The sequence below is a fragment of the Lentzea kentuckyensis genome, assembly GCF_002150765.1.
Taxonomy (GTDB): domain Bacteria; phylum Actinomycetota; class Actinomycetes; order Mycobacteriales; family Pseudonocardiaceae; genus Lentzea; species Lentzea kentuckyensis.
The window spans coordinates 43,887-231,259 of sequence record NZ_MUYM01000002.1 but is presented as its reverse complement, the minus strand read 5'-3'; the positions used below and the strand labels follow the sequence as shown (position 1 = coordinate 231,259).

The 187,373-nt window shown below is 68.9% G+C and carries 192 protein-coding genes; 89 read left to right on the top strand and 103 right to left on the bottom strand.

The window, feature by feature from the left end:
- Positions 1-81 precede the first annotated feature (81 nt).
- Positions 82-996 carry a hypothetical protein gene (locus B0F77_RS46895; protein ID WP_143466524.1) on the bottom strand — a complete coding sequence of 305 codons (915 nt, stop codon included), beginning with the start codon at positions 994-996 and terminating at the stop codon, positions 82-84.
- Between the two features lie 40 nt (positions 997-1,036).
- Positions 1,037-1,270 (bottom strand): LPXTG cell wall anchor domain-containing protein, encoded by a 234-nt coding sequence (locus tag B0F77_RS47635; protein ID WP_158102562.1) that lies wholly within the window; start codon positions 1,268-1,270, stop codon positions 1,037-1,039.
- Between B0F77_RS47635 and B0F77_RS47630 the strand changes: the two genes are divergently transcribed.
- On the top strand, positions 1,269-1,592 hold the full coding sequence (locus B0F77_RS47630) for a hypothetical protein (protein ID WP_158102561.1): 324 nt from the start codon (positions 1,269-1,271) through the stop codon (positions 1,590-1,592). The genes B0F77_RS47635 and B0F77_RS47630 overlap by 2 nt on opposite strands.
- 96 nt (positions 1,593-1,688) lie before the next feature.
- Here the strand turns inward: B0F77_RS47630 and B0F77_RS01965 are convergent, their stop codons facing one another.
- Together B0F77_RS01965 and B0F77_RS01960 are read right to left on the bottom strand one after the other, a co-directional pair.
- Positions 1,689-2,039 carry a hypothetical protein gene (locus B0F77_RS01965; protein WP_086660975.1) on the bottom strand — a complete coding sequence of 117 codons (351 nt, stop codon included), beginning with the start codon at positions 2,037-2,039 and terminating at the stop codon, positions 1,689-1,691.
- An 8-nt stretch (positions 2,040-2,047) separates the two neighbouring features.
- Positions 2,048-2,275, bottom strand: coding sequence for an SCO4848 family membrane protein (locus B0F77_RS01960; RefSeq protein ID WP_053737542.1), 228 nt, complete (start codon positions 2,273-2,275; stop codon positions 2,048-2,050).
- 61 nt (positions 2,276-2,336) lie between these two features.
- Between B0F77_RS01960 and B0F77_RS01955 the strand changes: the two genes are divergently transcribed.
- Positions 2,337-3,605: a D-alanyl-D-alanine carboxypeptidase family protein gene (locus B0F77_RS01955; protein WP_086660974.1), complete on the top strand. Its 1,269-nt coding sequence runs from the start codon at positions 2,337-2,339 to the stop codon at positions 3,603-3,605.
- A gap of 18 nt (positions 3,606-3,623) precedes the next feature.
- Here the strand turns inward: B0F77_RS01955 and B0F77_RS01950 are convergent, their stop codons facing one another.
- Positions 3,624-4,790: an MFS transporter gene (locus B0F77_RS01950; protein WP_086660973.1), complete on the bottom strand. Its 1,167-nt coding sequence runs from the start codon at positions 4,788-4,790 to the stop codon at positions 3,624-3,626.
- Between the two features lie 70 nt (positions 4,791-4,860).
- Here B0F77_RS01950 and B0F77_RS01945 point away from each other — a divergent pair, with 70 nt between their 5' ends.
- On the top strand, positions 4,861-5,796 hold the full coding sequence (locus tag B0F77_RS01945) for an Lrp/AsnC family transcriptional regulator (RefSeq protein WP_425435604.1): 936 nt from the start codon (positions 4,861-4,863) through the stop codon (positions 5,794-5,796).
- A 51-nt stretch (positions 5,797-5,847) separates the two neighbouring features.
- On the opposite strand, the gene B0F77_RS01940 is transcribed toward B0F77_RS01945, so the two are convergent.
- From B0F77_RS01940 to sdhC, 4 genes are read right to left on the bottom strand one after another with little or no spacing between them, the layout of a single operon-like run.
- Entirely contained in the window at positions 5,848-6,630 is a 783-nt protein-coding gene (locus B0F77_RS01940) for a succinate dehydrogenase iron-sulfur subunit (RefSeq protein WP_086660971.1), read from the bottom strand.
- Entirely contained in the window at positions 6,630-8,384 is a 1,755-nt protein-coding gene (sdhA, locus tag B0F77_RS01935; protein WP_086660970.1) for a succinate dehydrogenase flavoprotein subunit, read from the bottom strand. Before sdhA ends, B0F77_RS01940 begins: the two co-directional genes overlap by 1 nt.
- Before the next feature lie 22 nt (positions 8,385-8,406).
- Positions 8,407-8,814, bottom strand: coding sequence for a succinate dehydrogenase hydrophobic membrane anchor subunit (locus B0F77_RS01930; protein ID WP_086660969.1), 408 nt, complete (start codon positions 8,812-8,814; stop codon positions 8,407-8,409).
- A 3-nt stretch (positions 8,815-8,817) separates the two neighbouring features.
- Positions 8,818-9,240 carry a succinate dehydrogenase, cytochrome b556 subunit gene (gene sdhC, locus B0F77_RS01925; protein ID WP_030470768.1) on the bottom strand — a complete coding sequence of 141 codons (423 nt, stop codon included), beginning with the start codon at positions 9,238-9,240 and terminating at the stop codon, positions 8,818-8,820.
- 594 nt (positions 9,241-9,834) lie between these two features.
- Here sdhC and B0F77_RS01920 point away from each other — a divergent pair.
- From B0F77_RS01920 to B0F77_RS01895, 6 genes are all read left to right on the top strand, one after another.
- Positions 9,835-10,965: a BMP family lipoprotein gene (locus tag B0F77_RS01920; RefSeq protein ID WP_086660968.1), complete on the top strand. Its 1,131-nt coding sequence runs from the start codon at positions 9,835-9,837 to the stop codon at positions 10,963-10,965.
- A gap of 81 nt (positions 10,966-11,046) precedes the next feature.
- Positions 11,047-12,627 carry an ABC transporter ATP-binding protein gene (locus B0F77_RS01915; protein ID WP_086660967.1) on the top strand — a complete coding sequence of 527 codons (1,581 nt, stop codon included), beginning with the start codon at positions 11,047-11,049 and terminating at the stop codon, positions 12,625-12,627.
- On the top strand, positions 12,627-13,700 hold the full coding sequence (locus tag B0F77_RS01910) for an ABC transporter permease (RefSeq protein WP_086660966.1): 1,074 nt from the start codon (positions 12,627-12,629) through the stop codon (positions 13,698-13,700). The genes B0F77_RS01915 and B0F77_RS01910 overlap by 1 nt, the downstream gene beginning before the upstream one ends.
- Positions 13,701-13,708: 8 nt before the next feature.
- Positions 13,709-14,950, top strand: a complete 1,242-nt coding sequence (locus tag B0F77_RS01905; protein WP_086661007.1) for an ABC transporter permease — start codon at positions 13,709-13,711, stop codon at positions 14,948-14,950.
- Complete coding sequence (locus B0F77_RS01900) at positions 14,943-15,332, top strand: cytidine deaminase (protein ID WP_086660965.1); 390 nt, start codon at positions 14,943-14,945, stop codon at positions 15,330-15,332. The genes B0F77_RS01905 and B0F77_RS01900 overlap by 8 nt, the downstream gene beginning before the upstream one ends.
- Positions 15,329-16,600 carry a thymidine phosphorylase gene (locus tag B0F77_RS01895; protein WP_086660964.1) on the top strand — a complete coding sequence of 424 codons (1,272 nt, stop codon included), beginning with the start codon at positions 15,329-15,331 and terminating at the stop codon, positions 16,598-16,600. Before B0F77_RS01900 ends, B0F77_RS01895 begins: the two co-directional genes overlap by 4 nt.
- Here B0F77_RS01895 and B0F77_RS01890 read toward each other — a convergent pair.
- The gene (locus tag B0F77_RS01890; protein ID WP_245847767.1) at positions 16,597-18,042 is read right to left on the bottom strand and encodes a serine/threonine-protein kinase; all 1,446 of its coding nucleotides are present in this window, start codon (positions 18,040-18,042) and stop codon (positions 16,597-16,599) included. The two genes, B0F77_RS01895 and B0F77_RS01890, sit on opposite strands and share 4 nt — an antisense overlap.
- Before the next feature lie 252 nt (positions 18,043-18,294).
- Positions 18,295-19,704 carry a coiled-coil domain-containing protein gene (locus B0F77_RS01885; RefSeq protein WP_211293624.1) on the bottom strand — a complete coding sequence of 470 codons (1,410 nt, stop codon included), beginning with the start codon at positions 19,702-19,704 and terminating at the stop codon, positions 18,295-18,297.
- Positions 19,705-20,063: 359 nt separating this feature from the next.
- On the opposite strand from B0F77_RS01885, the gene B0F77_RS01880 reads away from it, so the two are divergent.
- Complete coding sequence (locus B0F77_RS01880) at positions 20,064-21,152, top strand: adenosine deaminase (RefSeq protein WP_086660963.1); 1,089 nt, start codon at positions 20,064-20,066, stop codon at positions 21,150-21,152.
- A gap of 93 nt (positions 21,153-21,245) precedes the next feature.
- Here B0F77_RS01880 and B0F77_RS01875 read toward each other — a convergent pair whose 3' ends face one another.
- The 3 genes from B0F77_RS01875 to B0F77_RS01865 are packed head-to-tail and all read right to left on the bottom strand — an operon-like array spanning position 21,246 to position 23,305.
- Positions 21,246-22,463: a primosomal protein gene (locus tag B0F77_RS01875; RefSeq protein ID WP_086660962.1), complete on the bottom strand. Its 1,218-nt coding sequence runs from the start codon at positions 22,461-22,463 to the stop codon at positions 21,246-21,248.
- A gap of 54 nt (positions 22,464-22,517) precedes the next feature.
- A complete protein-coding gene (locus tag B0F77_RS01870; RefSeq protein WP_086660961.1) occupies positions 22,518-22,964 on the bottom strand; it encodes a YbaB/EbfC family nucleoid-associated protein in 447 nt (148 codons plus the stop codon).
- Positions 22,952-23,305, bottom strand: a complete 354-nt coding sequence (locus B0F77_RS01865; protein WP_245847766.1) for a hypothetical protein — start codon at positions 23,303-23,305, stop codon at positions 22,952-22,954. The genes B0F77_RS01870 and B0F77_RS01865 overlap by 13 nt, the downstream gene beginning before the upstream one ends.
- Before the next feature lie 31 nt (positions 23,306-23,336).
- On the opposite strand from B0F77_RS01865, the gene B0F77_RS01860 reads away from it, so the two are divergent.
- A complete protein-coding gene (locus tag B0F77_RS01860; RefSeq protein ID WP_086660960.1) occupies positions 23,337-23,663 on the top strand; it encodes a YnfA family protein in 327 nt (108 codons plus the stop codon).
- Here the strand turns inward: B0F77_RS01860 and B0F77_RS01855 are convergent.
- Positions 23,644-24,195, bottom strand: a complete 552-nt coding sequence (locus B0F77_RS01855) for a TetR/AcrR family transcriptional regulator (RefSeq protein ID WP_086660959.1) — start codon at positions 24,193-24,195, stop codon at positions 23,644-23,646. The genes B0F77_RS01860 and B0F77_RS01855 overlap by 20 nt on opposite strands.
- 84 nt (positions 24,196-24,279) lie before the next feature.
- Between B0F77_RS01855 and B0F77_RS01850 the strand changes: the two genes are divergently transcribed.
- Positions 24,280-24,714: a tautomerase family protein gene (locus tag B0F77_RS01850; RefSeq protein ID WP_086660958.1), complete on the top strand. Its 435-nt coding sequence runs from the start codon at positions 24,280-24,282 to the stop codon at positions 24,712-24,714.
- Between the two features lie 30 nt (positions 24,715-24,744).
- Here the strand turns inward: B0F77_RS01850 and B0F77_RS01845 are convergent, their stop codons facing one another.
- Both B0F77_RS01845 and B0F77_RS01840 read right to left on the bottom strand, forming a co-directional pair.
- Positions 24,745-25,881 carry a bifunctional WXG100 family type VII secretion target/C40 family peptidase gene (locus B0F77_RS01845; protein ID WP_086660957.1) on the bottom strand — a complete coding sequence of 379 codons (1,137 nt, stop codon included), beginning with the start codon at positions 25,879-25,881 and terminating at the stop codon, positions 24,745-24,747.
- Entirely contained in the window at positions 25,878-26,204 is a 327-nt protein-coding gene (locus tag B0F77_RS01840) for a hypothetical protein (protein WP_086660956.1), read from the bottom strand. Before B0F77_RS01840 ends, B0F77_RS01845 begins: the two co-directional genes overlap by 4 nt.
- 92 nt (positions 26,205-26,296) lie before the next feature.
- Between B0F77_RS01840 and B0F77_RS01835 the strand changes: the two genes are divergently transcribed.
- Complete coding sequence (locus tag B0F77_RS01835; RefSeq protein ID WP_086660955.1) at positions 26,297-26,833, top strand: SMI1/KNR4 family protein; 537 nt, start codon at positions 26,297-26,299, stop codon at positions 26,831-26,833.
- On the opposite strand, the gene B0F77_RS01830 is transcribed toward B0F77_RS01835, so the two are convergent.
- From B0F77_RS01830 to B0F77_RS01810, 5 genes are all read right to left on the bottom strand, one after another.
- Positions 26,826-27,419: a MarC family protein gene (locus B0F77_RS01830; protein ID WP_158102560.1), complete on the bottom strand. Its 594-nt coding sequence runs from the start codon at positions 27,417-27,419 to the stop codon at positions 26,826-26,828. The two genes, B0F77_RS01835 and B0F77_RS01830, sit on opposite strands and share 8 nt — an antisense overlap.
- A gap of 52 nt (positions 27,420-27,471) precedes the next feature.
- Positions 27,472-27,648: a hypothetical protein gene (locus tag B0F77_RS47625; protein WP_158102559.1), complete on the bottom strand. Its 177-nt coding sequence runs from the start codon at positions 27,646-27,648 to the stop codon at positions 27,472-27,474.
- A 26-nt stretch (positions 27,649-27,674) separates the two neighbouring features.
- Entirely contained in the window at positions 27,675-28,196 is a 522-nt protein-coding gene (locus B0F77_RS01820) for a VanZ family protein (RefSeq protein ID WP_086660953.1), read from the bottom strand.
- Positions 28,197-28,273: 77 nt separating this feature from the next.
- On the bottom strand, positions 28,274-30,460 hold the full coding sequence (locus tag B0F77_RS01815; protein ID WP_086660952.1) for an FtsX-like permease family protein: 2,187 nt from the start codon (positions 30,458-30,460) through the stop codon (positions 28,274-28,276).
- Positions 30,457-31,146 carry an ABC transporter ATP-binding protein gene (locus tag B0F77_RS01810; RefSeq protein WP_086660951.1) on the bottom strand — a complete coding sequence of 230 codons (690 nt, stop codon included), beginning with the start codon at positions 31,144-31,146 and terminating at the stop codon, positions 30,457-30,459. Before B0F77_RS01810 ends, B0F77_RS01815 begins: the two co-directional genes overlap by 4 nt.
- Before the next feature lie 109 nt (positions 31,147-31,255).
- Between B0F77_RS01810 and B0F77_RS01805 the strand changes: the two genes are divergently transcribed.
- Together B0F77_RS01805 and B0F77_RS01800 are read left to right on the top strand one after the other, a co-directional pair.
- Positions 31,256-32,386, top strand: coding sequence for a sensor histidine kinase (locus B0F77_RS01805; protein ID WP_158102558.1), 1,131 nt, complete (start codon positions 31,256-31,258; stop codon positions 32,384-32,386).
- Positions 32,383-33,009, top strand: a complete 627-nt coding sequence (locus B0F77_RS01800; protein WP_086660949.1) for a response regulator — start codon at positions 32,383-32,385, stop codon at positions 33,007-33,009. Before B0F77_RS01805 ends, B0F77_RS01800 begins: the two co-directional genes overlap by 4 nt.
- Before the next feature lie 62 nt (positions 33,010-33,071).
- Here B0F77_RS01800 and B0F77_RS01795 read toward each other — a convergent pair whose 3' ends face one another.
- From B0F77_RS01795 to B0F77_RS01755, 9 genes are all read right to left on the bottom strand, one after another.
- Positions 33,072-33,935: an aldehyde dehydrogenase family protein gene (locus tag B0F77_RS01795; RefSeq protein ID WP_086660948.1), complete on the bottom strand. Its 864-nt coding sequence runs from the start codon at positions 33,933-33,935 to the stop codon at positions 33,072-33,074.
- On the bottom strand, positions 33,928-35,355 hold the full coding sequence (locus B0F77_RS01790) for an aldehyde dehydrogenase family protein (protein WP_086660947.1): 1,428 nt from the start codon (positions 35,353-35,355) through the stop codon (positions 33,928-33,930). The genes B0F77_RS01795 and B0F77_RS01790 overlap by 8 nt, the downstream gene beginning before the upstream one ends.
- Positions 35,356-35,359: 4 nt before the next feature.
- On the bottom strand, positions 35,360-36,316 hold the full coding sequence (gene deoC / locus B0F77_RS01785) for a deoxyribose-phosphate aldolase (RefSeq protein ID WP_086660946.1): 957 nt from the start codon (positions 36,314-36,316) through the stop codon (positions 35,360-35,362).
- 56 nt (positions 36,317-36,372) lie between these two features.
- Positions 36,373-36,693 (bottom strand): hypothetical protein, encoded by a 321-nt coding sequence (locus tag B0F77_RS01780; protein ID WP_086660945.1) that lies wholly within the window; start codon positions 36,691-36,693, stop codon positions 36,373-36,375.
- On the bottom strand, positions 36,693-38,822 hold the full coding sequence (locus tag B0F77_RS01775; protein WP_211293623.1) for a bifunctional polysaccharide deacetylase/glycosyltransferase family 2 protein: 2,130 nt from the start codon (positions 38,820-38,822) through the stop codon (positions 36,693-36,695). Before B0F77_RS01775 ends, B0F77_RS01780 begins: the two co-directional genes overlap by 1 nt.
- Positions 38,819-39,157, bottom strand: a complete 339-nt coding sequence (locus tag B0F77_RS01770) for a hypothetical protein (RefSeq protein WP_143466522.1) — start codon at positions 39,155-39,157, stop codon at positions 38,819-38,821. Before B0F77_RS01770 ends, B0F77_RS01775 begins: the two co-directional genes overlap by 4 nt.
- A 151-nt stretch (positions 39,158-39,308) precedes the next feature.
- Positions 39,309-39,953 (bottom strand): DUF1707 SHOCT-like domain-containing protein, encoded by a 645-nt coding sequence (locus tag B0F77_RS01765; protein WP_245847765.1) that lies wholly within the window; start codon positions 39,951-39,953, stop codon positions 39,309-39,311.
- Between the two features lie 19 nt (positions 39,954-39,972).
- Entirely contained in the window at positions 39,973-40,170 is a 198-nt protein-coding gene (locus tag B0F77_RS01760; RefSeq protein WP_086660942.1) for a hypothetical protein, read from the bottom strand.
- Positions 40,171-40,263: 93 nt separating this feature from the next.
- Positions 40,264-40,713, bottom strand: a complete 450-nt coding sequence (locus B0F77_RS01755; RefSeq protein WP_086660941.1) for a MarR family winged helix-turn-helix transcriptional regulator — start codon at positions 40,711-40,713, stop codon at positions 40,264-40,266.
- Positions 40,714-40,772: 59 nt separating this feature from the next.
- Between B0F77_RS01755 and B0F77_RS01750 the strand changes: the two genes are divergently transcribed.
- Positions 40,773-41,141: a VOC family protein gene (locus B0F77_RS01750; RefSeq protein ID WP_086660940.1), complete on the top strand. Its 369-nt coding sequence runs from the start codon at positions 40,773-40,775 to the stop codon at positions 41,139-41,141.
- Positions 41,142-41,214: 73 nt separating this feature from the next.
- On the opposite strand, the gene B0F77_RS01745 is transcribed toward B0F77_RS01750, so the two are convergent.
- On the bottom strand, positions 41,215-42,207 hold the full coding sequence (locus B0F77_RS01745) for a Gfo/Idh/MocA family protein (protein ID WP_086660939.1): 993 nt from the start codon (positions 42,205-42,207) through the stop codon (positions 41,215-41,217).
- 75 nt (positions 42,208-42,282) lie between these two features.
- Between B0F77_RS01745 and upp the strand changes: the two genes are divergently transcribed.
- Together upp and B0F77_RS01735 are read left to right on the top strand one after the other, a co-directional pair.
- Positions 42,283-42,906: a uracil phosphoribosyltransferase gene (gene upp, locus B0F77_RS01740; RefSeq protein WP_086661003.1), complete on the top strand. Its 624-nt coding sequence runs from the start codon at positions 42,283-42,285 to the stop codon at positions 42,904-42,906.
- 93 nt (positions 42,907-42,999) lie between these two features.
- Positions 43,000-44,298 (top strand): glycoside hydrolase family 18 protein, encoded by a 1,299-nt coding sequence (locus B0F77_RS01735; RefSeq protein WP_086660938.1) that lies wholly within the window; start codon positions 43,000-43,002, stop codon positions 44,296-44,298.
- Positions 44,299-44,363: 65 nt separating this feature from the next.
- On the opposite strand, the gene B0F77_RS01730 is transcribed toward B0F77_RS01735, so the two are convergent.
- Entirely contained in the window at positions 44,364-44,987 is a 624-nt protein-coding gene (locus tag B0F77_RS01730) for a TetR/AcrR family transcriptional regulator (RefSeq protein ID WP_086660937.1), read from the bottom strand.
- 56 nt (positions 44,988-45,043) lie between these two features.
- Between B0F77_RS01730 and B0F77_RS01725 the strand changes: the two genes are divergently transcribed.
- Genes B0F77_RS01725 through B0F77_RS01710 form a run of 4 tightly spaced genes read left to right on the top strand, consistent with a single transcriptional unit; the run spans position 45,044 to position 47,049 of the window.
- Positions 45,044-45,250, top strand: a complete 207-nt coding sequence (locus B0F77_RS01725; RefSeq protein WP_030478506.1) for a ribbon-helix-helix protein, CopG family — start codon at positions 45,044-45,046, stop codon at positions 45,248-45,250.
- A 32-nt stretch (positions 45,251-45,282) separates the two neighbouring features.
- The gene (locus tag B0F77_RS01720) at positions 45,283-45,669 is read left to right on the top strand and encodes a type II toxin-antitoxin system death-on-curing family toxin (RefSeq protein WP_045315410.1); all 387 of its coding nucleotides are present in this window, start codon (positions 45,283-45,285) and stop codon (positions 45,667-45,669) included.
- A 34-nt stretch (positions 45,670-45,703) separates the two neighbouring features.
- Complete coding sequence (locus tag B0F77_RS01715; RefSeq protein WP_086660936.1) at positions 45,704-46,081, top strand: MerR family transcriptional regulator; 378 nt, start codon at positions 45,704-45,706, stop codon at positions 46,079-46,081.
- A 47-nt stretch (positions 46,082-46,128) separates the two neighbouring features.
- Positions 46,129-47,049: an aldo/keto reductase gene (locus tag B0F77_RS01710; protein ID WP_086661002.1), complete on the top strand. Its 921-nt coding sequence runs from the start codon at positions 46,129-46,131 to the stop codon at positions 47,047-47,049.
- A gap of 83 nt (positions 47,050-47,132) precedes the next feature.
- Here B0F77_RS01710 and B0F77_RS01705 read toward each other — a convergent pair whose 3' ends face one another.
- The 3 genes from B0F77_RS01705 to B0F77_RS01695 form a co-directional block, all read right to left on the bottom strand.
- On the bottom strand, positions 47,133-47,975 hold the full coding sequence (locus B0F77_RS01705; RefSeq protein WP_086660935.1) for a trypsin-like serine peptidase: 843 nt from the start codon (positions 47,973-47,975) through the stop codon (positions 47,133-47,135).
- A 65-nt stretch (positions 47,976-48,040) separates the two neighbouring features.
- Complete coding sequence (locus tag B0F77_RS01700) at positions 48,041-48,493, bottom strand: flavodoxin family protein (protein ID WP_086660934.1); 453 nt, start codon at positions 48,491-48,493, stop codon at positions 48,041-48,043.
- A complete protein-coding gene (locus B0F77_RS01695) occupies positions 48,493-48,960 on the bottom strand; it encodes a hypothetical protein (protein ID WP_143466521.1) in 468 nt (155 codons plus the stop codon). Before B0F77_RS01695 ends, B0F77_RS01700 begins: the two co-directional genes overlap by 1 nt.
- 110 nt (positions 48,961-49,070) lie before the next feature.
- Between B0F77_RS01695 and B0F77_RS01690 the strand changes: the two genes are divergently transcribed.
- Positions 49,071-49,406, top strand: coding sequence for a hypothetical protein (locus tag B0F77_RS01690; protein WP_245847764.1), 336 nt, complete (start codon positions 49,071-49,073; stop codon positions 49,404-49,406).
- Here the strand turns inward: B0F77_RS01690 and B0F77_RS01685 are convergent.
- From B0F77_RS01685 to B0F77_RS01675, 3 genes are read right to left on the bottom strand one after another with little or no spacing between them, the layout of a single operon-like run.
- Complete coding sequence (locus B0F77_RS01685) at positions 49,399-51,000, bottom strand: phospho-sugar mutase (RefSeq protein ID WP_086660931.1); 1,602 nt, start codon at positions 50,998-51,000, stop codon at positions 49,399-49,401. The two genes, B0F77_RS01690 and B0F77_RS01685, sit on opposite strands and share 8 nt — an antisense overlap.
- Positions 50,997-51,788 (bottom strand): purine-nucleoside phosphorylase, encoded by a 792-nt coding sequence (locus B0F77_RS01680; RefSeq protein WP_086660930.1) that lies wholly within the window; start codon positions 51,786-51,788, stop codon positions 50,997-50,999. Before B0F77_RS01680 ends, B0F77_RS01685 begins: the two co-directional genes overlap by 4 nt.
- Positions 51,789-51,797: 9 nt before the next feature.
- On the bottom strand, positions 51,798-53,363 hold the full coding sequence (locus B0F77_RS01675; RefSeq protein ID WP_245847763.1) for a serine/threonine-protein kinase: 1,566 nt from the start codon (positions 53,361-53,363) through the stop codon (positions 51,798-51,800).
- A 162-nt stretch (positions 53,364-53,525) separates the two neighbouring features.
- Between B0F77_RS01675 and B0F77_RS01670 the strand changes: the two genes are divergently transcribed.
- The 6 genes from B0F77_RS01670 to B0F77_RS01645 all read left to right on the top strand — a co-directional run bounded on the left by B0F77_RS01670 (position 53,526) and on the right by B0F77_RS01645 (position 61,540).
- On the top strand, positions 53,526-55,343 hold the full coding sequence (locus tag B0F77_RS01670; RefSeq protein ID WP_086660928.1) for a methylmalonyl-CoA mutase family protein: 1,818 nt from the start codon (positions 53,526-53,528) through the stop codon (positions 55,341-55,343).
- On the top strand, positions 55,340-57,475 hold the full coding sequence (scpA, locus tag B0F77_RS01665) for a methylmalonyl-CoA mutase (protein ID WP_086660927.1): 2,136 nt from the start codon (positions 55,340-55,342) through the stop codon (positions 57,473-57,475). Before B0F77_RS01670 ends, scpA begins: the two co-directional genes overlap by 4 nt.
- The gene (gene meaB / locus B0F77_RS01660) at positions 57,468-58,460 is read left to right on the top strand and encodes a methylmalonyl Co-A mutase-associated GTPase MeaB (protein ID WP_086660926.1); all 993 of its coding nucleotides are present in this window, start codon (positions 57,468-57,470) and stop codon (positions 58,458-58,460) included. The genes scpA and meaB overlap by 8 nt, the downstream gene beginning before the upstream one ends.
- Before the next feature lie 135 nt (positions 58,461-58,595).
- Entirely contained in the window at positions 58,596-58,889 is a 294-nt protein-coding gene (locus B0F77_RS01655; RefSeq protein ID WP_086660925.1) for a hypothetical protein, read from the top strand.
- Positions 58,890-59,093: 204 nt separating this feature from the next.
- Positions 59,094-60,266 carry a M20 family metallopeptidase gene (locus tag B0F77_RS01650; protein WP_086660924.1) on the top strand — a complete coding sequence of 391 codons (1,173 nt, stop codon included), beginning with the start codon at positions 59,094-59,096 and terminating at the stop codon, positions 60,264-60,266.
- A complete protein-coding gene (locus tag B0F77_RS01645; protein WP_086660923.1) occupies positions 60,263-61,540 on the top strand; it encodes an amidohydrolase in 1,278 nt (425 codons plus the stop codon). Before B0F77_RS01650 ends, B0F77_RS01645 begins: the two co-directional genes overlap by 4 nt.
- 63 nt (positions 61,541-61,603) lie before the next feature.
- On the opposite strand, the gene B0F77_RS01640 is transcribed toward B0F77_RS01645, so the two are convergent.
- Both B0F77_RS01640 and B0F77_RS01635 read right to left on the bottom strand, forming a co-directional pair.
- The gene (locus B0F77_RS01640; RefSeq protein WP_086660922.1) at positions 61,604-63,040 is read right to left on the bottom strand and encodes an alkaline phosphatase D family protein; all 1,437 of its coding nucleotides are present in this window, start codon (positions 63,038-63,040) and stop codon (positions 61,604-61,606) included.
- 19 nt (positions 63,041-63,059) lie between these two features.
- Positions 63,060-64,769 carry a glycerol-3-phosphate dehydrogenase/oxidase gene (locus B0F77_RS01635; RefSeq protein WP_086661001.1) on the bottom strand — a complete coding sequence of 570 codons (1,710 nt, stop codon included), beginning with the start codon at positions 64,767-64,769 and terminating at the stop codon, positions 63,060-63,062.
- Positions 64,770-65,054: 285 nt separating this feature from the next.
- Here B0F77_RS01635 and B0F77_RS01630 point away from each other — a divergent pair, with 285 nt between their 5' ends.
- Together B0F77_RS01630 and glpK are read left to right on the top strand one after the other, a co-directional pair.
- Positions 65,055-65,798, top strand: a complete 744-nt coding sequence (locus B0F77_RS01630) for an MIP/aquaporin family protein (protein WP_086660921.1) — start codon at positions 65,055-65,057, stop codon at positions 65,796-65,798.
- Between the two features lie 14 nt (positions 65,799-65,812).
- The gene (gene glpK / locus B0F77_RS01625) at positions 65,813-67,321 is read left to right on the top strand and encodes a glycerol kinase GlpK (protein ID WP_086660920.1); all 1,509 of its coding nucleotides are present in this window, start codon (positions 65,813-65,815) and stop codon (positions 67,319-67,321) included.
- A gap of 15 nt (positions 67,322-67,336) precedes the next feature.
- Here glpK and B0F77_RS01620 read toward each other — a convergent pair whose 3' ends face one another.
- From B0F77_RS01620 to B0F77_RS01600, 5 genes are all read right to left on the bottom strand, one after another.
- Positions 67,337-67,849 carry a sortase domain-containing protein gene (locus tag B0F77_RS01620; RefSeq protein ID WP_245847770.1) on the bottom strand — a complete coding sequence of 171 codons (513 nt, stop codon included), beginning with the start codon at positions 67,847-67,849 and terminating at the stop codon, positions 67,337-67,339.
- Between the two features lie 97 nt (positions 67,850-67,946).
- A complete protein-coding gene (locus tag B0F77_RS01615) occupies positions 67,947-68,648 on the bottom strand; it encodes a hypothetical protein (protein ID WP_086660918.1) in 702 nt (233 codons plus the stop codon).
- Positions 68,649-68,682: 34 nt separating this feature from the next.
- The gene (locus B0F77_RS01610) at positions 68,683-69,282 is read right to left on the bottom strand and encodes a class F sortase (protein ID WP_086660917.1); all 600 of its coding nucleotides are present in this window, start codon (positions 69,280-69,282) and stop codon (positions 68,683-68,685) included.
- Positions 69,279-69,623, bottom strand: coding sequence for a hypothetical protein (locus B0F77_RS01605; protein WP_143466520.1), 345 nt, complete (start codon positions 69,621-69,623; stop codon positions 69,279-69,281). The genes B0F77_RS01610 and B0F77_RS01605 overlap by 4 nt, the downstream gene beginning before the upstream one ends.
- An 80-nt stretch (positions 69,624-69,703) precedes the next feature.
- The gene (locus B0F77_RS01600; protein WP_086660915.1) at positions 69,704-71,107 is read right to left on the bottom strand and encodes an NAD(P)H-quinone dehydrogenase; all 1,404 of its coding nucleotides are present in this window, start codon (positions 71,105-71,107) and stop codon (positions 69,704-69,706) included.
- 109 nt (positions 71,108-71,216) lie between these two features.
- On the opposite strand from B0F77_RS01600, the gene B0F77_RS01595 reads away from it, so the two are divergent.
- Positions 71,217-71,666, top strand: a complete 450-nt coding sequence (locus B0F77_RS01595) for a gamma-glutamylcyclotransferase family protein (protein WP_045317832.1) — start codon at positions 71,217-71,219, stop codon at positions 71,664-71,666.
- A 17-nt stretch (positions 71,667-71,683) separates the two neighbouring features.
- On the opposite strand, the gene B0F77_RS01590 is transcribed toward B0F77_RS01595, so the two are convergent.
- From B0F77_RS01590 to B0F77_RS01550, 8 genes are all read right to left on the bottom strand, one after another.
- On the bottom strand, positions 71,684-72,502 hold the full coding sequence (locus B0F77_RS01590; RefSeq protein ID WP_086660914.1) for an ESX secretion-associated protein EspG: 819 nt from the start codon (positions 72,500-72,502) through the stop codon (positions 71,684-71,686).
- Entirely contained in the window at positions 72,502-73,698 is a 1,197-nt protein-coding gene (locus tag B0F77_RS01585; protein ID WP_086661000.1) for a PPE domain-containing protein, read from the bottom strand. Before B0F77_RS01585 ends, B0F77_RS01590 begins: the two co-directional genes overlap by 1 nt.
- Before the next feature lie 2 nt (positions 73,699-73,700).
- On the bottom strand, positions 73,701-74,066 hold the full coding sequence (locus tag B0F77_RS01580) for a transcriptional regulator (protein ID WP_086660913.1): 366 nt from the start codon (positions 74,064-74,066) through the stop codon (positions 73,701-73,703).
- A gap of 97 nt (positions 74,067-74,163) precedes the next feature.
- A complete protein-coding gene (locus B0F77_RS01575; RefSeq protein WP_086660912.1) occupies positions 74,164-74,745 on the bottom strand; it encodes a DUF3558 domain-containing protein in 582 nt (193 codons plus the stop codon).
- Between the two features lie 6 nt (positions 74,746-74,751).
- Positions 74,752-75,318, bottom strand: coding sequence for a GNAT family N-acetyltransferase (locus B0F77_RS01570; RefSeq protein WP_158102556.1), 567 nt, complete (start codon positions 75,316-75,318; stop codon positions 74,752-74,754).
- A 10-nt stretch (positions 75,319-75,328) separates the two neighbouring features.
- Positions 75,329-76,105 (bottom strand): HAD-IA family hydrolase, encoded by a 777-nt coding sequence (locus B0F77_RS48880; protein ID WP_211293622.1) that lies wholly within the window; start codon positions 76,103-76,105, stop codon positions 75,329-75,331.
- Positions 76,084-76,470 carry a DUF1707 SHOCT-like domain-containing protein gene (locus B0F77_RS01555; protein WP_086660910.1) on the bottom strand — a complete coding sequence of 129 codons (387 nt, stop codon included), beginning with the start codon at positions 76,468-76,470 and terminating at the stop codon, positions 76,084-76,086. Before B0F77_RS01555 ends, B0F77_RS48880 begins: the two co-directional genes overlap by 22 nt.
- 59 nt (positions 76,471-76,529) lie before the next feature.
- A complete protein-coding gene (locus B0F77_RS01550) occupies positions 76,530-78,299 on the bottom strand; it encodes an acetyl/propionyl/methylcrotonyl-CoA carboxylase subunit alpha (protein WP_086660909.1) in 1,770 nt (589 codons plus the stop codon).
- A 133-nt stretch (positions 78,300-78,432) separates the two neighbouring features.
- Between B0F77_RS01550 and B0F77_RS01545 the strand changes: the two genes are divergently transcribed.
- A complete protein-coding gene (locus tag B0F77_RS01545; RefSeq protein ID WP_143466519.1) occupies positions 78,433-79,089 on the top strand; it encodes a hypothetical protein in 657 nt (218 codons plus the stop codon).
- Between the two features lie 288 nt (positions 79,090-79,377).
- Here B0F77_RS01545 and B0F77_RS01540 read toward each other — a convergent pair whose 3' ends face one another.
- From B0F77_RS01540 to B0F77_RS01530, 3 genes are all read right to left on the bottom strand, one after another.
- A complete protein-coding gene (locus tag B0F77_RS01540) occupies positions 79,378-80,664 on the bottom strand; it encodes a dicarboxylate/amino acid:cation symporter (protein WP_086660907.1) in 1,287 nt (428 codons plus the stop codon).
- A 179-nt stretch (positions 80,665-80,843) separates the two neighbouring features.
- Positions 80,844-81,443, bottom strand: coding sequence for a Maf family protein (locus B0F77_RS01535; protein WP_086660998.1), 600 nt, complete (start codon positions 81,441-81,443; stop codon positions 80,844-80,846).
- The gene (locus tag B0F77_RS01530) at positions 81,403-82,806 is read right to left on the bottom strand and encodes a DHA2 family efflux MFS transporter permease subunit (RefSeq protein ID WP_281252459.1); all 1,404 of its coding nucleotides are present in this window, start codon (positions 82,804-82,806) and stop codon (positions 81,403-81,405) included. The genes B0F77_RS01535 and B0F77_RS01530 overlap by 41 nt, the downstream gene beginning before the upstream one ends.
- A 77-nt stretch (positions 82,807-82,883) precedes the next feature.
- Between B0F77_RS01530 and B0F77_RS01525 the strand changes: the two genes are divergently transcribed.
- Entirely contained in the window at positions 82,884-83,270 is a 387-nt protein-coding gene (locus B0F77_RS01525; RefSeq protein WP_086660905.1) for a hypothetical protein, read from the top strand.
- Positions 83,271-83,345: 75 nt separating this feature from the next.
- On the opposite strand, the gene B0F77_RS01520 is transcribed toward B0F77_RS01525, so the two are convergent.
- Both B0F77_RS01520 and B0F77_RS01515 read right to left on the bottom strand, forming a co-directional pair.
- A complete protein-coding gene (locus B0F77_RS01520) occupies positions 83,346-83,579 on the bottom strand; it encodes an acyl-CoA carboxylase subunit epsilon (RefSeq protein WP_086660904.1) in 234 nt (77 codons plus the stop codon).
- Positions 83,576-85,222 (bottom strand): acyl-CoA carboxylase subunit beta, encoded by a 1,647-nt coding sequence (locus B0F77_RS01515; RefSeq protein WP_086660903.1) that lies wholly within the window; start codon positions 85,220-85,222, stop codon positions 83,576-83,578. Before B0F77_RS01515 ends, B0F77_RS01520 begins: the two co-directional genes overlap by 4 nt.
- A gap of 117 nt (positions 85,223-85,339) precedes the next feature.
- On the opposite strand from B0F77_RS01515, the gene B0F77_RS01510 reads away from it, so the two are divergent.
- From B0F77_RS01510 to B0F77_RS01500, 3 genes are read left to right on the top strand one after another with little or no spacing between them, the layout of a single operon-like run.
- Entirely contained in the window at positions 85,340-86,158 is an 819-nt protein-coding gene (locus B0F77_RS01510; RefSeq protein ID WP_086660902.1) for a biotin--[acetyl-CoA-carboxylase] ligase, read from the top strand.
- Between the two features lie 13 nt (positions 86,159-86,171).
- On the top strand, positions 86,172-86,696 hold the full coding sequence (locus B0F77_RS01505) for a PH domain-containing protein (RefSeq protein ID WP_086660901.1): 525 nt from the start codon (positions 86,172-86,174) through the stop codon (positions 86,694-86,696).
- The gene (locus B0F77_RS01500) at positions 86,683-87,612 is read left to right on the top strand and encodes a hydroxymethylglutaryl-CoA lyase (RefSeq protein WP_086660900.1); all 930 of its coding nucleotides are present in this window, start codon (positions 86,683-86,685) and stop codon (positions 87,610-87,612) included. The genes B0F77_RS01505 and B0F77_RS01500 overlap by 14 nt, the downstream gene beginning before the upstream one ends.
- Here the strand turns inward: B0F77_RS01500 and B0F77_RS01495 are convergent.
- Positions 87,575-88,033 carry a MaoC family dehydratase gene (locus tag B0F77_RS01495; protein WP_245847762.1) on the bottom strand — a complete coding sequence of 153 codons (459 nt, stop codon included), beginning with the start codon at positions 88,031-88,033 and terminating at the stop codon, positions 87,575-87,577. The genes B0F77_RS01500 and B0F77_RS01495 overlap by 38 nt on opposite strands.
- 97 nt (positions 88,034-88,130) lie before the next feature.
- On the opposite strand from B0F77_RS01495, the gene B0F77_RS01490 reads away from it, so the two are divergent.
- Genes B0F77_RS01490 through B0F77_RS01475 form a run of 4 tightly spaced genes read left to right on the top strand, consistent with a single transcriptional unit; the run spans position 88,131 to position 91,732 of the window.
- Complete coding sequence (locus tag B0F77_RS01490; protein ID WP_086660899.1) at positions 88,131-88,613, top strand: YbaB/EbfC family nucleoid-associated protein; 483 nt, start codon at positions 88,131-88,133, stop codon at positions 88,611-88,613.
- Positions 88,610-88,924 carry a WXG100 family type VII secretion target gene (locus B0F77_RS01485; RefSeq protein ID WP_086660898.1) on the top strand — a complete coding sequence of 105 codons (315 nt, stop codon included), beginning with the start codon at positions 88,610-88,612 and terminating at the stop codon, positions 88,922-88,924. The genes B0F77_RS01490 and B0F77_RS01485 overlap by 4 nt, the downstream gene beginning before the upstream one ends.
- A gap of 1 nt (position 88,925) precedes the next feature.
- The gene (locus B0F77_RS01480) at positions 88,926-91,466 is read left to right on the top strand and encodes a TNT domain-containing protein (RefSeq protein ID WP_086660897.1); all 2,541 of its coding nucleotides are present in this window, start codon (positions 88,926-88,928) and stop codon (positions 91,464-91,466) included.
- The gene (locus tag B0F77_RS01475) at positions 91,463-91,732 is read left to right on the top strand and encodes an HAD family hydrolase (RefSeq protein WP_086660896.1); all 270 of its coding nucleotides are present in this window, start codon (positions 91,463-91,465) and stop codon (positions 91,730-91,732) included. Before B0F77_RS01480 ends, B0F77_RS01475 begins: the two co-directional genes overlap by 4 nt.
- Here B0F77_RS01475 and hisN read toward each other — a convergent pair.
- Positions 91,713-92,492: a histidinol-phosphatase gene (gene hisN, locus B0F77_RS01470; RefSeq protein ID WP_245847761.1), complete on the bottom strand. Its 780-nt coding sequence runs from the start codon at positions 92,490-92,492 to the stop codon at positions 91,713-91,715. The two genes, B0F77_RS01475 and hisN, sit on opposite strands and share 20 nt — an antisense overlap.
- A gap of 31 nt (positions 92,493-92,523) precedes the next feature.
- Between hisN and B0F77_RS01465 the strand changes: the two genes are divergently transcribed.
- The gene (locus B0F77_RS01465) at positions 92,524-93,198 is read left to right on the top strand and encodes a response regulator transcription factor (RefSeq protein ID WP_086660894.1); all 675 of its coding nucleotides are present in this window, start codon (positions 92,524-92,526) and stop codon (positions 93,196-93,198) included.
- On the top strand, positions 93,198-94,472 hold the full coding sequence (locus B0F77_RS01460) for an ATP-binding protein (protein WP_086660893.1): 1,275 nt from the start codon (positions 93,198-93,200) through the stop codon (positions 94,470-94,472). The genes B0F77_RS01465 and B0F77_RS01460 overlap by 1 nt, the downstream gene beginning before the upstream one ends.
- A 98-nt stretch (positions 94,473-94,570) precedes the next feature.
- On the opposite strand, the gene B0F77_RS01455 is transcribed toward B0F77_RS01460, so the two are convergent.
- The 4 genes from B0F77_RS01455 to B0F77_RS01440 all read right to left on the bottom strand — a co-directional run bounded on the left by B0F77_RS01455 (position 94,571) and on the right by B0F77_RS01440 (position 98,435).
- Complete coding sequence (locus B0F77_RS01455; protein ID WP_086660892.1) at positions 94,571-95,038, bottom strand: HIT family protein; 468 nt, start codon at positions 95,036-95,038, stop codon at positions 94,571-94,573.
- The gene (locus tag B0F77_RS01450; protein ID WP_086660891.1) at positions 95,035-95,571 is read right to left on the bottom strand and encodes a GtrA family protein; all 537 of its coding nucleotides are present in this window, start codon (positions 95,569-95,571) and stop codon (positions 95,035-95,037) included. Before B0F77_RS01450 ends, B0F77_RS01455 begins: the two co-directional genes overlap by 4 nt.
- Entirely contained in the window at positions 95,501-96,100 is a 600-nt protein-coding gene (locus tag B0F77_RS01445) for a GtrA family protein (RefSeq protein WP_425435605.1), read from the bottom strand. Before B0F77_RS01445 ends, B0F77_RS01450 begins: the two co-directional genes overlap by 71 nt.
- Before the next feature lie 112 nt (positions 96,101-96,212).
- Positions 96,213-98,435 carry a sigma-70 family RNA polymerase sigma factor gene (locus B0F77_RS01440; protein ID WP_211293620.1) on the bottom strand — a complete coding sequence of 741 codons (2,223 nt, stop codon included), beginning with the start codon at positions 98,433-98,435 and terminating at the stop codon, positions 96,213-96,215.
- Positions 98,436-98,575: 140 nt separating this feature from the next.
- Here B0F77_RS01440 and B0F77_RS01435 point away from each other — a divergent pair, with 140 nt between their 5' ends.
- The 4 genes from B0F77_RS01435 to B0F77_RS01420 all read left to right on the top strand — a co-directional run bounded on the left by B0F77_RS01435 (position 98,576) and on the right by B0F77_RS01420 (position 101,899).
- Positions 98,576-99,343, top strand: coding sequence for a GGDEF domain-containing protein (locus B0F77_RS01435; RefSeq protein WP_245847760.1), 768 nt, complete (start codon positions 98,576-98,578; stop codon positions 99,341-99,343).
- A gap of 143 nt (positions 99,344-99,486) precedes the next feature.
- Positions 99,487-99,870, top strand: a complete 384-nt coding sequence (locus tag B0F77_RS01430) for a GntR family transcriptional regulator (protein WP_086660890.1) — start codon at positions 99,487-99,489, stop codon at positions 99,868-99,870.
- Complete coding sequence (locus B0F77_RS01425) at positions 99,867-100,661, top strand: ATP-binding cassette domain-containing protein (RefSeq protein WP_086660889.1); 795 nt, start codon at positions 99,867-99,869, stop codon at positions 100,659-100,661. Before B0F77_RS01430 ends, B0F77_RS01425 begins: the two co-directional genes overlap by 4 nt.
- A complete protein-coding gene (locus B0F77_RS01420; protein WP_086660888.1) occupies positions 100,658-101,899 on the top strand; it encodes a hypothetical protein in 1,242 nt (413 codons plus the stop codon). Before B0F77_RS01425 ends, B0F77_RS01420 begins: the two co-directional genes overlap by 4 nt.
- On the opposite strand, the gene B0F77_RS01415 is transcribed toward B0F77_RS01420, so the two are convergent.
- Complete coding sequence (locus tag B0F77_RS01415; protein WP_086660887.1) at positions 101,857-102,618, bottom strand: NAD-dependent epimerase/dehydratase family protein; 762 nt, start codon at positions 102,616-102,618, stop codon at positions 101,857-101,859. The genes B0F77_RS01420 and B0F77_RS01415 overlap by 43 nt on opposite strands.
- 67 nt (positions 102,619-102,685) lie before the next feature.
- On the opposite strand from B0F77_RS01415, the gene B0F77_RS01410 reads away from it, so the two are divergent.
- The 4 genes from B0F77_RS01410 (at position 102,686) to B0F77_RS01395 (ending at position 106,391) form a co-directional block, all read left to right on the top strand.
- Entirely contained in the window at positions 102,686-103,513 is an 828-nt protein-coding gene (locus B0F77_RS01410; protein WP_086660886.1) for a helix-turn-helix domain-containing protein, read from the top strand.
- Positions 103,477-104,664, top strand: coding sequence for a 5-(carboxyamino)imidazole ribonucleotide synthase (locus tag B0F77_RS01405; RefSeq protein WP_086660885.1), 1,188 nt, complete (start codon positions 103,477-103,479; stop codon positions 104,662-104,664). The genes B0F77_RS01410 and B0F77_RS01405 overlap by 37 nt, the downstream gene beginning before the upstream one ends.
- Entirely contained in the window at positions 104,661-105,149 is a 489-nt protein-coding gene (gene purE, locus B0F77_RS01400; protein ID WP_281252455.1) for a 5-(carboxyamino)imidazole ribonucleotide mutase, read from the top strand. The genes B0F77_RS01405 and purE overlap by 4 nt, the downstream gene beginning before the upstream one ends.
- A 78-nt stretch (positions 105,150-105,227) precedes the next feature.
- Complete coding sequence (locus tag B0F77_RS01395) at positions 105,228-106,391, top strand: acyl-CoA dehydrogenase (RefSeq protein WP_086660884.1); 1,164 nt, start codon at positions 105,228-105,230, stop codon at positions 106,389-106,391.
- A 57-nt stretch (positions 106,392-106,448) separates the two neighbouring features.
- On the opposite strand, the gene B0F77_RS01390 is transcribed toward B0F77_RS01395, so the two are convergent.
- The 4 genes from B0F77_RS01390 to B0F77_RS01375 all read right to left on the bottom strand — a co-directional run bounded on the left by B0F77_RS01390 (position 106,449) and on the right by B0F77_RS01375 (position 108,477).
- Positions 106,449-106,805 (bottom strand): hypothetical protein, encoded by a 357-nt coding sequence (locus tag B0F77_RS01390; protein WP_086660883.1) that lies wholly within the window; start codon positions 106,803-106,805, stop codon positions 106,449-106,451.
- Between the two features lie 77 nt (positions 106,806-106,882).
- Complete coding sequence (locus B0F77_RS01385) at positions 106,883-107,602, bottom strand: hypothetical protein (RefSeq protein WP_086660882.1); 720 nt, start codon at positions 107,600-107,602, stop codon at positions 106,883-106,885.
- Positions 107,603-107,674: 72 nt separating this feature from the next.
- Positions 107,675-108,154 (bottom strand): SRPBCC family protein, encoded by a 480-nt coding sequence (locus B0F77_RS01380; protein WP_086660881.1) that lies wholly within the window; start codon positions 108,152-108,154, stop codon positions 107,675-107,677.
- On the bottom strand, positions 108,151-108,477 hold the full coding sequence (locus B0F77_RS01375) for an ArsR/SmtB family transcription factor (protein ID WP_086660880.1): 327 nt from the start codon (positions 108,475-108,477) through the stop codon (positions 108,151-108,153). Before B0F77_RS01375 ends, B0F77_RS01380 begins: the two co-directional genes overlap by 4 nt.
- A gap of 109 nt (positions 108,478-108,586) precedes the next feature.
- Between B0F77_RS01375 and B0F77_RS01370 the strand changes: the two genes are divergently transcribed.
- Positions 108,587-109,360 (top strand): META domain-containing protein, encoded by a 774-nt coding sequence (locus B0F77_RS01370; RefSeq protein WP_086660879.1) that lies wholly within the window; start codon positions 108,587-108,589, stop codon positions 109,358-109,360.
- Positions 109,357-110,145, top strand: coding sequence for an META domain-containing protein (locus B0F77_RS01365; protein ID WP_086660878.1), 789 nt, complete (start codon positions 109,357-109,359; stop codon positions 110,143-110,145). Before B0F77_RS01370 ends, B0F77_RS01365 begins: the two co-directional genes overlap by 4 nt.
- 51 nt (positions 110,146-110,196) lie before the next feature.
- Here the strand turns inward: B0F77_RS01365 and B0F77_RS01360 are convergent, their stop codons facing one another.
- The 5 genes from B0F77_RS01360 to B0F77_RS01340 form a co-directional block, all read right to left on the bottom strand.
- Positions 110,197-110,454, bottom strand: coding sequence for a hypothetical protein (locus tag B0F77_RS01360; protein ID WP_086660877.1), 258 nt, complete (start codon positions 110,452-110,454; stop codon positions 110,197-110,199).
- 13 nt (positions 110,455-110,467) lie between these two features.
- A complete protein-coding gene (locus B0F77_RS01355; protein ID WP_143466518.1) occupies positions 110,468-114,685 on the bottom strand; it encodes a hypothetical protein in 4,218 nt (1,405 codons plus the stop codon).
- A gap of 219 nt (positions 114,686-114,904) precedes the next feature.
- On the bottom strand, positions 114,905-115,165 hold the full coding sequence (locus tag B0F77_RS01350; RefSeq protein ID WP_086660875.1) for a hypothetical protein: 261 nt from the start codon (positions 115,163-115,165) through the stop codon (positions 114,905-114,907).
- A gap of 13 nt (positions 115,166-115,178) precedes the next feature.
- A complete protein-coding gene (locus tag B0F77_RS01345) occupies positions 115,179-119,396 on the bottom strand; it encodes an ALF repeat-containing protein (protein ID WP_086660874.1) in 4,218 nt (1,405 codons plus the stop codon).
- A gap of 4 nt (positions 119,397-119,400) precedes the next feature.
- Complete coding sequence (locus B0F77_RS01340; RefSeq protein ID WP_086660873.1) at positions 119,401-120,462, bottom strand: hypothetical protein; 1,062 nt, start codon at positions 120,460-120,462, stop codon at positions 119,401-119,403.
- 260 nt (positions 120,463-120,722) lie between these two features.
- Between B0F77_RS01340 and B0F77_RS01335 the strand changes: the two genes are divergently transcribed.
- Positions 120,723-122,717: an RICIN domain-containing protein gene (locus tag B0F77_RS01335; RefSeq protein WP_143466517.1), complete on the top strand. Its 1,995-nt coding sequence runs from the start codon at positions 120,723-120,725 to the stop codon at positions 122,715-122,717.
- A gap of 204 nt (positions 122,718-122,921) precedes the next feature.
- Positions 122,922-123,338 carry a DoxX family protein gene (locus B0F77_RS01330; RefSeq protein WP_086660871.1) on the top strand — a complete coding sequence of 139 codons (417 nt, stop codon included), beginning with the start codon at positions 122,922-122,924 and terminating at the stop codon, positions 123,336-123,338.
- Here B0F77_RS01330 and B0F77_RS01325 read toward each other — a convergent pair.
- The 3 genes from B0F77_RS01325 to B0F77_RS01315 all read right to left on the bottom strand — a co-directional run bounded on the left by B0F77_RS01325 (position 123,319) and on the right by B0F77_RS01315 (position 126,814).
- Positions 123,319-124,002 carry a TIGR03089 family protein gene (locus B0F77_RS01325; protein ID WP_086660870.1) on the bottom strand — a complete coding sequence of 228 codons (684 nt, stop codon included), beginning with the start codon at positions 124,000-124,002 and terminating at the stop codon, positions 123,319-123,321. The genes B0F77_RS01330 and B0F77_RS01325 overlap by 20 nt on opposite strands.
- Before the next feature lie 9 nt (positions 124,003-124,011).
- Complete coding sequence (locus B0F77_RS01320; protein WP_245847759.1) at positions 124,012-125,199, bottom strand: LCP family protein; 1,188 nt, start codon at positions 125,197-125,199, stop codon at positions 124,012-124,014.
- 67 nt (positions 125,200-125,266) lie between these two features.
- Positions 125,267-126,814: an LCP family protein gene (locus B0F77_RS01315; protein ID WP_245847758.1), complete on the bottom strand. Its 1,548-nt coding sequence runs from the start codon at positions 126,812-126,814 to the stop codon at positions 125,267-125,269.
- Positions 126,815-126,937: 123 nt separating this feature from the next.
- On the opposite strand from B0F77_RS01315, the gene rfbB reads away from it, so the two are divergent.
- A complete protein-coding gene (rfbB, locus tag B0F77_RS01310) occupies positions 126,938-127,924 on the top strand; it encodes a dTDP-glucose 4,6-dehydratase (protein WP_086660868.1) in 987 nt (328 codons plus the stop codon).
- 3 nt (positions 127,925-127,927) lie between these two features.
- On the top strand, positions 127,928-128,776 hold the full coding sequence (rfbD, locus tag B0F77_RS01305; protein WP_086660867.1) for a dTDP-4-dehydrorhamnose reductase: 849 nt from the start codon (positions 127,928-127,930) through the stop codon (positions 128,774-128,776).
- A gap of 253 nt (positions 128,777-129,029) precedes the next feature.
- On the opposite strand, the gene B0F77_RS01300 is transcribed toward rfbD, so the two are convergent.
- The 6 genes from B0F77_RS01300 to B0F77_RS01275 all read right to left on the bottom strand — a co-directional run bounded on the left by B0F77_RS01300 (position 129,030) and on the right by B0F77_RS01275 (position 136,547).
- Positions 129,030-130,121: a glycosyltransferase family 4 protein gene (locus B0F77_RS01300; RefSeq protein ID WP_086660866.1), complete on the bottom strand. Its 1,092-nt coding sequence runs from the start codon at positions 130,119-130,121 to the stop codon at positions 129,030-129,032.
- Positions 130,114-132,615 carry a glycosyltransferase gene (locus tag B0F77_RS01295; RefSeq protein WP_086660865.1) on the bottom strand — a complete coding sequence of 834 codons (2,502 nt, stop codon included), beginning with the start codon at positions 132,613-132,615 and terminating at the stop codon, positions 130,114-130,116. Before B0F77_RS01295 ends, B0F77_RS01300 begins: the two co-directional genes overlap by 8 nt.
- A gap of 3 nt (positions 132,616-132,618) precedes the next feature.
- Positions 132,619-133,146, bottom strand: coding sequence for a hypothetical protein (locus B0F77_RS01290; protein WP_086660864.1), 528 nt, complete (start codon positions 133,144-133,146; stop codon positions 132,619-132,621).
- A 358-nt stretch (positions 133,147-133,504) separates the two neighbouring features.
- Positions 133,505-134,353, bottom strand: a complete 849-nt coding sequence (locus B0F77_RS01285) for a glycosyltransferase family 2 protein (protein ID WP_211293618.1) — start codon at positions 134,351-134,353, stop codon at positions 133,505-133,507.
- Positions 134,354-134,367: 14 nt separating this feature from the next.
- Positions 134,368-135,495, bottom strand: a complete 1,128-nt coding sequence (locus B0F77_RS01280) for a glycosyltransferase family 4 protein (protein ID WP_086660862.1) — start codon at positions 135,493-135,495, stop codon at positions 134,368-134,370.
- 80 nt (positions 135,496-135,575) lie between these two features.
- Positions 135,576-136,547 (bottom strand): glycosyltransferase family 4 protein, encoded by a 972-nt coding sequence (locus B0F77_RS01275; RefSeq protein WP_086660861.1) that lies wholly within the window; start codon positions 136,545-136,547, stop codon positions 135,576-135,578.
- Between the two features lie 20 nt (positions 136,548-136,567).
- Here B0F77_RS01275 and B0F77_RS01270 point away from each other — a divergent pair, with 20 nt between their 5' ends.
- A complete protein-coding gene (locus B0F77_RS01270; protein ID WP_245847757.1) occupies positions 136,568-137,488 on the top strand; it encodes a glycosyltransferase family 2 protein in 921 nt (306 codons plus the stop codon).
- Positions 137,489-137,491: 3 nt separating this feature from the next.
- On the opposite strand, the gene B0F77_RS01265 is transcribed toward B0F77_RS01270, so the two are convergent.
- Positions 137,492-137,869 (bottom strand): hypothetical protein, encoded by a 378-nt coding sequence (locus B0F77_RS01265; RefSeq protein ID WP_086660860.1) that lies wholly within the window; start codon positions 137,867-137,869, stop codon positions 137,492-137,494.
- Positions 137,870-137,970: 101 nt separating this feature from the next.
- Here B0F77_RS01265 and manB point away from each other — a divergent pair, with 101 nt between their 5' ends.
- Together manB and B0F77_RS01255 are read left to right on the top strand one after the other, a co-directional pair.
- Entirely contained in the window at positions 137,971-139,038 is a 1,068-nt protein-coding gene (manB, locus tag B0F77_RS01260) for a mannose-1-phosphate guanylyltransferase (protein ID WP_245847756.1), read from the top strand.
- A 75-nt stretch (positions 139,039-139,113) separates the two neighbouring features.
- Positions 139,114-139,992 (top strand): DNA-3-methyladenine glycosylase family protein, encoded by an 879-nt coding sequence (locus B0F77_RS01255; RefSeq protein ID WP_086660991.1) that lies wholly within the window; start codon positions 139,114-139,116, stop codon positions 139,990-139,992.
- A 140-nt stretch (positions 139,993-140,132) separates the two neighbouring features.
- On the opposite strand, the gene B0F77_RS01250 is transcribed toward B0F77_RS01255, so the two are convergent.
- Genes B0F77_RS01250 through B0F77_RS01235 form a run of 4 tightly spaced genes read right to left on the bottom strand, consistent with a single transcriptional unit; the run spans position 140,133 to position 143,735 of the window.
- Positions 140,133-140,660, bottom strand: a complete 528-nt coding sequence (locus B0F77_RS01250) for an NUDIX hydrolase (RefSeq protein ID WP_086660858.1) — start codon at positions 140,658-140,660, stop codon at positions 140,133-140,135.
- Positions 140,657-141,979 (bottom strand): coenzyme F420-0:L-glutamate ligase, encoded by a 1,323-nt coding sequence (locus tag B0F77_RS01245; RefSeq protein WP_086660857.1) that lies wholly within the window; start codon positions 141,977-141,979, stop codon positions 140,657-140,659. Before B0F77_RS01245 ends, B0F77_RS01250 begins: the two co-directional genes overlap by 4 nt.
- Positions 141,972-142,946, bottom strand: coding sequence for a 2-phospho-L-lactate transferase (cofD, locus tag B0F77_RS01240; RefSeq protein ID WP_086660856.1), 975 nt, complete (start codon positions 142,944-142,946; stop codon positions 141,972-141,974). The genes B0F77_RS01245 and cofD overlap by 8 nt, the downstream gene beginning before the upstream one ends.
- A gap of 33 nt (positions 142,947-142,979) precedes the next feature.
- Complete coding sequence (locus tag B0F77_RS01235; protein WP_086660855.1) at positions 142,980-143,735, bottom strand: site-2 protease family protein; 756 nt, start codon at positions 143,733-143,735, stop codon at positions 142,980-142,982.
- Positions 143,736-143,980: 245 nt separating this feature from the next.
- Here B0F77_RS01235 and B0F77_RS01230 point away from each other — a divergent pair, with 245 nt between their 5' ends.
- Together B0F77_RS01230 and B0F77_RS01225 are read left to right on the top strand one after the other, a co-directional pair.
- Positions 143,981-144,286 carry a WhiB family transcriptional regulator gene (locus B0F77_RS01230; RefSeq protein WP_051784712.1) on the top strand — a complete coding sequence of 102 codons (306 nt, stop codon included), beginning with the start codon at positions 143,981-143,983 and terminating at the stop codon, positions 144,284-144,286.
- A 31-nt stretch (positions 144,287-144,317) separates the two neighbouring features.
- On the top strand, positions 144,318-147,476 hold the full coding sequence (locus tag B0F77_RS01225; protein ID WP_086660854.1) for a glycosyltransferase family 2 protein: 3,159 nt from the start codon (positions 144,318-144,320) through the stop codon (positions 147,474-147,476).
- 159 nt (positions 147,477-147,635) lie between these two features.
- Here the strand turns inward: B0F77_RS01225 and B0F77_RS01220 are convergent, their stop codons facing one another.
- Positions 147,636-148,079 carry a metallopeptidase family protein gene (locus B0F77_RS01220; protein WP_086660853.1) on the bottom strand — a complete coding sequence of 148 codons (444 nt, stop codon included), beginning with the start codon at positions 148,077-148,079 and terminating at the stop codon, positions 147,636-147,638.
- Between the two features lie 93 nt (positions 148,080-148,172).
- On the opposite strand from B0F77_RS01220, the gene B0F77_RS01215 reads away from it, so the two are divergent.
- The 8 genes from B0F77_RS01215 to B0F77_RS01180 all read left to right on the top strand — a co-directional run bounded on the left by B0F77_RS01215 (position 148,173) and on the right by B0F77_RS01180 (position 155,667).
- Positions 148,173-148,532, top strand: a complete 360-nt coding sequence (locus B0F77_RS01215; RefSeq protein WP_211293616.1) for a DUF3499 domain-containing protein — start codon at positions 148,173-148,175, stop codon at positions 148,530-148,532.
- An 84-nt stretch (positions 148,533-148,616) separates the two neighbouring features.
- Positions 148,617-149,969, top strand: a complete 1,353-nt coding sequence (locus B0F77_RS01210) for a phosphomannomutase/phosphoglucomutase (protein WP_086660989.1) — start codon at positions 148,617-148,619, stop codon at positions 149,967-149,969.
- A 12-nt stretch (positions 149,970-149,981) separates the two neighbouring features.
- Positions 149,982-150,182, top strand: coding sequence for a Trm112 family protein (locus tag B0F77_RS01205; protein WP_086660852.1), 201 nt, complete (start codon positions 149,982-149,984; stop codon positions 150,180-150,182).
- 5 nt (positions 150,183-150,187) lie between these two features.
- Positions 150,188-151,252, top strand: coding sequence for a hypothetical protein (locus B0F77_RS01200; protein WP_086660988.1), 1,065 nt, complete (start codon positions 150,188-150,190; stop codon positions 151,250-151,252).
- Positions 151,253-151,271: 19 nt separating this feature from the next.
- On the top strand, positions 151,272-152,486 hold the full coding sequence (gene manA, locus B0F77_RS01195) for a mannose-6-phosphate isomerase, class I (RefSeq protein WP_086660851.1): 1,215 nt from the start codon (positions 151,272-151,274) through the stop codon (positions 152,484-152,486).
- A 77-nt stretch (positions 152,487-152,563) separates the two neighbouring features.
- Positions 152,564-153,487, top strand: coding sequence for a cation diffusion facilitator family transporter (locus B0F77_RS01190; RefSeq protein WP_086660850.1), 924 nt, complete (start codon positions 152,564-152,566; stop codon positions 153,485-153,487).
- A gap of 160 nt (positions 153,488-153,647) precedes the next feature.
- Positions 153,648-155,186: an amino acid permease gene (locus B0F77_RS01185; protein ID WP_086660849.1), complete on the top strand. Its 1,539-nt coding sequence runs from the start codon at positions 153,648-153,650 to the stop codon at positions 155,184-155,186.
- 25 nt (positions 155,187-155,211) lie between these two features.
- Positions 155,212-155,667 (top strand): MarR family winged helix-turn-helix transcriptional regulator, encoded by a 456-nt coding sequence (locus B0F77_RS01180; RefSeq protein WP_086660848.1) that lies wholly within the window; start codon positions 155,212-155,214, stop codon positions 155,665-155,667.
- On the opposite strand, the gene B0F77_RS01175 is transcribed toward B0F77_RS01180, so the two are convergent.
- Positions 155,664-156,269 carry a hypothetical protein gene (locus B0F77_RS01175; protein ID WP_086660847.1) on the bottom strand — a complete coding sequence of 202 codons (606 nt, stop codon included), beginning with the start codon at positions 156,267-156,269 and terminating at the stop codon, positions 155,664-155,666. The two genes, B0F77_RS01180 and B0F77_RS01175, sit on opposite strands and share 4 nt — an antisense overlap.
- 17 nt (positions 156,270-156,286) lie before the next feature.
- Here B0F77_RS01175 and B0F77_RS01170 point away from each other — a divergent pair, with 17 nt between their 5' ends.
- Both B0F77_RS01170 and B0F77_RS01165 read left to right on the top strand, forming a co-directional pair.
- Entirely contained in the window at positions 156,287-157,522 is a 1,236-nt protein-coding gene (locus tag B0F77_RS01170) for a glutamate mutase L (protein ID WP_086660846.1), read from the top strand.
- 52 nt (positions 157,523-157,574) lie between these two features.
- Positions 157,575-157,802: a hypothetical protein gene (locus tag B0F77_RS01165; protein ID WP_143466516.1), complete on the top strand. Its 228-nt coding sequence runs from the start codon at positions 157,575-157,577 to the stop codon at positions 157,800-157,802.
- A gap of 16 nt (positions 157,803-157,818) precedes the next feature.
- On the opposite strand, the gene B0F77_RS01160 is transcribed toward B0F77_RS01165, so the two are convergent.
- Entirely contained in the window at positions 157,819-158,031 is a 213-nt protein-coding gene (locus B0F77_RS01160; RefSeq protein WP_086660844.1) for a helix-turn-helix domain-containing protein, read from the bottom strand.
- Complete coding sequence (locus B0F77_RS01155; RefSeq protein WP_086660843.1) at positions 158,031-158,507, bottom strand: DUF2975 domain-containing protein; 477 nt, start codon at positions 158,505-158,507, stop codon at positions 158,031-158,033. The genes B0F77_RS01160 and B0F77_RS01155 overlap by 1 nt, the downstream gene beginning before the upstream one ends.
- Before the next feature lie 77 nt (positions 158,508-158,584).
- On the opposite strand from B0F77_RS01155, the gene B0F77_RS01150 reads away from it, so the two are divergent.
- Positions 158,585-159,163 carry a TetR/AcrR family transcriptional regulator gene (locus B0F77_RS01150; RefSeq protein ID WP_245847755.1) on the top strand — a complete coding sequence of 193 codons (579 nt, stop codon included), beginning with the start codon at positions 158,585-158,587 and terminating at the stop codon, positions 159,161-159,163.
- Here the strand turns inward: B0F77_RS01150 and B0F77_RS01145 are convergent.
- The 3 genes from B0F77_RS01145 to B0F77_RS01135 are packed head-to-tail and all read right to left on the bottom strand — an operon-like array spanning position 159,156 to position 160,580.
- Entirely contained in the window at positions 159,156-159,680 is a 525-nt protein-coding gene (locus B0F77_RS01145) for a GNAT family N-acetyltransferase (protein WP_086660842.1), read from the bottom strand. The two genes, B0F77_RS01150 and B0F77_RS01145, sit on opposite strands and share 8 nt — an antisense overlap.
- The gene (locus B0F77_RS01140; protein ID WP_086660841.1) at positions 159,674-160,198 is read right to left on the bottom strand and encodes a GNAT family N-acetyltransferase; all 525 of its coding nucleotides are present in this window, start codon (positions 160,196-160,198) and stop codon (positions 159,674-159,676) included. Before B0F77_RS01140 ends, B0F77_RS01145 begins: the two co-directional genes overlap by 7 nt.
- Positions 160,199-160,208: 10 nt before the next feature.
- Complete coding sequence (locus B0F77_RS01135) at positions 160,209-160,580, bottom strand: winged helix-turn-helix transcriptional regulator (protein ID WP_086660840.1); 372 nt, start codon at positions 160,578-160,580, stop codon at positions 160,209-160,211.
- Positions 160,581-160,666: 86 nt separating this feature from the next.
- On the opposite strand from B0F77_RS01135, the gene B0F77_RS01130 reads away from it, so the two are divergent.
- The gene (locus B0F77_RS01130; RefSeq protein WP_086660839.1) at positions 160,667-161,650 is read left to right on the top strand and encodes a zinc-dependent alcohol dehydrogenase family protein; all 984 of its coding nucleotides are present in this window, start codon (positions 160,667-160,669) and stop codon (positions 161,648-161,650) included.
- Positions 161,651-161,654: 4 nt separating this feature from the next.
- Here B0F77_RS01130 and B0F77_RS01125 read toward each other — a convergent pair whose 3' ends face one another.
- Positions 161,655-164,054 carry a hypothetical protein gene (locus tag B0F77_RS01125; RefSeq protein WP_086660838.1) on the bottom strand — a complete coding sequence of 800 codons (2,400 nt, stop codon included), beginning with the start codon at positions 164,052-164,054 and terminating at the stop codon, positions 161,655-161,657.
- A 98-nt stretch (positions 164,055-164,152) separates the two neighbouring features.
- On the opposite strand from B0F77_RS01125, the gene ahcY reads away from it, so the two are divergent.
- The 4 genes from ahcY to B0F77_RS01105 all read left to right on the top strand — a co-directional run bounded on the left by ahcY (position 164,153) and on the right by B0F77_RS01105 (position 168,446).
- Positions 164,153-165,616, top strand: coding sequence for an adenosylhomocysteinase (ahcY, locus tag B0F77_RS01120; RefSeq protein WP_086660837.1), 1,464 nt, complete (start codon positions 164,153-164,155; stop codon positions 165,614-165,616).
- Between the two features lie 137 nt (positions 165,617-165,753).
- Complete coding sequence (locus tag B0F77_RS01115) at positions 165,754-167,505, top strand: ATP-binding protein (RefSeq protein ID WP_086660836.1); 1,752 nt, start codon at positions 165,754-165,756, stop codon at positions 167,503-167,505.
- A 78-nt stretch (positions 167,506-167,583) separates the two neighbouring features.
- Positions 167,584-168,051, top strand: a complete 468-nt coding sequence (locus B0F77_RS01110; protein WP_086660835.1) for a hypothetical protein — start codon at positions 167,584-167,586, stop codon at positions 168,049-168,051.
- 14 nt (positions 168,052-168,065) lie between these two features.
- Positions 168,066-168,446, top strand: coding sequence for a VOC family protein (locus tag B0F77_RS01105; protein WP_158102555.1), 381 nt, complete (start codon positions 168,066-168,068; stop codon positions 168,444-168,446).
- On the opposite strand, the gene B0F77_RS01100 is transcribed toward B0F77_RS01105, so the two are convergent.
- Both B0F77_RS01100 and B0F77_RS01095 read right to left on the bottom strand, forming a co-directional pair.
- Positions 168,419-168,610 (bottom strand): DUF397 domain-containing protein, encoded by a 192-nt coding sequence (locus B0F77_RS01100; RefSeq protein ID WP_245847754.1) that lies wholly within the window; start codon positions 168,608-168,610, stop codon positions 168,419-168,421. The two genes, B0F77_RS01105 and B0F77_RS01100, sit on opposite strands and share 28 nt — an antisense overlap.
- Positions 168,585-169,436 (bottom strand): helix-turn-helix domain-containing protein, encoded by an 852-nt coding sequence (locus tag B0F77_RS01095; protein ID WP_143466515.1) that lies wholly within the window; start codon positions 169,434-169,436, stop codon positions 168,585-168,587. Before B0F77_RS01095 ends, B0F77_RS01100 begins: the two co-directional genes overlap by 26 nt.
- Before the next feature lie 229 nt (positions 169,437-169,665).
- Between B0F77_RS01095 and B0F77_RS01090 the strand changes: the two genes are divergently transcribed.
- Positions 169,666-171,705 carry a TerD family protein gene (locus B0F77_RS01090; protein ID WP_245847753.1) on the top strand — a complete coding sequence of 680 codons (2,040 nt, stop codon included), beginning with the start codon at positions 169,666-169,668 and terminating at the stop codon, positions 171,703-171,705.
- Positions 171,706-171,763: 58 nt separating this feature from the next.
- Here B0F77_RS01090 and B0F77_RS01085 read toward each other — a convergent pair whose 3' ends face one another.
- Complete coding sequence (locus tag B0F77_RS01085; protein ID WP_086660831.1) at positions 171,764-172,732, bottom strand: hypothetical protein; 969 nt, start codon at positions 172,730-172,732, stop codon at positions 171,764-171,766.
- 144 nt (positions 172,733-172,876) lie between these two features.
- On the opposite strand from B0F77_RS01085, the gene B0F77_RS01080 reads away from it, so the two are divergent.
- The 5 genes from B0F77_RS01080 to B0F77_RS01060 all read left to right on the top strand — a co-directional run bounded on the left by B0F77_RS01080 (position 172,877) and on the right by B0F77_RS01060 (position 178,497).
- Positions 172,877-173,521 (top strand): dTMP kinase, encoded by a 645-nt coding sequence (locus B0F77_RS01080; RefSeq protein WP_086660830.1) that lies wholly within the window; start codon positions 172,877-172,879, stop codon positions 173,519-173,521.
- Positions 173,522-173,715: 194 nt separating this feature from the next.
- Positions 173,716-174,393: an MtrAB system response regulator MtrA gene (gene mtrA / locus B0F77_RS01075; protein ID WP_030471262.1), complete on the top strand. Its 678-nt coding sequence runs from the start codon at positions 173,716-173,718 to the stop codon at positions 174,391-174,393.
- 10 nt (positions 174,394-174,403) lie between these two features.
- Positions 174,404-176,158 (top strand): MtrAB system histidine kinase MtrB, encoded by a 1,755-nt coding sequence (gene mtrB, locus B0F77_RS01070; protein WP_086660829.1) that lies wholly within the window; start codon positions 174,404-174,406, stop codon positions 176,156-176,158.
- Positions 176,155-177,894 carry an LpqB family beta-propeller domain-containing protein gene (locus B0F77_RS01065; protein WP_086660828.1) on the top strand — a complete coding sequence of 580 codons (1,740 nt, stop codon included), beginning with the start codon at positions 176,155-176,157 and terminating at the stop codon, positions 177,892-177,894. The genes mtrB and B0F77_RS01065 overlap by 4 nt, the downstream gene beginning before the upstream one ends.
- 48 nt (positions 177,895-177,942) lie before the next feature.
- Entirely contained in the window at positions 177,943-178,497 is a 555-nt protein-coding gene (locus B0F77_RS01060) for an EF-hand domain-containing protein (RefSeq protein WP_086660827.1), read from the top strand.
- Between the two features lie 50 nt (positions 178,498-178,547).
- Here B0F77_RS01060 and B0F77_RS01055 read toward each other — a convergent pair whose 3' ends face one another.
- Positions 178,548-179,162, bottom strand: a complete 615-nt coding sequence (locus B0F77_RS01055; protein WP_086660826.1) for a ComF family protein — start codon at positions 179,160-179,162, stop codon at positions 178,548-178,550.
- A gap of 969 nt (positions 179,163-180,131) precedes the next feature.
- Here B0F77_RS01055 and hpf point away from each other — a divergent pair.
- On the top strand, positions 180,132-180,800 hold the full coding sequence (gene hpf, locus B0F77_RS01050; protein ID WP_086660825.1) for a ribosome hibernation-promoting factor, HPF/YfiA family: 669 nt from the start codon (positions 180,132-180,134) through the stop codon (positions 180,798-180,800).
- Positions 180,801-181,168: 368 nt separating this feature from the next.
- A complete protein-coding gene (gene secA, locus B0F77_RS01045) occupies positions 181,169-184,117 on the top strand; it encodes a preprotein translocase subunit SecA (protein WP_086660824.1) in 2,949 nt (982 codons plus the stop codon).
- Positions 184,118-184,485: 368 nt separating this feature from the next.
- On the opposite strand, the gene B0F77_RS49575 is transcribed toward secA, so the two are convergent.
- Positions 184,486-184,902, bottom strand: a complete 417-nt coding sequence (locus tag B0F77_RS49575) for an Rv3235 family protein (RefSeq protein WP_245847752.1) — start codon at positions 184,900-184,902, stop codon at positions 184,486-184,488.
- Between the two features lie 66 nt (positions 184,903-184,968).
- On the opposite strand from B0F77_RS49575, the gene B0F77_RS49570 reads away from it, so the two are divergent.
- Both B0F77_RS49570 and B0F77_RS01035 read left to right on the top strand, forming a co-directional pair.
- Positions 184,969-185,379 (top strand): HAD-IA family hydrolase, encoded by a 411-nt coding sequence (locus B0F77_RS49570; RefSeq protein ID WP_245847751.1) that lies wholly within the window; start codon positions 184,969-184,971, stop codon positions 185,377-185,379.
- Positions 185,380-185,464: 85 nt separating this feature from the next.
- On the top strand, positions 185,465-185,770 hold the full coding sequence (locus B0F77_RS01035; protein ID WP_086660822.1) for a hypothetical protein: 306 nt from the start codon (positions 185,465-185,467) through the stop codon (positions 185,768-185,770).
- Between the two features lie 43 nt (positions 185,771-185,813).
- Here the strand turns inward: B0F77_RS01035 and B0F77_RS01030 are convergent, their stop codons facing one another.
- A complete protein-coding gene (locus tag B0F77_RS01030; RefSeq protein WP_086660821.1) occupies positions 185,814-186,560 on the bottom strand; it encodes a TrmH family RNA methyltransferase in 747 nt (248 codons plus the stop codon).
- A gap of 105 nt (positions 186,561-186,665) precedes the next feature.
- Here B0F77_RS01030 and B0F77_RS01025 point away from each other — a divergent pair, with 105 nt between their 5' ends.
- A complete protein-coding gene (locus B0F77_RS01025) occupies positions 186,666-187,331 on the top strand; it encodes a phosphotransferase (protein WP_086660820.1) in 666 nt (221 codons plus the stop codon).
- Positions 187,332-187,373: the final 42 nt, after the last annotated feature.

The window sequence follows — 187,373 nt, the reverse complement described above, 5'->3', positions numbered from 1 at the left end:
GCGGGCGGGTGGTCACCTTGCGAGGGCGCGCCTCACCCGGCGCGGCATCGCGCCGGACGTGGCCGTCGTGGCCTTGGCTCGTCAGGTCACCTCCACGATTCGTACCGGTGGGCGTGGCCTGGCCGCTGCCGCCTGGTGCGCCTTCTTCAGCTCGCGCGCGACCTGCTCCGGTTGGTCGCGTAGCCGGGTCGGCAGGGTTTGGACGACGAGGATGCCCGCGGCCGCGTATCTGCTGTTGCGGGCGAGGGTTCGTTCGTAGTCGCGCGGGCCGTAGTGGAAGGCTTTCGAGTCGATTTCCCAGGCGAGGCCCACGTCGTCGAACCAGGCGTCCGGTCTGCCGATGATCAGGCCGGCGGCGTCCGCGAGAGTGACGTTCCAGTGTTCGGTGGTCAGCCGGATTTTGCGGGAGAGGCGTCGGGCGTCCCGTTCCGCCACGGACTCGGCGCGGCCCAGTTCTTTCAGGACGGTGCGGACCAGCTTGGTGCCGTAGCGGTTGGTGCGGGCCTCCAGGCCGAGGCTTTCGGGGGTGCAGCGGCCCTTTTGGATGGCGGCGGCGATCAGGGCCGTGGCCTCGTTGGCCGAGCGCATCTGGCGGCAGGCGTCGACCACCGCTCGGTCGGCTGACACCACCGGAAAGCCGTCCACGTTCGACGACGGTGGCATCGGGGAGGCTCGTTCGAGGATCAGGGTGCCGCTGCCTCGGACTGAACCAGGCACCAGAACGTGGAGCTCGGGGCCGCGGGCGGGTAGGCCGTGGCGGCGGCAGGCTTCGGCGCCGGTGACCACGGCGGCTGGGCCTGCTCGTAGTAGGGCGGCGGTTAGTTGTTGGTCGCGCGTGGGCGGGCCGTTGTGCAGCAGCACCACTCCTGGGTGCATGCGCTGCCACGGCCCGCCCTGGCGGCATTTCAGCCAGGGGTTCGGGACCCCCAGCGACTTCAGGGTGCGGGCACTGATGACGCCGAGATCGCTGCGTTCGCGCAGTTGTTCGATTCCCATGCCGCCAGTGTGACGAGCACCACCGACAGTTTTCGGCGGGTCAGCGCCGGAGGGTGTGCCTGGCGCGGTCGATCAGCAGCATGAGCACCCCGGCGACTGCCAGCAGGACGCCCAGTGCCACCAGCCAGCCGATGGCGGAGGCACCCGTGTTGGCCAGGCGGTTTTCCTGGTTCTGCGGGGGCTTCTTGACCGGTGGCGTCGTCGTCGGGGGTTTGGTCGTCGCCGGGGTCGTGGTCGTGGTTGTGGTCACCGGCGGCGTGGTGGTGGTTGTCATGCTGCTCGTCGACGTCGGAGGCGTCGTCGTGGTGGTGGTGCTGGATGACGTCGTGGTCGTCGTCGATGAGGGCGGCGTTGTCGTCGTTGACGTCGTCGTGGTGGTTGTGCTGGTGGTGGTGCACGGGGTCGTCGTGGTGGTGGTCGGCTTCGTCGTGGTGGTGGGCTCGCCTCGTTCTTCGGGCGAGCGCCAGCCTGGACGTTCCTTCGGGCACCACGCGGCGGCGCACACGCGGCCGTCACCTGAGGCCGCGGCCTCAGGGCCGGCACCTGACAGTCCGACGACCGTCAACACCACACCTGCGGCGAGGACACCGATGTAGGCGATACGTGACATGGACCGATGGTTGCGCCCGGATACGGCACGTCGCGCGTGCCGCGCGCACACGTCACCCACGCGTGCACGCGACATCCCCCGATCAGGTCCAGAAGACCGCGACGCCGATGTTCAGCACGACGAGCGACGCGGCGGTCGGCAGCAGCCAGGACGGCGCCTTGGGCTTGTTGACGTTGATCGCCACGACCGCGGCGATGGCCACGACGACCAGCAGCTTCACGCCGATCTTGATGTGGTCGTACTTCACCGAGTCGACCAGCGGGTCGATGCCCACCAGCGCGACGCCGGTCAGCAGCTGCAGGGCGGCACCGTGCAGCCAGCCCTTGTTGACCGGCGCGTCCTTGCCGGCCTTGGCCTGCAACATGATCATCGCGACGAGCATGCCCATGCCCAGCAGGTGCAGGAACACCAGCAGCAGGCGTACGAACTCCACAGGTTTTCCTATCGACGTCGGGTGGCCAGGAAACCTCGCACGCCCAGCACGCCGATGACGGTGCCGAACACGAGCGAGGCGATCACGAGCACCAGGTGCACGGTGAAGAACGGCGTAGGTCCGTCGCTAAACGAACGTGGGTCGTTCCAGATGTTTTTAAGGAACGTGGGCCAGATCACCCACGACCACACTCCGAAAGCCACCAGGAAGAGTGACATCGGGCGCGAGAGCTTCACGGCGACCAGTATCGGACGTGGTGCGTGCAAGCCGCTAAACGGGGGTGGATAGCCTGGAGCCGTGCCCTTCCCCAAACGGCTCATCGTCGCCCTGGTCCTAGCAACGGCCACAGCCGCGTTCGCCGCACCGACCGGCACCGCACAGCAGGCCGCCGGCGCGGCTCAATGCGCGAACCGCGAGACCCCGCCGCCGCCGGTCGACACGTCCGAGCAGCCGGCGCCGGGCCAGAAGGCCCCGACCGCGCTCGAGGTGCCGGAGAAGCCCGTCGGTGGCGACCGGCTGGGCGAGTGCGGCCTGATCCTGCCGCCGAACTCGGCGCAGCCGCCCAGCGGCATCACCGCGGCCTCGTGGTTGCTCGCGGACATGGACAGCGGCGCCGTCATCGCCGCGTACGACCCGCACGGCCGTCAGCGTCCGGCAAGTGTCATCAAGGTGCTGCTGGCCATGGTCGTCGCCAAGGAACTGCGGGGCGACCTCGTCGTCACCGCCAGCGCCGAGGACACGCAGCAGGAGTGCACCTGTGTGGGCCTCAAGGACGGTGGCCAGTACACGGTCCGTCAGCTGCTGCACGGCCTGCTGCTCACGTCGGGCAACGACGTGGCGCACACCCTGGCCCGTCAGCTCGGCGGCGTCCCGAACGCCCTGCGCAAGATGAACGCCATGGCGAAGGAGCTCGGCGCCCTCGACACCCGCGCCGTGACCCCGTCCGGCCTCGACGCCCCCGGCACCAGCACCTCGGCCTACGACGTGGGCCTGATCTTCCGCGGCGCCATGAAGTACGACGAGTTCGCGCAGGCCATCAAGCTGCAGCAGGCCCAGTTCCCCGGCCGCAACGGCGGCACGATCATGCTGAACAACGACAACCGCCTGCTCGCCAACTACGAGGGCGCGATCGGCGGCAAGACGGGCTTCACCGACGACTCCCAGCACACCTACGTGGGCGCCGCCGAACGCAACGGCCGCCGCCTCGTGGTCGTCCTGCTGCGCGGCCAGGTGCAGCCCACCCACATCACCGCCCAGGCCGCGAAGCTGCTCGACTACGGCTTCGCCATGGGCCCCGGCGGCGTGGGCAAGTTGGTGGACGGCGCCCCGCAGCCCAAGCAGAACGTCGTCCCCACCCAGAACAACAACGACACGTCCAGCGACACGGCCGCCACCGATCCCGGCAGCGGCCGCCAGACGCCGACCGCGTTCGGGACCGTCGGACTGCCGATCACGGCCGCCGCGGGCATCGGTCTGCTGGCCGCCGTGTTCCTCTACATCCGCAACAAGCGGGCCAAGGCGGCACGGGCACGCCGCCAGGCCGCGCAGGCGGCACAAGGCGTCTGAGCCGTCTCCGAGCAAGGGCTACGAGCCTCCAGCGCCCGCGCTGGAGGCTCGGTCACGTTCCGGGAGCATCGCGGCGGTCAACGCGAGCACCGCGATGATCAACGCCATCGACGTGACCACCGCGGCGGACGTGCCGAACCGGAAGAACACCGCGCCCAGCAGGGCCACGCCGACGGTCGCGCCGAGCTGTTGCACCGCGTTCAGCAGCCCGGACGCCCACCCGGTCTCGTCCGGCGCCGCCGCCGACAGCGCGTTGCCGAAGAACGGCACCGTGAACATCCCGAGCCCGGTTCCGGTCACGAGCAGCGGCACTGCCGTGAACGACACGGCGATGCCCGCCAGCCCCACCAGCACGAGCACCAGACCGGCGCGCATCACCTGAGGCCCGAACCGGGGCACGAGCACTGACCCCGTCACCCACGACCCGAGTGCGAGCCCCGCGGACCACGGCAGCAGGGTGAGCGCGGCCTCCGCCGGCGCCTTGCCCTCCCGCAACTGCAGGAAGAGCACCAGCACGAACATCAGGCCGTTCATCACCGCGAAGAACAGCATCGACCCGGCCAGCGAGGCCGGGAACACCCTGCCGCGCAGCAGTCCGCCCAGCCGAGGCCTGCCCGCGGCCCGGTCCTCGCGGATCAGCACAGCGGCGGCCAGCACCGCCAGACCGAGCGGCACGTTGACCAGGAACACCGACTGCCAGCCGAACGCCTCGGTCAGCAGCCCGCCCAGAACCGGCCCGCACAACGCGGACAGCGCCATGACCGGCCCGATCGTGCCCAAAGCTCTGGACACCTCGTCCCCGGTGAACATGGCCCGGATCAGCCCGAACGTCTGCGGGATGATCAACGCGGCACTCGCGCCCTGCACCACGCGCGCCGTCAGCAGCACCGCCACGTCCGGTGCCCACGCGCACAACACCGAGGACAGCACGAACACGAGCATGCCGATCACGAACACCCGCCTCCGTCCGGCAACGTCGCCGAGCCGGCCACCGGCGATCAGCAACAGCCCGAACGGCAGGGTGTAGCCGTTGGTGAGCCACTGCAGCGCGGTGTCGCTCATCGCGAGGTCGGCACGGACTGAGGGCGCCGCGATCGGCATCACGGTGCTGTCGAACAGGTTCATCGCCTCGGCGAGCAGCAGGGCGGACAGAGCCGGCCAACGCCAGCGATGGGGTGATGTCATGTACGCGAAGCTAGGTATTCGCGACCAGAACATCCGCAAAAATGCCGAAGACTGACGGATAATGCCACCCGTGACCCTCGACGATCTCGACCGGGCGGTGCTGCACGCGCTGCACATCGACGGCCGCGTCCAGTTCAACCACGTCGCCGCGGCGCTCGGCACGTCCCAGCAGACCGTGGCCAGGCGCTACCGGAAGCTGCGGGAGGCCGGGGCGCTGCGCGTGGTCGGCATGATCGACGCCCGCAAGGCCGGCCAGGTGGAGTGGTTCCTGCGGCTGGGGTGCACCCCGGACGCGTCGCTGAAGGTGGCGCAAGCGCTGGCGCACCGGCCGGACACGTCGTGGGTGCAGCTCACCTCGGGCGGCACCGAGATCTCCTGCGTCGTCCGGGCCGCCAACGCGCCGGAAGCCCTGCTGCTGCAACAGCTTCCGAAGACACCGAAGGTCGTGTCGGTGTCCGCGCACTGCCTGCTGCGCTCGTTCGTCGGTGGCCCGGTCGGCTGGGGCGGCCGCGCGAGCGTGCTCACCGCGGCCCAGATCGCCGAGCTCACGCCGTCCTTCGAGCACGCGGAAGCCGAAGTGGCCGAAGTGGACGAACGCCTGCTGGCCGCACTGCACAGGGACGGCCGCACGACGTTCGCCGACCTCGCCACGGCCACCGGGTGGTCCGAACCGACCGTGCGCCGCCGGGTCAACCACCTGCGTGCCGCTGGAGTCCTCTACTTCGACGTCGACGTGGACCCGGTCGCACTCGGCTTCACGGCGATGGCGGTCCTGTGGATGTCCGTGCGTCCCCAACGCCTCGTGGCGGTCGCCGAAGCCCTTGCACGACAACCGGAAGTCGCGCTGGCAGCGATCACGACCGGCCCGGCGAACGTGCTCGCGAAGGTCGTGTGCCGCGACATCGACGCGCTCTACGCGTACCTGACCGAACGGGTCGCCACGATCGAGGGCATCGAACGGATGGAGACCGCGCCGGTCATCCACACCGTGAAACGAGCCGGTTGAAACGCGAAAGCGCCGCGCTCCCAACGGGAACGCGGCGCCCTCGAAACCAGCTCAGACGCGCTTGAACAGCAGCGCGCGCTTCACTTCCTGGATCGCCTTGGTGACCTGGATGCCACGCGGGCAGGCGTCGGTGCAGTTGAACGTGGTCCGGCACCGCCACACGCCGTCGATGTCGTTGAGGATGTCGAGTCGCTCCTCAGCGCCCTCGTCGCGCGAGTCGAAGATGAACCGGTGCGCGTTCACGATCGCCGCCGGGCCGAAGTACGAGCCCTCTGCCCAGTAGACCGGGCAGGACGTGGTGCAGCAGGCGCACAGGATGCACTTCGTGGTGTCGTCGAACCGCTCGCGGTCGGCGACCGACTGGATGCGCTCGCGCGTCGGCTCGTTGCCGTACGTCACGAGGTACGGCTTGACGGCGCGGAACGCCTCGAAGAAGGGCTCCATGTCGACGAGCAGGTCCTTGTTCACCGGCAGGCCCTTGATGGGCTCGATGGTGATCGTGGTGCGCTTGTCGCCCTTTTCCAGCAGGTCCTTCAGCAGGACCTTGCACGCCAGGCGGTTCACGCCGTTGATGCGCATGGCGTCCGAACCGCAGATGCCGTGCGCGCACGAGCGGCGGAACGTCAGCGTGCCGTCCACGTACCACTTGATGTGGTGCAGCAGGTTCAGCACGCGGTCCGACGGGAGCGCCGGGATGTCGAACGAGTCCCAGCGCGGCTCGTCGTCGAACTCCGGGTTGAAGCGCCGGATCTTCACGGTGACCGTGACAGCGCCGTCCGGAACCGGCGGCTGGGAGCCGCGCGAGCCAGCAGTGGTTTCAGCGGTGGCGGTCATCAGTACTTGCGCTCCATCGGCTTGTACCGGGTAAAGGTCACGGGCTTGTAGTCGAGCCGGATGTCGGCCGAGAGACCGTCGCCCTGCTTGTAGAACATGCTGTGGCGCATGAAGTTCGTGTCGTCGCGGTTCGGGTAGTCCTCGCGGGCGTGACCGCCGCGGGACTCCTTGCGCGCGAGGGCGCCGTGCACCAGGACCTCGGCCAGCTCCAGCAGGAAGCCGAGCTCGACGGCCTCCAGCAGGTCCGTGTTGAAGCGCTTGCCCTTGTCCTGCACCTGAATGTGCGCGTAGCGCTCCTTCAGGGCCTGAACGTCGTGCAGCGCCTGCTTCAGCGTGTCCTCGGTGCGGTACACGGACGCGTTGGCGTCCATGGTGGCCTGCAGCTCGGTGCGGATGTCCGCCACGCGCTCCTGGCCGTGCTCCGACAACACCAGCGCGACCTGGGCCTCGACCTGGGCCGCCGGGTTCTCCGGCAGGTCGACGTGCGACTCACGCGACAGCGCGTACTCCGCGGCGGCGATGCCCGCGCGGCGGCCGAACACGTTGATGTCCAGCAGCGAGTTGGTGCCCAGGCGGTTCGCGCCGTGCACCGAGACGCAGGCGCACTCGCCGGCGGCGTACAGGCCAGGAACGACGTTGTCGTTGTCCCGCAGCACTTCGCCGTGGATGTTCGTCGGGATGCCGCCCATCGCGTAGTGCGCGGTCGGGTAGACCGGGACGGGCTCGACGACCGGGTCGACCGCGAGGTAGGTGCGGGCGAACTCGGTGATGTCCGGCAGCTTCGTCTCCAGCACCTCGGCACCGAGGTGCGTGCAGTCGAGCAGCACGTAGTCCTTGTTCGGGCCGGCGCCACGGCCTTCCAGCACCTCGAGGGCCATCGACCGGGCCACGATGTCGCGCGGCGCCAGGTCCTTGATGGTCGGGGCGTAGCGCTCCATGAACCGCTCACCCGAGGCGTTGCGCAGGATCGCGCCCTCACCGCGGGCACCCTCGGTCAGCAGGATGCCGAGACCGGCCAGACCGGTCGGGTGGAACTGGTAGAACTCCATGTCCTCCAGGGGCAGGCCCTTGCGGAAGACGATGCCCATGCCGTCACCGGTCAGCGTGTGGGCGTTCGACGTGGTCTTGAAGACCTTGCCGAAACCACCGGTCGCGAACACGACGGACTTGGCCTGGAAGACGTGGATCTCGCCGGTCGCCAGCTCGTACGCGACGGCGCCGGTGCAGACCGGGCCGTTCTCCGTCTCGGTCAGGCAGATGTCGAGCACGTAGAACTCGTTGAAGAACTCGATGCCGTGCTTGACGCAGTTCTGGTACAGCGTCTGCAGGATCATGTGACCGGTGCGGTCCGCGGCGTAGCAGGCGCGGCGCACGGCGGCTTCACCGTGGTTGCGCGTGTGCCCGCCGAACCGGCGCTGGTCGATCTTGCCCTCGGGCGTGCGGTTGAACGGCAGGCCCATCTTCTCGAGGTCGAGAACGGCGTCGATCGCTTCCTTCGCCATGATCTCGGCGGCGTCCTGGTCGACCAGGTAGTCGCCGCCCTTGATCGTGTCGAAGGTGTGCCACTCCCAGTTGTCCTCCTCGACGTTGGCGAGGGCGGCGCACATGCCGCCCTGGGCCGCGCCGGTGTGCGAACGCGTGGGGTAGAGCTTGGTGAGCACCGCGGTGCGGGCGCGCTGGCCGGACTCGATCGCCGCGCGCATGCCGGCACCACCAGCGCCGATGATGACTACGTCGTACTTGTGGAACTGCATTGTGGTGGGCTCCCCGCGCGGGTCAGTTCGAGATGTTCGGGTCGAAGGTGAAGATCACGAACGTGCCGAGCGAGATGATCAGCACCATCGAGACGTAGAGCAGCATCTTCAACCAGAACCGGGTGGAGTCCTTGCGGGCGTAGTCGTTGATGACAGTCCGCACGCCGTTGCCGCCGTGGATCTGCGCGAGCCAGAGCATCGCGAGGTCCCAGAACTGCCAGAACGGGGACGCCCAGCGGCCGGCCACGAAACCAAAGTTGATCTTGTGGACGCCGCCGTCGAGGATGTTCATGATGAACAGGTGGCCCAGGACCAGGACCACGAGCAGCAGGCCGGACAGGCGCATGAACAGCCAGCTGTAGAGCTCGCCGTTGCTGCGACGGGCCGCGGGGCGGCGCGGCTGACGGGGCTTGTCGAGTGCGAGGGACATGGCTCAGTGACCCCCAACCAGGTCGGAGATCGTGCGCTCCATCATGAAGTAGAAGCCGGGGATCATCACGACGACCCAGACGGCCAGCACGGTCCACAGCATGACCCGCTGGTACTTGGCGCCCTTCTCCCAGAAGTCGACCAGCATGACCCGGATGCCGTTCAGCGCGTGGTAGAGCACCGCGCCGACGAGGCCGACCTCGAAGAGGTTGACGACCGGGTTCTTGTAGGTCTCGATCACCGCGTCGTACGCGTTCGGTGACACCCGCACCAGTGCGGTGTCGAGCACGTGGGTGAAGAGGAAGAAGAACGTGAGGACACCGGTGATCCGGTGGGCGACCCAGGACCACATGCCCAGATCACCGCGGTAGAGCGTCCCACCCCCTCGGGTGGTGCCCGACCGCTCGGGTGCGCCTGCGCTGGTCATGCGCCGCGGCCTCCAACGTCAGTGGTGGTGGTCGGTGAACAGTTCCTCCCGACCATGACCGGAAAATCCTAGTCCCGCACGTCGGAGGTGACCCAGCAGGCGCACCCGCTCTGTGATCGATGAGACACGCTGTCGATCCACCAAGCGGTCTTGATCGATCCCGAAATGCGTCCCACGCCACAAAATGAGCGCACGCGGGGAGCTTTCGTACGACAGGAGCGGACGCGGGGCCCCCCGCGTGCCGAAAAGGACGGCGGCCTGGACCTCCGCCTTGGTCCGGGCCGCCGTCGTCGGCAAGGGCACTTGCCACCCTCCACACGACTGGGGGCCACGACCGGTTCAACGCGGCGCGCGGAACTGCGCCATTTGGACGATGATCAGTGTGGAAGAGCGGCAGAAGAGGACGTTTCACCACGCGGCGAACACGATTGATCACCACTCGTGCGGCCAAAGCGTCGAATGCGTAACCGATAGGGGTCTTTGTAGGTGCTGGCGGCAACGCGGTTGGTTACTAAGAGGTACGGTGCCGCGTCTAGGACCCAACAACGTCGTTGGGGAGGAACCTCAGGGAGGAGACGAGCCGTGCGTCGTCGTATGCGTGGTGTCGCGGTCGCCGCGATCGCGTTGACCAGCGTGATGACTATGGCCGCCTGCGCGAAGGACTCGGGTGGCGGATCCAGCACGAACACCGGCAGTGGTGCCGCGTGCGAGTTCGCCGAGGCTCCTGCCGCGCCCGCCACCTCGAACACGAGTGCCGCCAACGGCGCCAAGGTGGACGCGAGCGCGCTGAAGATCGGTCTGGCCTACGACATCGGTGGCCGTGGCGACGCGTCGTTCAACGACTCCGCCGCCGCCGGTCTCGACCAGGCGATCAAGGACATGGGCGTCAAGAAGGAGAACACGCGCGAGCTCTCCGCCGCCCCGAACGAGGACGAGTCGGCCAAGCAGACCCGTCTGCGCCAGCTCGCCAGCGAGGGCTTCAACCCGATCATCGGTGTCGGCTTCGCCTACGCCGAGTCGATGAAGCTCGTCGCCGCGGAGTTCCCGAACGTCAAGTTCGGCCTGGTCGACTCGGCCGTCGAGGGCGCGACCAACGTGACCCCGCTGCTGTTCGCCGAGCAGGAGGGCTCCTTCCTGGCCGGCGTCATCGCCGCGTACCAGAGCAAGAAGTGCCACGTGGGCTTCGTCGGCGGCGTCGAGATCCCGCTGATCCAGAAGTTCGAGGCCGGCTACTTCCAGGGTGCCCAGGCCGCCGCGCCGAAGATCCAGGTCGAGAAGAAGTACATCACCCCGGCTGGTGACTTCACCGGTTTCCAGGACGCCCCGAAGGGTCAGGAAGCCGCGAAGGGTCAGATCGACAAGGGTGCCGACGTGATCTACCAGGCCGCGGGTGCCTCCGGTAAGGGCATCTTCTCGGCCGCCAAGCAGGGTGGCGTGCTGGCGATCGGTGTCGACTCAGACCAGTACAACCAGGCGACCGTCGCGGACACCAAGGACGTCATCGTCTCCTCGATGCTCAAGCGCGTCGACGTCGCGGTGTTCGACTACATCCAGGCCGTCGCGAAGAACGACCTCGCGTCGCTGCCGAAGGTCTTCGACCTGAAGGTCAACGGTGTCGGTTACTCCACCTCGGGTGGCAAGATCGACGCGAAGCTGCAGGGCATCCTCGAGGGCTACAAGGCCCAGATCATCGAGGGCAAGATCAAGGTCAAGGACAAGCCGTAGTCCGAAAGCCACCACACCACCGGGCCCTGTGAGGATTCGCCCCTCACAGGGCCCGGTGCGTGGTAGGAGGAGCACTCGACGATGAGCACTTCCTCGTCCGTACGGACGGACGATCCCCCCGCGGTGGTGCTGACCGGCATCACCAAGCGATTCCCCGGTGTGATCGCCAACAGCGACGTGCACCTGACCGTCCGCCGTGGCGAGGTACATGCCCTGTGCGGTGAGAACGGCGCGGGCAAGTCGACCCTGATGAAGATCCTCTACGGCATGCAGCCGCCGGACGAGGGCACCATCGAGGTCAGCGGCGAGCAGGTGCGGTTCCGCACCCCGTCGGACGCCATCAAGGCCGGTATCGGCATGGTGCACCAGCACTTCATGCTCGCCGACAACCTCACCGTCCAGGAGAACGTGGTCCTGGGCGCCGAGGCGCTGCACGGCATCGGCCAGAAGGCGCGCAAGCGCATCATCGAGCTGTCCGGCAAGACCGGGCTCAACGTCGACCCCGGCGTGCTCGTCGAGCAGCTCGGTGTCGCCGACCGGCAACGCGTCGAGATCCTCAAGGTGCTCTACCGCGGCGCCAAGGTGATCATCCTGGACGAGCCGACCGCCGTGCTCGTGCCGCAGGAGGTCAACGAGCTCTTCGACACCGTCCGCGGCATGCAGGAGCAGGGCTACACGTTCCTGTTCATCTCGCACAAGCTCGACGAGGTGCGCGCGATCGCGGACTCGGTCACGGTGATCCGCCGCGGCACGACCGTCGGCAGCGCTGACCCGAAGACCGTGTCGTCGCGTCAGCTCGCCGAGATGATGGTCGGCAGCGAGCTGCCCAGCCCGGAGACCCGCGAGTCCACTGTGACCGACACGGTCGTGCTGGATGTCAAGAGCCTCAAGCTCATGACGCCCGACGGCTCGCGGCCGATCCTCGACGACGTCGACCTGGTGGTCCGTTCCGGCGAGGTCGTCGGCATCGCCGGTGTCGAGGGCAACGGCCAGACCGAGCTGGTCGAGACGATCATGGGCATGCGCAAGGCCGGCAGCGGCACGATCATGTTGCAGGACAAGGACCTCACCAAGCTGGGCACGCTCGCCCGGCGCGAGGCCGGCATCGGCTACATCCCGGAGGACCGCCACCGGCACGGGCTGCTGCTCACGCAACCCCTGTGGTACAACCGGATTCTCGGCTACCAGACGCGCAAGCCGACGTCCAACGGCATCTGGCTCGACACCGACGGCGCCAAGAAGGACACCGAGCGGATCGTCACCGAGTTCGACGTCCGCACGCCCGGCATCGACGTACCCGCGGCCGCGCTTTCCGGTGGTAACCAGCAGAAGCTCGTCGTCGGCCGGGAACTGTCCGGCGACCCGGTGCTGCTGATCGCCTCGCACCCGACCCGCGGTGTCGACGTCGGCGCGCAGGCGTTGATCTGGGACGAGATCAAGCGTGCTCGTGCCGCCGGTCTCGCCGTGCTGCTGATCTCCGCCGACCTGGACGAGCTGATCGGCCTGTCGGACACGATCAAGGTCATGCTGCGCGGCCGTCTGGTGGCCGACGCCGACCCGAACACCGTGACGCCCGAGGACCTCGGCAGCGCGATGACGGGTGCGGGCAGCACGAGCGCAGCGGTCCAGGAGACCGCTGTCGTTGAGGAAGGCGAGCACTGATGGGACACCTGCGCGGCAAACTCCTGCCGCCCGCGTTGGCGATCGTCTTCTCGATGCTGTTGTGCGGGGTGGCGCTGATCATCTCGGGCGCGAACCCGCTCAGCGCGTTCGGCGCGATGATCTCGCAGGTCGGCAAGGGCACGACCACCGTCGACATCATCAACTCGACGGGCATCTACTACATCGCGGCGCTCGCGGTGGCGATCGGGTTCCAGATGAACCTGTTCAACATCGGTGTCGAGGGCCAGTACCGCGTCGCGGCGGTCGTCGCCGCGGTCGTCGGTGGCTCGATCGCCCTGCCCACCGGCATCCACACGCTGGTGATCATCATCGTGGGTGCGCTCGCCGGCGCCGCCTGGGCCGCGATCCCCGCGATCCTCAAGGTGACCCGAGGCGTCAACGAGGTCATCTCGACGATCATGATGAACGGCCTGGCGATCGGCCTGTCCGCCTACCTGATCCGCCGGGACGTCTTCGGTGAGCTGCGGGGCAACAACATCCGCACCGCCGAGATCCCGCAGAGCGGCTGGATGCCCGGCATCTCGTTCGGCAGCGGCGGCACGATGTTCGGCTTCCTCTTCGTGGCCATCGCGCTGGGCGTCGGCTACTGGATCATGATGAACCGCACCAGGTTCGGCTTCGAGCTGCGCGCGTCCGGCGAGTCCGCGACGGCCGCGTCGGCCGGTGGCGTCAACGCCAAGAAGATGGTGCTGGTGTCGATGCTGCTCTCCGGCGCCATCGCGGGCCTGATCGGCCTGCCGGAGATGCTCGGCCGCGACCACACGTTCAGCCTGAACTTCACCGCGGGCATCGGGTTCTCCGGCATCGCGATCGCGCTGCTCGGCCGCAACCACCCCGGCGGCATCGCGTTCGGCGCGCTGCTCTGGGCGTTCCTCGACAAGTCGGGTCTCGCGCTCGACAACGTCGGTGTGCCAAGGGAGATCGTCACCATCATGCAGGGCTCGATCGTCCTGTCGGTCGTCGTCGCGTACGAGGTGGTGCGTCGGTTCGAGCTCGCCGCCGAACAGCGTCGCGTCGGCCGTGAGCTCGGAACTGTCGGAGGTGCCGCGTGATCACGACGATGGAGGAGAAGCCGCACATCCCGGCGGCGCCTCGCAAGCGCAAGGTGCCAGGCTGGGCCGTCGGCATGATCGGTGTCGCCGGTGCGATCGCGCTGCTGTCGATCACCTCGATGCAGACCGGTTTCCCGCAGCTCACCTCGTCCGGCACGACGCAGACCGCGGTCCGCCTGGCGCTGCCGATCCTGCTCGCCGGTCTCGGCGGTCTGTGGTCGGAACGCGCTGGTGTGGTCAACATCGGCCTCGAAGGCATGATGATCATGGGCACCTGGGGCGCGGCGTGGGCCGGGTACCAGTGGGGCCCGTGGGCCGCTTTGGTCGCCGCCGTGGTGTTCGGTTCGTTGGGCGGGCTGCTGCACGCGATCGCGACGGTGACGTTCGGCGTCAACCACATCGTCTCCGGTGTGGCGATCAACCTGCTCGGCGCCGGCCTGACGAAGTACCTGTCGACGCTGGTGTTCTTCCCGCTGTCGCACAACCCGCGTCAGTCGCCGCCGGTCCAGCCGTTCGACACGTACTCGGCGGGTGGGCTCGCGGACTGGCTCGGTGAGCTCGAAGCCGGGCAGCGCCTGTTCATCTCGGACGTCGCGGGCATCGTGCGCGGCCTCGTCACGGGCGTCTCGCCGTTGACGATGCTGACGATCCTGCTCGTGCCGCTGTCGTACTACCTGCTCTGGCGCACCCGCTTCGGCCTGCGCCTGCGCTCGGTCGGCGAGAACCCGCACGCCGCGGACTCGCTGGGCGTGAAGGTGTACTTCCACAAGTACGTCGCCGTGATCGTCTCCGGTGGTCTCGCCGGCCTGGGTGGTGCCGCGCTGGTGCTGAACCCCGGTCAGCTGTCCTATCTGGAGGGTCAGACCGGCGGCCGCGGCTTCATCGGCCTGGCCGCGATGATCTTCGGCAACTGGCGGCCGGGTGGCCTGCTCGGTGGTGCGGCGCTGTTCGGTTACGCGGACGGCCTGCAGCTGCGTTCCGGCGGCGACACGGTGCTGGCGCTGGTCTACGGCGTGGTGCTGCTGCTCGGCGTGATCGTGGTGTACCAGCTGATCAAGCAGAAGTGGTTCTCCGCGGCGGCGGCGATCGTCGTGGCCGTGCTGCTGTACCTGCTGTACATCAGCCTCGACGAGATCCCCGGCGAGTTCGTGTCGTACGCGCCGCACATGGTGACGCTGGCCGTGCTGGCCGTGGCGTCGCAGCGGTTGCGGATGCCCGCCGCCGACGGTGTGGTCTACCGCCGTGGCTGAGGTCGACTGGGACCTGCTCAGGGCACGGGCAGTGGAAGCGGCGTCGTTCGCCCACTGCCCGTACTCCGGGCTGCAGGTCGGTGCGGCGGCGTTGTGCGATGACGGCCGCATCGTGACCGGGTGCAACGTCGAGAATGCTTCTTACGGCCTCGGGTTGTGCGCTGAGTGCACCCTGGTCGGCCAGCTGCGGCTGACCGGTGGTGGCCGCCTGGTCGCGGTCGCCTGCCGCAGCGGCTCCGGTGAGTTGCTGATGCCGTGCGGGCGGTGCCGCCAGGTGATCTACGAGTTCGGCGGGCGTGAGTGCCTGGTCGACACCGCACGTGGGCCGTTGCCGATGACCGAGGTGCTGCTCGACGCGTTCGGACCGGAGGATCTGCCATGAGTTTCTCGGCTGTGGACGTCATTCGCGCCAAGCGCGACGGCGCTGTCCTGTCGGATGCGCAGATCGACTGGGTGATCGACGCCTACACGCGCGGCGCCGTCGCGGACGAGCAGATGTCCGCGCTGGCGATGGCGATCTTCTTCAACGGCATGACCGCCGCGGAGACCGCGCGCTGGACGCAGGCGATGATCTCGTCGGGTGAGCGGTTGTCGTTGCACGTTTCGCGACCGACCGTGGACAAGCACTCGACGGGTGGTGTCGGCGACAAGATCACGCTGCCGCTGGCGCCTCTGGTCGCTGCCTGCGGTGCCGCGGTTCCGCAGTTGTCGGGACGCGGACTGGGCCACACCGGCGGGACCTTGGACAAGCTGGAGTCGATTCCCGGGTGGCGGGCCGCGCTGTCCACTGCGGAGATCATGGCGCAGCTCTCCGACGTCGGCGCCGTGGTGTGTGCTGCCACCGAAGGACTTGCTCCGGCCGACCGCAAGCTCTACGCGTTGCGGGACGTCACCGGGACCGTCGAGGCGATTCCGCTGATCGCGTCCTCGATCATGTCGAAGAAGATCGCGGAAGGCGCCGAGTCGCTGGTGCTGGACGTGAAGGTCGGCTCCGGCGCGTTCATGAAGGACCTCGCCTCCGCTCGCGCGCTGGCCGAAGCGCTGGTGGCGATCGGCGTCGAGCACGGCGTCAGGATCTCGGCGCTGCTGACCGACATGTCGGTGCCGTTGGGACGCGCTGTGGGCAACGCGGTCGAGGTCGCCGAGTCCGTGGACGTGCTGCGCGGCGGCGGTCCTGCCGACGTGGTCGAGCTGACCGTGGCGCTGGCCGCGGAAATGCTGTCGCTGGCCGGGATTTCCGCCGACCCGGCGGCTGTGCTGGCGTCTGGCGAGGCGTACGAGGTGTGGGCGCGGATGATCCGGGCCCAGGGCGGCGATCCCGAGGCTCCGCTGCCGGTTGCCTCGCATCGCCACGTCGTCGAGGCGCCGGAGTCGGGCGTGCTGTCCTCTTTGGACGCTTATGCGGTCGGTGTGGCCGCGTGGCGCCTCGGTGCGGGGCGGGCGCGCAAGGAGGACCCGGTGCAGGCGGGTGCGGGCGTGCTGTGCCTCGCCAAGCCGGGCGACGAGGTCGTGGCGGGACAGCCCCTGCTGGAGCTGCACACCGACACGCCGGACGCCGTTGCCGCTGCTCTGTCCACGTTGGACGGTGCGTTCACCATCGGTGGCAAGGTTTCCACCGGACCGCTGGTGATCGACACCATTCGCGGCTAGCCGACGAGCGTTCCGGCCAGTGGCGCGCGGTCCTGCTTCCACACCACGCACAGCACTTCCTGACGGCCAGGAGTGGTGGGGTCGTTGTACGCCTTCCACTCCTGCTCCGTCGGGACGAGCCCGGTGAAGCCCAGCGCGTCCTTGGACTTCCCCGCGGTGGCCTTGAACTGCTCAGTGCAGTAGTTCTTGGTGAAGTCGGCGAGCCACTTCGTGCCGGGGTAGGCGGTGTCCTTCGGCTTGTCCCACAGCGGGGTCGCGGCCGAGAAGAGCTGGATGCCGTGCGGCTTGTCGCACGGCACGCTCCCCGGCACCGGCGAGCCCTGGGTGAGGAAGTCCTTCGCGCACTCCGTGCCGGTGAGGTTCCACTGCGGCACGTCGCCGCCGCGGCCGAACGTGGCGATCCGCCGCGAGGGCAGCGGCGCACCGACCGGCAGCGAGGCGGCGTCGGCCCACTCGGTGGAGTTCTCCGGAGTGCTGCTGCTCGTGGGGGCGGCGGTGGACGACGTGTCCTTCGGCTTGAAGGCGAGGTAGCCGGCGAACGCGGCGCCCGCGAGCACCACGGCGCCCAGCGCGACGGCGGCGACCTTGACGGCCGTGTTCTTCTTGCCCTGCACCGGAACCGGCGCGGTGCCCTGGACGATCGCGACCAGCATCCCGCGCGCCTGGGCGGCGGTCATGCGCCGGGCAGGATCGACCGTCAGCAGCCCGCGAATCACCTCGGCCAGTTGGGGCGAAGCGCGCCGCAACACCGGCGCCTCGTTCATGACCGCGTGCAACGTCGACGCGGTGGACGTGCGTTCGAACGGGCTGATCCCCTCGACCGCGTGGGCGATCGTGACGCCGAGCGCCCACAGGTCCGAGGCGGGCGAGGCCTCCCAGCCGTGGAGCCGGTCCGGTGACAGGTAGGCGGGCGAGCCGACGATGCCGCCGTTGGTGGTGAGCCGCGGGTCGTCCATCGCCTGCGCGATGCCGAAGTCGGTGAGCTTCACGGCGCCGTCCGGCCGCACCATGATGTTGCTGGGCTTGACGTCCCGGTGCACGATGCCGGCGGTGTGCGCGGCCTCCAGCGCACCCAGCACCTGCAACGCGACGCCTGCCATCCACACCGAGTCGCGCGGCCCGTGCCGTTCGACGACGGTGGCGAGGTCGGACGCGTCGACCAGCTCCATCGCGAGGTAGGTGCGCCCGTTCTCCCGGACGACGTCGTAGACCGTCACCACCGCCGGGTGGTTCAGCCGGCCGGCGGTGCGTGCCTCGCGGAGCATGCGCTCCTCCAGCACGGTGCGTTCCTCGGCGGAGATGTCCTGCGGCGGGTGCAGCTCCTTCAGCGCGACCGCGCGGCCGAGCAGCTGGTCCTGGGCGCGCCACACGACACCCATCGCACCGCGGCCGAGCTCGGCCAGCAGTGCGTAGCGGTTGGCGATGAGTCGCTGTTGCTGCACGGACTTCCCTCCTGGACGCCCCAGACTCCGGCGAGCCTATCCACAGCCGTGTGAGCGCTCTCTTCATGGTCACGTCCGCCACCGCTGCCAGGTTCAACGGGCCGCCGCCCGTATGCCCGGCCGCATGTGCCATGAACGGCGCTTTCGTGGACCTCAAGTCCACAAAAGCGCCGTTCATGGTGAGAGTCCGTGGACGACGAACGGCCCCGGAGCAGCAGCTCCGGGGCCGTTCAGGCGATCAGACCAGGGCGATCAGGCGCCCTCGGCCGCCAGATCGTCGTCGTCCATGTCCTTGCCACCGTTGACCGGCTTGGCGCCGTTCTTGCGGGTGCGGCGCTGCGGGCGCGGCAGGGCGGTGGGCGGCGGGGGAGGCGTGGGCGAGCCGCCGCCGAGGATGAGCTCGGCGAAGGTGGCCATGGCCTCGTCCAGCTGGCCGCCGATGCGCAGTTCCGACTCCTGGTTCGACTTGCGGACCAGGGACTGCAGCGCGTCGGTGTCCGGGCGGGCCGAGACGGTCTCGCTGACCTTGGACAGGCTCGCGTCGACCGCGCCACCGAGCTCGGAGATGCGGGTCGCGAAGTCGTCCTCGACCTTGTCCAGGCGGTCGGTCATCGTGTCGAGCTTCGAGGTGACCTGCTCCAGGCGGCCGGCCAGTGCCTCGAGGCGGTCGGCGGCGTCGACCTGGTCGCGGGACTGCTCGATCGCCGCGTACAGGGCGGTGCGGGCCTCGTCCAGCTTGCCGTTGACCACGTTCTGGGTGTCGGCGACGGCCGACGCCAGCTCGGTGCGGGTCTCGGCGAGCGAACCGGCCAGCGAGTCGCGGGTCTCCGCCACGACACCGGCCAGCTCGCCGCGGGTCTCCGCCACGGCGCCGGACAGTTCGGTGCGGGTCTCGGCGAGGGCGCCGGACAGCTGGTTGTGGCGCTCGGTGACGGCGGAGATCAGCTTCTCGCGGCTGTCCGCGATCGTGCCCGCCAGCTCCCCACGGCTGTCGGCGATCGCGGCGGCCAGCTCGGTGCGGGCGGCGACGAGAGCGTCGCGCTGCTCGTCGGCGCGGCCGTGCACGCCGGCGAAGGAGTCGGAGAGGATCTTCTGCAGGGCCTCGCGGGTGCCGTCGAGGTGCTCGTGCACGCCCTCGTCCACCTCGTCGAGGCGACCGCGCAGCGCGGCCTCGAGGGCCTCGATGCGCTCGCGCAGCGGGTTCGTGACGGCGCCGGGGATCGAGTCGACCTTGCCGTCCTGCTTGTCCAGGTGGCCGTCGAGGTCGTCGATGCGCTTGTGGATGCTGGCGAGCTTGTCCTCGAGGCCGTCCATGCGGCCCGCGACACCCTCGAAGCGCCCGGCGACACCGTCGAGACGGCCGTCCAGCTGGGCGAAGGGCTTGGCGAGCTTGTCCACCAGGGCGTCGACCGCGCGACCGATGTCGGCGACGGCGTTGTCCTGGGCCTCCAGCTTGGCGAGGGCTTCGTCCAGCCGCTCCGCGAGAACGCTGACCTCGGTGCGGTCCGGCAGCTCCGACAGGCGCTTGCGGACCGAACCCAGCGACTCCAGAGGTGACATCCGGGCGTGGATCTCGTCCAGCGCGTCGAAGATCTGCTGCTGCTCGCTCTCACGGATCTCCGCGGCGCGCGTGAGCATGTTGCGCATCCGATCGAAGGACATCGTGGAGTTGTTGTTCTCTGTCACGGCTGAGTGCCTTCGTCCAGGGGAGGGGGAGACCACGGGAGCCTATCCGCGTCACGGGACGTGTCTGTACCACCCCCGCCAGAAAACGGCCGGGTGCGGACGGGCGACTAACCCGGTCAGGCTACCTCGTTGCTCCGAACGCCAAGTTACCGGCCGGAAGCGGTCGGTAGCGACCGGTGATGTTCCTACCTTGGGGTGACTCAAGCCTCGTGACGGTTGCAGAAAGTTGCGGATCACGGATCGGCAACATCCGTGATGCGACAAACGATCATATCGGCGACAAGATCATTTTGGCCAGCGCTGAAGCGGCGTGTCGGCTGAAGTAACGTGTAGCAATGTCCACGCCGCTTACCTTGGAGTCCATCCGCAGCGCGCCGAAGGTGCTGCTGCACGACCACCTCGACGGTGGCCTCCGCCCGCAGACGGTGATCGAACTCGCCGATGCCTCCGGCTACCAGGGCCTGCCCACCACGGACGCGGGCGTGCTCGGCGGCTGGTTCCGCGACAACGCGAACTCCGGTTCTCTAGTGCGATACCTAGAAGGTTTTGCTCACACGTGCGGAGTCATGCAGGACGAGGCCGCTCTCGTTCGCGTCGCCGCCGAGGCCGTCGAGGACCTGGCCGCGGACGGCGTCGTCTACGCCGAGATCCGCTACGCCCCCGAGCTGAACACCGAGAAGGGCCTCTCGCTGGAGCAGGTCGTCGAGGCCGTCCAGGAGGGCTTCCGCGTCGGCTCCGCCCGCGTGGCCGAGACCGGCCGCAAGATCCGCATCGGCACGCTGCTCTGCGCCATGCGCCAGAACGAGGGCTGGCTGCGCATCGCCGAGCTCGCCGTCCGCTACCGCGACCTCGGCGTCGTCGGGTTCGACATCGCGGGCCCCGAGGCCGGCTTCCCTCCCACCAGGGGCCTCGACACCTTCGAGTACCTGCGCCAGCAGAACGCGCACTTCACCATCCACGCCGGTGAGGCGTTCGGCCTGCCGTCCATCTGGGAGGCGATCCAGCACTGCGGTGCCGAACGCCTCGGCCACGGCGTGCGGATCGTCGACGACATCAAGGTCTCCGGCGACGGCACCGTCCAGCTGGGCCGCCTGGCCGCGTACGTCCGCGACCGCCGCATCCCGCTGGAGATGTGCCCGACCTCGAACCTGCAGACCGGCGCCGCGGCCACCATCGCCGACCACCCGATCGGCCTGCTGGCCAAGCTGCGGTTCCGCGTCACGGTCAACACCGACAACCGGCTGATGAGCGACTGCACACTCTCCAGCGAGTTCGCCACGCTCGCCGAGACGTTCGGCTACGGCTGGGCCGACCTGCAGTGGTTCACGATCAACGCCATGAAGTCGTCGTTCATCGGTTTCGACGAGCGCCTGACGATCATCAACGAGCTGATCAAGCCGGGCTACGCCGCCCTCACCGCCTAACTGTTTTCCGACAACACGCGGGGCGCCTACGTGCACCAGGAGTGAACGAAAGCTCCCCGCGTGTCTTTCGGCATGCGGAAAATGGCCGAGCGGTCAGTTGGTGTTGAGCCGGTCCTCGAACTTCGCCTGCAGCTCGCGGAACGCGGCCACCTCGGCGTCGTACGGGGCGGACGGCGCGAGACGCGTCGGGTCCGGCGACACGACGAACGACACCAGCCAGCCGAGCGACTCGGAGGAGGCCAGCGCGTCCTTCACGGACTCGTCCTCTGCCCACTCGCCCGCGTCCTCGAACAGTTCGACGGCGAGGTCGAGCTGCTGCGGGTCGAGGGAGTCGGGGCCCTCCTCCATGTCCTCGGCGATGCCGGTCAGCACGTAGACGTTGTCGTCGTCCACGTCGACCTCGAGCTCACCCGCGGTGGCCTTGACCTTGACGTCGTTCCACGTCTCGACCTCGGCGAGGTCGTGGTCGTCGTTCTCGGCCACGAACCGGCTCAGGCCGCGGCCGGAGGTGAAGACCTCGATCTTGCCGCGGCGGCCCAGGAACACCGGGTCGTCGCCGAGGTAGCAGCGCAGCGTGTAGAACTCACCCGCGGACGTGATGATCTTGATGGGGTCGATGCCCGCGTCGGCCCAGAAGCCGGTGGGAGCTTCCTTCTCCTCGTCCGAGGAGTCGTCGTCCGCGTCGGCGGCGGCGGAGGCCGCGGTGGCCTCCTCCAGGGCGGCGAGCTCCTCCTGGGCGACCGAGAGCTCCTTCTCGGGGACCTCCGGCGTGTTCACCACGCTGTCGATCGCGTCGAGGACCTCGTCCCACTTCTCGGAGACGACCTCGGACAGCTCACCCCACAGCTTCGCGCCGTCGCGGCCGCTGAACGGCAGCGTGCCCTGCGGCAGCAACGAGAAGCCCTCGGCCGAGTCGAGCACCTCGTGGACCTTCTCCAGGTCGCAGACGTCCGCGAGCGCGCGCACGATCGCGATCACGTCGGCGAGCTCGCCGATGGTCCAGGTGTCCGGGTCCTCCGCGACGAGCTCGGGCACGCCGACGAGGTCGAACTGGTGGTTGTCGTCCGGCGAGAGGTCCGCGACACCCAGCGACGGCACGACCGGCCACGCGGGGTGATCGGTGAGGTCGTGCTCTTCCGCGGTGCGCACGAAGGCGGCGAGATGCGCGGCGTCGGGGAAGACGAACAGGTCCTCCTCGTCGCCGAGGAACGCCTCCCACTCCTCGCCCTTCTCGCGCCAGCGGGGTGCCCACAGCGTGACGACGTCACCCTGCGTCAGCCCCAGCTCGATGGGGACGATGTCCTGCGCCATCCTGACCTCCCGGTCACGCCTGCCTGATGCCGTGGGCGAGCCTAACGGTGCTGATCACCGGCGCCCAAAGGGGTTCTCGAAGAAAGCGTCCTCGTCGGGATCCTCCACCACGGGCGTGCGGGGCCGCCGCTCGGGTGGTGCCTCCGGAGCTGCGGATTTGGGCGGCACGACGGGGTTCCACGTCGACCGGAAGGGTGAGTCTCCCGCGACGGACTCGACGTCGATCGCCATGCCGTCACCGAGTGCCAGCGCCATCCTGTTGAAGCTCGTCTGCACAGCCGCGTTGGTCGCGAGCCGCACGGTCTCGGTGACGACGTCGCCGACCGCCCGCGGACCCTGGCCGAGCAGCGCGGGGTGCAGGTGCAGGGTCTTGATCTCGCCGCGCGGGGACGCCGTGACGGTGCACAGCCCGTTCGGGTGCTCGACCGTGGCGGTGAGGGACTTCAGTTCGCGCTGCAGCTGCTCGGTGGCCTGCATCCGCTCCTCGTTCACCGCCGCCACCCGAACTCGTCCTCGTCGTGCTCGCGTTCGATCCCGAGCTCCGTCAGCTCCCGCGGGTCGACGACCCGTTCCAGGGTCTGGTGCAGCCGGCTGTTCGCGTTGCGCTGGGCCTTCTCGGCGATGCGCATGATCTCGGCGGCCAGTCCGTGCGGGCCCATCCGGAGCGCCGCGGCGCTCACCGCGATCTGCTGCGGCGGACCACCTGGCGTGCCGATCACCGTCACCGCACCGTCCGGTGAGGACGCTCGTCCCGTGATGGGACCACTGCGCGTGACGTGCTCGGACACCGCCTGCTCGACATCGCGCACCTTCCGCGCGGCGCGCTCGACGTCGTCGTCCACCTGATCACCCCCTACTGCGACAGTGTGCCGCATGATCCTGCGTTCGGTCCTGCTGTTCGCCCTCGCCGCCCTCATGGAGATCGGCGGCGCCTGGCTCGTGTGGCAGGGCGTGCGGGAACATCGCGGCTGGCTGTGGATCGGCGCCGGCGTGATCGCGCTGGGCGTCTACGGCTTCGTCGCGACCCTGCAGCCGGACGCGAACTTCGGCCGGATCCTCGCGGCCTACGGCGGTGTGTTCGTCGCGGGTTCGCTCGCCTGGGGAATGGTCGTCGACGGCTTCCGCCCGGATCGCTACGACGTGATCGGCGCGCTCCTGTGCCTCGCGGGCGTGGCCGTGATCATGTATGCGCCGCGATGAGCGCGGTCAGTTCCTCGGCGACGTTGTCGAGCGGTTCGACGCTGCGCTGAGCCCGGCACATCGCGACGGCGCCTTCCGCGGCGGCGACGACGAGCTGGGCGAGGCTCATGGCGCGGTCCTTTGCGACGCCGTGCTCCTCGAGCGAGTTCGCCAGCTGCCCTGACCACGTCCGGAACGCCCCGGCGGCCGCGGCGAGAGCTTCGGGGCCCGCCGTCTCCTCGATGGAGACGGCGAGCACGGGACAACCGGCTTGGAAGTCGGAATCGGTGACGATCTGCCGCCACAGCGCGAAGAACGCCTGCAGTCCTTCGGCCGGTCCTTGGCGGAGCTTCGCGGCGAGCACCTTCCGCACGGTGTCCGCCGCCCACTGCACGGCCTCGGTGGCCAGCTGGTTCTTGCCGCCGGGGAAGTAGTGGTAGGTCGAGCCGAGCGGCGTCCCCGCGTGCTTGGCCACCTCGCGGATGCTCGTCGCGTTGAGCCCGCGCCGCCGGATCATGTCGGCCGCTCCGGTGACGATCTGCTCGCGGGACATCGCTCACCTCTCTCTGGCCATAACCCTTGTCAGGGGATAACGTCCGCCAGAGAGTATGACAGTCGTTATAGACAGGAGATCGCCATGCCGATGATCGAGCTGACCGCACCGGCCGGAGCGCTGACCGACGCCGGCCGCAAGAGCGTGCAGCGCGACCTGGCCGCCCTGCTGCTGAAGTGGGAGGGCGCCCCGGACAACGAGTTCTTCCGCTCGGTGGCATGGACCTACCTGCACGAACTCCCCGCCGGCGCGCAGACGACCGGTGAGGACGACGCGCCGCGGTTCCGCGTGGACGTCCGGGTGCCGACGGGCGTGCTGTCCGACCGGCGCAAGGCCGGTCTGGTGCAGGAGGCGACCGCGCTGGTGCTGGAGGCCGCCGGGCTCGCGGAATCCGACGCGATGCGGGTGTGGGTGCTCATCCACGAGCAGCCGGACGGGACCTGGGGTGCGGGCGGACAGATCGTGAACTTCGACGAGCTGAGGGCCGCCGCGCAGGCCGCCAAGTCCACCGACGCGTGAGCTGAGGTACGTGGTGGCCGGGGACCCCGATCAGCCCGTCGGCCGGTAGAAGCCGTAGAACGACATCCCGCTGTTCGTCGTGCGGATCTTGCCGACCTGCACCGGGTCGCCGGCCTCGACCATCTGGCCGTTGCCGATCACCATCGCCACGTGCCCGTCCCACACCACGAGGTCGCCGGGCAGCAGCTGGTCCGCCGGCACCGACGCGCCCATCGCCTGCGACGAGGCCGGGCGCGGGAGGTCGAAGCCCGCGTTCTTGTAGGCCCACTGCGTCAGCCCCGAGCAGTCCGTGCCGGTGGGCGGGTTCGCGCCGCCCCACACGTACGGCGTGCCCAGCGCGGACAGCGCGTTGCGCACGGCCTTGGCCGCGGTCTCGTTCGGAGCCTCGGCGCTGCTGCCGTCTGGAAGGTTCACGCCGACGCCGGTGCCGGGCTGCGGCGGGATCGCGACCGGCAGCCGCGGGCCCGATCCTCCTCCTCCGCCGCCACCACCTGAGCCCGAGCCACCACCGGAACCGGATCCGGAGCCGGAATCGGAGTTCTTCGGGGCCGGGTCGGAAGCGCCGGCGGTCGACGTGGTGCCCTGGTCGACGCCGAACGGCTCGCCGAGCTTCGACAGCGTGCCGACGTCCGGCTTCTGCAACCCGTTCAACTGACCGACGAGCTGCGTCAGCTGGTCCCGGACCTTCTGCAGCTCGGCGGTGGTCTTGCTCTGGTAACCGGACGCCATCCCGGCGAGGTCGGCGACCGCGGCCAGCACCACGGCGGGGCCGGCCACCAGCGACGCGGCCAGCGCGGCGGCGAGCTTCGGCGTCGCCTTCGAGGTGAACTCGTCGATCAACCCCTGGATCGCGGTGCGCCCGCCGGTCACCGCGGAGACACCGGTCGATGCCGCGGTCTTCACCGCGGAAGCGTTGCCGGCCAACAGGTTCGCGGCCGACGTGAAGGCCGCGACGCGTCCGGAGAAGGCGTTGGCGCTCTCGCCGGACCACGTGTTCAGCACGGCCGTCGAGGCCGAGGTGTGCCGGGAACCCAGGTCGGCCAGCGCGGTCTGGGCGCGGCCGAAGGCGTCACCGGCCCGCGTGGCGCCGCCGGTGTCGCCGTCCAGCTTGGCCAGGTTCTCCTTCATGGGCGCGAGGAACTGGCTCAGCAGACCTTCGACGCTCATGCGCGCGCGGCCTTGTTCAGCGATGCCTCGTGCGCCTCTTCCTGGGCGATGTAGGCGTCCCGCGCCTTCGCCACCGCCGTGCCGAGGCCGGCCAGCCCGGTGGACGCGGCCTTCAGCGCGTCGAGCTGCACCTGAGCGGCGGCAACGAAAGCGGCGTTCAGGCCGACCTCGTTGCCGATCTTGCCGAAGCAGTCGCCCGGCAGTGCGGTGGTGCCGTTCAACGTGCCCGTGCCGACCGCGCCGACCTCGCTCGCCAGACCGCTCACCGCGGACGCGTATCCGGTCAAGGCGTCGAGGTCGACCTTGAGACCCTGTTCCGCCATCTGAAAGCTCTTCCCCCAGTAGTGACCTGTTCGGCTTGATCCTGCCCCGATGAGCGGTACCTCGCCCGTCGTTCCGCCAAGATCATGGGACCGTGGGTGTGATCGAGCACTGGAACCGGGTCCTGGCATGGCTGGCGGAGCACGCGCCCGCCACCCGCGCCGTGCTGCGTCCGAGGTACGACGCACTGCCGGAGCTCCGGGTTCCGCTCGACCTCCAGCTGTGGTGGAGCGTCTACGGCGGCACCGAGGACGGCCTCTACGCCGAGATCCTGCCGCCCTTCTACACGCCGCTGGGCGCCGATCGCGCGTTCGTGCTCAGGGACACCCACACGAGCAAGCCCGCGGACGCCTCCGAGGCGGGTTCGCCCACGAGCGGATTCCACCCCGAGTGGCTGCCGATCGCGTTCGACGGCACGGGCGACGTGCTCGCGGTCGATCTGCGGCCCGGTGTGCTGCGCGGTTGCGTGGTCGAGTGGGACCAGGAACGCAACGAGATGATCAAGCCGGAGTACACGTCGGTCCTGGAGATGTTCGACCAGGTCGCGACGGCGCTGGAGAACCGCAGCGCGGTCGGGCACTGCTTCCCCGAGGTCAACACCGCCGGCGAGCTGGGCTGGCGGACTAGCTGACCTTGCCGATGATGTGCAGCTCCTCGAGGCCCGTGATGATCAGGTCGACGCCCAGGGCCGCCAGCAGCACGCCGAGCACTCGCACCAGCACCCACGCGTAGGTCATCTTCAGGTAGCGCATCAGGATGCCGAGCACCGCGATCGCGGCGAGGTCCAACGCGATCACCGCGACGAACGCGGCGGCCAGCACCACGGTGGACATCGCCGTGCTGGTGTCCGACATCAGGAACAGGTAGGCGATCGCCACCGGGTTCGCGTAGTACGAGGTCGCGAGCTCGTGCGTGCCGCCGGTGGGGTCGTGCTGCGGCTCCTGCTTGCGTCCGAGCACGAGGTCGAGCGCGTGCACGAACAGGATCACGCCGCTCGCGAGCATCAGCGCCCCGCCGCTGATGTGGAACAACTGGATCAGCAGCCGTCCGGCCCCGACCACGAACAGGCCGGTGGCGAGAGCGATGCCGGTGGTCGTGAGCGCCACCCGCCAGCGCTGCCGGGCGTCCGCGCCCTCGGTGTCCAGCATGAAGGCCAGCAGGATCTTCGGCGGACCCACGACGGCGACGAGGATGCTGAACGCCTCGACGAAACTCATGCGCACCATGATCGAGCCGCGGTGGTGGCACCGCGACTCGACAGGTGAACGATCAGACGTTGCCCGAGATGCCCAGGGCCACGCCCTTGGCCCAGCCGGCCGAGTTCACCGTGTGACTCCAGGCGAGGGTCTTCCCGAAGCACACCGACCACGAGTTCGCGGCGACCCCCGACGACGCGCAGGCCCACTGGCCCAGTTCGCTGCCGGAGTCGACGTCCTGCAGGTCCATCTCCCCAGAACCCTGTTGGATTCCCGCTACCTCGCCGAGGCGAGCGAACGCCGCGGCAGGGCGGCGGTCCGCACGCGGGCGTAGACCTTCACGACGGTGAGCGCGCCGAGCCAGCCGAGCGCGGTGCCGGTGGTGTTGGAGATCAGGTCGTCGACGTCGAAGATCCGGTTCGCCCACAACAGCTGCGAGCCCTCGATCAGCAGCGAGACGCCGTACCCGATCAACGCGGCCTGGCCGATCGAGCGACGACCCCAGAACATCAGCATCGCGCCCAGCGGCACGAACAGCAGCACGTTCAACGTCATCTGGTCGAACGCGATCTGCCCGTCGCGGAAGGTGTCGGCGATCCACTGGAACGGCACCAGTTGCACGGCCTGACGCGGCGGGACGGTCTGCATCGGCAGGAACGTCGCGGCGAACAGCATGCTCGCGTAGGTGGTGATGGTCGCGCCGCGGAAGGTCAGCTGACGGAAGAACAGCTGCGGGAGCAGGAAGACGACCGACAGGAAAAGGCCCCACTGGATGCTCGCGAGCTGTGCATTCGTCATGAATCAAAGTTATGAAAAAGGCCCTCGGCGCACATCGCGCTGAGGGCCAGTTCCGTCCTCGTACTTCCGGCCGAGTGTTATTCCGCCGCGTAATCCCGTGGGCTGATCCCCCGTAGTACTGGACCGCATGCCAGTGCTGCTACCAGCGCGACCAGCATGCCGACGGCCACCGGAGCGAGCACCCACGGCGTCAGCGGCATTTCACCGTGGCCTACCAGTCCGCGGGCCAAAGTCAGCAGGCCGAGGCCCACGCCAATTCCCGCGCCGCACGCCGCGATGGTGACGGCGAACACCGGCAGCATTACTTCGCGGCGCAATGCGTGACCCAGCACACGAATTGGTGTGCCGGCCGCGATCAACGCACCGAATGTGCGCCGCCGGTCGATCACCGATCCGGCCGCGGCCACCGCGGCACCGATTCCGCCGAGCACCGCCGCGATCGAGAGCCCGATGATCGTGGCTCGCTGCAGGTCGTCCAGCAGGGTGTCGCCCCACAGGTCCCGCTGCTCCCCGTCGATCAGCCGCACGCCCGGCAGCGTGCCGATCAACGCGGTGTGCACGGCGTCGCGGTTGTCCGGTGTCGTCGGCACGCCGACCATCGACACCCTGCCCTCGATGCCGGGCAACAGCTCCGGATCGATCACCCCGCTGATCCGGCCGTTGCCCTGGAACGGCCGTGTCTCGTACTGCGCGGGCAGCTTGGACGTCGCGACGTTGTGTGGACCGGTCGACTTGAACACGTCGCCGTTCAGCTTCGAGTGCGAGTACACGGCAGGTCCGGGCTTGCACGTCAGTGCGTTCAACACCTGCGCGACGTCAGCGCACTTGCCGACGATGACGTACGAGCCGTAGTCGCTCTCCTTGCCGCTGCTCACCGTGCCGTTCAGCATCGTGACGATCGGCGCCGAAGTCTGCAGCCGCAACGGCGTCACGTCGTGCGCCACGTCCTCGGCGACGATCGCGTCCGTCTTCCACGTGTCGTCGCGGTACGGCACCTGACTTTCCAGTCCGGGCAACATGGTCAGCGCCATCGAGCCGGTGAAGACGGCGATCACCACACCGGCCGAGCCGCGGAACGCCGCCACCGGATCACCGGCCAGCCGCCGTCCGGCCAGCATCGTCGACGGCCTGCGCCACCGCCCGACGAAGAACCGGCCGACCCACGCCGTGACCACGGGCCCCGCCAGCACCAGCGCGAACGCCACCGCGCCGAGGCCGAGGAGCACCACGGTGAACTGACTGTCGCCACTGGTCGCCTGCGCGTACATGATCCCCAGGAAGAACACGCCCAGCGCTCCGGCGATCATCAGCAACCGCCACGACCGCACCCTGCGCTTCTCCTCGGCGGCGAGCGGCCGGTTCACCACGCGCCGCAGCCCCAGGATCGCCGCCGCGATGACCAGTACCGGCGCCAGCACGGCCACCGCCACCACGACCGCGGGCGAGGCCACGAAGTCGCCCGGATACCAGGTGCCGCCCTCCCACGGGATCATCGCGGTGATGTGGCTGAACGGCTGTGCCAGCACCACGCCCAGCACGCTACCGACGACCGCGCCAACCGCCGTCTCCACCGCCGTCATGACCACGACCTGGCGCGGGCTCGCACCGGCGAGCCTCAGCGCGGCGAGCCGTCGTTCCCGCTTCGCCGCCGTCAGCCGGGCGGCCGAGGCGACCAGCACGAGACACGGCACGACGAGCACCACGAGACCGACACGGGTGAGCAGGTAGAGCATGCCGTGGTAGTCGTCGCGGTACGAACCGGCGCCGCCCCGCAGACCGGGCGCCGGGTAGCCGTTCGCGACCTTGTCCTGACCGACGATCGCGACGAGCTCACCGGGGAACTTCAGCGCTTCCGGCCCCAGCACGCCGATCTGCCTGCCGGGGAAGCGGTTGCCGAGCTTCTCCGCGGGCGTGCCGCGGACGAGGTCGGCGAGGGCGGGGGACAGCAGCACCTCGCCCGCTTCCGGGTACTTCGCGATCCCTTGCGCCAACGGCACGTTGTCCGGCTTCAACCGCGCGACGTCGAACCGCTCGATGAGCTTGCCGTCGAACGAATCCCGGTTCGCCGCAACGGAGATCGTGCCGTCCTTGGCTCCGCCGAACACCTCGCGCCACGCCGTGCGGTCCGCCCGCGCCTGCAGTCCGTTCGGTGCGGCGATGAGCCACAGCACCAGCGACACCGCGATCATCACGCCGAGCGCGACCAGCACGGTGGCGACCTGGCTGCGGCGGTCCCGGCGCAGCACGGCGAGAGCGATCCTCACGCGGACACCGCCTTGTCGATCATGTTGGCGGTGATGCGACCGTCCTGGATCTCCACGACCCGGAGCGCCCGGTCCGCGATCGCCTTGTCGTGCGTGACGATCACGACGGCCGCGTTGGTCTCCTCGGCGGCCTGCAGGAGGGCGGTCATCATCTCCTGGCCGGTGCGCGTGTCCAGGGCGCCGGTCGGCTCGTCCGCGAAGATCACCCGCGGCCGGTGCGCCAGGGCCCGCGCGATCGCCACCCGTTGCGCCTGCCCACCGGACAGCTCTCCCGGCCGCCGCTGCTCCAGGCCCGCCAGCCCGAGCCGGCCGAGCCACAGCCTGGCCGCGCCGAGCGACTCCTCGCGGGACCGGCCGGCCAGCAGCATCGGCAGGGCCGCGTTCTCCTCGGCGGTCAGCTCGGCGACGAGCATGCCCGACTGGAACACGAACCCGAACGCCGTGCGCCGCAGCTCGCTGCGTCCTGTCTCGTTCAGTTCGCCGATCGCGTGCCCGTCGAGGAACACCTCGCCGCCGTCGGCCCGCAGGATGCCGGACAGCACGTGCAGCAGCGTCGTCTTGCCGGAGCCGGACGGACCGACGACGGCCAGCACGTCCCCGGCGGCGATGTCGATGTCCACCCCGGCGAGGGCGTGCACGTCGCCGTAGGTCTTGACCAGGCCACGAGCGGCCAGAACCGAATTCATGTTCCTCACGGTGCCGGGTGCGCGCGGCGAAAACCTCAGCCTTGACGACACACCGGATCAGCCGGATGACCGAGGCCGGAGAGGTGTGGTGGTCCTACCGTTGACTGCCGTGGACAGTCATCGGGGCCAATGGCCGATCGCCGCCGCTCTCGCGCTGCTGATGCTGGGCGAGCTGGTGCTCATGAACGGGCCGGGCAGCGCAGAGGCGCTGGTCTGGCTGCTCAGCGTGCCGCCGTGCATAGCGGCGGTCACGTCGTTCAAGTCACGTGCCTTCGCGATCCCGGTGACGGTGTCGTCGATCTTCGTGTCGTCGTTCATCTTCCGGCTGTTCAACGTGAACCTGCCGACGTTGCTGAGCCCGCTGACCGTCGCCGAGACCGCCGCGTGCCTGGTCCTCACCGCCGTCATCGTGCGCGAGGAACCGCGCCGCGCCGCCACCTGGTCGGTCGGCTCGCTGATGGCCGTCAGCTTCTTCGCCGCCATCGTCCGCAACAACTGGATCTCGTCCGGCAACTACAACGAGATGCTGGGTTCGCTGGTCCTGGGCTTCGGCGCCGTAGGGGTCGGTCTGTACTTCCGCGCGCGGGACACCGAGAGCGGCCGGCTGATCGCGGCCGCCGTCACCGACGCGCAGAAGGAGGAGCGGATCGCGCTGGCCCGCGAGCTGCACGACGTCGTCGCGCACCACGTGACCGGCATGCTCGTGCAGGCCCAGGCCGCGTTGGAGGTCTCCGACGACGACCCGAAGGCCGCCCATCGGCTGCTGCCGGGCATCGTCCGATCGGGCACCGAGGCGCTGGGCGCGATGCGGCGGATGGTCGGCACCCTGCGGCAGGGCGAGAACGAGGTCGCCACGACCGACCTGGCCGCCGACGTGATCTCGGCCGTCGAACGCACCCGCGAGCTCGGCTTCGAGACGAGGCTGCGCATCGACCTGCCCGACGAGGTGCCGCCGGAGCTCGGCCGCTCCGTGTTGCGCCTGGTCCAGGAGTCGCTGACCAACGTGCACAAACACGCGCAGTCCCCGACCATGATCGACGTGGAGATCTCCCGGACGCACGGCGGCGCGCTGCGCGTGGTCGTGGCCGACGACGGCCGGCCCGGCGAGCTGAACCAGGGCGGATACGGTCTCGTAGGCATGCGTGAGCGGGTCGACCTGCTCGGCGGCCTGTTCTCGGCGGGCCCGCGTGAGAACGGCTGGCAGGTGCTCGCCGAGCTACCCCTGGAAGGGAACAAGTGATCTCGGTCCTCATCGCCGACGACCAGGAGATGGTCCGCGTCGGTTTCCGGATGATCCTGGAGAAGCAGCCGGACATCACGGTGGTCGCGGACGTGCCAGACGGCATCTCGGCCGTCACCGCCGCACGTGAGCACAAGCCGGACGTGGCGTTGCTCGACATCCGCATGCCCGGCATGGACGGCCTCGAGGTCACCAAGAAGCTCTCGCCCACGACCAAGGTCGTCGTGGTGACCACCTTCGACCTGGACGAGTACGTGCACACCGCGCTGGAGAACGGCGCGTCCGGCTTCCTGACCAAGGACGCGGGACCGGCGTTGCTGGTCGAGGCGGTGCGGGCGGCGGCGCAGGGCAACGCGCTGATCTCGCCTCAGGTCACCGTGCGGATGCTGGAGCACTTCGCCCGCCCGGCCGTGCGCCCCGACCTCGGGCTGCTGACGGCGCGCGAGCAGGACGTCGTGCGGGAGGTGGCGCGCGGGCTCAGCAACCAGGAGATCGCCTCGGAGCTCTACCTGTCGCTGTCGACGGTGAAGACGCACCTCGCGTCCGTGCAGACGAAGCTCAACGTGCGCAACCGCGTCGGCATCGCCTCCTGGGCGTGGCGCGCAGGCCTGGTGAACTCCTGATCTTGGTATGAAGGGCTCCTTCATCCACGTCAGGTGGATGAAGGAGCCCTTCATCGTTCAACTCAGACACCCATGGGGTGCCAGACGGTCTTGGTTTCGAGGTACGCGCGCAGGCGTGACATGTCCGGCGTGACCGCGAAGTCCTCGCCGGCCTTGGTACGCAGCACGCGCTTCACCGTGCCGGCCGCGGACCGTTCCAGGTCGGCGCGCAACGACTCGGGCGCGCCGGTGAGGTCGAGCGCGTTCACGTCGGCGTGCGACGCGAGCCACGGCGCGATCTCGGCGGTGCGGCCGGTGATGATGTTGACGACACCACCCGGCACGTCCGACGTCGCAAGCACCTCGGACAGCGTGATCGCGGGCAGCGGCCGGTCCTGCGAGGTGATGACCACCGCGGTGTTGCCGGAAGCGATCACCGGGGCGATCACCGACACCAGGCCCAGCAACGACGACTGCTGCGGTGCCAGCACGGCCACCACGCCCGTCGGTTCCGGCGTGGAGAACGAGAAGTACGGCCCGGCGACGGGGTTCGCGGAACCCAGCACGGCCGCGATCTTGTCCGTCCAGCCCGCGTACCAGACCCAGCGGTCGATCGCCGTGTCCACGATGGACTGCGCCTTCTTCAGCTGCACGCCCTCGGAGGCCGCGACCTCGCTGACGAACTGCTCGCGGCGGCCCTCCAGCACCTCGGCGACCCGGTACAGGACCTGGCCGCGGTTGTACGCGGTGGCGCCGGACCAGCTGCCGAAAGCCTTGCGGGCGGCGGTGACCGCGTCCCTGGCGTCCTTGCGGGAGCCCTGTGCGGCGTTGGCGAGGAAGGTGCCCTTCGAGTCGGTCACCGGGTAGCTGCGGCCGGACTCGGAGCGCGGGAAGGCGCCGCCGATGTAGAGCTTGTAGGTCTTCGCGACCGTGACGCGATCAGACATCGAGGTAGGCCTCCAGACCGGTGCGGCCGCCCTCACGGCCGAAGCCCGACTCCTGGTACCCGCCGAACGGGGCGGTCGGGTCGAAGCGGTTGAACGTGTTGGACCACACCACACCGGCGCGCATCCGTTGCGCCATCCAGAGAATGCGCGAGCCCTTCTCCGTCCAGACACCGGCGGACAGGCCGTACGGCGTGTTGTTCGCCTTGGCCACGGCCTCCTCCGGCGTGCGGAACGTCAGCACCGACAGCACCGGGCCGAAGATCTCCTCACGGGCGATCCGCATCGCCTGCGACACGTTCGAGAAGACGGTCGGCGCGAAGAAGAAACCCTTGTCCGGCAACGGACACGACGACGTCCACCGCTGCGCGCCCTCGGCCTCGCCCGACTCGGTCAGCTCCTTGATCCTGGTGAGCTGCTCGCGCGAGTTGATGGCGCCGACGTCGGTGTTCTTGTCCAGCGGGTCACCGACGCGCAGCGTGTTGATCCTGGCCTGCAACTTCTCCAGCACCTCGTCCGCGACGGACTCCTGCACCAACAGGCGCGATCCGGCACAGCAGACGTGGCCCTGGTTGAAGAAGATGCCGTTGACGATGCCCTCGACGGCCTGGTCGAGCGGCGCGTCGTCGAACACGATGTTCGCGGCCTTGCCACCCAGCTCCAGCGTGAGCTTCTTGCCGGTACCGGCCAGCTGCCCCTGAATGATCTTGCCGACGTCGGTCGACCCGGTGAACGCCACCTTGTTGACGTCCGGGTGCTCGACGAGCGAGGCACCGACGTCACCGGCGCCCGGGATGATGTTGACGACACCCGGCGGCAGGTCGCACTGCGCGATGATGTCCGCCAGCACCAGCGCCGTGAGCGGCGTGGTCTCGGCCGGCTTGAGCACGACGGTGTTGCCGCACGCGAGCGCGGGCGCGATCTTCCACGCGGCCATCAGCAGCGGGAAGTTCCACGGGATCACCTGTCCCGCGACGCCCAGCGGCTTCGGGTCCGGCCCGTAGCCCGCGTAGCCGAGCTTGTCCGCCCAGCCGGCGTGGTAGAAGAAGTGCGCCGCCGCCGTGGGCACGTCGACGTCGCGCGACTCCTTGATCGGCTTGCCGTTGTCGAGCGACTCCAGCACCGCGAGCTCACGCCCGCGCTCCTGGATCTGCCGCGCGATCCGGTAGATGTACTTGGCCCGCTCGCTGCCGGGCATCTTCGACCACACGCGGTCGTAAGCCTTGCGCGCGGCCTTGACCGCGGTGTCCACATCGGACTGACTCGCGGTCGAGACCTCCGCGAGCACCTCTTCGGTGGCCGGGTTGATGGTCTTGAGCGGTTCGCCGGTGCCCTCGACGAACTTGCCGTCGACGAACATCCGGTAGTTCGGCTTGAGGTTCGCGATGTCCCGCGACTCGGGCGCGGGGGCGTATTCCCACATGTCTTCAGTCCACCGTCACGTAGTCCGGGCCGCTGTAGTGGCCGTCCAACTGGGTCCGCCGCTGCATCAGCAGGTCGTTCAGCAACGTCGACGCGCCGAACCGGAAGAGGTGCGGGTCGAGCCACTCCGGCCCGGCCACCTCGTGCACTGCCACCAGGTACTTGATCGCGTCCTTGGTGTTGCGGATGCCACCGGCGGGCTTGACCCCGCGCAGCTCACCCGTCTGCGTCTTCCAGTCCCGCACGGCCTGCAGCATCACGTGCGTGACCGGCAACGTCGCGGCTGGCTGCACCTTGCCGGTCGACGTCTTGATGAAGTCACCACCGGCCAGCAACGCGAGCCACGACGCGCGGCGCACGTTGTCGTACGTCACGAGCTCGCCGGTCTCCAGGATGACCTTGAGGTGTGCGTCCCCGCAGGCTTCCTTGACCTTGACGATCTCCTCGAACACCAGCCCGTACCGGCCGGACAGGAACGCACCGCGGTCGATCACCATGTCGACCTCGGCAGCGCCCTGCTCGACGGCGAACCTGGTGTCGGCCAGCTTGATGTCGATCGTGCTGCGCCCACTGGGAAACGCGGTCGCGACGCTGGCGACGTTGATCCCGGTGCCCTTGAGCTCGTCGGCCGCCGTCTTGACCATGTCCGGGTAGACGCACACGGCCGCGACCTGCGGCACCTCGGGCCGGTCGGGGTCGGGCCTGCGGGCCTTGGCGGCCAGGCCGCGCACCTTGCCAGGCGTGTCCGCGCCTTCGAGGGTCGTCAGGTCCACCATGCTGATCGCCAGGTCGATGGCGTGCAGCTTCGAGGCCTTCTTGATGCTCCGCGTGCCGAGGCCCGCGGCTCGTTGCTCGACGCCGACCTGGTCGACGCCGGGGAGCCCGTGCAGGAAACGCCGCAGCGACGATTCGTCGCGCACGGCGTCAGCCAGGGCCGACGGCAGTGTCGTTGGAGCAGCCATGCCTGGGAGTCTAGGCGGAATGGGACGCCCGTCCTAAGTGAGGACGTTTGCGCTGATCAGCCTGGCTGGAAGCAGGTCGGATACCGCTCCGTGAGCTCCAGTTTCGCCATCTCGAACTCGAACAGCGCGGTGTCGTTGCCCGCGAAGTCGGGGCTGCCCAGGCACTCGTCGAGGACGGCGCACAGGTTGCGCAGCACGGTGCACTTGCGCGAGTCCGGGATCTCGTCGACCCACAGGCAGTTCCCGATGGTGGCGGAGTCACAGACCTCGACGTCGACGGGGTCTGTGGAGCTCGCCCGCAGCTTGCCGATCACGGTCTCGAAGTAGCCGCTCCGCATCGTGACGTCGCCGTCCTCGAACGCGATCATCGCGACCATCACCGCACCAGCTCACGCCGGTGGAGCGGCACCGTGCGCTCGTCGAGCTCGGGCGCGTCCTGCGCCGCACTGCCGGTCCGCTTGAGCTTCTGCCACGGCAGCACCGCACCGGCGGCCGCGGTGATCACGGACTGGATCACCACGAGGTACATGAGCTGCCGGTACACGATCGGTTGCAACGCGACAGCCCACAGCGGCCGCAGCCGTTCGCCGTCGAGCCGGAACGCGATCACCGCGGGCACCAGCTGCAGCGCCAGGAAGCCGAGCCACGCGACGGCGCCCGCGACGGGATCCGTCCACAGGCTCAGCACCGCGAAGACGTCGATCGCCGGTGCCAGCATCGGCAGCGCCACCTGGTAGAGGAAGAGGTAGGGCAGCGCGCGGCGGCCGAGCTTGCCGCCCATGCCGCGGTCGAAGATCGCGCCGCGGTGCTTCCACATCGCCTGCAACGTGCCGTAGCACCAGCGATAACGCTGCCGCCACAGCTGGCCGAGACTCGCCGGCGCCTCGGTCCACGCCCGCGCGTGCTCGGTGTAGACCACGGACCAGTCCGCTCGTTCCAGCGCCATCGTCAGGTCGGTGTCCTCGGCCAGCGTGTCCTCGGGCACGCCGCCCACCTCGCGCAACGCGCTGACCCGGAAACCGCCGACCGCGCCCGGCACCGTCGGCATGCACTGCATGACGTCGTACATCCGCCGGTCGAGGTTGAAGCCGATCACGTACTCGATGTGCTGCCAGCGGCCGAGCAGCCCCGACCTGTTGCCCACCTTGGCGTTGCCCGACACCGCGCCCACCGCGTGGTCGACGAAGGGCTGCACCAGGTTGGCGACCGTGTCCGGTTCCAGCACGGTGTCGCCGTCGACCATCACGACCAGGTCGGTGCGGGTGTGCCGCAGTCCGGTGTTCAGCGCGGCCGCCTTGCCCGCGTTGCGTTGGCGCACCAGCGAGACGTTGGGCAGGTGCAGGCTCCTGACCACCTCGGACGTGCGGTCGGTCGAGCCGTCGTCGATCACGATGACGTGCACGGGCCACGTGCTCGACAGGATCGTGCGGACGGTCGCCTCGATGCCGGCTTCCTCGTTGTAGGCGGGCACGAGCACCGTCACCATCTGCTGCGGCAACCGCGGTGCGTGCTTGCCCGGCTTGCGCCGCGCGTGGATCGCCGTCGTCACCAACAGCACCGCGGCCCGAGCGAGCGCCAGCACGCTGGAGATCATGACGAGCCAGGTCAGCAGTTCCGCGACGAACCGCGAGAACCGCACCGCGAGTGACACGGCCGTGCCCTCGGCGCGTTCGGCCGCGGTCGACTGGCGGGTGGCCTGTGGCACGCCGAACGCGTCACCGGCGGTCTTGAACGCGAACCCGCGCTCCTTCAGGCCGGGGATCAACTTCTCCAGCGCCGCAACGGTTTGCGACCGGTCGCCACCGCCGTCGTGCAGGAGCACCACGGCGCCCTTGTCGTCCTTCGGCGTGGCGTTCGCGACGACGGCGTCCGTGCCGGGCCTGCGCCAGTCCTCGCTGTCGAGGTCGGCGAGCAGCACGAGGTTGCCGGCCGCGGTGATCCGTTCGATGCCGACCAGGTCCTCGTCGTCGACGGCGTCCGGCCGGTTCGAGTACGGCGGCCGCACCAGCTGGCTCGACTTCCCGGTGCCGCTCGCGACGACGAGCCCGGTCTGCCCGAGTTCCAGCCGCGTGCGGGTCTCGCCGACCTTGCCCAGGTCGACGTGCGTGAAGGTGTGCAGCCCCACCTCGTGCCCTTCGACGGCGAGGTGTTCCAGCACGTCCTGGTGCTGCGCCACGTTCGCGCCGGTGACGAAGAAGGTCGCCTTGATCCCGTTGCGCCGCAGCACGTCGAGGATCTTCGGCGTCCACTCGGGATCGGGTCCGTCGTCGAACGTCAGCACTATCGTGCGGTCCGGTGTCGTGCGCGAACTGAGCCCGGATCCGGTGTCGCCGATCAGCGGACCGCCCTGGTGCACGGAGTCCGGCACGGTGTTCGCGGGCCCGGCCGTCGGCGCGGCGCCCTGGCCGACGCGACCGACCACGAAGGTGTCCAGCAGCAACGCGCCGAAGAGCACCAGCACGGTCAACGCCAGCAGCACCCAGTGGGCGCGCGGCTGGGGTCTCACGGCTTGCCCTGACCGGGGCTGCTCGGCCGGTTCGACGCGCCCGGCGGATCGGTGCGCTTGTTGCCGTTCTCGGCCGTGGTGGTCGTCGTGGTGGCGTTCGTCACCGGTGGCGCCGTCGTGGTGGTCGGCGCCGTGGCGTTGATTTCGTTGCGTGGCAACGATGTTGCTTCGGGTGACGACGTGGTGGTGTCCGTGGTCGTGGTGACCACGGGCTCGGCCGCCTTCGGGATGGGCAGCAGCGTCGCCGGGTTCACCGGGCCGCCGGCCAGTGCGACGACGAGAAGCACCAGGTAGGCCAGTACGCCGATGGCAACGGTGCCGATGGCGATGCGCACCACCTTGCGGCGGCGGCCACTCGGATCAACGAACACGGGTCTGTCTGAGGGAGTCGTCATGACCTTCGCGGGGGGACGGCATGCGGGTCGCAGGAGGGTAACCGCCTGCCGCGCCCAGCGGAAGTCGTTCGTCAGCTCAGTTTTCGAACCGTCAGTCGAGCAGTTCGCGCAGGATCTGGGACTTCTTTTTCTTCGGCCCCTTGACCTCGACGCCGCCCATGATCGCGAGCCCGGTGATGCGCACGGTCGGCGCGCCCGGGATGTGCCGGCGGCCGGGAGCGTGGTCCTCGAAGGCGCCCATGAAGCCGAACCCGTCGACGTTGATGTTGATGTCGTCGGGCACCCGGATCTCGACGCCGCCCCAGAACGCGAACACGCTGATGGTGACCTCGGCCTCGGCGAACCGGGCGTGGGTCAGGTCGATCTCGATGCCGCCCATGACCGCGACGGCGTTGTGCACGCGCGGCACGGTCCACTGGCCCTTGCGGTTGACGCCGGACCAGAACGCGACGGACACCGCGCTGCCGGGCTGGCCGCCGATCCGGTCGCTCACCGCCGGCTGGTACTGCGGCACCGCGGCGGGGTTCGGCAGGCCGCTGAGCACCAGATCGGCGGTGATGGGAACGAGTTCCCCGTAGGTCTTCGCGGCGTAGACGGCCACGAGCCGCTCGTCCAGTTCGTGGATGTCCAGGCGGCCTTCGGCGGTCGCCTTGTGCAGCACCTGCGCGATCCGTTCCCGGTCCGCGTCCGAGGCGCGCATGTGACTCTGGTCAGCGGGTACCAGCTCGTCGCTCACCCGATCGAGTCTAAAGCTGTCACTTCCTGTTCGGTGCGTACTTGACGGTGATCGCAAATGCCAGCACGAGCAGTGCTCCGAGCGCCGTAGCGAGCGTCGGGCTGTGGCCCCAGAGCACGGGCAGCACACCGATCAACATCGCCAGCGACGCCGAGACGCCCAGGATGACCAGCGGGGATTCACACAACTGCTGGACGGGCTTCTGTTCGATCGTCACCGTTCGTACCTCCGCGTCTCAACTGGCTACGAGACACATTCGGAGTCGCTTTGTCGATTCTGTACTCCCGGATCGGGTTGCAGAGGCCCCTGATCAGGTGGTCTGCCCCAGGTTCCGGGCGCACGCGGTGAGGGTGGCGACCAGTTCCTTCTGCTGTGCGGGACTCAGGCCCGTGCACATCTTCAGCTCTACGGCGTGGACCGCCGTGCTGGCGGCCCGGAGCTGATCGTGGCCGTCCGGGGTCAGCTCGGCGGGAAGCTGACGCCCGTGAGAGGCCTCCGCCGGCCGGGTCACCAGGCCGCGGGCTTCGAGGCCCTGCAGCACGACGTTCATCGACTGGCGCGTGACGAACGCGCCGCGGGCGAGGTCCGCGTTCGACAGTCCTGGCCGCTGACCCAGCAGTTCCAGGCACGCGTACTGCGGAACCGTGAGGCCCAGCGGTCGCAGGGCGGCGTCCATCGCGCCGCGCAGCGCCGAAGCCGCCTCCTTGAGGACGTACCCGACCGCGGTGTCCAGCGGGCCGACGGTGTCACCCTGGTGCATGTAAGGATTTTGACATACAGTGGTGGATGTCAGGACTTTGACATCGACCAGGAGTTGACATGACCGTCACCGGACCCGACTTCATCGCACTGCAGGTGCGCGACCTCGATCGGGCCGCGACCTTCTACGAGGACCGCCTCGGTCTGCGGCGCGTCCCGGCCAGCCCGCCGGGGGCCGTCGTGTTCGCGACCGCGCCCGTGCCGTTCGCCGTGCGGGAACCGTTGCCCGGCACCGATCTCGACGCGGTCGACCGGCCCGGCGTCGGGGTGGCGCTGTGGTTGCACGCCGACGACGCGCAGGCCCTGCACGACTCCCTGGACGCCGCCGGGGTGCCGATCGTCGCGCCGCCGTTCGACAGCCCGTTCGGGCGGACGTTCACCTTCGCGGACCCGGACGGCTACGCCGTCACCGTGCACGACAAGCGCTGAGCACGATTCTGCCCTGAGCACGATTCTGCCCTGAGCACGATTCTGCCCTGAGCACGATCTGCACAGCGCGGGGCTACGCGGTCGGCTGCCGCAGTGGCAGGCCGGCCGCCCGGTAGATCGAGTCGATCACCGTCATGTTCCGCACGGCGTCGTCCGCGGTCGTCGGGAACGGCTTGCCGTGCAGCACCGCGTCGGTGAACGCGTCCAGTTGGTAGGCGTAGGTCGCACGCTTGCCGAACGTCTCAGACGTGCTGCGGTTCTTGAGCTTCAACGACAACCGGTGGAACGCCTGCGGGCCGAGCGGGTTGAAGACCTTCAGCGTGCCGTTCTCGCCGATGGCCTTCATCGACAGCTTGAACACCGTCGACGACCACAGCGACGCGTGCACGGAACCCGTGTGACCGGACGGGAAACGCAGCGACGCGCGCATCGCCCGGTCGATCGACGGCCCGCGCAACAACGCCCGCGCCGACCGCACCTCGGGTTCCTCGTTGCCCAGCAGTCGCGCCATGTGCACGGAGTAGCAGCCGGCGTCCATCATCGCGCCGCCCGCGAGCGAGTAGTCGTAGCGGATGTTGGACAACATCGGCAGCGGGAAGCAGACCGAGGCCTCGACGTGGCGCAGCGGGCCCAGCACGCCGGACTGGATGATCTCGGCAACGCGCATCGCCAGCGGGTGGTAGCGGTAGTGGAACGCCTCCATCACCACCAGGCCGGACTCGTTGGCGGCCTTCGCCACCTCGGCGGCTTCCTGGGCGTTGGCGGTGAACGGCTTCTCGCACAGCACGTGCTTGCCGGCCTCCAGTGCGGCCAGCGTCCACTTGCCGTGCAGGCCGTTCGGCAGCGGGTTGTAGACGGCGTCCACGGCCGGGTCGGCGAGCAGGTCCTCGTACGACCCGTGCACGCGGGCAACGCCGTGCTTGTCGGCGAAGGCCTTGGCTCGCTCGGCCGAACGAGCGGCGACCGCCACGACCTCGGCGACGGTGGAGGAGCGGGCCGGGCGGATGACAGCGGGCGGCGCGATCATGGCCGCGCCGAGCACTCCGATGCGCACGTGGTCTGTCACGCGGCCGACCCTACACCTCGCCAGTTAACGGCGTTTACTCCGTCGGATGCGATTCCCGCCGTTACGGTGTCCGGCATGGACGTCCTGGTCGTCGATCATCCACTCGCCAAGGCGAGGCTCACCACCATGCGCGACGCGCGCACGGACAACGCTGCTTTCCGTGCCGCGCTGCAGGAACTCACCGTCATGCTGGTCTACGAAGCCATGCGCGAGGCGCCGTTGGCGGAGGCCCGCACGCACACGCCCGTGGCACGTACCACCGGCTACCGGCTGGCGAACCCGCCGTTGCTCGTGCCGGTGCTGCGGGCCGGCCTGGGCATGGCCGACCAGGCGCACAAGCTGATCCCGGACGCCCAGATGGGGTTCGTGGGGCTCGCCCGCGACGAGGAGACGTTGCAGCCGACGCCGTACATGGAGTCGCTGCCGGAGGACCTCGCCGGACGCCCGGTCTTCGTGCTCGACCCGATGCTCGCGACCGGCGGCTCGATGGCTTACACGATCCGGTTGCTGACCCAGCGCGGCGCGACCGACGTGACGGCCGTGTGCGTGCTCGCCGCACCCGAGGGCATCAACCACCTCGAGGACTCGAAGCTGCCAGTTCGTCTCATCACGGCTTCCGTGGACGAGCGGTTGAACGACTCCGGCTTCATCGTGCCTGGTCTGGGCGATGCCGGTGACCGTCTGTACGGAGCGGTTTAGGACATACCTCCGATCGGACGTAGCAGTGGTCTAGACCTCAGGCCTATCGTGCTCTGGACCACATCGCCGCTGCCGCATCGATTGAGGAGTCACATGTCCAGACGGAGATGGGGTGTCGCCGCGCTCGCGGTCGGCGCCCTGTCCGCGTCGCTGGCCCACGCGCCCGCGAACGCAGACGTCGAGACCAATGGGCACCACGGTTACTCGAAGACCCGCACGGTCGGGTACTTCATCCAGTGGGGCGTGTACGACCGGAACTTCCGGGTCAAGAACCTCGTCGACAGCGGGGCCGCCGCGCGGCTCACCCACCTGAACTACGCCTTCGGTTTCCTCGACGAGTCCGGCAAGTGCGTCAGTGCCGACCCGTGGGCGGACTGGCAGATGCCGCACACCGCCGAGCAGTCCGTGAGCGGCAAGGCCGACGAGGCCGGTCAGGCGCTGATGGGCAACCTCAACCAGCTCAAGCAGCTCAAAGCCAAGTACCCCAAGCTGAGGATCAACATCTCGCTGGGCGGCTGGACGGGTTCCCGCTACTTCTCCAACGCCGCGCTCACGCCTGAGTCGCGCGCCGCGCACGTCAAGTCGTGCACCGACATGTGGATCAAGGGCAACCTGCCCGGTCTGCCGGAGGGTGCCGCGAAGGGCGTCTTCGACGGCGTCGACCTCGACTGGGAATGGCCGGCCAGCAACGGCAACATGGAGCCGCCCAACGTCGTTCGCCCCGAGGACAAGCAGAACTTCACCAAGCTGCTCGCCGAGTACCGCCGGCAGATGGGCTGGAACAAGGACCTGACGGCGTTCCTCCCGGCCGACCCGGTGCAGGTCGATCGCGGCTTCGAGGTCTCGAAGGTGTTCTGCTACCTCACCTTCGGCACGCTGCAGGGCTACGACTACCACGGCGCGTGGGACGCTCCGGCGAACCAGCAGTCCGCGCTGCGCGTGCCCAAGGGCGACCCGTCGGAGTTCGAGTTCAGCTCCGAGGTGACGGTCAACGCGTGGCTGCGGCGCGGTGCGCCGCGGTCGAAGGCCGTGCTCGGTGTCCCGTTCTACGGCCGCGGCTGGGACGGCGTCGCCCCCGGCACGCGCAACGGCCTGTTCGGCACCGGTGTGCCGGCGCCGGCCAAGTACGAGGCCGGCTACGAGGACTTCCACCGCATCAAGGCGAAGCTCTCCGAGTCCGGCAACGCCTACAAGATCTACCGCGACGAACGCGCCGGCTTCGCGTGGATCTACGACGGCAAGACGTGGTGGACCTACGACGACGCGACGGAGATGAAGCGCAAGGCTCGTTTCATCAACGACCGCAAGCTCGGTGGAGCGATGATCTGGTCACTCGACGGCGACACCGCCGACGGTGAGCTGATCAAGGCTCTCGACGGCGCCCTGAAGTAAGTGCCTGCAACAGAAAAGCCCTGCAGTTAGGCCGCGCAGAAGACGAACTGTCCGGACCGGACAGTTCAGCGGGTCCGGGGAGGTTTCGCGGCGGCCGCCTCCCCGGATTCCGTCAGCCACCCCCTGCCGTGCGCGCGCAGCGCCAGCTCGTAGGTGGCGGCGGGATCGATGCCCGGCGGCAGGTTCCCGTTGAGCTCCAGGCTCACCAGGCCGTGCGCGATGCCCCACATGGACATCGCGATCTGCTCCGGCTCCTCGTCGACGAAGACCTTCCGCTCGACCGCGCGCCGCACTGTGTCGATCACCGGCGCGAACGTCCGCCCGGCGGCGCGGCTCATCGCCTTCGTCGGTTCGACGACCTTCGAGTAGAGCACCGAGTAGAACTGCGGGTCCGCGAGCGCGCTGCGCCGGTACGCGAGGCCGATCTGGACCAGGTCCTCCGCCGGGTCGTCGGTCACCGGCACCGCGGCCAGGTTCGTGCCGAACCGGTGGAACGCCTCGTCGTAGAGCGCCTCGAGCAGCGCTGGTTTGCCGCCGAAGAGGGAATAGACCGCCGTGGTCGACGTGTTGACGTCGGTGGCGATCTTGCGCAGGCTCACCGCGCCGGGACCTTCGGTGCTGAGCAGCTCGCCCGCCCGCTCGAGCAGACGCCGCCGCAGCGCGTCGTCGTGGGTCTTGGGCCTGGGCATCACGCAATCCTAACGGCCTCTGGCCTGAGTGGTATCACATTGGTACCGTGCCTGGAATGGCGATGACCTTGCGGTTGACCGAAGAGGAGAACCTGCGGCTCGCTGAACTGGCGCAGTCCGAGGGCCGTTCCAAGCAGGAGGTCGTGCGGCTGGCGATCGCGGACCGTTACCAGCGCATGCAGCAGGAGGAAAAGCTCGGCGAGGTGCTCGGGCGAGTCCTGCCCAAGTATCGAGGTCTTTTGGATAGGCTCGGTTCTTCCTGAAACTGTCAGACCTCTGTGATCAACTGGGTGCTGTGATCTCCTACCTCGACGCCGGGGACCTCTTGGTGCTGGCCACGGCCGTGACCGGCGGCGACCTCGTCGTCCGGGACATCGGCCTGCTGGACACCGCGGCCTACCGCCCCCGCGCCACCGTGCTCGGCGTGGAGGCCTACGACACGCTGTGGTTGAAGTCCTCCGCCTTACTCGACTCGATCGTGCGAACCCGCCCTCTGGTCGAGGGAAACTGGCGGCTCGGCTGGGTCTCGGCCGTCACGATGTGCGACATCAACGGCTACTGGATCGACGCGGACGAGGACGACGCGCTGGATCTGGTGAGAGCCCTGGGGCGCGACAAGATCGACGTTCCCGAAATGGCCGGCCATCTCGAGGCGTGGGGACTCCCGAAGGATTCCGCTTGACCTAGAGCGCGCTCTAGCTCGTAGCGTCGAACTCGTGAGTTACTCGATAGCCCAAGCCGCGCAGCGCAGTGGGTTGTCCATCGACACCTTGCGCTACTACGAACGAATCGGGCTCGTCGACCCGCCCGCGCGTGACTCGGGTGGTCGCCGCAGCTATTCGGAGGAGGACCTCGGCTGGCTGGCCTTCGTGACGCGCCTGCGCACGACCGGCATGCCGATTCGCATGATGCGCGAGTTCGCGCAGCTCAGGCACCATGGCGACCTGACAGCAGGGCGCCGCAAGCAGATCCTCGTCGAGCACCGCAACGACGTCCGCGCCCGTGTCGCGGAGCTGCAGACGTGCCTGGAGGTGCTCGACTACAAGATCGACCACTACGCGGTGGTCGAGAGGGACTTGGAGGCGACGGCGTGAGCCGTTTGTTGGGATCGTTGGAGGTCGGGCCGCAGGGTCTCGGCTGCATGGGAATGTCGGAGTTCTACGGCGCCGGTGACGAGTCGGAGTCGATCTCGGTGATCCACCGGGCCCTGGAGCTCGGTGTGACGCTGCTCGACACGGCCGACATGTACGGCCCGCACGTGAACGAGGAACTGGTGGGCCGCGCCATCGCCGGCCGTCGTTCCGACGTCGTGCTGGCCACGAAGTTCGGCATCGTGCGCGAGCCCGGCGGGACGCGCAGCATTCGCGGGGACCGTGACTACGTGCGAGCGTCCGTCGAGGGCTCGCTGAAGCGGCTCGGCACGGACGTGATCGACCTGTACTACCTGCACCGGGTGCCGGAGGACACGCCGATCGAGGAGACCGTCGGGGCGATGGGCGAGCTGGTCACCGAGGGCAAGGTGCGGTTCCTCGGCCTGTCCGAGGCCGGCGCCTCGACCTTGCGGCGCGCCCACGCGGTGCACCCGATCACGGCGCTGCAGAGCGAGTGGTCGCTGTGGTCGCGGGACATCGAAACCGAGATCGTGCCGACCGCGCGCGAACTGGGCATCGGCCTCGTGCCGTACTCGCCACTCGGCCGTGGCGTCCTGACGGGCCGTTTCACCTCCGCCGCCGATTTCGGCGAGGGTGACTTCCGCGGCGTCGCCCAGCCGCGGTTCAGCGGCTCGAACCTCGACACGAACCTGAAGATGGTCGAGGACCTGCGCGCGCTGGCCGCGGAGCGAGGCGTGACCGCCGGGCAGCTGGCGTTGGCCTGGGTGCAGCACCGCGGGTCGGACGTGGTGCCGATCCCGGGGACCAAGCGGATCAAGTATCTGGAGGAGAACGTCGCGGCGGCCGCTCTGGAGCTGTCCGCCGACGATCTCGCCGCGATCGAGGCCGCCGTGCCCGCCTCGGCCGTGGCCGGTGACCGGTACCCGGACATGAGCTCGATCGGCCGTTAGAACACACGTTCGAAGATATCCCCAGGGTTGTCCACAGGTTGGGGACAAGAGGCTGTGGACAACCCTGGTTTCATGTGGACAACTCAGGTGCCTGGGTGGTCCTTGAAGCCTTCCCAGATGGAGAGCACGTCGTCGTCGAAGCGCGGCGTGCTGACGTGCGGAAGCACCCCGCTGCCCTTGCTGATCACGCCGTTCACGTACCCGCCCCGGCCGTCGTACTCGGCGAACCAGGGTGATCCGCTGTCACCCTCGTGGGGTGGCGAAGGACAGCCGATCATCCACAGGTGGTCCTCCAGCGGAAAGCCCATCGACTGGATCGTGGTTCCGCTGCACTGGCTGAGCACGTTGTCCTCGTAGGAGACGATCGTGCGGTCGACCACGTACCCGGCGTTGACGATGAGGCCGTTCATGCCGACGAGTTCGCCCACGGCGGCACCGGCGTCGTTCGGCCTCAACGCGACGAACGCGACGTCGAAGTTGTAATCGCTCTTGGTCACCCACCTGTCGAAGGTGACCGCCGCCTTGGCCTGGAACCTCCCGTGCGGCGCGGGCCGCCCGACCTGGAAACCCGGTGTGAAGTAGATGGGTTGCTGCCAGGTGCCGCCCTCGCCGTCGTGCACGCAATGCGCGGCCGTGACGATCAGGACCTTGTGCGTGCTCGAAATGGTGCTGGCCGTGCACTGTCCCGTCCGCGACTCCAGGATGCCGACCGTCGGCGACACCACCGCGTTCGCGGTCGGCGCCGCGACCTCGGCCGACCCCTTCGTGAGCAGGGACTTCGCCAGGGCGACATCGGCGGAGCTGATCAGTTCGCCACTCTCGCCGAACTCGGCCACGACAGCTTTCACGCTTTCCGGTGCCTCGGCCCGGGCCTGCGGTGCCAGTACGAGCGTGAGCGCTGCCAGAACTGCGCTGATTCGTTTCATTCGGACCCCCTCCGGCCAGTCAGAGTGACGCCGATGGGGAACCGGGGGAATGCTCTGTTCCGTTTTCAGCCGGTCAGGTGAGCCGCGACGGTGGCGCCGAGCTCCCAGCACCCCTCCAGGTCGGCCTTCGTCGGCTCACCCGTGACGACCACGTGCTGGGTCGCCTTCTCCCAGCCCAACCCGGTCGTGGCCATCTCCACGCTGCGCACCGCACCTGTCGTGTCGTTGTTGCCGTGCACGTAGAGCCCGAACGGCCTGCCGCGCGTGGAGTCCAGACACGGGTAGTAGACGGTGTCGAAGAAGTGCTTCAACGCACCGCTCATGTAGCCGAGATTCGCGGGCGTGCCCAACAGATAGCCGTCGGCTTCGAGGACATCCACAGCGGTTGTGGACAACGCGGCCTTCCGGACCACCTCGACGCCCTCGATCTCGGGCGTGGTGGCGCCGGACAGCACGGCCTCGAACATCGCCTGGAGGGCCGGCGACGGGGTGTGGTGAACGATCAGCAGCCTGGTCATCAGTAGTCGATTTCGTAGTCGAAGCGGTTCGGCGGCGTGTCGTCGAACCCGAGTTTCCTGAGGTCTTCCGATGTGACCTCGACCGCGGTGGGTCCCATCAACCCGAGCAGCCCCTCGACCGCATCGAGGTGAGCCCGTGCCGACATCTCGTTGAGCGTGACGATCTCGTCCACCTTCTCGAGGACGCCGGTGCCCTCCAGCTTGCGGACGATCAGTCCGGCCTCGCCGAACCTGCTCATCGGGTTCCGGATGGCCGCGTTCGAGTCGAGCGTGGCGCGCAACATCATGTACAGCGCCATGTCGGCCTTGAGGTCGATGCCGAACGCCTTCAGCAGCTCGTCGCGCACGCGGATCTGATGCTTCTTCATGTCCTCGCTGAACCCGCCGCGGAACATGTCGAGTCCGCGCTTGCTGTCCGGGTGTGCGTCCAACACGGCCTGCGCCAGGTCACGGCGGGTGTATTCCACACGCGGGAACATAGTTCAACGAACCCGTGCTCTCACAACGTCATTAGAGCGAACGAACACGGAACCCCGAAGGCGGAAAGACGTCCTAAAGGGTGTACACAGGAGGGACCATGAAGACCACTGCCCTTATGACCACCAGTCCTCGTCAGCGTCGCATCACCTGGGGTTTCGGCCTTGCCGTCGGCATCGGGATGATCGGGTTCGGGCCCCTCTTCGCGTCGCTGTGGCCGGGGTTCGACCACAGTCCGTGGGACGTCAACACGATGTTGCTCGGTCTCGGCGTGGGGCTCTGCACGATCGCGTACATCTTCGGGCGGATCGCTGTCGCGGCCGTGACCGAGGGTCGCCGCAACGCGATCGCCCCGCCGACCAGACGGGCCTACTTCGTGGCCGGCGGGGGCTTCGCTCTTGCCGCGCTGTGCCTGATGATCGCGCTCGCTAGCTGACGAGTTCCGTTACCCGTTCCCGCAACTCGGCCAACCTGGCCCTGGCCGCCGCACGGGCGGACTCCAGTCCGTCCGTGACCGGCTCGACCACTTCCAGGTACGCCTTGAGCTTCGGCTCGGTGCCGGACGGTCGCACGATCACCCGCACGCCGTCCGCGGTCCAGCGCAGCACGTCCGCGCCGGGCAACAGGTCTTCCGACGCGAAGTCGGCGGGAGGCGTGGCACGCAGCCGTGCCATCGTCGCGCCGATCAGCGACAAATCGGTGTACCGCAAGGAAACCTGGTCGGTCAGGTGCAGGCCGTGGTCCAGTGCGAGCTGGTCCAGCGCGTCCAGCAACGTGCGGCCAGAGGCCTTCAGGCCGGCGGCCAGGTCCGCGGCCACGACGGCGGCCGAGATGCCGTCCTTGTCCGCGACGAAAGCCGGATCGACGCAGTTGCCGAGCGCTTCCTCGTAGGCGAACACCAGACCTTCGCCCGCCCGCGCCAGCCACTTGAAGCCGGTCAGCGTCTCCGCGTACCGGGCTCCGTGCGCCGCCGCGATCGACTTCAGCAGCGACGAAGACACGATTGTCGTTGCCACCAAAGGATCCGCGGACTCGGTGGTCGACAGCACGAGCGAGCCGAGCAGCACACCCGTCTCGTCACCGCGCAGCATCCGCCACGCGGAACCGTCCTTCACGCCCAGCGCGCACCGGTCGGCGTCCGGGTCCAGGGCGATCGCCAGGTCCGCGTCCACCGATGCCGCAAGGGAAAGCAGCTCGTCGGACGCGCCGGGCTCCTCGGGGTTCGGGAACACCACGGTCGGGAAGTCCGGGTCCGGCACCGCCTGCGACCGCACCACGTGCACGTCGGTGAAACCCGCGCGCCGCAACGCTTCCACGGCGAACGCGCCGCCGACGCCGTGCATCGGCGTCAACGCGATCTTCAACGACCGCGCCTGGCCGGACGGCAGCGACGCGACCCGGTCCAGGTAGGCGTCGATCTCGGCGTCGGACACCGTCGAGTACGAGGGCGAACGCGGCACCGACACGGCCGCGGGAACCGCCTCGATCGCCTTCTCGATCTCCCCGTCCGCCGGCGGCACGATCTGCGAGCCGCCGGTCAGGTAGAGCTTGTACCCGTTGTCCGCGGGCGGGTTGTGCGACGCGGTGATCTGAATCCCCGCCACCGCGCCGTGCGACCGCACCAGGAACGCCAGCACCGGTGTCGGCAACGGCCCTGGCAGCATCCGCACGTCGAAACCCGCCGCGGCCATCACCTCGGCGGCCGCGACCGCGAACTCCTCCGACCCGTGCCGGGCGTCGCGGCCCACGAACACCAGCCCGGACGTGCCGAGCCACGACGCCAGCCCGGCGGTCGTGCGGACCACCGTGGCGACGTTCATGCCGTTCGTGCCCGCCCGCACCGGCCCGCGCAGCCCGGCGGTGCCGAACGTCAGCGGGCCGGCCATGCGATCGGTGAGGTCTTCAAGAGCAGCGGGATCGCCACCCATGGCACGAGCCAGAACCCCCTGCAGCTCCGCACGGGTCGCCGTGGAGGGGTCGTCAGCGATCCACCGGAACGTCGCGTCACGCAGTGCCGGTGCCAGGCTCATGCGCGGTCCACCAGCTCGCGCAGCAGCGTGCCCATGCGCTGGGCGGCGGCGGCACCGGCCTCCAGCACCTCCTGGTGGTTCAGCGGCTCACCGGTGATGCCCGCCGCGAGGTTCGTGACCAGCGACAGACCGAACACCTCGACGCCCTCGGCACGCGCGGCGATGGCCTCGTGCACGGTCGACATGCCGACCAGGTCCGCACCCATCGTGCGCAGCATCCGGATCTCGGCGGGCGTCTCGAAGTGCGGGCCGGGCAGCCCCGCGTACACGCCCTCCTCCAGCGACGAGTCGATCTCCTGCGCCAGCTTGCGCAGGCGCGGCGAGTACAGGTCCGTCAGGTCCACGAACCGGGCGCCGACCAGCGGCGACAGCGAGGTCAGGTTCAGGTGGTCGGAGATCAGCACGGGCTGCCCGACGGACATGCCCTGCCGCAGGCCACCGGCGGCGTTGGTCAGCACGACCGCCGACACGCCCGCGGCAGCAACGGTGCGCACGCCGTGCACGACCTTCTGGACGCCCTTGCCCTCGTAGCCGTGGGTGCGGCCGAGGACGACGAGGATCCGCTTGCCGCCCACCTCGACGGAACGGATGGTGCCGCCGTGGCCGAGCGCGGTCGGCGCCTCGAAGCCCGTCAGCTCGCCCACCGGGATCTCGGTGGCCGGTTCACCGATAACGTCGGCGGCGGGCCGCCAACCGGAACCGAGCACGATCGCGATGTCGTGCTTCGCCACGCCGGTGCGGCTCTGGATCTCTTCCGCGGCCTTGCCGGCCAGCTCTTCTGGAGTCACCGCGAGAGCTTAAACCGGGGCGAAGGTCGAGGCGATCGCGTCGAACAGCCTCACCCGCGCCTCGTCCTCCTGCTCGGTCGGCACGACGACCTCGATCACCCACAGGTCGCCGCGCAGGGGGAGCACGCGGGAGAAGTGCGACCGCCTCAACGCGTTGAGTTCGTCACCCTCGACCGTCCGGTAGATGAACTGGATGCTGTCCTCGTTGCGCGGTCCGGAGAGGTTCGGTGTCGGCACCTTCTCACCGCCGAAGAACCTGTTCGGCCACCGCGCCTGCACGCTGGACGTGTACGTGTTGATCGTGCGCGTCGGGTAGTAGTCGGGGAACCGTTGCACCGTGACCTCGTACGCGCCCGTGCCCGACACGAAGTGCACCACCGCGGAGGCGGGCATCAGCTTGTCGGCGGCGCGCTGCTCGGCGTAGGTCGACCAGCTCGCCTCGACGTTCAGCGTGAACTTCCCGCCCTGGTCGCCCTTCGCGCTGATGGCCAGCGCGGTCCGCGGCTCCAGCGTCGCGGACGTCGGCAGGGTCGGCAGCGTCTGCGCGGTCTGTTCGGTGGGCGGCAGCAGCGGTGCGCCCGCCGCGAGCCTCGTCAGCGCGAACCCGCCGCCCGAGCCCGCCACGAACAGCAGCATGGCCGCCACCAGCAGGAACGTCGTGGCAACCCGCCCGCGCGGTGGCTGCGGCGAGATCGGCTTGGTGAGCATGAACGGCAACGGGCCGGGATCGTCGGCCAGCGGCGCGTCCGGCTCGATCTTCGGCTTCGGCCGCACGACCACCGGCAGCGGCACCGCCTCGCGGACCTCGAACGCGTCGGTGCCCGGTTCCGGCAGCAGCGCGTAGACCTGCCTGCGCGCGTCGACCAGCGACAGCCGGTCGGTCGGTTCCTTCCGCATCAACCCGCTGATCACCGGCGTGAGCCGGCCGGCGCCCGCCGGCACCGGCACGTCGCCGTTGATCACCGCGTTGATCGTCTGCATGACGTTCTTGCCCACGTACGGCGGCTCGCCGGCCATCGCGGCCCACATCGTGGCGCCGAGCGACCACCGGTCCGCGGCCGCCGACACGTCACCGCCCTGCGCCACCTCCGGCGCGATGTAGGCGGGCGTGCCCAGCGTGATGCCCCGCGCGGTCATGGTGGCCTCGGCGACGTTGCGCGCGATGCCGAAGTCGGTGAGCTTCACCCGGCCGTCGTCCGCGATCAGCACGTTGCCGGGCTTCACGTCCCGGTGCGTGATGCCGGCCCGGTGCGCCGACTCGAGCGCCGCCGCGACCGCGTCCAGCACCGCCGCGCCCTGCTTCTCGGTGAGGCAGCCCTGCTCCTGCAACAGCTCGCTCAGGCTGCGCGACGGCACGAGCTCCATCACCACGTACGGGTCGCCGTCGTGCTGCACGACGTCGTAGAGCGTTACGAGGTTCGGGTGAGAGAGCGCGGCGACGGCCCGCGCCTCGCGCATGGTCCGTTCCCGCAGTTCGTCGGCCGCGCCATCGGTCATCCCCGGCGGCCGCAGGATCTCCTTCACCGCGACCTGCCTGCGCAGCACCTCGTCGTGAGCAGCCCAGACGGTGCCCATGGACCCTCGCCCCAGCAGATGCAGCAGGCGGTACCGAGCCGCGATCAAGCGCTCCTGGTCACCGTTTTCCACTAGGTCATTCTCCCTGAAAGACTGGGTGGATCGTTAACGGCGGTGAACCTCACATAGCCGTGTCGGTAGTGGTCGGGAACACTGCAACGCATGATGGAGTTGGCCTTGCCCGCCGAATTCCGCCCGAACGAGTTCCCCTCGGCGTCGAGGGAACAGTGGCGTGAGCTGGTCGACGCCGTCCTCCGCAAGACCGGCGCGAGTTACGACTCGCTGGTCACGAAGACGTACGACGGCATCTCGCTGCAGCCGCTGTACACCCTGGACGACGCGTTGCCCGTCCCGTACGCCCTCGCGCCGGTGAAGCAGGGCTGGGACGTGCGCCAGCGCCACGCCGTTCCCGATCCGGTCGCCCTGATGAACGACCTGGAGGGCGGTGTCACCTCGCTGTGGCTCGCGCTGCCGGCGTCGTCGCTGGAGCGCGTGCTGGACGGCGTGTACCTCGACCTCGCGCCGATCATGCTCGACGGTGACGTGGACGCGGCCCGCGCGATGCTGCGGATCTACGACCAGGCGCCCCTGCTCGCGGACGAGGTGCGCGGCAACCTCGCGCTGACGCCGTTCGGTGAGGCACTCGAGGTGGTGTTGCAGGCCCACCGGCAGTTCCCGTCGTTGCGGACCGTGGTGGTGGACGCGCTGCCGTTCCACGACGCGGGCGGCTCGGACTCCGAAGAGCTCGGTGCGTCGCTGGCTCTGGCCGTCTCGTACCTGCGCGCTCTGACGGACGCGGGTCTGCCGGTGTCGGACGCCTTCGCGCAGCTGGAGTTCCGCTACGCCGCGACGGCCGACCAGTTCATGACGATCGCCAAGCTCCGCGCCGCACGACGCCTGTGGGCGCGCGTCGCCGAAGTGTCCGGCACCGATGCCGTGCAGGTGCAGCACGCGGTGACGTCGTCGGCGATGATGACCCGCCGCGACCCGTGGGTGAACATGCTGCGCACCACGATCGCGACGCTGGCCGCCGGTCTCGGTGGCGCCGACTCGGTGACGGTGCAGCCGTTCGACGCGGCCATCGGGCTGCCGGACGAGTTCGCCCGCCGGATCGCCCGCAACACGCAGAACCTGCTGTTGGAGGAGTCGCACCTCGGCGAGGTGATCGACCCCGCGGCCGGGTCCTGGTACGTGGAGCAGCTGACCGACCAGCTGGCCGGTGCCGCGTGGTCGCGGTTCCAGGAGATCGAACGCGCGGGCGGGTTCGCCGCGGCGCGCGAGCTGGTCGCCTCGCGGATCGCCACGACCTGGGCCGCGCGGTCGGCGCGGCTCGCGGATCGGAGCGACCCGATCACGGGTGTCAGCGAGTTCCCGAACCTCGGCGAGAAGCCGGTCGTCCGCGAACCGGTGCCCGCTCGCGAGCCCGCCGCTGGAGTGGAGCCCACCCCCGGAATCGATTCGGATTCGCAGGCCCCCTGGGGGGACGCACCCCCCATCCCAAGTCTCTCAAGCGGGTCTGACAGTTTCGGGCTGCCGAGGGTTCGTTATGCACAGGCCTTCGAGGAGCTGCGGGATCTGGCCGACGCCCAGCCCGAACGGCCGCAGGTCTTCCTCGCCACCCTCGGCCCGGTGGCCGCGCACACCGCACGAGCCACCTTCGCCGCGAACCTCTTCAACGCCGGCGGCTTCGCCACCCCGAACGCGGGCCCGACCAGGACCGCCGACGACGTGGCCGCGAAGTTCAGGGAGTCCGGCGCGAAGATCGCGGTCGTCTGCGGCAGCGACTCCAGCTACGCCGAACTGGCCGGACCGACCGTCGAGGCCCTGCGCGAAGCCGGCGCGGAACGGGTACTCCTCGCGGGCAAGAAGAGCGACGCACAGGTCGACGGCTTCGTCCACCTGGGCTGCCCGGCCCTCGAAATCCTGAACAGCACCTTCGACTTCCTTGCCATCGAGAAAGCAAACGGAGTGGAGCGATGATCCCCAACTTCGCGGACATCGACCTCGGCCCGCTCCCGTCGGCGAAGTACGAGACCGACCTCCCGGCCTGGGAGACGCCGGAGGGCATCGCGGTCAAGCCGGTCTACGTACCGTCCGATGTGGACGGACTCGACTTCCTGCGGACCTACCCCGGCGTCGCGCCCTTCCTGCGCGGCCCGTACCCGACGATGTACGTCAACCAGCCGTGGACGGTCCGCCAGTACGCGGGCTTCTCGACGGCCGAGGAGTCGAACGCCTTCTACCGCCGCAACCTCGCGGCCGGGCAGAAGGGCCTGTCCGTCGCGTTCGACCTGGCCACGCACCGCGGTTACGACTCGGACCACCCGCGCGTCGCCGGTGACGTCGGCATGGCGGGCGTCGCGATCGACTCGATCTACGACATGCGCACGCTGTTCGACGGCATCCCGCTGGACAAGATGTCCGTGTCGATGACGATGAACGGCGCGGTGCTGCCGATCCTGGCGCTCTTCGTGGTGGCGGCGGAGGAGCAGGGGGTGAAGCCGGAGCAGCTCATGGGGACGATCCAGAACGACATCCTCAAGGAGTTCATGGTCCGCAACACCTACATCTACCCGCCGCAGCCGTCGATGCGGATCATCTCCGACATCTTCAGCTACACCAGTTCGCACATGCCGAAGTTCAACTCCATCTCGATCTCCGGCTACCACATGCAGGAGGCGGGAGCGACCGCCGACCTGGAGCTGGCCTACACGCTGGCGGACGGCGTCGAGTACATCCGGGCGGGCCGGGAGGCCGGGCTGGACGTGGACGCGTTCGCGCCGCGGCTCAGCTTCTTCTGGGCGGTCGGCATGAACTTCTTCATGGAGATCGCCAAGATGCGGGCCGCGCGCCTGCTGTGGGCGAAGCTGGTCAACGGGTTCGAGCCCAAGAGCCAGAAGTCCCTCAGCCTCCGCACGCACTGCCAGACGTCCGGCTGGAGCCTCACCGCGCAGGACGTGTTCAACAACGTCGCGCGCACGTGCGTCGAGGCGATGGCGGCCACGCAGGGGCACACGCAGTCGTTGCACACCAACGCACTCGACGAAGCGCTCGCTCTGCCCACCGACTTCTCCGCGCGCATCGCCCGCAACACGCAGCTGCTGCTCCAGCAGGAGTCCGGCACGACCCGCGTGATCGACCCGTGGGGCGGCAGCGCGTACGTCGAGCGGCTGACGAACGAGCTCGCCGCCAAGGCATGGGAGCACATCACCGAGGTCGAGAAGGCCGGCGGCATGGCCCGCGCGATCGACGAGGGCATTCCCAAGCTGCGCATCGAGGAGGCCGCCGCCCGCACGCAGGCGCGCATCGACTCCGGCCGGCAGCCCGTCATCGGCGTCAACAAGTACCTGGTGACCAACGACGAGCAGATCGAGGTCCTCAAGGTCGACAACGCCGGCGTGCGCGCCCAGCAGCTCGAGAAACTGCGCCGGCTCAGGGAAGAACGCGACCAGTCCGCTGTGGACAGTGCGCTCACCGCGCTGACGAACGCGGCGACCGGCGGCGGCAACCTGCTGGAGCTGGCGATCAACGCCGCCCGCGCCAAGGCCACGGTCGGCGAGATCTCCGAGTCGCTGGGCAAGGTGTGGGGACGGCACAGCGCGCAGATCCGCACCATCACCGGTGTCTACCGCCAGGAGGTCGGCCAAGTGTCCAACGTGGACGCCTGCCGCGAGGTCGTCGAGGCGTTCGCGGAGGAAGAGGGCCGCCGGCCGCGCATCCTGGTCGCCAAGATGGGCCAGGACGGGCACGACCGCGGCCAGAAGGTGATCGCGACGGCGTTCGCCGACCTCGGCTTCGACGTCGACGTCGGCCCGCTGTTCCAGACGCCGGACGAGGTGGCGCGCCAGGCCACCGAGGCCGACGTGCACATCGTCGGCGTGTCCTCGCTGGCGGCTGGACACCTCACGCTGGTGCCGGCGCTGCGCGAAGAACTGGCGAAGCTCGGCCGCGAGGACATCATGATCGTCGTCGGTGGCGTGATTCCGCCGCAGGACTTCGACGAGCTGTACGCGGCGGGCGCGGCGGCGATCTTCCCGCCCGGCACCGTGATCGCGGACGCGGCCAAGGACCTTCTGGTGAAACTCGCAGGTCAACTAGGGCACCATGGCTAGGGTGATCGATGTCGCCGAGTACACCAAAGGCGTCCTCGACGGCAATCGAAGCGTGCTGGCCAGGGCCATCACGCTGGTCGAGTCGAAGCGCGCCGACCACCGCGCCAAGGCGCAGGAGCTGCTGATCGAGCTGTTGCCGAAGTCCGGCAACGCGACCAGGGTCGGCATCACCGGCGTTCCCGGCGTCGGCAAGTCGACGTTCATCGACGCGCTCGGCACCATGCTGACCGAGCAGGGGCATCGGGTCGCGGTGCTCGCCGTCGACCCGTCGTCGACCCGCACCGGCGGCAGCATCCTGGGCGACAAGACGCGCATGCAACGGCTGTCGGTGAACGAGAAGGCGTTCATCCGGCCGTCGCCGACGTCCGGCACGCTCGGCGGCGTCGCGCAGGCCACCCGCGAGACGATCGTGCTGGTCGAGGCCGCGGGCTTCGACGTCGTGCTGGTCGAGACCGTCGGCGTCGGGCAGTCGGAGGTGGCCGTCGCGAACATGACGGACTGCTCGCTGTTCCTGACCCTCGCCCGCACCGGCGACCAGCTGCAGGGCATCAAGAAGGGCGTCCTGGAGCTCGCGGACGTCATCGCGGTCAACAAGGCCGACGGCGAACACGAGCTGGACGCCCGCAAGGCCGCGCGCGAACTGGCCGGCGCGCTCAAGCTCCTGCGCCCGCCGGACGCGCTGTGGCACCCGCCGGTGCTCACCTGCTCGGGCCTCACCGGGACCGGTCTCGACGAACTGTGGTCCCGCGTGCTGGAACACCAGGCCACCCTGAAGGACGCCGGCGAACTGGACGAGCGACGTCGCCGCCAGCAGATCGAGTGGACCTGGATGATGGTCCACGACGAACTGTGGCGGCAGCTGCGCGAACACCCGGTCGTCCGCTCACTGGCCCCAGATCTGGAACGCAGAGTCCGCTCCGGCGAGCTGACGGCCACCTTGGCCGCCGAGCAATTACTGGCCGCTTTCACCCACAAGGCTGACTGACTTTTCACGCGGGGCCCCCACGTACCGTCAGACGAAACGTAGGGTCCCCGCGTGACTTAAAGCAGGGCGCGGAGGGTGAGCGCGTAGCTAGTTTGGGTGACCTTCGATCGTGGTATTCGAGGTACAGTTCTGGCCATGTCGAGGTTGCTGCTGGCCTGCGTGTTCGCGCTGATGAGCGTTGTCGGGATCGCCGGTGTGGCGTCCGCGCAAGAGGCGCCGAACGCGCCCGTGGCGGCCGCTGGGCAGACGACAGTGAATCCGGGTCCGAGCGTGACCTCACCGCAGGAACCGTCGCCCGAGATCAGGGAACAAACCAAGCAGAAGCTGTGGATCGGCGCCATCGCGGTCGGCCTGTTCGCGCTGGTCTACTACCGCAACAAGAAGCGGTGGGCGCGGTGGCGCAAGGAGCGCGCGGCCAAGAAGGGGTAGCCGGGCTGAAGCACCGTTGAGACGGCTCGTCCCAGATGTTGGGACGGAATAGTCAAAATTAAGCGTGCTTCTCGACCATTTGCGTCATCGTTGATCGGTCAGACCGATACTCGCTCGCCGCTCGGCGCAGCGCTGCGACCGGCCAGCCGGTTGATCATCATCAGCGCGCTGCGTCCCACAGGTGGTGATGCAGGATGGTGGCAAATGGGTACCGACTTGAAGATCAGCACACGCTCGACCGTCGAGCGGTACTCCGACGCGCTGCTGGACCTGTCGCACTCGATCCACGCCGAGCCTGAGCTGGCCTTCGAGGAGCACCGCAGCGTCGAGAAGATCACCTCCCTGCTGGCTCGCGAGGGTTTCAAGATCGACCGCGGGGTGGCGGACCTCGACACCGCGTTCGTCGCGACGTTCGGCGACGGCGAGCTGGTGCTGGGACTTTGTGCCGAATACGACGCTTTGCCCGAAGTCGGGCACGCGTGCGGGCACAACGTCATCGCCGCGGCTTCCGTCGGTACCGCGCTCGCGCTGCGTGACATCGCGGACCGTCTGGGTGTCACCGTGAAGGTGATCGGAACTCCGGCGGAAGAAGTCGGCGGCGGCAAGGTGCTCATGCTGGAACGGGGCGTCTTCGACGACGTCGCGTTCTCGATGATGGTGCACCCGGCGCCGTACGAGTCGTGCGCCGCGAAGTCGCTGGCCATCACCGACCTCGAGGTGCACTACAAGGGCAAGCCGTCACACGCGGCCGCCGCCCCTCACCTCGGCATCAACGCCGCGGACGCGGTGACCGTCGCGCAGATCTCGATCAGCCTGCTGCGGCAGCACCTCGAACCTGGCCAGATGGTGACGGGCATCGTCACCAACGGCGGCACCGTGCCGAACGTAATACCCGCCCGCGCATCGGCGATGTTCGATGTGAGGGCGGAGAACCTGGAATCGTTGCAGCGCCTGGAGAACCGGATCCGGGACTGTTTCCAAGCCGGCGCGCTCGCGACCGGCTGCACCCATGAGGTCGAGCAGGTCTCACCGATCTACGCCGAGTTGACTCCCGATCCGTGGCTCGCGGACGCCTACCGGCGTGCGGCCACTGAGCTGGGACGACGACCGCTCTCGCCCGAGCAGGAACAGCGAGAGAAGATCGGGAGCACCGACATGGGCAACGTCACCAGAGTGTTGCCCGCCATCCACCCGACCATTGCCATCGACTGCGGAGACGCGGTGAACCACCAACAAGAGTTCGCGACCGCTTGTGCCTCGGCGTCGGCCGACCGTGCGCTGCTCGAAGGAGCACTTGCCATGGCCTGGACGACGATCGCGACAGCCACCGATTCCCAGCAGCGCGCACGGCTGCTGGCCCGCGGAGGTGCGGCATGACGGTCCTGGACTCCCGTCCATCGGGCTCCTCAACTGTGCAGACGTCCACCGAGATGCTCGTAGACCCGACCGGGGTGAGCATGTCTCCTGTGGATGATCTCGGAGAGGGCCGCGGCCCCGCGTGGCTGGACGACTGGCTGAAGGCGCACGCCGCCGACGTCGTCGCCTGGCGCCGTCACATCCACGCCAACCCCGAACTGTCCCGGCGCGAGTACAACACCACGGAGCTCGTGGCCAAGCTGCTGCGGGAGGTCGGCCTCAAGCCGCGCATCCTCCCCGGCGGCACCGGCCTGATCTGCGACATCGGCAACGGCCCCCGCTGCGTGGCTCTCCGCGCGGACATGGACGCGTTGCCGCTGCCGGAGAACACCGGCCTGGCGTTCTCGTCCACTGTGGACGGTGTGTCGCACGCGTGCGGCCACGACGCCCACACGACGGTGCTGCTCGGTGCCGCACTGGCCCTCGCCTCGGCCACCGAGCTGCCCGGCCGCGTCCGGCTGGTGTTCCAGCCGGCCGAGGAGGTCATGCCCGGCGGCGCGCTCGACGTGCTGGCCGCCGGCGGTCTCGACGGTGTGGAGCGGATCTTCGGTCTGCACTGCGACCCGCGCCTGCAGGTCGGCCGCATCGGCACCCGGATCGGCGCCATCACGTCGGCCTCCGACCTGCTGGAGCTGCGGCTGTCCTCGCCGGGCGGTCACACCTCGCGCCCGCACCTGACCGCTGACCTGGTCCACGCGCTCGGCACGGTCATCACCGGCCTGCCGACGATGCTGTCCCGCCGCGTCGACCCCCGTTCCGGCACCGTCCTGGTGTGGGGCGCGGTGCACGCGGGTGAGGCGCCGAACGCGGTGCCTCAGGACGGCCTGGTGCGCGGCACGCTGCGCACCGGCGACCGCGACATCTGGGCCGAGCTGGAGCCGTTGGTGAAGGACCTGGTCACGGGCCTGCTGGCCCCGACCGGCGTTGGCTTCGACCTGCACCACCGCCGCGGCGTGCCGCCGGTGGTGAACGAGCGCGAGTCCACCCAGATCCTGCGCGCCGGCATCGAGGCCGCCCTGGGCGACGACGCGCTCGCAGGCACCGAGCAGTCGTCCGGTGGTGAGGACTTCGGCTGGTACCTGGAGCACGTCCCTGGCTCGTTCGCGCGCCTCGGCGTGTGGAACGGTCAGGAGAAGCAGCGCGATCTGCACCAGCCGACGTTCGACCTGGACGAGCGCGCCCTCCTCGTGGGCGTCCGCGTCATGGTGCACACCGCGCTGGCCGCCCTCGCCTAGCTTTTCGGCGTCTGCAAGTACTACCAACAACCCTGTTGGTAGTACTTGCAGACGCCTTTCGCGCTAGAAGAGGACGCGTTCCACCTGGGCCGTGTTGTGGCGGGTGCGGAACGAGTGGGCCTTGGTGACGGCGCTGTTCGGGTTCTTGCGGTCCGCCAGGTAGTACCAGTCGAAGCGGACCTCGTCGGCGGTGACCTTCAGCGTCGAGACGCCGTGTGAGTCCAGCTCCACGAACTTGGCGTGCGGGTTCAACAGCTGGATCTGCGCCTCCAGCAACAGCGATCCGGTGCGCGGCGGCACCTTCAGCAGCTCGTCGAAGTTGTCGGACGTCAGCGACGTGCAGATGTATTCGGTGGCGACCGAACGACCCTCGAACGGCACGTCGCACGCCCACGAGCTGTGGATGTCACCGGTGAGGAACACCGTGTTCCTGCGGTCGCCCAACGCGCGGAGCACCAGCTCGCGGTCGGCAGGGAACCCGTCCCACTGGTCGGGGTTCGACGGCGGGAAACCGGGCGCCGGCGGGATCTTGAACGGGCTGATCATCACCGAGTTGCCGACGAGCTGCCAGCGTGCGGTGTCCGTGGTGAGCCGGTTGATCAGCCAGTTGCGCTGCTGGGCACCCAGAATCGTGGTGTCCGTGCGGTACGAGCGCAGGTCGAGCATGGTCAACGACGCGAGCTCGCCGAAGCGGAAGCTCCGGTCGAGCCTGCCCTCGCGGATCGGCATCCACTCGAAGTACGCCTGCGTCGCGGCAGCCATCCGCACGGCCCACGGACCCTCGGTCGCGGGGTCGTGCAGCGGCGAGCCGATGCTGGACGAGTTGTCGGCGCTCTCGTGGTCGTCCCAGGTGCAGATGAAGGGATGCGCCCGGTGGATCGCCTGGACGTGCGAGTCGGTCTTGTACTGCGCGTGCCGGCGCCGGTAGTCGTCGAGCGTCACGCACTCGTGCGGTGGATCCGTCGGGCGCAGCTGCGGCGTGACCGGGTAGACGCCCTCGTAGATGTAGTCGCCGAGGTGGATCACCGCGTCGAGCTCCTGCTGTGCCAGGAAGCCGTAGCCCGCGAAGTGGCCCATGTCCCAGTTCGCGCACGACACGACGCCGAGGTTCAGCTCGGTGCCGCAACCGGCCGTCTTGGTGCGGCCGGTCGGGGACACGACGTCGCCGACGCGGAAGCGGTACCAGTAACGGGTGTTCGGGTGCAGGCCGTGGACCTCGACCTTCACCGTGTGGTCACGCGCGGGACCGGTGTGGGTGGTGCCGCGCTTCACGATCCGCGAGAAGTCCTCGTCCCGAGCGACCTCCCACCGGATCGGCGCGGACGTGACGACGCGCGTCCACAGCAGCACGCCGTCCGGCAACGGATCACCGGACGCGACACCGTGCTGGAACGCCACTTCGGCGGCGGACGCGGACATGGCGGTAGTGGTGGATGTGGTCGCGGCGGCACCGGCAACCGCGCCCACCTTCAGGAACGTTCTTCTGTCAACCCCAGACATGCCGCCAGCATGCCCGAGATCAGCTCACGGGCTCGGTCAATTGGGGACGCGCTTCCGGTGCGGCGGCACGAACCGCGTCCGCCGCCTGATCGTCCGGTTGGGTCTGGGACGTGCGCTCGGCATCGACGCGCGCGGTGTAGATCTCGATCTCGCGCTTGATCGCGTCCTCGTCCCACCCGAGCACCGGTGCGACCAGCCGTGCGACCGCTTCCGCCGAGTCGATGCCGCGGTGGGCGTACTCGATGGAGATGCGGGTGCGCCGGGTCAGCACGTCCTCCAGGTGCATCGCGCCCTCGTGCGACGCCGCGTAGACCGCCTCGACCTGCAGGTAGTCGGGGGAGGCGGGAATCGGCTTCAACAGCTCCGGGTTGTCCACGGCCAGCGACAGCACCTCGTGCACCAACGAGCCGTAGCGGTCGAGCAGGTGCCGGACGCGGTACGGGTGCAGGCCGTGCTTGGCGGCCAGGTGGTCGGCCTGGTTGATCAACGCGTGGTAGCCGTCCGCACCGACCAGCGGCACCTTGTCCGTGATGGACGGCTGGATCCGGCCGGGCATGTCCACCTGCGCCGCGTCGACGGCGTCCGCGCCCATCACCCGGTACGTCGTGTACTTGCCGCCGGCGATCGCCACCAGTCCGGGAGCGACCCGCGCCACCGCGTGCTCGCGCGAAAGCTTTGACGTCGAATCGGATTCGCCCGCCAGCAACGGCCGCAGGCCCGCGTAGACGCCCTCGATGTCGTCGTGCGTCAACGGCGTCGCGAGCACCGAGTTCACGTGTTCGAGGATGTAGTCGATGTCGTGCTTGGTCGCCGCCGGGTGCGCCAGGTCGAGGTTCCAGTCGGTGTCCGTGGTGCCGACGATCCAGTGGTTGCGCCACGGGATGACGAACAGCACGGACTTCTCGGTGCGCAGGATCATGCCCGCCTCGGCCACGATCCGGTCGCGCGGCACCACGATGTGGACGCCCTTCGACGCCCGCACCCGGAACCGTCCGCGCGAGCCGGACAACCGCTGCAGCTCGTCCGTCCACACGCCCGTCGCGTTGATCACCGCGTGCGCCCGCACGTCGACCTCACGCCCGTCCTCGACGTCGCGCACGCGCACACCGGACACGCGGTCGGCCTCGCGCAGGAACCCGACCACCTGGGTCGACGTGCGCACGACGGCGCCGTAGTGCGCGGCGGTGCGACCGACCATCATCGTGTGCCGCGCGTCGTCGGCTTGGGCGTCGTAGTAACGGATGCCGCCGATCAACGCGTCGCGCTTCAACGCCGGAACCAGCCGGAGTGCACCCGCTCGGGTGAGATGTTTCTGCCCCGGCACGGACCGGGCGCCGCCCATCGTGTCGTAGAGGAACAGCCCGGCCGCCGTGTACGGGCGCTCCCACACACGGTTGCTCAACGGGTAGAGGAACGCGACCGGCTTCACGAGGTGAGGAGCGATCCGCGTGAGCATCAGCTCGCGCTCGCGCAGTGCCTCGCGGACCAGACCGAACTCCAGCTGTTCGAGGTAGCGCAGACCGCCGTGGAAGAGTTTGGAGGACCGGCTCGACGTGCCGGACGCCAGGTCACGGGCCTCGACGAGGGCCACCCGCAGGCCGCGGGTCGCCGCGTCCAACGCCGCTCCGACGCCGACGACGCCACCGCCGATCACGACGAGGTCGAACGTCTCCGTCCCCAGCCGCTGCCACGACTCCTCGCGCTCGGCGGGGCCCAGCCTGCCGGTGATCGGGGGTTCGGCATGCGTTTTCGGTGCTGGAGCTGCGTTCTTGCGCGTGGCCACGACAGCGCCTCCCTGTGACGACTCGCGGATCACGTTACCTGCAGCAACGGCCGTTCGCCCACGGGCAGGAACACCAGAATCGAACGGCCTGAAAATGGCCTGACCACAGGTAGTTGGCGTAGACAACTGATCAGCGCGGTAATAGCGTCCGAGCTCGTTGTAGGCGGGCGGCGCGGCCCTGACCTCGGGTTTGCGCTCCCTCCTTGCCGCGAACGAGTGGGAGGTCGGCGAATGAGCGCAGGCTCGATCTTCGTTTGGGAGCTGCTGGGGACCGCGGTCCTCATCCTCCTGGGCACCGGTGTCGTCGCGAACCAGGTGCTCAAGAACACGCTCGGCAACAGCACCGGGTTCCTGTTCGTCAACGTGGGCTGGGCCTTCGCCGTCTTCACCGGCGCGAGCATCGCCAATCCGAGCGGGGCGCACCTGAATCCCGCCGTGACCTTGGGGCTCGCGATCGCGGACAAGACGCCGTGGGGTGACGTGCCCTTCTACATCCTCGGCCAGATGATCGGCGCCATCCTCGGTGCGATGCTCTGCTGGGCGACGTACAAGCTGCAGTTCGACACGCACGACGAGCCGCAGAACACGCTGGGCATCTTCTCCACCGGACCGACCGTGCCGAACGTGGCGTGGAACCTCGTGTCCGAGATCATCGGCACGTTCGTCCTCGTCGTGTGGATCCTGCTGTCGCCCGGCGCGAAGGAGTCGGTCGACGGGGTTCCGCAGTTCGGCAACTCGGCGCTCGGGTACGCGGGCGTCGCGTTCGTCGTGCTGGTCATCGGTACGTCGCTCGGTGGCCCGACCGGCTATGCCATCAACCCGGCGCGTGACCTCGGTCCGCGCATCGCGTACGCGTTCCTGATGCCAATCCACAACAAGGGCAACGCCAACTGGGCCTACTCGTGGGTCCCCGTCGCCGGACCGCTCGTCGGCGGTGCGCTCGCGGCGTTGCTCTACCTGGTTCTCCCGGTCTGAAAGGACTTTCCGCAATGACCCAGTACGTGGCCGCGATCGACCAGGGCACGACGTCGACCCGTTGCATGATCTTCGACCACTCGGGCCGGGTGGTGTCGGTCGACCAGAAGGAGCACGAACAGATCTTCCCCAGGGCCGGTTGGGTCGAGCACGACCCGATGGAGGTCTGGCAGAACACCCGCCAGGTCGCCGCCGGCGCGCTCGCGAAGGCCGATCTGTCCACTTCGGACATCGCCGCCGTCGGCATCACCAACCAGCGTGAGACCGCGGTGGTGTGGGACAGGAACACCGGCGAGCCCGTCTACAACGCCATCGTGTGGCAGGACACCCGCACCGACAAGATCGTGCAGGAGCTGGGCGCGCTCGGCGGCGGGCAGGAGCGCTACCGGGCCAAGGTCGGACTGCCGTTGGCCACCTACTTCTCCGGGCCCAAGGTCCGCTGGATCCTCGACAACGTCGAGGGCGCGCGGGCGAAGGCGGAGGCCGGCGACCTGCTGTTCGGCAACATGGACACGTGGGTGCTGTGGAACATGACCGGCGGCACCGACGGCGGTGTGCACGTCACCGACCCGACGAACGCGTCGCGCACCATGCTGATGGACCTCGACACGCTGCAGTGGGACTCCTCGATCGCCGCCGACATGGGCATCCCGATGTCGATGCTGCCGGAGATCAGGTCGTCGTCCGAGGTCTACGGCCAGGTCCGCGAACGCGGCGCGCTGGCCGGGGTGGCGATCGCCGGCATCCTCGGCGACCAGCAGGCGGCGACGTTCGGCCAGGCCTGCCTGTCGCCAGGGGAGGCCAAGAACACCTACGGCACCGGCAACTTCATGCTCCTCAACACCGGCACCGAGAAGGTGATGAGCGAGAACGGGCTGCTCACCACCGTCTGCTACAAGATCGGCGAGGCGGCGCCGGTCTACGCGCTGGAGGGCTCGATCGCGGTCACCGGTTCGCTGGTGCAGTGGCTGCGCGACAACCTCGGCATGATCGGCAGTGCCGCGGAGATCGAGGAGCACGCGCGGTCCGTGGAGGACAACGGTGGCGCGTACTTCGTGCCCGCGTTCTCCGGCCTGTTCGCGCCGTACTGGCGTTCCGACGCCCGCGGCGCGATCGTCGGCCTGACCCGGTTCGTCAACAAGGGCCACCTCGCGCGGGCCGTGCTGGAGGCGACCGCGTTCCAGACCCGTGAGGTGCTCGACGCGATGAACGCGGACTCGGGCGTGGACCTGACGGCGTTGAAGGTCGACGGCGGCATGGTCGTGAACGAGCTGCTGATGCAGTTCCAGGCGGACATCCTCGGCGTCCCGGTGATCAGGCCGGTCGTCGCCGAGACCACCGCACTGGGCGCCGCCTACGCGGCCGGTCTCGCGGTCGGGTTCTGGAAGACCGAGGACGACATCCGCGAGAACTGGGCCCAGGACAAGAAGTGGGAGCCGGCGATGGACCCCGCGCGTCGTGACTCGGAGTACGCGAACTGGAAGAAGGCCGTGTCTAAGACGTTCGACTGGGTCGAGGACTGAGTCGAGGACTAGGGGTTACTGAGCAGGGGTTGCATGCACGATCACGTTGTCGCGGGTGCCGCACGTGATCAGCCGCAGCCCCTGCTCGTCCGCGTCCCTGGCGACGGCCTCCGCGAAGAAGTCGTCGCGGATGATCCTCTCGGTGCGCGCCACCGTGAAGCGAGCGACCGAACCGTCCTTCTTGGACACTTCGAGCAGGTCGCCCTGCTGCAGATCGTTCAGCCGGTAGAAGACGCCTCTGGCCTTGTTGCTCTCGATCCGCCCGACGATGATCCACTGCTGGGGATGCGTCTGGTGCCAACCGGCCTGCATGCCCTCGCTGACGGGCGGCAGCTGGACGAGGCCCTGCGGGTCGAGGCCGAGCTGGACCAGCGACGACCGCACGCCGATGCGTTCGATCCGCAGTTCCATCGGATCGGACTTGCCGAGCGGCGACACCACCGGCGGCGGAGCGCTGTCGCTCGTCGCCGCCGATGGCTTCGGCGCCGGCCCCTGCGAACAGGCGGTGGCCAGCGCCGCGCACAGCACCGCAATCAAGACACGAGTCCCCACGAACCCATTGACGCACATCCGGTGGGTTGGTTGCTCGTCGAGACAGGACGGCACCGAAATGTGATCATCGCGATCACGCGGTGCCGCCACCACCGGTCTGCGGAGCACCCTTCGGCTTCACGATCGGGGCCTTGGCCTTGGGCTTCTCCGGGGCGCCGGCGGGCGGCTGCGGCCGCGTCGTCGTCTTCGGAATGATCATGAGGTCCCTGAACGTGTGGTTGCCGTGGTTGCAGAGCATCGCCACCTGGTACGTGCCCGGCGTGTCGATGGCCCTGGCCTTGCCCCGCCACACGCCGTCCGGCTCCTGCTTCAGCTCGACGCGCTCGACGAAGCCGGGAGAGTTCGCGGCGTCACCGCAGGTCGAGTTCGGGCCCTTCATGACGGTGACGTCCCCACCCGCCTCGACGATCTCCTTGTCGAGGAAGAAGGTGAGCTCGTCCGTCTGCACGACTCTGAACGGCCGGCTGACCTTCTCCCCGTCGCAGGTCATCTCGATGGTGTAGTAGCCGGGTGCCCAGGTGGCCTGGGCGGTGGCGCGCATGGTGGTCGGCGGGTCGAGCTTGAACTCGGACGAGACGCCGTTGAGGATGGCGTTCGAGGTCGCCTTGCCATCGCACTTCTCGGCCACGTCGTACGAGAGATTGATCGTCTCCTGCGCCCCGTACGCGAACTTGTCGAGTTTGAAGCCCTCCTTCACCTCGGCACTCGCGAACGGCGAGAACGCGAGGGTCGCGGCGACCGCCGCCAGGCCACCGATGATCTTGGTGCTCTTCATTTCTTTCTCCCCCGGGAATGTTTGCCGTGGTGTGTCAGATGAGAGTCGCGTAAACGATGACGTTGTCCCGGTAGTTGCGTGCCGCCTGATCGAAGCTGCCCCCGCAGGTGATCAGCCGCAGCTCGGGTACGTCGGTGTCGCCGTAGACGGCTTCCGTGGGGAAGCTGTCCTTGGCGATCTGTTCCTTTTTGTGCACTCGGAACTTCGCCGTGGTGCCGTCCTTTCTGGACACCACGATCTCGTCGCCTTCGACGAGTTCCTTCAGCCGGAAGAAGATTCCCGGCAGCTTGTTGCCGTCGACGTGGCCGAGAATGACGGCCGGTCCCGCTTCGCCCGGCGTGCGGGCGTTGCGGTACCAGCCCGCCTGCATGGGCTGTTCGACCGGTGGCACCTCGACCGTTTCGTCGGGGTTGAGTCCCAGCGGCACCAACGACGACACCGCGCCGATCTTCGGGATGCGGATCTCGGTCGGTTCCGACGGCGGCAGTCCGCGAGCGTTCGCGGTGGACGTGGTCGGTGTTGTTGCCGCTGGTGTCGTCGTTGTTGTTGTCGCTGGTAGTTCGGCTGCTTGAGGCGAAGCGCAACCCGTCAGCGCCAGGGCTGACAGCAGCACCCCGGCGAGGAGGTGCTTCATCGCGCGGCGTCGGCGGTGAAGGTGCGATCGACGAGCCGGCCCCCGCACGTCGCGCCGGCCGCGTAGGAGCCGGGCGTGTCGACCACCTCGCCGAAGCCGATCCACGAGCCGTCGGCGTTCTGGTGGGTGAACTCGATCGGTGCGACGAAGCCCGCCGAGGTCACGGGGCCGGTGCACGTCGACGCGCTCGACCGGAGCACCACGACCATGCCGCCGGCCGTGGTGCTCCGCTGTGGAATGACGAACAGGTCGGGGTTCGCGGTCTCGGTCTGCGCGCTCGATGACTGTGCAAAAGCAAACGCGATCCCCAGTGCGACCACGGCCGCGATAAAGCGCTTCATTTTGTTTCTCCCCCAACTCGTACTTGCACACCGAAGACGCCCTTGCGGGCGCCTCGGTTGCCGGGGGAGTGCGGAGTTACCTAGTCGAGATCGTCGTGCCGCATGAGCTGGCGGCCAGACTCGGTGATGGAGCCCGAGAGTGACGGGTACACCGAGAACGTCGTGGCCAGGTGCTCGACGGTGAGCTGGTTCTGCACGGCCAGGGCGATCGGCAGGATGAGCTCGCTCGCGTTCGGCGCGACCACCACACCACCGATGACCACGCCGGTGGCCGGGCGGCAGAACAGCTTCACGAAGCCGCGGCGCAGACCCTCCATCTTGGCGCGGGGGTTCGTGGCGAGCGGCAGCATGATCGTGCGCGCGGGCACCTCGCCCGAGTCGATGGCCTGCTGGCTGATGCCGACGCTGGCGATCTCGGGGTTGGTGAAGACGTTCGCGGCGACGGTCTTGAGCTTGATCGGGCTGACGCCCTCGCCCAGCGCGTGCCACATCGCGATGCGGCCCTGCATGGCGGCGACGGACGCGAGCAGCAGCACGCCGGTGCAGTCGCCGGCCGCGTAGACGCCGCTGACGTTGGTCCGGCTGACCCGGTCGACCGGGATGTACCCGCCGCGGCCGAGTTCGATGCCGATCTTCTCCAGACCGATGTCGGTCGTGTTCGGCACGGAACCGACGGTCATCAGGGCGTGTGATGCCTCGATCGTGCGACCGTCTTCCAGGTGGATCAGGACACCGTCGCCGGTGTTCTCGACCTTGTCCGCGCGGGCGTGCTTGACGACGGCCGTGCCGCGCTCGGCGAACACGTCCTCCAGCACCGCGGCCGCGTCGGCGTCCTCGTGGGGGAGCACCCGGTCCCGGCTGGAGACCATCGTCACCTTCACGCCCATCTCGGTGTAGGCGCTGGCGAACTCGACACCGGTCACACCGGAGCCGATGACGGCGAGGTGTTCGGGCAGTTCGGGCAGGTCGTAGATCTGCCGCCAGGTGAGGACGCGCTTGCCGTCCGGCTCGGCGCCCGTCAGCACGCGCGGCGTGGCGCCCGTTGCGATGAGCACCACATCGGCGCTGAGGATCTCTTCGTCACCGTTCGCGCTGATGGCGACGACCTGGTGCTGGGCGAGGCCCCGCGTGTCGTCGACGAACTTCGCGCGCCCGTTGATCAGCCGCACGCCCTCGCGCTGCAACCGCGCCCGGACGTCCGCGGACTGCGCCAGGGCGAGGCCCTTGACCCGGCCGTGGACCACCGGAAGGTCGACCGCCGCCTGGTCGTTGTTCGTCTGAATGCCCAGCTCACCGGCGTTGCGGAAGGCACTGCGCGCGCCCGCCGAGGCGATGAACGTCTTGGACGGCACGCAGTCGTACAACACGCACGCGCCACCGGCCCCGTCGTTCTCGACCACGGTCACGTCGGCGCCGTGCTGCGCCGCGACCAGGGCTGCCTCGTAACCTGCGGGTCCGCCGCCCATGATGACGATGCGGGTCACGATCAGTTCCCTTCTGCGCGCTTGCTGGCCGGCACAACCGTACGCGTTGGCCGAATCGCCCGTGTCGTCAGTACCGAAAGCTGATCGTTGGGTCGCTACGCTGTCGGACGTGCCGCTCTATGCCGCGTACGGGTCGAACATGGATCCGAACCAGATGATGGAGCGAGCCCCGTACTCCCCGCTCGCGGGGACCGGTTGGCTCGTCGGTTGGCGTCTGACGTTCGGTGGCGAGGACCTTGGCTGGGAAGGCGCCCTCGCGACGATCGTCGAGGAGCCTGACCAGCAGACGTTCTGCGTGCTTTACGACGTCTCGCCGCGCGACGAGTCGCGCCTGGACCGCTGGGAGGGCGCGCTCGGTCTCTACAAGAAGATCCGGTTGCGCGTGCAGACCCTCGAGGGGTCCGTGGTGGCGTGGCTCTACGTGCTGGACGCCTACGAGGGCGGGCTGCCGTCCGCCCGGTACATCGGGGTGGTCGCAGACGCGGCCGAGGCGGCCGGGGCGCCGGACGACTATGTGAACGACCTGCGGACGCGGCCCTGCCAGGGCATCGGGCCCTGACTCGGGCCCTGACGCCATCAGGCCGGCTGGGAGCCAGCCGCCTCCGCCAGCAGTTCCACCAGGTGGTGGTGCAGGCGCCGGTAGTCGACGGGCGTGATGGTCGACCAGGGCGCCTGCCCCTCGGTGGCTCGGCGCATCTGCAGGTAGCGGCCCTTCGGGGTGTCGTAGAACGCGACGACGCGGTCCGGGCGTACCCGCTTGCCCCACTTGTCGCGTGCGGCGGCGCCGAACTGGCCCCGGTTCGTGGCGTCGCGGACCATCTCGGCCAGCGTGTGGGCGTCGGCGGTGCGGACGCCTCGGCTCAGCAGGGAGGACTCGAGGTCCTCCGGCGAGGTCGCTGAGGCTGCTGCCGCGTCCAGGTCGGCGGACGGGAGGGTGATGGAGTGGCCCTCGCCCGCGCCTGCCGTGGGGAGGGCCGTCAGGGCCTCGCGGGGCAGGCCGTCGGCCTCGGCGGGGCGCAGGACCAGCTGGCCGCCGTCCAGCACGGCCAGGACGCCTGACTGGCCCTTGCCGGCGGCCAGGAGGCGGACGCTGCGGTCGGAGAGCCACAGGCGGGCGTCGATCTCCTGCTGCGGGCGGTTCAGCACGTGCAGCAGGTCTTCCAGGGTCGGGTCCAGGGAGCGGGGGCCGCCCAGGCCGCGTGCGCCCAGCTGGCGCCAGACCTGGTCCTCGATGCCCCGGCGCTCCTCGCGGGTCTTGCCGGGCGAGGGCACCTTCAGCACCAGGGGCATCGTTTCGAGGCCCAGGTGTTCCCAGAGGACGTCGAACTCCAGCGTGGAGATGATCACCGGGTCGCGCGTGTCGCTCGCCCCGACGTCCAAGCCGAACAGAGTCATCAGTCGGTCGTGCTCTCCCCGATTACCGGCAGCGAGTAGCTGCCGACGCCGTAGATGTCGTCTCGTTCCCGCAGGTAGTCGGCGGCCTTGTGCTCCAGGTCCTCCTCGTCCTCACCCTTGCGCGGGCCCATGCCGCCGAAGGGGTCGAACGACTGAGGCAGCGGCACGGCTCGTGCGCGCACCTGGTCGTTGTTGTTGGACGCACCGACCGTGCCCATCGCGCCCATGGCGGACCCGGAGGCGTTGGCCACACCGGCGGACTGGCCGTGGCCCATCATCGGGCCCATCGCCGCCCCGGACGCCGCGGTCGCGCCGTCCTCCATCTCCTTGGGCTGCGACGAGGAACCGGACGACTTGCCAGAGCGCTGGCCCGGCACGGCGACGCCCGCGGTCCCGGTGCTGCCGGGTCCGCCGGTGCCGGCCGAGGACAGCGAGGTCGTCGAGCCCTTCGCGGAGGACGTGGCACCGGTGGTCACGCCGGAGGTGCGCGTCGACGTACCCGGCGGCGTGGGGTTGCGCGGCGGCGGGGCCGTCGCGGTGCTGCGAGTGCCCGAACCGGTGCGGCCACGCGTGCCGCCGGAACCGGTCGAGCCCTGCGGGCCGACGACCCAGGCCCCGGCCGTGCCCACCTGCGTGCCACCGCCGTGCACCACGGAGGTGCCGCTGATCTGCAGCTGCGGCGGCTGGCTGAACTGGCCCAGGGTCGAGGTGTTCGCCGTCGTGGACGACGCGTAGGTGGACATGACCTCACGGGCGCGGCGCTCGGCGGCGTCCTGGGCCGCCTCCTGCTTCTCGTGGTCGGTCTGCCCGCCGAAGAGGTGCGTGAGACCCGTCACCAGGGCGCCCGGCTGCTCGGCGGACACGGTGACCGGGGACGGCATGTCCGCGCGGGCCTTCGAGATGTAACCGGCCTGCAGTTCGGCCGAGAGGCGCATCACGTCCGAGCCGCTGCGGGCGGTGTCCGCCCAGGCCGCGATCGGGTTCAGGCCGGACTGCGCGATCTCGGCGGCCTTGCCCGACCACTTCGCGCCGGACGCGGTGATGCCGGTGTGCAGGTCGTCGTTGATCTCGGTCAGCGCGGTCGACACGCCCTGCCAGCGCTCCATCGACGCGAACGACGCGGACGGGCCCGGACCTGCGTGGATGCGCTCGTACAGTTCCTTGTGGCTGTAACCCTGCCAGCGGTGGTCTGCCATCGTCAGCACCCGCTCTTGTTCATCATGCCCGTGTTGTCGCCCTCGACCGTCCGGTACTGGCGTTCGATCTGGTTGAGGTTGTCCATCGCGGTCTTGAGCTGCCGCTGGTAGTTCAGCAGTGCCTGCAGCGCCGAGTCGCCGTCGGAGATCGACCGGTCGTTGAACCTCTCGGCGGCTTCGTGGCTGACCGGGTCGCCGGCCCACGGACGCACGCGGAACTCCGTGACCGCCATCTCGATCTGCTTGTCGAGCTTGGTCAACGCGGCGGAGAACGTGTTGCGCAGCGCGGGGATCGCGTCTGGTTCGACGTTCAGCTCATGGCTCGCGGGTGGCGAGGAGTCTGCCCCGCTGCGTCCCCCTGGCGGCATGGTCCGACCTCCGGCGGTTGTGCGTACAAGCGCTTCGTCACTCTAACCACCGAAGGTAACGCTGGGGAGTGCGATCAGTGACATCCGCCCGTGTGGGTCAGCGCTTCTGGAGCAAACTGGCCATCGCCGCCTCGGCCACCCGCTGTGCACCGAGACAAAGATGATCTTGTTGCACCGCAGTGGAATTCCCGCCGTCGCGGAACATGACATCGAGGAACTGACCGTCCGCCACGTCGATCTCCACGTTGCAGACGTCGTGCAGGTCGGGTGTGCGGACAGTAATCGCCGGAAAACCCTCGATCGAGCCAACCGTGTACTCCACCTGGGCGTTCTCCGAGAGCCACACGTCGGCGCCAGAGACCAGCACCAGCGCGAGCCGGGCGACGTTGCCGCTGGTCGTGCTGCGGATCGTGCACGCCTTGGCGTTGCCGAAGCTCGACTCCAGGTACGCGCTGGGCGGGTTGTCCAGGCTCAGCGAGGTCAGCTGGTCGGGGCTGAGGATCGCGCACGGTTCGACGGCGTCGAGCGGCACGTCCCGCGGGCGTTGCGGGAAGTCCATGCGCGAAGGCGAGGGCGTCGAGGACGGAGGTGGCGGTGGGGTGGTCAGCGAGCTCTGCTCAGGTGCGGCCGTGCATCCGGCCAGCGCTGCCACGACGACGAGGAGCGCGGTGATCCGCATGGCCGGTCACCGTAGCTGCTCTGGCCGCGGGTCTGTAGCCAGCCGCGACCACAGCAACATGTCTTCGCGCTGATCATCGGTGATCGCCTCGTCGCGAAGACGACCCTCCAGGGTGAAGCCGCACTTCTCCGCGACGCGCTGCGACGCTTTGTTCGACACCGCGTGCCGGTAGGTGATCCGGTGCAGTTCCATCGCGCCGTACAACCAGCTCAGCACGGAATCCAGCGCGGTGGGCAGCACGCCCTTGCCGCGGTGCTTCGGCTGGGTCCAGCACATGACCTCGCCCAGCCCGCCCTTGACGTCGATGTCGCGGATGATGATGCCGGCCAGCACCTCCGCCGTGGTGGCGTCGCACACCGCCCACGACCAGCGGAAGTCGTACTTCCAGCCGTTGGCCAGGAACTGCAGGAAGCTCTCCGCGGCCGGAGCGCCGTCGATGGCCATCCGCGGCAGGTAGCGAGCGGTGTCCTCGTCCGCGAACGCGTCCACGATCGCCTGGACGTCGCTGATGCGGTCGTCGTGGCGGAAGGCGCGGAGGTAGTACTCGCCCGCGTTGATCTCGACTGGGTCCACAGGCCAGAGGCTAACCGTCTCCAGTGAACCCGTCGTGCCGTTCGGCCAGTTCGTCGAGCTCGTCGCGATGTGCGGACGCCGGGGTGCCGTCCGGGGCCGTGGTGAGCTCGATCACCCAGTCCACGTCCTCGGCGTCGTCCTCGCCCGCCAGCATGTCGCGGTGCACCGCGCACGGTCCCCAGCCGTCCGCCAGCAGTTCGTCCGCCAGCTCCTGGGCCTCGTCGCGGTCCGGCAGGATCAGCAGCACGGTCGGCGGGATCAGTTCGCGCACGGCCAACGCCCTGCGCAACGCCGCCGTGTCCGGCACGTGCACGCCGTCGAGCCCCGCTTCGAGCGCGGCCGCCGCGTTCTCCGCGGTGTCGTCGCAGAACACGCCGGTCGTGTACCCGAGCTCGGCCAGGACCCGCCGGTAGATCGCGGGGTCCGGCTTCGCGAGACCGAGCCGCGACGAGTTGAAGATCGCGTCGAACTCCACGTCCAGGCCGAGCAGCGCCAGGTCGGCTTCGAGCCGCGTGGTCGCGTTCGTCAGCAACGCCACGAAGCACTGTCGCCGGGCGACCCGCACCAACGCCAGCGCCTCGGTGATCACCTCACCGGGCGAGGCGGCGAAATCCGGGCCGACCTCCTGCCGCCACTGCTCGTCGGAGATCTCACCGGTGACGGCACGGCGCAGCAGGTTCGGTTCGAACGCGACCCTGGCGACCTCGGCCGGCATCGGCGGGAACGACCGCAGCACACCGTCGAGATCCAGCAGCAGCAACGGTTTCAGCGTCGGCGTCCGTTCCACTGGCCCCACACGATCGCCACCGCGGGGATGAGCAGGAAGATCAGCGGGTTCTTGATCACCGCGAAGAACAGGATCACCACGGCGACCCCGACCACGGGCACGACCATGCCCTCCCACGTGCGCGCGGGTGCCTTGGCCTGCTGCGGGAACATCGCCATCGGCGCGGCGAACTGCGGCCGCGGGTCCGGCAGGTCGTGGAACAACGCCATCAGCTCGCCGCGGGTCTTCGCGGTGGTGATCTTCGCGGACCGCTCGCCGTACTCCTCGACGTCGATCCGGCCGGCGCTCATGTGCTCGCCGAGCACCTGCAACGCCTGCTCCCGCTCGGTGTCGCCGATGCGGATGTCCCTGGACGGGTCGCTCACGAACTCAATCGTAGGTGAGCGACCCGGCTCGAGGATCAGGCGCCGAGGATCAGGTGCGCTCAGTCCTTCAGTTCGCAGATCACGGTGCCCTGGGTGATCGGGTCGCCGGGCGCGGCCGCGAGACCCGTCACGGTGCCCGCCTTGTGCGCCGTCACCGGGTTCTCCATCTTCATGGCCTCCAGCACCACGATCAGGTCGCCGGCCTCGACGGTCTGCCCGTCCTCGACGGCCACCTTCACGATCGTGCCCTGCATCGGCGCCGCCACCGCGTCACCGGAGACCGCGGCCGAACTACCGCCCGTCCGCTTCGACTTCGGCTTCTTCGCGGCGGCAGCGGCCGGGCGAGCAGAACCGACCGCGAGATCACCCGGCAGCGACACCTCCAGGCGACGCCCGCCGACCTCGACGACCACGGTCTGCCGCGGCGTCTCCTCCTCGGTCTCGGACGCCCCGCCGCTGAACGGCGCGATCTGGTTGTCGAACTCCGTCTCGATCCACCGCGTGTGCACGGTGAAACCTTCGGGCTTCTCGGCGGTGAACGCCGCGTCGCGCACGATCACGCGGTGGAACGGCAGCACGGTCGCCATGCCCTCCACGACCATCTCGTCCAGCGCGCGGCGGGCCCTGGCCAGCGCCTCCTCGCGGTTCTCCCCGGTGACGATCAGCTTGGCCAGCAACGAGTCGAACTGCCCGCCGATCACCGAGCCGCTCTCGACACCGGCGTCCACGCGCACACCCGGACCGGACGGCGCGACGAACGACGTCACGGTGCCCGGCGCGGGCAGGAAGCCGCGACCGGCGTCCTCGCCGTTGATCCGGAACTCGATGGAGTGCGCCCGCGGCGTCGGGTCCTCGGTGTGCTTGAGCTTCTCGCCGGCCGCGATGCGGAACTGCTCGCGCACCAGGTCGATGCCGGTCGTCTCCTCCGACACCGGGTGTTCGACCTGCAGCCGGGTGTTGACCTCCAGGAACGAGATCGAGCCGTCGAGCCCGACGAGGTACTCGACCGTGCCGGCGCCGTGGTACCCGGCTTCCAGGCAGATCGCCTTGGCGGAGCTGTGGATCGTGGCGCGCTGCTCGTCGGTCAGGAACGGCGCGGGCGCCTCCTCGACCAGCTTCTGGTGCCGGCGCTGCAACGAGCAGTCGCGGGTGCCGACGACGATCACGTTGCCGTGCGTGTCGGCGAGCACCTGCGCCTCGACGTGCCGCGGCTTGTCCAGGTAGCGCTCGACGAAGCACTCGCCGCGGCCGAACGCCGTGACGGCCTCGCGGACCGCGGAGTCGAACAGCTCGGGGATCTCCTCCATCGTGCGCGCGACCTTCAGGCCACGCCCACCGCCGCCGAACGCGGCCTTGATCGCGACCGGGAGCCCGTGCTCCTGCGCGAACGCGATGATCTCGTCCGGTCCGTTGACGGGGTCCTTGGTGCCGGGCACCAGCGGCGCGCCCGCGCGCATCGCGATGTGCCGCGCGGTCACCTTGTCGCCGAGGTCGCGGATGGCCTGCGGGGTCGGGCCGATCCAGATCAGGCCCGCGTCGATCACGGCCTGCGCGAAGTCCGCGTTCTCGGACAGGAAGCCGTAGCCGGGGTGCACCGAGTCGGCACCGGACTGCGCGGCGGCGGCCAGCACCTTCTCGAACGACAGGTAGCTCTCGCCGGGCGTGTTGCCGCCGAGTGCGAACGCCTCGTCGGCGAGCCGGACGAACGGCGCGTCCCGGTCGGGATCGGCGTAGACGGCGACGCTCGTCAGACCGGCGTCACGGCAGGCGCGGATGACCCGGACGGCGATCTCACCGCGGTTCGCGATGAGGACCTTGCGCAGCGACACGGCGTCGTACCTCCTGCTGGACCGGTAATTACGGCTCTGGCTGGTGCCGCAGTCTACGGAAATCGACGAACTCCGAGAGGGAGAGACGCCTCACTTCACATCCATCGTGAGGCCATCGGCCACAATCTGCGATGTGGGTGGAGCCAGGTCCGTGCAGGTGGTCGCCGTCGTCGCCGCCGTGGTCGTCGTCGCAGGGGTGGTGTTCGCCTATTTCCAGCGGCCCCACAACACCGATTCAGGTCAATCCGGCAACGACGCCGGAATGAGGTGCGGGACCACCGTTTGCCAGGTCGTCCTCGGCAAATCGGTCGGCAAGGACCTCGTGGAACTGCTCAGCGGCACCGGTGGCGGGCGGATCCGGGTGACCGGCGAGTCCGGCCCGTTCATCTTCGAGATGACCATCGCCGAGTCCGGTGCGGTGGTGAACGACAAGTCGCTGGAGTGCGCGACCGCGACGATCAGCGTGTGCCTGATCCGGGGAGCGCACAACGGCGAGTGGCTCGGTGAGGTGCTGATCCGCAAGGACGGCACGTGGTCCCGCGGGCAGACCGCCTACCTGGCCAACGCCGGGTATCTCGGGCTGCACGACGTCAACGAGGACGGCACCGCGGACATCGTCGCCGCCCAGTTCGCGTGCGACGGCCAGTGTGCCAACGCGTTTTTGCAGGTGTTCTCCGTGCTGGGGCCGAACATCGGCTGCACGACGGCGGAACAGGGGCGGGACCAGCTTCCCGGCTGGCCCACCCCGGCGCCGAAGATGTCGCAACTACGTCCCTGCAAGGACCGCTAGTGCGGTGGCCACCGCACTAAGCAGGCTGCCGGAAGTTGTGTCCGTTACTCGTCTGGCGCTCTGCCCTGGGCTCTCATGGCGTCTGCAAGTACCACCAACTCAACATCAACAGGCGTGTTTCTACACCCAACAGGGGTCGCTTCCCTCTGAGAACACCGCAGCGGCTCGACAGGCGGCGACGAGATCGGGTGTAGTTGACGCGATTCGATCAAGAGTTGGTGGTACTTGCAGGACACTGTGGGCACCCAGCGAGGCCAGAGGGTTCGGATACCACTTTCGGCCAGGTGCTTAGGCGTCGACGAGGTCCTTCTCGGCCGGAGCGGCGGGCTCCTCGATCAGGTTCTCACTGCGCGCCACCAGCACCGGCACGGTGATCTGGCCGGCCACGTTGGTCGCGGTGCGGATCATGTCGAGAATCGGGTCGATCGCGTAGACCACGGCCACACCGGTCGCGATGACCTGCGGCGGCAGGCCGACCACGCTCAGCGTCAGGGTGAGCATCGTGTACCAGCCGGTCGTTCCGGCGGTCGCGAGCGCGCCGAACACGGCCACCAGCACGATGCCGACGTACTGCCACACCGAGAGCTGGATGCCGAACAGGTTCGCGATGAAGATCGTCGCGACGGCCGGGTAGACCGCGGCGCATCCGTCCATCTTGGTCGTCGTGCCCAGCGGCACGGCGAAGTTCGCGTACTCGGTCGGCACGCCGAGGTCCGTGGCCGCCTTGCGGGACAACGGAAGCGTGGCACCGGACGACCGCGACACGAACGCGAACTGGATCGCGGTGGCCGCCTTGCGGAAGAACTCGACCGGCGAGGTCCTGCCGACGAACTTCAGCAGGATCGGGTAGACGACGAACAGCACCAGCAACGTGCCGATGTAGACGGCCAGGATCAACGAGAACAACGGCTTCACGAACGAGTTGCCGTACGAGGCGACCGCGTTGCCGATCAGGCCGAAGATGCCGATCGGCGCCAGCAGGATGATCCAGCCGACGACCTTCTGCACGATGTCGAAGAACGAGCGGACCAGGTTCGTGAACGGCGCGGCCTTCTCACCGAGCGCGTAGGCGGCGAAACCGACCAGCACCGCGATGAACACCACCTGCAGCACCTCACCCTCGGTGAAGGCGCTGAAGATGTTGGTGGGCACCAGGTTCTCCAGCAACGCGTTCCACGAACCGGACGCGCGCTTGGCGAGCTTGTCGACCGCGCCGGCGGCGGGCTCGATCTGCACGCCCTGGCCGGGCTTGATGATCGCGCCGACCGCGAGGCCGATCAGCACCGCGATGAACGACGTGATGGCGAACCACAGGAACGTCTTGCCGCCGAGGCGCGCGGCGGTGCGGCCGCCGCCGAGGTTCCGCAGCGACGCGATGCCGACGACGATCGCGGTGAACACCAGCGGGATCACGGTCAGCTGCAGCAGCGCCGTGAAGGTGGAACCGATCTTGGCGAGCACGGGCGCGAGCCACGTGCCCTTGCCGAGCCAGCCGGCCAGCGCGCCGAGAACGAGCGCGCCGAGGACGGTCAGGCCGAAAACCTTGGGCTTGCGGTAGGTCTGGACGAAGGACACTGGAACATCTCCTGGGCAGGGATGAGCGAACAGGGGCTGGGAGCGTTAGCTCCGACAGCCCGTGCTCGTCCTGCGTGCCAGGTCTATGTGCCTGCGACGCGTCAAGTACTCGTTCACCGCTAGCCCCCAACGCCGGCGTTGAGGGCAGTCTTCCCTGATCAGGCCAAGTGTGACCAGGACTACCAGAGTGTGGACACGGAAACACCCACCTGGCCGAGCAGCCTCCGGGTGATGGGCAGGCTGATGCCGATGACGGAGCTGTGGTCGCCGTCGATACCGTCGATGAACCAGCCGCCGCGGCCGTCGATCGTGAAGCCGCCCGCGACGTGAAGCGGCTCACCGGTCGCGATGTACGCCTCCAGCTCCTCGTCCGACGGCGTGCCGAACCGCACGACCGTCGACTCGGCGGCCGACGCGCGGTCGACGACCTTGCCGCCCGAGACGAGCAGCACGGTGTGGCCGGTGATCAGCACGCCGCTCTTGCCGGCGACCCGCCGCCACCGTTCGCGCGCGACCTCGGCCGTGCCGGGCTTGCCCACGAGCTCGCCCTCGAACAGCAACATCGAGTCGCAGCCGATCACGACGCACTCGTCGTCGTGCTCGATCGCCTCGGCCTTCGCCGCGGACAACGCGACGACGGTCTCCTCGGGGGTCGGGTTCTCCAGCGACGCGACGAGGGCGTCCTCGTCGACGCCGGAGACGCGGACGACGGGCTCGACGCCCGCGGACCGCAGGACGCTAAGACGGGCGGGTGACTGGGAGGCCAGGATCAGACGCACCAGCGGAGTCTCGCACGCCCGTTTCGCGCCTCATCAGCACCGCCGCGCTCACCCCGACGACCGTCGACACGACCAGCACGAGCAACGCGGCGCGGGTGGCCGCGGTGAAGTCGTTCGTCGCCGCCAGGACGACCTGCAGCACGGCACCGGTGCCCGCGCTGCCGAGCACGTTGCCGAACTGCCGCGAGGTGTTGTAGATGCCGGCGCCCGCGCCCATCAACGCCGGATCGAGCGTCTTCGTGGCGATGTTGGTGAGCGGCGCGTACACCATCCCCATCCCGCCGCCGACCACGACCAGCGCGGGCAGCATCACCCACGGCGACCCGCCGCCCAGCTGCAGCGTCGTCACTCCCATGCCGAGCCCGAGCAGCGTGAAGCCGGTGATCGGCAGGTACTTCGCGCCGGGCCCGTTCGACAGCCGTCCCGCGAAGAACGCCACCACCCCGGACGCCAGCGAGGTCGGCGCCGTGAACAGGCCGGCCTCCAGCGCCGACAGCTTCGGCACGGTCTGCACGAACAGCACGAGCGGCACGAACAGCCCGGTGACGGAGAAACCGATGATCATGTTGGCGACGTTGCCGAGCGAGAAGTTCCGATTGCCGAAGATCCGCAACGGCAGCAGCGGCTCGGGATTGCGCCGGGCCGCCTGCCACAGCACGAACACGACCAGCAGCACCGCACCCGTGACGATGATCTCGGCGATCGTGATCGGACCGGCGACCCGGCCCCATCCGTAGTGCTCACCGTTCTGCACACCGAACACGACCAGCCCGAGCCCGAGGCAGCACAGCACGATGCCGAGCACGTCGAACCGGTGCGACCGGCCGGGGCGCCAGTCCGGAACCCAGCGCAGCACCAGCGTCAACGCGAGCACGCCGAGCGGGATGTTGACGAAGAAGATCCACTCCCAGCCGAGCTGGGTGACGAGCACGCCGCCGAGCAGCGGTCCGGACACCGTCGCGAACCCGGCGACCGACCCCCACATGCCCAGCGCGGCACCGCGCCGGTGCGGCGGGAACAGGTGGGTGATGAACGCCATCGTCTGCGGCGTCATGGCCGCGGCGCCCAGGCCCTGCACGGCGCGGGCGGTGATGAGCAGCTCGGCGCTGGTGGCCAGTCCGCAGGTCAGCGAGGCCAGCACGAAGATCGTGAGGCCGGCGAGGTAGACGCGCTTCGGCCCGAACCGGTCGCCCAGCCTTCCGGTCAGCAGCAACGGCACCGCGAACGTCAGCAGGTACGCGCTGTTGACCCAGATGATGTCGTTGAGCGTCGCGTGCAACCCCTCGATCATCGAGGGCATCGCGACGTTCACGATGGTCGTGTCCAGCAGGATCATGAAAAAACCGACGCAGAGCGCGGCGATCGCCCGCCAGGCCGCACGCTCGGTTCGAGTAGTACTACTGATGCGCGATCACCTCTCTCGTCGGCACTCTCGACCGAGTGAAGCGCTGGGTGCTTGTCCTCACCGAACGCGGTTCCGATCGCGAAGGCAAGCGCAGACGGATCGCGGCCCTGCTCGTCGTGCTCGGCGGGCTCATTGGATCGTGGGCCGTTGGAAGCGTGCTCGCGAGCGACCCGATCGGCTACGGAGTCCCGGTCTGGCCGTTCGCCGACCGGCTCGATCGCGCGGAGAACGCGCTGCTCAGCCAGGTCGTGCCGGCGGTGCGCGACAACCTGCCGCTGAACCCGGCCGTCGTCCAGGTGCTGCGCAAGACCGACGCCTACGGCAGCGAGTTCTGGACCCTGAAACTCAAGGTCGACGGCGAAACCCGCTGTCGCGAGGTCGCCGTCGCCCTGAACGTCAGCAGCCGACGGGTGTCCTGCTGACCGATCTTGTCGGACCCCGTGAGTACGTTGAGATGCAGGGGTTCCCAGCTCGGGGGTACCCCTGCGCGAGCCTGCCTAGCAGGGGAAACCCGAGGCGCGCCAGGCGCCCGGCCCGTGTTGCAGCGGGCGCCGGACCCGGCGGGCCGGGTTGGCCCACTCCGACCGGACAACAGGCTTGTCCTCAACAGGCGCGGCCGAAGCCAGCCCCGCGATGACAGCGGTCAGCGCCGCCAGCTGGTAGTCGTCCGGCGTGCCTTTGACGACCCGGAGCAGCGGCTTTTCCTGGGGCTTCTCGTCCGGCGCGGTCACAGCGGGATGTTCCCGTGCTTCTTGGGCGGCAGCGTCTCCCGCTTGTCCCGCAGCATCGACAGCGCCCGCGCCACGTAACCGCGGGTGTACGACGGCGGGATCACCGAGTCGACGTACCCGCGCTCAGCGGCCTGGTACGGGTTGCACAGCGTGTCCTCGTACTCCTGCTGGAGCTGGGCGCGCAGGGCGTCGACGTCCTCGCCGTTCTGCGCGGCGGCGGCCAATGTCTTGCGGTGCACGATGTTCGCCGCGCCGGAAGCGCCCATGACGGCGATCTGCGCGGTCGGCCACGCCAGGTTGATGTCGGCGCCGAGGTGCTTGGAGCCCATCACGTCGTACGCGCCGCCGTACGCCTTGCGCGTGATGACGGTGACCAGCGGAACCGTGGCCTCGGCGTAGGCGTAGATCAGCTTGGCGCCGCGGCGGATGATGCCGTTCCACTCCTGGTCGGTGCCGGGCAGGAAGCCGGGCACGTCGACGAACGTCAGCACCGGGATGTTGAACGCGTCGCAGGTGCGCACGAACCGCGCGGCCTTCTCGGAGGCGTCGATGTCGAGGCAGCCGGCGAACTGGGTGGGCTGGTTCGCGACGACGCCGACGCTGTGGCCGTCCACGCGGCCGAAGCCGACGAGGATGTTCGGCGCGAACAGCGGCTGGACCTCCAGGAAGTCGCCGTCGTCGAGCACGCGGTTGATGACCTCGTGCATGTCGTACGGCTGGTTCGCCGAGTCCGGGATGAGCGTGTCGAGCTCGCGGTCCTCGTCCGTGATCGAGTCGGAGATCGAGCCCGCGGCCAGGGTGCCCTCGAACGTGGGCGAGTCGCTCAGGTTGTTCGACGGCAGGTACGACAGGAGTTCCTTGACGTACGCGATCGCGTCTTCCTCGTCGGTGCCGAGGTAGTGCGCGTTGCCGGACTTGGTGTTGTGCGTGCGACCGCCGCCGAGCTCCTCCATCGTCACGTCCTCGCCGGTGACGGTCTTGATGACGTCGGGGCCGGTGATGAACATGTGCGAGGTCTGGTCGACCATCACCACGAAGTCGGTCAGCGCGGGGGAGTAGACGTGACCGCCCGCGTTCGAGCCCATGATCAGCGAGATCTGCGGGATCACGCCGGACGCGCGGACGTTGCGGGTGAAGATCTCGCCGTAGAGGCCGAGCGAGACGACGCCCTCCTGGATGCGGGCGCCGCCGCCCTCGTTGATGCCGACGATCGGCCGGCCGGTCTTGATCGCCAGATCCATGATCTTGACGATCTTCTCGCCGTACACCTCGCCGAGCGAGCCGCCGAAGACCGTGACGTCCTGGGAGAACACGCACACCGGACGGCCGTCGACGGTGCCGTAGCCCGTCACCACGCCGTCGCCGTACGGGCGGTTCTTCTCCTGGCCGAAGTTCGTGGAGCGGTGCCGGGCGAGTTCGTCCAGCTCGACGAACGAACCGGGGTCGAGCAGGAGGTCGATGCGCTCGCGGGCGGTCTTCTTGCCCTTCGCGTGCTGCTTCTCGACCGCGCGTGCCGAGCCGGCGTGAACCGCCTCGTCGTTGCGCCGGTAGAGGTCAACGAGCTTGCCCGCGGTGGTGTGGACGTCCGGGGCGCCTGATGCGTCTGGGGGGACGTGCCCGATCGGCTCGGTCGCACTGCTCATGGGCCCGGAGCCTAACGAGAGCATTGCTGAACTGCCTCGTGCAGTTGTCCAGGTCACGGCAATCTGTTGGTCATCTCTGATCGCACGTACTCTCTCTCGTTCCAATAGCCTGGCGCGATGGACATCGCACTCGACGCCGAGGCGCTGCGCGCACGGCTGGTAGCACCCAACGGCCCGTACGCCGCTCTTGATGTCGTGGCGACCACTCAGTCCACGAACGCGGACCTGGCCGCAGCCGCTGCTGCGGGCGCCCCGGACCGGACCGTGCTGATCGCGTTGGAGCAGACCGCGGGGCAGGGCCGTCGTGGCCGCACCTGGTCGTCGCCGCCGGGCGGTCTCTACGTCAGCGTGCTGTTCCGGCCGACCGACGTGCCGGCGCAGCGGTTGCCGTGGCTCAACCTGATCGCTGGTCTGGCGCTGGTGCGTGTCGCCCAGTCGGTGGGTGTCGAGGCAACGTTGAAGTGGCCGAACGACCTGCTGCTCGGCCCGAAGGCCGAGAAGGGCGCCGGGATCCTGTCCGAGATCACCGCCGGCGTGGCGCAGGCCGTCGTCGTGGGCATCGGTCTGAACGTCGCGAAGCTGCCTGCCGGCGTCGAGCCCGCGCCGGGTGGTCTCGCGCCGACGTCGCTGGAGGACACCGGCGCCTCCGAGCTGGATCGAGGCGAGCTGGCGTTCCGGCTGCTGGTCGAGCTCGCTCAGCTGGAAGGCGTGTGGCGCAAGAACGGCGGTGACGCGGTCGAGTCCGGCGTGCTGGAGGAGTACCAGGAGCACTCGGCGACCGTCGGCGAACGCGTTCGCGTCGAACTTTCAGGTGGTGTTCAGCTTCAGGGGACGGCGCAGCGCATCGAGCCCGACGGCACGCTGGTCGTGCGCGGAACCGATGGGGTGGACCACGGCGTGTCCGCAGGTGACGTGGTGCATTTGCGTCCGGCGTGATTAGGGTTGGCCCATGGCCTATCCCGACGACCTGCTGAGCTCAGGCGAGCACGTCGTGATCCACAAGCACCCCCACTGGAAGATGCTGATCTTCCCGGTGTTCTGGCTGCTGGTGGTGGTCGCGATCGGCACCTACCTGGCCGGTCTCGTCGTGGACCAGTCGTGGGCCTCCATCGCCTGGATCGCGCTGGCCGTGATCGGCGTCGTGCTGATCCTGTGGCTGACGATCGCGCCGGTGGTGCGCTGGCGGACGACGCACTTCATCATCACCTCGGACCGCGTGATGTACCGCGAGGGCGTGTTCAAGCGCACAGGCCTCGACATCCCTTTGGCTCGTGTGAACAGCGTGCGGTTCGAGCACTCTCTGATGGACAGGGTGCTGGGCTGCGGCACGCTGATCATCGAGTCGGCCTCGGACGAGCCGCTCGAGTTCGACGACATCCCGTCCGTGGAAAAGGTGCACACGATGCTGTACCGCGAGGTCAACGACAACCCCGACGACGACTACCACCCCGGAGCGCTCGATGGGCGCGCGTGAGGCAGGGCTGCCCGACGTCGTTCCGTCCGGTTCGCTGCCCTCGCGGGTGACGATCTGGGAGGTCGGGGCTCGGGACGGGCTGCAGAACGAGTCCGTGGTCGTGCCGGTGTCGGTGAAGCTGGAGTTCCTGGATCGCCTGGCTGCTGCCGGACTGTCCGTTTTGGAGGCCACCTCGTTCGTGCATCCCAAGTGGGTGCCGCAGTTGGCTGATGCCGCCGAGTTGTTGTCGGGGCTGGTGCCGCGGCCCGGGGTCGTCTATCCGGTGCTGGTGCCGAACGAGCGCGGGCTCGATCGTGCGCTGGAGGCCGGGGTCTCGCACATCGCGATCTTCGCGTCGGCCACGGAGACGTTCGCGTCGCGGAACCTGAACCGGACGCTGGACTCGCAGTTCGAGATGTTCGAGCCGACTGTTTCTCGTGCGCTGGCAGCGGGGATGGACGTGCGCGGGTACGTGTCGATGTGCTTCGGCGACCCGTGGGAGGGCCCGGTCGCCCGGTCGCAGGTCGTTGCGGTCGGTGAGCGGCTGCTGGAGATGGGCTGCTCGCAGTTGTCTCTTGGGGACACCATCGGGGTGGCTACGCCTGGGCAGGTGGAGTCGTTGCTCGAGGGGTTCCGGGACGTCTCCCGTCTGGCTGTCCACTTCCACGACACGTATGGGCAGGCGTTGTCCAACACCCTTGCCGCTTTGCGTTGTGGGGTGACCACTGTGGACTCTTCTGCCGGTGGGCTGGGCGGGTGTCCGTACGCGGAGTCGGCCACTGGGAACCTCGCTACTGAGGACCTGGTGTGGATGCTCGACGGGTTGGGGATCGAGACCGGCGTCGACCTGGACAAGTTGGTCGAGTGTTCGGTTTGGATGGCTGAGCAGTTGGGACGGCCTAGTCCTTCTCGGGTTGTGCGGGCGCTCGCGAAGTGAACATGCCGGTCGCGATGAACCGGTAGACGAGCTCGTCGCCGCGCCGGGCCGTGCCCTCGAACTCCACCAGCCCGAGCGTCGGCCTGCTCTTCGACAGGCGTGCGCTCAGCACCTCCGCGGCGAACGTCAGTGTGTCGCCGGGGTACACCGGAGCCAGCCAGGACAGTTCGCGGCCGCCCGGCGAGCCCTGGGAGGTGGAGTCGGACAGGACCTCGTCCACCCACCGGCGCATCCACAGTGAGGCCGTGTACCAGCCGGAGGCGGACAAACCGCCGAAAATCGAGGACTTCGCCGCTTCGTCGTCCAGGTGGAACGGCTGTGGGTCGAACTTCTTCGCGAAGTCCACCATGTCGTCCCGGTCGACGACGACCTCGCCGAGCGGGATGATTCGGCCTGCAGGCAGATCCTCGTAGGCGATCACGCGTTGATCCTACGTAACTGAATCCGCTGGGAACCGATCTAAGGGCAACGGCGTCCAAGAGCCCGAGCCCAGGGCTATGCGTGTGAGAGGGGACTCGGTGGACGACCACCGTGCGCAGGTCGAGGAGCTGCTGGCCGACTATCGGCGCAGCCGTGAGCAGTTGGCGTCGGTTCAGCGTGAGCTGGCGGCTGTGTCCGGGCGGGCTGTCAGTCCGGACGGGACGGTCACGGCGGTTGTCGGGAGTGGGGGGAAGCTCGCGGCGCTGGAGTTGTCCGAGCTGGCCTATCGGCGGCATCGGCCTGAGCAGCTGGCCGCGTTGATCGTGCGGACGGTTGCGGAGGCGGCTGCTTCTGCCGCTGAGGACACCTATCAGGCGTTGAGCGCGGTGTTGCCCGCCTCGACTGATCCTGCCGCGCTGGTGGCCGGTACCGCCGATCTGCGGCCTGCGGAGTACGCGGACGAGGACGAGACCCTGGACCTGGGGCGGCAGCCCGCTCGTCGGCGGGTCGATGACGACGAGGACAACGAGCAACGGGAGAGCTGGCTCGACTCCGAGCTCATCAACAGGAGGGTCCGATGACCGGGTACGGGGCCGACCTCGAGCGGCTGGACGCCGGAGCGCGCGACTTGCGTGGGTTTGCCGGGCAGGCCACGGAGATCGCGGGGACGTTGGACAAGGCGCTGGCCGCGTTCGGTGCCTGTTGGGGGGACGACGCGGTGGGGCGCAGTTTCGCGGCGTCGCACGAGCGGCCTTCCGGTGATGCGGCTGGGACGTTGTCCGGGCTCGCCACGACGTTGGGGGACGTGGGCGACAAGCTCGCCGCGACGGCCGAGACGTATCGGCACGTCGAGCAGAGCAACGCGTCCGCGATGAGAAGGTTGGACGGCTGACATGGGCATCGAGCTTCCCGTCGAACTCACCGAGGTCGCGGCCAAGGCAGGTGTCACGTGGCCCAAGGCCGACGAGGACGCCATGCGTTCCAGCGCCACCGCGTGGCGCGAGGCCGGGGACAAGATCAAGGGGTTGGGCACGTCGTCCGACGGCGCTGCCACGCGTGCGTTGAGCGGGGTCACCGGTGCCACCGGGGATGCCGCGCGTGGGCGGTGGGCGAAGGTCGTGGCGCCGGACGGCGATTTCCAGCGGGCGGCTCGTGGGTGTCATGCGGCCGCCGACCGTCTTGACCACGCCGCCCAGCAGGTGGGGGCCGCGAAGGTCGAGATCGTCCGCGAGCTCACGACGCTGGCCAAGAACAACGACGCCGCGCACGCCTCGGCCAACGCCGGCAACCCCAACGCGTTGCTGGGCCTCGACACGTTGACCAAGGGGGCCGCGGCCAACGTCGCGAACCTCCAGAACACGTTGTCCTCCGCCATCCGCCTGGACAGCGGTGTGGACATGAGCCAGGCCTCACCGCCCGTCAACACCGCGCCCGGTGCCCACGGGCCCGGCGGTGGTGGCGGTCTGTTGTCGCCTGTCACGAACGTTGTGGGCGGCGTGGTGGCTCCGGTCGCCGCTGCCGTCGAACCCGTTGTCGCCGGAGCTGCTCCTGTCGTTGGTGCCGTCACCGCGCCGGTGGCTCCGGTCGTGGGTGCCGTGACGGCTCCGGTCGCGCCTGTCGTCGGCATGGTGACCGATGCCGCTGCCCCGGTCATGAACGCCGCTGCTCCCGTGACCGCGCCCGCCGCGGCCGTGGTGATGCCAGCCGTTGACGCGGTGCCCGGTGGCCATGACGCGGTCGGACCCGCGTTCGGCGAGGGAGACGGCCACGGTCGTGGTGAGGGCCCGGGCAACGGTCCGGGTGACGGTTCCGGCCGAGGTCAGAGCGGCCCTCCGGTGCTGCCCGGGCTGGTCGCCGAGGTGGGTCAGGCGGTCACTCCGGCCGTCGCGCCCGTCACGCACGTGGTGGGAGAGGCGATCCCGAGCGTCCAGGGCACTCTCGGCCCGATCGCTGAGGGAACGACCCAGACGTCGGCCGCGGTTCTCGAGCAGCCGTTGATCCGTGGCGGCGACGTGCACGGTGCGCCCGCTGCCGCCGGACCCGCGCCTGCTGCTGCGGCGCAGGCGGCTCCCGCGAGCCCAGCTCTCGGTGGTGCGCCGATGGGTGGCGTCCCGGCAGGAGGCCCGATGGGTGGTCCCGTCGGTGCTGTGGGCGGTGCGATCGGTGGAGCCGTGGGTGGTGTGCCGTCGGCGACCTCCGCGGTTGCGTCCCAGGTCGGTGCGGTTGTGGGACAGCAGGGTGGTGCACAGGCACCCGGCCAGCAGGGACAGGCCGCCCAGCAGGCCGCCAAGGCCGCGGACGCCAAGAGCGTGGACGCGAAGGCCGCCGAGGCCAGGGCGACCGAAGCGAAGGCCGCGGAAGCCAAGGTCGGCGAGGCCAAGGCGGGCGCGCAGGCCGTTGCCGGGAAGTCGGGCTCCTCGGTCGCGGGCCAGGCGAGCCAGTTCGGTGGCCAGGCGGGCACTCAGGCCGGACAGGCTCAGGGGCCGGGACAGACCGGTCAGGCCCAGCCCGGGACGTCGTCGACCGGCCAGGGGTCGGGTGCACCGGCGGCTGCCAAGGATCCGGCCAAGGACCTGACGAAGGACGCCCTGGACGCGCTGCAGGACGGTTCCGCCGACGCTGCGGCCGGGGGCGAGCGTGGCGCGCAACAGGTCGTCGACACCATCACCTCGCCGTCGGCGCCGTTGGCCGGTGTCGACCTCGGCGGTGGCTCCGGATCGCTCACCGACCGCCTCGACAACAGTCGTGACCAGGCCCTCGGCGCCGGCGTCGGCTTCGACATCGCCCGCCACGCCTACACCGCGGCGGCGGCCGGCAGTTGGTTCATGGCCGTCTTCCTGTCCGCGGGTCAGGGGCCGCGGCTCGCCCCGAAGCCGGCCAGGCAGCTCCCGCCCCCGGCGCAGCAGGACGACGAACAGCTGATCCCGCGGTTCGCCCCGCACGACCACCCGCAGGCCGGGCTGGTCGACACGGCGGAGTCGCACCCGGCTGAGGCGACCGAAGGGCTCGGCAAGGATCACCCGGTCGTGCAGGAGCTGATCGAGGGCTACGACGCGTTGGCCGGCATGCACGAACGCGACTGGGAAAGCCTGTTCCAGCACGAGGACGGCAGCCCGCGCTGGCCGGTCGAACGCGAGGGCGGTTACGAGGACAGCCGGCCGGAGGTCCTTCAGCAGGGCGCCGAGCTCGACCGGTTCGGCACGCCGGAAGGCCGTGTCCTCAGCAAGGCCGGCACGCCCTTCGCGCAACGCTCGCTGCCGCCGTCCGCGCTCGACGAGGGCTACCGCCGGTACCGGGTCGAGAAGGACCTGCCAGTGCACCGGACGATCAGCGCGCCGTGGTTCGGCCAGCCCGGCGGCGGAAGTCGTTACCGCACCACCTGTCCCGTCGCGGACCTCGTCGCGCTCGGCTACCTCACGGAGATCACCGCATGAACGTCGAGAGCCTGCCCGAGTGGCTGACGAAGATCGGCGTACCGGACGACGTCGTCAGTGTCGGTGAGGAGGCGGACCAGCGCTGGTGCCTGCTCACCGAGACCGACGACGACGTGGTCAAGGGCTACGAGGTGTTCTGGCAGGAACAGGGCAACCGCTACGACTGGGCCCGGTTCGACGACGAGAGCGTGGCGTGCCACTACCTCTTCGGCCGGCTCGCCTGGGCTCAGGTCGCGCGCGGAACCCTCACCGTGCCAACAGCTTGAGCGCGTCCTCGTGCAGGTGGCCGTTCGACGTCAGCACGCTGCCGCCGTCGTAGCGCTCCTCGCCGGTGAGCGAGGTGAAGCGGCCACCCGCCTCGGTCACCAGCACCTGGAACGGGGCGATGTCCCACGGGTTCGCCACGCACTCGGGTGCCAGGTCGATGGCGCCCTCGGCGACCAGGCAGTGCTGGTAGAAGTCGCCGAACGCGCGGCTCTCCCAGGTTGCGTCGACCAAACGCAGCCATGCCTCGCGTGAGTGGTACTCCACCCACGACTTGATGTCGGTCGTCGACACGTACGCGTCTTCGAGAGAGCGCACACCGGACACGGAGATCGCGCGCTCGCCGGAGGCGTCCGACGCGAATGCGCCGCCACCGGCAGAAGCCCACCAACGGCGGCCCAGCGCGGGCGAGGACACGACACCCACGACCGGGGTGCCGTCCACGACCAGGGCGATCAGCGTTGCCCAGATGGGGACGCCGCGCAGGAAGTTCTTGGTGCCGTCGATCGGGTCGAGCACCCAGACGCGCGAGGCGTCCAGCGTGCCGCCGCGCTCCTCGCCCATGACGACGTCGTCAGGGCGTTCCGCGGCCAGCACCGCGCGCACGGCGTCCTCGACCGCGACGTCGGCATCGGTGACGGGTGTGCGGTCCGGCTTGCGCTCCACGGCGAGGTCGTGAGCGCGGAATCGGGCCGCGGTGATCGCGTCGGCGGCGTCGGCGAGGCGGAGGGCGAGTTCGAGATCAGCATCGTGGGGTGACACGCGGCGATCGTTCCACGAATACGCTGTGGCCGTGAGCGTGGTGTTGCTGGCCGAGGACGATCCGGCCATCGCGGAACCTCTCTCCCGCGCGTTGACGCGAGAGGGCTATTCAGTGCAGGTCGTGGGCGACGGGCCGAGTGCCTTCGACGCCGCGATCGCCGGGGGCATCGATCTGCTGGTGCTCGACCTCGGCCTGCCCGGCATGGACGGACTGGAGGTGTGCCGCAGGCTTCGCCAGAACGGCAGAGGCATACCCGTGCTGATGCTCACCGCACGAGCCGACGAGGTCGACTTCGTGGTTGGACTCGACGCGGGCGCCGACGACTACGTCGCGAAGCCGTTCCGCCTCGCCGAGCTGATGGCCCGCATCCGGGCCCTGCTGCGCCGCCGGGCTCCGGGCACGTTGGAGGTCAACGGCGTGCGCGTCGATCTGGCTGCCCGCCGCGTCACCGTCGACGGCGGGGAGATCCAGCTCGCGAACAAGGAGTTCGAACTGCTCAAGGTGCTGATCCAGCGCGCGGGGCAGGTCGTGAGCCGTGACGAGATCCTCTCCGAGGTGTGGAACGACCCGGACCTCAAGGGCAGCAAGACGCTCGACATGCACATGTCGTGGCTGCGCCGGAAGCTGAGCGACGGCACCCCCAACTCGGCCGAGAAGCACATCGCGACCGTGCGCGGCCGCGGCTTCCGCTTCAACGCCGACTGATGCGCCGCCGGATACTGCGGGCGATCCTGCTCGCCGTCGCCGTCACGGGGTTCGTGCTCGGCATCCCGCTCGGCTACACCGCCCTGCAGCTCGTCGAGGACACCGCTCGCGGCGACCTCACCGAACGCGCCCAGCAGATCGCGACCACGCTCGACGACCAGCTCGCCAACCGGCGGGGCATCGACATCGAGGCCGTGAAGATCGCCATACCCACCGACGGCCGGCTCACCGTGGTGTCCGGCGGCGTCACCAGCGCCACCGGTCCGTCACCCGGCGCCGACCCGCTGACCGCCGAGCTGCCGATCGCCCAGCAGGGCACCGTCCGGCTGGAGATCCCCTCCGGCCCGATGCACACCGCCCAGGCCCAGGTGGCCGGTCTGGTGCTGCTCCTGCTCGCGGTCTCCGTCGGCACCGGCACCATCGTCGCCCTGGTGACCGCGCAAACGCTTGCCCGTCCGCTCGGCCACGTCGCAGCCCGCGCGTCCCGCCTGGGCGCCGGCGACTTCCGCGCCGACGAGCAGCGCTACAACATCTCCGAGCTGGACGCGGTCTCCGAGGCCCTCGACACCTCGGCCACGGCCCTGGCCCGCCTCGTCCAACGCGAACGCGAGCTCGTCGGCGACGTCTCCCACCAGCTCCGCAGCCGCCTGACCGCCCTGCAGCTGCGCCTGGAGGCCCTCGCCGAACACCCGGAACCCGAGACGGCCATGGAAGCCCGCGCGGCACTGGAACAGGCCGAACGCCTGGCCGCCGTCCTGGACGAACTCCTCGCCGCCGCCCGCGCCGCTCGCGCGGTCGGCGCCGAACCGCTGGAACTGCGCCCGGCGCTGAACGCCATCGCCGAGGAGTGGCGCGAACAGGTCAAGAGCCACGGCAGAAGCCTGCGCGTCCGCGTCCCGGACGGCCTGCTCGCCCGCGCCACGCCCGCGCGCCTGCGCGAGGCCATCGGCGTGCTGCTGGACAACGCGCTGCGCCACGGCGAGGGCTCCGTCGTCGTCTCCGCTCGCGGTGAGGACGGCACGGTCGTGGTCGAGGTCAGCGACGGCGGTGCGGGCGTGCCCGACGAACTCGCGGCGCACATCTTCGAGCGCGGAGTCTCAGGCGGCGGCTCGACCGGTGTGGGCCTGGCGCTCGCACGCGCGTTGGTCGACGCGGACGGTGGCCGGTTGGAGCTGTCGACGGCGCGCCCTGCGACGTTCGCCGTGTTCCTGCCGGTCCCGAAGGCTCACGACGTGGTCGGGATCCCCTGGAAGGCGCCGGGCACCCCGCGCTGAGTTGATGGCACGCGGGGCCCTTTCGTGCTGTCAGACAGTACGAAAGCTCCCCGCGTGCACTTCCGCGTCGGCGTGTCGAGGCGCGACGCGCTGACGGCTCAGCCGCGGAGCAGGTCGATCTCGGCGGTGAGCGCCGCCCGGAGTTCGTCGTGCTCCGGGCCGAGCGCGGTGGCGGGATCGGACCAGCGTTCGACCGGATACAGCCACACCGGACGGCCGACGATGTGCTCCGGCTCCCAGTCGTAGCGCGGCCAGACGTGCGCGTGCAGGTACGGGTCCGTGTTGCCGAGGATCTCCAGGTTGACCCGCCGGAAGCCGGGATCGCGGCGGGCACAGACCCGTTCGACGGCCTCCCCGAGCACGTCCATGTCGGCGAGGAACCGGGCTCGCCGGTCACGCGGCAGGTCGGTCAGCCGTTGCACTTCGGGGTCGTCGACGAGCAGCACGCAGTACCCGGGCAGGAACTGCACGTCTCCGATGTTCGCGAACCCGGCGTCCAGCCTGCGCAGCACGGTGGGGTTCTCCCCGCGCAGTGATGACCCGATCCGGTCGGCTTTCCACGTCACGAGTGGCCGAGTTCCTTCTCTTCGTCCAGGGACCGGCCGTTGCCGCGCGCGTTCTCCTCGGGGAACACCCACGTCTTGTAGCCGTACCAGCGGAAAGCCATCGCGATGAGCGTGCCGATGATCTGCGCGCTCAGGAAGTCCGAGACCTCCTCGGTGAGCCGCGACACGTGCGGTTCCTGCAGGTGGAACGCGTACCGCGCGATGTACAGCGGTGCCGAGTTCAGCACGATGCCGATGCCGTTGACCAGGAAGAACAGGGCTGCTTCGTGGTGCCGTTCGCGGCCGCCGCGGGTGCGGAACGACCACTCCCGGTTCAGCACGTACGACACGATCGTGGCGACCAGGGTCGCGATGATCTTCGCCGTCACCGGGTTGTTCGGCAGGACGACCGTCTTGATCCCGAAGAACAGGACCGTGTCGATCACGAAGCACGTGCCCCCGACCAGGGCGAACTTGACTAGTTCACGATGCTTCAGCGCGATCGACCGGATCGGCTCCGGAAACCGGGAGACCACTGTTTCGGCTAGGGACACGCGTCGAGTCTACGGAGATCGGGTGAACGCGCCGGTCCGGTCGAGCGCCCGCGTCGGGGAAGACCCAGCGGCGCATCGCCCAGAACTTGAAGCCGGTGGCGAGCAGCATGCCGATGATCGAGCCGGACACGAAGTCCGCGATCTCCTCGGTCAGCACCGACACGAACGGTGCCTGCAGGCCGAACAGGTGCCGCGACAGCCACAGCGGCAGGATGTTGATCGCCACGCCCAGCCCGCTGACCAGGAAGAACAGCGCGGCCTCGTGGTGGCGCTCGCGGCCGCCGCGGGTGTGGAACGACCATTCGCGGGACAGCACGTACGAGGCGATGATCGCCACCAGCACGCCGATGACCTTCGCCGTGACGACCTTGTCCGTCAGCACGGTGAGCTTCAGCGCGTACCAGACACCGTTGTCGATGACGAACGTTGTGCCGCCGACCAGTGCGAACCGGATCAACTCACGGTGCTTGTGCAACAGGAACTGGAGTGGTTCTGGCATCCGGCTCATGGCGCGGCGAACGACTGGCAGCACCGCGCCAGCTTACGGATCAAGGTAACGGCGGTTGCCTCCGGGTGTTACCTTCGGCCACCGCCAGCCACCTGAGCTGCACGTTCAGTGACGAAAGAAGATCAACATTTGATCAACTCCGGGCCGGCGGGCAGGGCAGCCCCAGCAGGTCCGGGATCAGCCCGGGCAGCAGACCCGGCCGCGGCTCGCACGGCTCGGACCGGGTGGGCGGCGGCGTCGATGGCGGCACGGTGGGCGTCGGCACGGTCGTCGACGGCGGGAGCACCGGAGGCAACGGCTCGGTCGGCAGCGTCGGCACGGTCGGCAGTGTCGGGAGGCCCGGCTTCGTGGGCTCGGACGGCTCGGTCGGCTGCTTCGTCGGGTCCTGGGGCCGCGTGGTCGTGGTGGTCGGCGGCACCGTCGTGGTCGTCGGCGGGTTCGGCTCCACCTCACCCGGCGGCTCCTCCGGCCAGCCCTTCACCGGCACGGTCACGGACTTCTGCGCGTTGCCGAGCGCGGCCGTGACGGTGATCGTCCCGCCCCGGTGCGGCAGCCCGAACGCCCAGAAGGACATCCGGAACTTGCCGCCCTGTTCCAGGTCGGCGACGCAGTGGATGGTGTTCTTGTCCGAGCGCGAGCAGTTCCGCCACGGCGTGAAGATCACGATGTTCTCCGACGACGACACGTCCAGCTTCAGCGTGCCGGCTCGCGGACCCTTGTTGAGCACCTGCACGTCCACGCGCGGGTCCCAGTGGATCTCGTGCCACGTCGACACGGTGAGCTCGATGTCGTCGTTCACCGGAGGCACGTTGACCTCGACCTTCACGTCGACGGAGATCGACGTGCCGGCGCTGATGGTGCCGGTGATCGTGCCGGGCTGGGCGTCGGCGGTCGCCCGCAGCCGGAACAGGAACGTCGCCTGTCCGCCGGGTGCGATGCCCTGCGGCGTCGAGCAGGTGATCGTGCCGCCGCCGGCCGGGCAGTTGACGGTCTGGTCGGCCGAGCCGTCCGGTTGCAGCAGGCGCGCGGCGGCGAACGACGACGGCGCGCCGGTCGACAGCACGCCCGGCGGCAGGTTCAGCACCATCGACGCGGGCGGTGCCGCGGTGCCGCCGGTGTTGCGGACGGTGATCGGGAAGTCCTTCGGCTCGGCGCCCGGCGTGAGGGTGTACCCGCTCGGCGTCGTCGGGGTGAGCGACGGCGGCGTGGGCGTCGGTGCCGGTGCCGGTGTCGGTGCCGGGGGTTCGGGAGTCGGTGCCGGGGCGGGCGGAGGAGGTGGCGGCGTGGGCGTCTGGACCGGCTGCTCCGTGGTGGGAGGAGGCGGCGGCACCGGTGCCGGCGGCTTCGGCGTTGGCGGCTTCTGCACCTGCGTTTGCGCTGGTGGCGGCTGGATGGCCTGGACCGCCGGCGCCTGCTGGTTGCTGGTGCCCGCGGTCAGCGCGATCACCACCGCGGCGGCCACGGCGGCGGCGGAACCACCGACGGTCACGAGCTGGCGGGGGATCGACGCACCGACGGCGCCCGCACCACCCGCGGCCGCGCCGGCACCGACGACGGTCGTCGCGGTTCCGGCGGTCACCAGGTAGGTCGTGGCACCGATGCCCAGGACCAGCGGGGCGACGAAGATCCGCAGCGCGCCGTTGACGTCCGCGAGTTCCGCGGCCAGCGCCCGGCACCGGCCGCACTCGTCCAGGTGTGCCTCGACCTGCGTCGCCTCGCGCTTGGACAGGCCGGCGCGGGTCCACGCGCCGAGCCGGTCGACGGTCGCCTTGCAGCGTTCCGCGTTCGTCTCGGCCAGGTGCATCTGCAGGTACTGCTGCTTCAGGCCCTCGCGGGCGCGGTAGGCGAGCGCGGACACGCCGTTGGCCGTCAGCCCGAGCAGCGGGGCGACCTCGGCGGGCGACTGGCCCTCGATCTCGGTGTGCCAGAGCACCATCTGCCAGCGCTCCGGCAGCGCGGCGAACGCGCGGGCGGCGAGTGACTTCTCCAGCCCGGCCACCGCGGTGTCGCTGAACTGCACGGCAGGGGCGACTTCGGTCATGTCCTCGGTGAGGTCGACCTTCTTGTCGCGGCGGGTCTTGTCGTAGGCGGTGTGGCGCAGCGCCGTGAGCAGGTACGCGCGGAAGGCCGAGTCGGGGCCGCGGCCGGCCCGGAGCGTGTCGAGCACCTTCGCGAACGCCTCGGAGACGAGGTCGTCGGCTTCGGCCTGCGAGCGGGCCAACTGGCGGGCGAGGTTGTAGGCCGCCGAGACGTGCCGTTCGTACAACTGGCCGTAGGCGTCGATGGTCCCGCCGCGCACGGACTCGATGAGTTCCGCGTCGCTGGGCCCCTGGACGTCTGCAGGAACGGTCGCCACAGTCTCGTTTCCCTCCTCGCGGCGCTCAGTGTGACCTACGGCGCCGCGCAGAGTCATCTCAATCCCCCGCGCGGGTTGCGTCACGAACCGGAAGTGACCGCGTCTCCCACCTGGAATCGGGAGAGCTGAAGGGAGACCGGGTGGGTGTCGCACAAGCGGAACGCCTGCTGAAGTCGCGCTGGCGGACCGCCACCATGGCCGCAGGCTGGGCGTTTCCCTCAGACTGGCCGCTCGCCGAGGTCGACGAGGTGTGCGCGGCGATGCTGGAGAACACCGACCCCGGCGACGCGCTGGTCCGGCTGGGCCGCGCACGCGCCGAGGCGGGTGCAGGCCTCAGCGAGACGCTGCTGGACTTGGCCGCGCTGCACGCCGTGCTGACCGACGCGTCGCACATCGTGTCGCCGAACGTCGACGCGCTCCCTTCACGGATGCTGCGCATGACAGCGCTGGGATGGGCGGACGTGGTGACGAAGCAGGCCGGCGACTGCGCGGCCGAAGATCCTCTGACCGGGCTGGCGACAGCCGCTTACCTGCGCACACGGCTGGGTGAGGTGTACCGGGAAACTCCCGTCGCACCGCTCGACTACGCGCTCGTGCTGCTGCGTCTCGACGTGCACCGTGCCTCGGGTTGGTCCCGTGTGGTCGCCATGACTCTTGTGTCCGATGCACTGCGCACGGTCTTCGACGGCGGCGAGACGTTGGCGACCCTCGGGCCGTGCGTGGCCGCGGTCCTGGTCCGCCGCGACGAACTGCTGGCCCGCCGCATCTCCAACCTGCGCGTTCTGGCCGCGGACCGCCTGGCCGACGACCCCAACGTCCGTCCGGTGGGCCCCGCCAAGGTGTGGACCGAACACCTCCCCGAGACCCACGCCGAGGCTTGCACCCTCCTCACCACGCTCGGGCGCTGACCCCCCTGTCCCGCGCCCGCACCCCTGCCGCACGCGGGGGCCCCGCGTTCCCCAGAAGGAAACGCGGGGTCCCCGCGTGACTTTTCAAGCACCCCAGAAGTGTTCTATTGTCTTAGTTGACTAGAACAATCTGGGGAGCGTGTGTGGTCGAGTTCCATGTCGACCGGGGCAGTGGTTTTCCCGCGTACCTGCAGCTGGGACAGCAGGTCAGGGAGGCCTTGAGACTCGGCTGGTTGCAGCCGGGTGATCGGCTGCCCACGGTCAGGGATGTCGTCGCGACCAGCGGCGTGAACGCGAACACCGTGCTCAAGGCCTATCGCGAGCTGGAGCTCGCCGGCCTCGTCGAAGCCCGTCAGGGTTCCGGCACCTTCGTGAAGGCTTCCCTGGGGTCCGCTGCCCCCGAGGACCTCGACCCGCTGCGCGAGACGCTCGCCGGTTGGGTCGCGGAGGCACGCTCCGCCGGGTTGGAGGACGAGGACATCCACGCGCTGGTGCGCGAGGTGCTGAGTGGTGGGGGAACGCAATGAGCGTGGTTGCGGCCGAATTGTCGAAGTGGGCCGTGCGGAACGTCTCCTTCGAACTGCCGCCCGGCAGCGTCACGGCGCTGGTGGGGGCGAACGGCTCGGGCAAGTCGACACTGCTGAACGTGCTGGCCGGGCATCTGCCGCCGTACTCGGGACACGCGTCCATCGCGGGCCGAGTCGCCTATGTGCCGCAGCACAAGCCCATGTACAAGAAGTTCAAGGTCGCGGACGTACTCGAGTTCGGCCGCCGCATGAACGACGTCTGGGACAACGACCTCGCGGACGCGTGGCTCACCAGGTTCAAGGTGCCCAGGCGACTGCAGATCGAAGACCTGTCCGGCGGCCAGCGCACGCACGTGACTCTCGCGCTGGCACTGGGATCGCGCCCGGACGTTCTGCTGCTGGACGAGCCACTGTCCGAACTGGACCCGCTCGCCCGCCAGAAGGTCATGCGGGCGTTGCTGACCGAGGTGAACGACAACGGCATGACGCTGGTCTTCTCCACGCACGTCGTCGCGGAGATCGGCGGCGTGGCGGACAGGTTGCTGTTGCTCGCCGACGGGCGGTTGCTCGTGAACGGCGACACCGACGAACTGCTGGAACAGCACGTTCTCTACACGGGCCCGCACGCCTCCAAGCCACCAGTGAAAGGACGCGTGGTGTTGGCGAAGCACGGCAGGTCGCAGTCGTCGTACCTCGTGCGCTCCGGCGGCGCGCAGATCGCCGAACCGTGGACCGCGCGGTACGTGACGCTGGAGGAGCTCGTCGTGGCACACCTGGAGCGTGCCGCATGAGCGCACTCGTCTGGCTGACCTGGCGTCAGCACCGGTGGGCCATCATCGGCGTCGCCATCGTCGCGGTGCTCGCCACGGGCGCTCTGCTCTCGACGCAGAACGGCCCGGTGGGCGGGATGCTGATGGCCGGCTTCTACGGGCTCATCGGGCAGCTCGCGTTCGGTGCCGTGATCGGCGTTTTCTGGGGTGCGCCGCTGATCGCCCGCGAGCTCGAGGAACGCACGTACTTCGTGGCGTGGGGCCAGGACGTGACGCCCGTGAAGTGGTTGCGCGGCAAGGTTCTGCTGCTCGGCGGCCTGGCCATGGCGCTCGGTGCCCTGCTCGGGATCGGTGACGGCTTCGGTGGCCGGCGTGAGTCGTGGGGGGCCTTCGAGGCCAGCCCGCTCGTGCAGGCCGGCTACGCACTCTTCGGCTTCGCGTTAGGCGTGTTCATCGGCCTGTTGTCCAGGCACGTCGTGACAGCCATGGCGGCAACGCTTGTGTTCTACACGGCCGTGCGCACTGTTATCGCTGTGACACTGCGCGATCACTATCTGCCTGCGCACCGAGATATCGCCGGCTGGGACGCCACTCCGGTCGTTCCCGCAGGCGCGCTGGAACTCGGCGGCGGGTACGTGGGCGCCGACCTCAATCCCGTGGCGGTGATCGAGAGGTGCGCGGGGCGGATCAACGAGGGCACCTGCATGCGCGCCGCGAAGGCCGCGACCGGCTTGTACACCGACTACCAGCCGCTCGGCCTGATGTGGCTGTTCCAGGTGATCGAGTTCCTCGTGTTCGTGCTGCTCGCCGCCGTGCTGCTGGTCCTGACGTTCCGGGTGCTGCGCCGGGGCGGTGGGTGGAAGCCATCCCGCCGTCACCGCCGCATCGACCCCGATCCGGTTGACGCCGCACCGGTCGACCCCGCACCGGTTGACGTCGAGCCGGGTGGGGTCGAGTCGGGTGAAGCCGAGCCTGCGGACGCCGAGTCAGGTGGGGCCAAGTCCGCTGACGCCAAGCCGGGTGGATCCGAGCCGGGTGACGCCAAGTCCGCTGACGCCAAGCTGGGTGGGGTCGAGCCCGGTGACGCCAAGTCCGTCGACGCTGAGCCGGGTGACGCCAAGCCTGCTGATGCGAAGCCTGCTGACGCGAAGTCCGCTGACGCCAAGCCCGGTGACGCGAAGTCCGCTGACGCCAAACCCGGCGACGCCGAGCCCTCTCAGAGCGCTTCGGCGACCGCCGCGGCCCACGCCGAGGGGTAGCGCGGGCGGAAGCCGATCTCCCGCTGTGCCCGGTCGGTCGACACGATTCCGTGCCACGGGTCGAACTCCTGCTGAACGGCCTCCTCGCTGGGGGTGAGGCCGTTCAGCAGGTGCAGTTCGACGGCCGTGATCGGGCTGTCGTCGGCCACGTTGAAGATCCCGCCGGCGCCGGATTCGAGGACCTTCACCACCGCCTGCGCCACGTCGGCGTGATGCACCATGTGCAGCCGCTGGTGGCCGGGCCAGGTCGAGGCCCAGCGCAGCGACTCCTCCAGGTGTGGATCGCCGCCGCCGTAGACGAACGCCAGCCTGAGGATCGTGGCTTCCCTGGTGTCGAGCACGGCCTGTTCGCCGAGGGCCTTGGTGCGGGGGTAGTCGCCGAACGCGGGATCGGGGTCGGTCGGGTCGTCCTCGGTGGCGGGCCTGCCGAGGCCGCCGGGGTAGACGAGGTTCGTGCTGATGTGGACGAACAGCGGCACCTTCGCGGCGGACTCGGCGAGAGCCCTGGTGTCGTGGACGTTCACGCCTTCGAAGTCGGTGCTCGTGCGGAGGGCGGCGGCGACGTGCACGACAGCGTCCACATCGGACACCAGCTCCTCGACGGCGTTCCTGTCGGCCAGCCGGTGGGTCAGCGTGCGCACGTCGTGGCCCTGCTCGCGCAACCGCGGCAGCAGCCTGCTGCCGACTCGTCCGGTCGCACCTGTCATCGCGATCTTCATGGAATCCAGCGTCGTTCGGTGCGCCGGGCACAGCCAGGGACGATGAATCCCTGGCTACCGTGGAGGCATGCCGGACATGGCGGGTTTCCTGCGCAGCTGCCGCGAACGGATGGAGCCTCGTGGCGGCGGTCGCCGTCGCACGCCTGGCCTGCGCCGGGAGGAGGTCGCCGAGGCGGCGGGCATGTCGGTCGACTACTACTCCCGCCTGGAACAGGGCCGTGGTCCGCGTCCCTCGGTGTCCGTTCTGCACGGCATCGCGCGGGCGTTGGAGCTGTCCTCCGACGAGCGCGCGCATCTGTTCCGGCTGGCAGGTGAGGCAGTGCCGGAGGAGCCCGCGTCCGGTGGCGAGGTGCGGCCCGGCATCCGGCTGTTGCTCGACCGGCTCGGTGACGACCTCGCGGTGGTGATCTCCGACGTCGGCGACGTGCTCGCCTGGTCGGCCCGCGCGGAGGTCGTGTTCGGTGATCTCGGCGGCCGGAACCTGCTCAGGGCGTTCTTCCTCGGCGACCGGAGCTGGATCCCGGACGAGGACCGCGAAGACGTCGCTCGCGCCCACGTCGCCGACCTGCGCGCGACTCTGGCCCGCCGGCCGTCAGCACAGCCGTTGGTCGATGAGCTGATGGCGAGCCCGCTGTTCGCACGGCTGTGGGCGGAGCACGGCGTGAACGTGCGCCGGTCGGCCCGCAAGCGGCTGCGACATCCGGTCGTGGGCCTGCTGGAGTTCGACTGCGAGGTGCTCGGCGCGCCGGAGCACGACCAGCGGCTTGTGATCCACACCGCACCCGAGGGCAGCGTCACCGCCCAGAGGCTGGCTCTGCTCGTGAGCCGATCAGAAGTTGCAGGTAGGCTGCCTGAACCGTGGACTCCCGTACCCGTCTCCCAGTCGTCGGCATGATCGGCGGCGGGCAGCTCGCCCGCATGACGCACCAGGCCGCGATCCCGCTCGGCCAGTCGCTGCGCGTGCTCGCAGTGTCCGAGAACGACCCCGCCGCGCTCGTCGCGCGGGACGTGGTGCTCGGCACACACACCGACCTCGACGCGCTGCGTGCGTTCGCGAAGGGCTGCGAGGTCGTCACCTTCGACCACGAGCACGTGCCGTCCGAGCACCTGCGCGCGCTGGTCGCCGAGGGCGTGAAGGTGCACCCCGGTCCGGACGCGCTGCAGTACGCGCAGGACAAGCTGAAGATGCGCGTGCGGCTGGCCGAGCTCGGGCTGCCGGTGCCGCCGTTCGCCGAGGTGCACGAGGTGCGCGACGTGCTGCGCTTCGGTGCCGCGCACGGTTGGCCGTGCGTGCTGAAGTCGATCCGCGGCGGTTACGACGGCCGTGGCGTGTGGATGCTGAACCAGCCGCACAGCGCCGAGCTGGTCGTTCCCGAGCTGCTGGAGGCCGGGACGCCGCTGATGGTCGAGCAGTGCGTGCCGATGCGCCGCGAGCTGGCGGCCGTGGTCGCGCGTTCACCGTTCGGTCAGGGCGCGGCGTGGCCGGTCGTCGAGACCGTGCAGTCCGACGGCATCTGCGTCGAGGTCCTCGCGCCGGCGCCCGCGCTGGACGGTGCCGCGGCCCAGGAGCTGGCGCTGAAGGTCGCCGACGCGCTGGGCGTTGTGGGCGTGCTCGCCGTCGAGCTGTTCGAGACCGCGGACGGCGTGGTCGTCAACGAGCTCGCGATGCGCCCGCACAACTCGGGCCACTGGTCGATCGAGGGCGCGCGCACGTCCCAGTTCGAACAGCACCTGCGCGCCGTCCTGGACTACCCGCTCGGCCGCACCGACCTGATGGCGCCGGCCGTGGTGATGGCGAACGTGCTGGGCGCCTCGGACACGCCGGCGATGGGCCCGGACGAGCGCGTGCACCACCTGTTCGCCCGGTTCCCGGACGCGCACGTGCACCTGTACGGCAAGGAGGAACGGCCGGGCCGCAAGGTCGGGCACGTGACGTTCCTCGGTGACGACATGACGTCGGTGCGGGAACGTGCGCGGCTGGCCGCGGACTGGCTGTCCACCGGCGTTTGGTCTGACGGATACGACATTCACGGGAGCTCGGAGTGACTCAGGTTGGCGTGATCATGGGCAGCGACTCGGACTGGCCGGTGATGAAGGCCGCCACCGAGGCGCTGGCCGAGTTCGACGTGACGTTCGAGGTGAGCGTCGTCTCCGCGCACCGCACCCCGCAGCGCATGCTCGACTACGCGACCTCCGCCGCCTCGCGCGGGCTGCGCGTGATCATCGCGGGTGCGGGCGGTGCCGCCCACCTGCCCGGCATGGTCGCCTCGGCCACCGTGCTCCCGGTGATCGGCGTGCCGGTGCCGCTGAAGTACCTCGACGGCATGGACTCGCTGCTCTCGATCGTGCAGATGCCCGCGGGCGTCCCGGTGGCCACCGTCTCAGTGGGTGGCGCACGCAACGCGGGCCTGCTGGCCGTGCGGATGCTGGCGTCGTCCGATGTGGCGCTGCAGGAGCGCATGGCCCGCTTCCAGGCGGAACTCGAGCAGCTCGTACTAGACAAGGACGCGGCGCTGCAGAAGTCCCTCTGAGTGCTCAACGGCACACCAGCACCCGTGGTGAACGGGCGCTAACATCGTGCCGAGTACTCGCTACCGGGAGGTAACAAGGTGAACCCGAGCTTCGGCACCTACCAGCTCGCCGAGGAGCACGAGGCGCTGCGAGAGGCCGTCCGCTCGCTCGCCGAGAAGGAGATCAAGCCGTTCGCGGCCGAGGTCGACGACAACGAGCGCTTCCCGGTGGAGGCCCACAACGCCCTGGTGAAGTCGGGCTTCGCCGCCGTCCACGTCCCCGAGTCGTACGACGGCCAGGGCGCGGACTCCGTGGCCACCTGCATCGTCATCGAGGAAGTGGCCCGCGTCTGCGCGTCGTCGTCCCTGATCCCGGCGGTGAACAAGCTCGGCACGATGCCGATCCTGCTCTCGGCCTCCGAGGAGCTCAAGCAGCTCGTCATGCCGTCCATCGCCTCGGGCGAGGCCATGGCCTCCTACGCGCTGTCCGAGCGCGAGGCGGGCTCCGACACCGCCTCGATGCGCACGCGGGCTGTGTTGAGCGGTGACGAGTGGGTGCTCAACGGCACCAAGTGCTGGATCACCAACGCCGGCGAGTCCACCTGGTACACGGTCATGGCCGTGACGGACCCCAACGCGGCCAAGAAGTCCGCCGGCATCTCGGCGTTCGTCGTGCACAAGGACGACCCGGGCTTCTCGGTGGGCCCGAAGGAGCGCAAGCTCGGCATCAAGGGCTCGCCGACCCGCGAGATCTACTTCGAGAACTGCACGATCCCGGCCAACCGGATCATCGGTGAGCCCGGTACCGGTCTGAAGACGGCTCTGAAGACGTTGGACCACACGCGTCCGACCATCGGCGCGCAGGCCGTGGGTATCGCGCAGGGTGCGCTCGAGGCCGCGGTCGCGTACGTCAAGGACCGCAAGCAGTTCGGTAAGTCCATTTCGGACTTCCAGGGTGTGCAGTTCATGCTCGCCGACATGGCCATGAAGATCGAGGCTGCTCGGCACATGGTCTACGTCGCCGCCGCCAAGGCCGAGCGCGGGGAGCCGAACATCGGCTTCATCACGGCTGCTGCCAAGTGTTTCGCTTCCGACGTGGCCATGGAGGTCACCACGGACGCGGTGCAGCTGTTCGGTGGTGCCGGGTACACGCGTGACTTCCCGGTCGAGCGGATGATGCGGGACGCGAAGATCACCCAGATCTACGAGGGCACTAACCAGGTGCAGCGCGTCGTGATGTCGCGCGCGATCCTCAACGGCTGAGTTTGTTCGCTCGAACGGCCCTGGAGGTATCTCCAGGGCCGTTCGACGTTTCACCCCTCAAGCCGCCACGCACGTTCCCAGCGCGTCACCGATCGCACCCTTGGCGCCCAGCACGCACTTCGACTCCGCGGTCAACCCCTTGTCCGAGATCTGCTGCGCGAACGCGATCGCCACGTTCATCATCCGCGTCGGACTCCCGCTGTCCACGGCCGCCTTCACCGCCGCCGCACGGGCTTCCTCGGTCGTGCAGCTGATGTCGGTGCCGAACTTGTCGACGCGCGGCAGCCACAACGCCTTCGAGCCGGCCGCGCACGGTGTTACCTGCCAGCGGGTGCCCTCCGATGCCGAGGCCGGGGGAGTGGACAGCACGGCGAAACCGAGCGTGAGGACCAGCGCCACCAAGAAACGTCCCATGCGCCCGAACGTAACCGCGACGAACGGCCCCGACCGGGGGAACCGGTGTCACCAAAGGTGACTACGCTCCGCCAACCTCAGGCCAGGTAGAGCGCGGTGGGCAGAACGACCACTGTGGACTGATCGTGCCGGGCCACCCGGCCGAAGCAGATCGCCGTGATGGACTCGCCGTCCGCGAAGGCGGCGGAGGCGGAATCCGCCACCTGCGCACGCCGGACGGTGAACCTGACTGTGCCGGCGGAGGCCGTGATGTCGTTGTCTCCCATGGTGATCCGGTACGACGCCTTGATCTTCACGTAGCCCTGCACGGCCGGGTCCAGTCCGGCCGAGGAGGTCAGGTCGACCTGCGTCAGTTCGCCGGTCGCGGTCAGGTGGCGGAGTACGACGTCCAAGGCGCGCGCGGTGTTCGTCTCCGCCTCGAACGTTTCCCGCACGGTTTCGCCGCGTGCGCGCTTGCCGCCGGCTTCGACCAGCGAGCTGTTCAAACCCAGTGACGCCTCGCGAGAAGTGCCGCGCTCCACCTCGCGGATCCTGGCCTCGGCCGCGGCCTGCGGGGTCTGGCTGTACAGGCTCATGATCAGGCTGTCGTCGAGCATCAGGAACGTGCGGATGCGTCCCTGTTCCAGGTCGGCCGGCGGCTGGTGGGTCGTGGCGGTCACCATCGCGAGTTTCGCCGCCTCGACCGCCGTCTCGCTGCGGCTTTCGGCGCGCTGGACCGTCCGGCGCGACGACCGGATGGCGAAGCCGGCGATCGTGAGCACGATCAGTACTGGAACCCACAAGATCCACGAGCCCATGCGCAACCCTCCGCGTGACCGGTCACGCGGAGCATCGCCCAAACGCAGACCCCGATTACTCCGCCGAACGGGTCACAGCGACGCGAGAACCTCGCCGAGGCGCTCGTAGCTGCGGCCGGCGCCGTCCGCCATGCCCGTCGCCAGCACCGCGTCCCTGGCCTCCTGCGACACCAGGCGCATGGTGGTCGTCATGACGGTTCGCCCGTCCTTCTCGACGAACTCCACGGTCGTGATGGCCGGCGGGTTGTCCTCGAAGTGCTCGGTGTTCACCAGTCGCGAATGGGGCGTGACCTCGGTGTATTCGCCGTGCATCTCGAACGCCTGTGAGCCGTCGGGCAAAGCCCAGCCGTAGCGCCACTTGCCGCCGACGCGGAGGTCGATCTCGCAGATCGGCATCTCCCAGCCGTCGGGGCCGAGCAGCCAGCGCCTGAGCAGTGCCGGCTCCGTGAACGCCTTCCACACCAAGGAAACGGGCGCGTCGAACTCGCGCGACATCGCGATCTCGGTGTCGGACGGCGTGGTCACCAGGGTGCCGAACTTGGTGGTGCTCATTGCTCTGTCTCCTTCATCTCGGTCAAGAGTGCGTCCAGGCGCGCGTAGCTCGCATCCCAGAAGCGTCGGTAGTTCTCAGCCCACACGGCGACCTCCTTCAGCGGTGTCGCGTCGAGCTGGCAGGGGCGCCACTGGGCCTCCCTGCCGCGAGTGATCAGGCCTGCCTTCTCCAGCACACGCAGGTGTTTGGAGATCGCCGGGCCGCTGATGTCGAACGGCTCGGAGAGCTCCTTCACCGTTGCCGGGCCGTCGGTGAGCCGCGCGAGGATCGCACGGCGCGTCGGGTCCGCCAGTGCGGCGAAGGTGGCGCTCAGCTGGTCCATCTCGTACCTAACCACTTGGTTATCTAACCTCTGGGTTAATTAGGCCTCACGGGCTGGCGCGTGTCAAGCCCTGGGCAACCGGACGGGTGCCGGGTTCCGTCCTAGGCGCATGAGCAACCGAATCGCCCTCGCCGCCCTGGTGCTGGTCGCCGCGACGGGCTGCGCCGCCAACCAGCCCGGACAGGGCACTCCCAACCTGCGGGGCAAGGTGTACGTCTCGTCGTCCGTGACCGAGCAGGGCAAGCCGCGTGCTCTGGTCGAGGGCACGAAGGTGGATCTGAGATTCACCGACGACGACAGGCTGATAGCCAACGCCGGCTGCAACATGATCCAGGGCCCGGTTTCCCTCGGCGACGGCAAGGTTTCCGTCGCGGAGATCAGCAGCACCGCGATGGGTTGCCCGAATCCCGAGTTGCACCAACAGGATCAGTGGCTGACGAAGCTGCTCGACGCCAAACCGTCGTGGAAGCTCGACGGCGCGAACCTGGTGATCACCGGCGCGGACACCGAGATCGTGCTCGCCCCGGAGGCTCCCGCGACGCTGGACGGCACCTGGCTCGTCGACGGACTCGTCACCGGCGACGCCGTCTCCTCCGTACCAGGCGGAGCCAAGGCCGCGATCGTCTTCAAGGACGGCACCATCGCGGTGGACGACGACTGCAACTACGCCGGTTCGGCACTTCCGTACGAAGTGGACGGTCAGAAGATCACGTTCAAACCCGGCGTCAAGACCGCGATCGGGTGCGCACCGAACGTGGTGACCGTGGAGAACGCCTTGGACGCGGCGCTGGACAAGGGCCAGATCACCTACCAGATCGACCGCAACACGCTGACGCTGACGAACCCGTCCGGCGCGGGCCTGAAGCTCACGAAGAACTCATGAGCTCCCGAGTGCTCGCCGCCCTCCTCGCCGTCGCGCTGCTGACCACCGGGTGCGGCAGCAAACCGTCTGCGGGAACAGGAGAAGGTGAGATGCGGGGAAAAGCATTCACCTCCACGGCCGTCACGGCACAGGGCAAGCCGCGTGCCCTGGTCGACGGCACCGAGGTGGAGCTGAGGTTCACCGACGACGGGCGCCTGCTCGCCTCTGCCGGCTGCAACCAGATGCAGGGCCCCGTCACCCTGGACGGCGGCAAACTCACGGTCACCGACCTGGGCACCACCGACATGGCCTGCCCCACCCCGGGCCTGCACGAGCAGGACGAGTGGCTGGCGAAGTTCCTGACCGCGACCCCGTCGTGGCGCCTGGACGGCACGAACCTGGTGATCACCGGACCGGAGGCGGAGATCGTGCTCGCCGCGAAGGCTTCCGCGACACTGGAAGGCGGGCTCTGGGTCGTGGAAGGCCTGATCACCAAGGACGCGGTCTCGTCCGTTCCCGGTGGCGTCAAGGCCACGTTCTCGTTCAAGGACGGCCACATCTACGTGATGGCCGGCTGCAACGGCGGTTCGACGAACCACACCGGCGCGCACAAGTACGAAGTGGACGGTCAGACGATCACGTTCGACAGCTTCGTTTTCACCTTGATGGCCTGTGGGCCGGACCAGATGGCCGTTGAGGACGCGGTGATGAAGGTGCTCGACCGGCAGAAGTTCGACTACAAGATCGACGGGAACACGCTGACGCTGACGAACCCGTCCGGCGCGGGCCTGCAGCTCAGGAAGTAGAAAACCGGGCCGGGTGGACACTCCCACCCGGCCCGGTTCAGCACGAACCGGTCACCCGTCGCGCTTGCGCACCTCGGCGACCCGGTGAGCCTGGGTCTTCTCGAAGCGCATGGCGTCCTTCTCGCTGATCTCCACGACCTCGTAGTCGTCGCGGCCCCACTCGATGCGGTTCATCAGGTCGGTGCGGGCCCACTCGAGGTTGGTGGTGAAGCTCTCGTCGAACTCACCACCGACCCGCACGACGGCGTGCGGGTTGTCCAGCGTGTCCGGGATGCCGATCAACGCGTAGTACCTGTACTTACTGGCCATCGGTCTTGGTCACCTACTTCGGCTTTCCGACCCACTCGAACTCCTCGATCTTCATGAACGCGGGCGAGACGCGCACGTCGGCGAAGAGCAACGCGGACTGCGCCCTGGCGAAGTCCACCTCCAGCGCCGTGAGACCGGGGATGCGCGTCAGCTGGTACCAGGGGTGTTCGAGCGTCTTCGCGAGCAGGCTGCTCTCTGTGTGGAACTGCAGTTCGAAGAGCTGGCCGGTCTCGCGATCACGCCAGGTGGTGTTGATTCCCTTGTACTCGTTCTTGTTCTCGCTCTTCTTCCAGGCGTTCTTGACCTCGACCTTCTCGAACAGCCCTTCCATCTTCGTGATCGCCGACTGGACCCCGGCGACGTAGGCGGCATCGTCCAGCACGATGGTGTACCTGACGCTGTCGTTGATGTACGGGAGGATCTTGTTCTTGAAGTCGGGCTGATCGACGATCTTGCCCGCGACCTTGCGCTTCAGCGAGTCGATCTCTTTGAGTCGCTTGGGCCAGCCGTCGAACCGGCCGGTCGGCACCTCCTTGACGAGCTCCAGCATCTTCGGGCTGATCGACTTCGTCTCCGCCTTCACCGCGGCCTCGCGGAAGGCGTCCACGGCGTCGTTGGCGACCTTCTCCAGCTTGAGGGGCTTGCCGAACTCCTCAGCGGTCCAGCTGCCGTCCGGGTGGGTCTTGCCCGGGACGTTGTCCGCCGTCGACGGCGGATCGATCTTCTCCAGCCGTTCGAACTTGAACTTCGCGTTCTCGAGCCTCGCGACACCGTTCTCGATGGTGATCCGGAGCTCGAGGGGGTTGCCGTTGGCGTCCAGCTTCGGCTCGATGCGCGCGAAGGAGCCCTCGAGCCGGGAGAGGTCACCCTCTGCGGGCAGTTCCAGCGGCTCGAGCTTGTAGAGCCTGCCGCCGACCCCGACGACACCGCGGTCCAGCTTGGCGACGCCGTTCTCCACCCGCACCGCGAGGTTGAGGATCTCGGCGAAGTCGCCAGGCAGACTGCCGGGCAAGTGCTCCGCGGCCTTCAACAGCAAGGCGCCGAACTGGCCCACTTCCTTGGAGATGTAGGCCGTGGTCCGGGTGATGGTGCTCCGGACGACGTTGAGCGCCTTGGACAACGCGCTGCCGCTACCCCCGAGCGGGGTCGTCGCGGCGGCCGCCAGCACGTCGAACACGCTGAGGCCGAACGCCTTGCCGGGATTCTCGTGCCAGGTGTCGAGGTGCACCAGCTTGTACGGGTTCTGGGCGAGGTCGGTGAGGCCGGCCCAGATCTCGCCGCACGCGGGGGCGTACGACTGCATCTGCGTCTGCAGGGCGCACTCGCCGAGCTTGACGATGCCCTGCCAGGTGTTCTTGGCGCCCTCGACCAGGCCGTCGAGAGCGTTCTTCGCGAAGTCCTGGATCTTCTTGGTGGACTCCTCGAACTCGCGGCACGCCTGCTCGTTGCCGCCCTGGCAGTCGATGCCCTTCTTGATGTAGCTGCCCGCGCCGGAAAGGCCGTCGGCCCAGAGCTCCGCGTACCGCCTCTGCATCTCCAGGCAGCCGGGGGCGATCGGCGAAATCCCGCACTGGAGCAGGTTCGTGGCGCCGTCGATGAACTCCTTGTTGAGTTCGTCCTGCTTGCGCTGGGCGTCCTGGGCCGCCTTCTTCTTCGCTTCCTCCGCACGCAGCTTGAAGTCGTTGATCAGGTCGAGCGCCGCGCCGACGTTCGAGGTGAACTCGTGGATCGACGCCGTGGCCTTGATCGCCCACTGGTGGATCTGCTCGGCGGCGGCCGCGGCCTGACCCGCCGACTGCGCGGCGCTCGACGCGACGGCAGCCGCGTTCGCCGCACCGACGGAGTCCGCGCGTGCCGATGCCGCGTGCTGCGAGGCCGTGGTGGCCGCGTTGTGCGCGCCCGCCGCGTGTTCGACGGCCTGGTTCGCCGCATTGGTCGCGGCAACCGCGTCCTCGGCGGCCTGCTGTGCCGACTTGGCCGCACGGGCGGCTGCTTCGTAGGCGGGCTTGACCTGTTCGATTGCGGTGTCCGCCGCCTTGGTGGCGTCCTGCGCGGCCTTCTGCGCTTCGGCTGCCTTCTCCTGGGCGGCGCGGGACTGCTCCTCGCCGATCAGCAACGCCTTGGCGGCCAGGGCCAGCGCCTTGCGGGCGTCGCCGTTGATCGCCGCGTACGGCTTGGCGATCAGGTCGGTCATCCGGGCCGGGTCGATGATCAACGCGGCGGACGCGGCGGCTGCCGACGCGGCCCGGTCGGCGATCGACGACTGCCACACCGCCGAGTTGGCCTCGGAGATGGCCGCCTCGGCCTCGTAGCGGGTGTTCTCGGCCGCTGCCTGCGTGGCGACGGCGACGTTGGTCGCCTCCATGGCCAGCCGGTTCGCGTCGTCCGCGGCCCGGCGGGCGGTCACGGCCTCCTGTTCGGCACGGGTGGCGGCCGCGCGGGCCGCCTGCGCTGCCTGGGCCGCCTTCTGCGCCTCCGCTGCCGCAGCGGCGGCAGCGGACTGGGCACGGCCGGCCCAGGCGGCGGAGGCGTTGGCCTCGGCGCGCGCCCGGCCCGCCGCCTCGGCGATGTCCTTCGTCGCCTCGTCGGCGTTCTTGCCCGCCGCGATGGCCTCTTCGCGGGCCTTCTTCAGCCCTGCTTCCGCCTGCTCGGCGAAGGTCATCTGGCCCTGGCAGACCGAGGTCGCCGTCTTGGCCTCACGGCCGGTGCGCTGAACGGCGTCGAGCGTCTCCTGTTCGCGCAGGCCCGCCTTCACGGCGTCGTTGCGCGCGGCGACGGCGGACTGCGCCTTGCTGACCGCGTTGGACGCCGCGGACTGCGCGGTGAGGCGCTGGTTGCGGGCGTTGACGGCGTGCTGACGTGCCTTGACGGCAGCGGCCTCGGCGATCCGCTTCTGCTCGGCTGCCCTGTCCCGCGCGGCCTGAGCGATGCCGAGCTGGGTGCGGGCGGCCGTGGCGAGCGCGGCGGCCTGCTCGGCCCCGCGTTCCGCTTCTGCCCGGTACTTCTTCGCGTTCTCGGCGTGCTCCTGCGCACCCGCGTTCGCGTCCAGCGCCCGGCTGTCGGCCAGCGTCGCCTCTGCGGCGTGCTGCGAGGTCTCCGCGGCCCGCGCGGCCGCCTCGACGGCCCCGCCGATGGCGATGGTGACCTTGGCCCAGTCCAGGCCGTTGGTCAGGCCGGTCTCGACCAGCCGCGCGCCCGCGTTCTGCGCGCGTTGGGTGGTGCCCGCGGAGTTCAGCGCGGTCCGTGCCGCCCTCTCGGCCCACTGCGTCGCCTCGGCGCGCAGCGCGTCGATCTCGCCCGCGCGGCCCCGCTGACCGTGCGCCCGGCCGGGCCGGTCGTCGCGGTGGATCTCGTCGGCCTTGTGCGCGGCCCTGGCGGCCAGGTTCAGCGCCAGCGTGACGTCGTCGAGGTTCTTGACCGCGTCGATGTTCGCGCTCAGGATCTCCGCCCGCGCGCTCGCCGCGGTCTCGGACCTCCTGGCGATCGCCTCCAGGTCGGTGATCGCCTTGTTGCGGTCGACCAGCGCCTGCTCGATCGCCTTCTGGAAGTCGTGGTCCCGCTGGTTCGCGACGTGGTAGCCGGTGAGGTAGAACTCGCGGATCAGGGCGTAGTCGCCGCGCATCAGCAGCGGTTCGCCCTCGATCTTCACCTGAGGGCCGCCCATCTCGACCATCATCTTGACGCGGGCGATGATGCGGTCCTGCTCGGCCTTGTCGTCCTCGGCCTGCTGCTTGTCCCGCTTGAGCGCGATCTCGTAGCCGTAGGCCACGAAGTCCTTGATCGCCTGGTCACCGGAGTTCAACGCGGCCTGCGCGCCCGCCTTGACGTTCGGGCCGCCGGTGCGCGCCCACTCCTCGACCTTGGCGCGGTTCTGCGCGGCTTCGACGCGCTTGCGTTCCGCGGCCTTGGCCCTGGCCTCGGCCTCGCCGTGGTCGAGGAACCAGAGCAGTTTCTCTTTCGTGCCAACGGCAAGAGCCGCCGTGGCCGCCTCGCGGACCTCGACGTCCTCCGCGTGCTCGGCGACGTCCTGCACGAGCATCTTGTAGAACTCGTACTCCTCGTCCACCGGTTCCGACGGGGACGGGTCCGAGTTCTGCTGCGTGTGCACGGGCACCGGCGCCGCGACGGCGGGCGCGGTGCCGCCGACCAGCGCCAGCAGCACCGCGACGATCACGGCCGTGATCGCTCTGCGCCGCCACCAGGCGGCGCTGAATTCTCTTGTCGCTGTCACGTTGTCCATCCCCCAGGCTGGTGCGGCCGGCGGCCGCGAGTCACGTGCTCGCTGAGGGAATGGCAGACGCCCGCGGACATGCGGGCATGCGCGGTCGAAGCCTCATGAATTCCCCCCAGGAACCACGATGTGGCACACGTTGTCTAACACGCCTGTCAAGGAAACAGGCAGGGCCGGGTGGAGGAACCCACCCGGCCCTGCCTGTGCAACTGCGTCCAATCAGGACTCGTCGCGCTTGCGCACGGCCTCGACCCGCTGGGCCTGGACCGTCTCGAAGCGCTTGCCCTCCTCCTCGCTGATCGGCACGGCCTCGAAGTGCGTCCGATCGTCGTTGATGCGCTCGAGCAGGTCGGTCCGCTCCCACTTCAGCTTGGTGGAGAAGGACTCGGCGTACTCGCCACCCGTGCGAACCACGGCGAACGGCTCCTCCACCGTGTGCGCGAAGCCCACGATGGCGAAGTAGGAGTGGCGCTTGCTCATCGGATCTGCACCTCTACGGCTTGTTCTTCTTGAAAACGGGGATCTCGATCGCCCTGTCCGGGAACGGTACGTCGGCGAAGATCAGCTCGCCCTGAGCGATGGCGTGGTCGATCTCCAGCTGGGTCGTGCCGGGCACCCGTCGCAACTCGTACCACGGGTGCTCGATCGTCTTCGCCTGCAGGCTCTTCTCCGTGTGGAACTGGAACTCGAAGAGCTGGTCCTCGAACTTCCACGTGGTGTTGATGCCCCGGTACTTGTTCTCGTTCAGGTTCTTCAGCCAGGCGTTCTTGACCTCGATCTTCTCGAACCCGGCCGCCTCCAGCTTCTTGATGCCCTCCAGCACACCGTCGGCGTACTTGGCCTCGTCCAGCACCATCGTGTACCGGACGGCGTCGTTGACCTCCAGCAACGCCTTGTTGACGTCCGGTTCGTCCCCGAGCATGCCGACGACCTTGCGCTTCAACGAGTCGGCGCTCTTGAGCTTGTAGTCCAAGCCTTCGAGTCGCGCACTGGGGAACTTCGGACTCATCTCCCTGGCGAGCTTCTCCATCTCCGGCGTGATCTTCCCCTCCGCCGCCTTGGCCTTGTTGAGGAAGTCGTCGACCGCTTTGTTGGGGACCTTGTCCAGCTTGAGCGTCTGGCCGTACTCCTGCAGGGTCCAGACGCCGTCCTTCACCACGCCCTCGGGCGGATCCGTCATCTTGGGCGGAGGCACGCGGTCCATCTGCTCGAACTTGAACGACACGTCCTTCAGCGCCGGCACGCCGTTCGCGTCGAACTCCACCTTGGGATCGAGACGTACCTTGTTGTCGTCCAGCTTTCCCTCGATGCGCGCGATCGAGCCCTCCAGCCGGGAGAGGTCGCCCTCGGCGGGCATTTCCATCGACTTCAGCTTGTAGAGCCTGCCGTCGACGGCGATCAGGCCGTCGAGCCTGGCGATCCCGTTCTGGATCCGCACGGAGAGGTTCAGGACGTCGCCCGTGCTGCCGGGCAGCTTCCCGCCGGGAACATGGATGTTGTCCGCCAGCTTCACGACGAAGCTGCCGAACCTGCCGAGACCGCCGGCGAGCTTGGCCGTGGCGTTGGCGATCGCCGTGCCGACGACGCCGAGCGCCTTGGAGAGCGCGCTGCCGCTGCCACCGAGCGGCGTGGTCGCCGCGGCCGCCAGCACGTCGAACGTGAGCAGGCCGAACGCCTTGCCGGGGTTCTCGTGCCAGACGTCGAGGTGGATCAGCTTGTACGGGTTCTGGGCGAGGTCCTTGATGCCCGCCCAGATCTCGGCACACGCGGTGGGAGCCATGAACAACTTGGCCTGGATGCCGCACTCGCCGAGCTTGACGATGCCCTGCCACATGTTCGCCGCGCCCTCGGCGAAGCCCTTGGCCGCCTCGACCGCGAAGTTGGCGATCTTCTTGGTCGACTCCTTGAACCTCGTGCAGGCGGCCTCGTCGCCGCCGTAGCAGAGCGCGGCGTCCTTGGCGTAGTCGCCGAGCGCCGCCAGTGCGGTGCCGACCGCGTCGCCGACCTTGGCCGCCAGTTCCTTGCACTTGGGCGACGTGAGGTCGGACTTGCAGTGCATGAAGCCCATCAGGCCGTCGTGGAACTCCTTGTTGAGCTCGTCCTTCTTGCGCTGCTCGGTCTCCCTGGCGATCCGCTCCGCCTCCGCGGCACGTTGCTTCGCGTCGAGGAACTGGTCGAGGTGCGTGCCGACCTCGTTCTCGAACGCGTGGATCGCGGCCGTGGCCTTGATCGCCCACTGGTGGATGGCCTCGGCGGCGGCCGCTGCCTGACCGGCGGACTGCGCGGCGCTGGACGCGACCGCGGCGGCGTTGCCCGCACCCACGGCGTCGGACCGTGCCGACGCCGCGGACTGCGCGGCGGACGAGGCCGCGGCGTGCGCACCGGAGGCGTGCTGGGCCGCCTCGTTCGCCGCGTTGTTCGCGGCGACCGCGTACTGCGCAGCCTGGTTCGCCGACTGCGCGGCACGGGCGGCCGCCTCGTAGGCGGGTTTGACGTCGGCGATGGCCCGGTCCGCCGCCTGCTGTGCCGCTGTGGCGGCGCGGCCTGCCTCCTCCGCCTTCTCGCGTGCGGAACGTGCCTGTTCCTCGCCGAGCACCAGTGCCTTGGCCGCGGTTTCCAGCGCACGCCGGGCGTCGCCGTTGATCCCGGCGTACGGCCTCGCGATCACCTCGGCCATCCGCGCCGGGTCGATGATCATCGACGCCGAGGCGGCGGCCGCGGACGAGGCCCGGTCGGCGATCGACGACTGCCACACCGCGGCGTTGGCCTCGCTCACCGTCGCCTCGGCTTCGAGGCGGGTGCTGTCGGCCGAGGCCTGCGTCGCGATGGCGACGTTGGTGGCCTCGACCGCGAGCCGGTTCGCCTCGTCGGCGGCCCGGCGCGCGGTCACGGCCTCCTGGTCGGCACGGGCGGCGGCCGCACGGGCGATCCGTGCGTCCGAGGCTGCCTTCTGCGCCTCGGAGTTGGCCGCCGCCGCGGCTGCCCGGGCACGTCCCGCCCACGCCTGGGCCGCGTTGGCCTCGGTGCGCGCCCGGCCGGCCGCCGCGGCGATGTCCCTGGTCGCCTCGTCGGCGTCCTTGCCCTCCTTGATGGCCTGTTCCCTGGCCGTTCGCAGCGCGGTCTCGACCTGCTCGGCGAAGCTGACCTTGCCGAAGCAGACCGACGTGGCCGTCTGGAGCTGACGGCCGGTGGTCGTGGCGGCGTCCATCGCCGCCTGTTCACGGGCACTCGCCTCGACCGCGTCGCTGTGCGCCTTGACCGCGGCCTGCGCCCTGGCGACCGCGTTGGACGCCGCCGACTGCGCGGTCATCCGGTGGTTGCGGGCGTTGGTCGCGTGCTGACGAGCGCTCGCCGCCGCCCTCTGCGCGATGGCTTTCTGCTGGGCGGCCTTGTCCCGCGAGGCGATCGCGATGTCCTGCTGCTTGTGCGCTGCCTCCGCGAGGCTCGCGGCCTGAACCGCCTGCCGCTCAGCCTCTTCGCGGTACTTCCTGGCGTTGTTGGCGTGCTCCTGCGCACCGGAGTTCGCGTCCAGCGCCTTGCTGTCCGCGAGGGTGGCCTCGGTGGCGTGCTGCGCGGTCTCCGCCGCCTTCGCCGCCGCCTCGACCGCACCACCGATCGCGATCGTGACCTTGGCCCAGTCCAGGCCGTTCGTCAGGCCGGTGTTGATCAGCCGCACCGCCGCGTTCTGCGCCTGCGCGGTCGCTTCGGCGGCGCTCAGCGACGCCCTGTTGCCCGACTCGGCGTACCTGGTCGCCTCGGCCCGCAGTGCGTCCAGATCGGCGTTGCGGCCCTTCTGGCCGTTCGCCCTGCCCGGCTTGTCCTCCTGCAGGATCTGGTCGGCGCGGTGCGCGGCCTTGGCGGCCATGTTCATGGCCATCGTGCCGTCGTCGAGCGCCTTGACGGAGTTGATGTTGGCGCGCATGATCTCGGCCCGCGCGCTCGCGGCTTCCTCGCTGCGCCGGGCGAGCGCGGTCAGGTCGGTGATCGCCTTGTTGCGGTCGATCAACGCCTGCTCGATCACCGCCTGGAACTCGTGGTCGCGCCTGTTCGCCTCGGCGTACCCGGTGAGGTAGAACTCGCGGATCAGGGCGTAGTCGCCGCGGATGAGCAGCGCTTCGCCTTCGAGCTTCACCTGCGGGCCGCCGTGCTCGACCATGTCGCGGACACGGGTGATGATCCGGTCCTGCTCGGCCTTGTCGTCCTCGGCCTGCTGCTTGTCCTGCTTCAGCGCGATCTCGTAGCCGTAGGCCACGAAGTCCCTGATCGCCTGATCACCCGCGTTGAGCGCGGCCTGCGCGCCCGCCTTGACGTTCGGGCCGCCGGTGCGCGCCCACCCTTCGACCTTGGCGCGGTTCTGCGCGGCTTCGACGCGCTTGCGTTCCGCGGCCTTCGCTCTGGCCTCGCCCTCGCCGTGGTCGAGGAACCAGATCAGTTTCTCTTTGGTACCAACGGCCAGAGCTGCCTTGGCCGCGTCACGTACCTCGACGTCCTCGGCGTGCTCGGCGATGTCCTGGACGAGCTGCTTGTAGAACTCGTACTCCTCGTCCACCGGCTCGTTCGCCGCGGACTGCAGTTGCTGGAGCACCGGTGCGGGCTGCGGTGCGGCGAGAGCGGGCGTCGTGTTGCCCACCAACGCCAGCAGCACCGTGATGATGACGGCCGCGATCGACCGGCGCCGCAACGTGGCGGCGCTGGTTGCTGATATGCGCATGTTGTTAGTCGTCCCCCTGGTCACGGTCGAGAGCCGCGAGGGCGCTCAAACGTGCTTGTGCCGCAATGCTTCGCCACGAGTTCGCCTGCTGCAACGCCCACTCGGCCTCGTCCGCCCAGGACGTGTTGCCCTGGTTGGCCCGAGCGAGCACAGCTGCCCAGTCCTGTTCCGTCTGCGCCGCACGGGCGTGTGCCGCGACGGACGCCCACGAAGCGGCCTGCGAGTCGGCCTTCGCCTTCTCCGCCAGCCAGTCCACTGAGGACTGACCGGCCTGGCCCTCGATGTCACGCCACGCCGCGATCGCGTCGGCCCTGGCCTTGCGGGCGAGCTCACCGCTCGACTCGCGTTCGGCCTTCTCGGCGGCCAGCGCCGCCTCGGTCAGCGAACGGATCTTGCTGTGCCAGACCTCGTTCTGGTCAGAGGTGTTGCGGCGGAACGCCTCGTTGTCGAGATCGGCCCCGATTCCCCAGTAGTACTTGAAGAACAGCCCGACCCCGGTCTCGCCCCCGGTGGTCAGCGCGCGGTTCGCCGCGGCGCGGACCTGGGTGCCGGGATCGTGCGCGGCGAGCTCGGCCACGTAGTCGTGGTCCTCCTGCGCCAGCCGCGCGAGCTTCTCCTCGTATTTGTTGTTGTTGACGCGGTCCAGTTCCTGTGCCTTCGCATGTCCACTTTGGACGTAGTCGGCCTGGGCCGCGGGCGTGTCCACCAGTGCCCGGCCGGACGTCGCCCGCACCGCGCTGCCCGTCAGCGAGAAGTCGTTGACGCGCTTGATGTACTTGTAGTTCCGGTCGATTCGTTGTGCTGCCCGCGCCTTGGCATTCGGATACCCGACGGCCAGGAAGTCGACGAGCGCGGCCTCACCCGCGTTGCTGCGCAACGCGTTCCAGGCTTCGGCTCTGACTTCCGGCATCGCGTCCCGCAACGCCAGTCTCATGACGAAGTCGCGGCGGAACGAGGTCAGTTCGACCTGGCCCTCCGCGACCGCTGTCGTGTCGGCGAGGGCAGCGGGAACGGCGGTCGTGACGACCGTTCCCACCGTGAGCGCGGCCCCCAAGACCGCGCGCAAGAGCGTATGACGCCCCATGTACTTCCCCCAGTACCCCAGTGAAAAACGATGAGCAGGAGCGCTCGGAAGCTTCCTAACACGCATGTCAACGGGTCACGCGTCCGTTCGGCCTAAATGGACGCGTTTGGTTGCGGTCCGCGAGATCGCGTGCTTAGAGTGCGCGCTGGCACCAAATTTTCACTGGGGTACTGGGGCGGTGCCGACAACTTGATGAATCTTGGGGGATTCACTTGTCCAGATCTGATCTGGCCGGCCGCGGCATGCGCAGAATCGCAGCGCTCGCGGTAGCGGCCACTTTGGCGAGCGGTGTTTTCACCGCGCCGGCGATGGCCGCGCCCACCACGAGTTCGGATTCCGCGGCAAGTGCCGAGGCCGCCGCACAAGAGTCCACAACGGAGCAACGCGAGCGCGCTGCCCGTGAACTCAGCATCATCCTCACGCCCGAAATGGCCGTGATGACCGAACAGAACTTCGTGCTCACGTTGTGGCGCAAGGCTCAGGCGGACAAGAAGAACATCATCGCGAGCGCGGCGCTCGCGGCGTTCTCCGATCCCGACGAGAACGCCTGCTACCGGTTCGTCACCGCGGGCATCTTCGACGCGAGCGTCCAGGAGCAGATCGAGGCCGCGAAGAAGGCCGAGCGCGACCGCCAGCGTCTTGCCGCGGCAGCGGAAATCAACTGGACGGACGTCACGCAGGCGCAGCTCGACGGCTCGCTGGAGAACTTCGTCTTCAAGCTCTGGGAGCACGCCGAGGACGGCAGCGACGTCAAAAAGGGTGCCGCGCTCGTGCTGAAGACCGGCTCGACCGACGCGCAGCGCCAGGAGTTCCTCGTCAACGGCATCTACGCCGCGTCCCGCATCGACAAGCAGCGCAAGATCGAAGAGGCGGAACGCCTTGAGCGCGAACGACTCGAGCGTGAGGCGAACCGCAAGGCCAAGGAGCAGGCCTGGGCAGCGGCGACCCAGTCGACGGCGACCGAGGACCTGAAGAACCTGCCGGACCGCGAGTTCATCTACGAGATCATCAAGCGCACCAGGGGTGTGCAGGTGAAGGCCAAGGCGCAGATCGCGTACGAGAGCCCCGATCCCGCCGTGTGGAAGACGTTCATCTTCACCGGCGTGCACGCCGCGCACCAGGCCGACATCGACGAGCAGGACCGGCTGGACAAGATCGAGGCGGAGCGCCAGATCCGGGTCATCCTGGACAAGGCCGTCGCCGACCGGTACCAGCCGAACCTCGTCGCCGCCGCCCGTGCCGCACTGGCCGCGGGCACGAAGGCCGCCTACGACGAGTTCCTCAACACCGGCCAGCACGTGGCGGCGAAGGCGGACCTGATCAAGCCCGCGGACCGCAGGGTGATCGAGCTGCAGGGCATCCAGTCCGGTCGTTGCCTCCAGGTCGCCGGCCTGTGGGACCAGCCGGGCCAGGGCGCCAACGCCCCCGGTGCGGGCACCGAGCTGTGGGACTGCCTGCGCGGCCCGAAGCAGGTCTGGGAGCTGATCAAGAAGGACCGCGGGTACCTGCTGCAGAACCTCAGTTCCAAGCAGTGCCTGGACATCAGCGGCAGCAGCGTCATCCAGAACCCCTGCAACGAGCACCCGAACCAGCGCTGGGAGTTCCTGGAAAACCCCAACGGCACCTTCCAGTTGCGCAACGTCGGCTCCGGCCAGTTCGCCACCGCGGCGGACAACGGCACCGGCAACGCGACCCTGGTCGTGCAGTACACCAACACCAACGCCGTCAACCAGCAGTGGCGCATCATCGACCCGAGCCATGTCGAGTGGGCCAAGCAGATGACGCTCGGCACCATCCGTCTCAAGGGCCTCCAGTCGGGCCGCTGCTACCAGGTCGCCGGGCTGTGGGACAAGCCGAACGAGGGCGCGCTCGCCGACCTCGCCGGCACCGAGATCTGGGACTGCACCGGCGGCAACAAGATGGTGTGGGAGCTCATCGACCTCGGCGGCCGGAAGTACGCGCTGAAGAACAAGATGTCCGGCAAGTGCCTCGACGTCCGGTACAGCGAGATCCACAACGGCAACCCGCTCATCCAGTACGCGTGCCACTTCAACGGCGCGCAGCAGTTCGTGTTCTCACCCGGTCCGAACAACACCGTCGGCGTGGTGAGCGTGCTCACCGGCAAGTCGCTCGACGTGTACGACAACCGCACCGCGAACGGCTCGGCTGTCGTCCAGTGGGACGGCAACGGCGGCGCGAACCAGCACTGGGCCGTGGAGCAGCTGACCACCGCCTGACCTGCGCATACAGCACGTGGAACGGCCCCCGTCGACGCCGGCGGGGCCGTTCGGCGTGCCGGAGTGGATCACCGTTGACCTGCGCGTCTAAGGACTTGCTGTGCGGTTCCTGTCGAAACCATGAGGTTGTTCAAACTTGTATTAGTTTTTTGATTTGAAGTTGAACGACTGACAGGTCAACGACAGGATCGGGGAGCCAGAACCATGGTCAAGGACGTCGCCGCACTCATCGGCCGCATCGCCGTCGGCATCGTGTTCGTCGCGCACGGCTGGCAGAAGTTCACCGAGTTCGGCATGGCGGGCACGGCCGGGTCGTTCGACAAGATGGGCGTGCCGCTGCCCACGCTCTCCGCGTGGTTCGCCGCTTCCGTCGAGCTCGCGGGCGGTCTCGCCCTGATCGCCGGTGTCGCGCTGCCGATCGTCGGCGTGCTGCTCGCCGCCGACATGCTCGGTGCGTGGGTGCTCGTCCACCTGCCGAACGGCCTGCTGGGCGAGGGCGGCGCCGAGCTCGTGATCGTGCTCGGTGGCGCCGCGCTCGCGCTCGGCTTCAACGGTGGCGCCTACGCGCTGGACCGCGTGCTGTTCAAGAACAACAAGGTGCTCAACCCAGCAGCTGCGTGACCTTCTCGGTGTCCCGGCGCGCGGCCATCCGGCCCGCGTCGGGATTGCTGACCTGGACCAGCGAACCACCGGCCGCCAGCACGGCCAGGAACCCTTCCAGCACACCGGAAGGGACGTTCCACTCCACTGTGGACATCACCCGGGGCTCGGTGCCGAACGCGGCGCCGAGCTCTCGTGCCTGTGCCACCACGTCATCCACGGTGGACGTGCCGAGGGCGAGCGTCGAACCCGGAGTCGGCTGCCACGGCGTGAAGTCGTCACCGTGCAGGCGGCTGTCGTCCAGGTAGTCGACCGGAGCTCCCGAGCCCAATCCCATGGGGTGCAACGAGGCCACGGCCACCACGTCGGCGTCGGCGGTTCCGCCCGGCGGCACGATGGCGACCTTCGCCTCCACGCCCGCGCCCACGACGTGCGCCCCGCACCACCACGCGCCGAGCAACAGCCCCGCGGTCTGCCAGTGCGCGGGCAGCAGCACCGCCACCGGGTCGCCCGGCTCGACGTCGTGCTCGTCACGCAACCAGTTCGCGGTCTTCGCGGCCCAGTTCGCCGCGGTCGCCCTGGACAGCTCGATCCGGGAGCCCGTCGCGTCGTCGTAGTGCGTGATCAGCGGACGACCGGAATCGGCCTTCAGCAACGGCGTGAAGAGGATCTCGGTCACGCTCACGCGGCACTCCTAGTCGACGCAGGGCACATCTTGCCGGGCAGCTGCCACGGCGTGCGCGCCGTCCAGCGAGAGCAGCTTCCCAGGGCCGAACCTGGACGGCGTCGCGGGGGTGGAGGACGGTGCGGGCTTCGGCGTCTCGCCGATCAGCTGTGCCACCCACGCCTTCACCGCGTCGCGGTCGACGGTCACCACGCTCTGGCCGCGCTCGTTGCGCGCGTCGATGTTGGTCACGGGGATGGTGGCGAACTCGACGTTGCCCGACGCGAGCCCCTGCGCCTGCGTGGCCAGCGTCGCGAGGTCGAGCTTCTCGTCCACCACAACGGACTTCGACACCGCATCGAGCAGTCCGTTCATCTTGCCCGGATCGGTGAACGTGCCGGCGGACAGCAGCTGCTTCATCGCCTGCGACATGAACACCTGCTGCCGCGCGATGCGACCCAGGTCACCGCCCGGCATGTTCCGCTGCCGCACGAACGACAGCGCGTCGCCGCCCGAGATCACCTGTGGACCGGCGCGGAAGTTCGCACCGGAGTTCGGATCCGAGGTACCGGCCTTCAGGCACACCTGCACGCCGCCGATCACCTCGGTCAGCAGGTAGAACCCGTAGAGGTTGATCTCCGCGTAGTGGTCGACGCGCATCCCGGTCAGGTCCTGGACCGCCTGCACCAACGCCTTGCGCCCGGCCTCGTCGGACTTGCGCTCGCGCTCCTGCTGGTCCGACACGCCCTCGGCCTGCAGCCGTTCGGCGGTCAGGAACTTCACCGCGCCGTACGCGGAATTGATCTTGTCCTCGCGGTAGCCCGCGATCGGCACGTAGGTGTCGCGGGGGATCGAGATCGCGCTCGCCTTGCCCCCGTTGCGCGGCACCCGCATCACGATGATCGTGTCGGTGTTCACCGTGTCCGTGCCCTCGGTGCGCAACTTGCGCAGCACGTCCGGCGGAAGCGGCCGGCCCTGGGCGTCCGTCCGGCTGTCGCTGCCCACCAGCAGGATGTCCATCGCGCCGTCATCGACGGGCGGCGAGTTCGGGATGTCCTCCAGCACCTGGAGGATCTGGGTGGTGTTGGTGTTCTCCTTCACCAGCCGGAACGCGGCCCAGAAGTAGCCGGAGAACGCCAGCGTTGTCACAGCGACGAGCGCGATGGTCACCCGGCCCATGACCAGGATGATCTTCCTCGCGCGTGCTGCAGCGCTCAACGTGGGTCCTCCGTGTGCTGGGTTTGCGTGCTCAGCGTAACTATCGGAAGACCGTTACACCGGGATTTCAGTACACGCAGACCAGACCGCCCGCGGTGATCGGCGGGCTGCTGCTCGACGGGGGAGCGGACGACCTGCCGGGCACGCCCTGCGGGTCGACGTCCTCGCCGTCGTCGTTCGACGTCGTGTAGTCCGTTCCGACGAAGACCTGCACCTGTCCCTTTCGGACGGACGCGTTCTCCTCGACGGTCACGTTCGGCCCGAGCTCGGTCGCGACCTTGCGCGCGGAGCCCTCCTCGCCGGCCGCGTACCGCACCACGGTGGTGTCGCTGTTCTCCGGCGCCGACCCCACCGCGCCGCGCTGGAAACCCTTGGCGGCCAACGTGTTCAGCACCTGGCCCGCAAGGCCGGAGACGCCGGCGGCGTTGTAGACCTGCACGGTGATCGCGGAGTTCGGCGGGGCGGGCGGCGTCGTGGTCGTGACCGGGGCGGAGGGGCTGTTCGACGGCTTGTCCGCGGCCAGCGTGGTGAGGAACTTCTTCACCTGCGCCGCGTTCACCGGCAGCACGTTGCCGTCGCCGTAGGTGTCCGTCGGGTCGCCCACGGGGATGGTGCGGAACTCGAAGTTGCCGCCGACCAGGCCCTGCATCTGCTCGGCGAACGTGGTGATGTCCCAGCCCGCGCTGAGGATCACGGACTTCTGCACCGCCTCGACCAGCGCGTTCAGCTTGGTCGAGTCCGTCAGCGTGCCGCTCGACAGCACCTTCTTCGCCAGCGCCCCGATGAACACCTGCTGCCGCACGATCCGGTCCAGGTCGCCGCCGGGCAGGCCCTTGCGCTGCCGCACGAACGACAGCGCCGCCGCACCCTCGATGGTCTGCTGGCCCGCCTGGAAGTTCGCACCGGAGTCGCTGTCGGAGGTGGGTTCCTTCACGCACACCTCGACGCCGCCGATGGCCTTGGTGACCTCGTAGAAGCTCGCGAGGTTGACCTCGGCGTACCGGTCGACGCGCACCGCGCCGCCGGACAGGTTCTCGATCGTCTTGATCAGCGTCTTGCGGCCGGCCGCCGCCGACTCGGTGCGGATCTTCTGCTCGTCCTTCTCGCCCTTGTTGCGCATGTCCTGGTCGACCGTGTTGCGCTGGCGGGCGAACGCCGAGTTGAGCTTGTGCTTGCCGAACCCGTCGGCGATCTCGACGTAGGAGTCGCGGGGGAACGAGATCGCGACCGCGCGTGTGCCGTCCACCGGGATGTGCACGAGGATCATCGTGTCGGTGTTCTGCTCGCCGTCGGCGATGCCGCCGTTGAGCAGAGCCAGCGCTTCCTTGGACAGCGGGTTGCCCTGCGCGTCCGTGCGGCTGTCGATGCCGACCAGAAGGATGTCGACGGCGCCGTCCAGCGGTTTGGGGCCCTGCTTGGTGAGCTCCTCCGAGATGACCTCGGTCTTCACGATGCCGTCGTTCGCGGCCCGCAGCTTGGTCCAGCCGTAGGACGTGACCAGAAGCACAGCGGCCGAGACGAGGGCGACGAAGATCTTCCCCGTCGTCAGGAACGCGCGGAAAGCCGCAGTCGGCCGGGCGCCCGGCACCCTGACCGGCAGACTCCTGCCTTCCACAGTTCCCTCCCCCACTACTCCGAGTTTAGTCGTTTATAAGTGACACGACGTGACATTGCTGTGGGTTGCAGCGATTAGGTACGTGACAGACTGCGAGCGGGGAACACCACAGGAGGAAATGGCATGCGCGTACTGGTGACAGGTGGGGCCGGGTTCATCGGCTCGCACTACGTGCGGGAGTTGGTGAGCGGGTCCTACCCGGCCTTCGCCGGTGCCGAAGTGGTGGTGCTCGACAAGCTCACCTACGCGGGCAGCGAGACCAACCTCGCGCCGGTCGCGGGCAAGTTCGAGTTCGTACAGGGGGACATCTGCGACGCCGCCGTGGTGGCCGAGCAGATGCGCGGCATCGACGTGGTCGTGCACTTCGCCGCCGAGTCGCACGTCGACCGGTCCATCACGGGATCCGCCGACTTCGTGCTGACCAACGTCCTGGGCACGCAGACGCTGCTGCAGGGCGCGCTGAACGCGGGCGTCGGCAGGTTCGTGCACGTCTCGACGGACGAGGTCTACGGCTCCATCGAGGACGGCTCCTGGACCGAGACGCACATCCTCGAGCCGAACTCGCCGTACTCGGCGTCCAAGGCCTCCTCGGACCTGCTCGCGCGGGCGTTCCACCGCACCCACGGACTGCCGGTGAGCATCACCCGGTGTTCGAACAATTACGGGCCGTACCAGTTCCCCGAAAAGGTGATTCCGCTCTTCGTCACCAATTTGATCGACGGCAAGAAGGTGCCTCTCTACGGCGACGGCCTGAACGTGCGCGACTGGCTGCACGTCGCCGACCACTGCCGCGGCATCCAGCTCGTCGCCGAGGCCGGCCGGGCGGGGGAGATCTACAACATCGGCGGCGGCACCGAGCTCACCAACCGTGAGCTCACCGAGAAGCTGCTGGCCGCGACCGGCCGTGACTGGTCGTCCGTCGAGCCGGTGGAGGACCGCAAGGGTCACGACCGCCGCTACTCGGTGGACATCTCCAAGATCTCTTCCGAGCTCGGCTACGCGCCGCAGGTCGACTTCACCGTCGGTCTCGCCGACACGGTCGAGTGGTACCGCGAGAACCGCGCCTGGTGGGAGCCGCTCAAGGAGCGCGCTCAGTTGGCGAAGGGCTGAGCGTTGATCCTCGTCCCCGGTGGTCGTGGCCAGCTCGGCCACGACCTCGCTGCCCTGTCCCCTTCCGTTCGCGCGGTGTCCTCCGCCGAGCTGGACGTGACGACGGTCACCGCCGCGGACCTGGCCGGCGCCACCGCGGTGATCAACTGTGCCGCTTACACGGCTGTCGATGCCGCGGAGACCGACGAGTCGAATGCCTTCTCCGTGAACGCCGTCGGACCGGGCCTGCTGGCCGAGGCGTGCGCTTCCGTTGGCATTCCGTTGATCCACGTTTCCACGGACTACGTGTTCTCCGGCGACGGGACACGGCCGTACGAGCCGTCTGACCCCGTTGGCCCGAAGTCCGCGTACGGCCGCACGAAGCTCGAAGGCGAACGCCGCGTGCTCGAAGCGGGCGGCTGGGTCGTGCGCACCGCGTGGGTTTACGGCGTGCACGGCTCGAACTTCGTGAAGACCATGGCGGCACTGGAATCCACGCGACCGTCACTGTCCGTTGTGGACGATCAGGTCGGCTCGCCGACGTGGTCGCGCGACCTCGCCGCCGGGTTGCTGGAGCTCGCCTCGGTGCTGCCCTCCGAGCGCTTGCTGCACGCGACCGGTGGCGGCGAAACGACGTGGTTCCGGTTCGCACAGGCGATTTTCGAGGAGCTCGGCGCCGACCCGGCTCGGGTGCGGCCGTGCACGACGGCCGACTTCCCGCGGCCGGCCCCGCGACCCGCCTACTCGGTGCTGTCGGGTGCGGCATGGGAAGCAGCGGGACTACGTCCTTTGCCGCACTGGCGAAGCGCCCTTTCGGAGGCGTTCCGGGCAGGGGTGGTAGCTCCCCGTACCGGTGCTGCGCCATTGGAGTGACCGGTCTGGCACGGCTGTTCCAAGTGCGAGAACCTGTTCGGCATGTTCGATTCCGGGCGCAATCCTCAGCGTCCCGCGACAGCGGATACCGATCGGCAGCGCTTCCTCAGGTGCGTTGCTGTTCTCACGGGCTCGCGACAGGTGTCGATGAGCCAGCTCGACAGGCGCTCGCCGAGGCCGCGCTCTCGGTGAAGTCGTTGGGGCGTCTGCAAGTACTACCAACAGGCGCGTTGGTGGTACTTGCAGACGCTCGTCACGCCCTGCTCCGCCGGTAAGCCTCGACCGTCTTCTCCGCGCACCGCCGCCAGGTGAACTCGGCGGCGCGCGCTCGCCGTTCGGACTGGGCCTCCGGGGTCTTGGGCGCCGCAACGGCCTGAGCCAGCCCATCGGCCAGTGCCTCGACGTCCCCGACCGGCACGTGCAGCGCGTGCCCACCGGCGACCTCGCGCAACGCGGGCACGTCCGAACACACCACGGGGACGTTGCACGCCAACGCCTCCAGCACCGGCAGACCGAAACCCTCGTCCCGCGAGGGCAGCACCAGGGCCGTGGCCCCGGCCACCACGGACCGCAGATGCACGTCCGACAGGTAGCCGGTCCGCAGCACCCGACCGTCCACACCGGACCGACCGGGTCCCACGATCACCAGCGGTGGCAACGAAGGATCGGACGCGTGTGCCTTGGTGAGGTACTCGAGGCCCTTGCGCGGCCCGTCCGCACCCACGAACAGCAGGTACTCCGACGGCAACCCCAGCCGGCCGCGCAAGGTGGCCGACGGCGCCCGCGACGCGAACCACGCCGGATCGACCCCGAGCGGCGTCACGACGATCTTCTCCAGCGGCACCGCGAACCGGTCCGCCACCACCGTGGCCACCGCCGCCGTCGGTGTGCAGATCACGTCCGCGCGCTGGGCAGACAACCGCACCAGCTCGGGCAACCGACGGTCGGACGGCGGCAGGTCGCCGGGTGCGTCCAGGAACGCCAGGTCGTGGATCGTGACCACCTTGCCCGCCCGCAACGTCGGCGGCAGCACGAAGTTCGTGCCGTGCATGACGTCGGAGAACCCGGCCAGCATCTCGACCGGCGGGAACGGGGCACGCAGCCACATCTGCCGCAACGCCCGCGCCGCGACGGGCAGGCCACGCGCGGTGACGTCGTGCGGCAACACCGTCCGCAACGCGCGCCAGCCGCGCAAAGTGAATGCCACCGCCCGTACGTCGGCCTCCTCCGGCATGGAAGCCAGTTCTTCGGCCAAAGCCGCTGTGTAGCGGCCGATTCCGGTGCGATGTCCGAGCAGGGGTGTGCCGTCGAGCAGTACCGACAGCGGTCTGGGGGATCTAGCCATGCTTGCCACCACGCGCAATCTTGCGCAGACGCCCCGTCGCCCGCTTGGCCAACTCGGTCGGGCCACCGGCGTCCAGGTACTCGCGCACCAGCCGCAGGTCCCGCTTCACCTTGTCCGTCGTGCTCAGCCCTGGTGCGCGCACCAGCAGCGAGGAACCCGACAGACGGTCCGCGGCAGGCCTCGGGTTGCGGCAGAACTCCGCCAGCGGCGCGAGCGCCGTCTCCCAGGTGAACCTTTCACGGACGACGGCGATGCGCTCACGGCACGCGGCCGCGAACTCCTCGTCGTAGAGCACCTTCTCCAGCGCGTCGGCCAGTGCCTCCGGGTCCTCCGGCGGCACCACGACGCCCAAACCTTCGCGCAGCACCAGATCCGCGAACGAGTCGCCGGACGTGGTGACGATCGGCAGCCCCGCCCACAGGTAGTCGAGCACCCGTGTGCGGAACGCGAACGTGGTCTCCACGTGCTCGTAGTGCGTGGTGACACCGCAGTTCGCGTCGAGCAGCCAGTTCTGCCGCTCGGTGTAGGGCACCCACCCGTCGTTGAAGAACACGTGCTCGCCGGTCAGCCCCAACGCGGCGGACAGTGCCCGCGTCTGGCCGGCGATGTCCATGTCCGGGACCTCGGGGTTCGGGTGCTTCATGCCCAGGAAGTACAGCTTCGCGGACGGCTGCCGCTGCCGCAGGTGGTCCATCGCCTTGATCAACGACAGCGGGTCGAACCACGAGTACACGCCACCGGCCCAGATCACGACCTTGTCGGCGTCCGTGACACCGGGCACGACCCCCTTGATCGCCGGACCGGTCCGCTGCGGCGGCTTGCCCGACAGTCCGAAGGGGACGATCCCGAGCAGCGACTGGGTCGTGGGGTCGTTGTCGTACAACGTCGGCGTCAACCGGCCCAGCGCGGCCAGGTGGCCGAGCCAGAAGTGCCGCTGCCGTTCCGACGCGCACAGGAAGAAGTCGCCGCGCTCCAGCTGGTTCGTCAGCACCCGCGTGACGCTCTTCAGGTCGGCGGCGCGCTTCTCGTCGCTGTCGTCCTTGCCCTGCTCCAGCAGCTCCAGGTGCATCGGGTCGTAGATGTCGCAGACCACGATCTTGGTGGAACCGGGCTGCTTGAGTTCCGCGGCCATCTCCAGCGCGTGGCCCTGCAGCACGATCACGTCGGCCCAGCGGACGTTCTCCGGCAGCTGCTTGAGCTTCACGCCCTCGATGACGAACGGCGCGTCCGGCGGGTCGCACAACGGGTTCGTCGTGATCAGCCGCACCTCGTGCTCGCCGGACAGCACGTCCGCCATGTGCCACGCGCGGATCGCCGGACCGGCCATCCGCTCGGAGATCGCGTCACCGGTGATCACCAGGATCTTGCGCGGCTTGCCGAACACCTCGTCGATGCCGAGCGCCTCGACCAGGATGTCGTGCGCCACGATGTAGCGCCCGATGTCGTACGCGGGCTCCAACGCCTTGCGCATCAACGGAACCAGGTCGACGTCCGACATCCGCCGTGACGCCTGCTCGATCCGCCGCGACTCGGCCAGTTCCGGCATCATCTCGACGAACTGGTCGATCGCGAGGAACCCGGCCAGCGACCCGCGCGGGATCTCGGCGGGCGCCCGGTCCTCTGCCGGGTCCGCTGGCCGCCGCGTGATCTCCAGCTGCCGGGCGTCGATGTCGCCGCGCGCCGTCGCCCGGCGCACCACCAGAGCTAAGGCGGCGGGCAGTACGCGAGCGAGCGTCTCGTCGGAGAAGTTCTTGTAGAGCGTCGCGAGTGCGTTGCGCTCCAACAGGTACAGCTCGCGGCTGTGATCGATCGAGCTCATCGACGCGTGGTGGCGGTGGAACGTGAGCGACGCCGGCTCGTAGCGGACCCGCCAGCCGCGCAGGTTCAGCCGCCAGCCGAGGTCGACGTCCTCGTAGAACATGAAGAACCGCGCGTCGAACCCGCCGAGCTCGCGGTACAGCGCCGTCCGCACGAACAACGCCGAGCCGGTGCCGAACAACACGTCGCGCGGGGCGTCGTGGCTGCCGTCGTCGACCTTGCCGACGTGCCGCTTGTAGCCCATGCCGAACCAGGTCAGGCCGCCGTCGACGAAGTCGATCTTCTTGCCGTCCCAGTCCAGCACCTTGCTCGCCACCGCGCCGACGGACGGCTCGGCGTGGAAGACCCTGATCGCTGCCCTGATCCAGTTCCGGTCCGGCCGCGCGTCGTTGTTCAGGAACGCGAGCACGTCACCCGTGGCGAACTCGACACCGAGGTTGCAGCCGCCCGCGAAGCCCAGGTTCCGGTCGTCCGAGACGATCTTGACGCCGGGCAGGCCCGACAGCTCCGACTTCAGGCGTGCGGTGTCGTGCGCCTCGTTGTCGACGACGATCACCTGCAACAGCTCGGTGGGGTAGTCGACCTCGGCCAGGCCGCGCACACAGGTGACGGTGTCCTCCGCGCCGCGGTAGTTGACGACGACGACGGAGACGACGGGCAGTGAGGCTCGATCCACGCGCTAAGCCTGCCTCATCACTCTGCGCGCCCGCAGTGTGGTTGCACAGATCAGCAGCATCAGGATGGCGATCGGCACTCCGAAGACCCACTCGCCGGACCAGTCGTTGCGGTCGGCGAGCAACGGCCGCATGACCGGATGCCGCAGCAGCGTGGCCGGACCAGGCTGCATTCGCTTGTCCGGCTCGCCCAGCACCACGATCCGCAGCTCGGCGCCGTCGGGGCAGGTGATGTGGTGGGCGTACGCCGGGTTGTCCGGTCCCGGCAGCTCCTCGACGCTCTTGATCACGCACGTCTCGCGGGTGCCGAGCAGGTCCATCAACGCGCGGTGACCGTCGCCGACCAGCACCGCGGTTCCGGGGATCGCGACCATCAACGCGGGCAGCACCAGCCACGCGGGGCCGAGCTTGCCGACGCCCCACGCGAACGCGAAGGAGAGCAGGCAGGAGGGCACCAGCACCGCGAGCTGGTAGCCCTCGGGCACGACCGCGCCCAGCACGACCGCGGCGGCGATCGCGGCGAGCCCGATCACTATGAGTGGTATCGGTCGCCTCATGGCCGCCCGCGCACGGCCAGAGCGATCGGAACGAGGAGCTTCATCGCTATCAGGACGCCTGCGACCGGGAACGGTTCCAGAGGCCCGGCCCACCGAATCACCCCCCCGCGTTCCTGCCGCGCACGCGGGGTCCTTTCGTGCCGTCAGAGTGCACGAAAGCTCCCCGCGTGCACTTCGACGCGCGTGTGGCAGGCGGCTCGCTCGCAGTCGACGGGTCGGCGAATCCGCCGTTCTGGAGTGCACGCGGGGAGCTTTCGTGTCGTATGCGAGTACGAAAGGTCCCCGCGTGCGGCGCAGCATGGGGACGGCGGCTGCGGGCTGCGCGACGGCGGCGCTACCCCCGAGTCAGGAGCTTCACCCGCAACGTCAGCCCGGCCTTGAGCAGCACCCGGAACGGCGCCCACAGCACGCCCTGGTGCCGGTCGGCCAGGTACCGGTACGCGCTGCGGTGGTGTTCGCGCAGCATCCGGTCGGAAGACCGCGCGGTGGAGTGCCCGCCGATGTGCGTGACCTCGGCGTCCGGCACGTAGACGTTCTGCCAGCCGGCCTTGCCGACCCGCTCACCGAGGTCCACGTCCTCGAAGTACATGAAGTAGCGCTCGTCGAAGCCCTTGACCGAGTCGAACGCCTCGCGCCGCATCAGGAAGCAGCTGCCGGACAGCCACCCGGCGGTCCGCTCGACCGGCGCCTTCTCCTGCCGGTACGCCTTCGTCCACGGGTTCGACTTCCACACCGCGCCGAACAGCGCGTGCCCGACACCACGGCCGATCGACGGCAGCAGCCGGGCCGACGGGTAGACCTCGCCGTTGGGTTCGCGGATCAGCGGCCCGAACATCCCGCCGCGCGGCCAGCGGGCGGCGGCCTCGATCATCGTGTCGATGCTGCCGGGGGCGAACTCGATGTCCGGATTGGAGATCAGCACCCAGCCGACGTCCTGGCCCAGCGCCGCGACCCCGCGGTTCGCCCCGCCGCCGTAGCCGAGGTTGCCCCCGGTCGGCACGAACGTGACGTGCTGCCGTTCTGCCGCGACCTTCTCGGGCACGCCGTCGGTGGAACCGTTGTCGGCGAGGATCACCTGCACCGAGCGGGTGGTCGCCTTCGCGAGGGTGTCCACGAACGGTTCCAGCGTCTCGCCCGGCGAGTACGTGACCGTCACGACACCAAGTCCGTCGCCGTAGTTCACGCGCGTCACAGTAGTCAGCGGCGGCGACGCACCAGCGCCGCCCTCTCGTACGCCAGCCGGTGCCGGTCCGCGCTGACCGCCCAGGAGAAGTCCTTCGCACGCTGCTGGCCCGACGCGGCGAGGGCCGCGCGACGGGCCGGGTCGTCCAAAAGATCGGCGATCGCGGCCGCGATGTCCCCCGCTCCGACACCGCAGTACGCGACCGCCTCACCACCGACCTCCGGCAGCGACAGTCTTCGGGTGGTGAGCACGCAGGCGCCGCACGCCATGGCCTCGAGCACCGGCAGGCCGAAGCCCTCGCCGAGCGACGGGTAGGCGACCATCTCGGCGCCGCCGAGGAAGCCGGCGAGCTGTTCGAACGGCAGGTAGCCCGCCCGGATCACGCGGATGCGGTGCGGGACGGAGTCGAGCGCCCGCTCGACCTGGCTGTCCCAGCCGGGCTGACCGGCGAGCACCAGCGCGGGCGGGTTCGCGCGCCCGACCATGGCCTGGGCGAATCCGCGGATCAGCGCCGGGACGTTCTTGCGCGGTTCCAACGCGCCGAGGAACGCCACGTAAGGCGTGTCCCCCAACGACAACGTCGTCCGCACCGCCATGATCTCGTCCGGTGACGGCGGGTGGAACCGCTCGGTGTCGACGCCGTGCTGCGCGATGTGCAGCACCCGTCTCTCCGCTCCGGCGACGCGCACCAGTTCGTCCGCGGTCGCCTGGGACGGCACCACGCACAGTTCGGCGCGCTTCAGCGAGGCACGCGTCCACGTGCGGAAGAAGCGCGCCTTCACCGACGAGTGCAGCACGGGGTCGGTGAAGAACGTGGCGTCGTGCAGCGTCACGACGGACGCTGCCTTGCTGGCCAACGGAAGTGTGTAGTGCGGCGAGTGCACGACGTCGATGCCCATGGTCCGCACCAGCCTCGGCAACGTCGTCTGCTCCCAGGCCAGCCGCGCGGTCCTGGTGGCGACGGCGTCGGCGGCCCGCACGATCCGGGTGTTCGGCGCGATCTTGGTGAACAGGTCCACGTCGCGGGGCTGACACACGACGGACAGCCTGGCGCCGTCCGCGTCCAGCGCCGCGACCAGCGAATCCACGTAACGGCCGACGCCACCTCGGTCTGCGGGAACCGCGGTGGCGTCGATCAGCACGCTGGGTTCGACAGTCGGCACGATCAGCTAGCGTAATGTCATTTGCTAATGCGTTAAGCAGGAATGCGCTAATCCGATCGTTAAGCGTGTGTGTCCCAGACACCCCGCGCAGTCTTTTCCCAGGTGAACTCACTCGCGCGAGTGATCCCGGCCTCGACGGTGTGACCAGGATCCGCCAGGACGGCACGCAAACCTTCCGTCAACGACGCCAGATCTCCCCGCCGGATGACGGTTCCAGCACCGCCCGCGACCTCCACCAGAGCCGGGTCGTCGGAGTGCACGACGGGCACTCCCGCTGCCATCGCTTCGAGCATCGGCAGCCCGAACCCCTCGGCCAGGCTGGGTGCGGCGAGCACCGTCGCGCCGGCCAGCACCGAGGCGAGCCGGTCGTCGGACACCTTGCCGAGCAACGTGACGTGCTTGGCCCGCAGGTCGACGTTTCCCCAGCCCTGCGGCCCGATCACGACCAGCGGGACCTTCAGCCGTTCGGTGGCCCGCACCAACAGGTCGAAGCCCTTGCGCGGCTCGATCGTGCCGATGGCGAGCACGTACCGTCCGGGAAGATCGCCGGGTTTGCCGCCCACGAGCTTCGTGACGCCGTTGGGCACCACGTGCACCGGAACTTCTACCCGCACATGCACGCTCAGTTGATCGGCCACGGCCTGCGTCGGCACCACCAACGCCCGTGCCTGCCGGGCAGCGTTCGAGATGACCTTGCGATGCCACGCGACCCCGCGCGGCGTCAGCGTTTCCGGGTGCGTCCACGGAACGACGTCGTGCACCGTGACGACCGCGCCCGGCAGCGGGGCGAGCGGCGTCGGGGCGTGCACGTGCCGGCCGAGCTTCGGCGGGAGCCCGCGTTCCCACAACGCCACCAGGACCCGGCGCGGCACCCTGATCACGCGGTCCGCGCCGGCGGTCGCGGCGGTGGTCACGGACCAGCCGTCCGGCGCGGTCTGGGCCAACGCCTTGAGCAGTTCCGCCGTGTAGCGGCCGGTGCCGCCGGGGACGGGTGCGTTGAGTTGCTCGGTCAGCACTACTAGCTCGGGCACGTCGCGTACCGTCTCACGCCGTGTCGGCACTCAGCACCGTGGTGGTCGTGACGTGGCGCGGCCGTGACCACATCACGGCGTGCCTGGACGCCCTCTCGGCCCAGAAGAGTCCACATCGGACGATCGTCGTCGACAACGCGTCCGACGACGGCACAGCCGCGCTGATCAGCGGACACTCCGGCGGACATGACGTCGTCCGGCTGCCGCGCAACCTCGGTTACGCGGGCGGGCTCGCCGCCGTTCTCGACCAGGTCGACACCCCGTACGTCGCGTGGCTCAACGACGACGCGGTGCCGGACCCGTCCTGGCTGGCCGAGCTGGAGAGCGCTCTCGAAGCCGACCCCGGTGCGGCGGCCGCGACGTCGTCGATCCTGCTCACGGACGGCTCGACGCAGTCCGTCGGCGTGGCCCTGACCGCGGACGGCCACGGCAAGGACGTGGTGCTCGCCGGTCGTGAGGTGTTCGGGTTCTGCGGTGGTGCCGCGCTGATGCGGACGTCCGAGCTGCGCGCTGCCGGCGGCGTACCGGCCGGCTTCTTCTGCTACTACGAGGACACCGACACGGCCTGGCGGTTGCGGCTGGCCGGGCACCGGGTGATCTCCGTCGGACCGGCGCGGGTGCGGCATCGGCACGGCGCCAGCACGCGGCCGGGTTCGACGCTGTTCCACCGCTGGAACGAGCGCAACCGGCTGCTCATGCTGCTGCGGTGCGCTCCCTTTTCGGTGGCGGTGCGCGAACTGGCGCGATTTGTGGCGATCACCACGCTGCTGCCGGTGCGCAAGGACGTTCCGGACGCGGCCAACTTCAGGCTGCGGCTGCGGCTGCGGGTGCTCGGCGAGATCCTGATCAGGATGCCCGCGACGCTCGTGCAACGGCTCGTGATCGGCACCCGCGCGAAGATCGCCCGCGGGGTCGTGTGGCGCGAGTGGGCCGGTCGCTGACCTCTACATGTCTCCGCTGAGGCGCTGCGAAAGCGAGCCCCGCGTCTGCTGGTGGTTGGACACGGTCGGGATCACACCCGGCTGCACGACCTGAGTGATCTCCGCGTCATCCACCGGGCCCGCCTGCACCGGCATCGGCTGGGTCGGCATGGGCTGCTGCTGCGGCGGCCGGGGTGCTGCCTGCTGCCCCATCTGGTGGGGGCTGAGGATCATCGTCGAGTCCGGGTCGCGGCGCGGGTCCATGGCGTTGACCAGCGTGCGAGGGACCTGCTGGGTGTCGGACGCGTCCATCGGGGACGTCATGTTGTCCGGCGTCACGATGTGCCGCCCACGTGCGCGGGCGCGGGCAAGCATGGCGTCGGCCCGGTCGCGGGGGTCCATGTCGGATTTAGCTCCTTGCCGGGACCAGATCCCGTATGACGATCTGCTTCGTGTCAGAGTATTCCGTCGAACGGCTTGCCGTAACGCGGAGGAGGAAAAAGGTGCACGGCGTCGAAGCTGTGGTGCTGGTCGGGGGCAAGGGCACCCGTCTTCGCCCGCTGACCCTGTCCGCTCCCAAACCCATGCTCCCGACCGCGGGGGTGCCATTTTTGACGCACCTGCTGTCGAGGATCAAGGAGGCCGGCATCACTCACGTGGTGCTCGGCACTTCCTACAAGGCCGAGGTGTTCGAGGAGTACTTCGGTGACGGTTCGAGGCTCGGCCTCGAACTCGAGTACGTGGTCGAGGAGGTTCCGCTCGACACCGCCGGCGCGATCCGCAACGTGGCCGACAAACTGCGCGAACCCGACGTGATGGTCTTCAACGGCGACATCCTTTCGGGGGTCGACCTGACGGGCATCGTCGACACGCACCGCAAGCACGAGGCGGACGTCACGCTGCACCTGGTGAAGGTGGCCGACCCGCGGGCGTTCGGCTGCGTGCCGACCGACGACGAGGGCCGCGTGCAGGCGTTCCTGGAGAAGACCGAGAACCCGCCGACCGACCAGATCAACGCCGGTTGCTACGTCTTCCGGCGCGAGGTGATCGACGCCATCCCCGCCGGTCGCCCGGTGTCGGTGGAGCGCGAGACGTTCCCCGGCCTGCTGGAGGCGGGGCGCAGGTTGCAGGGCCACGTCGACGCCACGTACTGGCTCGACCTGGGCAAGCCAGAGGCGTTCGTGCAGGGCTCGGCGGACCTGGTCCGGGGCGTCGCACCCTCGGCCGCCGTCGCACAGCCCGGCGACTTCCTGGTGCTCGAAGGCTCCGCGGTGCACGAGGGTGCGACGGTCCGCGGCGGCTCGGTCGTCGGTGCTCAGTGCACGGTGGCGGAAGGCGCGGTGCTCGACGGCGCGATCCTGTTCGACGGCGCGGTCGTCGGCGAGAACGCGGTCGTGGAGCGCTCGATCGTCGGCGCGGGCGCGCTGGTGCAGGCCGGCGCGGTGCTGCGGGACGCGGTGGTCGGCGACTCGGCCGTGATCGGCGCGCGTTGCGAGCTCATCGGTGGAGCGCGGGTCTGGCCGGGCGTGGTGCTGCCCGAGGCCGGCGTGCGCTTCTCGACGGATGCTTAGGAGAGTGTGGACACCGCCGCTCCTCGGGTTGGGGAGCGGCGCTCAGGCCGCTGCGCTGCGGGCCGGGTGATCCAGATGCCCACCAGGTCCTGGACACCGCCGTTCCCACTGGACCTCGGCGCGATCCTCGGCACGCTGCGCCGAGGCCCAGGCGATCCGTCCTTCAGCACGGAGGGCGGCGTCTGGTTCGCGGCGAACACGCCGTGCGGGCCCGGCACGATCCACATCCGGCGCACCGACACCGTGGAGGCCGAAGCGTGGGGTGAGGGCGGGCAGTGGCTGCTGGACGGCCTGCCCGCCCTGCTCGGCGCGGACGACCCGGTGGACGAGTTCGTCGCCCACCACCCCGTGATCGCCGAGGCCCGGCGGCGACGGCCGGGGTTGCGGCTCGGCTCTACCGGGCGGGTTTGGGACCTGCTGTTCGCCTCGATCCTGGAGCAGAAGGTCACCGGCACGGAGGCGTTCCGGACGTGGCGCGAACTGGGGCGTCGCTTCGGCGAGCCCGCACCGGGGCCGCTCAAACTCAAGGTTCCGCCGACGCCGCACAGGTTGCTGGGCCTGCAGGACTGGGAGTGGCACCAGTGCGGGCTCGACGGCGCGCGCAGACGCACGTTGATCAACGCCGCCCAGGTCGCGCACCGGCTGGAGAAGGCGGCCGAGATGCGCAGCCGTGAGTTGCTGGAAAAGGTGCCCGGCATCGGCGTGTGGACGTCCGCCGAGGTGGCGCAACGGTCCTGGGGCGACCCGGACGCCGTCAGCGTCGGCGACTTCCACGTCGCGAAGAACGTCGGCTGGGCGTTGACCGGCACGCCGACCGATGACGACGGCATGATGGAGCTGCTGGCGCCCTACAAGCCGCAGCGTCACCGCGCGGTCATGTACGTGGAGGCCGCGGGCCTGCGCCGCCCACGCCGAGCCCCGAGGTTCTCCCCCCGCGACTACCGCAAGCTTTGAACGGCGTCTGCAAGTACCACCAAGTCATGATCAAAGCACCTGTAACTACCCCCAACCTGTTCGGCGATCGCCGAACAGGTTGGGGGTAGTTACGAGCCTGTTGATGTTGGGTTGGTGGTACTTGCAGACGCCAGCAGCCGTCAGCGGAGGCGGGCCAGAGCGCTTTCGATCAACGGGTGCAGGTCGTCCACGTTGTCCGGCAACCCGTCCAGCGGCCACCACTGCAGGTCGATCGACTCGGCCGAGCGGACCGGCTGCGCGCCAACGGGTGCGCGCACCAGGAACCGCACGTCGAAGTGCCGCGTCGGCTTGCCGAGCGAGCACGTGATCGGGTGCACGTCGAGGTGGATCGGCATCGGCTCGATGCGCAGCCCGCGCATGCCCGACTCCTCGGTCGCCTCGCGCAACGCGGCCGCGGCCAGCGACACGTCCTCCGGCTCGCAGTGGCCGCCGAGCTGCAGCCACCGGCCCACCCGCGGGTGCAGCGTCAGCAACGCGTGCTCCCCGGTGGCGTCCAGGACCAGAGCGGAGGCGGTGAGGTGCCCAGGCTCGCAAGAACGCCGGCAGGCGTCCTCACGAGCCGCCAGGAAGCCCAGGTAGGCCTCGCGCAAAGCGTCCTGTCCGGCGAATCGGCTCAGCGTCGAGACCGCGTCGGCGTGCAGTGTCAAAGCTCGATCAGTCCTTCCAACGGCTCGCGCGGCGTCAGCGGCTCGGTCGGGTGCCCGACCGCCACGGCGCCCAGCGGCTCCCAGTCCTCAGGTACACCCAGCACGGAACGCACGACGTCCGCGCAGAAGATCGTCGACGACACCCAGCACGAGCCGAGGCCCTCGGCCGCCAGCGCCACCAGCAGACCCTGCACGGCGGCGCCACCGGCGACCGTGAACATCGTCTTCTCGGCCTCGGACCTGCGCGGATCGGGATACGCGTGCGACCCGTCGCGGACCAGGAACGGCACCACGATCTCCGGCGCCTCGACCAGCAGGTCACCCCGCCGCAGCCGGCGCTCGATCTGCTCCTCGGTGAACCCGTCGCCGCGCAGATCGGCCGTCCACTGCTCGCGCATCGCCCGCAGCAACTCCGAGCGCTTCTCCCGCACCAGCACGAACCGCAGCGGCTTCGTGTGGTGCGGCGCGGGCGCGGTCAACGCCGCACCGACCGCACGCTTCAGCACGGCTAGATCAACCGGTTCGGAGGAGTAGAACCGCACAGATCGACGCATCAGCACGGCCTCGGCCCTGCCCTGGGCCAGCGCCTCCTCGGTGCCGAGCCGGAACAGGTCCTCCTCGGTCGGCCGGGTGAGGTCACGCGCCGTGGAACCGTCGTCGACCACCTCGAACCCGCGCAGCACCGCCACCGGCACCGCGCCGAGCTTGCCCTTCACCAGGTCAGCGGCGGCCGCGATCTCGTCGGCGATCGCGACCATCGTCACCGCGAGCTCGTTGCCGTGCTGGTCGACCGAGCCCGCGTAGTCGTGCAGCACGCGGATGCCGGACGAGCCGATCGCGGCGTCGGTCTGCCCGATCCGCCACGCGCGGCCCATCGTGTCCGTGACGACCACGGCGATCTCGACGCCGAGCAGGCTCTTCAACGCGCGGCGCAGCGACGCCGCCGATCCGTCCGGGTCGACCGGGAGCAGCGCGATCTCGTCGCCGGCCACGTTCGAGGCGTCGACCCCGGACGCGGCCTGCACGATGCCGAGCTTGTTCTCGGTGATCAGCGTGCGCATCCTGCGGGCGAGCACCCGCACCGACTCCGCGTCGACGTGCTCGCGCCGGATCCGGTCCCGTTCCTCCAGGTCGGCGGGAACACGAACCAGCCTTCCCTCCACTTTGGACAGGATCTTGGACGTCACGACCAGCACGTCGCCGTCGCGCAGCCAGGGCGCGGCGGCAGCGATCGCGCCGGCCAGGTCGTCGCCGGGGCGAAATTCCGGCAGCCCCGATACCGGCAGCAGCTCGAGCGCCGCCGCGGCGTGGTCAGTCAACGTCGACTCCGGCCAGCTCCAGCGCGGCACGGGCCATCTGCGCCGTGGCGTCCACATCGGACATCAGCAGCGGAACCGCGCGAACCGCGACACCGGGCACGTCGGCGCGGTCGCCGGTGTGCACCAGCCACGCGTCCAGAATGCCGTCCTCCGAGCACTTGCGGGAGCCGTAGAGCCGTCCGACGGCCTCGGCGGAGGTCTCCACACCGATCGCGTCCAAACAAGCGTCCGCCATGCCCCGCAACGGTTTCCCGCCGATGATGGGGGACAGGCCCACGACACCCGCATCGGTCTTGCGCAGCGCGTCGCGCACGCCGGGCACGTTCAGGATCGTGCCGATGCTCACGACCGGGTTCGACGGGGCCAGCACCACGGCGTCGGCCTCGGCGATCGCGTCCAGCACGCCAGGCCCGGCGGTGGCGGTCTCGGCACCGACGAACGCGAACGACCGCGCGGGCAGTGCCGCACGGTGCTTGACCCACCACTCCTGGAAGTGGATGGCCTTCGGTTCGCCGTCCAGCTCGACGACGACGTGCGTCTCCACCCGGTCGTCGGACATCGGCAGCAGCCGCACGCCCGGCTGCCACCGGTCGCACAGCGCCTCGGTCACGGCCGACAGCGGGTAGCCCGCGCGCAGCATCCTGGTGCGGACCAGGTGCGTCGCGATGTCCCGGTCGCCGAGCCCGAACCACGTCGGCTCGGCGCCGTACGCGGCCAGCTCCTCCTTGACGGTCCACGACTCACCCGCGCGGCCCCAGCCGCGTTCGGTGTCGATGCCACCGCCCAGCGTGTACATGCAGGTGTCGAGGTCAGGGGTGATGCGCAGCCCGTGCATCCACACGTCATCGCCGGTGTTCACCACCGCGGTGACGTCGGCTTCCCATGCTTTATGTGACAGTGCCAGTTGCTTGAGCCCTTGCAGGAACCTCGCGCCGCCGACTCCGCCGACCAGTGCTACGACCTTCACGCCGTCCCATGCTTCCACAGCGGCTCGGCGTGCCTACAGGTAGCGCCAGAACATGAACGCGGCCACGCCGGAACCCGCCGCGCTCGTGTCGCCGCCGACGGCCTCGAACACCGTCGCCGCCGCCTGGAAGAACAACCTGTTGACCTCGGCGAAGCCGATCAGCACGGCGAACAGGATCAGCGGCGCCCACGGCCGTGCCTTCGCACCGAACTGTTGTGCCTGCGGCGACATGAACGGTTCCAAAACACCCCAGCCGTCCAGACCGGGAATCGGCAGGATGTTCAGCACGAACGCGATCACCTGCAACAAGGCCAGGTACGAAATCGCGCCGGCGAGCGCGAGCGGCGGCGAGAACAGTGTGACGATCAACGCAAGCAGCACGCCGATCACGAGGTTCATGACCGGTCCGGCGAGTGAGACCAACGACTCGATCTTCTTCGACCGCAGCGCGTGGTGGTTGATCCACACCGCGCCGCCCGGCAGCGGGATTCCGCCGAACGCGAGCAGCACCAGCGGCAGCAGGATGCTCAGCACCGGGTCGGTGTAACGGCGGATGTCGAGGGTCAGATAACCCTTGTCGCGTACCGAAAAATCGCCGCCCTTGTACGCGACGGCGGCGTGCCCGAACTCGTGCAGGCACAGCGTCACCGCCCACCCGGCGAGTACGAAGAGGATGGTGCCCGAGATGATGGCGACGTCGCCTTCGAGCAGGGTGATGGCCCCGCCGGCGACGGTTGCCGCGAGCAGGCCGAGGAACAGTGGACTGGGGCGTACCGCTGATCGCTTCACCCCACCAGTGTGGCGTGTCGGCTGGCGCTGTGGGCTGTTCGGGGACCCTTTGCGACACCTGAATCACTGTCTGTGCTGCCAGTCAAGGTTTTTGCGGCCATCCGCGCGAATATCCCCCGACGTGTGGACTCCGCTTGACCGCCCGCTGTGACGCAGGTGTAATCACATCGGTGTCATTCGTCGTTGTGGGAACGGCGTCTGGCGTCCGCCAACCGGGGAGAGCGGAAGGCGAGGAGGCGGACGAAATGCAGGAATTCGAAGAGCTCGAAGAAGATCACGTCACGCAGCCGGTCGTGCAGGGCGAGCTGTCGTACCTGTTCGACCCTGCCGACGAGCAGGACTGGCAGGAGCGCGCGCTGTGCGCCCAGACGGATCCCGAGGCGTTCTTCCCCGAAAAGGGTGGTTCGACGCGGGAGGCCAAGCGCATCTGCCTGGGCTGCGAGGTGCGTTCGGAGTGCCTTGAGTACGCACTCCAGCACGACGAACGCTTCGGCATCTGGGGCGGTCTCTCGGAGAGAGAACGCCGCAAACTGAAGAAGCGAGCCGTCTAGAAGCGTGATCTTTGTGCCTTAACTTGAGGACGTGACAAGTCCTCACCCGAGGCTCCGGACGGCGCCGGTGCTGTGCGTCCTGGTCTGCCACGACGGCGACCAGTGGCTCAGCACGGCGCTGTCCGCGTTGCGGCGTCAGCGAATTCGCCCTCGGCACGTGATCGCGGTCGACACCGGATCAACCGACCGGACGGCGAAAGTGCTGGCGGAGGCCGAAGATCTGCTGGACGGCGTGCTGACCGTGCCTCGCGGCACGGGTTTCGGCACCGCCGTCCGCATCGCGGTCGGGCACGCCGTCGAACGGTGGGGCGACCCCGGCAAATGGCTGTGGTTGCTGCACGACGACAGCGCGCCCGAACCCGACTGCCTGGCCGCTCTGCTCACCGCGGCCGAGGTGTCGCCTTCGGCTGCCGTGCTGGGCCCGCTGTGCCTCGATTGGGTGGATTCTCGCCTTGTCGTCGAGGCAGGTTTGTCGACGGACTCATCAGGACATCGGCAGACGGGCCTGTCGTCCGCGGAGCCTTCCGCGTCGTTCCAGCAGAGCACCGAGGTCCTCGCGGTCTCGTCGGCGGGTTCGCTGATCAGGCGTGAGGTCTGGCACGCGCTGGGCGGCTACGACGAGGCGATGCCGCTGCTGCGCGACGACGTCGACTTCGGCTGGCGCGCGAACGTGGCCGGCCATCTGGTGCTGTGCGTTCCGGTCGCCCGCATGCGGCACGCCCGCGCCGCGACCAGAGGCGCACGTCGGCTGGACGCGACGATGGCGCGTCCTGGCCCGTCCTTTCGTGGCGTCGACCGCGCGCACGGCATGCGCACCTTCTTGGTCAATTGTTCAGCTTTGTCCTTCCTCATCGGACTTCCGCGACTGCTCGTCCTGTCGCTGCTGCGCGCCCTGGGCTTCTTGTTCCTCCGGCGTTTCGCGGACGCACACGCCGAAGTCGGCGCCGCCCGCTACCTCCTGACCCGAGGCCGGCTGCTGGAAGGACGCCGCGCGCGCCGCGGTTCCGTCGTCGTGCGCGGCCTCTTCACCAGCAGACTCACCAGGTTTCGCAACGCCGTGCGCGCCGGTGCGACGTTCCTGATCCGCCGCCGTGTCGAAGCCGACGCGGCTCTCGGTCGTTTGCCCGCAGCCGACGCCAGTTCGGCATGGCTCGAACCGTCCGAAGTGGACCCTCGCGCGTTCGGCCCCGCCGCCCTGCCCGCCGGTGCGTCCCGCGGCCGCCCGCACGTCGCCGGTCTGCGCCGTCCGCCGGTCGTGGTTCCGGTGGACGCCGCACTGCCCGGCGCACTGCGTCCGTCACCGAAGCCCCGTCCGTCGCCAGGGCCGCGTGCCTCGTCCGGCATGGTCTTCGTCGAGGTCGACCAGTCACGCGTGCTGCGGTCCTTGTTGCTGGCGCCGCCGGTGCTGCTGTTGCTCGGGTTGTCCGTTGTCGCGGTGGTGGCCAACTGGTCCCGGCTCGGGCTCTCGCTCGCGGGCGGGCGGCTGCTGCCCGTCGGCTCGGCCGGGTCGGTGTGGTCCGAGTACCTCGCTTCCTGGCACCCGGTGTCCGGCGGCACCGCGGCCCCGGCTCCGGCCGCGTTGGCGGTGTTGGGGTTGATCCCCGGCGGCCCGTCGTTCGCCGTCGCACTGCTGTTGCTCGGCGATATCCCCCTCGCCGCGTTGTCGGCCTACATCGCGTCACGCGGCATGCGCGTGCGGCGTTCCGTGCGCGCGGTGGTGGCGGCTTTCTACGGGTTGTTGCCCGTCGCCACCACGGCCGTGTCCGAGGGCCGGCTGGACGTCGTCGTCGTCCACGTCGTGACGCCAGTGGTGTTCGCCGGCGTGTACGCGGTCTTGCGCGCTTCTTCAACTCACGCGTGGCTGCCGATGGCTTCAGGCACCGCGATCGGCGTCGCGGTGTTGGGTGCCTTCTCGCCGTTGACCCACGTGGTGGTGATCGTCGGGGCGCTGGCCGGGTTCGTCGCGGTGTCCGGCGGGGCTCGGCGGATCGCGGCGCTGTTCGCCATCGTGTTGTTGCCGATGGCGTTGCTGTTGCCCTGGCCTGCGGTTTTGCTGCAACACCCGGAGAAGGTGCTGAACGGGCTCGGGGCGGCCTTCGAGTCGCCGCCACCGAATCTGATCGTGTGCTCGGTGTTCGTGGCGGCTGCGTTTGCTGCTGCGGTGCTGCGGCCCAACGCTGCGATGCTGCCTGGGCTGTTGGTGATCGTCCTGGCTATCGGCTCGTTGGCCGCTACTGCTGCTGTTAAGGCTTGGCCTGGGACGCCGTTGGTTGTCTTGGCGTGGGGGCTCGTGTGTGTGGTGCTCGCCGGGTGTCAGCGCGGGGTGCCGCCTGGTGTGGCTGGGCAGGCTCGGGTTCGGCGGGCTGTGTACGTCGTTGGTGTTGTGACGTTGGTCAGCCTCGGGGTGGCTGGGTTCCTGGATCTGCGTTCGGGGCCGTTGAAGGCTGATGGCGGGACTCGGTTGTCTGAGTCGTTGACTGCCGAGTTGGAGCGGACTGGGCGGTCTGTGCTGATTCTTGGGCCTTCTGTGCGGCAGGTTGCTGGGCGGATGCCGGCGTTCGGGGATGACGACCTGGTGCCGACTGTGTCGTCGCCTGCTCGGTTGCGGCGGTGGAACACGTCGTTGCTGGATGGGGCACCTGAGGCGGTGAAGCTGACCTTGGCTCAGGCGGCTTCGTCCGGGGTGTCGTTCGTGGTGTTGCCGTCGGAGGAGGCTGCTTCGCGGGTCCGGTCAGCGGCTGGGGAACTGGTGTCGGTGGCCCCTGGCGCTTCGGACGGGCGGCCGGTTTTGCGGTTGCGGTTTGCGGCGGACACCGGGGTGTTGCTGGCGCCTGATCTGGCTCGGCGGGCTCGGACCGGTGGGGAGCCGCCGGCCGAGTTGGCCGCTGCCGGGGTTTCGCCGGTGAACCTGTCGTTGCCTGATGTGGCGGTGAAGGTTTCTCCTGGCGGGGAGGGGCGGGTGCTCGTTTTGGCCGCTGAGGACGAGCCTGGGTGGACGGTTTCTGTGGACGGGGTTCAGGTGCCGGTGGTGCGGGCTTGGGGGCATTTGGTGGGGGTGCCGTTGCCTGGGTCTGATGCTGAGGTTCGGGTTGAGATGGCTGGGACTTTGCGGGATTTCCTGCTTTTGGCTCAGGCTGCCGCGGCTTTGTTCACGTTGTTGACGGCGGTGCCTGGGAGGCGGCGGGGGTGATCTTGCGGGTGGCCGCTTGCGTTGTGTGCGCCGGAGCGCGGCGAGCGCTGTGTCACGACTCGTGACGGGACCTACCCGGACCGCATGCGAAAGCAGCTCGTCTCCGGCGTCGCCAGCCGAGGTGTGAGAGCTGCCACTCCCGAGTCGTGCGAGGGGTGATCAGCCCTCGTCGATCACGTCCGGGTCCAGGCCCAGGTAGTTCGCCACCTGTTCGACCAGAACGTCGTGCACCAGGTCCGCGAGGTCGGCGCCGTCCTTCGCGCGTGCCTCCAGCGGGCGGCGGTAGAGAACGATTCGGGCACGTTGGTCCGAGCCTGCTGGGAGCAGGCGGGCCAGGGGGACGTTGCCGTCTTCCACCACGCCGTCTTCGCCCTCTACCTGGACGTCGGGGACGTCGTCGACGGCCACGTCCAGTTGGGTCAGCTCGGTTCGCCAGCGGGCTTCGATGGGTTCCAGGGCCTCTATGACCAGGGCGTCGAAGCGTTCGGCTCGGGAGCGGGCCGCTGGGAGCGTGGCTGGGTAGAGCGGGCCGCGCAGGCCTCGGCCGTGTCGGTCGCGGTTGCGTCGACGCGGCGAGTCCTGTCGCCGTGAACCCCTTGCCATCACCACAACAGAGCAGCCTAGTTGCTGCTGCCGGGGAGGAAACACAGCGTGCCTCACACACAGGCTCACGTGGACGCGCTATCGTCCCCGATCGTGCGGAGCGTGAGACGGTGCTCGCGAACCGGGTGTGCTAACCCGGCTGTCGCCACGCTCACCTACGCCTATGCGGACTCCACCGCAGTCGTCGGACCGCTCGCTACGTACTCCGAACCGCACAGCTACGACCTGTGTGAGGAGCACGCGTTGCGGCTCACGGCGCCGCGCGGGTGGGAGGTCGTCAGGCATCAGGGTGAGTTCGCGGCGCCCGAGCCCAGTGTGGATGATTTGACGGCGTTGGCTGAGGCCGTTCGTGAGGCTGGGCGGGCTGATGTGACCCCGAAGATGCCGGATGTGCCCATCGGCACGCAGAGGCGTGGTCACCTGCGGGTATTGCCTGATCCGCACGAGGACTGAACGACCACACGCATCACTAATCCTCTCGCCGGTAGGCTGCCTGACCAGTGGCCGTCAAGAGCGAGTTTCCTGGGAGTGTGCGGCGTGCGTGACCTGTCCGGCATCGTCAAGGCGTACGACATCCGCGGGGTGGTCGGCGAGCAGCTGGACGCCGCCGTGGTTCGTGACTTCGGCGCGGCGTTCGCGCGGTTGGTCGGTGGACCCGCGATCGTGATCGGTCACGACATGCGTGACTCGTCGCCCGAGCTGTCCAGGGCGTTCGCCGCTGGTGCTCAGGCGCAGGGCGTCAACGTCATCAGCATCGGCCTGGCCAGCACGGACATGCTGTACTTCGCGTCCGGCCAGCTGGACCTGCCCGGCGCCATGTTCACCGCCAGCCACAACCCGGCGCAGTACAACGGCATCAAGCTGTGCCGCGCGGGTGCGTCGCCGGTCGGTCAGGACACCGGGCTCGCGCAGATCCGTCAGGACGCCGAGAACCAGGTGCCGGACGCCGAGGGTGTCACCGAGGGCACGTTCGAAGAGCGCAACATGCTCGCGGACTACGCGGCCTACCTGAACCAGCTGGTCAACCTGCGTGAGATTCGTCCGCTCAAGATCGTCGTGGACGCGGGCAACGGCATGGGCGGCTACACGGTGCCGCAGGTCTTCGAGGGCCTGCCCATCGAGGTCATCCCCATGTACTTCGAACTCGACGGCAGCTTCCCGAACCACGAGGCGAACCCGCTCGACCCGAAGAACATCGTGGACCTGCAGGCCCGCACGAAGGCCGAAGGAGCGGACGCCGGTGTGGCGTTCGACGGCGACGCGGACCGTTGCTTCGTGGTGGACGAGAACGGCGACCCGGTCAGCCCGTCCGCGATCACGGCGCTGGTGGCCGTGCGCGAGCTGGCCAAGGACCCCGGCGGCACGATCATCCACAACCTGATCACCTCGCACGCGGTGCCGGAGATCGTCAAGGAGAACGGTGGCAAGCCCGTGCGCACGCGCGTCGGCCACTCGTTCATCAAGGAGGAGATGGCCAGGACCGGCGCCATCTTCGGCGGCGAGCACTCGGCGCACTACTACTTCCGCGACTTCTGGCGGGCGGACACCGGCATGCTGGCCGCGCTGCACGTGCTGGCCGCGCTGGGCGAGCAGGACGGCCCGCTGTCCAAGCTGACCGAGATCTACAACCGCTACGCCGCGTCCGGTGAGATCAACTCGACGGTCGCCGACCAGGCCGGCCGGATCGCCGCCATCAAGGACGCGTACGGCTCGAAGGACGGCGTCACGATCGACGAGCTGGACGGTCTCACTGTGCAGCTGGCGGACGGGGCCTGGTTCAACCTGCGGGCCTCGAACACCGAGCCGTTGCTGCGCCTGAACGTCGAAGCCGCCACCCCGGAGGCCGTCGTCGCACTGAGCGACGAGGTCCTCGCGATCGTGCGGGCCTGAGGAGAGAACACCGTGGCCGTCAAGCTCGAAGAGCAGTTGCTGGAGATCCTCGCCTGCCCGTGCCCCGAGCACGCGCCGCTGCGGCTCGGGACGCCTGCAGACCCGGAAGCGGACTTCCTCACGTGCACCGCGTGCGGCCGTTCGTTCCCGGTTCGCGACGGCATCCCGGTACTGCTGCTGGACGAGGCGGTCGAGCCGCCCACGGCTGAGTGATCCGGGTGCTCGACGACACGCTGCTCGACGACCCGGGCCGCCTCGCCGACGCCGACACCGGCGGATGGTTGCGCGCTGCCGCACGGGCGGGAGCACAGGTTCGTTCCACCGCCGAGGCCGCGGCCGAGGCCGGGGTGGACCGGATCTTCTCCGAACGCCCGCGCGCGGTCGTGCTGATCACCCGTCCCGGCCACTCGGTCGCGGTCGCGGGCGTCGTCATGGCGTTGCTCGGTCCCGGTTGCTCGGTGCCGGTCGTGGTCTGCGACGAGGTGCCACCGTGGGTCGGTGCGCTCGACGTGGTGCTCGCGCACACCGAGGATCCGAGTGACCGGGTGCTCGCCGAGTCGATCTACCAGGCTTCCCGCCGTGGCGCGCGCACGCTGCTGACCGCGCCGGACGCCGGTCCGGTCGCCGCGGCCGCCGCCGGTCAGGCCGTGCTGCTCTCGCCGCGGGTGGAGGTGCCACCGGGCTTCAGCTTCCACGGCGCGCTCGCCGGGTGGCTCGTGGTGCTGAACGCGCTGGGCCTGCTCAAGGTCGACGTGCAGCTGATCGCGGACGAGCTCGACCGCGAGGCCGAGCGCGACCACCCGATGCACGAGTCGTTCGTGAACCCGGCGAAGTCGCTCGCGTTGCGCGTCGCCGACCGCACGCCGCTGCTGTGGGGCCTCGACGAGGTCGCCGCGTCGATCGGTGTGCACGGCGCCGGCGTGCTGGCGGCGTTCGCCGGAGTGGCGAGTGACGTCGCCGGGTACTCACAAGCGCTGACCCGCCCGGTGCTGCACCGCCGCGCGGTCCAGGGAACTTCTGGTGCAGACCTCTTCGCCGACCCGGATGACGAACCGGGTGGCGGACTTGTGCGCGTGCTGTTGCTGGCCGTGCGCCAGGGTCCGGTGGCTGATGCTGTTCGGCACGCCGCCGAGGACGCCCTGCCGGGAGCAGACGTCTTGGAGCCGGCCGTCGAGGTGGCGGGAGGCGACGCGGTCAGTGCCGCGCTGCTCGCGCTGCGCTTCGAGCTGGCCGCGCTGTATCTCGGGCTCGCCGCCGGAACTCTCGGCGGCAACCCGTACTGATTTGGGAGCTGACTTAGAAGTGGACCTGCTGCACAACGCGGTCAGGCCGTACGCGTGGGGCTCACGCACGGCCATCGCCGAGCTGCTCGGGAAGGAGGTGCCCGCACCCCATCCCGAGGCCGAGCTGTGGATGGGCGCCCACCCCGGCGACCCGTCCCGCGTGGCCGGCGCCGACGGCGTCCAGCGCTCGTTGCTCGAACTCCTGACGTCCGACCCGGACGGCCAGCTCGGCACGCGCGTGGCCGAGCGGTGGGGCAGCAGGCTCCCGTTCCTGCTCAAGGTGCTCGCCGCCGAGGAGGCGCTGAGCCTGCAGGCGCACCCGTCGGCGGCCCAGGCGCGCGAGGGCTTCGCGGCCGAGGAAGCGCGCGCCGTGCCGCTCGACTCCCCGGTGCGCAACTACAAGGACCCGGCCGCGAAGCCGGAACTGATCTGCGCGCTGACCGAGTTCCACGCCCTCGCTGGTTTTCGGGCGCCGGAACGCACGGTGGCGTTGCTGCGCACGCTGGACGCGCCCGCGCTGGCGCCCTACACCGAGATGCTGGTGGCCCAGCCGGACTCGTCGGGCCTGCGCGCGTTGTTCACGATGCTGATCACGCTGCCGCAGACGTCGCTGAGCACGCTGCTGCCGCAGGTGCTCGACGCGTGTGTGCTGCACGTGAAGGAGCACGGCGAGTTCGACCTGGAATGCCGCACGATCCTGGAGCTGGGCGAGTCCTATCCCGGCGACGCGGGCGTGCTCGCGGCCCTGCTGCTGAACCGCATCGTGCTGCAGCCCGGCGAGGCGATCCACCTGCCCGCCGGCAACCTGCACGCGTACCTGCGCGGCACCGGCATCGAGATCCTCGCGAACTCGGACAACGTCCTGCGCTGCGGCCTCACGCCCAAGCACGTCGACGTGCCCGAGTTGTTGCGCGTGCTCGACTTCACCTGCGGCGACATGCCGGTGTCGACGGGCGAGGAGGTCGCGCCGGGCGTCCGCGTCTACCGCACCCCCGCGCCGGAGTTCGAACTGTCCAGGCTGGATCTGGTCGAGGAGACCCGGATCAACCACGAGGGCCCGCAGATCATGCTCTGCACCGCGGGCGCGGCCCTGTTGACGAACGCCCGCGGCGACGAGTTGCGGCTGGTCCGCGGACAGTCCGTGTGGCTGCCCGCGTCGGACCCGGCGGTGCTCGTCAGGCCGGATGGTGTTGAATCCGCTCAACTTTTCCGCGCGACGGCCGGAACCGACTAAGGTTCCCGACCGGACAAATTGGACTTTTTCTGGCCAGGACCTGTTCGGCCAGGACCTGGGTGCAACGAGGAGAACGCGTGTCAGCAGGGGGCGGAACCAAGGCCATCGTCGCGGCATTGGCGGCGAACGCGGGTATCGCGGTGGCCAAGTTCGTCGGATTCTTGTTCACCGGCTCGTCGTCGATGCTGGCCGAGTCGGTGCACTCGCTCGCGGACACGTCGAACCAGGGTCTGTTGCTGCTCGGTCAGAAGACCGCGCAGCGCAAGGCCACCAGGCTGCACCCGTTCGGCTACGGCCGTGACCGCTACTTCTGGTCGTTCGTGGTGGCACTGCTGCTGTTCAGCCTCGGCTCGGTGTTCGCGCTGTACGAAGGCATCCACAAGCTGCAGCACCCGGAGCCGCTCAAGGACCCGATCATCGCGATCGTCATCCTGGTGATCGCGATCGGCCTGGAGACCTACAGCTTCGTGACCGCGATCAGCGAGTCGAAGAAGATCAAGGGTGACGTCTCCTGGTGGGGCTTCATCCGCCAGTCCCGCACGCCGGAACTGCCGGTCGTCCTGCTGGAGGACCTCGGCGCACTGATCGGCCTGGTGCTCGCGCTGGCTGGCGTGGGCCTGAGCATGATCACCGGCGACCCGGTCTTCGACGCGCTCGGCACCATCGCCATCGGTGCCCTGCTGGGCATCATCGCCGTGATCCTCATCATCGAGATGAAGTCGCTGCTGATCGGCGAGGGCGCGTCCGACAAGGACCTCGACCTGATCTGCGACGAGCTCGCCGCGGGCAAGGTGCAGCGCGTCATCCACATCAAGACGCAGTACATCGGGCCGGAGGAGCTGCTGGTCGCGGCCAAGATCGCGCTGGAGCCCCAGTTGCCGCTCGACGAGGTCGCTCAGGCGATCAACGACGCCGAGCAGCGGGTGCGGAACAAGGTGCCGCACGCCCGGTTGATCTATTTGGAGCCGGACCTGGACCGGTCGACGGTCACCAGTTCCTGATCTTCGTTCTTCGAGGCCGCCCCGGTGTTCGCCGGGGCGGCTTTTTGTGTTCTCCTACCGAGCCAAAACGCCGTACAACCTGCGAACATCAGCTTTAGGGGTTCCACATGCTGGATACCTCTAGGGTGGGCCGAACAGGTCCATCAAGGAGGTATGTACCGTGCCGGGGAACGGGTTGTGGCGCACCAAGTCGATCGAGCAGTCGATCGCGGACACGGACGAGCCGGACACCAAGCTCCGCAAGGACTTGACGGCTTGGGACCTCACGGTCTTCGGCGTCGCGGTCGTCATCGGTGCCGGCATTTTCACGCTCACCGCGAGCACCGCCGGCAACATCGCGGGGCCGTCGGTCTCGCTGAGCTTCGTGCTGGCGGCGATCGCCTGTGCGCTGGCCGCGTTGTGCTACGCCGAGTTCGCCTCGACGGTGCCGGTCGCGGGTAGCGCCTACACGTTCTCCTACGCGACGTTCGGCGAGTTCGCCGCGTGGATCATCGGCTGGGACCTCGTGCTGGAGTTCGCCGTGGGTTCGGCGGCGGTGGCGAAGGGGTGGTCGGCCTACCTGCAGACGACCCTCGGGCTGATCGGCATCGACGTGAAGACGGCGTTCAAGCTCGGGGGGCCGTTCCAGTTCGACTGGGGCGCGATCCTGCTGGTCGGCGTTCTCACCGTGTTGCTGGTGCTGGGCACCAAGTTGTCGTCGCGGGTCAGCGCGATCATCACGGCCGTCAAGGTCGCGGTGGTGCTGCTCGTGATCGTGCTGGGCATCGGGTACATCAAGGCCGAGAACTACAGCCCGTTCATTCCCCCGGCCGCTGAGGGTGGAACCACGCACACGGGGATCGAGCAGTCGCTCTTCTCGTTGCTCACCGGCTACTCGGGCAGCACGTACGGCGTGCTCGGCATGCTGGCGGCGGCGAGCATCGTGTTCTTCGCGTTCATCGGGTTCGACGTCGTGGCGACCACGGCGGAGGAGACCAAGAACCCGCAGAAGGCGGTGCCGAGGGGCATTCTCGGTTCGCTCGCGATCGTCACCGTGCTGTACGTCGCCGTCACGCTGGTGATCACCGGCATGGTGCCGTACACGAAGCTCGCCACGCAGCCGGACGGCACGCGCGCGACGCTCGCCAGTGCGTTCCGGGACAACGGTGTCGACTGGGCGGCCACGGTGATCTCGGTCGGCGCGCTCGCCGGTCTGACCACGGTCGTCATGGTGCTGATGCTGGGCCAGAGCCGCGTGTTGTTCGCGATGTCGCGGGACGGCCTGCTGCCGCGTGGTCTCGCGAAGACGGGCAGCCACGGCACGCCGACGCGCATCACGATCATCATCGGTGTGCTGGTCGCCGTCGTCGCCGGTTTCCTGGACGCCGGGGCGCTCGAGGAGATGGTGAACGTCGGCACGCTGTTCGCGTTCATCCTGGTCTCGGCGGGCGTGTGGGTGCTGCGCAGGACGCGACCCGACCTGTCGCGCGGGTTCCGCGTGCCGCTCGTGCCGTTGGTGCCGATCCTCGCGATCCTCGCGTGCCTGTGGCTGATGCTGAACCTGACCGCGCTCACCTGGATCCGGTTCCTCGCCTGGATGGCGCTCGGCGTGGTCGTCTACTTCGCCTACAGCCGCCGCAACTCGGTGCTCGGCAGGACCGGGCAGGGCAAGGTCGAGTCCGAACCGGTCATCAAGCACGGTGAAGAGCCAGGCATCTAAGTGCTCACCAACTAACCTGCGCACCATGGGAAACGCGCGGTGGCTCTCCGAGGAGGAGGGGCACGCCTGGCACCACTTCGTCCAGGCGTACCACCTCCTCGAGAGGCAGATCGAACAGCAGTTGCAGCGCGACGCGGGCCTCTCGCACGCGCAGTACAACGTGCTGGTCGTCCTGTCCGAACAGCCCGGAAACCGCCTGCGGATGACCGAGTTGGCGCGCCGCGTCGTCGTGTCCAAGAGCTCGCTGACCTACCAGATCGGCAAGCTGGAGAAGGCGGGACTCGTGCGGCGCGAACCGCACGAGTCCGACGAGCGCGGCATCCTCGCCGTGCTCACCGCCGCGGGCAAGGACCTGCTGCTCAGCACCGCGCCAGGGCACGTCGCGACGGTCCGCGAGTACCTGATCGACCTCTTCACGCCGGAGCAGCTCGCGCAGCTCGGGTCGTTCATGCAGATCGTGCACGAGAAGGCGGACGACTAGAGCGTCAGCAGACCGCGCTCGTCGAGCCACTCGGCCACGTCGTCCGGTCCGTGCCGGGTCACGTCGAACTCGAACACCGGCAGGATCGACTTCGCCGCGAGCTCACGGAGTTGTTGCTGCTCCTCGATGAACGGCTCCAGCGACACGTACTGCTTCGGGTTCGCGCTGATCTTCAACCGTTCCACCCGTGCCTGCTCGAACGTGTCGTCCGGCCGTGTGCACAGCACGATCGCGAAGTTGAGCGGCTTGAGTCGTTCCTCCAGCCAGCCGAAGTCGAACTCGCGCCCCTGCCGTGCCTGATAGGCCATGGTGGACAGGTGGAACCGGTCGACGATCCACGAGTAGTAGCGCTGCAGCTCGAACATCCGCATCCACGTTTCGTAGGTCTCCAACGCGTGCGAGGTCTCCTCCGGCGCGAAGTCGATCATCCCGCGACCCCACGGTTCGTTGGTGAACCCGCTCCACTCGGCGGAGATCAACGGCGAGTGGTAGCGGTACTTGCGGTGTCCGACGAGGCGGGGGTGCTCGTTGAGCGCGTAGGCCAGGTCCGTCTTACCGGTCAGCCGGGTGCCTTCGAGGATCACTTTGGGCGTGAGCTTCACGTGGGTTAGCTTGCCTTGTGATCCTGTGTCTCGACGTCGGTTCCACCTGGACCAAGGCCGCGCTCATCACCCCCGAGGGCGAACTGGTCCGCACCGGACAGCACCCGACCACGCCGCCCGAGGTGTTGCACGGCATCGACGCCCTGCGCGCCGAGGTGGGCGACGGCGAGATCCTGGCGTGCTCCTCGGCGGGTGGAGGCCTCCGGCTCGCGGTCGTGGGCCAGGAACGCGTCGTGAGCGCCGAGGCCGGCTACCGGGTCGCACTCAGCGCGGGCGCCAAGATCGTGCACGTCAGCGCGGGCCCGGTCGACGTGAAGGCACTGCGGGCGGCTTCACCCGACCTCGTGCTGCTCGTCGGCGGCACGGACGGCGGCGACCAGTCGGTTCTGCTGCACAACGCCGCGAAACTCGCCCGCGTGGCCGTCCCGATCGTGCTGGCCGGCAACGTCGAGGCGCAGCCAGAAGCGTTGGAACTGCTGGCCAAACGGACCGTGGTGGCGTGCCCGAACGTGCTGCCCGACGTCGGTCAGCTCGCTCCGGAACCCGCGCGCAAGGCGATCCGCGCGGCCTTTCTCCAGCACGTGATCGGCGGCAAGGGCCTGTCCAGGGGCCCGCGCTTCCGGCAACTGGTGCGAGCCGTGACCCCGGACGCCGTCCTGGCCGGCGTGTCCAGACTGGCCGCGCAGGACCGCGAAGGCGCTGTCCTGGTCGTGGACGTCGGTGGCGCCACCACCGACGTCTACTCGGCTGTGTCCGACGTGGACAGTGAGGGTCTGGAAAGGACGGTCGCGCTGCCACCGGACCGCCGCACCGTCGAGGGCGACCTCGGCATGCGCTGGTCGGCCCCCGGCGTGGTCGAGGAAGCTCTCGCCGAACGCCTCACCACCGAGGACCTCAGTGCCGAGGCGCAACACCGCGCCGAGAACGTCGGCTGGATCGCCGAAGACCCCGCCGTGGACGTGAAGCTGGCGTCCTTCGCGGCGATTCTGGCCGTGCGCAGGCATCTCCGCCAGGTCGACGGCCAACTCGGCCCGCACGGCGCGGGGTTGTTGGTGCTCTCCGGCGGCGTTTTCCGGCACACGCCCGACATCACGCCGATCGTCGAGGCGTTGCGGAGCGACCCGGTGCTGCGACCCGTGCTGCGGACCGCGGAGATCACCGTCGACCGCGACTACGTGCTGGCACCGGTGGGGCTGCTCGCCGAGTCGGGGCGGCTCGAGGCCGCCGACCGACTGGCGAAGCGCCTGACGTGACCGCGGTCACGTCAGTGCAACCGGCGGTCGGCAGGATCGGTTAGGAACGAATGTGAAGCGAACAATGACATCGGCCGCGGTGATCGTGGCCTCTGTGGGGATCCTGCTGGGCGGCGCGGGCACGGCCTCCGCCCAGGAGCCGTACGGCAAGTACCCGACGAAGGCCCGGTGCGAGGCCGTCGGCAAGCCTCTGGTGTTCGTCGGGGGTCAAAAGGGCTACGCGTGCGACAGCAACCCCAGTGCCCCCTCCAGTCAGCGCTGGTGGCTGTACATCTGGTGATCTGGACGCCAGCCGGTCAGTCTTCCTCGTCCACGAACTCGAGCAGATCGCCCGGCTGGCACTCCAAAACCCGGCACATGGCTTCCAAAGTGCTGAACCGCACAGCTTTCGCCCGCCCGTTCTTCAGCACCGCGACGTTGGCCGGCGTCAGCCCGACCTTCTCCGCGAACTCGCCGACGCTCATCTTGCGCTTGGCCAGCTCGACATCGATGCGCACCACGATCGCCATCAGATCACCGAGTCCATGTCGGAGCGCAGTGTCGTGGCGCGCTGCAGCAGCGCCCGCATCACGACCAGGACGAGCCCGAACACGGTGACTCCCGTCGTCAGCAAGAACAGCACCATCGGCGCGCCTGGGTCGTCGGCGTTGAAGCCGACCCAGAGGAACACACCCACCAGTACCAGCCATCCGGCCGCGATGGCCCACACCATCACGTCCACCCACTTGAGCGCGGTCTCGGTGAAGATCAGATCTTTGCGCACCAGCGTGAGCAGCTTCCACGTCGCGACGATCACCACCTGAACGCAGATCACCCAGAAGATCGAGATGATCGCGCCGGGCCAGATCAGGGGGTCGTTCGGGTTCTGCTGCGCCAGGTACATGAACTTCCCCGGCAGCGACAGCGTCTCGAACACGACCAGGATCCCGAACAGGATCACCAGGAAGACCCGGAGGGCGGTCACCGCCCAACGCTCAGCAATCATGCATCGAGTATCAGTAGCGATCTATCGAAAGTCAATCGGTAGTGATCGTGTTGCAACAGGTCTCTACAGTGATCGCCGTGGGACTGCGTGAGCGCAAGAAGACAGAGACCCGAGCGGCCCTCTCGACCGCCGCACTGCGCCTCGCCCTGGCAAAGGGCGTCGACAACGTGCGGGTGGACGAGATCGCCGAGGCGGCGAACGTCTCGCCGCGCACCTACAACAACTACTTCCCCAGCCGCGAGCACGCGATCGTCGCGGGCATCACGGCGACCAGGGCTTTGCAGGTGGTGGAGGAACTCCGCGCGCGCCCGTCGGACGAGCCGCTGATCGACTCGATCGTCGCCGCGTTCACCGAGCAGTACCGCGAACCGCCGTCGGAGGCGTTGGCGCTGATCAACTCCACCCCGTCGTTGCGCGAGGCCTACCTGGACTCGGTGTCGTCGATGGAACCACCGATCGCCGAGGTGATCGCCGAGCGCCTGGGCAAGGACCAGGCCGGTGCCGAGGTGCTGGCGGCGGCCGTGTCCGCCGCCGCGCGGATCGCCGTGCAGCGCTGGGTGAACGTGCGCCCGTCAGGCCTCATCGTCATGCCGGCCACCTCCGTGGAGGACCAGCTGCGCGAGGCGATCGGCCACCTGGAGCCGGCGCTCAGGTGAGCTCGTCGGCCAGCACGCACATCAACAGCGAGTCGTGCCACTCGCCGTCGCGGAAGAACGACTGCCGATACCGCCCGTCGACCTGGAACCCGATCTTCTCGTAGGACCGGATGGCGCGGGTGTTCGCCTCCACGACGCCGAGCTCGATCGAGTGCAGTCGCAGGGTGTCGAACCCGTACCGGCACGCCGTGCGGAGCGCGTCCGTGCCGTACCCGCCGCCCCAGTACTCCTTCTCGCCGATGTAGATGTCGGCCTCGGCCCGCGCGTTGACCGGATCCGCGTCCCGCAGCCTGACGAGGCCGATGTGCTTGCCTTCCGTCAACGTCTCGATGGAGAACGTGACTCGCTCGTACGAGTTGTCCGGGCGGTCAGCGAACATCTTGCGCACGGACGCCAACGAAAAGTGGTAGTAGGCGTACAGCCACCGCATGACGTCCTCGTCGTCGAACCAGCGGTAGTACGTGTCGGCGTCCTCCGGTTCGACGGGCCGCAGGCGAACAAGATCTCCGGTCAGCACAGCTCGTCCGCCAGCACGCACATCAGCAGCTCGTCGTACCACTGGCCGTCGCGGAAGAACGACTGGCGCAGCCGCCCGTCGACCTGGAACCCGATCTTCTTGTACGACTTGACCGCCCGTTCGTTCACCTCGACGACGGTGAGCTCGATCGAGTGCAGCCGCAGCGTGTCGAACCCGTACCGGCACACCCTGCGCAGCGCGTCGGTGCCGTACCCGCCGCCCCAGTACTCCTGCTCGCCGATGTAGATGTCCACCTTGGCGCGCGCGTTGATCGGGTCCGCTTCCCGCAGCGCCACGATGCCGATGGGCTTGCGCTCCTCCAGCGTCTCGATGCAGAGGGTGACCTTGTCGTGCGTGTTGTCCTGGCGGTCGGCAAGGCGCTTGCGCAGGCCCGCCAACGACTCGTGGAAGTAGCTCTGCAACCAGCGCATGACCTCGTCGTCGTTGTGCCAGCGGTACAACGCGTCGGCGTCCTCCGGTTCGAGGGGCCGCAGTCGGACGAGATCACCGGTCAGCATGATCCGGAGCTTAGGAGCCGTCCGAAGCGTCGCGCGACCGCGTTTCCAGGAAGTCGGCGACCGCCCCGCCGTGGTCCCTCGCCCAGTCGGTCAGGACCTCGATGGGCTCGACGAGCGTCAGACCGAGGTCGGTGAGGCTGTACTCGACGTGCCTGGGCGCTGAGGCATGGCGTTCGACCAGTCCGTACCGCTGGAGCCGGCGCAGCGTCTGGGTGAGGACCTTGCGCGAGATGCCGCCGATGAGGTCGACGAGCTCACCGTGCCTGCGCGGCTGCCGGCTGAGGCCGAAGAGCACGAGCACGGCCCACTTGTCGGAGATGATCTCGACCGCCAGACGGGTGGGGCAGTCGGCGAGGAAGGCCGGTCCGGCCGCGTGCTGCATGTGAATCGAAGGTACCAGGAGGTACCTCAGGGCTTCGTAACGTCTTCCGCAGCAACGAAATCAGCAGCTGAAGCGGAGGATTCACCATGCCAAGAGTCGTCGTGTTCGACGAGTTCGGCGGGCCCGAGGTCATGCACGTCGTCGACGAGCCGGTCGGCGAACCGGCGGCGGGCGAGGTGCGGGTCAGGATCGAGGCGTTCGCCGTCAACCCGCTCGACGGGATGATGCGTTCCGGCACCTCGCCCGCCGTCGTCCCGCTGCCGAACGCCCGCCTCGGCGTCGAGGGAACCGGTGTCGTCGACGCGCTGGGCGACGGGGTCACCGGCCTGGAGATCGGCGACCCGGTCATCATCACGGCCATCCCGGACGCGAGCGTCAGGGGTAGCTACGCCGACTTCACCACGGTCCCCGCCGGCCGGGTCATCGCCAGGCCGGCCGGGCTCGGGGTCGAGGAGGCGGCGGCGATCTGGGTCGCGTACTCCACCGCGTACGGCGCGCTCGTCGAGAAGGCGGGGATGCGGCCGGGCGACCAGGTAATCGTCACCGCGGCGTCCGGAGGAGTGGGCAGGGCGGCGATGCAGATCGCCAACCAGATCGGCGCTGTGCCCATCGCCCTCACGCGGCACCCGGCGAAGAAGGACGACCTGCTCGCCGCCGGTGCCGCCGCGGTGATCGCCACCGACCACGAGGACGTCGTCGAAGCCGTCCGCCACCACACCGGCGGGACCGGCGCCGACGTCGTGCTCGACGTCGTCATGGGCCCCGGCCAGCAGGATCTGGTGAAGGCGACCCGGCCTGGCGGAGCACTGGTCGTCGCCGGCTTCCTGGACCCGCGGCCCACGCCGTTCCCGGCGAGCACGCCGCTCACGATCTTCAGCTACCGGAGCTTCGAGCACACCCTCGACGCCGTGGTGGTCAAGCGGATGGCCGCGTTCCTTAACGCCGGTGTGCGCCTCGGCGCACTGCGGCCCGCCATCGACAGGGTGTTCGCCCTCGACGACGTCGTCGAGGCACACCGTCATCTGGAGAAGGGCCTCCACCAGGGCAAGAAGATCGTCGTCAGGGTCTAGTGCACTAGGGGCGCGCGTCACGTGATCGCGTTTCGGGCTTGCGGGCGAACGGCAGCGAAGGCGACTCCGGTGCGTCCACGTCCAACAGCCCGGCCGCGATCGCGACCGCCCGGTCCCACTCCGGATCCGACGTGTAGTCCGAGTGCGCCGACACCCCGGACCGCCACCGCCGTCCGGGGAACGGCCCCCGCTGCGGATCCGGCAACCAGTGGTCACCACCCAGCACCAGCGCGCCGGTCGGTCCGCGCAACGCCGGTGCCAGCGCACCCTCCGACCCGTCCGGCCGGTATCCGACCCCGAGCAACATCCCGTCGAACACCTGCCGCCGCCACGTCATCACCGCGCCGCCCAACGGATCCGTGCCCCGGCACAACGAGCGCCACCGGCCGTCCAGCCCGCTGGCCAGCCGTGCCAGCGACGCGTGCGGCACCACGGCCGGAAAGGCCCGCGGATAAGCCCACTGCAGCTGTGAACCGGCGGTCAGCAGCCCGATCCGTTCGCGGTCGTGCGCGGGCAGTTCCTCCAGCAACCGGGCGGCCGCGACGGCGACCAGCAAGGATCCCTGGGAGTGTCCACAGAGGACCACCCGCGTGCCGGGGTCGCGCAGGTGGTCCTGCACGCGGGAAACCAGTTCCGGCACGACCTTCAACGCATAACAGGGCGGCACGATCGGGTGCGCCTCGCGCGGCCAGAACTGCGCGATGTCCGCGATGATGCCCAGCCGCCGCCCGGACTCCGGCTGCCGCGCCGCCAGGTAGACGGCCCGCAACAACGACACCGCCAGCAGACCGAGCACACCCACGCCGAAGGCCGAGAACGGCACGGTCCACGACGCGTGCGGAACGTTCCGCACCCGCAGAATCGTCGCCAGCACAGCGCCGACGACCAGCACGGAAGCGATGATCAGGATCATGTGATGGCCGTGGTTGCGTTCCCAACGCGCCCACCACCACGCACGCGTCGCCGTGCGGAGGTCCCGCATCCGGCCGGAGTGCAGCAGCGAAGCCTCACGCGCCCAGACCTTGCCCTTGCGGAACGCCCGCCACCGCACCGCGCCGGTGAACGACACCACCGCGAACGTGCTCAACAGCGCCAAAGCACCCGCGACACCCCACAAAAGGGTGATGTAGGTGTACCCCTCCGGCAGTGCCAGCTCTTCACCCAGCGCTTTGCGGACCGGCAGCGCGACCCCGGCACCGAACCCGCCGCCCAGCAGACCCGCGATCGCCAGCACCGGCGCGGAGAACCAGCCACCCGCCCACGGCCGCAGCTCGCGCGGCAGCGATGTCCACGTTTTGCGCGCGAGCAACGCCGCCGGCACCAGCAAGATCCCGAACAGCGCCAGCACGAACGCCATCAGCAACGCCACGACCTGCACGGTCGCGTCCGCGCCGGGCACCCGCACCGGCAGCTGCTCCTGCAGCCCCAGCGTCGTGAGCACCAGCAGGACCGACAACCCCATCAGCACCCGCCGCGGCCGGCGACCCAGCGCCGCCCGCAACCACCGCCCGCCGCGATGGGGCGCACCGCCGGTCGGGTCGTCGAGCAGCAACACGCCGAGCACGGACAGGCCGATGAAGACCAGGGAGACGATCCACGCCGCCGTGATCGCCACGCCCATCCCGCCGGTGGCCGTGAGCTGCTGCAACGGCCCGCCCAGCGCGATCAGGGCGGCCACCGACAGCGCCGCCACGACGTGCAGTGTCCGCAACGCCGGGGTGTCCGGATCGGTCGCGACGTGCGCGCCGGGCAGACCGGACGAGGGCTGCGCGCCCTTGTCTTCCGCGTCGGCGATCTCCTTGCGCTCGATCCGCCATTCCACGTGCGAGATGCGCCGCATCACCGAGATCAGCGCGATGATCGGCAGAAGTCCCAGAAAGGTGCGGAACCAGGGGAGCAGTCGCACGTCGGTCGGAATGCTGGTCAGACACGCGGCGCCCGGCCGCAGACACTGGGCGGCGAGCAGGTCGAGGCTGACCACGGAGACCTGCGCGACCAGCAACGCCGTGAGCAGCAGGGCGAACACCCGCAGCAACGACCGCAGACCGATGCCGAGCAGGTGGGCCGGCAGGTTCCCCTCCGGAACGGGAGGCAGCATCCAGTGCGCGACGTTCGCGATGCTGAACGGGAAGAGCAGCGCCCAGGTGGCCTTGGCCACACCCCCGGACGTCATGCCGCCCCACAGGTACCCCTCGACGACGCGGGGGATCGGCCGTCCCTCGGTCTGCAGCACAGGACCGGGTGCCGGCCTGCGGAGTCTGTCCGCGGGCCGCACGATGCGCCCGAGTCCGTCGCCCGCGACGTCCACGGCCGCAACGGCGTCTACCAGCGTCTGCGGCGTCGTCCCCTGCACGCCGTGAACACGCAGTTCGACGACACGTGTGTCCGGGCCGGCAATCAACACCCGAGACCTCCCTCACCCAACGTGGGGGTCATAGTGGTGCATCAACGGGCGGTATGGTCGGAAGACACCCCTTCTGAAGTGCCCTGGAGGACTTCGCAATGACCGCGGACCGGTTGCAGACCCGCAACGGCATCGACTTCGCAGTGGCCGACCTGTCGCTCCACGAGTTCGGTCGCAAGGAGATCCGTCTGGCCGAGCACGAGATGCCCGGCCTGATGGCGTTCCGTCGCGAGTACTCCGGGGTGTTCCCGCTCAAGGGCGCCCGAGTTTCTGGCTCGCTGCACATGACCATCCAGACGGCCGTCCTCATCGAGACCCTGGTCGACCTGGGCGCCGAGGTGCGCTGGGCCTCCTGCAACATCTTCTCGACGCAGGACCACGCGGCCGCCGCCGTCGTCGTCGGCCCGTACGGCACGGAGGAGGAGCCCAAGGGCATCCCCTGCTTCGCCTGGAAGGGCGAGACGCTGCCGGAGTACTGGTGGACCGCCGAGCAGATGCTCACCTGGCCCGACGGCAAGGGCCCGAACATGATCCTGGACGACGGCGGCGACGCCACCCTGCTCGTCCACAAGGGCGTCCAGTACGAGGCGGCCGGCGTCGTCCCGGAGGCCGACGAGAACGACCCGGAAGAGTGGAAGATCGTCCTCGACACGCTCCGCGCGTCGCTGGCCGCCGATGGCAAGAAGTGGACGAACATCGCGTCCGGCATCCACGGCGTCACCGAGGAGACCACCACCGGCGTCATGCGCCTGTACCAGCTCGCCGCCGCCGGTGAGCTGCTCTTCCCGGCCATCAACGTCAACGACGCCGTCACCAAGTCGAAGTTCGACAACCGCTACGGCATCCGCCACTCGCTGATCGACGGCATCAACCGCGGCACCGACGTCCTGATCGGCGGCAAGGTCTGCGTCGTCGCGGGCTACGGCGACGTCGGCAAGGGCGCCGCCGAGTCCCTGCGCGGCCAGGGCGGCCGGGTCATCGTCACCGAGATCGACCCGATCTGCGCCCTGCAGGCAGCCATGGACGGCTACGAGGTCCAGCGCCTCGAGGACGTCCTCGACAAGGCCGACATCATCATCACCACGACGGGCAACAAGGACGTCGTGATGGTCGAGCACATGGCGCAGATGAAGCACCAGGCGATCGTCGGCAACATCGGCCACTTCGACAACGAGATCGACATGGCCGGCCTGCAGCGCTACCCCGGCATCCGCCGCAACAACATCAAGCCGCAGGTCGACGAGTGGGTGTTCCCCAACGGCCGCTCGATCATCGTGCTGTCCGAGGGCCGCCTGCTCAACCTCGGCAACGCGACCGGCCACCCGTCGTTCGTCATGTCGAACTCCTTCTCCAACCAGGTGATCGCGCAGATCGAGCTGTTCACCAAGCACGAGGAGTACGACAACGAGGTCTACCGCCTGCCCAAGGTGCTGGACGAGAAGGTCGCCCGCATCCACCTGGAGGCGCTCGGCGGCAAGCTCACCAAGCTCACCAAGGACCAGGCCGAGTACATCGACGTGGACGTCGAGGGCCCGTTCAAGGCGGACCACTACCGCTACTGATCGCGGTTTCATCAGAACTGAGCACAGCGGGTCTCCCGGAAGCCGGGAGGCCCGCTGCTGGTTTGCCACGCTCTCTTCCTGCTCACTATCCTGCTCACAACTGCTAACGTGCAGGATAGTGAGCAGGAAGAGGGCACATGCTGGACAACGAACTCGCCGAGATCGTGGACAACCTTCGAGCTCTCGGCAGCGATGTCGCCGATGTCGAGGTGAAACGAGCTGCTGAGGCGTTGCCTCGAACGGTGCGCGAGACGTTGTCGGCATTCGCCAACACAGGCGGAGGAACCCTCATCCTCGGGCTGGAGGAAGCCACCGGGTTCAGTGCGACCGGCGTCAGCAACCCCGCGAAAATGGCCGCTGATCTCGCGTCGCTGTGTTCGACCGACCTACAGCCCGAACTCCGCCCACTGATCAAGATCCACGAGTTCGAGGGCGCGAAACTCGTTGTGGCAGAGGTGCCTGCGGTAGATCCGGCGCTGCGACCCTGCTTCTACCGCGGTGCCGGCATCACGCAGGGCAGCTTCGTGCGCGTCGGCGACGGCGATCGCAGGCTGAGCAGCTACGAGGTCCAGCTCATGCTCGCGTCACGCGGTCAACCGAAAGACGACGAGCAGCCAGTTCCCGGTGTCGGGGTTGATGCGCTGGATCAAGCGTTGACCGACATCTTCGTCGCACGATTGAGGACCAACCGGCCCCACGCGTTCAAGAATCTCGACCGAGAAGATGTGCTGCGGCGGGCGAAGGTGGTGGCGCCCGGAGCCGACGAGGTATCGCTGGCGGGCCTACTGGCGTTGGGTGAGTACCCGCAAGAGCACTTCCCGCAGTTGATGCTCACGTTCGTGCATTACCCGACTGTCGCAGGTGCGGATCTCGACACAGGTGAGCGCTTCCTCGACAACGTCCTGGTCGAAGGTCCGATCCCGATCATGGTTCGTGATGCGCTGAACGCGATCCGGCGAAACATGCGCCGACGTTCTGTGGTGGTCGGCGTTGGTCGCACCGACATGTGGGAGTATCCGGAGCCCGCGCTGCGGGAGGCGGTGGTGAACGCGTTGGTGCACCGCGATCTGTCCAGCGCGGCAAGGGGTACGCAGGTTCAGGTCGAGATGTACCCAGACCGCTTGGTCGTGCGCAACCCAGGTGGCCTTCACGGCCCGGTCACGGTCGACAGCCTTGCGAACGAGGGCATCTCCTCGGCGCGGAACGCGACCTTGATGAAGATCCTCGACGAGGTGCCGATCGCGGACAGCACGCGAACAGTGTGCGAGAACCGAGGATCCGGGATCCGCACGATGCTCGATTCCCTGCGTGCGGCTCGGATGAGTCCGCCGCAGTTCGATGATCGAGTAGCGAGCTTCACCGTCATGTTCCCGAATCACACTCTCCTCAGCGACAGCATGGTCAGTTGGATCGCCAGTCTCGGACAACGCGGCTTGTCCGACAGTCAGTGTTTCGCACTCGCTTCGCTCAAGAACGGCGAAGTGTTGGACAACCGAACCTATCGAGCCGCGACGGGCGTGGATTCCCGTGTGGCCACCGCGGAACTTCAGGACCTGGTTGCGCGTGAGTTGGTGGTGCAGACAGGTAGCCGACGATGGGCGCGCTACCAGTTGAGCGATGCGCCGAAATCCGAGATGGTCAAGCACCGCGCGCTGCGCGCTGATCGACGTGACGAGATCCTGGCGGCCCTGGGCGACGAGTTGCTGTCACGAGCCGAGATCGCCGCGCGTCTTGAGTTGCCGGATGGCACTGTTCGCCGTTGGCTCACCGTGCTGAAGAAGGAAGGCTCGGTCGCGACGACCGGCGGATCCGAAGTCAGCAGGAACGTGAAATACCGCCGCACCGAGAAGAGCTACCTGACGGACGACGAGCCTCAGGAACTCCGCTGATGCGCCGACATCATCATCACGACCGAGTTCGGCGTTGACAGGGGCCTCCCGCGCGTTGTGCGGGAGGCCCCTGTTTTCATGTTCGTCGTGGGATTCTTCGGCACCTATGCCTATGAGCACGGCGAGTGGAAGACGTTGTCCGAGGGCGAGCTGCCGCCGCTGGACGAGCCGTCGCTGTGGATCGACATCCACGACAGCGACATCACCTCTGTCGTCTACGCGCCGGTCGGGCCCGGCAGCGGCGTCGCGTACCTCGGCCTGACGCCGCGCACGTATTTCGAGAACCCCAACGCCTCCGACCCCACCGACGTCCTGCGCGAGGCCGCGGGGCTGGCCGCGTGGTGGGCGCTGCACAACTCGGGTGACGTCGCCGCCAAGCAGGCGGAGCTCCTCGCGTACCTGGCCCAGGACGAGGACCCGGAGGGCTTCGAGTGGAACGAGGACGAGGACGTCGACGCGATCGACGACGGCGAGGTGTTCGTCGAGGTCAAGACCCAGCGGTTCCTGGCCGCGCTCGGTCTGCCGGTGCCCTACGACCTCAGCTGACCAGCCTCGGTGCCGTGCATCGCAGCCGACTGTTCGGAATCTTCATCGACACGCCCGCCACCGAGGCCGGTGCGGCCGCGGACTTCTGGTCCGCCGCGTTGGGCGTTCCGGCGCGGCCCGTGGCGGGCGAGGAACAGTTCACCGCCCTGGACGGCGCCGTCCCCGACCTGACCGTCGACGTCCAGGCGATCGACGACGCACCGCGCTACCACGTCGACATCGAAACCGACGACGTGGCGGCAGAGGTCGCCCGTCTGACGGCCCTGGGCGCGAAGCCGGTCTCCCGCTGGCTGGAGTGCCACACGCTGCGCGCGCCCGGCGGTCACCTGCTGTGCGTGGTGCCGGTGCACAGCGACCCCGCGACGTTTCAGAGGCTGGCCCGGACGTGGCCCTGAACGAACACCTGCCACGCCCCAGCACTGAACCCCAACTCGGGGCCGGCGGTGTTCTTGGAGTCACGGACGCGCACGATCTGGGCGAACGCAACCTCGACGCACTCGTTGCCCGCGTCGGCGTTGCCGCTGTAGCTGCTCTTACGCCAGGTGCAGTCTCCGGCCACTGAGGTCCTCCCGCGATCGGCTGGCGAGATCCGCCACCATCGATCGCGATTGTTCCTCACTGAGGGCCAGCGCATCCAGTTGCGCGAAGATCGACTTACACGTCTTGACCCCGGCCAGGTCCTGAACGAACACCATCGCGAGGTCGGACTCCGTGTAGGCGACGCTACTGCGTTTCTCGTACTCCCACAGCACATAAGGAGCCGCGAAGACGCCTGCTGCACCGCTTGAAGCAGGCACGATCCGGATGATGTGGGTGTGGAAGAGCAGCCTCATGAGCTGGTCCTCCATGACCGCATCGCTGCCGATTTCGAGCTGTAGGGCGTTCTCGTGGATGTAGAAGGTGCACAGCGGGCGATTCGGCCGCCTGAGGATCGCTTGCCGTTCCATCCGGAAACGAACAGCCGCCTCGATCTCGTCCGGAGCGATCGTTCCGGTCTGGAAGTGCGCTGTTGCGTAGTCCTCGGTCTGCACCAAGCCAGGAATGGTCGTCAGGCTGTAGCTGGTGATCTTGTCGGCGCTCGACTCGGCCATCGTGACCGTGCGCAGGTTTGTGGGTACCTGCACGAAGTAGTGGTCAAACGCCGAGCGATACCTGTTCAGGAAGTCCTCGATGAAGACCTGGCTGCGCCCGCATCGGCCCAGGTACTGGATGAGGTCGATCTCGGTGGCGCGGACCTTGCCGTGCTCGATGTTGGAGACCTTCCCCGGATCCCACCCGAGCATCCGGGCGATCTTCCGAGCCCGGAAGGTCGTGAAGCGCTCCCGCACCTGTCGCAACTCATCGCCCAGGTCACGGCTGTACGGAGTGGACGGATCACCGTTCATGGAACTCGACGTTAGGTGATGGAGGAAAAACAACAGCGTGCCCAAACGGGTGGAATCCCGCGATGTGATCATGAGTTGGCGGTAGCTGAGGTGATCAGCAAGCGTTTGCGTCGGCAGTTTTCTACTACCAACTCGGCATCAGGTTTGCGTGGGAGCGCAGTCATGACGGTGCGAAACGGCGTTGGAGAAGCTCGCGGAACTCGGTTGACGTGCGGGTTTTACTGACCTGGTGCGGACGACCATCATCAAGAAGACCTTGCGCGTACCCCTGTCGGACGGTGCCGCGGGCGATGGCGGCACGACCGCCAGACAGCTCGACGCCGCGCTGATCAAGGCCGGCTTCAAGGCTTCCCAAGCGCTGCTCGAACACGTTTCCGGCATCGGCAACGCCGAGGAGTACGCGGTCACGGTCGTCCTTGCGGCCAAGGAACTGATCGGCGCGGATGCCGAGCACAACCCGTACTTCAAGGACTTCCCGCACAACGTGCCGGACACCGTCGAATTCTGGCTGGAGTGCATCGGGGACGTCGCCGAGTTCACCGGCAACCTGCTCGACCTGCCCAGGTACGGCCGCGTCCAGCACACCTACGAGGAGATGCTCGCCCGGCACGGCGAGCTGATCCCGTCGCTCAAGGACCGCGTCACGGTCCTGCACCTCGGTGGCACTCTCCAGGAGGAAACCCACCGGCTCTACCTGGAGCTCGCCGCCAGCGCGATCCCGCTCGGCGAGGACGACCGGGCGTTGCTCGGCGAGCTGGCGACCCAGTGCCTCGACGTCGAGCCGCCGGAAACCGTTCCGACCAGGGAGAACCGCGCGATCCTCAACGCTGCCAGGCTCGTCGCGCAGCGGCCGTTGCTCGGCATCGACACCGTCACCGACGTCCTGCGGCTCGCCGCGGAGGCCTCGGGTGGCGATGTCACGCTCAACCGGCCCACTCGCTTCCGGTCGTTCCGCAGGCCTGAGCGCAGGGCGCTGCTGGCCGCGCTCGACCAGGTGGCGGCGAGCAAACTCGGTGACGTCAACAAGAACCGGGAAGCGTGGAAACGGCTCGGAGAGCGGCTGCACCCGCACGAGCACGATCAGTGGCCGCACGCGCAGGACGTCTTCGCGGTGGCGCGCGAGGACAAGGTCGTCCGATCGTTCGCCGGCCGGGTCGAGATGGCGTTCCAGGGCAACGACATCCGCACGGCCGTGAGCATCCTGAGCGCGGCACCGGGCATGCTCCTGCGGCAGGTCGACCGGCTGCTGCGCCACGGCGCAAAAGACGACGTTCCGTTCATCGTCGACGCCGTCGCCGCTGTGGTTCCGAGCGTGTCCGGGCGCGTGTTGTGTTCACTCCTGGAACACCTGGAGAACCGCGAAAGCCCTGATGCCGCAAGGGTCTTCGCGAACCAGTCGGGACGTGCGTGGATCGCGCGGGACTCGCGGCCTCCGCTCGACCGCGAAGCCGTCGCGAGCATCACCGCGGTCATCGAGGACGAGATCGTCCGCAGGCTGCCAGAGGTCTCGGATCTGACGGTCGAACCTGACCTGCTCGACGTCGTGGTCCCGTTGTCCGGCAAGGCTTCCGAAGAAGGTTTCGGAGTGCTGCCGCGCGGGTCGAAGGCGCGGGTGGAAGGCGAGCTGCTGCGGTTCTTCATGCACTGGCGCCAGAAGACGAAGACCACGGACTACGACCTGTCGGCCACGCTGCTCGGCCCGGACTTCGACTACCAGGGTCATGTGTCGTGGACGAACTACCACGAGGACGGCACCTACTACTCCGGTGACCTCACCGAGGCCCCGGACGGGGCCACCGAGTTCATCGACATTCCGCGTGAGGCCTCCACGTCGAGCTACGTCGTGCCGGAGGTGGACGTCTACGACGGCGAGGGGTTCAACGAGGTCGCGCTGTCGATGTTCGGGTTCATGACCCGCGATCTGGACCAGCGAGGAAAACCGTTCGAGCCGAGCACGGTGCGGGCGCGCGCTTCTCTGCGGGGCAACGGTCGGGTCGCGCTGCCCGTCGTCTTCGCTCGCGCCGGAGACGGCTGGGAGGCGACGTGGCTGCACCTGTACCTGCGTGGCGACGAGTGGGGCAACCGCGTCGAGAACACTCGCGGCGTCCTCGAGGAGACCATCGCGGGTGTGTTGAGCCGCAAGTACTTCACCGTCGGGCGGCTCGCCGGGCTGATCCGGCGGAAGTCCACTCCGGACGGTCGGCCTCTGCACATCACGATGGACAACTTGCTGGACATCGCTGCTAGCGTAATCAACGCGAGGCCATGAGAGAGCTTCCTTCTAACACACTCATAGTGCTAGCCCTCTCGCTTCCCTCGCCCAAGCTCTAACTCCATTCGACGGCGATGCCCGCGATACCGGGCCCCACGTCGCCGAAGTACGCGCTGACGACGCCGCCCAGCCCGCACACCAGCTCGTCGACGTCGACCGGCGTGGCGTCGGCCGAGGCCCGGAACTGCTTGATGCAGCGCGCGGGCATCGCGCGCCGGTGGAACGAGAGCTGCACGAGGTAGGAGCCGCACGCGTCGCGGAACGTCCGGTGGTGGCCGGGCGCGGCGCTGCCGGTGTCGTCGACGATCGTGAAGCTGAAGACGTGTTCCTCGCCGGCGGAGAGCCGCCGGTCGAACAGCATCTCCACGGCCAGGTTGCGGGAAGCGCTTTCCCGGCGCAGACGCCCCTGCCGGCAGCCTTCGCCGGCTCTCACCATCGCGTTCTCGATCAGCGAACCCTCGTCGCCGTGGTGCACCGCCAGGTACCGGTCGGGGCCCTGCCGGACGGCCCGCACGACCAGCCGGGTGGTGATGGAGCGCTGTTCGCGGTGCATTCCGAGTTGGACGGTGTCGTGCACGGACAGCACCTCGAGATCGGCGTTGCCGCGCGCCGCTTCAGGTACGGAGTCGAACGACGCGAGCAGTGGCGCGGGTTCCGGCCAGGTGGCCACCGGGCGTGGCGCGTAGGAGTTGGCGTGGCGCGGGCCGATGAGGTCCAACAAGGACGATGGCGGCAGCCGGAGCACGGTCTCCAGCGCGCGCACCGTGCCGATGGCTCGCGGAACCTCGGGGTGGCGCAGGCCGCGTTGCCAGTACGAGAGCGTGGACTGGCCGACCTGGACGCCCAGTTGTTCGAGGTGGGCGCGCAGCCTGGCGAGCGAGAGGCCCCTGTGGGCGATCGCCTCGCGCAGTGCGCGGTGGAACGGCCCGTAGCGCAGCGTCTCGGCGAGCGGGGTCGGTAGACCCCCGGTCGGGTGACCGATCGGTTCGTTGACCGACTCGGCGTGCCCGGATTCCGCGGCCACCGCGGCACCTACCCTTCACACACGCGCCGTGTGACTGTTCACCGTAGTCACTCGTTCTGGTGATCGAAAGATCGGATTTCGCCCGTGTGGGGGACGTAGCGCGGCCGTGTGAGTGGCAGGTGACGATCAAGTTAGGGTTCGCGGGTGGGAAAGCTCGTAGTGATCGAAGGTCTGGACGGCGCGGGCAAGCGCACTCTCGCCAACGGGTTGACCGAGGCGTTGCACGCCCGGGGCAGGACCGTGACCAGCCTCGCGTTCCCGCGCTACGGCGTCAGCGTGCACGCCGACCTGGTTCGCGACGCCCTCTACGGCAACATCGGCGACCTCAGCGACTCCGTGTACGGGATGGCCGTGCTCTACGCGCTCGACCGGCGCGGTGCGGCCGACGAGATCCGCGAGGGCCTCAAGCAACACGACGTTGTGCTGCTCGATCGTTACGTGGCGTCCAGTGCCGCGTACAGCGCGGCGCGCCTGCACCAGGACGAGCACGGGGAATTCGTCCGATGGGTCCGCGAGCTGGAGATCGACCGCTTCGGGCTGCCCGTGCCGGACCTGCACCTGCTGCTCCGCGTGCCCGTCGAGGTCGCCGCCGAGCGTGCCGCCAGGCGTGAGCAGGCCGACGACTCGCGCGCCAGGGACCTCTACGAGTCCGACGGCTCGCTGCAGACCCGGTGCGGCGCCGTTTACGACGGATTGGCGAATATCGGCTGGCTGGCGCCGTGGCAGGTGGTCGACGGGCGGTCGAACGTGAACTTTTCTTCACTGTTGGAGCCGCTCTTCACTCCTTGAGTGGATGCTCGTGCGCACCGTAACGAAGGTGAGCTTCCTGCGGATAATCCCGCGACGAGCAGGCCAAACGGGGCGAGGTGGCGTACGTGGAGCGACAGTTCCGGCCGGTGACCGAACGAGCGCACACCGCCACCAGCGGCAACGGAACGTGGGTGGTGCGCGAACGCGCGACCGGCAGTGCGACGATATTGAGCATGAAGGCACGCGTGCTCGTCGTCGATGACGACCCCGCCCTGGCGGAGATGCTGACGATCGTGTTGCGCGGGGAGGGCTTCGACACCGCGGTGGTCGCCGACGGTGCCCGCGCCCTGCCCGCGCTGCGCGAGCTCAAGCCCGACCTCGTGCTGCTCGACCTGATGTTGCCGGGTATGAACGGCATCGACGTCTGCAAGGCGATCAGGTCCGAGTCGGGCGTGCCGATCGTGATGCTCACCGCGAAGAGCGACACGGTCGACGTGGTGCTGGGCCTCGAGTCCGGCGCGGACGACTACGTGGTGAAGCCGTTCAAGCCCAAGGAGCTGGTGGCCCGCATCCGGGCCCGCCTGCGCCGCACCGAGGCCGAGCCGTCCGAGGTGTTGCAGATCGGCGATCTCACCATCGACGTCCCCGGCCACGAGGTGTTGCGCGAGGGCAGGCCGATCCAGCTCACGCCGCTGGAGTTCGACCTCCTCGTCGCGCTGGCCCGCAAGCCGCGTCAGGTGTTCACCCGCGAGGTGCTGCTGGAGCAGGTGTGGGGTTACCGCCACGCCGCCGACACGCGCCTGGTGAACGTCCATGTGCAGCGGTTGCGTTCCAAGGTCGAACGGGACCCGGAGCACCCCGAGGTGGTGTTGACTGTTCGCGGTGTCGGGTACAAGGCCGGCCCTCCGTGACAGGTGGCATATGAAGTTCGTTCGGCCGGTGATCGCCAAGGCGCAGTTCCTCGTGGAGGAGGCGCGCAGGCGGTGGGCGGCGTTTGGTGATCTGTGGCGTCGTTCGCTGCAGCTGCGAGTCGTGGTGTCCACGCTCGCCCTGTCGTCCGCCGTGGTGTTCGTGCTGGGCATGGTGCTGCAGATGCAGATCACCAACCAGCTGCTGAACACCAAGGACGAGGCCGCGGTGCGCCAGGCGATCGCGTCGCGCAACCTCATCCAGTCCGATCTGGTCGGCCTGAACCCCGGCCCGGACAGCGTGCAGACGAGGTTCACCAGCGCCATCAACAAACTCGCTGTCGGTGGCGTCGGAACGGACGCCACCACGGCGGGCGCCGGCGCGTTCGAACCCGTCCTGGCCGACGGGCTGGGGTCGAGCGGTGCCGGGCGGGTGCCGTCCGTGGGGCCGCTGGAGGACGTTCCTCGCGGTCTGCGCGAGATGGTCGAGAACGGCGACGAGGGCACCCAGATCCACACGGTGCAGCGCGGCGGCACGGCGACGACGTTGTTCGTCGTGGGCCTGCCGATGAGCACGTCCGCACGCTCGATGCAGCTGTACCTGATCTTCCCGCTGACCGCAGAGCAGCGCACCGCCGAGGTCGTGCAGTCGACGCTGGTGGTCGGCGGCATCGTGCTGCTGGTGCTGCTCGCGCTGATCGCGAACCTGGTGACGCGCCAGGTCGTCCGCCCGGTGCGGCAGGCGGCCGAGGTCGCGGAACGGTTCGCGGACGGCACTCTGCACGAACGCATGCACGTCGTCGGCGAGGACGACGTGGCGCGCCTGGCCGAGTCGTTCAACGAGATGGCCGAGTCGATCCAGGCCCAGTTCAAACAGCTGGAGGAGTTCGGCCAGCTGCAGCGCCGGTTCACCTCCGACGTCTCGCACGAGCTGCGCACGCCGTTGACGACCGTGCGCATGGCCGCGGACGTCCTGCACGCCTCGCGCGAACAGTTCCCCGCCGGGCTCGCCCGCTCCACCGAACTGCTGGTCGACGAGCTCGACCGGTTCGAGTCGCTGCTGGGCGACCTGCTGGAGATCTCGCGCCTGGACGCCGGTGTCGAGGAGCTGACCGCCGAGCAGGTCGACATCCGCGTGCTCGCGCGCCGCGCGCACGACTCGGTGCGCGCGATCTCGACGAGCGCGAACTCGCCCGTGGTGCTGGACCTGCCGGACTCCGAGCTGACCGCGGAGCTCGATTCCCGCCGCGTGGAACGGATTCTGCGCAACCTGCTGGCGAACGCCATCGACCACGGCGAGGGCCAGCCGGTCGAGCTCACCATGCGCGGCAACGCCGACGCCGTCGCGATCACCGTGCGAGACCACGGTGTCGGTCTGCGCCAAGGCGAGGCGGAGCTGGTGTTCAGCCGCTTCTGGCGGGCCGACCCGTCGCGCAACCGCCGCACCGGTGGCACCGGCCTGGGCCTGTCCATCTCGCTGGAGGACGCGCGGCTGCACGGCGGCTGGCTGGAGGCGTGGGGCGAACCGGGCCACGGTGCCGTGTTCCGCCTGACGCTGCCGCGCACGCACGGCGCCGAGCTGCGCGAGAGCCCGTTGCCGCTGGCGCCCGCGGTCGCGCTGGACCACGTCGTGGTGGTGGAGGAACCGGTCGTCGCGGAGGAGCCGGAGGAGATCGAGCTGACCGAAGCGGAGATCACCTGGCAGCCCGCGGAGCCCGTGGACGGATCACCCGCGGAGAAGTCTGAGGTTTCGGAGGAAGTGCGGTGAAACGGCTGGCGTTGCTGGTGCTCGTCCTCGTGACTCTGACGGGGTGCGCGGCGATCCCGACGAACACCCAGCCGAAGCCGATCGGGCCGAAGGACAAGCAGACCAGCAACACCTTCAGCGCACCGGAACCGCGGCAGAACATCGATCCGCTCTCGGTCGTGCGCGAGTTCATCGACGCCACCTCGAACCCGGACAGCGACTACGCGGCGGCCCGCGCGTACCTGACGCCGGAAGCCGGCAAGAAGTGGGAGACCAAGAATCCCACGATCATCGAGACCTCGTTCTCGACCGTGCCGATCCCTTCGCAGACGTCGCAGGACAAGACGCAAACCGTTTCGCTGCACGGCAAGTACGTCGGCCGGCTGGGCAACGACAACGCGTTCGCGCCGCAGCTCGGCGACTTCACCCAGCCGGTGAAGCTGGTGCGCAACAACGAGAACCAGTGGCGCATCTCGGAGCCGCCGCCGGGCGTCTACATCCCGCTGAGCCAGTTCAACGACAACTACCGCCGGGTGACGCTGTACTTCTACAACCCCGAGTTCACCGTTCTGGTGCCGGACCCGCGCTACGTCGTCATCCCGCCGGCCACGAGCATCCCGACGCGCGTCACCGAGCTGCTCATCAAGGGCCCCGGTGACACCCTGCGCGACACGGTGGTGAGCGCCCTCGGCCCGGACGTCGACTCGTTCTCCGAGACCAAGGAGTCCGACGACGGGGCCCTGGAGGTCAACCTCACCAAGGTGGGCAAGGACCTGACTCCGGAGAAGCGCAAGCAGATCGTCGCGCAGGTGGTGAAGTCGTACTCCGGGGTCACGTCTTCGCGGGTGCGGGTGCTGGTCGACGGCCAGCAGATCCTGCCGGACCAGCGCGACTACCGGCAGTCCGACGTGTCGGCGACCGCGGGCGAGGCGTTGCTGGCGCTGAACGCGAACCTCCAGGGCATGCTCGTGGTGGACGGGTCGATCCGCTCGCTCACCGACGGCAACCCGATCAAGGGCCCCGCCGGTGCCGGCACGTACAGCGCGGTCTCGGCGGCGCAGTCGCTCGACGGCTCGCGCCTGGCCGTGGTGTCGCGCTCGGCCGGCGGAGTGCGGTTGCGGGTGGGTGAGCTGGAAGGCGAGCTGTCCGAAGTGGACCAGCGCGCGACCTCGCTGAGCAGACCCACCTGGCTGCTCTCCACCGGGCCGCAGGAGCCGGGCAGCGAAGTGTGGACCGTGGTCGACAGCGCCTCCGTGGCCCGCGTGACCCGTTCCAACAACGGCAGCTGGACCGCCAAGGCCGTGAACATCACCGAGATCGCGCCGTTCGGTGCCATCAGCGAGCTACGGCTCTCGCGCGACGGCACCCGTGCGGCACTGGTGATCGCCGGCAAGCTCTTCGTCGCCTCCGTGGTGCGCAACAACCAGGACGTGGCACTGCGCTCACCCAGGCAGCTGCAGCCGTCGACGCTGGGCGCCGCCGTGCAGTCCATCGACTGGCTCTCACAGGACGTGCTGGTGGTCTCCACCTCTCTTCCGGCGTTGCCCGTCACCAAGGTCTACACCGACGGATACCGGCTCGACCGCTACAGCCAGTCGAACCTCACCGTGCCGGTGAGCTCGGTGGCCGCGGCCGCGGCGCGTCAGGTGCAGGTGATCGACCCCTCCGGGTTGTGGTCGGCGTCGGACATCACCGACGTGTGGAAGGCGAGCGGGATCCGGGTCTCGCCGGGTGCCTCGGTCTTCTACCCGGGATGACGCGGACGGGCTTGCGGGCGGGCCCGCAGGCGGCCAGAGTTCGTGGTCATGAACGAGGTTCTGCTGCACCGGATCGAGACGACGTTCGAGCACTACGACGTCAACGGCAACGGCGTCATCGAGCTCGCGGACCTCTACGCGCTGGCGAACCGGCTGCTGCTGGCGTTCGGTGAGCCCGCGGCCTCGGAGCGGGGCCGGGAGCTGATCGAGACGTCCGACAGGTTCTGGGAGACGCTGGTCGAGCACTGCGACACCGACCACGACGGCCGGATCACCCTGGAGGAGTACCGCGCGGCGATGATGGCGGCGTTCGTCGACGTCGACGAGTTCGACGACATCTTCCTCGAGGTCTCCGAATCGTTGCTGGCGCTCGCGGACACGAACGGCGACGGCCGGGTCGAGGCGGCCGAGTTCCAGGTCCTGCTGCAGGCTCGCGGGCTCTCCGAGGCCGAGTGCGGGATCGCGTTCGCGCACGTGGACACCGATGGTGACGGCTCGATCAGTCTGCAGGAGTACGTGGACGCGGTGCACGACTACTACACGAACCCCGCGGAGGGCACGCCCGGCAGCTGGCTGTACCCGAGGTCCATGCAGCTCACCTGACGGCCTACCGACCTCCGGAGTCGACAGTGGACACCGGCCCCGTCACACCACTAGCCGGCCCGATGCGGCCGCGCTGACGTCAGCACGAGCACGGCGTGCGTGCGCACCCCGGCCCCGCGCAACGCCCGCACGCAAGCCGACGCCGTGGCGCCCGTCGTGACCACGTCGTCCAGCACCACGACGGTGCCCGGCGGCGGTCTGCCGTGGACCTCGACCCGGCCCGCCAGGTTCTGCCTGCGGGCTCCGGCGGTCAGCCCCACCGAGTCGACCACGCCGGCCGCGAGCCGCAGCACCGGCGCCACCGCGGCGATCTCGACCTCCAGCGCGATCCGCAGCATGTGGTCGCCGCCGCGACTGCGGGCGGCGCTGCGCCGTGACGGTGCCGGCACGAGCGTCCACGGCGGAGGCCCCACCGCGACCAGTGCCGCCGCGACCAGAGCGCCGAACCACGCCACGAGCGCCCGTGCGCCGCGTTCCTTGAAGGCGAGCACGAGTTCCCGTGCGGCGCCGTGATAGGCCGCCAGCGCCCACACCGGCGGCCCCACACCGGGCACCTGGAGTCGTACCGGCGGCCCGAAGGAGTCGAGGCACGTGGCGCAGCAGGGAGTGCCGTGGCGGCCGCAGCCGGAGCAGGAGGGCGGCAGGAGCAGGTCGAGTGCTGTCATGGGATCAGGATGACGACGGGGTCTGACAGAAATTCGCGGTCGGACTCTGGACGGGGACTTTCGGCACCGCCCACAAGGGTGAAGTTCTGACGGGGTTGTCGATCACCCTGGGGTCCAGATTGGACCGAAAACCGCTGCTGGGAGCGAGTTCTGTGACCGTGGACCAAGATCCTGTTAATCGTTTCGCCCCGTTTGTCCCAACCTCTGTTGAGCCGGTGTTTCAGAACTGAGGCGTCCGCACATCGGGCGGCGACGCGGGGTCCCGCCGCGGCCACCGCGGCACCCAGGCACGGTCGCGGGCCGGCGTCCGCGCCCCCTGTCCTGGTTAACGATTATTCACCTGCTGGACCCGATCGAGGGTTGTTCCTGGAAATACCGGGTATGACCGCCTCCGGAGTGATCAACGCTCTTGTCCGCGATTGGGCGAAATCAGCCGTTCAGCCGGGCGTGACTGGGTCGTGATCGGTCACCGGCACCGATCAGTTCAGTTGGAAGAAGTGCGCTCAGCCCCCGCTAAGTGGGTTCGGAATCGATCTCTTCCAAGTTTCGGGAACATCACGCGCGGGTCGCCCGTTGGCTGGGTATGAGGCCGCGACTGGACCCGTTCGACGCAGCAAGGCTGCCGTCGAGTGCCGGGTCCGGGCTGCGCCGTACGGGTGAGCGAGATGCCGGTGAGCTGGCTTCGTGGCACGCTCGGGACACGACTCGCAACGCGCTGTCGTCGCGCTGCGTAGTCACCAAAAAAACTGGTCGTTCCCCCGGCAAGGGGGCTTACGCGACGGTGAATCCCAAGCTAACGTGCACCGCTATCAGCGTTCCCGGCCCGCGGGGAGGAGGCGAACAGCCCATGAACCTGGCGCCGTGAGAGCTGAGGGAGACGACCCTCTGCGACACATCCGCGATCCAAGATCGCCACGGCGCTTGAATGCAGTCCAGGCAAAGCTCGCAGCAAAGCGAGGGAGGTCGTGTATGGACATCGTCGTTAAGGGCCGCAACGTCGAGGTGCCCGATCACTACAGGGTGCACGTCGCCGAAAAGCTGGCCCGGCTTGAGCGCTACGACCGCAAGGTCATCCGCTTCGACGTGGAACTTTTCCACGAACCGAACCGCCGGCAGTCGAAGAACTGCCAGCGAGTCGAAATCACCGGCAAGGGACGTGGACCAGTGGTCCGTTCCGAAGCCTGCGCGGGTGACTTCTACGCCGCGCTCGATGCTGCGGTCGCGAAGCTCGAGAACCGCCTGCGTCGGTCGCACGACCGCAGGCGCGTCCACCACGGGGCACGGGCCCCGATCTCGGTGGCGGAAGCGACAAGCGGACTGGGAGAAATCCCCTCCGCAGGCGAGAGCATGACGTCACGCCGCGCGAAGACCGCGGTGCTCGACGCACCCGAGGCCGACTACGAGGGCATGGCGGAAGTGCCCGCGCAGCGTTGGGACGACGGCCTCGAAGACAAGTTGCCCGGACGCGTCGTACGCGAAAAGGAGCACGCCGCCAAACCGATGACCGTCGACCAGGCCCTCTACGAGATGGAACTGGTCGGACACGACTTCTACCTGTTCGCCGACACCGAGTGCGGGCGCCCGAGCGTCGTCTATCGCCGGAAGGGATTCGACTACGGCGTGATCAGGCTCGCCTGACCTCGCCTGACGCGGTAACCACACACACCCACCTTCGACCGCCGCCGCCCCGCACCCCTCGTGTGCGGGGCGGCGGCGTGCGTCTACCGCCGTTCGGCACCCGCCCGTTCACCGTCAAGGGGAAATTGGCCGGGCCAGGAACCTTTACGCGGGCCTCATGCGTTCTCCACAGCAGTAGCCGAGTTTGGGGACACGGCGACAGGCGTACCTGCGCAAGATCGCAGAACCAGCACCTGACCTGCACATACCAGGTCGGGCGACTTAATCCGCCTGTGTCCGTGCACACATCTTGGCGACTTGCCTACGATGGGCAGGGGAAAGGCGTCCGACGTGGGCGCGCCGCGATACAGGTGATGAGGTCTATCCAGATGGTGCTGTCCCGACTGCTCCGCTCCGGCGAGGGCAAGATGCTCAAGCGCCTCCGCAACATCGCACAGCACATCAACCACCTGGAAGACGAGGTGGTGGACCTCTCCGACGCCGAGTTGCGCGGCAAGACCGAGGAGTTCAAGAAGCGCTACGCCGAGGGCGAGTCGCTCGACGAACTCCTGCCGGAAGCCTTCGCCGTGGCCCGTGAGGCCGCGAAGCGCACGCTCGGCCAGCGTCCGTACGACGTGCAGCTGATGGGCGGCGCCGCGCTGCACCTCGGCCAGATCGCCGAGATGCGCACCGGTGAGGGCAAGACGCTGACCTCGGTCATGCCCGTCTACCTCAACGCCATCGCCGGCCAGGGCGTCCACGTCATCACCACGAACGACTACCTGGCCAAGCGCGACGCGGACTGGATGGGTCGCGTGCACCGCTTCCTCGGCCTCAGCGTCGGCGCGATCCTCTCCGAGATGACGCCGGAGCAGCGTCGCGTCTCGTACAACTCGGACATCACCTACGGCACGAACAACGAGTTCGGCTTCGACTACCTGCGCGACAACATGGCGTGGAGCCTGGACGAGTGCGTGCAGCGCGGCCACTACTACGCGATCGTCGACGAGGTCGACTCGATCCTCATCGACGAGGCCCGCACCCCGCTGATCATCTCCGGCCCCGCCGAGCAGTCGGCGCGCTGGTACACGGAGTTCGCGCGGCTCGCCCCGCGCATGCGCGGCATCGACGTCACGCAGCTCTCCCAGAAGGACCGCATCGAGGTCATCGAGGAGAAGTCGAAGTCGTACCACTACCAGTACGACGAGAAGAAGCGCACGGTCGCCGTCACCGAGCTCGGTGTGGAGTTCATCGAGGACCAGCTCGGCATCGACAACCTCTACGAGGCGGCGAACACGCCGTTGGTGGGCTACCTGAACAACGCCCTCAAGGCGAAGGAGCTCTACAACCGCGACAAGGACTACATCCTCCGCAACGGTGAAGTCATGATCGTCGACGAGTTCACCGGTCGTGTGCTCTCCGGTCGTCGCTACAACGAGGGCATGCACCAGGCCATCGAGGCCAAGGAGGGTGTGGAGATCAAGGCGGAGAACCAGACGCTCGCCACGATCACCCTGCAGAACTACTTCCGCCTCTACGAGAAGCTCGGCGGCATGACCGGTACCGCCGAGACCGAGGCGGCCGAGTTCCACCAGACCTACAAGCTGGGCGTCGTCCCGATCCCGACGAACCGCCCGCCGCAGCGCACCGACCAGCCCGACCTCGTCTACAAGAGCGAGGAGGCGAAGTTCGAGGCCGTCGCCGACGACATCGTCGAGAAGCACGCCAAGGGCCAGCCGGTCCTGATCGGTACCACGAGCGTCGAGCGTTCCGAGTACCTGTCGAAGCTGCTGGTGCGCAAGGGCGTCCCGCACGAGGTCCTGAACGCGAAGCACCACGACCGCGAGGCGTTGATCATCGCGAAGGCCGGTCGCAAGGGCGCCGTCACGGTCGCCACGAACATGGCCGGCCGCGGTACCGACATCGTGCTGGGCGGCAACCCGGACATCATCGCCGACCACGAACTGCGCGAGCGCGGCCTCGACCCGGTGGAGACGCCGGAGGAGTACGAGGCCGAGTGGGCCAAGGTCGTCGAGGAACTGACGACCCTGGGCAAGGCGGAGGCCGACGAGGTCCGCGAGGCCGGCGGCCTCTACGTGCTCGGCACCGAGCGCCACGAGTCGCGCCGCATCGACAACCAGCTCCGCGGCCGCACCGGCCGTCAGGGCGACCCCGGCGAGTCGCGCTTCTACCTGTCGCTGTCGGACGAACTGATGCGCCGCTTCAACGCGTCCATGGTCGAGATGGTCATGACGCGCCTGAACGTGCCGGACGACGTGCCGATCGAGCACAAGATGGTCACCCGCGCCATCCGCAGCGCGCAGACCCAGGTCGAGCAGCAGAACTTCGAGATCCGCAAGAACGTCCTCAAGTACGACGAGGTCATGAACCGCCAGCGCACGGTGATCTACGCCGAGCGCCACCGCGTTCTCGCCGGCGAAGACCTGAAGGAACAGGTCGAGCACATGATCGTCAGCGTCGTGGAGGAGTACGTCAACGGCGCCACGGCCGACGGCTACGCCGAGGACTGGGACTTCGACAAGCTCTGGACCGCCCTCAAGACCCTCTACCCGGTCTCGGTGGACGCCAACGAGCTCCTCGAGTCCGATGAGGACGTCACCCGCGAGTACCTGCGCGAAGTCCTCGTCGAGGACGCCCTGCAGGCCTACCGCAACCGTGAGGCCGACATCGACAGCCGAGTGGGCGAGGGCGCGACCCGCGAACTGGAGCGCCGCGTCCTGCTGTCCGTGCTGGACCGCAAGTGGCGCGAGCACCTGTACGAAATGGACTACTTGAAGGAGGGCATCGGCCTGCGCGCCATGGCGCAGCGCGACCCCCTCATCGAGTACCAGCGCGAGGGCTTCGAGATGTTCAACGCGATGCTCGACGCGCTGCGCGAGGAAACCGTCGGCTTCCTCTTCAACCTCCAGGTAGAAGCAGCCGAGCCGGAGCCAGCCGAGCCCGAGGTCCCCGTGACCCTGGCAGCCGCCCCGCAAGCCCTCCCGCAGGTCTCGGGCAACGGCGGCGGCGGTGGCGCACGAGCCCGAGCCCGCGCCGCGGCAGCCGCCCAGCAGCAGGCACAGCAGCAGGCCCAGGCCCCCGCGGGCCCCGCCATGGCCCAGCTGTCGAGCGGCAACGCCATCCCGCCCGCCCTGCGCGGCAAAGGCCTCGGCGGCCCCGGCCAGCAGCACCTGAGCTACAGCGGCCCGGCCGAAGACGGCGGCGTCGAACAGCACGGCGACGCCAACAGCGCAGCCGCCCAGGGTGGCGGCGCCACCCGCAAGGAACGCCGCGAGGCCGCCCGCCAGGAGGCGAAGAACCAGCGCAAGAAGCGCTGACCTCCAGCCGCACCACCACCGCGTGGGCCGCGCTCCCCCAGGGGGCGTGGCCCACGCGGCGTTAGGCGCTCTGAACGCACCTCGGGTCCGCGCCAACGACAGCGCACCCGCCACTGCGCTGCTGGGCAGGCTCGCGCAGGGGTCCCCCGTGATTTCGCGTCCCCCGCAGCCCAACGTACTCAGCGGGTCTGACAGTCCTGGGCGATGCCGTGCCGCGCGAGATACAGCGGGGTCGGCAGTGGAGCATGCCCCGCTGGGTGACAAGCGGATGGGTTGGCAAGGAGCGCCTGCCGCGCTGTGTTGGCAAGGCTCCTGCCCTCGCAAGCCGGCCCCGCACGATGCCAACGCGCCCAGCTCCCGCGCCCACCTCACTCCAGCACCGTGAACGCCGTGAACCACCACCGCCCCTCCCGATACTCAGCCCGGGCTGCCACCGCGAACACCCGCTCCTCCCTCCGCACACTCACCGAAATCTCCGCCGCGAACCGCGAAGGATGACAAACCCGAGGCGCCCGAACCATCCGACTACTCCGAGCCCGCACCGACGACGCCAACAGAGCAGCCACCCCGGGCACCGCGACCTGCCGCAACAACCGCCCAGGCCGACGCCCGTCCAACACCTCCAACACCGCCCGGACCAACCCGACAGCATCCAGAAAGGGCGACGGCGGCTCCGGCACCGGAACCCACGCAGGCCGAGGCCGAGGCCGCGGCCGGGGAATGAACCCCGGACCGACACCGACCGGCGGCTCGTAAGCGGGAAGACGACGAACAACTGGGGGCATGCCGAACCAGGCGAGCCACGGCCGTCATCAGGACACACAGCACCCGAAAGTGGGTACCGTCCACACGTGCTGAAAGCCCTGGTGCTCGACTACGGCGGCGTCCTGACCGACCCCGGCGAGGAAAACGCGGCCGAACCCCCGCTCCTCACCGCGCTGCGCAAGGCCAGGCAGAACGGCCTGAAGACCGCCCTGCTGTCCAACGCGGACGGCTGGTGGCAGCCGCCGACGTCCTGGCAGGGGCTGTTCGACGCCACGATCATCTCCGGCGAGGTCGGCCTGGCGAAGCCGGACCCCGACATCTACCTGCTGACCGCCACCAAGCTCGCCCTGAAACCGGAGGAGTGCGTCTTCGTCGACGACCTCTCCATCAACGTCCGCGGCGCGGCACGAGCGGGCATGGTCGGCGTCCACCATCGGTCGACACGGTCCACCCTCGAGGAGCTGGAGATCCTGCTAGCGATAGCGCTCCGCGATTGAGGGTTCACCCCGCAGCGTAATTGCTCGCTATTCGACGAAGCACTACGGTCGTTTTAGGCAAGCAATCGAATGCTTAGGGGAGACAATGCGAAGAATTGTCGCTTGTGTTGCAGTCGCCATTGCAGCCACGGCAATTGCATCACCCGCGCAGGCACAGGGGCCGCGCGATTGCTATGACGAATACCAGCGCAACGGGCGCAGCGTCGAGGTCTTCTGCGACTACGGCGGGCCAGGCCGGTTCCAGGCCGTCGCGCACTGTTCCAACGGCCTGGGGTTCTACTGGGAGCAGTTCGGCACGGTCGGGCGGGTCAGGGGCTCGTCGTCGTTCGCCGAGTGCACGTCACTGCTGGGACACCCGCAGATCAGCGACTACCACGTCCGCTGGCTCTGAAGCTCAGAAGCTCTGAACTGGAGCTGAAGCGTCCTCGGGAACGTCACTGGGCCCGGCGCACGAGCTCGAAGCAGAGCACGGCGGCCGCCGAGGCCACGTTCAGGGATTCCACGCCGGCCGCCATCGGAATCGACAGCCACGACGTGATGTGCGGACGTACGTCGTCGGTGATTCCCGACGTTTCGCTGCCCAGCACAAATGCGGCGCGCGAAGCGAAGTCGGCGGAATAAATCGTGTCCGACGCGTGCGAATCCAACGCGTAAAGCGGGTAGCCGGACGCTCGCAACAATGCCGAGGCCTCCGCCGCGGTGCCGCAGCGCAGCACTGGCGCTCGGAAAGCCACCCCGGCGGAGGCCTTCACCACCAGCGGGTCGATCGAGGCGACGCCACGGCGCGGCACGACGATGCCGTCGATGCCCGCGGCGGTCGCGGTGCGCAGGATCATGCCGACGTTCGCGGGCGTCGTGATGCCGTCGAGCACCAGCACGGATCGGAGCGAGTCCTCCTCCAGTGCCAGCGCCAGCGGCTTCATGCGGGGCGCGACCACGTCGGCCAGCACGCCCTGGTCCTGCTTTCCGTTGCCCGCCAGCACCTTCACGCGTTGCGCGGTGGCTCGCTGGACGGCGACGCCGCGGGAGCGGGCCGCGTCGAGGATCTCGCGCGCCGCCGGGCCGCGGGCCGTGTCGGCGAGCACCACCTTGTCCACCGACAGCGCCGGGTCGTCCAGCGCTTCCAGCACTGGCTTGCGGCCGTAGACGGTGACGAAGCGGTCCTTGGGCGAGATCTCCACGGGAAGAGAGTGACAGAGCCCAGCACGGCAGGCTCAAACGGGTGAAGAGCGCGACTAGAGCCGTTCGGCCCTTGTGCTTTGGATCATATGCATGATGATCGTCACATGACGGCAGGTATGCGCAGCGTCGCGCAACGTCAACATCTCGCGAGCGGTCAGGACTCGGACGTGTTCATCCGGTCCGACGGCCTGCTCGTCAAGCGCACGCGCACCGGCCGTGACCTGCGGCGCGAGGCCGAGATGATGTCGTATCTGAGCGGCCACGGCATCCCCGTGCCGCGCGTGTACGAAGTCGAAAAAGACGAGCTCGTCATGCAGTACGTGCCCGGCCCCCGGATGTCCGAGGAGATCGGTCGCAAGCCCTGGCTCGCCGGCCGGCTCGGCAAGGACCTCGCGGAGCTGCACCACCGGCTCGACGTCATCGCCGCCCCCGACTTCCTGAGCGGCGAGGGCGACCTGCTGCACCTCGACCTGCACCCCGGCAACGTCGTGCTCGGCCCGGAAGGCCCCGTCGTGCTCGACTGGGCGTGTGCCACGAAGGGCGACCGCAGGCTCGACGTCGCGCTGAGCTGGGTGTCGCTCGCCGTCGCCCGCCTCGCACCGGTCAAGAAGCTCACGCGGTGGCGGTTCCTCAGGTCGTTCATGGCCAACGTCGACCCGAAGGCGATCGAGGCGATCCCGGAGGCCGCGCGCATCCGGCTGGAACGTCACGACCGCGACCCGGCCGAACGTGCCGCACTCGAGAAGTTGATGGATCGAAAACGCCACTAGTAGTGCTTTGTCGGGTGGTCACTACCAGCGCAGTTGGTGGTA

Excerpts from the sequence above, each read along its gene's own strand:
- B0F77_RS46895 (WP_143466524.1), bottom strand. The coding sequence starts at position 996 with ATGGGAATCGAACAACTGCGCGAACGCAGCGATCTCGGCGTCATCAGT.
- B0F77_RS47630 (WP_158102561.1), top strand. The coding sequence starts at position 1,269 with ATGCTGCTCGTCGACGTCGGAGGCGTCGTCGTGGTGGTGGTGCTGGAT.
- B0F77_RS47635 (WP_158102562.1), bottom strand. The coding sequence starts at position 1,270 with ATGACAACCACCACCACGCCGCCGGTGACCACAACCACGACCACGACC.
- B0F77_RS01950 (WP_086660973.1), bottom strand. The coding sequence starts at position 4,790 with ATGACATCACCCCATCGCTGGCGTTGGCCGGCTCTGTCCGCCCTGCTG.
- B0F77_RS01940 (WP_086660971.1), bottom strand. The coding sequence starts at position 6,630 with ATGACCGCCACCGCTGAAACCACTGCTGGCTCGCGCGGCTCCCAGCCG.
- sdhA (WP_086660970.1), bottom strand. The coding sequence starts at position 8,384 with ATGCAGTTCCACAAGTACGACGTAGTCATCATCGGCGCTGGTGGTGCC.
- B0F77_RS01930 (WP_086660969.1), bottom strand. The coding sequence starts at position 8,814 with ATGTCCCTCGCACTCGACAAGCCCCGTCAGCCGCGCCGCCCCGCGGCC.
- sdhC (WP_030470768.1), bottom strand. The coding sequence starts at position 9,240 with ATGACCAGCGCAGGCGCACCCGAGCGGTCGGGCACCACCCGAGGGGGT.
- B0F77_RS01920 (WP_086660968.1), top strand. The coding sequence starts at position 9,835 with ATGCGTGGTGTCGCGGTCGCCGCGATCGCGTTGACCAGCGTGATGACT.
- B0F77_RS01915 (WP_086660967.1), top strand. The coding sequence starts at position 11,047 with ATGAGCACTTCCTCGTCCGTACGGACGGACGATCCCCCCGCGGTGGTG.
- B0F77_RS01910 (WP_086660966.1), top strand. The coding sequence starts at position 12,627 with ATGGGACACCTGCGCGGCAAACTCCTGCCGCCCGCGTTGGCGATCGTC.
- B0F77_RS01905 (WP_086661007.1), top strand. The coding sequence starts at position 13,709 with ATGGAGGAGAAGCCGCACATCCCGGCGGCGCCTCGCAAGCGCAAGGTG.
- B0F77_RS01895 (WP_086660964.1), top strand. The coding sequence starts at position 15,329 with ATGAGTTTCTCGGCTGTGGACGTCATTCGCGCCAAGCGCGACGGCGCT.
- B0F77_RS01885 (WP_211293624.1), bottom strand. The coding sequence starts at position 19,704 with ATGTCCTTCGATCGGATGCGCAACATGCTCACGCGCGCCGCGGAGATC.
- B0F77_RS01880 (WP_086660963.1), top strand. The coding sequence starts at position 20,064 with ATGTCCACGCCGCTTACCTTGGAGTCCATCCGCAGCGCGCCGAAGGTG.
- B0F77_RS01875 (WP_086660962.1), bottom strand. The coding sequence starts at position 22,463 with ATGGCGCAGGACATCGTCCCCATCGAGCTGGGGCTGACGCAGGGTGAC.
- B0F77_RS01860 (WP_086660960.1), top strand. The coding sequence starts at position 23,337 with ATGATCCTGCGTTCGGTCCTGCTGTTCGCCCTCGCCGCCCTCATGGAG.
- B0F77_RS01855 (WP_086660959.1), bottom strand. The coding sequence starts at position 24,195 with ATGTCCCGCGAGCAGATCGTCACCGGAGCGGCCGACATGATCCGGCGG.
- B0F77_RS01850 (WP_086660958.1), top strand. The coding sequence starts at position 24,280 with ATGCCGATGATCGAGCTGACCGCACCGGCCGGAGCGCTGACCGACGCC.
- B0F77_RS01845 (WP_086660957.1), bottom strand. The coding sequence starts at position 25,881 with ATGAGCGTCGAAGGTCTGCTGAGCCAGTTCCTCGCGCCCATGAAGGAG.
- B0F77_RS01840 (WP_086660956.1), bottom strand. The coding sequence starts at position 26,204 with ATGGCGGAACAGGGTCTCAAGGTCGACCTCGACGCCTTGACCGGATAC.
- B0F77_RS01830 (WP_158102560.1), bottom strand. The coding sequence starts at position 27,419 with ATGAGTTTCGTCGAGGCGTTCAGCATCCTCGTCGCCGTCGTGGGTCCG.
- B0F77_RS47625 (WP_158102559.1), bottom strand. The coding sequence starts at position 27,648 with ATGGACCTGCAGGACGTCGACTCCGGCAGCGAACTGGGCCAGTGGGCC.
- B0F77_RS01820 (WP_086660953.1), bottom strand. The coding sequence starts at position 28,196 with ATGACGAATGCACAGCTCGCGAGCATCCAGTGGGGCCTTTTCCTGTCG.
- B0F77_RS01810 (WP_086660951.1), bottom strand. The coding sequence starts at position 31,146 with ATGAATTCGGTTCTGGCCGCTCGTGGCCTGGTCAAGACCTACGGCGAC.
- B0F77_RS01795 (WP_086660948.1), bottom strand. The coding sequence starts at position 33,935 with ATGTCTGATCGCGTCACGGTCGCGAAGACCTACAAGCTCTACATCGGC.
- B0F77_RS01790 (WP_086660947.1), bottom strand. The coding sequence starts at position 35,355 with ATGTGGGAATACGCCCCCGCGCCCGAGTCGCGGGACATCGCGAACCTC.
- deoC (WP_086660946.1), bottom strand. The coding sequence starts at position 36,316 with ATGGCTGCTCCAACGACACTGCCGTCGGCCCTGGCTGACGCCGTGCGC.
- B0F77_RS01780 (WP_086660945.1), bottom strand. The coding sequence starts at position 36,693 with ATGGTCGCGATGATCGCGTTCGAGGACGGCGACGTCACGATGCGGAGC.
- B0F77_RS01755 (WP_086660941.1), bottom strand. The coding sequence starts at position 40,713 with ATGCACCAGGGTGACACCGTCGGCCCGCTGGACACCGCGGTCGGGTAC.
- B0F77_RS01750 (WP_086660940.1), top strand. The coding sequence starts at position 40,773 with ATGACCGTCACCGGACCCGACTTCATCGCACTGCAGGTGCGCGACCTC.
- upp (WP_086661003.1), top strand. The coding sequence starts at position 42,283 with ATGGACGTCCTGGTCGTCGATCATCCACTCGCCAAGGCGAGGCTCACC.
- B0F77_RS01735 (WP_086660938.1), top strand. The coding sequence starts at position 43,000 with ATGTCCAGACGGAGATGGGGTGTCGCCGCGCTCGCGGTCGGCGCCCTG.
- B0F77_RS01730 (WP_086660937.1), bottom strand. The coding sequence starts at position 44,987 with ATGCCCAGGCCCAAGACCCACGACGACGCGCTGCGGCGGCGTCTGCTC.
- B0F77_RS01725 (WP_030478506.1), top strand. The coding sequence starts at position 45,044 with ATGGCGATGACCTTGCGGTTGACCGAAGAGGAGAACCTGCGGCTCGCT.
- B0F77_RS01710 (WP_086661002.1), top strand. The coding sequence starts at position 46,129 with ATGGGAATGTCGGAGTTCTACGGCGCCGGTGACGAGTCGGAGTCGATC.
- B0F77_RS01705 (WP_086660935.1), bottom strand. The coding sequence starts at position 47,975 with ATGAAACGAATCAGCGCAGTTCTGGCAGCGCTCACGCTCGTACTGGCA.
- B0F77_RS01700 (WP_086660934.1), bottom strand. The coding sequence starts at position 48,493 with ATGACCAGGCTGCTGATCGTTCACCACACCCCGTCGCCGGCCCTCCAG.
- B0F77_RS01690 (WP_245847764.1), top strand. The coding sequence starts at position 49,071 with ATGAAGACCACTGCCCTTATGACCACCAGTCCTCGTCAGCGTCGCATC.
- B0F77_RS01685 (WP_086660931.1), bottom strand. The coding sequence starts at position 51,000 with ATGAGCCTGGCACCGGCACTGCGTGACGCGACGTTCCGGTGGATCGCT.
- B0F77_RS01675 (WP_245847763.1), bottom strand. The coding sequence starts at position 53,363 with ATGGGCACCGTCTGGGCTGCTCACGACGAGGTGCTGCGCAGGCAGGTC.
- B0F77_RS01670 (WP_086660928.1), top strand. The coding sequence starts at position 53,526 with ATGATGGAGTTGGCCTTGCCCGCCGAATTCCGCCCGAACGAGTTCCCC.
- scpA (WP_086660927.1), top strand. The coding sequence starts at position 55,340 with ATGATCCCCAACTTCGCGGACATCGACCTCGGCCCGCTCCCGTCGGCG.
- meaB (WP_086660926.1), top strand. The coding sequence starts at position 57,468 with ATGGCTAGGGTGATCGATGTCGCCGAGTACACCAAAGGCGTCCTCGAC.
- B0F77_RS01655 (WP_086660925.1), top strand. The coding sequence starts at position 58,596 with ATGTCGAGGTTGCTGCTGGCCTGCGTGTTCGCGCTGATGAGCGTTGTC.
- B0F77_RS01650 (WP_086660924.1), top strand. The coding sequence starts at position 59,094 with ATGGGTACCGACTTGAAGATCAGCACACGCTCGACCGTCGAGCGGTAC.
- B0F77_RS01645 (WP_086660923.1), top strand. The coding sequence starts at position 60,263 with ATGACGGTCCTGGACTCCCGTCCATCGGGCTCCTCAACTGTGCAGACG.
- B0F77_RS01640 (WP_086660922.1), bottom strand. The coding sequence starts at position 63,040 with ATGTCTGGGGTTGACAGAAGAACGTTCCTGAAGGTGGGCGCGGTTGCC.
- B0F77_RS01630 (WP_086660921.1), top strand. The coding sequence starts at position 65,055 with ATGAGCGCAGGCTCGATCTTCGTTTGGGAGCTGCTGGGGACCGCGGTC.
- glpK (WP_086660920.1), top strand. The coding sequence starts at position 65,813 with ATGACCCAGTACGTGGCCGCGATCGACCAGGGCACGACGTCGACCCGT.
- B0F77_RS01615 (WP_086660918.1), bottom strand. The coding sequence starts at position 68,648 with ATGAAGAGCACCAAGATCATCGGTGGCCTGGCGGCGGTCGCCGCGACC.
- B0F77_RS01610 (WP_086660917.1), bottom strand. The coding sequence starts at position 69,282 with ATGAAGCACCTCCTCGCCGGGGTGCTGCTGTCAGCCCTGGCGCTGACG.
- B0F77_RS01605 (WP_143466520.1), bottom strand. The coding sequence starts at position 69,623 with ATGAAGCGCTTTATCGCGGCCGTGGTCGCACTGGGGATCGCGTTTGCT.
- B0F77_RS01590 (WP_086660914.1), bottom strand. The coding sequence starts at position 72,502 with ATGACTCTGTTCGGCTTGGACGTCGGGGCGAGCGACACGCGCGACCCG.
- B0F77_RS01585 (WP_086661000.1), bottom strand. The coding sequence starts at position 73,698 with ATGGCAGACCACCGCTGGCAGGGTTACAGCCACAAGGAACTGTACGAG.
- B0F77_RS01580 (WP_086660913.1), bottom strand. The coding sequence starts at position 74,066 with ATGCCGCCAGGGGGACGCAGCGGGGCAGACTCCTCGCCACCCGCGAGC.
- B0F77_RS01575 (WP_086660912.1), bottom strand. The coding sequence starts at position 74,745 with ATGCGGATCACCGCGCTCCTCGTCGTCGTGGCAGCGCTGGCCGGATGC.
- B0F77_RS01515 (WP_086660903.1), bottom strand. The coding sequence starts at position 85,222 with ATGAGCAGTGCGACCGAGCCGATCGGGCACGTCCCCCCAGACGCATCA.
- B0F77_RS01510 (WP_086660902.1), top strand. The coding sequence starts at position 85,340 with ATGGACATCGCACTCGACGCCGAGGCGCTGCGCGCACGGCTGGTAGCA.
- B0F77_RS01505 (WP_086660901.1), top strand. The coding sequence starts at position 86,172 with ATGGCCTATCCCGACGACCTGCTGAGCTCAGGCGAGCACGTCGTGATC.
- B0F77_RS01500 (WP_086660900.1), top strand. The coding sequence starts at position 86,683 with ATGGGCGCGCGTGAGGCAGGGCTGCCCGACGTCGTTCCGTCCGGTTCG.
- B0F77_RS01485 (WP_086660898.1), top strand. The coding sequence starts at position 88,610 with ATGACCGGGTACGGGGCCGACCTCGAGCGGCTGGACGCCGGAGCGCGC.
- B0F77_RS01480 (WP_086660897.1), top strand. The coding sequence starts at position 88,926 with ATGGGCATCGAGCTTCCCGTCGAACTCACCGAGGTCGCGGCCAAGGCA.
- B0F77_RS01475 (WP_086660896.1), top strand. The coding sequence starts at position 91,463 with ATGAACGTCGAGAGCCTGCCCGAGTGGCTGACGAAGATCGGCGTACCG.
- B0F77_RS01460 (WP_086660893.1), top strand. The coding sequence starts at position 93,198 with ATGCGCCGCCGGATACTGCGGGCGATCCTGCTCGCCGTCGCCGTCACG.
- B0F77_RS01425 (WP_086660889.1), top strand. The coding sequence starts at position 99,867 with ATGAGCGTGGTTGCGGCCGAATTGTCGAAGTGGGCCGTGCGGAACGTC.
- B0F77_RS01420 (WP_086660888.1), top strand. The coding sequence starts at position 100,658 with ATGAGCGCACTCGTCTGGCTGACCTGGCGTCAGCACCGGTGGGCCATC.
- B0F77_RS01415 (WP_086660887.1), bottom strand. The coding sequence starts at position 102,618 with ATGAAGATCGCGATGACAGGTGCGACCGGACGAGTCGGCAGCAGGCTG.
- B0F77_RS01410 (WP_086660886.1), top strand. The coding sequence starts at position 102,686 with ATGCCGGACATGGCGGGTTTCCTGCGCAGCTGCCGCGAACGGATGGAG.
- B0F77_RS01390 (WP_086660883.1), bottom strand. The coding sequence starts at position 106,805 with ATGGGACGTTTCTTGGTGGCGCTGGTCCTCACGCTCGGTTTCGCCGTG.
- B0F77_RS01385 (WP_086660882.1), bottom strand. The coding sequence starts at position 107,602 with ATGGGCTCGTGGATCTTGTGGGTTCCAGTACTGATCGTGCTCACGATC.
- B0F77_RS01380 (WP_086660881.1), bottom strand. The coding sequence starts at position 108,154 with ATGAGCACCACCAAGTTCGGCACCCTGGTGACCACGCCGTCCGACACC.
- B0F77_RS01375 (WP_086660880.1), bottom strand. The coding sequence starts at position 108,477 with ATGGACCAGCTGAGCGCCACCTTCGCCGCACTGGCGGACCCGACGCGC.
- B0F77_RS01370 (WP_086660879.1), top strand. The coding sequence starts at position 108,587 with ATGAGCAACCGAATCGCCCTCGCCGCCCTGGTGCTGGTCGCCGCGACG.
- B0F77_RS01365 (WP_086660878.1), top strand. The coding sequence starts at position 109,357 with ATGAGCTCCCGAGTGCTCGCCGCCCTCCTCGCCGTCGCGCTGCTGACC.
- B0F77_RS01360 (WP_086660877.1), bottom strand. The coding sequence starts at position 110,454 with ATGGCCAGTAAGTACAGGTACTACGCGTTGATCGGCATCCCGGACACG.
- B0F77_RS01350 (WP_086660875.1), bottom strand. The coding sequence starts at position 115,165 with ATGAGCAAGCGCCACTCCTACTTCGCCATCGTGGGCTTCGCGCACACG.
- B0F77_RS01345 (WP_086660874.1), bottom strand. The coding sequence starts at position 119,396 with ATGCGCATATCAGCAACCAGCGCCGCCACGTTGCGGCGCCGGTCGATC.
- B0F77_RS01335 (WP_143466517.1), top strand. The coding sequence starts at position 120,723 with ATGCGCAGAATCGCAGCGCTCGCGGTAGCGGCCACTTTGGCGAGCGGT.
- B0F77_RS01330 (WP_086660871.1), top strand. The coding sequence starts at position 122,922 with ATGGTCAAGGACGTCGCCGCACTCATCGGCCGCATCGCCGTCGGCATC.
- rfbB (WP_086660868.1), top strand. The coding sequence starts at position 126,938 with ATGCGCGTACTGGTGACAGGTGGGGCCGGGTTCATCGGCTCGCACTAC.
- B0F77_RS01300 (WP_086660866.1), bottom strand. The coding sequence starts at position 130,121 with ATGGCTAGATCCCCCAGACCGCTGTCGGTACTGCTCGACGGCACACCC.
- B0F77_RS01265 (WP_086660860.1), bottom strand. The coding sequence starts at position 137,869 with ATGGACCCCCGCGACCGGGCCGACGCCATGCTTGCCCGCGCCCGCGCA.
- B0F77_RS01255 (WP_086660991.1), top strand. The coding sequence starts at position 139,114 with ATGCCCACCAGGTCCTGGACACCGCCGTTCCCACTGGACCTCGGCGCG.
- B0F77_RS01230 (WP_051784712.1), top strand. The coding sequence starts at position 143,981 with ATGCAGGAATTCGAAGAGCTCGAAGAAGATCACGTCACGCAGCCGGTC.
- B0F77_RS01220 (WP_086660853.1), bottom strand. The coding sequence starts at position 148,079 with ATGGCAAGGGGTTCACGGCGACAGGACTCGCCGCGTCGACGCAACCGC.
- B0F77_RS01180 (WP_086660848.1), top strand. The coding sequence starts at position 155,212 with ATGGGAAACGCGCGGTGGCTCTCCGAGGAGGAGGGGCACGCCTGGCAC.
- B0F77_RS01160 (WP_086660844.1), bottom strand. The coding sequence starts at position 158,031 with ATGGCGATCGTGGTGCGCATCGATGTCGAGCTGGCCAAGCGCAAGATG.
- B0F77_RS01155 (WP_086660843.1), bottom strand. The coding sequence starts at position 158,507 with ATGATTGCTGAGCGTTGGGCGGTGACCGCCCTCCGGGTCTTCCTGGTG.
- B0F77_RS01140 (WP_086660841.1), bottom strand. The coding sequence starts at position 160,198 with ATGCTGACCGGTGATCTCGTCCGACTGCGGCCCCTCGAACCGGAGGAC.
- B0F77_RS01135 (WP_086660840.1), bottom strand. The coding sequence starts at position 160,580 with ATGCAGCACGCGGCCGGACCGGCCTTCCTCGCCGACTGCCCCACCCGT.
- B0F77_RS01130 (WP_086660839.1), top strand. The coding sequence starts at position 160,667 with ATGCCAAGAGTCGTCGTGTTCGACGAGTTCGGCGGGCCCGAGGTCATG.
- ahcY (WP_086660837.1), top strand. The coding sequence starts at position 164,153 with ATGACCGCGGACCGGTTGCAGACCCGCAACGGCATCGACTTCGCAGTG.
- B0F77_RS01115 (WP_086660836.1), top strand. The coding sequence starts at position 165,754 with ATGCTGGACAACGAACTCGCCGAGATCGTGGACAACCTTCGAGCTCTC.
- B0F77_RS01110 (WP_086660835.1), top strand. The coding sequence starts at position 167,584 with ATGTTCGTCGTGGGATTCTTCGGCACCTATGCCTATGAGCACGGCGAG.
- B0F77_RS01095 (WP_143466515.1), bottom strand. The coding sequence starts at position 169,436 with ATGAACGGTGATCCGTCCACTCCGTACAGCCGTGACCTGGGCGATGAG.
- mtrA (WP_030471262.1), top strand. The coding sequence starts at position 173,716 with ATGAAGGCACGCGTGCTCGTCGTCGATGACGACCCCGCCCTGGCGGAG.
- mtrB (WP_086660829.1), top strand. The coding sequence starts at position 174,404 with ATGAAGTTCGTTCGGCCGGTGATCGCCAAGGCGCAGTTCCTCGTGGAG.
- B0F77_RS01060 (WP_086660827.1), top strand. The coding sequence starts at position 177,943 with ATGAACGAGGTTCTGCTGCACCGGATCGAGACGACGTTCGAGCACTAC.
- B0F77_RS01055 (WP_086660826.1), bottom strand. The coding sequence starts at position 179,162 with ATGACAGCACTCGACCTGCTCCTGCCGCCCTCCTGCTCCGGCTGCGGC.
- hpf (WP_086660825.1), top strand. The coding sequence starts at position 180,132 with ATGGACATCGTCGTTAAGGGCCGCAACGTCGAGGTGCCCGATCACTAC.
- secA (WP_086660824.1), top strand. The coding sequence starts at position 181,169 with ATGGTGCTGTCCCGACTGCTCCGCTCCGGCGAGGGCAAGATGCTCAAG.
- B0F77_RS49575 (WP_245847752.1), bottom strand. The coding sequence starts at position 184,902 with ATGCCCCCAGTTGTTCGTCGTCTTCCCGCTTACGAGCCGCCGGTCGGT.
- B0F77_RS01035 (WP_086660822.1), top strand. The coding sequence starts at position 185,465 with ATGCGAAGAATTGTCGCTTGTGTTGCAGTCGCCATTGCAGCCACGGCA.
- B0F77_RS01025 (WP_086660820.1), top strand. The coding sequence starts at position 186,666 with ATGACGGCAGGTATGCGCAGCGTCGCGCAACGTCAACATCTCGCGAGC.